This is a genomic window from Shewanella sp. 2_MG-2023 (assembly GCF_030548905.1).
Classification (GTDB): domain Bacteria; phylum Pseudomonadota; class Gammaproteobacteria; order Enterobacterales; family Shewanellaceae; genus Shewanella; species Shewanella electrodiphila.
The window spans coordinates 1-230686 of record NZ_JAUOSO010000004.1; the positions used below are offsets into that span (position 1 = coordinate 1).

The following is a 230686-nucleotide window of genomic DNA, read 5'->3' on the forward strand; positions in this document are numbered from 1 at the left end:
CAGTAGTGAAACGCAATCGCGCCGATGATAGTGTGGGGTCTCCCCATGTGAAAGTAGGTCATTGCCAAGCGCCTAATTTCTCTTAATTGAGAGCAGATAGCCCGTTACTTACGTAGCGGGCTTTTTTGTGTTTAATGTGGCTTAATGAATCTGTACACCGATATGGGGTAAACTCCCCTTAAGATAAATTGGTGTAAAAATGATGACAACTCAACCTACTTACTCAACAGAATTCAAAATTGATGCGGCTAACCTTGTGATTAAACAAGGCTATAGCGTTCGAGAAGCTTGTGAAGCAACAGGCGTAGGCCCAACGGCTATTAGGCGGTGGGTTGCACAACTCAAAGAAGAATTTAGTGGTATTACACCATCAACAAAAGCGCTAACGCCCGAACAAAAGAGAATTCAAGAGCTTGAGGCTCAAATAAAGAAGATTGAATGGGAGAAAGATATCCTAAAAAAGGCTACCGCTCTCTTAATGCAAGACAACATCAAACGATAGCGTTAATTGAGTCATTATCAAGAGAGCAAAGCATTGTTAAGCAACTATGTCAGTTGTTTGAAGTGCCACGAAGTAGCTATCACTATCACCTAAAACATCGCGGCATTGTTAATCCAGATTATCAGCGATTATGCCAGCAAGCTGTTGTGATACACAGTGATAGTCGAGGCTCTGCGGGGGCTAGAACCATTGCAGGTCAATTAAATCAGCAAGGCGAAAATATCGGTCGCTATAAAGCGGCTGGTTTGATGAAGCATGCAGGTCTGGTTAGCACTCAGCTCAGAAAACATCGATACAAAATAGCGAAAGATGAGTCAAAAATTGCCCCTAACCTGCTTAAAAGACAGTTTAATGTAAAAGCGAAAAACCAGGTTTGGTGTGGCGATGTCACCTATATTTGGTCTGGAACAAAATGGTTATATTTAGCGGTAGTCATGGATTTATATGCGAGGAAAGTGGTTGGCTGGGCTTGTGCTGATAGTCCGAATACAGATTTGACCTGCGCGGCTTTAAGAATGGCTTTTGAAAGTCGTGGGCGGCCTAAAGGTCTACTATTTCATTCAGACCAAGGTTGTCACTACAGCAGTCTCCAATATCGACAGATGCTTTGGAAATATCAAATAAATCAGAGCATGAGCCGTCGAGGGAATTGCTGGGATAATGCCGTAATGGAGCGTTTTTTTAGAAGCTATAAAACGGAATGGATGCCAAAGAACGGATATCAACATTTTGATGAAGCAAAGCATGATGTGTTGAACTACATATTGAAACATTACAATACAAAGCGCGGGCATAGTTACAATAATTATATGATCCCAACGGCAGCTGAAATGGCGGCATAAGAAAATCCCCCCTAAGCGTGTACAGATTTACTTGACCACATCAGTTTGGAATTATGATATTTAAACTAAGATTTATGGGGAATTGTTGGTGTGCAAAAGATGAATTAACGAAGTTGTTAGTTGTACTTCAAGTCGAGTGTTGACATAAATCTTGTTGATTAGGCTGAAACAACTCAAATGCCTAACTTAATTAGCTATCAACTCCAAAAATTTATCAATTATTGGTTGGTTAGCTTTTGGGAAATCATAATTTTTAAGTTCCGAAGAAGGAATCCATTTAATTTGTTGTCCTTCGATACCTTCTGCATTGCCTTGGAAGTCCTTTACTAGGTGTATGCCTAGCAATACATGCTTATCAGGATAATCATGTGATATTTCCATAAATGAAGTTGTAGCGTGAACATCTAAATTTACTTCTTCTTTAAGCTCTCTAATTAGAGCCTGGGAGACACTTTCTTTATTTTCCACCTTACCACCTGGAAATTCCCACTTTCCACCTTGGTGAAGGTGCTGGTGTCTTTTAGCAATTAATATCTCTTGCTCTGTATTAACTATAATAGCAACTGCAACATGGATTCTTTTCATTTTTTTTATTCAATGTTTGAAAAAATCGCCTTCATCGAAACCTTCACTATCCAGTGTTTCGTGATCAAATTCTGGCTTCACAGGTATGGCATGTTTTTCACTTGCCCAGTCACCCAGATCTATCATTTTGCAACGCTCACTACAAAAAGGTTTAAATTTTTCGTCAGGCGTCCAGTCAACATTTTCTTGGCAGGTTGGGCATTTTACAGATATAGGCATATAAATTACTCACTGTTAGTTACAGGGAGATAGTAAAGATTTTAGTGGCAAGTTGCTAGTTTGAATTTAACTAAATTATCTGTGTGTTTTTGGTTTTCAAAACCGACAAAGTGGATGGCGTATCTATTTTTATGTCCGCTAATTGTTGGATAACAACTTTGGCTGCAATCTATTTTTACTCTTATCAAAGACAAGGTTTGAACGCTGTTTCCTTGATAAAACCCCTGCAGAGCTTCAGAGGAACGAAACTCAGCAGTACTTCTCGTTAGATCTAACAATAGCTTTATCGGTGTCAATATTGGTACAAAATTTTCAACCCAACTGCGAAGATCTGCTTGTCTTTGTGGCCAATCTTTTGATAACCAAAAATGCAATTGTGGTAAATCAAAATTACAGCAGGCTCCAGGCATGCCAAATCTTTGTTTCAGCGCTGCAATAAATCTATCTTTTTTTAAATGACAACCAATTCGCTCATTGGTTTGAAGGGGGGCTTTTGAGGCATTGAGTTGATCGATGATATGTTGAATTTGTTTTTTATCTACGTGAGGTAAAGCGTGCCACTTACTTAAAACAATGAGTTGCTTATCAATGTCTTTGAGAATATCTGTTCGATAATCACATCTGTCTGTTAATTCGGCAAGAGAAAATAATGGATAAAAACAATGGTGTTGATGATCTGATTCCGTGTGCATCGCTAACTGGTCAGCCAAATACTCTAAACGAAGGTAGCTTCTCGTTTTTTCGTTAAGCGGTTGCTCGTAAATCAGTTCGTTATTCATTATTATTATCTATGCTGTTGATACTTGGTCAAGGTAGCTTGAATGTAATAACTGAACAGTTTTCCGTACTTCTTCTAGGGGAAGTGTGTTGTCAATGACTGCATCAGCCTTTGATAATCTTAATTTCCTAGATATTTGACGGTTTATGATTTTTTCAACTTGTGTTGAATTAACCCCATCTCGCTTAGCTGTTCTTGCTACCTGTTCATGTGGTGGAATATCCACCACTAAAGTCGTATTGACTAAACTATCTAACCCATTCTCAAATAGCAAGGGTACAACCATAATAACATAGGGAGAATTAGCATTTTTGACTGCTGCTAACATTTTTTTTCTAATCAAAGGGTGCAGTAAATTATTTAACCATTGCCTTTCTTGCTCATCGTCGAAAACTTTAGACCTTAATTTAGTTCTATCGAGCTTTCCTGATGAATCTAAAATATCCATGCCATAGCGCGAAATAATCTGACTTAAACCTGTTGTACCTTGCTCAACGACTTCTCGGGCAATAATATCGGCATCAACAAGTTCAATACCGAGTTCTGAGAATTGATTCGCTATTGTGGTTTTGCCTGAGCCAATCCCCCCAGTTAAGCCAACTATGAAGTTTGCCATATTAAATCAGCGTTCCTAAATACCAATTAATGATATCTTGACCCCAAATAAGTGCTATCCAACCAGCAATCGCAATATAAGGACCAAACGGAATTGGATTATCTCTACCGAGGTTTTTAGCCAGCATCATTGATATACCCACAATTGCGCCAACTAAAGATGACAGTAGAATAATTAAAGGAAGAAATTGCCAGCCTAGCCACGCACCAAATACAGCGAGTAATTTGAAGTCACCGTATCCCATGCCTTCTTTTCCGGTCACTATTTTAAATAGCCAAAATACAGACCAAAGGCTTAAGTAACCCGCAGTCGCGCCAATAATCGCATCTGCTGGACTTGCATAAATTCCTTTTAGATTAATAATCAGGCCTAGCCATAAAAGAGGTAAGGTTAATTGATCTGGCAATAACATTTCATCTAAATCAATGCCGGTGAGTGCTACTAATACAAAAGTAAGTATTGAAGCAAACAGGAATTGCCACGTTGGCCCGAAATGCCACGCTAATGTGGCAATAAGCAAACCTGTTATTAATTCAAAAACTGGATATCTGGCATTAATTTTAATTTTGCAGTTAGCACATTTACCGCCCAGCGCTAGCCAACCTAAAATTGGTAAGTTATGCCAAGGCTTAATATCTGCTTTACATTTAGGGCAAGCGGAACCAGGAATAACTAGATTATATTTCTTTGGAAAATCATCGATGGGTTTATTTAACCTTTTCTCACCCACTTCTTTGACTATATCTGGGTGATACTCAGTGAGATAATAATTGCACTCACTTTGCCACTCACGTTTCATCATCACAGGAAAGCGATGAATGACTACATTTAAAAAGCTGCCAATAGTAGCTGCAAAAATAAAGCTGATTGAAATAAAGAGCCAAGGGCTTTGGCTCATCGAATTAAAAAAAGTGTTCGTAAATTCTGTCATTATAATTCTTATTTTTCATTTAACTGTCAGATTAGCTAACAACTTTACCCATTTGGAAAATTGGTAAATACATAGCAACAATTAATCCACCAACAACAGTTCCAATAACAACCATCATAATTGGTTCAATTAGGCTTGAAAGACCATCTACTGCGTCATCAACTTGCATTTCATAGATATTAGCAATTTTATTTAGCATATCATCTAATCCACCGGACTCTTCACCAATCATTACCATTTGAGTTAGCATGTCAGGAAAAAGACCAGTTGTTCGCATGGCTACATTCATTTGCATACCAGCCATTACTTCTTGTCGAACTTTAAGTAATGCTTTTTTATATACAGCATTACCAGAAGCGCCAGCAGCTGATTCCAGTCCGTCAATCAATGGTACACCAGCTGCGAATGTAGTAGCTAAAGTTCGAGCAAATCTGGCCATGGCTCCTTTGTGTAAAATAGGGCCTATAGCTGGTATCTTCAGAATGAAAGCATCTACTTTATCTCTAAAAGTTTTTGAGTTTCTATGTGTTCTTACAAATGCAAATATTAACGTAAAAATAATTGCAGCGATGATATACCAATATGATTGAAGTGCTCTTGATATACCTAGAACAAACTGTGTGAAAGCAGGTAGTTCAGCACCAAAGCCTGCAAAAATTTCTTCAAATTGTGGAACTACGAACAGTAGTAATAATGTGGTAACAGCTATAGCTACAATAACTACAGCTGCTGGATAAAACATCGCTTTTTTAATTTTAGATTTCAGAGCTTCAGACTTTTCTTTATATGTTGCAATTCTATCAAACACTGCATCTAAAGAACCTGAGTGTTCCCCTGCAGCGACAAGGTCAACATATAAGTCATCAAAGTAAAGTCTGTTAGGCCTTAAAGCGTCTGATAAAGGTATTCCTGATTGTATATCTGTCAAAATACTCCCAAGTAATTCTCTCATCTTAGCCTTTTCGTGACCGCGCCCTAATAATTCCACTGTGGTTACTAATGGTACGCCCGCTGAAAGCATGGTCGATATCTGCCGAGTAATCATTGCAATGTCCATAGCAGTGATTTTTTTCTCAGATTTGAATAAAGAAGCTGACTTTTTGCGGACACCTTTAGGGGTTACGCCTTGGGCCTTTAGTATACTTCTAATTTCAGAAATTGTAGCGCCTCGAAGCTCACCTGAGGTTCTTTGACCGTCCCTGTTGACACCTTTCCATTCGAAAGTAAAAACCTTAGGTTGATGTTTTATTTCTTTTTTTGTTCTGGGCTTTCTTTTTGCCGATGCTGTTGCCATAAAGCAAATCCTTTTCTATTTATTATGTGCAATGCTTAATTCAAGTAATCACAATTTAATTGAAACTTGTCACTCGATTTACTTCTGCAATACTAGTAATACCTTTAGTGACCTTCAATAAACCAGATAAGCGTAAGTCACGCATACCACTTACCTTAGCTTGACTCGCTATTTGCAAAGAGTTGCCACCTTCCATAATTGTTCTTGATATTTCGTCTGTCATTTTCATTACTTCATAAATACCCACGCGGCCTTTATAACCGCCAGAGCAATGCTCGCAGCCAATGGGCTTATAAACAGTGAAGCCTGTGTTAATAGAATCTTCTGTAAAACCTAAACGCTGTAGCTCTTCTTTTGGTACATCTTCTGGTGATTTACATTCAGGGCATAAACGCCTTGCTAGGCGCTGTGCAATTATCAGGTTTACTGAACTAGCGATGTTATAACCAGGCACCCCCATATTGATTAAGCGGGTTAATGTTTCTGCTGCCGAGTTAGTATGTAAGGTGGATAGTACTAAATGACCAGTTTGTGCAGCTTTAATGGCGATTTCTGCTGTTTCTAAATCTCGAATTTCACCGACCATGACCACATCTGGATCCTGACGTAAGAATGAACGCAGTGCCGAAGCAAATGTTAAACCTGCCTTGAGGTTTATGTGAACTTGGTTAACACCCTCCAAATTAATCTCTACTGGATCTTCTGCAGTGGAAATATTGCGTTCTTCAGTGTTAAGAATATTAAGTCCGGTATACAAAGAAACAGTCTTACCAGATCCTGTTGGGCCGGTAACTAAAATCATTCCTTGGGGTTTAGCGAGCATTTGTTCATAAAGCTCGCGCTGGTCATCTTCATAGCCAAGCTTTTCAATACCAAGTTGTGCAGACGAAGAATCCAATATACGCATAACAATTTTCTCGCCCCAAATGGTGGGCAAGGTACTGACACGAAAGTCAATCGATTTAGTTCGCGACAGTTTCATTTTTATGCGGCCATCTTGGGGCACGCGGCGCTCAGCAATATCAAGCTTTGACATCACTTTTAATCGAGCAGAGATTCGGTTGGATAGATTGACAGGTGGCTCTGAAACCTCATGTAAGATGCCATCAATACGGAAGCGGATGCGATAGCGTTTTTCATAAGGCTCAAAATGTAAGTCTGAAGCGCCTTTGCGAATAGCGTCGGTTAGGATTTTATTTATGTAAATAACAATTGGTGCATCATCACTACTTTCAGCTTCCTGTTCTTCATGTTTTTTATCAGTATCTGTAACTTCAATGCCAGCAAGTGCTTCTTCGTCGATGCCATCAAGACCAAGACCTGAAATATCTTCTTCTAGTATTTTTTCTAATGCATTTGTTAGTTTATCATCTTCAACAATTATAGCTTCAGCATGTAGCCCTAAGCTAAATTGAAAATCTTCTAATGCAGCGATGTTGGTAGGATCGGAAGTCGCAATAAATAGCCTGTTACCGCGTTTGAATAAAGGAAGGCACTTGTGACTAGCAATGAGTTTCTTATTTAGAATATCTTCGGGAATATCATTAAAATTAAATTCAGCTAGATCTAGTAGAGGTGCACCGTATTCTTCATAGCATAATTCGGCAATTTCACGAGGTGAAAGTAACTTTGTTTGAATAATTGTCGTAACCAGAGGATGTTTAGATTTTCGAGATTGACTAATAGCAATTGCAACTTGTTCTTCAGATAACAAGTTTTTTCGTATAAATAATGTTGAAAGACCTAAATTCAGACCTGATGCCGCCATGCTATTTTACTCTGCTAACATAATGATACTTTTGATTATTGCATAAACTGCTATATCTACCAAAGTCAAAAAAGCAGCATAAAGCTGCTTTTTTTTTGCAAATCTTCTAGCTTAATTTAAGCTAAATAATTGCTCTCTAAGGTAAATTTGCACCTTTTTTACATATTGTTAAATCTGCAGCAACGCCACTTGTCATAACAAATGAAACCCCGCCTTCCGCATCATAAGAAGCTGTAAGTACACATTTAGGCTCAGTCCATGCTAAAGAGAAAGTACCATCTTGAGCAGGATCAGCTGCTACTGTTCCAAATTTACTATTTTTAGCTGCTTCTGCTGCAATACCAGTACAACCAATACCTGTAGTAATACAAGTTTGTACCTTAGTTGAAAAAGATGTAATACCTTTCATTGCTGCACCACCTTGTGCAGATGTTACATAATCTTTATAAGCAGGCAATGCGATTGCTGCAAGAATACCGATGATCGCTACTACGATCATTAATTCAATAAGAGTAAAACCCTTAGCGTTTTTGATTTGGTTAATGCTTTTCATTTTTTATCTCTCTATGTGTTGCTTCGGGGTTGTTCTATTCCGTGAAACTCAACATAACTAAAGGCCCTTAGTCATGCTAACTGGTGTCCTATCACCACAATCCTTCTAGCATTAATAAACTAGTGTATTTTTTATTAACTTTTAAAACTGTTAATGCTTTTAAAAGTGCGACTCACCAAATGTTGCTATACAACGATGAAAGTAATTTGGTGGGTCAACCTATTACTTCATTCTTTAAAGTTTACAGTTACAGGATAGAGTAGAGATTAAATAATCGCCACTTTATCTACTAACGGCAACAAACAATATAACTTTACTGAAATATTGTTAAAGGAGTGTTTCAGTCAAGGTGGCTTCAATCATTTACTATCAAAAACCAACAAATGTTACGCCTGTAACGCTTTGAAAAGTAATTTGTAAAAAAGTTTAGCTTGAAATTATACTCGCCTGTAGTGAACGTTATTATAAAGTTATCAAAAAGGGAATACCTTGCAGGCTTAAAGTGTAAAAAAAGCCAGGAAAATGTAATTTAAGCCCTTGTTGGCACTGGTTTCGCAACAAAATGATGACATTTTTTGAGGTGTCGTGGATTAATTGACTGAAGTTTTTGAAAGTCAAAAATATGGCTTGTTCAGAAAATAAAATTAGTAGAAAAATGTACTATATCTTTAGTGCTTAAATATATGGTATGACCACTTGGGATGAGTTGAAAACTTCAGAAAGTTAAGCGAATGCAATATTGAGAGTTTAGATTTGTATTTTGATGCTCAGCAACAAGAGGTTATCAATATAAGCTATTCTTAAGTATGTAACCTTAGATAAACAAACTAATTCAAGTAAGCTAATACAAGCAAGCTTAGATAAGTAACCCTAAGTTAGTTAATCATCTCACTGGATGGGTATTATTTTACTTGCTAATTAGCTTTGAGATGAAGTATTAAAAAAGCACTCTTGAATAGAGTGCTTTTTGTTGGATAATTTATAGTATTAGGCAGACTCCATACCGTTATTAGTACTATGAAGTATTAGAATGAAAGCCTCGATCGTTTAGCTCTAACGTCTAGCTGCCAAAGGCTAATAACTTAGTGCTAGAAACTAGCCTTTTAACCTTAACGACAAATCCAACGCTTTGACATGCTTTGTTAGCGCGCCTACAGAAATATAATCCACACCTGTTTTCGCAAAGTCAGCAATGGTATCGATGGTGACATTACCCGACACTTCAAGCTTTGCTCCTTTCCCTTGCGCTTTGAAGTCGTGGTTAAGTGCTACTGCTTCTATCATCATAGTGACGTCAAAATTATCCAGCATAATAATGTCAGAGCCTGCTTCGAGTGCTTCATTAAGTTCAGCTATAGATTCTACTTCTACTTCTACTGGTTTTTCATTATCTAGCTTTCGAGCCGCTTTAATCGCTAAATCAATGTTGCCGCAGGCCATAATATGGTTTTCTTTGATTAAGAATGCATCAAATAAACCAATGCGGTGATTCTTGCCCCCACCGCAAGTGACTGCATATTTTTGTGCTGTACGCAGGCCTGGGATGGTTTTTCGAGTGTCTAGTAGTCGGGTGTGGGTACCCGCTAACTTGTCAACATAGTGTTTGGTTAAGCTGGCAACACCCGATAAGGTTTGGATGAAGTTCATTGCCGTGCGCTCGCCAGTTAAAATAGCTCGAGCTGGCCCTGATAATTCACATAGCACTTGGTTGGCTACTAATAAGTCACCGTCATCAACATGCCAATGCAGCGCCACATCACCACCGAGTTGATTAAAGACTTGTTCTGCCCATGCTTTTCCGCAAAAAACGCCCTCTTCTCGAGTGATTAATACAGCTTCTGCGTATTTATCAGCTGGAATAAGTTGTGCGGTTATATCGGCAGCTAAAATATCTTTGGGTGTATGGGAAGGGGTATGACCTAAGTCTTCATCAAGCGCTGTTTTTACGGCTTGTCGGATATCGTTTTCAATCATGTGCTTAGTCCTTGCTATTACAGCGACATCAAGCTGGAGTATGTCAAATTCAGCCAGCTGATAATAAAACAGGTATGCAGGCAACTTTACCACAGTTGTTATTTTAAAATATAGCATTGAGCTGTTACATTGAGCTTGTTTAATTAACGACAAAGTTCTTTTATTATCTTCTCTCTACTCGGCATTAAGTGACTTAACTGTAATATGAAAAACATGATTCAAGCTGGGTGGCATCAAGCTGCCCGTATATGTAAGTCGCCACACTTTAATCAACGACCTTTAAATGAAGTGAGTGGCTTGGTGATTCATAACATCAGTTTACCTGCGGGTTGTTATGGTTTACCTCATATCGACGGTTTATTTCAGGGATGTATAGATACCAATGCTGATCCTAGTTTTAGCGAATTAGTGGGACTTGAAGTCTCTGCTCATTTTTTAATTCGCCGTGATGGGGAAGTTGTGCAATATGTAAGCTGTGATGACAGGGCTTGGCATGCAGGGGTTTCTAGCTTTAATGGCCGTGAAAACTATAATGATTTTACCATTGGTATAGAGCTTGAAGGGACTGATACAGAACCGTATACCAATGAGCAATATCAAGTTTTAGTGCAATTAACCTTGGAGTTGTTTAATGAATATCCTATGCTTAATCAAAGTCAAATAGTAGGACATTGCGACATAGCACCTGGACGTAAAACAGACCCAGGGGAGAGCTTTGATTGGCAACGCTATTTGGGAATGCTATCGGGTTAAGTGTGAGTCTCAATTAATGCACATTCTCGATTGCAGTTGATTCATATACCAACATCAACCAGATTTTTTAAGCTTTCACTTCTAAAGCTGTAAACAGGAGTCACATGGCACTATTTTCTTTATTAATTGCGATCATGGTCGAAAGGCTTAAGCTTTTACCTGCCAATTGGCAGTTTGATTCAATGCTAGCCAAGTATCAGCAATTGTTTTGGAAAGATAACAAGTTTGATTCACCGCTTGCTGTTTCTGCAGTGGTGTTAATTCCTGCCATTATTGTTTTTCTTATATTATTTCTCATAGACGGTGTGTTTTATGACTTGGTTACCCTGTTGTTATGGGTTGCAATTGCTATTTTTTGTTTAAGTCATCAATCTCTTCGTAGTAGTTTTAAAAAGTACATGTTGGCGGCCTGCCGTGGAGATGTACAAGCTTGTTACCATTACGCTGAGCACCTAGATTGTACTGAATGTTTAGATGCCATTGATGAAAAAGATTTAGGCCTGCAAATCGGTAAAACGGTTGCTTGGGTTAATTACCGCTATTACGGCGCAGTGGCATTATTTCTGATTTTCTTTGGCCCTGTTGGCGCAGTACTTTATTGTTCAGTTCGTTTTTATGAGCAATATAATCAACAGAATAAACTCGATATGCCATTTATCAGTCAATTACTCTTTTTGCTTGATTGGATCCCGAGTCGGGTGTTCAGTTTTGGTTTTGTGTTGAGTGGGCATTTTGCATCTGGGATTTCAGAATGGCGCAAGCAAGTATTTAACGCTAACAATTCAGCTAAAAATATTGTCACTTATACCGCGCTCGCCGCTGAAACACTTCCTGAGTCAACTTCAGCTCCTGTTTGTGTACAACCAACACTGGCATTACTGGCACTCAGTAAACGTAACTTTATTTTGCTGCTTACCGTACTATCGGTGCTAACGATTTTTGGATTAGTGAGTTAGGTTGACGCGAGATTGCTAATCTTTATAAATACGAATGATTAATATTAATTAATGTATAACTAATATTAAATTGAAATAGAAAAACAGTTTTTATTTTTTAACCATTCAATTGCTGCATTTACTGCTAATGTTTAACAGAAAATGTGGCTGATGTAATCACTTTGAATAGGTTTACTTGATTCGCAGCCCTTCCGTGGTCGCGTTTAGTAAATGGTCAGACCCCTTTGAAGGTTTTTTTCGTTATGCTCTTATTCTATTACGAAGTCGAGCGTTTAAAACCTTCACCTAACATCCATTCAACACTAGCCTAACTAGACATCAAATGTTTGATTTGATAAAGTGCGCTATCTCATATAAATTGGTAAGACCAATTGACAACGGAGCTGAGGGCCAAATGGCTTATAGCAAAATAACCCAGCCTAAAATTTCAGATGTGATCATGGAGCAATTAGAGCGCATGATCCTTGAAGGTAGTTTACAGCCTGGCCAGAAGTTACCGCCTGAGCGTGAACTGGCTTTGCAGTTTGAAGTGTCTCGTCCTTCATTACGCGAAGCGATCCAGAAGCTAGAAGCCAAAGGGCTTTTAATGCGTCGCCAAGGTGGTGGCACCTATGTAAAAGAACAACTATGGCAAAGCCTCGCCGATCCTATTGTTGAGTTGATGCACAATGATTCAGAAAGTCAGTATGACTTACTGGAATTTCGTCATGCAACAGAAGGAATGATGGCTTATTTTGCCGCACTTCGTGGAAATGACGCTGATATGCAAAGCATTAAGCGTTCTATCAACGAAGTGGAAGCTGCAGCTAATGTTGAAGCACAAGCAGATGCGATTGTACGTTTTTATCGTGCTGTTGCCGAAGCTTCACATAATGTGGCGATGTTACACCTAGTACTTAGTTTAACCCCTGTGTTGCACAAGAACGTAGCACAGAACCTAGAGCTTCTAAGCCGCCGCGAAGAAGCATCTACAATGGCGAATGAGCACAGACGAGCATTACTCGCTGCTATCGTTCGTCGCGACCCTGATGCGGCACGTGAAGCCTCGAACGAACATTTAAGTTACATCGAGGAAGTCATGTTGTCTGTGAGGGAAGAAGACAGTCGGTTGCAGCGTAGCTTGCGCCGTTTAAAGAGCGGTGTTTGATACAAATTATAGTGATAATCATTATAAATTGACCGAAACACATTAATTATCAGTATCTAGAGAAGGACAGCGACATGTCTGAAGATATGCTACAAGACTTAGATCCATTAGAAACTCAAGAATGGGTAGATTCACTGCAAGCCGTATTAGAGCAAGAAGGCCCTGAACGTGCGCATTTTCTACTTGAACAATTAATCGATAAAGCTCGCCGCAATGGTACCCATCTACCATATAAAGCGACGACAGCTTATTTGAATACGATTCCTTCAGGCCAAGAGCCGCATATGCCTGGCGATCAGGAAATGGAACGTCGCATTCGTGCAATCGTTCGTTGGAATGCACTTGCAATGGTATTACGTGGTTCTAAAAAAGATTTAGAACTAGGTGGTCACATTTCAAGTTTTGCCTCTAGTGCGACTATTTATGACGTGTGTTTTAACCACTTCTTCCGTGCTCCAAATGAAAAAGACGGCGGCGATTTAGTTTATTACCAAGGTCATATCGCACCGGGTATTTATTCTCGTTCGTTCCTTGAAGGGCGTATTAGCGAAGATCAAATGAACGGTTTCCGTCAAGAAGTTGATGGCAAAGGTTTATCTTCATACCCGCATCCTAAGTTAATGCCTGACTACTGGCAGTTCCCGACGGTATCGATGGGTCTTGGTCCGATTCAAGCAATCTATCAAGCACGTTTCCTTAAGTATCTTACTGACCGTGGCTTAAAAGATTGCTCTGAACAAACTGTTTACTGTTTCTTGGGTGATGGTGAGTGTGATGAGCCTGAAACATTAGGTGCTATCGGTCTTGCTGCCCGTGAAGAATTAGATAACTTAGTCTTTATCGTTAACTGTAACTTACAACGCCTTGATGGTCCTGTTCGTGGTAATGGCAAGATTATTCAAGAGCTAGAAGGCGAATTCCGTGGTGCAGGCTGGGAAGCTGTTAAAGTGATTTGGGGTCGCTACTGGGATCCATTACTTGCACGTGACACTAGCGGTAAATTATTGCAGTTGATGGAAGAAACCGTTGATGGTGAATACCAGAACTGTAAAGCGAAAGGTGGTGCGTACACTCGTGAGCACTTCTTTGGCAAATATCCTGAAACAGCGGAAATGGTTGCTAACATGTCAGATGATGACATTTGGCGTCTAAACCGTGGTGGTCATGATCCAGTTAAGATTTATGCTGCACTACAACATGCTAAAAATACCAAAGGTCGTCCAACAGTAATCCTTGCTAAAACAGTAAAAGGTTATGGTATGGGTGATGCAGGTGAAGGTAAAAACATCGCGCATAACGTGAAGAAAATGGGTGTAGAATCGCTTAAGTACTTCCGCGATCGTTTCAATATCCCAATTAGCGATGATCAGTTAGAAGATATTCCTTACTATCATCCTGGTGCTGACTCAGAAGAAGTTAAGTACCTTAAAGCGCGCCGTGAAACTTTACATGGTGCTATGCCAAAACGTCTTGAGAAATTCTCACAAGATATCGAAGTACCATCATTGAAGATTTTCGATTCAGTACTTAAAGGTTCTAACGGTCGTCAAATCTCAAGCACAATGTCATTTGTACGTATTTTAACTGCATTGTTAAAAGACAAAAAAATCGGCAAACAAATCGTACCGATTATTCCTGATGAAGCACGTACCTTTGGCATGGAAGGTTTATTCCGCCAAGTGGGTATTTATGCTCATGAAGGGCAAAAGTACGAACCACAAGATTCAGATCAAGTTGCTTACTACCGTGAAGATAAAACCGGCCAAGTATTGCAAGAAGGTATTAACGAGTTAGGTGCAATGTCATCTTGGGTTGCTGCGGCAACAAGTTACTCAGTTAACGATACCCCAATGATCCCATTCTACATCTACTACTCAATGTTTGGTTTCCAACGTATTGGCGACATGGCATGGGCAGCAGGTGATATGCGAGCTCGTGGTTTCATGGTGGGTGGTACATCTGGTCGTACTACATTGAATGGTGAAGGTCTTCAGCATCAAGATGGTCACAGCCATGTACTTGCGAATACGATTCCAAACTGTATTTCTTATGACCCGACTTACGGTTACGAAATCGCAGTGATTGTTCAAGATGGTATTCGTCGCATGTATGGTGAGCAGGAAGATGTTTTCTACTACCTAACAACGATGAACGAAAACTACGAACAACTTGCTATGCCAGAAGGCAGCGAAGAAGGCATTGTTAAAGGTATCTACAAGTTAGAAACCCTTCAAGGTAGTGGTAAAGGTTCTGTCCAATTAATGGGTAGCGGTACTATCTTAGAGCAAGTGCGCAAAGCAGCTGTCGCGTTATCAAAAGATTTTGGTATTACTGCAGATGTATTCAGCGTGACTAGCTTTAACGAGTTAACTCGTGATGGCCAAGCAGCTGAGCGTTATAACATGCTCCATCCGACTGAAGCGCCAAAAGTACCTTATATTTCTGAAGTGCTATCAAAAGATGCGCCAGCAATTGTTGCTACAGATTATATGAAGGTTTACGGCGAGCAATTACGTGCTTACATTCCTACAGATTACAAAGTGCTAGGTACTGACGGTTTCGGTCGCAGTGATAGCCGTGACAACTTACGTCACCACTTTGAAGTAGATGCTAAGTTCATCGTTGTTGCTTCATTAAAAGCCCTTGTTGACCGTAACGAAATACCAGTTGATGTGCTCACTAAAGCCATCAAAGAATATGGTATCGACGTTGATAAGATTAATCCACAGTACGCATAGAGAGAAACAAAATGGCTGAATTAAAAGAAGTTTTGGTTCCTGATATCGGTGGTGATGAAGTTCAGGTTATTGAAGTCTGTGTTGCAGTTGGTGATGACATCGCTGCAGAAGATTCAATTCTTACGGTTGAAAGCGATAAAGCGACAATGGATATTCCAGCACCATTTGCTGGTACCGTTGCAGAGCTAAAAGTAGCTGTAGGGGACACGATTTCAGAAGGTAAACTGATTGCAATGCTTAATGCTGCATCAGAATCGGCACCTGCGGAAGCTGCAGCGCCGGCTCCTGTTGCGACTCCAGCATCTGCGCCAGAAGCGACAGCTCCTGTAGCACCTGTGAGTGCAACGCCCGTAACTGGTGGTACAGAAATCATTGAAGTCTCAGTGCCTGATATTGGTGATGCTGATAACGTCGATATTATCGAAGTACTCGTTAGCGTTGGCGAAACCATTGAAGCTGATACTGGCTTAATTACCCTTGAAACAGACAAAGCGACAATGGAAGTGCCTGCGCCTTCTGCTGGTGTTGTCAAAGAGCTTAAAGTCGTTGTTGGCGACAAAGTCTCTCAAGGTTCATTAGTACTGATGTTAGAAGTAGGCGCGACCGCTGCTGCATCATTAGCAACTCCTGCTACAAGTGCACCAGCTCCTGCGGCTCCTGCAACTAGTACTGTTGAAGTGAAAGAAGTGGCAGTGCCAGATATTGGTGATGCTGCTGATGTCGACGTGATTGAAGTATTGGTTGCCGTTGGTGATGTGCTTGAAGTTGATACGGGATTAATTACCCTTGAGACAGATAAAGCAACCATGGAAGTACCAGCGCCATTCGCAGGTAAGCTTGTTAGTTTAACGGTAAATGTAGGCGATAAAGTGTCTCAAGGTAGCATCATTGCTACCGTTGAAACCATATCGACTGCTGCGCCAGTTGCTAGCGCACCCGCTCCAGCAGCTAGTGCACCAGCACCCGTTGCTGCGGCTCCTGCGCCAGTAAAAGCTGCGCCAGTGCCACATCATCCAAGTGCGGGCAGTCAGCCTAAAACAGGTGCAGTACATGCATCACCAGCTGTTCGCCGCTTAGCGCGTGAATTTGGTGCTGACCTGACTTTAGTTAAAGGTACAGGCCGTAAAGGACGTATTCTTAAAGAAGACGTTCAAGCATTCATTAAGTATGAACTTAGTCGTCCTAAAGCGTCTGCTGCTACAGCTGTTGCTGGTGGCGCAGGTGGATTGAATGTGATTGCTGCACCTAAAGTTGATTTTAGTAAGTTTGGTGAAGTGGAAGAAATTCCATTAAGCCGTATCCAGAAGATTTCTGGGCCTAACTTACATCGTAACTGGGTCACTATTCCACATGTGACCCAATTTGATGAAGCTGATATCACTGAGTTAGAAGCATTCCGTAAAGAGCAGAATACACTTGCTGCGAAAAAGAAAGCAGATTACAAGATAACTCCGCTGGTCTTTATGATGAAAGCAGTAGCAAAAGCATTAGCTGAATTCCCAGTGTTTAACTCAAGTTTAAGTGCAGATGGTGAGTCATTAATCCAGAAGAAATACTTCCACATTGGTGTTGCAGTTGATACACCAAATGGCTTGATGGTTCCTGTTGTGCGTGACGTTGATAAGAAAGGCATTGTTGAGCTTTCACGTGAGCTAATGGACATTTCTGTCCGCGCTCGTGATGGCAAGCTTAAGTCTGCAGATATGCAGGGTAGCTGTTTTACTATCTCAAGTTTAGGTGGCATTGGTGGCACTGCGTTTACCCCAATCGTTAACTATCCTGATGTGGCTATCTTAGGTGTGTCTAAGTCGGAAATGAAGCCTAAATGGAATGGCAGTGACTTTGAGCCTAAGCTCATGTTGCCTCTGTCATTGTCATATGACCATCGTGTAATTGATGGTGCAATGGCTGCGCGTTTCAGCGTGACATTATCTAGCATTCTTAGCGATATCCGTACGTTAATTTTGTAAAGAAAAAGGCTGCTCACTGTGAGCAGCCTTTTTTATCTCGTCACAGGATTGTGATCAGTATCAAACAAAGGGTAAAATGCGGCCACCTTACAAGATTTGCCCACATTTTGCAGTTTGGACGGTTTTTCCGCCAACAAGAGAAAAATAGAGGAAAACATGAGTAACGAAATCAAAACTCAGGTAGTAGTACTTGGTTCAGGCCCTGCAGGCTATTCAGCAGCATTCCGAGCTGCAGATTTAGGTTTAGAAACGGTTATTGTTGAACGTTTTAGCACGTTAGGCGGTGTTTGTTTGAATGTGGGTTGTATCCCTTCAAAAGCACTTTTACACGTAGCTAAAGTGATCGAAGAAGCGAAAGAAGTTGCGCATCACGGTGTTGTATTCGGTGAGCCAACTATTGATTTAGAAAAACTTCGCGGCTTTAAAGAAAAAGTAGTTGGTCAGTTAACTGGCGGATTAGGCGGAATGTCTAAAATGCGTAAAGTTGATGTGGTTAATGGCTACGGTAAATTCACTTCGCCAAACACTATTGAAGTACAAGGTGAAGACGGCGTTAAAGTGATCCACTTTGAACACGCGATTATCGCTGCTGGTTCACGCCCAATTGAGCTACCGTTTATTCCACATGAAGACCCACGTATTTGGGACTCGACTGACGCACTAGAGCTTAAAGAAGTGCCTGGTAAGTTGTTAGTTATGGGTGGCGGTATTATTGGCCTAGAAATGGGCACAGTTTACTCATCAATCGGTAGTGAAATTGACGTGGTTGAAATGTTTGACCAAGTTATTCCAGCTGCAGACAAAGATATCGTTCGTATCTTCACTAAGAAGATCAAGAAGAAATTCAACTTGATGCTTGAAACCAAAGTGACAGCGGTTGAAGCAAAAGAAGACGGTATTTACGTCACAATGGAAGGCAAGAAAGCACCAGCTGAACCTATCCGTTACGACGCTGTTTTAGTGGCTATTGGTCGTACACCAAACGGCAAATCTATCGATGCTGAAAAAGCTGGCGTTAATGTTGATGAGCGTGGCTTTATCAATGTTGATAAGCAGTTACGTACTAACGTACCTAACATCTTCGCTATCGGTGATATCGTTGGTCAACCAATGCTTGCTCACAAAGGTGTGCATGAAGGTCATGTTGCCGCTGAAGTTATTTCAGGTCTTAAGCACTTCTTCGACCCTAAAGTTATCCCATCAATTGCTTATACTGACCCAGAAGTAGCGTGGGTAGGCCTAACTGAAAAAGAAGCAAAAGAGCAGGGCGTTTCATACGAAACCGCTAGTTTCCCTTGGGCTGCAAGTGGCCGCGCAATTGCTTCAGATGCAAGTGACGGTATGACTAAGTTAATTTTCGACAAAGAAACTCATCGTGTTATCGGTGGTGCTGTTGTTGGTGTTAATGGTGGTGAATTATTAGGTGAAATTGGCCTAGCAATTGAAATGGGTTGTGATGCTGAAGATTTAGCACTAACGATTCATGCTCATCCAACATTACATGAGTCTGTTGGACTTGCTGCGGAAGTTTACGAAGGTTCAATTACTGATTTGCCAAATCCAAAGGCAAAGAAGAAAAAGTAAGCGGTAACAACTGTAGCATTTTGTAATAAAGCACCTTTCGGGGTGCTTTTTTTTGGTCTAAGTTTACATGTAAGTGATATATTAAAAGAATGTATCAATAGTGATATTTTATCTGTTCAGTTACCGTCAGGCATGAAGCCTATTTTTTCTTGCAAGGAAACGCCCAAACAAAACGATTCGTCATAAGAGTACTCACATAAAAATGATAAAACGCGTGAACCAGTTTTTTACTATCGTGTTTCTGGCTATTGTTTTTTGCACGCAAGCCGCTGCGGTAAACCTTGTACAGCGACTTTTTGATGCCAAAGATGGACTCGTTGATTACACCATTAATGATATTACGTTTGATGATTACGGTTATGTGTGGCTAGCGACTCAGCAAGGTCTTTATAGAGTCAGCAGTTCAACTGTACGTCGAATAGACCAGCCAGGTAGTGCAGATGCGTTAAATTACGAAAATATCAAATCATTAATCAAAGTGGGCAAGACTCATCTGTTACTCAAAAGTGATTTATCACTCACCCTTTATGATATTTCAACAAATCAATTTTATAATCTGCTAATAGACCCTGTTGATAACTTTGATAACGACCCTATTACCAGTCACACCACACTCGCTAATGATAATGTGATGCTATTAACAGAGTCGGGACGTGTGATGACGCTTGATAGCAGCACATTGCAGTTAGATTACGGCCTTGTATTGGATGATACTTTATCCTGGAATAGCATCAATCATTTACAAGATAATCAAATTATATACTCCAGTACCAATAGGATTGAGCTTAGGAATGCCCTGGGCGAGTTACAATCTAGCATTGATTGGAATGTACCAAATACATCGATTCGTGGTTTATTTATCGACAAAAAACAAAATATTTGGGCATATTCAAACAAAGGCCTTTTTAGCGTTGATTTTACTAACAAAAACATTAGCAAAGTCAGTATTGCCCCATTTAATATCTATCAATTAGTTGAAGATAAGCTCGGTCATTTATGGATGTCGACCACTTCAGGTCTCCTTTCTTGGCAGCCTGATAGTCAAGTGATTAAATCTTATAAAGATGAATTAAAACGTGATTCTGACATTGACTATGTTGATGATATTGCTATCGATGAGCATGGTTTAATTTGGATAGGTGGATCGGGAGAAGGATTAGCTTTATTGGCCCTTAAACCTGATTTTCTATTAGATTATTTCAACAAGGCATCTCCATATAAACTGGTCAATGAAATGATTTGGAGCATCTATGCCGAGGGTGACAAGTTGTGGTTAGGTGGAGATGGAGGACTTAATATTGTTGATAAGCAAGCAGTATCGACGAGCTTATTTTTACCTGATGAGTTTGAAAGCAGTGACTCAGTGTACAGCTCTTCTTCGTTAGATGATAAACACCTTGTATTAGCAACAACCAATGGCCTTTTTGTATATGACAAACAGTCTAATCAAGAAATCGACTTTTCAGAGTTTGCACCTGATAGTAATAACTTAAGGGGAAAGGAACTATTTATTTCATACAATGACCCACAGTTTAATGGTCGTACCTGGTGGGGAACACATAACGAAATTCATTATTGGCAACCTGGTTTTTTGGATATAAGGCAGGAGCCATTATTTACAGATGACGAGAGGCATTCAAAAACCAAGGTTTCAAGTATATACCGTGATCTAAGCAATAAGCTTTGGGTCGGCGGTAACAAGTACCTAGGCTATCTTGATGAGCAGAACAAGCTAGTGTCTTTGTCTGATATCATTGTCAGTCAATATCCCAATGTCGGCATCAATAATATTCTTCAAGTCGATGATAACCATTTATGGTTAGGCACTTATCAAGAAGGTGTATTGTTATTCAATTTGCAAACCCATGAAATCACTTCATTTAACGATGTATGGAATGTGGAATGTGATACGATTTATTTTTTCGAGAAAACCGCACGTTATAATCTTATTGGTTGTGAAAACAGCTTAATTCGTCAAGATATAAAAAGTGAAGCAATAGAAGTATTTTCTGTTCACGATGGTTTTACTGCATCAGAATTTAATGAAGCAGCCGCGTTTTATGATCCCAAGGCAGGCCTGTATATCGGCAGCCCTGACGGGGCTATGCTAGTCGATGTAGAGAAGTTAGAACATCGCAGCCGTAGTCAACAAATCTCTCTAGAATCAATTTCAGTTTATTACGAAGCAGAAACCGAACTATATCTGCTCGCTGATTCATTTCAAACTGTTCGCCCAGATGCCAAGTTGATTAGTTTCCAAATGACCACGTTTGATTATATTGATACGGCACCAATTAGTATTAAATATCGTTTACGATTAGATGGTTCGAACAAGAAATCGAATTACATTCTGTTGGAAGGCCAAACTCAAATTAATATTGCTGATTTAAGAGCTGGGGCTTATACCCTGGAATTACTTCATAAACAGCAAGGGGTTTGGTCAAGTGAGCCGTTCCAATTTCAATTTACAGTGGATGAATATTGGTGGGCATCACAATGGTTTAAAATGCTGGTGTTGTTCACTATATTATTTATCGCATTTACATCGGTATGGTTACGTCAAAAGCAAGTTCGAAGAGTCATTGGTATTAATAGCGCGTTAAGAGAAAGCGAAGATAAGCTACGCCAGTCTTTAAGAGGCAGTGATTCGGATTTATGGGAGTGGGATAATAATTCAAACCGTATTCATTTTGAGAATCAATCAGGTATTTTAGGTGAAAGACGGCAGTTTTCTTATTTAATTTCTGACTTACCCATTATCGAAGAAGATAAAGACACAGTGAACCAACAATGGATTGGTTTACTCAAAGGTGAACACAATTCAGTGGATGTTGAGTTTCGCTACTATCGAGGTGAGGAGAAGATCGGTTGGCTGCGTATTCGTGGGCGAGTGGTGTCACGCGATGCTGAATCTGGGCAATTAACTAAAGTTGCTGGGATATATACCGAAATTTCGGAGCAGCGAGAACTGCAAAACGAAATAGATCTGTTCGCCAAAGCGTTTGAGAACACGTCAGAAGGTATGTTGATTCTTGATCATGACAAAAAAATCAAAGTGCTCAATAGTGCGGCAAATACGTTATTAACTAGTAGTCATAATCAGTTAATTGGGGCATTTTTTGAGTCATTGATACCCTCACAAAACGAATCTGAAATTATTGATAATTTACTGAAAAGTAAGCGTTCATGGAATGGTGAGCTGACTTTTATTGGCGAGTCTAAGCAGTATTTCCCTGTGTGGGCCAATATTTCTGTCATGCTAGATAAGCAAGGTAATACCCAGCATTATGTGGTGGTTTTCTCTGATATCACAGTCCGCAAACAAAATGAGTTAAACCTTCGTCATTTAGCCAACAACGATATGCTGACTGGTTTAGCAAACCGTTCTATGTTCAATAGCCGATTGAGTGCTATCACACAGCAAGCTCAGCGAACAAATGAAAAACTAGCATTATTGTTTTTAGATTTAGATCGCTTTAAGCATGTGAATGACTCATACGGACATAGTATGGGTGATGCTTTGCTGGTGGAAGCCGCGAAACGATTGCAGCGCAGTGTGGGTGACAATCATTTTGTGTGTCGTTTTGGCGGTGATGAATTTGTGATTTTATTGAGAGATGCCGATGATGTTGATCAAATAAACTTGATCGCTGAAAAGATCCTTCAAGAAATTGGCGCCCCCTTTAAATTATTTGGTCGAGAGTTCTTTGTTTCGACCAGTATTGGGATCAGCATGTGGCCTGAAGACACACTCGATCCTGAAACCCTGATTAAAAATGCTGATTTGGCCATGTATCACGCTAAAGATGAGGGACGAGGCAATTTCCAATATTATTCAGCAGAGCGAAACGCCGAAGCGCAATATCATTTAAGAATTGAATCAGAATTACGTAAGGCATTGGAAAATAATGATCTAGCGCTTTTCTACCAACCACAAATAGATATTCTTCAAGGAGATAAATTTATTGGGATGGAAGCGCTCATTCGTTGGCAACACCCTGAAGACGGTTTTATTCGCCCAGATGTCTTTATCAAAGTGGCTGAATCATGTGGATTGATCATTGATATTGATCTTTGGGTGCTAAGACAGGCTTGTACAGACGGTGCACGTTGGTATGCATTGTATGACCAACCTTTTCAATTATCGGTCAATGTATCCGCCGTTCAGTTCAGACAAATTGATTTTATTGACAGTTTGAAAGCGATATTAGAAGACACGGGTATGCCACCTCACTGCTTGGCGATAGAAATCACTGAAGGCGTGCTGATGAAAGAGTTACAGGTGGCTGGCTCACATTTAACCAAGCTAAAACAGCTAGGCATTGAAGTCGCAATTGATGATTTTGGTACAGGTTATTCATCTTTGGCTTATTTACGAAATTTTGAAGTGAACACACTTAAGATTGATCGTTCTTTCTTGATCGATATTGCGACAAACGAAGCTGACCAAGCCATTGTAAGCAGTATTATAGAGCTTGCGAGAAATTTAAAGTTACATGTAGTCGCAGAAGGTATTGAGTCATATGAGCAAATGGAGCAAGTGTTTAGCCGTGGCTGTTATATCATTCAAGGCTATTACTTTGCCAAACCTATGCCGCGAGAACAGCTAGATGCCTTTATTGGTATAACAGAAACAAGCTCAACTGGGATAGACGTAATTGATACTGAATAACATTGAAATTCAAACTCGAGAACGACTTAATGAAAACACTAACTGTTAATTTAGTGTTTAAAAGGTTTTATTAATGTTGGGGTTTCTTTGTTAGAATGGCGCCGATAATAACTTAAAGAAAGGGATCCTTTATATGGGGCGCAAAATCACACTGCTAATGTTACTGAGTATAGTACTGAGTATGGTCATAAGTATGGCTTATGCTCAAGAACGACCTTCAGTCGGATTAGTATTAAGTGGTGGTGGAGCAAAAGGGTCTGCTCATATTGGCGTGCTTAAAGTACTAGAGAAAAACCGCATTCCGGTGGATTATGTCACGGGTACCAGTATTGGCTCCTATGTCGGTGGTATGTATGCACTGGGTTATACCGCCACTGAAATTGAAGACATCATGCTTAACTCTCCATGGGCAGAAGGTTATTCAGATACCATTCCCCGTGAAGACCTTTCATTTCGAGACAAACAACACCGCGATAAATTCAATATCCCCATTAACGTAGGTTATAAAGATGGCGGCCTTGCTGCACCTAGTGGCTTGTTACGAGGCCAGACCATGTCGCAGTTATTGCGTGACTCAACCGATTTGGTTGAACAGTTTGGCGACTTCGACGACTTAGCTATTCCGTTTCGCGCCGTGGCCACAGACTTAACGACCAGCCATGCTGTGATATTAGCAAAAGGCAGTATTGTCAAAGCCATGCAAGCTTCTGCGACCGTTCCTGGCGCACTTCAACCTGCTGAGATAGATGGAAAATTATTGGTTGATGGTGGTATATCCAACAATATGCCTATCGATGTGATTAAAGCGATGGGCGCCGATGTTGTGATAGCGATTGATATTGGCTCACCATTGGCCTCTAAAGAAGAGCTGGATAGCACGATAGCGGTACTTGAACAGCTATCGACTATTCTGACCATGGCCACGACTCAACATCAGAAGACATTACTGGTTGAAGGTGATGTGCTTATTCGCCCTGCTATTGATAATATGAGTACCACTGATTTTGAAATTATGCCTCAGGCATTAGAAGCGGGTCGAATAGCAGGTGAAGCAGCATTGCCAATGCTGGCTCATTTAGGTGTCAGTGAGAAAGAGTATCAGCAATATCAAGCTGATAAAAAACAAATTAAAAACCGACTAGTGAATCAAGTTAACCGTCCTGCTACGCAAATTGTATTCGTCAATGATTCCAAGGTTAGCGAGCGATTGTTACGTGAGGAGTTGAACCTTAAAGAAGGTGAGGTTATCACCAAAGAAGCATTAGAGGCTGGAGTAAAGCGGCTATATTCATTGAATAAGTTCGAGCGTGTTGATGCTGAATTTGAAGACACTGAAGAAGGACGCATACTAACCATCAATACACATGCTAAATCTTGGGGACCGAATTATTTTGATGTTGGTTTTAATTGGGAAGATGACTTTACGTTAGACTCAGCGATAACCTTAAGCTTAGCCTACACCATGGGTGAACTGACTAATAATGGTGGAGAATGGCGCAATGAAGTGCAGTTAGGGTACGAGAAACGTATTAGTACTGAATTTTATCAGCCGTTCAGTAAAGACCAAGATTACTACGGCCGTGTTCATTATGAATATGAAATCAAAGATTGGGATTTCTACGATGGCAATGAACGAGAGTATGAACTAAAAAACGCCTTACATCAGTTTGCGGTTGGCGTAGGTTACAATTATTCCCATGCAGGCTTAATTGAATTAGGTGCCGTGGGAGAAGCCGGTACTTTATCAAACCGTGCCGTGTCGCAAATCGATTTGGATTACAAGTCGAAAGGGGGTTACTTCATGGCAACCTTCGATACGCTAAATAGCATTAGTTTCCCAACCGAAGGACAGCGTCTCACATTTAAAGCATCAGTTCGTGATGAAGAATATAAAGGCGCCATAATCGAAGATTCCGGTGAGCTATCATGGCACTACGAAGCAGATTGGAAAGGTGCGTTAAAGCTAGGTAATCACGCTATTGTGGGCAAGGTAGAGCTTGCAACCGTTGATGTGGACAGAGAGTTTACATTACATGTCTCTGAGCTTGGTGGCTTCTTAAACTTATCGGGGTATCACAAAGGCGCATTAGCTGGGGCACATAAAGCATTTGGTGCGTTAATTTATCAATATGACTTAGGACGTGATGTATTACTGTCAGATGTTCCTTTATACCTTGGTACCAGTTTCGAAGGCGGTAATGTCTGGGTTAATAGAGATAATGTAGATTTAGATGATCTGATTTATGCTGGCAGTTTATATCTTGGTACAGACACTAGCTGGGGGCCTGCAGCCTTGGGCGTGGGCTTTACTGACACGGGTGAACAAGCATTCTATCTATTCATCGGTAAAAACTTCTAACCGTTAAATAGCATCATAAAAAAAGCTGCCATAGGGCAGCTTTTTTTATGATGTAAATACCAGTATCACCCGAGTACCTCAGTTAATAAGCCGAGATGCTCGAGTTGATGGTGACCAATTTGCCAGCGAGATTGCTGGGCAAGTTCAGCTGCTGGTATAGCCACCGTTTGCATTGAAGCGGCTCTTGCGGCGATTAAGCCATTGAATGAGTCTTCTATCGCCAAACAATTCGCCGGAGAAATACCCAGTGCATTCGCGCAGTTAAGATATACCTCAGGATGCGGCTTACCGTATTGCAGGTGTTCAGCAGACTCTATCGCCATGAAGTAATTTTTAATGCCTAATTTTTTCATGACAGCTTCAATTAAATCGGATGACGAAGATGTCGCCAGCCCAATCTTAAGCTGCTTTTGCTGGCATAACTTTAAGGCTTCAACGACACCTCGCATCGGTTCGCCTTCAGTTTCGATAAAGGCGACGACCTTATCAATAATCTGCTGAGCGACGTGCTGATTGTCATAGTTAGGCCAAGGATGTCTTTGATACCAGTAATTAACGACAGCATCGATTCTCAAGCCTGTTGTTACCTCTGCATCCACCAAATTAATTGGTACACCAAATTGATTCATTACTGCGACTTCAGCTTGTTGCCACGCAGGCTCAGTGTCGATAATTATGCCATCCATATCAAAAATAACGGCTTCTATTGGAGTGGAACTCATGACGAACCCTTTTGTTAATTGAATAAACATTCAATAAGCTTGAATAAGTACTCTTTAGAGTCTGATAACTCTATATCTGTACAAAGACTATGCAGAATAGCAAAAAAAATAGCAAAAAATCATCTATGTTATTCAATTGCTTTGTAGGATTAATTTAAATCCTGTGAGACTATTAAGTTGATGAATTAAATCATTTTTTTTGTTGTTTAAAACTATTGTCTAATTTTATTTGTTTAAAGTGGCTGTTAAATTGTGCTGCGAGCTAAAAATTAGCATCGATTTCGTCTCCATTAGAGTGTGATCTAATTCATACTTTTGCAAACCTGTAGTATACTACGGGTCGGATTTCAAGCCCGAACCTGTGGAATGGTCATTTTTTATGTTTTTCATAGACAATGACGTTCAGTTTCGCTGTTAGGCGCCAAACAAAGAGGAATGTTGCCGTGCTAGAAGCATATCGTAAACACGTCGCAGAACGTGCTGCAGAGGGTGTTGTCCCTAAGCCATTAGATGCACAACAAGTGGCTGAATTAGTGAAGTTAGTTGAGACTCCGCCTGCTGGTGAAGAGGCCGTAATTCTTGACTTATTAGAGAATCGTATTCCCCCTGGTGTTGATGAAGCTGCGTATGTTAAAGCGGCATTCTTAGATGCAGTTGCAAAAGGCACTGTATCGTCACCAATTCTATCTACTGAGCGTGCTACTGAACTACTTGGTACTATGCAAGGTGGTTACAACATTGAGCCGCTTATCGCTCAATTAGATAATGATGCACTTGCGCCAATCGCTGTGACTGCATTATCAAATACCCTATTAATGTTTGATGCTTACCACGACGTGGTAGAAAAAATGCAAGCAGGCAACGCATTTGCTAAGCAAATCGTTACTTCTTGGGCTGAAGCTGAATGGTTCTTAAACCGTCCAAAACTTGCAGACAAAGTATCACTTACCGTATTTAAAGTATCAGGCGAGACAAACACAGATGACTTGTCTCCTGCTCCTGATGCTTGGTCACGTCCAGACATCCCGTTACATGCTTTAGCGATGCTAAAGAATGCGCGTGAAGGCATCGTACCTGATGCTGCTGGTACTGTGGGTCCAATCAAGGAAATTGAAGCACTTAAAACCAAAGGCAACCCACTCGTTTACGTGGGTGATGTTGTTGGTACGGGTTCTTCACGTAAATCAGCAACTAACTCAGTATTATGGTTCATGGGTGATGATATCCCTTATGTACCAAATAAACGTGCTGGTGGTTTCTGTTTAGGTGGCAAAATAGCACCCATCTTCTTTAACACTATGGAAGATGCTGGCGCATTACCAATCGAGCTAGACGTAAGCAAAATGGAAATGGGCGATGTTATCGACATTTATCCATATGAAGGCGTTGTTAAGCGTGGTGGCACTGATGAAGTCATCTCTACGTTTGAGCTGAAAACCGACGTACTACTTGATGAAGTTCGTGCTGGTGGCCGTATTCCACTGATCATTGGCCGTGGCTTAACAGACCGTGCTCGTGAAACGTTAGGTCTTGCTGTTTCTGAAGTATTTGTTCGCCCACAAGATGTTGCTGCGTCTAGCAAAGGTTATACCCTTGCACAAAAGATGGTCGGTAAAGCATGTGGCGTAACAGGTGTTCGTCCAGGTCAGTATTGTGAGCCTAAGATGACCTCTGTTGGTTCTCAAGATACCACAGGTCCTATGACGCGTGATGAACTTAAAGATTTAGCATGTTTAGGCTTCAGCGCCGATTTAACTATGCAGTCTTTCTGTCACACCGCTGCATATCCAAAACCAATTGATGTGAACACGCATCAAACATTGCCTGATTTCATCATGAATCGTGGCGGTGTTGCACTTCGTCCAGGTGACGGGGTTATTCACTCTTGGTTAAACCGTATGCTACTGCCTGATACTGTAGGTACTGGTGGTGATTCACATACGCGTTTCCCAATTGGTATTTCTTTCCCTGCGGGTTCTGGCTTAGTGGCTTTCGCTGCTGCAACAGGTGTAATGCCTCTTGATATGCCTGAATCAATTTTGGTTCGCTTTAAAGGTGAGATGCAACCAGGTATCACATTACGTGACCTTGTACATGCTATCCCGCATAAAGCAATTGAAATGGGTTTATTAACGGTTGAGAAAAAAGGCAAAATTAACGCTTTCTCTGGCCGAGTATTAGAAATTGAAGGTCTAGAGCACCTTAAAGTTGAGCAAGCATTCGAATTGTCTGATGCTTCTGCTGAACGTAGTGCTGCTGGTTGTACTATTAAGCTAGACAAAGATCCTATCATTGAATACTTAAACTCTAACATCGTGATGTTGAAGTGGATGATCTCTGAAGGTTACGGCGATCGTCGTACGATTGAACGTCGTATCAAAGGAATGGAAGAGTTCATCGCGAACCCTGAGCTAATGAGCGCTGATAGTGATGCAGAATATGCAGAAGTTATCGAAATTGATTTAGCTGATATCAAAGAGCCTATCCTTTGTGCACCAAACGATCCAGATGATGCAGTATTATTATCATCTGTTGTTGATACCAAAATTGACGAAGTCTTCGTTGGTTCTTGTATGACTAACATCGGTCATTTCCGTGCTACAGGTAAGATGCTTGATAAGTTTGCAACAACGTTACCGACTCGCTTGTGGATTGCTCCACCAACGAAGATGGATAAAGACCAATTAACTGAAGAAGGTTATTACGCCATCTTTGGTCGTGTTGGTGCGCGTATCGAGATCCCAGGTTGTTCATTATGTATGGGTAACCAAGCACGTGTTGCTGAGAACTCAACAGTTGTGTCAACTTCAACACGTAACTTCCCGAACCGTTTAGGTACTGGTGCTAACGTATACTTAGCTTCTGCTGAGTTAGCTGCCGTAGCTGCACTATTGGGTCGTTTACCTTCTCCAGCAGAGTATCAAGAATACGCGAAAGAGTTAGATGCAACAGCAGCTGACACTTACCGTTACTTGAACTTTAATGAGATTGAGTCTTACACCAAGAAAGCTGACAGCGTGATTTTCCAAGCTGCAGTTTAATCTTTAATAAGATGACTTACGTTTAAAAGCGTAAACTGAAAAATGCCAGCGATTAAGCTGGCATTTTTGTGTCTGGGGTTTGGGTTTTGTAGGGTGATAGCTTGCTGCTGGGTAAAATGTCCAAACTGCGTTTGGGAAAAGTCGTGGGTTTTGCTTGAATGCTCATTATGTGTGTATTGAGAGATTTATGGCGCTAACCTCAGCACCATTTACCTCTAGCTCTAAATTAACTTTTTTATTGTGTACAACACTTAAAAAAAGACTAACGATTTTTATGAGCTGAACATAGTAAACTTGTTTTCTGTACTCTTTGTCTGAAGCAAAAAAGAATCCCATGCAACCTTGACCTCCAGGAACAAATGGCGAATATATTTTGCTATGGATAAATTGATTACATAATCTTTCCAATGCTAATTCATTACTATCGCTTTGCCCAAAGTTGTATTTTTTAGACCACTTTTCATCAACAATACTATCGTGTTCAGATCTAATGGGATGTGAAATTAAACTAGTATTAAAACCAGAAAGTTCCGTACTGAGTAATTTACTTTCTTTAAGTTTACGAATTGCGTAACAACCAAGAAATACAGCTTTCTCTGTTTTAAATTCGAGTTCGTTGTCCCAGACCGTTGTACGATATAAGCTCTCTAAGAATTGTGCTGACTCTTTCAATTCATTTAGCCAATATTCTTTTGTATACACTTCAATCAAGGCTAGACTCCTTTACACATAAATTAACGGTACTAGCAGGGTGGCGCCGTTCATGTTATCTGAGCAGTAAAGCTTTCTCAACACGTGATGCTTGTTTTACCAACTTGACACTCAATATAGAAATATTAATAGGAGATCATTGATGCCAGCCATGTCGTCGTAGGGGCAGGTCTTGATTCTTGCCTGATGCATTCATTCAGGTTTGGAAAATGTGACTCAGCAATTTGTGAAATAGTTATGACTCTAGCAAGCTTTGGGGCAAAACGTTCTACGAACACCAACTCTATACTTCATTTATATTGGCTCTGTTTCGGTAGTCCATTACTTCAATCTAATCCATTGCCTGCCGCAGGCTTATGTGCAGATACAACTGCGAGACGCTGCAAGTACATCCCTGTAAGCTCTGCCAAAACATCCATGTTTTGGAAGCTCGCTGCTGCATCTACACTAGGATTATTATCTCTTCGATTTGACTGTATTTGTTACAATTTAAAGAGCTAGAAAGCTCAAAAGTTCAGGAACCTAATCTTCTAAAAGACTCTATTTGAATTGAGGGCGTTGAAGAAAGTAGCGTGAGCCTGACAGGATGTCAGGTTAGCTTGTGCGGTGCATGGATTCACCATCGGAAGCGTTAGCATTTTCACTCTTTATAATAAACAGGGTCTGAAGTTAGCAACAAATGAATTTTAAAGCTTGACTGATCCCCCGTTGGAAATCTTTCGCTTCACAGAAAATTTCGCCGGGGCTGCTGGGGTGATCCAAGAGGGGTGAGCAGTTTCACCCTTCTTGGTCTGGTGTGGGCGAAGCGCCACGACCTTGATCTAATTCAAATGGAACTTGATAAGAGCAATCATAGTTAATTCGCAAATAAAGTGAAACGCCACAAGGTTGTGCTCAAAGAAGCTTGGAAATCACAACTTATGAATACTTAATATTCATATCAATCAAGGGTTCACGAGAACCTTTCTCTGCACGTAAACGGGCTAAATAACGTTCCCAGATCTCTACTTGATGGGTGCCAAATTCATGCAATAATTTCCATGAGAATAAGCCTGTGTCATGGCCGTCATCAAAAATGATTTTTACCGCATAGTTGCCTACTGGTTCAATACCCTTGATGTTTACGGCTTTTTTGTGGGTGACTAAAATCGGATTACCATGGCGCTGCACTTCTGCAGACGGAGAGTTAACTCTTAGCATTTCACAAGTGATGTTAAAGACATCACCGTTATCAAAAGTAACCTCAAGTAACTTTGATTTACGCTTTAACTTTAGATTAGTAACAACTGGGCTTTTGTCTTGCTGGCTCATGAAATAGCTCTCTTTTAAGATGCTGTCAGCAACAGTTAAGTTAGCTTGCTGGCAATGATAGACAATAAAAAAGGTGATAGGCCATTGTGGCACTAATCACCTTTATTTTGCTAATCCTGTCGATGCTAAATTAGTTTTAGATCACAGAACGTTTTAGCTTACTGAAAAAGTAAATTCAAGCAGCGCTTAAAGAATAAAGCGGCTTAAGTCTTCATCTTCAACCAAGGTATCTAGATGATCTGTTACATAAGCTTCGTCAATCACAAAGGTGCTACCAGACTTCTCTGATGCATCGTATGAGATTTCTTCCATCAGCTTTTCCATTACAGTATGAAGACGACGTGCACCGATGTTTTCAGTGGTTTCGTTAACCTGCCAAGCGGCATGGGCAATTTTTTCAATACCTGATTCAGCAAACTCAACTTTAACGCCTTCAGTACCCATCAGTGCAACGTATTGCTCGGTTAACGAAGCGTGTGGCTCAGTTAAGATACGTTTAAAGTCATCAGCTGTTAATGCGCTAAGCTCAACACGAATAGGTAAACGACCTTGAAGCTCTGGGATCAAGTCAGATGGTTTTGACATCTGGAAAGCACCAGAAGCAATAAACAAGATATGATCAGTTTTCACCATGCCGTGTTTAGTGGTAACGGTACAGCCTTCAATTAATGGCAGTAAGTCACGTTGCACACCTTCACGTGATACATCAGGACCTGAACTTTCGCCGCGCTTACAAATTTTGTCGATTTCATCTAAGAATACAATACCGTTTTGTTCAACCAAATCGATAGCTTGTTCTTTCATGTCTTCTTGGTTGACTAGTTTGGCAGCTTCTTCTTCGATAAGTAGCTTAAAGGCTTCTTTAATTTTCACCTTCTTGCGCTTTTCTTTAGTCTGGCCCATATTTTGGAACATACTTTGAAGCTGGTTAGTCATTTCTTCCATGCCAGGAGGAGACATAATTTCAACACCAACTTGCGGTGCTGCTAAATCAATATCAATCTCTTTATCGTCTAGCTGGCCTTCACGTAATTTTTTACGGAAAATTTGACGAGTATTTGAGTCATCTTTTTGCTCAGTATTCCAGTCATCTTTTGGCTTTGGTAGCAAGACATCTAGGATACGTTCTTCAGCAAGTTCTTCTGCGCGGTGACGGCCTTTTTTCATTTGCTGTTCGCGTGTCATCTTGATGGCTGAATCCGTTAAGTCACGGATGATTTGTTCAACTTCTTTACCGACATAACCCACTTCAGTAAATTTAGTGGCTTCAACTTTAATGAAAGGCGCGTTAGCAAGTTTTGCTAAACGACGTGCAATTTCAGTTTTACCGACACCAGTTGGGCCAATCATTAAGATGTTTTTTGGCGTCACTTCTTGACGAAATGATGCTTCAAGTTGCATGCGTCTCCAGCGGTTACGCAAAGCAACAGCAACTGAACGTTTTGCATTTTGTTGACCAATGATGTGCGAGTCTAATTCGTGGACAATCTCGCGAGGGGTCATTTCAGACATAAATAATTCCTTACGTTCAATTTAGTAGTCGATTTGCTCAACCGTTTTGTGTTGGTTGGTATATACGCAAATATCACCAGCAATGGTGAGTGACTTTTCAGCAATTTCTCGCGCTGACAAGTCAGTGTTTTGTAGTAATGCTAAAGCAGATGCATGGGCGAAATTACCGCCTGAACCAATAGCAATTAAGTCATGCTCAGGTTGCACTACATCACCGTTACCAGTAATGATTAATGATTCTTTAGTATCTGCAACAATTAGCATGGCTTCTAGGTTGCGAAGCATTTTGTCGGTACGCCAATCTTTAGCCAGTTCGACTGCTGATTTTAATAAGTGGCCTTGATGCATTTCGAGCTTGGTTTCAAAGCGCTCAAAAAGAGTAAATGCATCAGCTGTCCCGCCAGCAAAGCCAGCGATTACTTTATTTTGGTATAAGCGACGCACTTTACGCGCATTGCCTTTCATGACGGTATTGCCGAGGGAAACTTGGCCATCACCAGCGATGACAACTTGATTATTGCGGCGAACAGAAACGATAGTAGTCACGGTAAATCCTCTTAACGACGGCAGCAGTAAAATTGAGTCTGCTGCTGGTTGATAAAACAGATATGGGGATGGTTAGAATAAATTCAAGGCGATTAAAGGGATTGATTCAGTTATATTGTCTTTTGATTACATAATTATAATCTGCAAAATAGCTTGATGGTTTTCAGGTAACTAATTTGCCAAGCATATGAAATTGTTTGGCGAAATATAGAGTAAAAGACTAAGGAAAGTTGTATCTATGTCAAAAAAAGGAATATTGGCACTATCTGTAGTGATAGGCCTAGCTGGTATATTTTTTTATTTCAATCATCAGACTCAAGCCCCCCCTGTAAAAAGTACCGAGTTAACGGCCCCTGTATTATCAGTATTACCGCATGATATTGTCATGGACCCACAACGATTACTTGATGACCCTACTTTAAGTACTGTTGAAGTATTGGCTTCACTAAATGAGATTAAAGCTCAGTGTCGTAAAATGAATGGCGATTTTAGCGCTCAAATTGGGCAAATACATCAAATTATAATCACGGCTTTAGAGCAATCTCTTAAGGATGGTAAAACAGTTAGGGAGTTACTGGCTTATGAAGGGCAATATACAACTCATTATAATGGCTTTGACGATTTACTGCTGAAAGCTCAAGTTAATTTAGCCAGAGAAAAACAAACGATAACGAGTGATGTGGCAGTTCTTGCTAATTGGCAAGGTTTAGACGTTATCAATGGCTTTAATCAGGATGTTATAACATCAATTGTAACTTCAATGGGCGGAATGAGTTCCGAACGTCCAGCAATGACAATGAAGTTTGAGGTTAAGCCTGACATCACTGCTGATGATTTAGCTTTGCTATTAAGCAATCAAGATAACTTTAATACCTATTTAGACTCCTTTATTCAGATTGAAAATACTGCCGCGATTTCGCCATCAATGCTTTTTGTTGCTATAGCAACACAGATGTCTATTGAAGATTTTACGCTTGAAGCAAACGCCAAAACGTTTACCGTTAATGATGTGGCTTTGGCGATAAGAAACCAACTACCTAGTGAGTACATTGAAGTATTACTCAATAATACGACGGCATATGATGAGTTCCCTGCTTTCATTCAAGACCGAGATGGAGCAGGTATTGACGATAGGGGCGGTACTTATTACAACTTGGCTGATGTTGCTGTGAGTGAGTTTGATTTAGCCACACTAAAGTTGTTAGCTAATAAAGGTGTTAAGCCTACCAATGAGCCTGGTATCTTTACCGCAATGGATATTGCGTTATTAAACCTTCCAGAGAACCAAGAGGAGCTTAATGGAGGTACCTCTTTAAATCAGTATATTGACACCCTTACTTACCTCAAAAAGCAGGGGTATAAAGCGCATGGCGTGGCAATGGAACGTGCTAATCAAGAGAATGAAGTTCACTTTAGACCTCCTTATTTAGTCGGCTTCAGATTTACTACACCCATTAAAGGTCTAGGATTAGAGGAAGTCATCAATGACATTGAATTAATCGATGATAGTACCTCTATTGTACCTGCCGCAGTTGATGACTCATTAGTCTCACAAGCGATTATCGCGGCTGATGAAAGGAAGCAACTGCTAGCTGCCCAACGTGCACCTTGCGGTCGTATTGAGCAAGATTTACATGATGCACAGCAGTTTGCTACACCACAAAGTATGGTTGAAATAGTTAAGTCATTAATGAAGCAAGAAGTTGATGTTGGTGCTGAATTACATCGTATTGATCCCGCATTAATTACAGTGTGGCACCAAGAGCTGTTGTATCAAAACCAGCGTAATGAGGCTGCAAGGGTTGAAAATGAGTTTAAGCATTTAATAAAGCAGAACAGAGTGGATGAGGCTGTTATATATGCGTCCACTTATACGCTAACTCAATCAGAAATTGATTTCTTATTACACCATGTGGTTAAAGATGAAAGTTTGACAATCGTTTGGCTGTCTCGAATGCTGCCGAAGAAACCAAGTGGTTTATCGATGTTTGGTGGATTGCCATTGAATAAATGGCAGTCTTTACAAGATGAAAAGTTTGATTTTGCGCTCGAAGACACGTGGGGAAATGATCTGTTTACTGTGGCGGCTCAAAAATCAGTAGAGCATGTTGATTGGTTATTAAAATATGGCCTCAAGCCGAATATGGACATGTTAGGATTAGATCCGTTTGACCTTGCCCTTGAAGATAGTTATAAGCAGCGGAAGTTAACTCAAGCCACTATTAGACTTAGCCAGTTTGTCGATAAAATAGAGCCGAGCCATTTAGCTCGAATTGCCCGTTTGAAAGTGTTTTTCCCTGAGGAATATCAGGCATTAACTGATATTAATAAGCAGTTTATGGTTACTGATGAGATTGAAATGAATCAATATCGGCAGGTGAAAATGTACTTCTAGAAAAAAAAGCGACTGAATACAGTCGCTTTTTTTATGGGGTGAATATTTGAAATTAATATTCCCACAACCAGATCTGGCAGCCATTTATGCCTGCACGTTGCAGTTTATGCCTTGCACGTTCAGCGGCGCGTTTTGACTCAAATGGGCCAAGAATGACTTTATGCCAAACGCCTGTAGTACCTTGAGTCGCTCTTACTTGGGCTTCAAGACCTTGGAAAGCAATCATGGCTTTCATTTCTTCAGCGGGTTCGAGCTTTCTGAATGAAGCGCACTGCATTTGATATGGGCCTTTAGACTTGAGTGCGTCTTCAGGTACGTCGATATCAATGCTTTTGTTTGCTAATTCTTCTAAGTAAGTCCACTCTTCTGTTGGTTTTGGTGGAAGGGCATTAGGATCTTTCTTAGCAGGTTTAGATACCGGCTTTTCAACTGTTTTAGTCGCTGGAGTCACCTGTTCAGTGGCATTGTCTGAACTACCATTGATAGACCATAAAAAGTAACCAAAGCCAACAACCAGTGCAATAACAATAAAGGTCGGCAAATATGGAATAGAACGCTGTTGCTGCGCTTTTTTTCCTCTAGATGCCGGACGCTTTTTAGGACTAGGCTTTTTATTAGCGTAATCTCTGCTCATGTTACATACGCTCTAGCGTTTCGATACCTAACAGAGATAACCCTGTTTTTAGTGTCTTAGCGGTAAGTTGCGATAATAGTAAACGGCTTTGCTTTTGCTCTTCAGTTTCAGCAGCAAGAACTGGGCAAGCTTCATAGAAACTTGAGAACTCACTGGCTAGCTCATAGACATAAGCACACATCACGTGAGGTAAGCCCTTTTCGGTCATGCGGGTTAACACTTCACCAAACTGAGCAAGCTTAGTGCCAAGCTCTTTTTCTTTATCGTGTTCAAGTACGATTTTAGCTTGGCTCAAGTCTATGTTTTCAGCACGTTTGAAGATACCAGCCACACGAGTGTAGGCATAAAGTAAGTAAGGCGCGGTATTGCCTTCAAAGCTGAGCATTTGTTCAAAGCTAAAGATGTAGTCACTGCTGCGGTTCTTAGAAAGGTCAGCGTATTTCACTGAGCTAATACCAACTACGCGGGCGATTTCTAATAGTGTGGCTTCATCCATATCTGGATTCTTGCTACGGACTAGTTCGATTGCACGGGTATTGGCTTCATCAAGTAGGTCAACAAGCTTAACAACACCACCACTACGAGTTTTAAATGGACGGCCATCAGGGCCATTCATAGTACCAAAACCTGTATGCTCTAATGATAAACCTTCACGAACAAATCCAGCGGTTTTAGCAAGCTTGAACACTTGTTGGAAATGCAGTGCTTGGCGTAAATCGACAAAATATAAAGCGCGATCGGCTTTTAATACATTTGAGCGGTAACGCATAGCGGCTAAGTCAGAGGTGGCGTATAAGTAACCGCCATCTGCTTTTTGAATAATAACAGGTAACGGCTCACCTTCTTTAGTGCGGAACTCTTCTTGGAATACCACTTTGGCGCCATTACTTTCGCTGAGTAAACCTTTAGCATCGAGGTCGATAACCACTTGCTCGAGGTCTGCGTTGTATGCACTTTCACCGTGTACGTCTGCACGAGTTAAGCTCACCCCTAAACGCTCATATACCTCATGACAATGATGCAGTGAGATATCGTTAAATTCTTGCCATAACTTATTGCAGTACTCATCACCTGATTGTAATGAAACAACGAGGTTACGCGCACGAGTGGCGAACTCTTCTGACTCATCAAAGCGGACTTTAGCAGCACGGTAAAAAGTTTCTAGGTCTGAAAGTTCAAGTTCAGCTTGCTCACCGTTGGCTGCACGTAATTCTTCCATATAGGCTAATAACATGCCGAATTGGGTGCCCCAATCGCCAACATGGTTTTGACGTATCACGTCATGACCTAAAAATTCCAGTGCACGAACGACACTGTCACCAATGATCGTTGAGCGTAAGTGGCCTACGTGCATTTCTTTGGCAAGATTTGGTGAAGAGTAATCTACAACGATGGTTTGTTTAGTCGGCAATGTCACGCCTAAAGTATCATCGTTAAGTGCATCTTGTAGTTGATTGGCCAGTGCGTTTTCATCAATAAAGAAGTTAATAAACCCTGGGCCTGCGATTTCAACTTTAGCGACATGGCTAGAAGCAGGTAAATTGTCGATGATTAATTGGGCAATATCGCGGGGATTCTTTTTAGCGACTTTTGTCAGCATCATCGCCAAGTTAGTGGCTAAATCTCCATGAGTTTTATCTTTAGTTCGCTCCACCTGAATACGAGCCTGAAAATCAGCTGGGACAAGGCCTTGTTGCTTGAAAGATTCGATGGTTTGTTCTAGTAAAGATGCAATATGTGATTTCATGGGCGTTTATTAGCACTGACTTAAAGTGAAAGACTGGGGTAACCGACTATTTTAGCCGCTATTGCTATGCAATTGCTATCTCGAAGAGTCAATTATTCGAGATTTTTTTGATTTGAAATAAATAGCAGCATAATCGACTGATTTTGCATTACGAGCTATGTTGCAAAAAGGCCGATGTTGGCAAAACGAGCGAAGCTGCCATAAGAGGTATGCTGCAACAATATTACATCAAATCTTGTGGATCTCTGTCGATGCTCCAGCGGCAACGTTTGCTTTCTGTGAGCGCTTCGATTTGCGGTAAAATTTGCTCAAACTCCTGCTGCAAACGTTGACGGTTTTTAGCTTGAAACAATAATTGACGGCGATATTTGCCCGCTTTGCGATCAAGCGGTGCTGGCATGGGCCCAATGACTTCAAAATCTTTATCTTGGGGTAATAAATTCGCCACTTGTTGCAAAAAGTTGTCGGCATCTTCAGCTAAGTGGGCATCAGCGCGAAGCAGTACCATGTGCCAAGCTGGTGGAAGTAACGCTTGTTGGCGCTCTTCTAGCTGAGCTCGGGCAAATTTCCCATAACCGTTTTTGAGTAAGTCATGCAAAATAGGGTTTTCGCTTTGGTGGGTTTGCAGTAATACTTTTCCGGGTTTGTCTGCACGACCTGCACGGCCTGATACTTGAGTATAGAGCTGAGCAAAACGCTCCGGCGCTCTAAAATCTGCACTAAACAATGCCCCATCAACATCCATTAATCCGACCAATGTGACATCAGGAAAGTGATGTCCTTTCGCTAGCATTTGGGTGCCGACTAATATTTTATACTCACCTTTTAAAATGCTATTAAGCTGCTTTTCTAATGAGCCTTTTTTACGGGTGGTATCACGATCTATTCGCACCACTGGGTATTGCGGAAACTCTTGCTCAAGAGCTTGTGCCAGTTGCTCCGTGCCTGTTCCGTGCCCCATTAACATTGTACTGCCACACTCATGACACTGGTGTGGGATAGCATATTGATTACCGCAATGGTGACAGCAAATCTCATTTAAACCCTGATGCACAGTAAAGAAAGCGTCACAACGATCGCACTCGTGTAAATGGCCACATTCATGACATAAAAGTGCAGGGGAAAATCCGCGGCGATTTAGAAATAGTAAGACTTGATTGCCTGCATCAAGGTGCATACGCATCTCGTTAATCATCGAGGCTGACATGCCTGACTTTAGCGGTTGGGAGCGGATATCAATGATACCTTGCTTAACCTTTTGAGCTGCGCCTGCTCGTTCTGCGAGTTCAAGGTGGGTGTATCGCCCTGAAATGGCATTTTGTAAGGTTTCTAGCGATGGGGTCGCCGAGCCAAGTATCACTTGTACTTTTTCTAAGTGACCACGCATAACCGCGAGGTCACGGGCATGATAACGCACACCTTCTTGTTGTTTGAAGCTGCTGTCATGTTCTTCATCGAGAATAATCAGCCCAGGATACGCCATTGGCGTAAATAACGCTGAGCGAGTACCAATGATAATTGCCGCTTCACCACTGCGAGCCTGTCGCCAAGCTTCGAGGCGTTGGTTATCAGTTAGCGCCGAGTGAATAACGGCAATAGTGACATCAAAACGACGCTTAAAACGGTTAATCGTTTGCGGGGTTAAGCCGATTTCAGGCACTAAAATAAGTGCCTGTTTACCTTGTTTTAAAATGGTTTCTAAAATCGACAAATAGACTTCTGTTTTACCTGAACCAGTGATACCTTCAAGTAAGCTGCAATGAAACCCTTTTTGTTGATTTAACACTGAAACAGCAACGGCTTGTTGCTTGTTGAGCTTTAAGGGCGTTTCAGTCATATTAAGTTGTTCACGCCAACTTAAATCGGTTTCATTAACGACGAGCTGACGCTCAACCCAGCCTTTATCTTCAAGGGCTTTTAGAGCCACTTTACTGAGTTCTTGGGTGGTGAAGTCATCTTGGCTAATGGATGATTGCTGGAGTAATTCAAACAGCTTTTTTTGTGCTGGTGCACGTTTTAACACGCTAATGTCGACAGCCTTACCTGCATCATTAAGACTAAAAAAAGTGACGGTTTGTGGTTGAGCACTTAAGCCTTTACGTAATGCAACGGGCAGTGCCTGACTGAGCATTTGCCCTTGACTGGCAAAGTAATATCGTGCAGCCCACAAGGTCAACTTATAAAGCGATTCAGGCAGTAAGGGGGTTGTGTCCAGTAGCTCAGAAAAAGGTTTAATCTTATTGGCTGGTACGTCGCACTCTTGTTTAATCGCAGTGATTAAGCCTACAAGTTGTTGTCTACCAAAAGGAACTTTTACCCGCAGTCCAAGCTGTATTTGTGATACGTTGGATTCAGGAACTTGGTAACTAAAGGTTTGCCGCATTGGAACGGGCAGAGCAACCTCAACAAACACAGGCATAATTCATCATCATTAAGAATTGAGAAGGTCTAGTTTACTAGAGCCTGAACATAAAGAAATAGGATAAGAGAAAATTGATGTCAAAAGGAATATTCAATAAAGCTGTATTGGCTCTATCACTTTTTTTATTTTCAGTTGTGGCTCAAGCTGCAATGAGCCACATCAGTATCAACAGTCGTCAATTTGAAGTCGGCCAGCATCCAAAAATCAAACTGAATATTGTCGCGGGTAGAAATGACTTCTCTCGAATTAGCTTTCACCTTCGCCAAACTAATGGTTCAAAAGAGGTGATGGAAGAACTGATGGTTCAGCCTATCAGTGGCTATATGTTATTTGCGATTGGTGTGGATGAAGTGACCGACCCCAATGCTAAGCTTATTGTCAGTGAGTATAAGGGCAATAGCTGGCGCCAATATGCTGTATTGCCGGTATTTGATTCGCCTTTTATTAAAATTACCGACAAGACTGAAGTTAGAATTGATACGCGTAATCAACCTAAAAAAGTCGCTCCAATGCCTTATTCGGGTGATAAGATTGCACAGTCTACAGCCGTTAATAAACCACAAGCTGAATCCCACAACATAGTGAAAAAATCTATACCCGTTGATGCAGTGAGTAGATCGGGTTCAACTCCTACTGTTAGTGCGGACTGTATGATTGAGCGTACGCCTTCTGATACCTTGTGGCGCATTGCATCTCGTTATCAAAAGCAATGGAATACCAATGTATATGGTGCGATGTTGGCAATTTATGATGCCAACCCCAATGGTTTTTCAAAGCAGAAGATTCATTTGATTAGACAAGATGTGACACTGAATTGCCCGTCACAAACTGAATTAAATCAATATGTAAACAAGTCAGAAGATAAGGCTGCCTTTGAGGCCTTACAGCAACAACATAGAGCAAATTAATTTTCACTTGTTTGACTTGGACAGATACTGTACTATTGCGCGCCTTAACGCTATTGTTATGAACGCATGTGGTGCTCAACTTCGGGTTGGGAGAGCGACATGGCCTGCTATTGAAGGTAATCCAAATGAAATCAGGTATCCACCCAGACTACGCTGAAGTAACTGCAACTTGTACTTGTGGTAACGTAATTAAAGTAAACTCTACTGTAGGTAAAAACTTACATTTAGACGTATGTGGTGCATGTCACCCGTTCTACACTGGTACTCAGAAAGTTGTTGACACCGGTGGTCGTATCGACAAATTCAACAAGCGCTTTGGTGCACTTGGTAAGAAGTAATTGCGACTGCAATTATTTTAAGAAAAAGACGCCTTCGGCGTCTTTTTTTGTTTTAAGATCAAATTCCTTTCAAAAAAATTAATTTTTTAGTTATAAATTATGTTGTGCCGCTTAGGTTAATAATATTGTTATTTAGGCAAACTATTTGTAACTTTATGAAGCTATTTCCGCTTTTTTATGTCAAATCTTGTTATTTTTCTACAATTTTAAGTCTTTGATTCTTATTGTGATGATTAATTTAAGCTTGAAAAATTATGACTTGATTAAATTCTGCTGATTAAAGATAACTTTTGTTAAATTTTCATTTATACTGCCTGCCAAAGCGCTTAATAGCTCCTTGTGATACTTTCTTAGTATTTTGCTTATTGGGTGTTTTGACTGAATTTAACTTTATTTCGCAGTATAAATTGCCTCATTCAGGAACATAAAATGTCTGACTTTCGCCAGCAAGCTCTCGATTATCATGAATTTCCAATTGCAGGTAAAACTGCAGTTAGTCTTACTAAACCCGCTCAAACGAGTCATGACCTGTCGCTGGCCTATAGTCCAGGTGTTGCTGAGCCAGTAAGAGAGATAGCGGCGAACCCTGATGATGCTTACCGATATACCAATAAAGGTAATACTGTTGCAGTTATCTCTAACGGTACCGCTATTTTGGGGCTGGGTAACTTAGGTCCGCTAGCATCAAAGCCTGTTATGGAAGGTAAAGCATTATTGTTCAAACGTTTTGCCAATATCGACTCGACAGATATTGAAGTGAAGCACAGAACCACTGCTGATTTCATTAACACGGTTGAATCGATTGCTGATACGTTTGGCGGGATTAACCTTGAAGATATCAAGGCCCCTGAATGTTTTGAAATTGAGCGTGAACTTATTGCCCGTTGTAATGTGCCTGTTTTTCATGACGATCAGCATGGTACTGCGATTGTGACAACCGCAGGTATGATCAATGCGTTAGAAATTCAAGGTAAGAAAATCGAAGATGCCGTCTTTGTTTGTCTTGGTGCTGGCGCTGCAGCGATTGCGTGTATGACCATGATGGTAAAATGTGGTGCGCAACGCGAAAATGTTTATATGCTTGATAGACAAGGTGTGATTCATACCCGTCGTGAAGACATTAATGAATATAAAGCATTGTTTGCTAATAATACGGATAAACGCACTCTACAAGATGTGATTAAAGATGCTGACGCATTTTTAGGTTTGTCGGGTGCAGACTTATTAACCGCTGATGATATTGCTTTGATGGCGCCTAATCCGGTTATTTTTGCATGTTCAAACCCTGACCCTGAAATTAAGCCTGAATTAGCACACGCGACTCGCAGTGACTTGATCATGGGCACTGGGCGTAGTGATTACCCTAACCAAGTGAACAATGTGTTGTGTTTTCCTTTCATCTTTAGAGGTGCATTAGATGTACGCGCATCTGAAATAAACGATGAAATGAAAATTGCTGCGGTTAAGGCGTTAGCAGCGATTGCTAAAGAGCCTGTTCCTGCTGAAGTGTTAGCAGCTTACCCTGATGTTAATTCAATGAGTTTTGGCCCTGAATATGTGCTACCAAAACCAATGGACCCACGTTTATTGAAAAATATTGCCAGTGCAGTGTCTCAAGCTGCAATCGATTCAGGTGTCGCAGTGCTCAATACTGTTCCTACTGAATATAAGCTATAAGTAATAGCACGGCACAGTGAGAGAAAAGGGCGTTAGCCCTTTTTTTGTATCTACAATTAATCTAAAACAGATAGAGTTTGCGTTTTACTAGCTGCTACTGAATAATCAATCTCAGTTAAGTGGATGTTATCGCTAACCAATCGTTAAATATGATAGATCGAATTGCGCTTATAGCAGGACGCCGATAAATGAAGTTAACCAAAATTTTGACTACAAAGTTAACCAGTTTTTGGTTGTTATCATTGACTGCGGTTGGTGCTATTTTCTTTATTGGTGCATTAGTTAGCTTTGTTCAACTGACATACAAATTTCAACAGCAAAAAGTGACCCAGTTAGAGACGATGCTGGTACAACATTACCAACCCGATAGTCATTGGGATTTACACGCTTGGCTACCTCCGATTTTAATTGCTTACAACGCAAACAGTTTCAAGCTAACTCAAGGCGATGACATCGTATTTGAGTATTACTCGCCAACACCGCAAAACAATCCCACCATATACAAGCACATTATTGATCCCAAAGCGGATACAGCAATGGAACTTAAGTTGCCGCAACCGTATTTATTGCATCAATTAGGTTGGTATGAACTCTTAATTATACTTGTATCACTTGTGGCTATTGGGCTTTTTGTTCGTTATGGATTGAGATGGTTTACACATGAATTGGATGGAATTGAGCAGATAGCGCAGCGCAGTAAACTGGTTCTAGATGGTAAACATGCCGAGGCGTTAAGTGCGGCGGGTAATGGCCGACCGAGATTAATTAATCGTGCAATGACCAAATTGTTAGAGCAATTACAAGATGCGCAAAAAGAGCGTGGACGCTTTGATCAGTTTATTCGCTCAAAAACCTTTTTAGACCCTAGCACCCGCATTGGCAATCGCATTTTTTTTGAAAATAGGCTTGAAGCCTTAACCCATCACAACTGTATGATTGCCCATGGTGCTGTGATGCTAATTAACTTTGATGACTTAGACCTATTGCAACAGCAAGAGGGGGATGAAGTTATCAATGAACAATTGAATGATTTAGTTCAAGCCATCAGTACATTACTGCAACCTTATGAGGATGTTGTTTTCGCTCGTTATGACTTTAATCAGTTCGCAATAGTCGTGCCTCAAGCCTCGTTAGCTGAAGCTGATACCTTAGCGAACAAACTGCTAAAATTAGGTATTAGCCAACTAAAAAACCAATCTGATACACAAGATAATTATGTTCATTTAGGTGCTGCATTTTATAAAGCTGGCGACATGCAGGAACAGGTGCTTGAAGAAGTCGATATGGCGCTTAAAGCTGCGCAACTACAACGGACCAATAATTGGTTTATGTACGATAAAGGCGCAGTGGATAAAGAGATTGCCAAGGGCTCTGTTCGCTGGAGAAGTTTTTTAGAAAACACTTTAGTTAACCGTCGCTTTGTAGCGATAACTGAGAATGTTATCGACAGTGATGGCCATGCTTGCCATAAAGAAGTATTTAGCCGAGCGATTGATAATCAAGGTAACGAAATTAGGGCGACATTGTTTATCCCTATGGCCAATAAGTGTGGCTTAATGCCGCAAATTGAAAGGCAGTTGATTGAAACCGTGCTATTTGAGCTTATGGCACACAACAAAGACAGCTTTAGTATCAATTTGAGTTATGACTCGTTAACCAGTCGAGCTTTCATTCGTTGGTTAAGAACCACGTTAATGGAACAGCGACATCTTGCCTCGCGGCTGATATTTGAGGTATCAGAAGATATTGTGGTTAAGCATCAACAAGATTTGATGGAAAATTTGAATTTGCTTCGCAAAATAGGAGCGAGGCTATGTGTTGATCATGTTGGGCTGCAAGTGGTTGGCACGCATTACATTCAAGAGTGTCACTTTGACTTAGTCAAATTGCACCGCTCTATTATTCATCAAATCCATCTGAAATCCGAAAACCAACTATTTATTAGAAGCCTCATTGGGGGGTTATATCGCGCTGAAGTGCAGGTTTTTGCTGAAGGTGTGAGTCGTTTTGAAGACTGGCAAACCTTGAAGATTTTAGGCGTAAGTGCAGCTCAAGGCGATTACTTTAACCAATAAACTTCCTATCCTGCTTACCTTTAAATGCAAATCTAATACTGGATTGGTACAAGATTTGTATTAATCATCTACCGCGTCAATTTATACAACTTAATAACTTAATAACTTAATAGTGTGTCAGGTTGTGACCTTGTTGTGGCTTTGGATCTTGAGAATTAACAAATAACATTCTATCTTAAGTGTATACACTTTCATTGCTGTTATTTTTCTATAAAATTAAGTGATTAGCGGTTAATATGTCATACGATATTTTTTTGACATGCTTTTTAATGCTAACTGTTCTTTCTGTTACACACTTGTTGGTGTATCTGGTTTAAGTGAAAGCGTCATCGTTACATTTTTATAGCGGATATTTTTTATTTTTATATCGTATCTTCGCTGATTATCAAGGCACAGGTTTTTGAATGAAAAATGGTTTTTTAAGTAAGTTGACATTCTGGCGCCAAACTCAAGCATCTACTGAACTTGGGTTGTATATCAGTGCGGACTCGATCTGTGTATATCAAGGCGAAATTAACACTGAGGATGAGCAAGATTCTGATCTTGAAACTCAAAATCAAACAAAGTCGTATATATCAGGGATTACTAAAAAAATTGCCTTTAATGGTGAGAATTGGACAGAAGCATTTGCCGAGATAAAAGATATTTTCGGTCATGCAAAGCTGAAAATTGTATTGGGTGAATCGTTTTATCAATTGATTGTGGCAGATAAACCCAATGTAGAAGCCAATGAGTTAAGCCAGGCATTATTATGGTCGGTAAAAGACTTAGCGACAGAGCCTGTGACCAATATTCAATTGGATTACTTTGAATCATCGCTGACAACCACTGGCAAAATTAATGTCGTTGTCGCAAATAAAATGCAATTGTCTACATTGGCTCAAGCTTGCGAACAACATGGTTTTACCATTGAAGGTATTAGCATTGAAGAACTAGCAATGCCGTTGCTGTTTGATGATGCTTCAACCCATATGGTGGTAAGTCACGTACCTGAACATGATTTATTGCTAACAGTGGTTAGAGAAGGTGAATTATTCATGCAGCGTCGAGTGAGAGGTTTTGCTCAAATCGATAAAGCCACTGCCGCCGACTTACAATATGGTTTAGCTGATAATTTAAGTCTCGAAATTCAACGTTCAATGGACTATTTCGAAAGCCAATTAAGGCAAGCGCCTGTCGGTTCTATTGATTTATTAATCGGCGGTGAATCTCAAGCATTGGTGCCATTAGTGGCGCAGAATTTTAATCAAAAAGTCAGTACCACTGACCATGAGTCGGTGACTGAGCATCTAGCCATGATGGCTTTCAAAGCGTTAACGCGAGGTGCTGCGTGATAAAAACCACAATTAACTTATATAGCGCTGACTTACTGCCTGCAAAATTAAGGCTGTCATTTCAACGAATGATGATGATGGTGGCGGGATTACTTGTTGTCAGCTTTGTGAGTTGGATGCTTGGCTATTGGTTGGTTTCGAATGTGGAAGCTGACAGGGCTAAGGTATCAACAGAAAAACAGCAGTTAGATACGCAAAAGCAGCAACTAGAATTACAAGTTTCTGCGCGTGTTCCAGAGCCAGACCTGGTTGCAAGAGTCGAATTAGAGCAGCAGCGTTTAGAATTGAAAAAACTATTATCTACTGAAATAAACCAAAGAGATAATGTCATCAGTCGCGGCTATTCAAGTTTGTTGACTGATTTGGCGAGTGTTTCAGATGGCTCTGTATGGCTTAGTCACATCGCAGTAAACGAACAGCGATTTGAGTTTGAAGGCTTTGGTTCTAAACCCCAAAGTATCCCTAAGTGGGTTGAGGCTTTAAAGCATACAGAAACGCTCAAAGGCTATGCTTTTTCGACCATGACGATGAACCGTGGTGAATCGCAACCGTTAGCCTTTAAATTATCTAGCACTCCTGAAGTGGAGGCTAAACAATGAAACAATTTTGGCAACAATTAGAATCCAAGTTCGATGTGCTAAGCCAGCGAGAGCGTGTACTCATTACTGTTGCAGTGCTAGTACTTATTGGCATGGTCGTTTATCTACCCGTTGAGAGCGTATTTAAAGAAAGACAAAAACTTTCAAGACAGCTTGTCCAAATTGAAGCGGAAAATAACGTTTCAAAACAACAAATTGATTTATATCAGCAACGTTTAGCGATGGATCCTAATACTGATTTTCGTAATCGTTTAAGCCATATTGAACAACAAACTCAATTAATTGATGCTGATTTAGATGCGCAAATGGTTTCAATGGTTCCAGCGAGTTATATGCCGACAGTACTCACAAATCTATTAGGGCATGTTCAAGGGGTAAAATTACAATCGTTTGCTTCTATCGCACCGACACCTCTACTACAGGTGGGTGAAGAACACAAAATGAACCTCTACAGTCACGGTATTAAATTGACCTTAGAAGGCAGCTATTTTTCAATTCTAAAATTTGTTGAAGCAATTGAAGATATGCCAGATAAGTTATATTGGAAACGCCTTAACTACAACGTTGACGAACATCCAAATGCGACGGTTGAAATTGAACTTTATACCTTGAGTATTAATAAGGAGTTTATCAGTGTTGCAGAATAAACCGATGTTTATACTCCTTGTATTAGGTCTAACTGCGGTGAGTCAGGTTGCTGATGCCAAAGTGTTAAGGGATCCGACCTTACCTGGGCAAGGGTATGTCACTGTTTCCAGTAATAGCGAACGAGCAGATTCATTAGTACTTAATAGCATTGTAAATAGCGCCAAGCCACATGCCGTCATTAATAATAAGATTGTATTTGTTGGTGACCGCATTGATGGGATAAGAATTGAATATATCGGAAAGAGTTATGTCAATTTATCTGACGGAAGAAAACTTAAACTATTTCAATCGATAACAGAGCGATAGGACAAAAATAATAATGAATTTAATCAAATATGTGACCCCTCTGCTATCTCTTTGTTTACTTGGTTGTCAAACTACAGATAGACCAGATCCTACGACGGCTAAATCTGAATTAAGTCAATCATTGGCTGAAGCAGAAACAGCGAAAAATATCATTCCTCCACCTGCGCAAATGCCTGAAGATGTTCAGCGTGAGCTCAATGGTTCAAGCTTGTTAGGCAGCACAAGTCCAACATTGCCAAAAGAGCGCCGTTTTGACGTTTCAGCGAACGATGTTGAGGCAAAAGTATTTTTCCCAAGTTTAGTTCAGGGCACGCCGTTAAGTGTTGCCGTCCATCCTGATGTGAGTGGCACCATTTCAATTTCTCTTAATGGTGTAACACTCTCTGAAGTGATTAAAGTTGTTGAAGATATTTATGGATATGAGGTAAGCCGAGAAGGGCGTATTTTGCGTATTTTCCCATCAGGGATGCGCACAGAAACTTACCCTCTAAATTACTTGTATATGGAGCGTGAAGGGCTATCGTTGACTTCGGTCAGCTCAGGGCGTATTTCTGACGGTAATGACAACTCAAATTCGAACTCGAATAACAATTCCTCAAATAGCAGCAGCTCAAATAGCAGTAATAACTCCAATAGCAGTAGCAATAATGACAATACTGATAACACCAATGGCACTTTCATTCGCTCAACAACCAAAACTAACTTTTGGGGTGAGCTAGAAAAAACCTTAGTGTCTATTATCGGTAATACAGGTGGTGGACGCCAAGTGGTAGTTACCCCGCAAGCGGGCTTAGTCACTGTTAGGGCTTATCCTGATGAGTTACGTCAAGTAAGTACCTTTTTAACCAAGGCTGAAACGCATCTTCAGCGCCAAGTTATTTTAGAAGCTAAAATCTTAGAGGTGACTCTATCTGATGGCTATCAGCAAGGTATTCAATGGGATAACGTTTTAGGCCATGCTGGCAGCACAGATATTAACTTTGGTACTTCTCCCGGTTCGGGTTTAAGCGATTCAATTACGAATGTAATTGGTGGTGTGACGTCAATTAGTTTAACTGGCACCGATTTCAGCACCATGATTAGCTTGCTAGATACCCAAGGTGATGTTGACGTGCTTTCGAGCCCTCGTGTTACCGCATCTAATAACCAAAAAGCGGTTATTAAAGTGGGCAACGATGAGTATTTTGTCACTGACGTATCGTCAACTACTGTAGCTGGCACAACTCCAGTCACCACTCCTCAAGTGGAGTTAACCCCTTTCTTTTCAGGTATTGCATTAGATGTGACGCCGCAAATTGATGCTGACGGCAATGTATTACTTCATGTGCACCCATCAGTGATTGATGTATCAGAACAAATTAAAGAAATTAAAGTCAGTGGCTCTAGCCTTGAATTACCGTTGGCACAAAGTGAAATTCGTGAGTCTGACACTGTGATTAAAGCGTCTTCAGGTGATGTTGTGGTGATCGGTGGCTTAATGAAGAGCGAAAATATTGAAGTGGTATCAAAAGTACCATTGTTAGGTGACATTCCATTTATGGGAGAAGCCTTTACCAATCGCAGTAAATCGACGGTTAAAACAGAACTTATCATCATGCTAAAGCCGACAGTGGTAGGTGCTGATACCTGGAGTAATGAATTACAACGCTCTAAAGATTTACTAGACCGTTGGTACCCCGAGCAGGAGTAACGGTTAGTACCGTTAAGGATTGCCATGTACCAACAGCATTTTGGTCTAAATCAATTACCGTTTACATTAACCCCAAATACGCAGTTCTTTTTTGGGTTAACGCCTCATGTTGAGGCATTACAGGTATTGCAAACAGCAATCGAAAATGGCGAAGGCTTTATAAAAGTAACCGGTGAAGTAGGGACAGGAAAAACCCTTATCTGCCGTAAGCTACTGAATGAGTTACCCGATAATTATCAATGTGCTTATGTTCCTAATCCATATCTAAATCCTGATGAATTACGTTGGGCATTAGCGACAGAATTAGGGATTTCGTTACAAGATAATATTAACCAGCAGCAATTAACTGGATTAATTCAAAACCGTTTACTAGAGCTTAATCGCCAAGGGTTAAAAGTGATTTTAGTGTTGGATGAGGCCCAAGCTCTACCCAATAAGAGTTTAGAAACATTAAGACTGTTTACTAACCTAGAAACTGAAAGCGCTAAATTGATTCAAGTGGTGTTGTTTGGTCAACCTGAATTAGATAATAGGTTGCAAGACAGTCAATTACGTCAATTAAAACAGCGGATTACTTTTAGCTATAGCTTACGCCCTTTGTTGTGGGATGAGATCCAAGCGTATGTTGATTATCGCCTGTCTATTGCAGGCTATCGTGGCAAAGCACTGTTTAGCGATAAAGATATCAAGTTGATTTCAAGTGCCGCGCGAGGCATCCCACGCTTGGTGAATGTGATCGTTAATAAAGCCTTATTACTTTGTTTTGCTGAAGGCGGTAATAAAGTACTCACTAAGCATTGTAAAGCAGCCATTGTCGATACAGAGGATGCAGAGCCACTGCCGACATCAGTGCAAAATAGAGGATGGTTATACATTTTATTAATCATAGGCGCTTCACTGGTCATGTTATGGGTTACTAATACTGACTGGTTATCGACGTTAAGAGAGTCAATATGAGCGTTATTAATAAAGTTTTAAAAGACCTTGATAAACAAAAGCAACACTCGGCATCAACGACGGGAGAAACGTCCGATTCTGGCTTTGTGAAACCGGAGCTGCAGTTTACTAGCCAAGTAGAAGCTAATCCATCCGATGAGCAGTCATCCCGAAAAGGGATGTATATGTCGATTGTCATGTTCATTGCTGTATTCCTGATTGGGTTTATGTTTTATCGTCAAGGCGTGCAGCTAAAAAACTTACAACCGCTGACTGAAGCAACACAAGAAGAAGCTGAACAGCCGCTCATTGCAGGTTTAGTCGATGAAGTTACGCTCACTAGTGACGATCTACCTGACTCAATAACAGACCCAATAACAGACAATGAAAGCCATAGCGAAAGCCATAGCGTTGAAATTAATAAAACAGCTAATAGCTTAGCTAAATCTGACAATGACTTTAACGAAGAGTCTGAGGTGAGCGCAGATGTCGCTGAAACTGATTTAGCAAGAGCTCAGAATTTGCAAACTGTAGCGGTAGAAGCTGAACCACAGGCGAATAAATCCGTGGTAAAAGTTGATTCAAAAAATACTTCGGTCACTGTAAAAGACACATTAGCACCCTCGTTGGATGATAAAGATAACGGTTCGGTGAAAGTCAGGTTTGCGCAGAATACACGTACCTCAACAATCGTTGAAGATGTGAAGGCCGATGTGGGGAGTAACAGCCGCGCTGCTAAGTCCTCTAAAGCAGAACAAGCTATTGTCTCTAACACGAATGCTGCAACAACAAGCAGTAATAAAGGTGTCATGGCGGTAAAGGAAGTGATACTGACAGATGCTGAGTTAGCGCAAAAGAAATTTGAAATTGCTGAGGTCGCTGAGCAGCAACAGAAAATAGATAAAGCAGTAAAGTATTACTATGAAGCACTAATACTTGAGCCTTCAATGCATCAGGCCAGAAAGCAATTAGCGTCTTTGTATTATGCGTTGAATAACTTAGGCCGCGCAGAACAAATTTTAGCTCAAGGGGTGCAACAATTTCCTGAGGAAATTGAATTGGCCATTTTAAAAGCGAAGGTTGAAAATGCTTCATTTAGCCCTATGAAAGCACTAGATACACTAGAAGCTATCAGTGATAACAGCGACTGGGCTAGAGATAAATGGATTTTACAAAGTGATATTGCCCAAAAGAATAGCCGTTATGAACTGGCTGAGTCAGCATATCGCTCGCTGATAACCATTGAGCCGTCTCAAGCACGCTGGTGGATGGGATTGGCCTACGCGCTAGATTCGCAGCAGCAATATTCGCAAGCTGCAGATGCATATACAAAAGCTTTGTCTTATCGAGGACTGTCAACTGGCGCTATGACTTATATAGAACAACGATTAATTCAACTTGGAGGTAGCCAATGAAACCAAAATTGAAAATGCGTTTAGGCGATCTTCTCGTTCAAGAACACATTATTACTGACGATCAGTTAACCCAAGCCCTTTCTGAACAGCGTAATTCAGGTAAAAAGCTTGGTCGTACCTTGATTGATTTGAATTGTATTACTGAAGATCAGTTACTGAAGTTCTTATCTCAGCAGTTAAACTTACCTTATTTAGACATTAGTCGACTGTCGATACCGACTGAAGTCGTTAACCTTATTCCTGAAGTACAAGCTCGCCGTTATCGTGCTTTAGTGGTTGAAGCCACCGCTGATACGGTTACATTGGCGATGAGTGACCCTGCTGACTTACAAGCCATCGATAACTTAGAAGTCTTTGTCGCGCCTAAAAAAATTACCATTGCGGTTACCCCTGAACAGCAACTATTAGATGCGTTCGATAATTTGTATCGCCGTACGGGTGAAATTGCCAAAATTGCGGGTGAATTAGAAGAAGAGTACGCCGCTGATGACATGTTTGATTTGGCGAGTATTACTGACAGTGATAGCGACAATGAAACGACAGTCGTTAAGCTACTGCAATCTATTTTTGAAGATGCAGTGCAAATGCGGGCTTCGGATATTCATATTGAACCGGGTGAAAAAGTACTGCGGATCCGTCAACGTATTGATGGTCAGCTGCATGAGAACACCCTTGATGAAGTCAATATTGCCTCGGCGTTAGTATTAAGATTAAAGCTGATGGCTGGATTGGATATTTCAGAAAAACGTATGCCGCAAGATGGTCGTTTTCATATTGAAATTAAAGGTCATAAAATCGATATTCGTATGTCGACGATGCCGATATATCATGGTGAATCGGTGGTAATGCGTTTACTCGATCAATCCGCGGGTTTATTGACATTGAATGAAACAGGTATGCCAGATCATATCCTGCAGCGAATTCGTAAACAAATTAAGCGCCCTCACGGTATGTTGCTAGTGACAGGACCTACAGGTAGCGGTAAAACCACGACTTTGTACGGTATTTTGAGCGAGCTCAATAAGCCAGACACCAAGATTATTACGGTTGAAGATCCGGTCGAGTATCAACTGCCACGTATTAACCAAGTGCAAGTTAACCATAAAATTGGTTTAAATTTCTCGAATGTACTGCGAACCACCTTACGTCAAGATCCCGACATCATCATGGTAGGTGAGATGCGTGACCAAGAAACAGTTGAAATTGGTCTTCGAGGCGCATTAACGGGTCACTTTGTATTATCGACTCTGCATACCAATGACGCCATTACCAGTGCATTGCGTTTACTTGATATGGGCGCAGCGAGTTATCTTGTCGCAAGCGCGCTACGGGTGATTATTGCCCAGCGATTAGTTCGACGGGTATGTCCGAACTGCATGACAAGTCACCAACCCAATTCAGCTGAATTGGCTTGGATTAATTCTGTCGCCAAAAAAGACTTCACTGCTGCAACCTACAAAATAGGCACTGGTTGTCAAAGTTGTAATGGCTCTGGTTATCGTGGCCGTATTGGTATTTTTGAAATTTTAGAGCTTGATGAAGCCATGGTTGATGCCATGCGTACGGGTAATCCACAAGATTTTGCTCATGCGGCGAAACAAAGCCCGACGTTTGTGCCATTAGCTGATTCAGCATTTGAGTATTTATACAATGGTATGACTACCATTGAAGAAGTGGCTAAATTAGTTGAAGACGTCAGCGAAATACCTGGTGCAGAAGCGATGTCCAGTAATAGTGGAACTGGGGTGTAATCATGCCGACTTACCAGTATCGAGGACGAAATAATCAAGGCGCATCAGTTGAAGCGTTTATTGATTCAGCTAATGAAAGTAGTGCGGCTGATGCGTTAATGTCTCGCGGCATCATTCCTCTCGAACTGCGTGAAGTGAAACAATCTCAACCTTTTAAGCTTGGCAGTATTTTCGCGAGTAAAGTGTCGTTAGAAGAGTTACAAATTTTCACTCGACAAATGTACTCATTGACTCGCTCAGGTATTCCCATTTTGCGTGCTATCGCAGGTCTTGCAGAAACAACGCATTCACAACGAATGAAAGATGCGTTGAATGATATATCTGAACAATTGACATCGGGTCGCCCTCTGTCGGCTGCAATGAACCAGCATCAAGATGTGTTTGATTCATTGTTTATTTCAATGGTTCATGTGGGTGAGAATACCGGTAAGTTGGAAGATGCTTTTATCCAGCTTTCTGGTTATATCGAGCGTGAACAAGAAACACGCAGACGCATTAAGTCTGCCATGCGCTATCCAATTTTCGTACTCATCGCCATTACGATTGCGATGGTGATATTGAATATCATGGTGATCCCTAAGTTTGCCGATATGTTTTCTCGCTTCGGTGCTGATTTACCATGGGCAACTAAATTGTTAATGACGACATCGAGCTTATTTGTCAATTATTGGCATGTCATGCTAGTCGCACTCGTAGGAGCAATTGTTGGCATACGATATTGGCATCATACCGAAAAGGGTGAACGTCAATGGGATAAGTGGAAGCTACATATCCCAGCAGTGGGGTCGATTATAGAACGCTCGACACTCTCACGTTATTGCCGCAGTTTTTCGATGATGTTGGGTGCAGGTGTACCCATGACTCAAGCGTTAAGTCTAGTTGCAGATGCCGTGGATAATAGTTATATGCATGATCGGATTGTTGCGATGAGGCGAGGAATAGAGTCGGGTGAGTCAATGCTTAGGGTGTCAAACCAAAGCGGTCTGTTTACTCCATTAGTGCTGCAAATGGTGGCAGTGGGTGAAGAGACAGGCCAGATCGATCAACTACTTAATGATGCAGCAGATTTCTATGAAGGCGAAGTGGATTACGACCTTAAAAATTTAACCGCCAAACTAGAGCCTATTTTAATCGGATTTGTGGCTTGTATTGTGCTCATTCTAGCCTTGGGGATTTACTTGCCAATGTGGGATATGCTCAATGTGGTTAAAGGGTAACGAGCATGCTGAACTTTGAAAGTAAGCAGTTGTCTACATTGCAGTTAGCAATTAACAAATCTGAGTTGATTGCATAATGCGAAAACAACAGAAGTCAGAAAACGATCTACTGAAGACGTATGCACGTATTATTACGCTGACATTAGTCTTGGTGGTAATGGCTGTGATTAGCACTAAGCATTTTTCTAGTGTGGACAGTATTGGCACTAAAAGTTTAGAGCTAGAGCATAGCCGTATGTTGTACGTGCTAGCGATGGTAAAGAGCCAATGGCTCAATCAGGGGAGACCTGATTCGCTCAAGCTGAACTGGGAGAATATTACTGTTGGTTTAGGCAATAAACAGCTTGAAACAGATAGCCTTGGCACCAGTTCAAATATTATAAAGATGTCAAAGCAAGGCTGGCCGCAACTTAATGAGCCATCTTCGAAAGGCTGCAAAGAGTTATGGCAACAGTTAATGGCAAGTGATTTGCATGATTTAAAAGCTGCGGTTTCATATCAAAATGAGACAAAAATTTGTCGTTTTTCGACAGAGCAAAGTGGCAGTATTAGCTATCAAGGTATATCAGGAAGAGTGATTTTTATTGATAGCAAGAGCTAATATTTAACTAATACAAATGTTTAAATGTATAAATGGTGCTAAAATTTATTTACAGGATAGCTTTAGCTAGGTAACAATGGTCTTACGACTGTAATTACGGTCTGACAAATGTAAGGCGTAAAATAGGTAACTTATTATGAAATTAAAACAGCAAGGCTTTTCGTTAATCGAATTAGTGATTGTTATCGTGATCCTTGGTTTATTAGCTGCGACTGCAATTCCACGCTTTTTGAATGTCACTGAAGATGCGCAAAATGCCAGTGTTGATGGCGTTGCTGGTGGACTTGCTACGGCTGTTGGGTTCGTTAGAGCACAATGGGAAGTGGATGGTCGTCGTAATACGTCGGTAATTTTAGATGGTACTGTTGTTTCGTTAGATACGCGTTTTGGCTTTCCAACAGGTACATCAAATACAGATGCGACTTCGATGAGTGATGACACTTGTCAGGAAGTTTTCGATAACGTGCTGCAAAGTGCTCCACGTAATGTAATTTATACTGATGACGCCCGCGATCAACGTTATACCGTTCGAGCTCAAGATGGTATCGGTGGTTCACCTACATCTATTGACGGTACGACAGTGACTGGGATTGATTTGTGTGTCTATCACCAAGTAGCTTCACTTACGTTAGATCAGACTACCGGTGTACCATCTCCAGCCCCAGATTTAACGACAAGTGGTGCTAAAGGAGTGACATACAACCCAGGCACAGGACAAGTACTTAGTTTCAGTAACGACTAATTACGAGTAATAAGTGAAAGCTGCATTAATTGCAGAGGCTTAAGCTTTAAAAAATTACCACAAAATATGGAATATTGAGTGGAATTGTAATAAACAATTAAATAAACAGATGTACAAAATTCACATATTTTGTTTTCAATAAAGGGTCGACATTATGCAAATCAAACAGAAGCAACAAGGTTTTACATTAATTGAGCTAGTGGTAGTTATTATCATTCTTGGTATTTTAGCTGTTACTGCTGCGCCTAAATTTATTAACCTTCAAGGGGATGCACGAGTTTCAGCCCTACAAGGCTTAAAAGGTGCTATTCAAGGGGCAAATACATTAGTTTACTCTAAAGCTGCTTTAGCAGGACAAGAACAAGGAACAGGAGAAACAGTTACTATTTCTGGTGATGCAGATGCTCTTCCTCCTACAAATGTAGACGTTACAACGGATTATGGTTATATGACCCCTCTAGTTGCTAACTTTCAAAATGCTCTCGAAATTAGTGTAGCTGATAATGATGATCCATCAGATAGTGCACTTACTACAGAATGGATTTTTGATGAAAGTAATGGAACTTTTGCCTTTTGGCAAGTGGGTGCACCTTCTACATGTTCTTTTACTTATACAGCGGCAACAGCATCTTCAGTTCCAGTGTATTCAGCAATGCCAGATGCTTCTGATTGCTAAAGGTTACTGAAATCAAAAAAAGCCCGCTTAGTGCGGGTTTTTTTGTGGCTAAATATCAGTTTTAAAAGCCTTTATGTGCTTTGGGTAACACGCAGCTAATATTGAATGGTGATAAAATTGTTGTGATAAAGGAATAAGCTCGTGAACAATATATATTGTTTCATACGGGCTGTAGTTGTTCTATTTTAATGAAGGTTTTCAAATGCAAAAACAGCAAGGTTTTACGTTAATTGAGTTAGTTGTGGTTATCATCATTTTAGGTATTTTAGCGGTAACAGCTGCACCTAAATTTATTAACCTTCAAGGTGATGCTCGCGTATCTACGCTTCAAGGTGCTAAAGCGGCAATTCAAAGTGCGAATAGCTTAGTGTATTCAAAAGCAGCGCTTGCTGGAGAAGAAAAGAAAGGGGCTACTACTGACAGGGGCTCGGTTGATATTGGCGCAGCAACTCCAGTAGTAACTCGCTTTGGTTATGTTGAAGGTGATGCTGATGAACTAATCAAAGCTGTAGATATGTCTACTGATGATTGGGATATTACAGATACTGACGGCACAGTGAAAATTCAGCAAGTAGGTGCGCCAGACACTTGCTATATTGAATATACTGAGGCTCAAACAGAAGGCAGTACTCCAACATTCCAGAGTGGGGTATCTGATGGTAATAGTGGTTTCTTGCCTATGCCAACGGCATCTGATTGTTAAAATAGTCTTGTATAAAAAGGTCTGCTTGCAGGCCTTTTTTATTGCCTTTTTTAAATAGATTTTTAATCAAATTGATTCTAACTAAATTACTAGAACGTAAATGATATTTTTTATAAATGATATCAAGACGTTTATAGTAATTTTTGCCATACTATCTATGGATAAATGTGAAAGGTAGGTGTGTCCAGCTTAATGGTTTTTATTAACAAGATAACTCATCAAAAAGGCTTTAGCTTAATTGAACTTGTTACTACTATTTTAATAGTAGGGATTATCGCTGTGTTTGTTTTGCCTAAATTATTACCTGAATCAAGCTATAGTGCCCATGCTCTTCGAAATGAATTTATCAGTGAGCTTAGACACGTTCAAATAAAAGCATTAAATAACAGTGACCGTTGTTATCGTATTAGTGTTTTTTCAGATGGTTACCAACTCAGCACTTATCAACATAATATTAATAACGTCTTTGCAGGTTGTATTGATGCACAGCTTATTCGAACTGAAGTGAAACAAGATTTTAGTAGTGGTGCAATCATCGAGCTAGCAAGTAATGGTAATACTGATTTTACTATGGATTTTGACAATCTAGGTCGAGCTAACCTTGGCTGCAATGGGGCGTGCTTTGTCGTAAAAGCAGATGAAACGCTCAATATTGCGATGGAGTCTGAGGGGTATGTGCATGCTTTATAATTTATCTTCCTCAAGAAACCTATTAGTAAAATCTCTTCATAACAGCGTGATTAAAAACTCACAGGGTGGTTTTACCTTAATCGAACTTGTTATTGGCATGCTGGTATTAAGCATTGCAATAGTGATGCTTACGTCAATGTTATTACCTCAAGCTGATAGAGCTGTTGAGACATTATCTCGAGTTCGCTCTGCTGAATTAGCGCATTCGGTTATGAATGAAATTTGGGGCAAACGTTATGATGAAAATACTAATGCTAATGGTGGTATCCCTGCTTGTAACTCTACTTCACCATTAAATCCCGGGGCGAATTGTACAGATGAAGGTGATTTTGGAGTTGATGGCGAAGGCCGAAATGATTTTAATGATGTAGATGATTATCACCAATTAAATATTACAGATCTGATGCTTGATTCCACTCAAACCTACGCTGATGTTTATATTAACTATGGCATGGAAGTCACAATTGCTTACCTAAATGGCCAAGCGCAAAAGCTTATCACCATAGATGTAACTACACCTTCAGGGGAAGTTATTACTTACCAAGCGGTAAGGAGTAACTATTAATGAAAAGTAAAAGAGGTTTGCAACAAGCTGGCTTTACGTTAGTTGAAATGGTCACTGTGATTATCATTCTTGGCATTCTGATAGTGGGTGTAAGCAGTTTTGTTATATTTGGTACGCGTATTTTTGTTGAATCTAGTTCTGTTGATCAAGTTCTAGGCCAAAGCCGCTTTGCTGTAGAGCGAATGACCCGTGACATTCGACATTCTGTGCCAAATAGTGTCCGACTCCGAACAGCTAGTTTAGGCATCTTTCAATGCATTGAGATGCTTCCAATAGAAGCCAGTAGTAGTTATCTTGAACTACCTATTTATCCTGATTCTGCTTCGAGTACTGGCACCATTGTTGATAATAATATTACTGTTAACAATGGCATGTTTGCGATTGTATATCCTCTTGCTAATGAAAGTATTGGCGGTGTTAATGATATTTATCAAGCATCAAGAAATAAGCGCTTTGAGGTGCAAAGTGCCACTTCAGCAGCGGATAGAATGACCCTGACATTTACTAATTCAGTTCAGTTTGCTGAACAGTCCCCAATTAAGCGGATTTACTTTGCTAATCAACCGATTAGTTATTGTTTTGAAAGCCCAGTAGGCTCATCTGAAGTGAGTTTGTATCGTTATTCAAATTATGGCTACATAATAAGCCAGCCAGTGCCATCGAATATGGGTACTGGTGTGTTAATGGCTGAAAATATTACTAATAGTTTACTTACAGAACCTGCAATTAAAGTGACAGAACAAAACTTAATGACCAACTCAATTGTGCACCTTGAGCCTCGCTTTAGTGTTAATGGTGAAACCTTCAAGTATCAGCATCAAGTGCAGGTGACCAATGTACCTTAATCACTCATCACTAAAAGATTGTCACATGAATACTAGGCTGCGTAAGCAACAAGGTAGTGCGCTGGTGATTGCCGTATTTGTGCTGATTGTGATGTTTTTACTCGCGGGTACCTTAATTCGAATGCTGGAAGATGGTGATGAGTCAGTCAATGTTGAAGTGTGGGGAGCTCGAGCGCTTTTTAGTGCCAATAGCGCTGCAGATGCTGAGTTAGCTAAATTATTTCCGCTGTCAGGTGCTGTGGGTGTTTGTAGTGCGACTTCCACTTGGACTCCACCTAGTTCAGTAGGTTTTCATGGTTGCACTGTCGCCGTGACCTGTAACCCTATTAGTGTAGATGGAGTTACGCAGTATCAAATAACCAGTAATGCAGTGTGTGAAACTGGAGATTGTGCTGGAAATGCAGCTACGAGCAATTGTTTAAGAGTCAATCGCCAAGTGGAGGTAGAAGCACGTGGGGATTAATCGATACCTGACAACTATAAAACTAATAACGCTGTTAATGGCTACAGCTATGTCATTTAGTGCGGCTTCATTTGATGAGATTGATGAATCCGTTATTTTTGCAGCGGTGGCTCAAGGACATCACAATGACAATAACAGTGCCTGTAACTCTATTAATAATCCGCAGCTGACAATATATCCTGGTTCAAGAATTAGTGGCACAAATGGCGATGATTTATCTTATTGCTCCATAAATACTAACAATGGCTTACCTACTGATAGCTGCGATACTGCTACAGGAGGTGATAGGCTGTGTACTATTACTGGCGCTTCTATTCGCGGTCTAAAAATGAATGGTAATCAGGCCTTTGAAAGTAGTGATGGCTCAGCTGGTAGTATTGGTTTTTGTAATTCTGGCGATCAAATATCGCTGGGAGATAACGGTGATACTCAGTTTAATTCTTTAAGCCTTTTTTCTGATTGTACGGTGACATTTTCTTCTGATAATGATGAATATCGATTTAATGCAATACGAGCGGGTAGTGGGTCAATACTGAAGTTTCCCGAAGGGGATTATTGGATTAACTCCCTTCAACTTGATGCGCCTAGTAAAATAGAAACGACTGGACGAGTAAGAATATTTATTGGCACGAGCTCACAAATTAACGGCGGTACAATTAATTCTCTTGCAGAAGCTGGAGTGCAAGTTATTGCCTATAACAATTTAACCTTAAACAATCAAAATGTGAATGGTACATCCATTCCAGCAACGATAAATGCCAATGTGTATAGTGACGAGAGGATTACCATAAACTCTGGTGCTATTAATGGCAGAGTGACATCTAAATACCTTGTCATGAATAGCGACGGCCAAATTAATGAGCCTGTTGAACCTGTCATACCTTTCCACATCCAATATGGCAAAGCAACGTCGACTTCTGTGGCTTTTGATGATGCCTTTCCTGCGGGCGTAACACCGCTTGTGTTTATCATGCCGACGATTTCTGAAACCAATCCACTCTCCACTGATGGCCCCCAAAGTGCTTTTTTGTCAAATATCAGCGAAACAGGCTTTACATGGGCAAGGCAAGAACCACCAGGGAATATAGTTTCTAGCGCAGATATGCCAGAAGTGCATTGGGTTGCTGTGACTCCTGGAACACATGACCTATCAAATGGAACGCAACTTATCGCAGGTTCGGTCGAATATGATTTAGCGCTTATTGGGGCGAATAATAATTATACCAGCGTGACAATGGACGCATCGCAAGACGTTTTACTGAACCAAATGCAAACAAGTAATAATGATTGCTGGTTAACCAGCACTTCCCAATTTAATAATACTGGCATTCAGTTAGCAATGGATACTTCGGAAGTGAGGAATAACAGTGCGGAGTGCCAGCCTGCAGGTCTAAGTAATGGTAATTTACAGAATGAGACCATCGCTTATTTGACCGTTGCTTCTGGTTCAGGCGCCTTGATATTAAACGGTGAGGACCTCAATTATCACTTTGGAAATTCACAAACTTTTTTCAATAGCAATAGCATTAGAGATGTGGAATATCAATGTAGCGTCACCACCCCCTTAACGGGTTTTACTGACGTTCCAATTTTAGTGGCTGGTAAAACTAATCGCCGTGGTGGTGATGGTGGTTGGTTAAGGCGTTGTCAGTTGACGAACGATCTAGTCAGTATGGTTGTGGATGAAGATACCTATCAAGATAACGATCGTAGACATATCTGGGAAAACTACAGTTTCTTTGCGCTAGAAAGAACAGAACCGGTTTCGCAATGTTTTACTGATGACTTTAATCGCACTTCTTTAGGTACCGATTGGGTGGCTGCGAGCTCGAGCGGCAGTTTTACTCCTTCAATAGTGAGTAATAAACTTCGTCTAACTCAAGCTGCTGGCAACCAAGCAACTTCAACGACTTACCAACGTTTATTCCCAGCTGCTGATAATTTAATTGAAATTGAGTTCGACCATTCTGCTTATGATGGCAATGGTGCTGACGGTATTGCAATGGTGTTTTCTGATGCATCAATAACCCCACAGCCAGGTGCTGCAGGGGGCCCCTTAGGTTATGGCTATAAACCAGGCGTTGATGGGTTTGCTGGTGGCTGGTTAGGCATTGGTATTGACGAATATGGTAATTTTTCGGCAGAAGGGGGCGATAATAATATTGGTCGCCGCCAGCAAAGCGTTTCGATACGTGGCTCGGGCAGTGGCACGTCAGGTTACCCATATCTGCGCGGAACGTGTAATAACGGCACCACTAATACTACTGGCGACTGCTTAACTCCACCTGTTGATAACAATGAGAATGACAATCATCGTTATAGAATCGTCATTGACTCTCGTGTGTCAGGGCAGTCGTTAGTGTCAGTCTCTCGTGATACTGGCAGCGGCTTTGTCGAAATCGTTCCCCAGTTTGATATTTTATCTTTCGCATCACAAGCTGCGGTGCCTGATGACTTTATCTTATCGATAACAGGTTCAACTGGTGGCTCAACCAACGTGCATGAAATAGATGACATAGAATTTTGTGCACTTGACTCAAGCCCAGTGGGGGTTGTCATTGATCATTTTGAATTTACTCATACCGGTTCTGCGTTAACTTGTAATGCTGAGCCAATGACTCTAACTGCTTGTGCTAACGCAGATTGTACTCAAACCGTGCCTGACTTTGTTACTGCGACCTTGAGCCCTGCAACCATCGCTACAGGTGGTGGTTGGGTTGGTGGCAACGTAGTCAGTTTTAGTGGCGGTAGCACTAATTTATCACTCAGAAATAATACCGCTGGCTCAGTAACGGTTGATGTCACAGGCTCAACACCAGGCGCTAAGCCTTTTAGTACCACATTATGTAGTGTTGCTGGTTCAACACCAACGGCTGAGCAATGTACTTTTAATTTTGCTGATAGCGGTTTTATTTTTACTGTACCAGACAAGTTAGCGAATAAACCCAGTGGTGTTATTAGTATTTCAGCCATTAAAAAAGATACCGAGACGTTGGAGTGTACGCCGCAGTTTGAAAATGTGACTAAAAGTGTTGGTTTTTGGAGTGATTACGTCAATCCGAGTTCGGTTATTTCTGCTTCAAGTGTGTCGGTAACTGGAACAGGCGCTGCAACAGATATCGGCACGAGTATTGGCGCTCGAACTCCTATAGCACTTCAATTTGATGCCAGTGGTATTGCTGAGTTTGAAGTGAATTACCCGGATGCTGGTGCAATACAGTTAAATGCCCAATACGATGGCACAGGCGAGGAAGATGGCTTAGTGATGGTTGGCGCGGATCCATTTGTCAGTTTTCCAGCTGGTTTATGTGTAAAACCTGTTGATGCCAATGCTAGCTGTGCAAGCGGAAACAGTAGTTGCGATGTGTATAAAAAAGCGGGTGAGGATTTTGAGCTAACGGTACAAGCAATGGCCTGGGAGTCTGATAGCGACACTGATTATTGTGACAATTTAACCACGCCCAATTATGTTCATGCAGGTATTGTATTAGGCAGTAATCTTGTGGCTCCAAATCCTGGAGAAGCAGGCACTCTCGGTCTAGGGAACTACGACCATGTGGCTGTTATTAATAGCCAAAACACCATCACTCAGTCAATTAGTGAGGTGGGTGTATTTGAATTTACCGCGAAAGCACCCAGTGAATATTTAGGTTCTACCTTTTATGATATTCCGCAAGCAAGTTCTGGCAATATAGGCCGCTTTATCCCTGACCGATTTGTTGTTAGCAGTGTGAGTGTCCTTCCTGCATGTGGGATTTTCAATTATATGGATCAGCCATTTTCGATGGCGATGAATATAACTGCATTTAATATTGGCAGTGAGGTAACTAAGAATTACCAAGATGCTTTTGCATACGCGACCGGTATTTTAGTGGGGGAAAATTCAGATGATGGTGACGACAAACGTAACCGAATGAGCGCTTTACCCGTCTCTGCAAGTTCATGGGTTGCGGGTGTTGTAACTGTAGAGAGTAGCTATATGGCTAGCTTAAGTCGAACCACTGCTCCTAGCCAAGATGGGCCTTTTGAAGACTTTGATATTGGGCTGATTGTTGTTGATAACGATGGTGATAACAGCTTTGTTTCAGATCCTGATATGAATGCTACGACCTCTGGCACTTGTGGCAGTAATTGCGATGCAAAATTACTATCAAATCAACGTTTTCGTCATGGCCGTGTGGTGATGGACAACACGTATGGCGCTGAAAACGACATGCTACAAATGCCAACCAGAGCAGAATACTGGAATGGACTGGCTTGGGTGACCAATACTGATGATAGTTGTTCAGTCGTAACCCCTGCGTTAGCCAGTCAAGTCGATGATCTGTCGTTGGGATACAAATTTGAACCCAGTTTAACAACGGGTCAATTAATCGATCGAACTGGGCAAACTGGCAGTTTTTCTAACGGCGAATTTACCTTACTGTGGAATGCGATTATTACAGGTTCAGCTGCTGATTATCGCGGTCAAGTAACCGCACCTTTGATTGTGCCCGAGTGGCTACAGTGGTATTGGAATTGGGAAAACGCTTCGTCGACAACTTTGTATGATCCAAGGGCGAGTGCTTACTTTGGGCGTTATCGTGGCCATGACCGAATTATTTATTGGCGTGAAAAACGATAAACAAGTTACATAATGGTGGACCAAAAGGATTATTTGCAGCCTATTGGGTTTTGTATCGTCAAAATATATGCTTGAACGATTTTTTGACGGAGACACAGTATTAAATACTGTTGTTTTTTTACTCGTTATTTTGTTGTTTTTATGCACTTATGATTTAATTTGCTAATAAAGCAAAAAAAACACCGAGATTAGCGATTGTTAACCTGTTCGGTCTTGTGGAAACTGAGCTGCATTGATAAAGTTACCTGATTTTTCTTTCTTCTGACGTTACAGAATACAGGCTAGACACATGTTCAAAAAGCTGCGTGGAGTTTTTTCAAACGACCTATCGATCGATTTAGGTACGGCAAATACATTAATTTACGTTCGTGACGAAGGTATCGTGCTTAACGAACCATCTGTCGTAGCCATTCGTGGCGAGCGTGGCAGCAGCGGACAAAAATCAGTGGCTGCTGTAGGGACAGACGCAAAGCAAATGCTTGGTCGTACTCCTGGAAACATTCAAGCTATCCGCCCAATGAAAGATGGTGTGATTGCTGACTTCTATGTGACTGAAAAAATGCTGCAGCACTTCATTAAGCAAGTGCACAACAATAGCTTTTTCCGTCCAAGCCCACGGGTTTTAGTTTGTGTTCCAGTAGGTGCAACACAAGTAGAACGTCGTGCAATTCGTGAATCTGCCATGGGCGCAGGTGCACGCGAAGTATACTTAATTGAAGAGCCAATGGCGGCAGCGATTGGTGCAGGTTTACCTGTGTCAGAAGCAACGGGTTCTATGGTTGTTGATATCGGTGGTGGTACCACTGAAGTTGCTATTATCTCGTTAAATGGTGTGGTGTATTCTTCATCGGTGCGGATTGGTGGTGATAAATTTGATGATGCCATCATTAACTATGTACGCCGTAACTACGGAAGCCTGATTGGTGAAGCAACTGCAGAACGTATTAAACATACGATCGGTACTGCTTATCCTGGTGACGAAGTGCTTGAAATTGAAGTTCGCGGCCGTAACCTTGCTGAAGGTGTACCAAGAAGTTTCACTCTTAACAGCAACGAAATACTTGAAGCGCTGCAAGAGCCATTATCAGGCATTGTTAGTGCAGTGATGGTTGCACTTGAGCAGTCTCCTCCAGAACTTGCTTCAGATATTTCTGAGCGCGGCATGGTGTTAACTGGCGGTGGTGCATTACTTCGTGATTTAGACCGTTTATTAATGCAAGAAACAGGCATTCCAGTGATGGTTGCCGATGATCCATTGACATGTGTTGCTCGAGGCGGTGGTAAAGCACTTGAGATGATCGACATGCATGGTGGCGACTTATTCTCTGAAGAGAACTAAAGAGCGAAACAATGGCGGTGTAGACTCTGATGATATTATTAAGAGTGTCACCGCCTACAAATTATGAAACCCATTTTTGTTCGTGGCATATCGCAACAATTCAGATTAACACTGGCAATTTTTTTGTCGGTGGTATTACTTATCGCTAATGATCGCCTCGATCCTATTCGTCAGTCCATTTCCTCAGTATTAAGCCCCTTACAGTATTTAGCCAACGTGCCAGGTTTATTATTGGATTGGTCAGCAGACTCCATTGCAACGCGCAATATGTTGGCTCAACAAAATAAAGAACTATTACGGCAACAACTAATGATGTCAGAACGATTACAACGTTTTGAACATTTACGACAAGAAAATGTACGTTTAAGAGCTTTACTGGGTTCTCCTGTCCACATGGATGCTCGTAAAGTAGTTGCCGAAGTCATGGAAGTAGCCAGTGATCCGTTTCGTCATTATGTGGTACTGAACCATGGTGCACGTACCGGTGTTTTTGTCGGGCAATCAGTCGTAGATGCCCAAGGTGTTGTTGGCCAAGTGGTTGAAGTGAGTGAGTTAACGAGCCGGGTATTATTGGTAACCGATCCGACGCATGGCATACCTGTTCGAATCACTCGAAATGATGTCCGCGCGATGGCTCAAGGCACTGGTGATATTGATGAAATTGAACTGCGTCATGTGGCCAAAAGTACAGATATCGTAGTCGGTGATTTATTGGTGACTTCTGGTTTAGGTCAACGCTTCCCTGAAGGTTACCCTGTCGCGCGAGTGATGAAAATCTCCCGTGATGCTGGGCAAAGTTATTCTGTGATTTCAGCTCAGCCGTTAGCTGCATTAGATCGAATTCGCTACGTGTTGCTGATTTGGCCTGACGACAATTTAGATGATCTGCCTAGTTCAATCCATTCAGAAATATCAACGATTGATAATCCAAGCGTGGAACCAGAAACACAAGACGAGGGCAGTCAATGAGTGCACATATTGCCAATGGCCGCTTTGTCGTATTAGTGACAATTTTTATTGGGATGATGTTTCAAATCATGCCACTGCCTAAAATCGTCGAAGCTTGGCGACCAGATTGGTTGCTAATGGTAATGATTTACTGGGCGATGGCCTTACCGCATCGTTATAGCATCTTAACCGCTTGGATCTTAGGCGTATTATTGGATGTCTTGCTAGGGGCGACCTTAGGTATACGTTCCTTGGCATTTTCGATTGTAATTTATGTGATTGTGATGCAATCACAGCGACTGCGAAACTTTACCCGTTGGCAGCAGTCTATTTTAGTGGCCATTTTTATATGTCTTTATCACTTTATTATTTACTGGGTTGAATTTGTTGTTAATGGTGTTGCCTTCGATTGGGCGATGTTTTTACCTGCTATCTCGAGTATTTTTATGTGGTGGTGGGTGTTCTGGGTGCTTAGAAATATTCGCCGTAGTTATAAGGTCCGTTAGATATGGGTTGGGTGCTCGCTTCCACTTCTCCAAGACGTAAAGAGCTATTTGCTCAAGTTGGATTCACTGAAAAGCATTTTTCATTTGATCAGGTTGCACCAGATATTGATGAGTCGCATATTTCAGGCGAACCTGCTGCGGACTTCGTTGTTAGATTAGCTAAAGAAAAAGCCCAAACAGGCTTAGCTTTGTGTCCTAATGGCGAAAGCCATAAGGTGCTTGGCTCAGATACTATTGTGGTATTAGGTGAGCAGATATTAGGTAAACCAGTAGATAAGCAAGATGCGCAGCGCATACTTTCTGATTTATCAGGGAAAACACATCAGGTGATGACGGCTGTAGCGGTGACCAATGGTAAGACTACGCTCACTAGACTGTGCCAGACGGAAGTGACATTTTGTCATCTGACACTAGATACAATTAATGACTATATCGACACACAAGAGCCAATGGACAAAGCGGGAGCTTACGGTATCCAAGGTTTAGGTGGTTGCTTTGTAAAGTCGATAAAGGGTAGTTATTCAGCGGTAGTCGGTTTACCTCTTGTTGAGACGCGCGAATTACTACATGAAATGAATCAAATTGAATTAACTTAACTTTTCGTTCGCAAACATGTGAATTTTACTGCGCTGACTATCAAAAAATATACGCGTGAGTAATGCATCATCCTTGCAGCAGGGCGTTAAACAGGTGGCTTATGCAAACAAAAGCACAGCGTAAAAAAGGCTCTGAATTACTGATTAACGTCACGCCAACTGAGGCAAGGGTCGCACTTGTTGAGCACGGCGTGTTACAAGAAGTGCATATCGAGCGCCGCATGAAACGTGGCCTTGTGGGCAATATCTATAAAGGAAAAATCAGCCGTGTGCTACCTGGCATGCAAGCTGCCTTTGTGGATATCGGCCTAGAAAAAGCCGCATTCTTACACGCCTCTGACATTGTGCCGCATACCGAGTGTGTGGCTGACGTTGAAAAAGGCAACTTTGTTGTTCGTGATATCGCAGAATTGGTTCGCCAAGGTCAAGATATCATGGTGCAAGTGGTTAAAGATCCGCTTGGAACGAAAGGTGCTCGCCTCACAACTGATATTACCTTACCTTCGCGTTATTTAGTCTTTATGCCCGGCTCAAGCCATGTTGGTGTGTCGCAACGCATTGAAGAAGAGTCAGAGCGCAGCCGTTTAAAGAAGATCACTGAGCCTTATGTCGATGAAGATGGCGGTTTTATTATCAGAACTGCTGCCGAAGGCGTAGGTGATGATGAACTGGCACAGGATGCCGCTTTTTTACGCCGAGTTTGGGCTAAGGTCAGTGAACGTCGTAAGCGCAAAGGTGCGACCTTGTTGTACCAAGATTTAGCGCTTCAAGTGCGAATTATTCGTGATTTTGTTGGCACTGAACTGGACAATATCCAAGTGGACTCACGCCGAACCTTCGCTGAAATTGAAGGTTTTGCGCAAGAGTTTATGCCAGAAATAGCGGCCAAAATTGAGCACTATGCTGGGCCATCACCGATTTTTGAACTCTATGATGTCGAGAATGAAATTCAACGTGCATTAGGGCGAAAGGTTGAACTTAAGTCGGGTGGTTATTTAATTATTGATCAGACAGAAGCTATGACCACAGTTGATATTAATACTGGTGCATTTGTTGGTCATCGAAATCTAGCAGAAACAATATTCAATACTAATTTAGAGGCCACCCAAGCAATATCAAGACAATTAAGACTGCGAAATTTGGGCGGTATAATCATTATCGACTTTATCGATATGATGAATGAAGAACACAAGAAACGCGTATTGGACAGCTTAACAGCGGCCTTAGCAATGGACAGAGTTAAAACCAGTGTGAGTGGCTTTTCTGGGTTAGGTTTAGTTGAAATGACCCGAAAGCGCACACGTGAAAGTCTTGAGCATGTGGTGTGCGGTGAGTGCCCAGCTTGTAAAGGTACGGGTTCGATGAAAACGGTAGAAACCGTTTCATATGAAATTTTTAGAGAAATTATTCGTCTAAACCGAGCATATGCAGCTGATGAGTTTTTATTATATTGCTCCCCTGCAGTTTACAAGAGTTTAAGTAATGAGGAAGGCCACTTATTGGCTGAGCTAGAAGTTTATATTGGTAAGCAAATCCGCCTTCAAAACGAAACTTTATATACTCAAAATAAGTATGATGTGGTGATGGTGTAGTGCCCAAAAGTAAAACCGTAACAGTGTGTCGTTTTTTGTTCCAAATTGTAGCCGTAGTACTTGTACTATTTGCGCTAGCGGTCAGTCTCATCCGTGGTTTATTACCCCAACTACCCGAAGCTCGTTATGAAGTGATCAATTATTTGCGCGACCAATATCAAGTGGAAGTGCAAGTCGGCAAACTGTCAGCTGAATGGCAAGCGTTTGGGCCAGCATTAACGGTAAATAATTTAGTTGTTCCTCCCCAGCAAGCTTTGCCGGTAACGATCATCGCTAATAAAGTCCACTTTAAACTCGATTTCTGGCAAACCTTGCTGACTTTGTCACCTAAAATTGAAACCGTAAAGTTTGACGGCATACATGTGGCGCTTAATGTTGATGAGTTGTCTACAGAAAGCGAAAAGCCAGTGAGCAATACCAATATAGATTGGTTATATGCACTGTTATTAGAACAGCTCGAGTATTTCTCCATCAGCGACGGCACCCTTCAGCTATTAAGCCATAATCATGATTTTAGACCGATTTATATCAGCAATTTTATCTGGCATAACGGAACAGACTTACATCAAGGTAAAGGCTTTATGCACCTTGACTCAGAAGCATCAGCAAGTGAGCGACTGGCATTAAGAGTGGATTTAAATGGTGATGGTTATAACCCTGATGAACTGATTGGACAGATTTACTTATCAGCAGAATCGTTAGATTTAGGTGAGTGGGCGTCTAGGCAACATGAGCCGTTGCTTAAACTGGACAATATTGAATTTGAAGGGGTAGTGAATCTTGAAGCTTGGTTAGGTATTGAATATCGAACGATTAATACAGGTTTATTGATGTTTGAACCCAGCTGGTTACAGTGGAATACTGCTGGCGAGCAACAAAGGTTTGCCATTAATGGTGGAGCGTTAAAATGGCAGCCGAATGAAACGGGCTGGCAAGTGAGCAGTCATGACTTAGATTTTTCAACTAATGGTGAGTCGTGGCCAGAGCTTAAATTATCCCTAAAAACGAATTACAGTGACCTCTCTGTTAGCATTAACGAAATTGCGCCTGAAGTATTAACCCCGCTGTTACCTCTTATCCCTAAGATGGGCGAGAAAGGAGTCGCAAAATGGCGCGCACTCTCACCTAAAGGGCTTATTGGGCCTTTGCAGCTATTAAAAGAGCCAGGCAAACCTCTGTTATTAAAAACAGAGGTTAAACAACTACAGTGGCTAGCTTCAAATAATATCCCTGGAAGCAGCGCGATTGACTTTAATCTGTCTTGGGCCAATGGTTTGTTAAATGCTGAGTTTCCTCAGCAAGATTATCGATTAGACTTTCAAGATGGTTTTGAAGCGCCACTTGCGTTAACAGGCGAGGCCTTTCAAGTTCAGTACAGTGTCGATAATTCTCGGTTAACTTTGCCTAATGTGCATTTTCATAACCCAGATATAGACATTGCTGCCTCGATGCAATTAGATATGCATAATGCTGCGCACTTGGCATTAAGTGCTAATGTGGCAATTGCTGACGTAGATAATGCTGGTCTATATTTCCCGCTGCACACAATGAGTGACAATCTAGTTGATTACTTAAATGCCTCTTTATTAAAAGGGGAGATCCCTGATGCGAAAATTGTGTGGCATGGTCAACTGAACCAATTTCCTTATCAAGATAACTCGGGCATTTTTCAAGCGGGCTTTAATCTCAATGATGGTGCTTTTTCGTTTCAGCCGACTTGGCCAGCTGTCGACGATTTGAGCTTATATGCTTTATTTGAAAATGCAGCGATGGATCTTGTGGTCAATAAAGGCAACTTACTCGATGTCTCGGCTGATGGCGCCCATATCTATATCCCACACATGGGTAAAGAAACGACATTGAGAGTAGAAGCTAACGTTGGCGCTGATGCCGATGCAGCCAAAGCTGTAATTGATAATTCACCGTTAAAAACCTCAATTAGCCCTACATTAAATGTGGTGCAAATATCGGGTGATATTGTCAGTGAATTAAATTTAACCATTCCGCTTTACGAAGGTGGAAAAGCTGATAATAAAGGCATCATTAAGTTTAATGGCAATAGCGTATACGTTACGACACCAGGGCTACAACTTGAAAAAGTCACAGGTAATGTTGAATTCAATAATGCTGAAGTGAATGGCTTAGCGATAAATGCCAATTTATTTGAGCAGCCGCTGACATTTGATTTTGCCACAGAGCCAACCAACACTGGGGATCTGGCATTAACTATAGACTTGGCTGGGCAATGGGATCTTGATACGTTACCGAGCTATATTGATAACCCGTTAAGCGAATACTACTCAGGCAATATGGCTTGGGATGGTGCTGTTACGATGATATTTGATCCAACGGGTTACCGCCTTCAGGTTCAAGTCAATTCAGATCTCGTTGGTACGTCATTGTCACTTCCTGCGCCATTTTATAAGGATGCAGATCAAGCCAAAGTCCTCCGTGCAGAGCTAGTCGGTGATAATAAACAATCATCTTTAGGGATAAAACTGGGTAAAGATGCTGAGTTTTGGGGAGGCTTTAATGAAGGTAATGGCGGTGCTCTCGCTCACTATGATTTACTGCTAGGGCGGCATTTTAAATTAGGTGACAAACTCGCTAAAGACCATGGCCATATTCAAATTGATTTGCCTGAAGCTGAGTTGACCCAGTGGCTTCCTATCATCAGCAAGTTTACTGATAAAGCGAATTCAACTATCGATGCCTTACCTGAAAGCTCGCTTGCTGCGAATGCGTTGGCAACAGCGACGGCTGATACGATCGTTCACACAGAATCAATCACTCCGACGCAAGTATTAATGGCAACAGCTGACGCCCCCGCTAATCAAGCAATTGAAGGTACTGACTTACACGTTGAGCCTGACTTGAAAACAGAGTTAACAACTGCAGCTTTGGCGAATACCAATGAGGTGACTCTTGCTGACACATCGATTCCAGCTCTACAGTCTTCTAAGCCTCAGTTAAATGAAGTCACAGCAGCACCGAAGTCGAGCTTTTTTCCACCTTTGATTTTAATCGATGCCAAAATAGGCTCATTAAATATCTTAAGTCAGAATTTTAATCAATTGAGCTTTTCTGCCAAGCCGTTAAAACATGTTTGGCGTTTTGATATTCAGTCTGAACAGCTTGATGGTCATGTTGATTTTTATCCAAGCTGGCGCGAACAAGGACTTAAAATTGTCGCGAGTAAGCTGCATTTATCTCCAAAGGTTAAGTCTGCAGAAGAAGCGGAATTTACCCCCGGTAATTTGTTGGAAAACTTGCCTCCCTTGGCTGTCGATGTTGATGACTTTAAGTTATATCAAGCGCAACTGGGGCACCTCGTTTTACAAGGTATCCCTTATGAAGATGGTTATCGTTTTCAAACCTTAACCTTAACCCGTCCCATAGTCAGTATGCAGGCTTCTGGGGATTGGACATTTGCTGACGGTAAAAGCCTAACTACATTTGATGTGAATGTTGAAGCGAGTAAATTTGATGCTCTATCTGATGCACTGGGTATCAACCCAGGTTTGAAAGATGCGCCTGTGAATATGGTTGGAGAGTTTTCATGGCAAGGGGCACCTTATGCATTTTCTTTAGAAACGTTGAACGGTAAATTAAGATTTGATATGGGTAAGGGTTACCTTTCTGAAATCAGTGATAAAGGCGCCCGTATTTTCTCTTTGTTTAGTTTAGATTCCTTGGTGAGAAAGCTATCGTTAGATTTCTCTGATGTATTCGGTAAAGGGCTTTATTTTGATTCGTTTGGTGGTTCACTGAATATTGATAATGGCGTGGTTAAAACTACTGATACAGAAATGGACGCGATAGCAGGCAACATGAAAGTGCGTGGCTATACTGACTTAACCAGTCAAAGTTTGAATTATGATATTCGCTTTATTCCGCAGCTTGCATCCAGTGTGCCGACAGTGGTACTGCTGAGTACCAGTGCATGGACATTAGGTTTGGGTGCGTTTGCCTTAACTAAAGTGTTGGAGCCTGTGATTGAGGTTATTTCAGAAATTCGTTTCCGTTTAGGCGGCACGATGAATGACCCACAATTGGAAGAGCTAGAACGAAAAAGTAAAGAAATTGAAATTCCTGAGTCAATCTTGCCGAAAAAAGACGTCCCTGTAGGTGAAGCGCCGCTTGATTCCAACGGTGGCATAAACGTTAGTAAAAGCGATAATGCGATCAAAAGTTTGAACAATGGTGTGAGTAGCGATGAAATTCCTACTACAGAAGAAGGCGTTAAACCTGAACTCGAACCTGAACTCGAGCCTGAACCAGAAGCTGTATCTGACGGCAAGCCAACGCTTGATGAATCAACTTCTGATTTGGCGTTTAATGAGACGATTGAAGATGCGAATGTTATCTCTTTTGCAAGTTACCAAGATAGTATCAGAAAGCTCAATATTAGCCAGAGAGGCTCAGATGCAAATCAGCTTATTACAATGCCAAAGCAGTCGAGACGTCACAGCCAATCTGGCATATATAGACTCGCAGCTTAAATGCCTTCCTCGGCATCAAGGTGAAACGCAATTAGTCGTGTTACCTGAGTGTAGTTTGTTGTTTGGCGGCCACGAGAAACAGCAACTCGATGTCGCAGGAGATGATGAGACCAGTCCTCTTAAAAACGCACTAGCGGATTTGGCTAAGCTGCATCAAGTTTATATGGTGGCAGGTACTATCCCGATTTTAGCGGGAGATGGCAGAGTCTTTAGCCGTAGTTATCTATTTGATGATGCGGGTGATACCTTAGGTAGTTATGATAAGTTGCACTTGTTCGATGTTGAAGTGGCTGATAACACCCAATCCTATAGAGAAAGTGATACGTTTTGCCCTGGTGAACGTATAACGGTGGTAAAGACACCATTTGGCAATGTCGGATTAGCCATTTGTTATGATATTCGCTTTCCTGAGCTGTTTCGCGCGTTACGGCTTGCTGGCGCTGATTTTATTGCACTTCCTTCGGCTTTCACTAAAGTGACGGGTGAAGCGCATTGGCAAACGTTAGTAAAGGCTAGAGCCATTGAAAGCCAATGTTTTTTCTTGGCAGCAGATCAATGGGGGCAGCATAATCAAGGTAGCCGAGAAACCTGGGGACAAAGCATGATTGTTGATCCTTGGGGGGAAGTACTCGCCGAACGTAAAACAGGCCTTGGCTGGGTTCAGCATCAGGTATCGCTGGAGTCGATTGAAAAAATCAGGCAGCAAATTCCAGTGATGCAGCATAACCGCTTTAAAGTGCCATCGCTCATAAGTTAATTGTAATTACTCATCCCATGAGTATGTTAACTGGGTTTATACCTACTGAGCTTGTATGAAGTAAAAGCATAATAAGCACCGTTTGAATATAAAGCAGCGCCGTCAAAGTAATGATAAATTGCTTTAATAAGAAACAACAAATTATCGAGAATCGCAGCTGATATTGCGATTGATTAGCATCATTTTAGAAGCCGCTAGGCTTAAAGAGAGAATTAATGCCATTTCTAGCTCAAGTAGAACAAAGTTTATTACAAGATGGATTAACGTTAGATGGTCTTCAGGATTACCTAAACATTATTCACCAACATAATATTGATTTTTCAGACTTGTACTTTCAAGGTAGCCGCCATGAAACATGGGCCCTTGAAGATGGCATTATAAAAGAAGGCAGCTTTCATATTGAACGCGGTGTGGGCGTTAGGGCGATTACGGGTGAGAAGACCGGTTTTGCTTATGCCGATGAAATTACCCCAGCTGCATTGCAGTCTGCTGCAGAAGCTGCCAGAGGCATCGCACTCGCGGGTCAAGAGCACAAAGTACATGCCTTTAAGCGTCATACCACTCATAGTTTATATGACAGCGTAGACCCAATTGCTGCGATGGAAGAAGCGCCAAAAATTAAGTTGTTAAAAGAAACTGATGCTTATATTCGCAGCCTTGATAGCCGCATTATTCAAGTTGTAGTGAGTTTATCAGGCGTTCATGAAGAGATTTTAGTGGCGGCGAGTGACGGTACATTAGCTGCAGATATTCGTCCGTTAGTGCGCTTTAATTGTAGTGTCATTTTAGAAGATAATAGCAAACGTGAGCGCGGCAGTGCTGGTGGCGGTGGTCGTCATGATTACAGTGTATTTATGGTAAATGATGACGCAGGATTACCTGTTTGTTTTCAGTTTGCACGTGAAGCAGTGCGCCAAGCACAAGTGAACGTGAATGCCATTGATGCGCCAGCTGGCGAAATGCCTGTTGTATTAGGGAATGGCTGGCCAGGCGTATTATTGCATGAAGCGGTAGGTCATGGTTTAGAAGGTGACTTTAACCGTAAGGGCAGCAGTGCCTTTAGCGGTAAAGTGGGCCAAAAAGTGGCGTCAGAACTGGTGACAGTGGTTGATGATGGCACCATTGCAGATCGCCGTGGTTCGCTTAGCATTGATGATGAAGGTGTACCGACACAAAAAACCACTTTGATTGAGAATGGAATTTTGAAAGGTTACATGCAAGATAAGCTTAATGCGCGCTTGATGGGCGAAGCGACAACTGGCAATGGTCGTCGTGAATCTTATGCTCATTTACCTATGCCACGTATGACCAATACTTATATGGAAGCTGGCGATTCTACGCCAGAAGAGATGATTAAATCTGTTAAAAAAGGCATTTATGCACCAAACTTTGGTGGCGGCCAAGTTGATATCACTTCTGGTAAGTTTGTATTCTCAGCTTCTGAAGCCTACTTAATTGAAAACGGCGAAGTGACCGACGCGATTAAAGGCGCGACCTTAATTGGCAATGGTCCAGAAGCAATGAGTCAAATCTCGATGGTGGGTAATGACTTAGCACTTGATCAAGGTGTTGGTGTGTGCGGTAAAGATGGCCAAAGTGTTCCTGTTGGGGTCGGTCAGCCAACCTTAAAACTAGACAGCTTAACCGTAGGCGGTACAGCTTAAGTGAATTGCTAAGGTGTCTAGGTGACACCTTTTTTATTTATGTGACATAGGTAAAGCATTGCTGTAGTAGTGAAAAGTAAAACTAGTTATAATTCTCCATCAATAGAGTAATTACTCTACTTAAAGGATGAAGTTAATGAGGCATTTAGCTGTTTTCTGTTCGAGTATGTTTGATTCAAGTAAAAGACGAACTGCATTGCCGTCATTGCTTGCGTTATGTGCGCTTTCCCATCCTGTTGTAGCAGAACCTATTGCCTTCAATAGCGCGTGGCAGCAATTATTAACTGTCAGCGACCAACTCAAAGCCCAATCCCAAGAAGTCAGTCGTGCTGAAGCTGAAGAGCGTGCTGGCGAAGATATGAATCTGCCTTCACTGAATCTTGCAGGTAGTTATACCCGTTTAGAAAAGCCAATCGAGCTTGATTTGCGTGATCTTAACCCTCTAGCTGCGATTGATCCTTCGGGTTTACCACCGGCATTAGGTGAAGCATTAGCGGCGATCCCTGGTTCAATGTTCGTCACGCCGTTTACTGAACAAGATATTTTTCGCGCTAGCTTACAAGCGATGTGGCCGATTTATACTGGTGGAAAAATTACAGCTGCTCAAGGTATTCATGCCGCCCATGTCGAAGAGAAAAAGCATCAATACTCATTAACAACGCGAGATCTTTTCACTCAGTTAGTGGATCGCTATTTTGCCGTAGCGGTGACGCAAACCTTAGTAAATACCAATCAGCAATTAGTTGATTCACTCGCTGAACATGAATCTCATGCACAAAAACTAGAGCGTGAAGGTCAGATTGCCAAAGTTGAGCGATTGAATGCTCAGGTGGCACTAGAAAATGCCAAAGTAAATTTAGGTAGCTCAAAACGCCAACATGAAATGGCGCAAATTGCATTATCGCGAATGCTGCAGCTCACCGATGCTAATCCCACTTCTGGATTGTTCAGTTTGCCTCAATCTCCCTCGTTGCCGCGTTTAAGTCAGCTAACGTTAACTCAACATCCTGCGCTGAAACTACTTGAAGCCAAAGAAGCACAAGCGAGTGGCCTCATTCAGCTAGAGAAGGGGCGTTATCACCCGACTGTGTTTTTATACGGTAACTATACCTTGTATGAAGATGACAGCTTGTTTTCACAGATTGAACCAGACTGGATGGTAGGCGTTGGCGTCAATGTACCACTGTTTAGTCGTGATGGCCGCAGTGGCAAAGTGGAAGCAGCACAAAGCGCATTGTTACAAGCCAAGTATACAAAAGCTCAAACACAACAGGATTTAAGCTTATTGGTTGATCAAAGTTATCGCCAATTACAACAAGCCGATGAAGAAGTGAAAGCGTTAAATACATCTTTGGCGTTGGCAACAGAAAACCTGCGTTTGCGAGAGTTAGCCTTTAATCAAGGCCTATCCACCTCAATTGATCGAGTCGATGCAGAGCTTAAACTCAGCGCGGTGAAAACTCAGCAATTAGGGGCGCAATATCGTTATGTACAGGCTTACGCAAGATTAATGGCTATCAGTGGCCAATTAGATGAGTTCATTGGTCGAACCCAATTACAGGAGCAGCAACATGCGGGCTAATCGAGTTATTGCCGTTATCGCAATTATTTTTCTGCTAGGCACATTAGCTTACGGACTAAAACTAGCATTTGAGCCAAAAGAAACGGTATTACAAGGGCAAATTGAAGCGCGAGAATACAACATTTCATCTAAGGTGCCGGGACGAGTTGAGCAAGTCATGGTTCGACGTGGCGATAAAGTGGCAGTTGGGGATTTATTGTTTGCGATTAACAGCCCTGAGTTAGATGCAAAACTGATGCAAGCAGAGGGCGGACGAGATGCTGCTAAAGCCATGCAACAAGAAGCAGATAATGGCGCGCGTCAGCAACAAGTTACAGCATCTAAAGAGCAATGGTTAAAAGCGAAAGCGGCAACAGACTTAATGGCCACAACCTATCAAAGAGTGGAAAACTTGTTTGATGAAGGCGTGGTCGCCAGACAAAAGCGAGATGAAGCATTCACCCAATGGAAAGCGGCGCAATATACTGAGCAAGCTGCATTAGCTATGTATCAAATGGCCGACGAAGGTGCTCGAGTTGAAACGAAAGCTGCAGCTGCGGGTAATGCACGTATGGCAGAGGGCGCTGTTAAAGAAGTCAGTGCTATTTTAGCTGATAGCCAAATGCGCTCACCTAAGGTGGCTGAGGTCAGTGAAGTGTTATTGCAAGCGGGTGAGTTAGCACCAAGCGGCTTTCCTGTTGTTAGCCTGATTGATATTTTTGATGCGTGGGCGGTAATGCAACTGCGTGAAGACCAATTAGCTGATTTTAAGCAAGGTCAAACAGTGGCATTAACGATCCCTGCGTTAAATGTGACAGAAGAATTTACCATTTCACATATTAGCGTTATGGGCAGTTTTGCCACTTGGCGCTCCACTGAAAGTGGCCACGATTTTGATATGCGCACCTTTGAGGTGGAGCTGCGTCCGAATCGTCCAATTGCTGATTTAAGAGTCGGTATGTCAGTGCTATTGAGTGTTGATTAGCATTTTTAATTAGAGATTAAGGTGTCGTTAGAGGTTAAGGTGCAAAAATGCGGGCTTTACTAAAACAGGAACTTAATCGTTTATGGCACTCGCCTTGGCAACTTGCCTTGGTGACTTACATTCCGCTTATCAGTATTTTGTGTTTATGGTGGCTGTTTAGTGCAGGTTTGCCAAGGCAACTTCCTGTGGCTGTGGTCGATCAGGACAATAGCCAATTAACCCGTATGTTAACTCGCAATTTAACAGCCAACTCGGTTGTTAAACCTATTGCTTATGCGCAATTAGCGGATGCAGAAGCTGCAATGAAGCAAGCTGAAGTTTATGCGCTGGTTTTGTTTCCTCATCAGTTTAAAAAGTCATTGCTAACCAGTGGTAGTCCTACCGTTGATATTCGGTATAACAGCCAATTTTTATTGGTGGGTAAGCTGTTATCTAGCCAGCTTCAAATGAGTCTAGGGGCTGGATTAATGGAAGTTGCAGGCATGAATCAACTCCTTAGCGGAGTTAATCGAGCTTCTGTGGCCGTCAACTTAAGCCCTGTCACCAGTCAAACAACAGCGTTATTTAACCGTAACAACAATTATGTGGGCTTTTTAGTGCCACCGGTGTTGATTGCACTATTACAACTGATTGCGATGATGACGTTTGTAAATGCGTTAAATAGTACGCTAATCAACAAAGGTGATAGTTATTTATTGCCTAGTGATTTCTGGCGACAAGTCGTTTGTAAGGTCCTTTTCTACACGCCGATTATGCTGCTTCATGGTTGTTTCATTCTTGCATGGTTATATGGTTATCTGAACTTACCTGTTGCGGGCTCCTTAAGCCTTTTAGTGATGGCTTTAGTAATGATGCTTCTCGCGCTTTGGACGTTAGTCATTTTGGTGTTCTTATTAATGCGTGAGCCTGCCCGCAGTGTTAGCTTTTGTACTGCATTGTTTGCGCCAGCATTTGCCTTTATGGGAGTGACATTCCCTGTTAATGATATGCCGCAATTAGCTCAGTGGTGGCGGTTGATTATGCCTTCTAGCCACTATATTGATTCTCATATAAGCGTGATTAGCTATGGGGCACAGACACCGCAAGTATTGCAGCAATTCTTATCCTATGGGTACTTTTTGATTGTGTTGGTTCTGGCCTGGGCGCTTGAGCGAATGATCAGTAGCAAGCAATTATCGAATCAACAAAGCCAAATTCAGTCACCTGATGAATCAGTTGTTGTAGGTAATAACAAAGGGGCTAGCTTATGAGTTGGCTACAATTATTACTTGCCGAGTTTAAGGCCATATTAGCTGATAAAGCGATAGTCGTTACCATGTTTGGTGGGGTGTTATTTTATTCTGTTTTATATCCCTTACCTTATCTAAATCAGGTGCCAACAGAGCAGATGGTTGTGGTGGTTGATCATGACAATTCATCGTTAAGCAGGCAATTACTCAGGCACGCCGATGCAAGCCCTAAAATTAACATTGTGGCGCAACTTGGCAGTATTCATGAAGCAGAGCAATGGATTTCAGAATCTAAAGCTCACGGTTTATTGGTGATCCCTGAAGGTTTCAGACGCAACCTATTACTCGGTAAAGGTGCCACCTTAAGTTACGGCGGTGATGCGAGCTACTTTTTGATTTACTCAGCTATTGCAGAAGGTCTCATTAGCGCCGGCATGGATGCGGGTAAGCAAATTCAAATGGTGGGTTTATTGGCTCGAGGCCAAAACCCTATCCAAGCTGAGCAAAGCTTAAATTCAGTCAATATTAATAGTGTTCCAGCATTTAATCCCAGTTTAGGCTACACACCCTATGTAGTGCCTGGGTTATTTTTACTTATTCTGCATCAAACCTTATTGATCGGTACGGGGATTTTAGGGGCAGGGCAATGGCGTAAAAAAGGCTACTGGAATAAGGTTTCCCCCTCAGCCTTAATTGGTGCTCGATTAACGGTATTTAGTCTTATCTATGTGCTGTTTTCAAGCTTTTATCTAGGCTATTGTTTCTATTGGTATGATGTCAGTGTGCAGGCGACATTAGCCCAAGTCAGTTTGTTCATGTTGCCATTTTTATTGTCGACTGCAGCTTGTGGTATCGCCTTAAGCAGTTTGTTTGTTAAGCGTGAGCTACCGACCCAAGTGCTGCTGTTAGTTTCAATGCCAATATTGTTTGTGTCAGGTTTTGTTTGGCCATTAGCATTAATCCCAGATGTGTTAGTGCAATTATCACAAGTTATCCCGGCAGTACCCGCCATTTTAGGAATGTTAGAATTAAATCAAATGGGGGCGGACTGGGTGACTGTGTTGCCGCAATGGCTGCAAATGTGGGTATTATTTGCTTTGTTTTTATTGCTGGCTTACATAGGTGTAAAGCGCAGACTACCGAGTGATTTGGCGTAGAGCACATCCTTTCAAATTCATAAAAAAATAGACATTGGCTTAAGCGCAATGTCTATTGGTTTCTCAGTATTATTAATTAGCTTTATTAAGCTTTGCTGTCGCTGTTGATCGTCTTCCAAATTATAAAGTTCCCGTTTCAGCGTTGTTAAGTTCAGCTTCTAGGCGAAGTAAGTTTTGCTTGTAGATTGGCTCATGAGTGGCTTTAGCTGCCTTTTTAAAGTCTTCTAAGGCACCTGTATTGTCATTGGCTAATACTTTCATCACACCACGGTTATTGTAGGCGTATGCGCGCATTTGCATCGATGGTAGCTTGTCTGCATTAACAGCCATTTTTACTGCTTCAGTACAGGCTTCTTCGGCAATTTCATACTTAGACATTTTGGTGTAACCAACGCATAAATTGAGGTTACGTGTATAAGTATCGATTGCAGAGCGTTTAGCTGATTTGGTTAATGCGATGCCTTCAACAAGATCACCCGCTTGAATGGCGTCCACACCTGGCATGTTTTCAATTAACACCATTTTGTAACTTGTGGTTTCTACTGCTGCAGCAAAAACACTTCCTGAACAAGCAATTAATAGACTAGCAGCGATCATTGAGGTCAGTTTAGAATGTTTCATTTTAATACTCCTTTATAGGTAGTAGCGGTTGCTACATCGCTAATTTAGGCAAAACTGTGATAGCTGACAAACGAGAATAATTGGATCGATAAGTGAGTTTTTTTCACTTATCGATATTTAGGGCGTATTGAACTATCACAGTTGTTTTTGCAGCGAGTTGTTGTTCATTTAGATAAGGCTGAGGCTTTGTGGTATAGCCATGCTACATAAAAGCCGATAACGCAGTAAAAATGAACAACACGACTTAGGGTTCTATAGCGGCTTATTTTGAAAATTAAATCGCGCGACAATCCAGTCAATTAACTGTTGAACGTCTACATTAGGCTGGCTGTTGCCGTGATGAATGAGGTGATAGTTATCTCGGCTGTTGAGTGTTTGGGGAAATAAAGCAACTAAGCTTTTATTATCAAACCACTTTTGACTGATAGGTAGGGGAATAAGGGCAATGCCTAAGCCTTGTTCTGTGGCTCGTGCAACGCTGAACATACTGTCTAACTGGATTATTTGTTTGGCTTTAAAGTTATGTATTCCAGCAGCTTCAGCCCATTGCTCCCAAGAGTGGGGTCTTGCTTGGTGAACGATTAATGGTGTTTCTGATAAAGCGTCCAGTCCCTTATCTTTAATGTGGGCATATAAAATGGGGTTACAAGCAGGAACATAGTTAAGTGGAAAGAGTTGGTATGAATGTTCACTGTTATGTCGAGTGCCGGATAACACAATGGATAGATCTGTTTGGGCGGTTTGTGCAGAGCGAGTTTTTACGGTTTCTAGCTTTAAGTTGATATGTGGATACTCTGTTGACCAACCGACGAGTTGTGGCACAAACAGCTCACTGGCAAAAAATTCAGGCATCGAAATGCTCACTTCTTGCATACTTTTTTGTTGATTGAATTGGTTGACCGTTTCTGATAATTGCACCATTAATGGCGCGACTTGTTGATAGAAACGACTGCCATCATCTGTGAGGGTTATTGAGCGAGTTTGACGCTTAAATAATGAAAGTTGTAAATTTTCTTCTAATTGTTTGATTTGGTGACTCACCGCTGAAGGGGTGAGAAAAAGTCGATGGGCAGTTTCTTTAAAGCTTAGGCACTCTGCGGCTACACAAAAACAGCGCAAACCTCGAAGTGAGGTATGTAAAGGTAACATGGTGTTCTCAATTAACTAAAAAAATATATAAGCAAATGCTAAGCCAATACTGATGCGATAAAATTCAATGGTTTAGTATATTGGTGAGTAACCATTCGCTTTATGGTTGAGCGTCTGCACTTTTCTGGTGCACATGTGGGGGCGCTGAATTCAGTCAATAAAAAAGCCTGCATGAGCAGGCTTTTGTACAATATTTCAACTTTTAATTTGAACGATTTAACGACTAACTTAGCCTTTTATGAATAAACTTATTCAACTGTCACACTGAAAAATACTTCAGTTTTTAATCCCGCAGGTGTGGTTGTGGTTAAGGTTATCGTGTCTTGGCCAACTTCATCAGATGCGGTATAGGTAAATCGAGTCGCCACTTCATTACATTCAAGGCTTGCATCGGTAAAGCTGTAGCAGGTTTTATTTGGTACGGTATAACCATTGAAGTCGATTGCGCCATTGGTTGCTGTAACGGTTAGTGTCGTTCCTGCTGGCAAGACTTGCTTGGCACTATCATATAATTCAACAAAAATAGTGCTCATGGCTTCTGGTGCTAAAGTTAAATCGCTGATCGGATTACTATCAACATCAGTGGTGATGATTGTAGCGCCCGAGCCTGACATGGTTAATACCGTTGCGGCGCGAATGTAAGTTTTGTTTGCTTGGTCCTCGCCACATAAACTACCTTCACATTGTGGGCCATTGAACATGCCATCACCACTAAATGGGTTCACACAGTCAATGACATCGCAATGGGCGTTGTAAGTATCACCTGTAGTATTGAAATAAGGTTCACCATCACGGCGAAACCCGGATTCATCATCATCTCTGAAGGCATCACCTAAGTCACTGAAACCACCTTGATGGTAGGTTTCTCGGTCCATACCATTACCTGTACAGGCAATGGCATTTCCTACTCCATCTAAACAAGCATCTGTGATTACGCCGCCATCAGCATCATCAAAAATGTTATTACCATTGGTATCAAAGAAGGTTTCATGACCCAGCGCATAGGCTAATACAGTTACACGGTGATCGGTTGGGCGCGGGTCAGTTGATGTCCATATGACAGAGCAACTACCATTAACTGTTGAACAAGAAGGCTGTATTTGTCCACCTTCAGCAGTAAAGTTCACAGTGGTGTCGTCAGGAGCTGGGTTGCCGAAACTGTCAGAAGCAAACACGGTCATTGTGACTTCTTCACCATTGTTGTTGCCCGCTTCTGGGTTAAATAACGAAGGAGAGATACTAAATCCAAGCTGTTGAGGCAGACCTGTGTTAACAGTGAGTTGTTCAGACTGAGTGGTAATGGTATCGCCTGAATCTGTATCTGTGGCTGATGCTAAAACACGCACAGGCGTCGGAATAGTACCCGATTGAACCGTTACAGAGACTAAACCATCAGAATTACTGGTTGCTTGGCTAGTGGTATTGCCATTTGAGAAGCTTAAGCCGCCAACAATAGTATCTAAACTAAAGTCTACATCTTGCAGTGCTATAGGTTGGCCATTAGCACTGCTAATTAAAAACGTCACTAATGAAGTCTCGGTAGAGCCAGTCCCGCCAGCACCTTTAATGCGGATTTGAGTCGGGTCTGCAGAAACAAAACTAAGACTTCCGAGTGTTTGACGCTCTAATGAAAAATCAAAATTTGCACTGAAGGATTCACTGCCAATCAGTGCTGTTGCAACAATTTGCTCACTTCGGACACTATTACCACTACAGCTTAAGTCTTGATAAGTTGAGCTTGCTGTACCTGTAGATGTAACCACTGGAGAGTCGATAGCTGCATCAGTATTGGTTACACAATCAGAGGTGAATGATACGCTTACTGGGCTCTGTAATGGCTCGAATGTCCCGTCAGCTGCTTCGACAATAACATCAGCATAAACCCCAAAACTCGCACCTGCACCAATAATAAAATTACCGTCAGCATCGGCAGTTAAGGTTGAGCCTAATTTACCTTCAATAAACACATCTGCGTCAGGGTCTGAGTTATCAATAAAACCAAACTTTAAAGTGCCCTCAGGGATCACTTCATCACCCGCTAATACTTCATAATCACTGGTACCAGATATTGTTTCATCGTTAAACTCAGTGCTGGTGACTAAGGTATAGGCGCCTAATTCACTACTTGAAGCGGTATAACTAATACTCGCAATGCCTTCAGCTGTAGTGAGTGCGCTATCAGGTGATAAACTGGCATTACCTGCTTGGAAGCTAACCAGTTGATTTGCGATAGGTTGGTTAGCACCATCCATTACACTGGCTGTCAGCAGTACAGCTTGATCAATTTTAAAGCGGGTGACTGTTTGACCTGCTTGAGTGATACTCGCTGTAACCGAAATGGTATCCGGTGTAGGCACGGTATTGGTATCTTCAAACTGATAATTTTTACTTGCGCTGACACTATCGGCATCATCAGGATTGAACGATACCATCAAAGTGCCCGCACCAACGGCATTGCTCGTAGAGCTAATAAATACACTCGCGAGGCCATCACTGTCAGTTAACTTACTCTCAGCACTGGCTTCACCAAAGTCAGGGGTAAAATTGACAATGGCACCACTGACGTTGCTATTGGACAGTTTAAGCTGAGCTACCGCACAAAAGCTTTCGTTGATATCAAATGTCAGTGAGTCGGTATCGGCATCACATTGTCCATTAACAACTGTTTGGTAGCTAACACTAATGCTATAACTTCCATCTTCTCCACCACCATTGTCGTTGTCATCAGACGGGCCATTACAGCCAGCAAGTAACCCGAGTAATCCAAGTGAAGCAATTGATAAAGGCAGTGCATGTATTATTTTTTTTAGTAGCATCAGCAACATCCTTGTAAGTAAATTTTATTCAGCTAAACCGGCGCGTAAGTATTTGAATAATTCTTTATGAGACTTTGATTCAGGGCCTTTGGCTAACTCTTTAATTGATTGGCGAATAAGTTGGCGCAGCTTTTGACGATCAAATGCTTCATGTTGAGCAAGTAATGTTTCAACTTCTTCGTTTGGATTTTCAAGTAAACGGGCACGAAGTTTTTCAATAATCTGCACTTGAGCAGTTTCATTATTGTTTTTATTCAACACATTATCTAGTGCTGTAATGATGGGTTCGTGCTCAAAACCGCGCATTAATTTACCGATGTACTGAAGATGACGTCGGTATGCCTCAGTTTTCTGTTTAATGCTTTTAGTTTTTAAGACAGCATCATACAAAAATTCATCTAAACCAATTTTGTCTAGTTGCGATTTGCTTAAAGCAATAAGGCGCATGCCTAGCTCTTGTGCATCTTCGCTTTCTTTCTTGAATTCTGTTCTGCTGACGTAATCATCGTCATTGTCATATGGCTGGTGGAAGTGATCTGAATCGCCGACAATTTTCATAGTAAATAACCTCTAATAAATATCATCGAATAATAACACTTCAGAGGCTATCGCGGCCACTGAATATACGTTAAGAAGACGATTTACTTTAAAACACATTTGCACTCATTAAGTGATAATTCAACACGATAACTAAAGGTTAGTTTATTTAACCCTATTTGTGGGGCTAAATCCTTGTTTTGTTGGTTATCAATACAGTTTTGAATTTGATATGCTAGGCGCAACAATGGAAACTGAAGAGTAAGTTTGTGTCTACCAATAATATTGATACTGAATTATCGGCGTTAAAAGATGCCGTTGCTGTAGCATTAGAATATGCAAAAAAATTAGGCACGAGTGCTGCTGAAGTTGCCATTAGCAAACAACAAGGACTGTCGGTTTCAACGCGAGAGAAAGAAGTTGAAACCGTTGAGTTTAATAAAGACGGTGCTTTAGGTATTACAGTCTACCGAGATGGTTGTAAAGGCAGCTCATCAACATCAGATTTAAGTCCAGATGCGATTGCTATAGCGGTAAAAGCAGCGAATGACATCGCAAAATATACCTCATCAGATCCATTTAGCGGCTTAGCGGATAAAGATCTAATGGCGCAAACCATTCGCGATCTAGATTTATATCATCCACAAGATATCAGTCCTGACGAGCTGGCTCAGCTAGCCATTCGCGCTGAGGAAGCCAGTTTGTCGGTTGATGAGCGAGTGCAACATTCAGACGGAGCAACGGCTAATGCACATACCGCTGCTAAAGTGTACGGTAATAGCCATGGCTTCTTAAATGGCTATTGCAGCTCGCGTTATAGTTTAAGTTGTGTGGTGATTGGTGAAGAAGCTGATGGCAATATGCAACGCGATTATGATTACACTATTGCCCGTAAATATAACGAATTAATGACGCCAGAGTCAGTGGGATTATTAGCCGCAAATAAGACGGTAAACCGTCTTAACGCACGTAAAATCCCAACATCGAACTTACCTGTTTTGTTTTCACCTGAAATCGCGACAGGCCTGATTGGTCACTTGATTGGTGCGATTAGCGGCAGTAGCTTGTACCGTAAATCAAGCTTCTTACAAGATTCTATCAATACTCAACTGTTTCCTGATTGGTTTAGTATTGAAGAAAACCCGCATATGGTTGGCGCACTTGCAAGTGCAAACTATGACAGTGAAGGCGTGGCAACTCAGCAACGTCAAATCATTGATCGTGGCCAATTAGAAACATATCTATTGACCAGTTATTCTGCACGTAAGTTATCTCTACCTAATACTGGCCATGCTGGTGGTATTTACAACTGGACTTTAAGTCACTCTGGGCAAACCTTTGATGAACTTATTAAACAGATGGGTACAGGGTTAATTGTCACTGAGGTGATGGGTCAAGGCGTGAACATGGTGACCGGGGATTACTCTCGAGGTGCAGCAGGCTTTTATGTCGAGAACGGTGAAATCCAATACCCAGTGGAAGAGATTACTATCGCTGGTAATTTAAAAGACATGTTTATGGGCGTGCAAGCGGTTGCTAAGGATCAAGATTTACGTTCTTCAATCCGTACCGGCGGTATCTTACTGAGTGAGATGAAAATCGCAGGTAGCTAATCTGCTTAAGCAAAAACATAAACCTTATTAAGCACTGCTCCAGCAGTGCTTTTTTGTATCTCACTTTCAGATATTTAACCCCTTTACGCTGGCTTTCTTATCTTTACACTTCTTTACGGTCAATTACATCCACGCTTTGTCCTATCTCTTGAGAATGTAATTAAACAGTTAACGGAGTAGATATGTTTAACAGAAATGTGTGCAGTTTGATGATGGTTTGCTTGGGAAGTGTGTCATTGATGGGGTGCGACTCTATTGATGGTGATAGTGATGATGACTCAGATGCCGTTGCGTATGTGCAATATTATAATGCCTCAGCGAACAGTACTGCCACGTCGCTAGTGTTAGATGATTATGAATACAGTTATATTGAATTTGGAGATTCCATGCCGCGATATGGCTACGATACAGGTAGCGTGGCAATGGAAATATATGGTCAAGATGAAAATGAAGACACGGTCACGATTTATAGTGAGGATATGAGCTTCAGTAATGAAGATAATCATTTATTTGTTTTATATGGAGACTATCAATCGCCAGAATTATTAGACATTAGCTACGAACGTAGCGATATGGATGATATGAATGATGATGACGATGAAGATTACAGTAAAATGCAGGTCTTGGTAGCCAATGTTACGTCTGAAGATATGGCCTATGACGCTTATATTTCGCTAGACAGCGATGAATATCAAGATGCGACAATGTTAGGCAGTATCGGATACCGTGGTTACACTACTGAGCTGATGTTAGATACCGATGAATATATTATCTATTTAACTGATCAGGGGACTGATAACGTGGTTTACACCACAGAAAGTATGAGCTTAACCACTGAGACTGTTTATAAATTTGTGCTGCGTAACAGTTTTGGCTCGGGTGATTTAAAGGTCACGCTAGACAGTGTGGACTCAACATCGACGCCAGTTACTTATACTAATATTGATTCTACCGCTGACTTCAGGGTATTTAATGGCCTTGAAGACATCACGCTAAATGTCGATGTGGTGAGTAAGCTAGAGTCGCATTATCTGCATGATATTACGCCATTCACTGTTAGCGACTTCCAGCAAACGGGTTTTAATGACTATGGCGTAACAGTGACTAATACCGATACCAGTGAAGTTATCTTGGATAACGTGTTAGTGACCTTTAACCAAGATGATATCCGCACCTTACTGTTGTACCAAGAAGATGACAGTATCAAAGGTATGGTGATCGAACATGACATGCGCCCAAGAGCTTATGAATACAATGTTGATGTGGCGAACTTATCAGAAGATTATGATGACTTAACTGTGTATTTTGTTAATAGCACGGAAACCATTGAATCAGCTGAATACACGATTGAGGATATTGATTTTACTGAACAAGAAAGCCTTGTCATGCCTCAAGATGACTATGAAATCAATGTGGTTTATGAATCTGATAATGGCACCCAAACCTTACTATATCAGTCAGACCTTATCACGTTTGATGGTGATACTAACTACAGCTTTGTATTAACCAAAGACAGCGAAAGTCAGTTTGGTTACACCTTACATCAGCTATAAAACTCTTATGTTTATTCAGTAAAATGTAAAACATAAGACCCCAGAAATACAAATGCCGATATGTTGAATATCGGCATTTTGATTTCTAGTGATCTGTAAAGAGGGCTTATTTACATAAAGCGCCCTTTTAAGCTGTTTGGTAGTTACTTAAAATTCTGCCCAAATTAGCTGATGCGGCAGATAGTTCAACGACACCATTTGAAGACTGGCTTGCAAGATCGCGGATGGTGTTTGATTTAACACGAATTTCCGTTAACTCTTTAGCAATATCATTAGCCACTGCGCTTTGCTCTTCAGACGATGTTGAAATATGGAAGCTCATGTCCATAATTGAACGCGATGACTCAGCAATGGCGTTCACATCAGTCCCAATATTAGTGATTAAGTCGCTACTGCTTTGCGCTTGCTTAACGGTATCTTGAGTAATGCTATCAATATTTTGCGTTTCAGATTGCAGCTGCTCAATCATAGATTGGATTTCAACAGTTGCTGATTGTGTGCGACTTGCAAGAGTACGCACCTCATCGGCAACGACAGCAAAACCTCGACCCATTTCGCCGGCGCGAGCGGCTTCAATTGCCGCATTTAATGCCAGTAAATTCGTTTGCTCAGAAATGGCATTAATTGTGGTGATCACCTCATTAATTTTAGTGGCATTCTCTTTCAGGCTACCAACAGAATCTGAGGTTTTTTCAATGTAAGTCGATAACTGCTGAATCTCTTCAATCGCACGTTTCACCCGAGTATAACTCTGCTTAGTGTATTCAGAATCTTGCTCAACTTGCTGAGTGGTATTTTTAGCAATATTTGATACTTCAAGTGATGACGCGGTCATTTCTTCCATTGCAGTTGCAACTGAATCTAATGAAATGTATTGCTGATCGATTTGGTCTGCACTTTGCTGGGTTTCATCTGCAAAGGAGCTTGATGTTGTATGTAGAGTGTCAGCACTTTGCTTAACCGTAACAACCAATTCAGTTAATGTATCCATTGCTTGGTCTAGTGCGCAGCCAATAGTACCAAATTCATCGCGACCAGGATGGAAACCTAAGCGCGAAGTTAAATCGCCTTTGCCAATTTTAGCTGTGGTATCCCATAGTACCCACAACGCACCCCCAATGAAGGTCGCATTCCAATAAATCACCAATGCAAATGGCAACACCCACAAGAATGACAGTAACAAGCTATAAAATGCATCTTGTTTGGCATCGTTTTCAAGTTGATAAACTGATTGGTTTAATGAGTAATACTGGCCATTAGCTTGCACAACAGCAGTGATATTATTGTCGTTACGCTGGCTTTGTTGATTATAATCAGACACAGATAAACCTGCACTACTTGCTTGGTCTAACTGGTTTGTGGCTTCAAGCGCATTAACGGTCGCGGTGACTTTTTCTGTCAGCACAGTCATAGAGTGTTGTTCTATTTGGTTAATGCTATTGAAATAACTGTTAACCGACACACTGCCGATAATCAGTAAAAAGAGTGCAAAAATAGCCCAGAACTTATCGTTAATAGACATTTTGATAAAAAGCTTATCAATATTACGAAATTCAACTTGCTTCATAGTGCCGACACTTAAATGATGGAAATTAACCAAATTCTAGAGCAGCTTGATCGGTTTGGATACGATTTTTTGACAAAATATATTCTTTTTTATTCGATTTGTTACATGTGGTTGCTGTAAACAACATAACTAAAAGTTATTTCATTGTACCTCTTTGTAAACAAGGTCTTTTTTATGTTTTTAATCATTATTAATTCATCATCTTAAACAAAAACCGTCTAAAAGCATTTTCAAATGCATGGATTAAATCAGGGGTTTGTTGCTTTGACAAAATATGCAGCATTTCAGCATACGAAACAGCTTGATGTGCATAGCAAATACTTTCAGCAAGCTGCCATGCTCGTTTTAATTCATCTTTGGAGCCATATTTTGACCATTGATTTAAGTAAGCATCAATAATTTGTTGCTTCCCCTCACTGTCATCCATTCTAAATAAGTAAGTGCCATCGATAAAAGGGTGACTAATGCAGCCGTCGCTCCAATCAAAGAAGGTAAAGTGTTCTTTTACGCCATTACGTGGAGCAATATTTTCGATGTGTAAATCACTATGAACCAAGCTAGAAGGCAACTGATAAGCGGCTAATGCTGTGACAGATTGTTTGAGCTTAGTGAGTACTTGGCTTAGGCGTTCAGTAGATAGGTCAATATCTTGGGGTAAGCGAGAAATAATGGCCTTATCATTAAAAATGCGCTGCAGCTGTGTTGGTAATTGGGTAATGTCACGACGAATACAGCCAGCCGCTTCTAACTCTTCAATGTGGTCAACAGAAGCCAATTGTAGATTGGCGAACTCAGTAAAAGGTTTAACCCAGTCACAAAGCGGAACAGTATCGACAAATGCCTCACCAAAACTTTCGGTTAACATCCATTGCTGATGGGCGTCGAATGCGATGACTTTAGCGCTATATTGTGGAAACAGTTCAAATAACTTTGCGCATAGACTGGCCTCATTTGAAAACAAAGGTAAGAAAGCCGTGGCCTTAAAGAAAGTATCACCTGAGCCAGTTGATTGCTTGAGTACATGACCCAAAGCCCACGTTTTAACAACTTGTAATTCATCGATTAAACGAATGTTTTGTTTGCTTAACTCAGCTTCAGTCCAGCGCTGAGCGGTTTGCGGCCAATTGGCTTGTTGCCAGGATTGTAGTGTCTTGCTCATAAAGGGTTTCCTAGGCAGTCATTAATTCAGCTGATACTGTAAAATAAAATGTGAATGTACGTTTGCTTACGATTATTGTTAATTTTATTAAGTCTTTAAAATTAGTTGGTTATAGGTAATTGTTGTGTTGAAGTTGCCCATAGGATAACACTTTGATTGCACTGTGAGACATTTGGACATTTAATAGACGCACACAAATACCCTAGATTAATAAAAAAGAGAACCGGTATGAAGGCTATTACCCTCGCAGCGACGCTGCTTTGTTTTTCCCCCCTATTGGCGACAACCTCAGTTTTAGCGGAAGACGACACTAACAACACTCGCTCATCATCTATGGCTGAACATAGTCGTAAAATCGCTGTTGATGAAACCGTGGTGACAGAACATAAAACGAAAGTGAATGGTAATAGTTTTTCCTATACCGCCACGGTAGGTACCCAACCAGTATGGAATGAAAATGGCGATGCGGTGGCAACCCTTAACTACACCTATTACCAGCGTGAAAATGTGCGTAACACAGCGAAACGCCCTTTATTGATTTCATTTAATGGTGGGCCAGGTTCTGCATCGGTATGGATGGATATTGGTTACACAGGCCCGCGTGCGATTAATGTTGATGAAGAAGGTTATCCGTTGCAACCATACGGGGTAAAAGCGAACCCTCATTCAATTCTTGATATTGCTGACATCGTTTACGTAAACCCTGTTAACACTGGTTACTCAAGAGTACTGCCCAATAAAGATGGCGAGATGCCAAGCAAAGATGAACAACAAAAAATGTTTTTTGGTGTGAATGCTGACATTAAGTATTTGGCAGAATGGCTAAATACGTTTGTGAGTCGCAATGAACGTTGGCGCTCACCTAAATACCTTATTGGCGAAAGCTACGGTACAACTCGTGTCTCTGGTTTGGCATTAGAGTTACAAGACCGTCAATGGATGTATCTTAACGGTGTCGTTTTAGTGTCACCGACAGACATAGGTATTGAGCGTAAAGGGCCTGTTAAATCGGCTAATCGCCTACCGTATTTTGCGGCGGCGGCTTGGTATCACAAGGCCTTGTCTGCAGAATTACAAAATGCTGATTTAACCGAGTTTTTACCAGAAGTTGAAGCGTTTACGATTAATGAATATATTCCTGCATTAGCCATGGGTGGCTTTATCGCGCCTGATCACAAGCAGAAAATAGCTGAAAAAGTGGCTTATTTTTCAGGCTTGAGTGTGGATGAAGTACTTAAATCTAACCTTGATGTATCGACACGCTTTTTTTGGAAGGCGTTACTTCGAGAGCGTGGCCAAACGGTAGGTCGTCTAGATTCGCGTTACCTAGGTATTGATAAGCAAGATGTGGGTGACAGCCCTGATTACAATGCGGAGTTAACCTCATGGTTGCACTCGTTTACCCCAGCGATTAATGCTTACATGCGTGAAGAGTTAAATTATAAAACGGATATTAAGTATTACATGTTAGGTAATGTACACCCTTGGGATCGTACCAATAATAAAACAGGTGAAAACTTACGTCAGGCAATGGCGCAAAATCCATACTTAAATGTGATGGTGCAAGCTGGTTATTATGATGGTGCGACCAATTATTTTGATGCCAAATACAGCATGTGGCAACTCGACCCAAGCAGTAAAATGAAAGACCGTTTAAGCTTTAAAGGCTACCGTAGCGGTCATATGATGTACTTGCGTTCAGAAGACTTAAAGCAATCTAATCAAGATTTACGTGAGTTTATTGAAGCGACTATGCCAAAAGAAAATGAGGCTGCAAAATATTAACTGCTTATGTTTGCTAACAGATTGTCGAACTTATTGAGCAATGAGGAATGAGCAATTAAGTGATAACGATAAAGGAGCTTCGGCTCCTTTTTTATCTATCAAATCAACCTATTTAGTAATATTATTCAATGTATTAGCGACCTAGTTCTTCACCTAGTGCTTGATCTAGTCCTTGTTGAATATATTGCATCAATAAGCAAAAAAAATAATAAATTGGAATGTAAAATGAGAGTGAGCATATTATCTGCGGTGTCGTTGCCTATCATTCTGGCTATGCCAATGTTGGCGCAAGCTAAATCGGTTATCACTAAAACGGCTATAACTAAAACGCCAATGGCGAGTGAGGTTTTGTGTGACGCTGAAAACATCACCCCGATTTATCAGATCCAAGGCACAGGCTCTACTAGCCCATTTGTTACTGCACAAAGCAATGAATCCGTTAAGGAAGTCACCACCACAGGTGTAGTCACAGCTAGAGCGGAAAGATTATATAAAGGCTTCTTTATTCAAGATCCACTAGGTGATGGTTCACCTTTGACATCTGACGGTATTTTTGTCCATTGGGGCGCTTCTGCGCCAGCTGAAATCGTCCCAGGAATGGAAATCTGCGTAACAGGTAAAGTACAAGAATACTCAGGTTTTACCCAAATCAATCTTGAGCTCCAGCCAAAATATAAACTCGGTAATCAAGTTGGTGAGATAGCGGCTACTCCATTGCAGGTAAAAGAGGGTCAAAGCTTAGCTCAAGCCCTTGAACGATTTGAAGGCATGAAGGTGATGTTAACCGCTAAAAGTGACATGACAGTCACACGTTCATTCAGTCTTGATTATGACTCGTATCGCAACAATATGGTGCTATCCCATCAAGCGCCATTAATGAAAGCCACTCAGGTTTATGCGCCTTTATCTGCTGAGGCGATAGCATTAAATAAAGCCAATATCAGTAATCAGCTGGTGGTTGAATCAGACTATAAAGCTGACCATGGCAAGGTACCGTACTTTCCAAGTTTTAATGCCGAGAATGGTTATATTCGCATCGGCGATACATTGATCAATATTGAAGGGGTCATCGGCTATAGCTACGACAAATATCGCTTTATGCCAATCAACGAAATCAGTGGCAGTGACTTTGTGCGCAATCAGGATCGCAGCGCTGCGCCAGCGATAGCGAATCAAGGTGATTTACGTGTAGCCAGTTTTAACGTGCTGAACTTCTTTAACAGCCCATTTGGCGGTGATGCTAATCCATTAGGTCACAATCGCGGCGCCAAGATAGAGTCAGAAATGCTGCTGCAACGAACAAAAATGGTTAATGCGATGGCGGCAATGAATGCTGACATTATTGGCTTAATGGAAGTTGAAAATAATGGTTTTGGTGAGTTAAGTGCAATTCAAAACTTAGTCACTGCGCTAAATGACAAGCAGCCTACTGAGCTTGCTTATCAATTTGTCGAAGTGACTGACAACAATGGTTTGGTTGGCAGTGATGCCATCGCTGTCGGCATATTATATCGACCTGCTGTGGTCACTTTAGATGGCCTAGCAAAGGTTATCGCTACGCCAGAGCAACACGTGAAAGAGGGCGTTGTTTCACGTATTAAAGATGGCGTAAAAGAGTTGAATCCAGCTTACAAAAAATATCAGCGCCACAGTTTGATGCAAGGTTTTAGGGTTAATGATCAAAAACTGACTATTGTGGTTAACCATTTTAAATCTAAAGGCTCAGGCTGTTTAGAAGATTGGTTAAGCTTTAATGAAGATTCAGAACCTGAGGATTTACAGGGAAAGTGTAATGCGTTTCGTGTTTCCGCCGCCAAGGTGATTGGTGAGTCGATAATAGACTTAGACGGAGATGTGCTGGTTATCGGTGATTTGAATGCCTATGGCAAAGAAGATCCATTAGCCGTGTTAACTGACTATGATGCCAATCGTAGTGAACGTGTTATCAGTACTGCATCACACACTCGCTTAAATGGCCTAGATCATGAAGCCCAAGGGTTGGTGATTGATAAAGGGTTCGGATTAATTAATTTAAATACCCAAGCACATGGTGCTGAGACTTACTCGTACAGTTATCGTGGTGAATTGGGCAACTTAGACCACGCCTTAGGTAATTTAAGCTTAGCAGCGCGGTTAGTGGCGATTGAAGATTGGCATATTAATGCCGTTGAATCGAGCTTGTTTGAATACAGCAGTAAATATACTGGAGAGTTGGCTAAGTCTGACAATGTTTACTCTTCATCAGATCACGATCCAGTGCTCATCGCGCTGTCATACCCTGAGGCGCAAGCATCTAATGTGGCAGTGATTAAAGATAAGGCTGCTGGCGCGAGTTTAAGCTTTTTAGGTTTATTATTGTTATCCGCATTAGGGTTTGGCCGTAAGAGCAGGCGGCTCACTGTTTAATGAGCATGATAGCTTAACAACAGGCGTGACTTGTATTTGATTTTATTGAATAGATAGATTGGTTTTATTGGATAGATTGATTTTATTGAATAAATAGATTGGTTTTATTGAATAGATTGATTCATCAATACCAACAAAAAAGGAGCCTAGTGGCTCCTTTTTTTAGCTGCAAATCTTAAGTTGCTGATTGAGCTTCTGTGGCAATTCTTGAGCGCTTAGCCGCTGTTTTTTGTTTGCGGCGACTCCAGAATAAATATAAGCCAGTAAAACCAAGAAAAACTGGCATTAAACCGACAATACACCAGATAATTCTAGTGAGTAATCCACCAAAGTAGCCAAAGTGAAGCTTACGAAAGCTGTCTAAAAACACCATCAGAAAACCCGCTTCGCGTATATCTTGTTTACTCAACAATTCGCCAGTGGTTTTGTCAAATTTAACCACACTCGAGTATTCACTGTTTAATGGGTTACTTGTCTCGACGGCACCATAAAATGAAATATCTCTATCGGGTTCATGGGGCATGGCTAAATAGCCCGCCTGATAAGTTGGGATCTCTTGGCTGCTTTGCTGCCTGAGCGACTCAAACGAAATATCAGGGCTATGAAGTGGCGCAGTAATATAAACATGGCCGCCGTCACCATGGTCATTGATTTCATGCAATATGCCGGCAATATTCCAGTAGCCGCCAGTGAATGCCATGATAAGTAAAATAGGTGAGCTTAAAATGCCAATGAATTTATGGATATCACTGAATAAAATTCGTCTTACTGCATTAAAGCGCATAGTGAATATTTTAGCCCAGAAACGACGGTATAAAATAATGCCGCTTATGCCTAAAAATAACATCAGTAGCGCAGCAAAAAATCCCACCCATGCGCCTTTTACGTGCAATAGAAACGAGTAATGTAACTCTAATAACCAGTCAGTAATATAGTGATCCATGGCTTGTGGCTGAGATAACAGTTCACCAGAATACTGGTTAATATAGACTTTCCCCCAATCTTCAGTGCCGCGTTTTATCACATAGGCGGCGTCAGAACGTTGCTTATCATCGAACAGTTCCCATCCTCCTAATTCGTATTCAGGGTTAGCCGTTAAGGTGGTTTGCATCAAGGTATCTAAGCTGACACGCTCGCTTGTACTCTCAGCGTCAACCACCATATGGGCAGGTCGCAGCAAGCTATCTATTTCGACTTTAAAAACCAAAATGCTGCCAGTTATTGAAATGATCAATAACGGCAGCATGGCGATAAGCGCTCCGTAGGAGTGCCATTTGAATAATGTTTTTCTCATAATTTACTCTAAGAGGTTAATAACACTTTTAGTCCATCCTAAATAAGCAAAGCCTCCTTGCTAAATGAGCAAGGAGGCTTTGAATAGGGTTATAACTTCCAGGTTAGCGTGGCACTGTAATTAGCTGGTGCACCATAAAAGCCTTGAGCCCAGTACAAACTAGTAATGTACTTTTCGTCAGTCACATTGTTGGCATTTACTGTCAATTGAATATCATCAGTAAATTGATACTTAGCCATTAAATCAACGATGGCATAGGCTTCTTGCTCGGTAACAATTTCTTGCCCTGCATTGTCAAAACCATCAGCAACGATGCCTTGCTTACGAGAAGTATCATCTTGCCAGCGCATGTTCATACCGATAAAGAAGCCTTCGATATTTTGGAACTCATAGGTCGCTGCCAGCTTTAACAGTTTTTCTGGTGTGTAATCAGCAACAACGTCATCGCCTTTAATGTCAAAGTCGGTGTAACCAATACTGGCTTGAAGCCCTGTATACAATTCACCTGCAAATTCAATTTCGAAACCTTTACTGTTAATGCCGTCAGCACCGATATAGCGGTGTTGATCAGGTGGCAGTGATATTGTTGATTGATCTAATGTGGCTAAGTTGGTTTGCTCAACATCAAAATAGGCCAAACTGGCAATCAGGTTGCCGTCAAATAGCTCACTTTTAATGCCGATTTCTTTGCTTTCACCGGTGACAGGGTCGAGCATCTGATCGTTTATATCTAGCTCTTTTTGTGCAAGGAAGGTTTCGGTGTAACTTGCGTAAGCAATGATTTCAGGTCTAAAGCGATACACCATGCCTAAGTAAGGAATAAACTCGCTTGCATCCGTTTCTTGGTCAACGCTGTAGGCTTCGCCGTTCGCTTCCCAAGTGTTATAACGTCCACCTGCAATAACATGCATGTCTTCGAATAGGTTAAAGCGTCCAGTAAAGTATGCCGCCTGTTGTTTGGTGCGTACGTCACTGCCCGTTAGGCCGTCATTGAAGGTTGGTTTAGGTGTATTGCCATCCCAGTCATTTAAGTCGGGCATAGCAGGGAAACCATTACCTGTGGTGTAGTCGTATAACGAGCTATCGTTGTATGTTAGTTCAGCATGGTTAATACCAACCACTAACTGATGGTTACGGCCAAATAGATCAAAATTACCATCTACGTATAGGTCTGCTAAATCAGTAGTTTCATCCAAGTCATATTCACTGCCATAACCCGTTAAACCTAACCCGGTATTTTTGTCAGGGGTGCCATAAACATAGAATAATTCGGTATCTTCATCGGTCACTTTATGTGAGTAAGTTCCGCGTAAACGCCAATCATCATTAAAGTAATGGCTTATCTCAAAAACAGTATTATTCTTTTCTACTTGCCAGTTAGACCAATCAGCAGAGGTGTTGGTCGAACGGTCATAATTGGTTGGGCTACCATCAGTATAATAAAGCGGTAAAGCTCCCCAGTTATTGCCTGTAGCGTCATTGTCTATATAGCTGTGACTTAACGAGATAGTCGTGCTATCGGTAAGCTCAGCCTCGATGAAGGCATACAAGACATTTTTGTCTTGTTCGTAACGATCGAGGTAAGAATCTTGTTTATGTTTAACTGCGACTGCACGGGCTGAAACCTTATCAGTAATCGCCACAGAACCGTCAAGTTCGAGACGGGCATTGTTATCACTGCCATAGGTGCCAGAGATAAGGAGTTGGTCTTCAACAGTTGGGCGCTTGCGAATAAAGTTAACTGTAGCTGAAGGATTACCTACCCCAGTCATTAAGCCATTTGCACCACGGATAACTTCAATTCGGTCATAAATAGCGGTATCTTCGTCGGCGTGATTGTTACCTGAGGTTAATGGTAGACCGATGCCGTCAATTTGAAAGTTTGTCACATCAAAACCGCGAGCAGTATAATATGTGCGGTCTGTTTCGATACGCTCTACGTTAATGCCCGTGGCGGTATCTAGTACTGAGTTGATGTCAGTTAACTGAAAGTCTTTCATTTGAGCTTCAGTAATAACAGATACTGATTGAGGAATATCGGTAATGGCTAGATCCAATCTAGATGCACCGCTTGCAGAGTGAGCGTTGTAACCTTGAATGTAACGTCCTGTCACTTCAATTACTTCTAAGTCATCATTAACAGCGGTGTCTTCTTTTGGTTCTTGATCCGCTGCAGAGGCGTATTGTATGACACTAAAAGCGCATAATAGAGATAAGTAAATCGGGCTAAGTTTCATATTTTTATCATCTTAACTGCTGTGTAAGCACAATGCTTACTGATTGAAAGTGTTGTTTTGGGATGTATTTTTTTCGAGACAGATGATATAGAAAAGTTAACATAAGTTAAATGAAAATCATTATCATTTACAATTGGTTGGTTTTGTAAAGATTTTGAAAATATTTCATTACTATATTGACGTATTATTTTCACTATGGCACTTGAGGAAGATCTGTTGTAGTTGGTGATTGCTATAGTGCAACTGTAGCTAATTTATTCTGATGTCAGAATGGTATTTAGAAAGTCAGTAAGAGAGTTTTATTAATGAAAACAGTAAGTGCACAGATGTTGAAAAAGCGTATTGATAGCATCGATATAATGCGTGGCATCGTCATGTTGATTATGTTGCTTGATCATGTGAGAGAGCGTTTTTTCTTCCATGAGCAAGTCACCGATCCCATGACACTTGATAGCACCAGTACAGGATTGTTTATCAGTCGTTTTGCCGCCCACTTTTGTGCGCCAACGTTTGTGTTTTTAACCGGGGTCTCCGCCTGGTTATATAGTCATCCGCAATTTGGCCCAGAGCGTTCTGCGAGATCTTTTTTAATCAAGCGTGGCCTGTTTATCATCGCATTAGAGTGTACTGTGATTACGTTTCAGTGGATGGGAAATTACGACATGATTTGGCTACAAGTCATGTGGGCAATTGGTATCAGTATGCTTGCGCTGGCGTTACTTATAGGCTTACCAAGATTTTGGCTTGGGGTTATTGGTTTGGTGATTGTGTTTGGACACAATGCTCTGACACCAATTAGCTTTGCACCAGGTGAGTGGGGTTATACCATTTGGGCAATATTGCATGATCGCGGTAATATTTTTACCAGTGATTTTGTCGGTATTCGAGCCAGTTATCCAGTGCTGCCTTGGATTGGGGTTATCTTGTTAGGCTATGTTATTGCGCCAATTTACGCTGCGAGTTTTGATGATGTTAAACGCCATAATATTTTAATTGGTTTAGGTCTGGTTAGTTTTGCGTTATTTGCGATTTTACGTGGTTTTAATATCTATGGAGAGACTTTAGATTGGCAGCAAGGTGATAGTGTAATTATGACCTTAAAGTCGATATTTAATCTGACTAAGTATCCTCCATCTCTTGGTTTTTTATTGGTCACAATTGGCGGCACACTTTTGTGCTTAAGCATGCTTGAAAAGGTCAAACCTCAATACGGTAAGGTGTTATCCACATTTGGATCTGCACCGATGTTTTTCTATATTGTGCACCTGTATTTGTTACTGTTTATGTACCGATTTGCCGTCAATGTTATTGGCCCTAATTATGGCGAATTATATGGCTTTACCCACATCGGTTGGGTGTGGGTTGTAACAATCGTTTTAGCCGTGTTGCTTTACTATCCAACTAAACGTTTTAGTCAGTATAAGCATCAGAGTAAACAGGCTTGGATTAAGTATTTATAATCTGTGTTTAACGGATACAAAAAAGGCGCCTTGTGGCGCCTTTTTCAAATTTATCATGCTTGTTTACACTTAATTATCTTGCTGTACTACACGATTAAATCGTAGTTTTCACGCAGGACTTTAATGATATCTTCTTTCGGGTTTTCAGGAAGGTTAATGCTGCTGCCTGTGACCTTTTCTGCAACGCCCGTATAAGTGCGCGACACATTCATCATCGCTTCAAGGGGTAAGTCATTATCACGGGCTAGTGCTTCACGTTCAGGCATTCTGTCTTTGTTTAACAAAATATCAGCATCGTCAAAATGATTGAGTAAGAATTGGCGGAAACCTTCTTTGGAGTTTTCAACAATTTTGCCATCACGGTAGGCTGCGCCATCCCAAATACGTGAAGAGTCAGGAGTACCGACTTCATCCATGTATATCAGCTTTGAGTTACCATCTTTGTCATCGACATAGCCAAATTCAAATTTGGTATCGACAAACATTTGGTCGTGGCCACTTAATGCGTCGGAAATAACCTTAAAACCTTCTTTAAGCAGCTTTTCATATAAGTCGATGTCCGAGGCTTTCTCGAAACCAAATGCTTCAACATTGGCTTCTATATCACTGCGGCTGATATTAACGTCATCTTGCTCTGGAACACCAGGAATGCCGGTTAAGATCCCTTTAGTTGAAGGAGTTATGAGTAATTCAGGTAATTTTTGATCTTTCTCAAGGCCTTCTGGCAAAGTGATGCCGCAAAACTCACGCTCACCTTTTGCGTAAGCTCGCCACATTGAACCAGTAATGTATTGACGACAAATTGCTTCGACTTTAATTGGACGTGCTTTTTGAACAATCCAAACAAATGGATGCGGAATATCTAAGATATGGCTATCAGCTAAACCATTTTCTGCAAACAGTTTAAACCAATGATTGGAGATTGCATTTAGCGCCGCGCCTTTTCCTGGAATACCCTGCAAATTGCCTTCACCATGGAAAATGCAATCGAAAGCGGAAATGCGGTCACTGATCACCATGATAGCTAACGGCGTATCAGCTGGGACATTGTAGCCTTTATCGCGGATCAGGCGGCTACTATCAGCCTCTGTGAGCCAATAAACACTGCGGACTTTACCGCTATGTACCGGTTTATCGGTACGGATAGGCAAATCATTATTAATGGCAAGAACTGAATCAGCAAGACTCATGACCAGTGTTCCTTAGAAGTTAGGTGTAGGGGCTACCCTTGGTGACAAAGGATATAGCAATTTTATGGCGGCTATTTTACCTGTATTAAGTGAGATTTCCATGCTTATCAGGTGGCTAAACTCTTAATCCTGTATAGCGAATACTGAGCCTAATATTTAAACGTTTAATGGGTTTATTAGTCTGCAACAATCAGGCAATATGTTGCCAAATTAAAGCCATTTAAATCGAGATTTTCAATCTAGTGAGCCATACTCGTATAGGATTCATCTTTGTTTCTGTTGCCGTGATTTTTTGGGGGATATTACCCATAGCCTTAAAGCTATCGGGTGGTTTTATCGATCCTGTTACACTAACTTGGTTTCGATTCTTAGTGGCGTTTGTGGTGACGCTGTTATTGCAGTGGCGGTTTGGGGCATTAAGACAATTTATAGGATTAACTCAAGGCGATTGGCTACGATTGTCGGCTGCGGGTATTTTATTAATGTGTAATTACACATCTTTTGTGTATTCACTGGATTATCTGTCACCAGGAACCGCTCAGCTTAACTTTCAAACGGCACCATTTTATCTGGCATTTGGTGGCGCCTTATTCTTTAAAGAACGCTTAACTGCTGTGCAGCTTAGTTGCTTCGCGACCTTAGCTCTTGGAGTGTTATTATTTTTCCACCCAAGCTTAGATACGTCGGCGAGCAACGCCAGTCAGATAGGTTTTGGCGTGCTAATAGTGCAATTTTCAGTCTTATCTTGGACAAGTTATGCGCTGCTACAAAAGTCATTAATTACTAAGCTATCACCCAATAATGTGCTGTTATTCATTTATGGTTTAGGCATTGCGCTCATGGCTCCTTTTAGTCAATTTGAGCATTTCGAGCTGATGAATACTAACGACTGGATTATCGTGTGCTTTTGCGCGGCAAATACCTTAATTGCTTATGGCTGTTTTGGGCAGGCGATGAAGTATTGGCCAACGGCTCAGGTCAGTGCGATGCTCGCATTAACCCCTGTGTTGAGCTTTGTTGCCAATGCGATTGTGGTGAAAGTAGGCTGGTGGCCACAAGTGTTTAGCGCAGATATTCTTGATGGCTGGTCATTATTGGGTATCGGATTGATAATTGGTTCAGTGTTTGCGGTACAAATTTGGCCTGTATATCAAAACAAACGTGCGTATAAGCATCAAGAATAAAAGTCGTCAAAGTATGATGAGGTCGTGTTGATCTTTACTGGTTGAGTTTTTGTTCGAGATAAAACAGATTAAGCGCGGCGAATGAATTGCCGCCTAGCATCTAAGCAAAATTCGCTGCCCACATAACCTTGAAACAGCAACATGCCCTAGAAACGATAGCTAATGCTGACAGCTGCAAAGTTGGCGGTACTGGGTTGATTGTTATATTGCTCAGTGCCTCGAATGGTTGAAAAAACTAGCCCCCAGTCTTTCCAGTTGAGCATAAATCCCATATTGAGCATGGCTTGTTCATGGGTCAGCTCTACAGAATGGCTATCTTTAAACGTGTTGCCATCAATGGTGATGTCATTTAATACATAGCGGCCATAAAAGGTCACAAAGAATTGCCAACTCAATCGGTCAGCACTTTTGATGATATAACCATTATTACTTCTTGAGGCTGCAGGCGCGATATAGGCATAGCTCTGATTAAGAATATTACCAATACGGAAAGTTAAACCTGCACCCGCATGGCTCATCAAATTACCTATAGAAGCATCACCATGTAGGACACTATCAAATTCCACATTCTCTGAAATTGGTGTATATGCCCACTGATAGAGTCGCTGTGCTTGAATACGAAAAACGGCTTCATTACTGAGTTGGTTATCCCAACCTAAGGGCTCTTTAGCATCGATAATTTTATGCACTTGTTTCTGAGTTTGTTCTGCTAAAGAGGCTGGACCCACGACACCTAAAGTGATGCTTAAATTGTCGCCAATGCCATCAGCATAACTACGTAAGTTCGATTGCCAAAGCAGGGTGCCAGCGTAGGGCCTGTCAGCTTCGATTAAGGTATCGACTTGTAAATCATCAGGCGTATACATCCGCTGAGAGACGCTGTAGCTAACCTGATACTGCCTATTGCTACCCTGATTTAAATAGCTCCAACCATAAAGCGTTTCTAGCCACCCTAGTAAGTCTATATCGTCATAATCATTTACGACCGCTTTTCCCCAGCTCCAATCAAGACCATTACTGTAACCGTTGTCACTGGTATCAATTAAACCAAAGGCATCATTCTCAAACGTAAATTGGACCCAATCGTTATTAGATTCATTAGCTAAAGTTGACTGGCTAATTAGCGATAAAAAGCAGAGGAAGTAAAACGTGAGTTTGCTTGCGGTTGTTAGCATAGAAGAGTGAACTGTATCAATAAGTATCAACGAGTGCAGAATATAGCAATAGGCATTAAAAAATGGAGCCTAGGCTCCATTTTTATACGCTTTCAGTTCAACAGATTGTTGATACTGTGATCAATTACTCGCTATCACGTGGCTTACGTGGACGGTCATTACGAGGGCGATCACCGCGAGGACGGTCACCACGAGGACGATCACCACGAGGGCGGTCATTACGTGGACGACGTGGACGGTCGCTTTGCTCAGGGAAAGGCGTATCACCCGCTTCGCGGATGTTAAGTGGCTTGCCACATACACGTACTTTACGTAAGTGAGTCAGCACATCTTTTGGCATACCGTCTGGTAAGTCAATTGAAGTCACTTGATCAAATAATTGAATTTGACCAATGAATTGGCTGTCGATGTTAGCTTCGTTAGCGATAGCGCCAACAATGTTACCTACACCAACACCATTGTCGCGACCTACTTCGATTACGTAACGACACATCTTAACGTCAGGCTTATCTTTTAAGCCTTCTGCGCTACCAAAGCTTGTAGGCAATGGACGGCCACCGCGTGAATCACGACGAGGACGTTCACGACCATTGTCACGATCTCTGCCACTGTCACGAGAATCACGTTGACGCTCTTGAATAGCTGGAAGCTGTAAAGGACGCTCAGATTGAACTTGTTGTAATAATGCAGCAGCAAGCAAATCAGTGTCGATTTCTAGTTGTTGACATAATTCTGCAACAGCGTTCTTCATGAAATCTAAGTCGCCATTAATGGTTTCTTGGATTTGCTCGCCTAAACGAGATAAACGACGCTCAGCAACAGTTTCAGGGCTAGGTACTTTCATTGGCGAAATACGGCTTGAAGTCGCACGCTCAATGGTACGTAACATGCGCATTTCGCGATTTGTTACGAAAAGAATTGCCATACCTGTACGACCAGCACGACCTGTACGGCCAATACGGTGAACATAAGCTTCTGAATCATATGGGATATCGTAGTTTACTACGTGGCCAATACGCTCAACGTCAAGACCACGAGCCGCAACGTCAGTAGCAATAAGGATATCTAACTTGCCACGTTTAAGCTGTTCAACAGCACGTTCACGGGCTTGTTGGTTCATGTCACCGTGTAATGGTGATGAAGCATAGCCACGAGCTTCTAGTTTCTCAGCTAATTCAACACAGCTGTTACGAGTACGAACGAAGATGATAATACCTTCAGTATTTTCAACTTCTAATACACGTACTAACGCTTCAAGTTTGTTATGTTGAGATACTTGAACAAAACGTTGATCAATAGACTCAACGGTAGAGTTAGTCGTAGAGATACTGATGTGAACAGGATCTGATAAATGCTTGTTAGCAACGCGCTTGATTTGCTCTGGCATAGTCGCAGAGAAAAGAGCAAGTTGGCTGTCAGCAGGCTTATGTTCTAATACCCATTCGATATCGTCAATAAAGCCCATTTTTAACATTTCATCAGCTTCATCAAGCACTAATGCTTTTAATGAATCTAATTTTAATGTGCCACGACGCATGTGGTCCATTACACGACCAGGCGTACCAACAACAACTTGTGGGCCACGACGTAGCGCACTTAATTGTTGATGCATGCTTTGACCACCGTAGATAGGTAGTACATGGAAGCCTTTCATGTGTTTAGCGTAGCTACCAAATGCTTCTGCAACCTGAACTGCAAGTTCACGAGTTGGCGCAAGCACTAGGATTTGAGGAGCATTCAGCTTTTGGTCAACACTGTTAAGTAAAGGCAGTGCGAAAGCACCTGTTTTACCAGTACCAGTTTGAGCTTGACCTAAAATATCTTTACCTGCCATTAGCGGGTCGATACTTGCTGACTGAATTGGAGTTGGTTTTTCGTAACCTAGATCGTCAAGGGCACGAAGCAAATTCTCGGATAAACCAAGTTCGCGGAAAGTTCTTTCATCGGATGACATTGAGTTGTAGCCTTGTGGGTATGCACGAAATTTGTATCATTCGCGCTAAAGTTTCACAGACAGAAAATCAACCCCGTGTCGATTTCCCGCGTCAAAGGGGCGATATTATAGCAAGCTTTCACCCATTTGACTATATATTTTCAATAAGTTTTTAAAATTGGCCTGATTATTGAAAAGCAATTTGCTGCTTATTCACTGAGACTAATTCAAATGCCGTTTCAGTGACCGCTGCTAAAAAACCAATATTAATCGTATCAATGGTATCGTTAATCGTATGGTATTGTTTATGAGTCGGTACCCCTAAATACAGCCAAGGTATGCCCATTTTGTGAAACGGATAATGATCCGAAGCACGCAGCCAATCAATCTTCACCATGCTGCCGTTTTTCATTCTTGAACGGCTCTGCCGTATACATAATTGATTATAGTCTTGGAGTTGAGTTTTAAGCTGACTAAATTCAGATAAATTTTTCTCACCTTCTATATAAATTGCATGAGGCCTAGAAGGATTGCCGATCATATCGAGATTTAACGACATTTCCAGTTGCATATCAGGTGTTGAAGTTAATTGCTCAACTAGTGCATAAGAACCATATAAACCGGGTTCTTCAGCATCGGTGGCGACAATCATTAGATTGATATTGTCATTCTCTTGCTGTTGCCATTGCTCTGCGATTGCTAGCATCGCGGCGACACCTGAGGCGTTGTCATCAGCGCCAGCAAACACCTTATTTCCTTTTTTACCTAAGTGATCATAATGCGCGGTAATCACTCGCCAGCGTTGGGAGTTGTTGCTGGCTTTTATGGTCGCAATTAAGTTGATGCCTTGTTTATCTGAAAAATTAGACCGGTAGTTAAAAGGCACCTCAAATTCATCTTGCCATGGTGTGAGGTTTAGCTCAGTAAAGCGCTGTTTAATGTACTCGCGACTGAGCTCGGCGCCATATGTCCCGGTTCTTCTTCCTTCAAATTTAGGGCTACTTAATACGCGAATATCTTCAAGCAGCTGGCTTTGGTTGCTCCAGTGATTAACGGGTGAATTGCCACAGTTTTGCGACGCACAGCCAGATAAGAATAAACATAACAACAGAACCGATAAAGCGTGAGCATTAAGTGAAGAGATTACAGACGAGAACGTTTGATTAACTAACTGAGAGTGTAGAGCTTGTCCATGGCGAACAAGCTCATTATTTTTGCCAACGCTTGGGCTTAAAGGCTTTAAGCAAAGTGCGTTTAAAGTTAATGTCTTTAAATTTAATGCCTTTAAATTTAGTGCCTTTAAGCTTAGCCTCTTTAAAATTAGTGCCTTTAAAATTAGTGCCTTTAAAATTAGTGCCTTTAACTGAAATTCCATTTCATATCCATTGGTTAGTCTTCCATAAGGTTTAACCGTAACTACACTATCTTTTAATCGGATTTTTTATTACTAGGTTTGGCAACAGGTTTTTTAGTGACCTTTTTAGCCGCTGCCTTGTTAGTAATTGCCTTTTTAGCAGGTGCCTTGTTAGCTTTAGCAGATGTTAACGCAGGCATCTTCTCTAACAATGGCTTCAAGAAGTGCGCCGTGTGCGACTCAGTATTTTGAGCAACATCTTCAGGCGTACCACTCACTAGGATCATGCCGCCGCCAGAACCACCTTCAGGGCCTAAATCGACAATCCAGTCTGCGGTTTTAATCACATCTAAGTTGTGTTCAATCACCACAATAGTATTACCTTTTGCCTTTAATCTATGTAATACATCAAGCAATAATTGGATATCGGCAAAGTGTAAACCTGTAGTGGGTTCATCGAGAATATATAAGGTTTTGCCTGTATCTCGCTTAGACAATTCTTTAGATAATTTCACTCGCTGAGCTTCACCACCCGATAATGTCGTCGCGCTTTGGCCTAAGCAAATATAAGATAAACCAACATCAACAAGCGTTTGCAGCTTACGAGCGATTGCAGGGATTGGATCGAAGAAGACGCGGGCTTCTTCAATGGTCATTTGCAACACTTCATGAATGTTTTTCCCTTTGTATTTGACATCTAAGGTTTCGCGGTTATAGCGTTTGCCTTTACATGAATCACAGGGAACATACACATCTGGTAAAAAGTGCATTTCGACTTTAATTAAGCCATCACCCTGACAAGCTTCACAGCGACCGCCTTTAACGTTAAACGAGAAACGACCTGGCAAGTAACCACGGCTTCGAGATTCTTGGGTGGCAGCAAATAGCTCACGGATTGGCGTAAATATACCTGTATAAGTGGCAGGATTTGAACGTGGAGTTCGGCCAATTGGGCTTTGGTCAATGTCGACAACCTTGTCGCATTGCTCCATACCTTTAATGCTTTTATGGGCTGCGGGTTCATCGACTGTCGCGCCATTTAGCATACGGTGAGCGATTTTATAAAAAGTATCATTAATCAGTGTAGATTTACCTGAACCAGAAACACCAGTGACGCAGGTGAATAAACCAATCGGAATGGTTAAGTCGACATTTTTCAGGTTGTTACCTGTAGCGCCAAATAACTCAATAACCTTTTTCGGATCCATTGGTGTGCGCTGTTCACCGACGTGGATTTGTTTTTTACCGGAAATGTATTGACCAGTAATCGACTCTTCACACTCAATAATATCTTTCAAGCCACCAGAGCAAATAATTTCTCCGCCGTGTACGCCAGCACCTGGGCCAATATCAATCACATGATCAGCCATGCGAATCGCATCTTCATCGTGCTCGACCACGATAACCGTGTTACCTAAATCACGTAGGTGGATAAGGGTTTGGAGTAAACGCTCGTTATCGCGCTGATGTAGGCCAATTGATGGCTCATCAAGGACGTACATTACACCCACAAGGCCGGCACCAATTTGACTGGCTAAACGAATACGCTGTGCTTCACCACCAGATAAGGTATCTGCCGAGCGATTTAAACTAAGATAATTAAGCCCGACATTGACTAAGAATCCGAGTCTATCACCCACTTCTTTAAGAATTTTTTCTGCAATTTGCGCTTTTTGACCAGTGAAATGGATGTCTTTGAAGTAACCCAATGCTTCGCCAATGGACCATTCGGTTAATTGCGGCAAGGTTAAATCGCCAATGAACACGTTACGGGCTTCTTCACGCAGGCGTGAACCGCCACAGCTTTTACACGATTGAGTATTAATGAATTTAGATAGCTCATCGCGTACTGAATTGCTTTCAGTTTCACGATAGCGGCGATCCATATTATTCAATATGCCTTCGAAGGGATGATTACGAATAACCACATCACCACGGTCGTTAATGTATTTAAAGGCAATGCTCTGTTTGCCTGAGCCATGCAGAACAATTTTTTGGACTTTGTCTGTAAGCTGCTGAAACGGCGTTTCGACATCAAACTTATAATGTTCAGCCAATGAGCTGAGCATTTGGAAATAATAGAAATTACGCTTGTCCCAGCCACGAATAGCGCCGCCAGCTAGCGATAACTCGCCATTAGTGATCACGCGGTCAGCATCAAAGTACTGTTGTACACCTAATCCATCACAAGTTTGACAGGCACCGGCAGGGTTGTTGAACGAGAAAATACGTGGCTCAAGTTCAGCCATAGAGTAGCCACAATGGGGACAAGCAAAATTAGCAGAGAATACAATCTCTTCAGCTTCGCCTGCCATGTCAGCAACAACAGCAATACCGCCAGACATTTCTAGTGTGGTTTCGAATGACTCAGCTAAACGTTGTTTAAGATCATCACGCACTTTGAATCTGTCGACGACTACTTCGATGGTGTGTTTGACATGTAAATCTAGGGTTGGCGGATCGGATAAGTCACATACATCACCATCAATACGTGCACGGACATAGCCTTGTGCGGCTAGGCTTTCTAGTAACTTTACGTGTTCACCTTTACGGGCTTTAACCACTGGGGCTAATAACATCTGCCGACTACCTTCTGGTAGCTCGAGCACCTTATCCACCATCTGGCTGACGGTTTGTGCCGCTAATGGTTGGCCGTGAGTCGGGCATCGAGGTTCACCAACGCGGGCAAACAGTAAACGCAGGTAATCATAAATTTCAGTGATGGTGCCCACGGTTGAACGTGGGTTATGTGAAGTGGATTTTTGCTCAATTGAAATCGCAGGGCTTAAGCCTTCAATATGGTCGACATCTGGCTTTTCCATCAAACTTAAAAATTGACGTGCATAAGCAGATAGTGATTCAACATATCGACGTTGTCCTTCAGCATATAAAGTGTCGAAGGCTAATGATGATTTGCCTGAACCTGACAATCCCGTAATGACAATCAGTTTGTCCCGTGGAATTTTAAGGTCAAAGTTTTTTAAGTTGTGGGTTCGTGCACCACGAATTTCAATGGTATCCATTCTTCACTCTGATGTTGTACTCGCTCGCCGATAAAGCTGAATATCTTGACAAACAAGTTAAGGCATTTGATTTGTGATTAGATTTTACTCTGTATTTATACAGTATTTCATACAGTATTGTACAGTGCTAAATTGTTAGTTCATTTGGTTGTTTTGTTAGCTAAAGTCGAATATTAATGAACTGCGATGTAAGACACATTATAACCTGTTTGTTTAACTTCATTAGCAAATACGATAAACAGTTGTACCTTGGTTCATTATTCCTTTTGAGCTAAATTAGGACGCTGTGATAATATGCGCAACTCAAAATTTTTTACAGATACAAAATTAAGGGCAACTGAATGGCCAAAAATGGACTCTCCGGCATTGAGAAAAAGGTCGCATTTTCGTTAGCTAGTGTATTCGGCTTACGCATGATGGGCTTGTTTATGATCATGCCCGTGTTTGCGCTTTACGGCCAACACTTGGAAGGATTCTCGCCATTATGGGTCGGTATAGCCATTGGTGCTTACGGATTAACACAAGCCTGTTTACAGATCCCAATGGGTATGTTGTCTGATAAATATGGCCGTAAACCGATTATTCTGGGCGGCTTAGTCATTTTTGCTATCGGCAGTATTGTCGCCGCCATGTCTGATCATATTTACGGTGTGGTGTTTGGGCGTGCATTACAAGGAATGGGCGCCATTGCCGCTGCTGTTTTAGCTTTGGCTGCTGACTTAACTCGTGATGAGCAGCGCACTAAAGTGATGGCGATTATCGGAATGTGTATTGGTTTTTCATTTGCGCTGTCGTTATTAGCCGGGCCAATTGTCGCGCAATATGCAGGTCTTGAAGGCTTGTTCTTTTTAACCGCGATTTTAGCTGTATTGGGCATGGTTATTGTACAAGTGTTGGTGCCGAACCCTGTATCACAAGCGCCTAAGGGCGATACTGTCGCGACGCCAACCAAACTAAAACGCATGTTGATGGATCCACAATTGTTCCGTCTTGATGCGGGTATCTTTATTCTGCATTTAGTCTTAACTGCGGTGTTTGTAGCTTTACCACTAGACTTGGTTGACGCTGGTTTAGTGAAAGAAAAACATTGGATGTTGTATTTTCCTGCATTCATCGGCGCTTTCTTCTTAATGGTGCCGTTAATTATCATCGGCGTTAAGCGTAATAACACCAAAACCATGTTCCAAATATCATTGATGATTATGATGGTATCACTGGCAGCAATGGGCATTTATGCCGATAACTTGTGGGTATTAAGTGGCGCAGTCGTGCTGTTTTTCACCGGCTTTAATTATTTGGAAGCCTCGTTACCTAGCCTTATTGCAAAGTTCTGCCCTATGGGGGATAAAGGCTCTGCCATGGGCGTTTATTCTACCAGTCAGTTTCTCGGTGCATTTTGCGGTGGTATGTTAGGCGGTGGTGCTTATCAACTTGTTGGCGCTTCAGGGGTGTTTTTTGTCGCATTAGCGCTGATGTTTGTATGGTTGCTATTAACCATAGGCATGGAAAAACCTGTGCTTCTTAAAAGCTATACACTTGAAGCTGAAGCGAAAGATAGAAATCATGCGCAAGATATGGCAACTCAACTATCACAGCTTGCTGGGGTTGCAGAAGCCATTGTGGTGATTGAAGAGAAAGCAGCTTATTTAAAAGTAGATGATCAATTCGATTTAAGAGAAGCGCGAGCTGTGTTAGGCTCTGTCAGCTAAGAATTAAATTCGTGTTTTTGTGACTCAACTGATGCTTCAGTGAGCATAAAAATGACATAATTGATTCAACAAAATTTGAACGTAATTAAATTTAGAACATGGTAAATCGCAGGAGATTTCAATGGCCAGTCGTGGTGTGAATAAAGTAATTTTGGTCGGTAACCTAGGAAAGGACCCAGAGGTTCGTTACATGCCAAATGGTAACGCCGTCGCTAACTTTACTGTGGCAACGAGTGAGTCTTGGAAAGACCAACAAGGTCAACAGCAAGAACGTACAGAATGGCATAACATTGTTATGTACCGTCGTTTAGCTGAAGTAGCTGGTGAATACCTGAAAAAAGGTTCTAAAGTTTATTTAGAAGGTAAACTGCAAACTAGCAAGTGGCAGGATCAGACTACTGGTCAAGATCGCTACAAGACAGAAATTAACGCGATGGAAATGCAAATGCTGGATAGCCGTGGTCAAGGCGGTCAGCAAGGTGGCATGAACCAAGGTCAAGGTGGCTACGGTAATGCTCCTCAGCAAAGTGCACCTCAATCGCAAGGTGGTTACGGCCAGCAACAAGCGCAAGGTGGCTTCCAACAGCCAGCTCAGCAACAGCCAGCTCAGCAACAAGCTGCTCAAAAGCCTGCTTATACGCCTAAGCCACAAGCGCCAGCGCAACAACAAAGTGGTTTCCAGCAGCAGTCTGCTCCAGCACAGCGCCCAGCGCCAGCACAACAGCAGCAAGGTGGATTCCAACAACCTGCGCAACAGCAAGGTGGCTTCCAGCAGCAATCTGCGCCAGCCCAGCGCCCAGCGCCAACGCCACAACCACAAAATACTACGCCTGATTTAGGTGGAGATTGGGATGACGATATCCCGTTTTAATTCACGCTAAATCTAGCAATCAGTTATTTTGCTCAGCTAATTAATCCCTGTATTGCAGGGATTTTTTATTTATACTGCTTTTGTTTGGTACTACTCAGGTTTAGATAGCTATGAAAAGAGTGCTTTTTCTTCGTTACGATAAAATTGGTGACTTTACGTTAAGTTGGCCCGCATTAAGCTTGCTGAAAAAAGCCATGCCAGAGGCCAGCATTGAAGTCCTTGTCTCACCAGTAACCAAAGCTTTTGCATTAGCTTGTCCCTACGTAGATCATGTGATTATCGATGATGGTGATGATCAAGGGATCAGCGAGCGCATTAAAGAACGAGAATACGATGGTGCGATAGTGTCGTTGTCTGAATTTCGTGGTTATAAATTTTTAAAGCCAGCGAACATTCCATTTGTGTTAGCACCAAAACATAATTGGTATCAGTACCTTTATAAGCATCGCGCGGATCACCAATACAAAAAAGGTGAAGGTTGCTGGCGTGGTGCATGTATGTTGGTGGAGTCTTTTTTAGCGCAAAACGGTTACGATATTCCCGAAGTGACTAGACCTTTATGGAATGTGCAGCAACAAAAACCGAAATGGCAGCAATATTATCATCAGCAAAGTGATGAGAAGTTAATTTTTGCTCACCCAGGCACAGGCGGCTCCTCAGGTGGTGTACCTGTAGACAGCTTTGCTCGCATGCTGATTGATATTGATAAACAGACTAAACTGAATTGTCGTTTTGTTTTAACCTATAGCGGTGAAGAGGAACGTCTTGCACAGCAGATGCATGATTTACTCGTAGCGAGTAATATTAAAGTCGTAATGGCCAAGCCATTATCCAGTTTGGCTGAATTTGCCGAGTCTTTGGTTGCAGCGGATATGTTTATTGCAGGCTCTACTGGACCATTGCACCTTGCAGGGCTGCATAATGTCCCTACAGTTGGGTTTTATGCTGGTAGACGCTCTGCCCCAGAAGTACGTTGGCAGTCACTCTCGGCTGATGCACGTCGCTTAGCATTCACACCGCCAATCGGTAAGAAAACCGGCCGAAATATGGCGTTAGTTAATTTTGATATAGCGGCGGCAGAGACTGCGCAGTTTTTAAATACATTTTATGCAGACGATATTAGCGAGTAAGCTCTCCTAAATTGGCTGCAAATGAGTTAAACACAATAACGGAATTATTCTTATGATAGTTGTAACAGGTGCTGCAGGTTTTATTGGTAGTAATTTAGTTAAGTCATTAAACGAATTAGGTCGTACAGATATTATCGCAGTAGATGATTTATCTGACGGCACACAGATGTTTAACTTAGCAGATTGCGAAATTGCTGACTATTTAGATAAAGATGCCTTTTTAGCCAGCATTAAAGCCGGCGAATTTGACGGTAAATTAGAAGTTATTTTCCATCAAGGAGCTTGTTCATCGACCACTGAGTGGGATGGCAAGTTTATGATGCAAAACAACTATGAATACTCAAAGGTATTACTGCATTATAGCCAAGCAAATGATGTGCAATTTATTTATGCATCATCAGCGTCTGTTTACGGCGGCAGTGACACCTTTGTTGAAAAGCGTGAAGTTGAAAAACCGCTAAACGTTTATGCTTACTCTAAGTTCTTGTTTGATCAATATGTCAGACAGCAAGACACCAATGCTCAAGTTGCAGGTCTACGTTACTTTAACGTTTATGGTCCTAGAGAGCAGCATAAAGGCGGCATGGCGAGTGTTGCCTTCCACTTTAATAACCAAATCAAAGCGAATGGTGTCTGTCGCTTATTTGCCGGTGTTGATGGCTATGCAGATGGTCAGCAGTTACGTGATTTTGTGTTTGTTGAAGACGTGGTTAAAGTGAACTTATGGTTATGGCAAAACAAGTCAGTATCAGGGATCTTTAATTGTGGAACAGGCCAAGCTCAAAGCTTTAATGACGTTGCTAATGCTGTGGTTGACTATCATGGCAAAGGTGAAATTGAATACATTCCTTTCCCCGATAAATTGAAGGGCGCATACCAAAGTTATACCCAAGCTGATTTAACTCAGCTGCGCTCAGTAGGGTGCGATCATGTATTTAAAACGGTTGAGCAAGCGGTGCCTGAATATTTAGATTGGTTGAAAGACCAACACTTCATTGGTCAGTAATATTTGACTGAATATTAAGGCTGGTTCTTAATAAAAAATAAAGCCTTGAAGCAATGACTTCAAGGCTTTTTTATGGCCAGTGTGAATGTAATAGTTAGCGCTAATCACTCATCATTAAGCACTAAGCGCTTGTGACCATGCCTTTTAATACGATGTCATCGTAAGTGACAAAACCAATGATATTGGCATGTTCCACTACGGGGGCTTTATTGATTTGAAATTGATCAAATAGCCTTGCGGTATAGCGGATGTCCATATCAGCATCTACTGACATTACTGGCTTTATCATAATTTCATAAACGTTAACTCGCTCAGGAGACTTATTAGTTGCGAGCACTTTTCTGGCAATATCACTTAAAAGTAACATGCCATATTCATCATGCTCATGACGTTTATTCACCACTAAAATCGATACCTTTTTCTCCACGGCGATAGCAATGGCTTCACTGATTGTCAGCATGCCGTCAATCATGGCATATTGATTCATTAATACATCACGGTTTTTAATCGGGGTCGACGGCTTCATATCTGATCCTTAATATCATTAGTGAGTTTCTCGACTTGGTGCGCCACACCGACGGCGTCTTCAACATCAATTTGAATCGCAATACCTTGGCCTGGGTTGGTATTAAAACCGCCGACTTCACAGATTGTTTCTAAAATATGGCGACTCATATGCTCTTCAACTAACCACAAAATGACATCGCGCTGAACATCTAATCCCAAGCCCATGAAGGTTTTCTTTTTCTTAAGCCCTTCACCTCTAGCGTGGTTAATAACGGTAGCGCCAGTCGCGCCAGCTTCTCTTGCGGCATCAAGTATATTGTCAGTTGTGATGTCGTCGACAAACGCGATAATGAGCTTAAATCGCATGAATTACTCCTTAACGGATCGATTAGTTTCTATATCTGCTATAGAAGCTTGATTGGTTGTTGTTTGTTCTTCTACTGTGACGGTTTCAGTGGCATCGTCAGCCAATTTATCTCTGCGCTTATCGAGCCAAGCGACGATTTGTGCGTAGCTCATGACAGCAATAATGGGAAATAAACTGGCAAAAGCGATGAGGCCAAAGCCATCAATTAATGGATTTCTGCCTTCTACATTGGAGGCTAAGCCTAAGCCTAACGCGGCCACTAACGGGACAGTGACCGTTGATGTGGTCACTCCGCCAGAATCATAGGCAAGAGGAATAATGGACTTAGGTGCAAAGAAAGTTTGGATCACCACCACCACATAACCCGCCATAATGTAGTAATGAATAGGATCGCCAACCACAATGCGAAAACAGCCGAGCGAAATACCAAATGCAACCCCAATAGCGACCGAAATGCGCAAACCTTGGGTGCTTATAGTGCCGCCGGAGACTTCATTGGCCTTAATCGCGACGGCAATTAAAGAGGGTTCAGCGATTGTGGTACTAAAACCTATAGCCGCAGCAAATACATAAACCCAAAAGTAGTCCTGCCACAAGTAAGGCCCAGCTGAACCGTCAGGGTGCAAGATACTTGGCGATGTGAGCTGATTAGCGAGGTTCTCGCCAATAGGAAACAGCGCTAACTCTAGGCCGACCAGGAAAAAACTCAAACCTAGGATGACATACACAAATCCCAGAACCACGGTTTTCCAATTGGCTATCGGTCGTTTAAGTACGCCCAATTGAAAACCAAATAAAATGGTCGCAATAGGGACAACATCACGCATGGTGAGCAATAAAGTGTCGAATAACTGACTAAGCCAGATCATTGTTCCCCCCCATTGAGATACTTGTAGAATGAGTGAAAAAACCCTTATGATTCATATGTTTTTCAGCCATATTCATAGCACCATGCCGTACAGCAATACGAAAATTACCGGTGTAAGGCTGGCAAAGGCTATTAACCCAAAACCATCTAACATCGGATTACGACCTTTAATCACTGTGGCTAACCCAACACCTAAAGCTGTGACTAATGGCACTGTAATGGTCGAGGTGGTTACTCCGCCAGAGTCATAAGCAATACCGATGATACTTTCTGGGGCGAAACTGGTGAGGATCATCACGATGACATAACCGCCAATGATCAAATAATGAATCGGCCAGCCTTTTACGATACGGATAACCCCGAGCAATATGGCCAGACCAACCGAGACAGCAACAGTTAGGCGCAGTCCCATGGCATAACTGTCCATAGCTTGTTCTGTGAAGGCTATGGCACCGCCTTCTGCAGCTACTTCAGCGGCTTCTGCGGCCACCGCCGTTAACGCGGGTTCAGCTAATGTGGTACCAAACCCCAAAGCAAATGAAAAAATAACCAACCAGAATGTACTGCCTTTGCGGGCAAGGGCATGGGCTAATGACTCACCAATAGGGAATAAGCCCATTTCTAAGCCGAAAACAAAAAAGGTTAAACCTAAGACGATAAAGACAACGCCGACGAGGATGGAAAAGAGGTTAGCAGGTGCTTGTTGAAGGATAAAAATCTCAAAAAAACTCACCACCAAAATGATGGGGACTAAATCTCGAAAACTGCCGAGCATAGATTGTAATAACTTTACTAATCCGCCCATTCCACCTCCTGTGAATATTAATACTTATATGACAATTGCTTAGCTTAAGTTTTTCTGTCGAAGTAAAACGGTCATCGCAGCAATTATTTACTTATTACACTATCCAGTGTGCCAACCTGATACAGTAAAACAACAAAAGATTAACAAAAGTTACGGTGTTTTTGAGCTAGATCAAATTGTGAAAATAAATGTGCGCTAGGCAAGAGTGAAGAAGGGAGAGGAGATAAATAAATCAAAAAAAAGACCCGAAGGTCTTTTTTAAAATACATAATGTTAAGTCAAAAATAAGTCCCACTCTGAAGCAATGACTTACATGATTACTTATCGAGTGACAGGTGCTGCCAAGCATCACCAGCACTTAACCTTAATGACTTCACTTGCTTTTCTCGTTCAACATTAATGTAGTTAAGCTGACTTGGCCAAAGCTCCTGTAAGCTTTCCATCTTGATGTAAAAACTACTCATCGTTTGATGGTTTATCTGAGTTTCTTGGTACACCCATAAATACTTCCCTTCGACTTCAGTACCAACCAAATTTAGCTTGATAGTTTGCTGCTTATCATCGGCAATATGAAACTTGTCCTGCACATAATAAGCAAAAGCATCACGACTAACAGGCTCTTTGATTAAATCAGTATTACTATCAAATAGGCGCTTTGCCGCGTGCTCAGCATCGTGTAAATAAAACCGATGCTGCACTTCTAAATTACCTGTGCGTTCATTAAACAGCACATTGCTATAACTTTCTTTTTGCTGATGCGCCCAAGTGTTAGTGCTGAAGCTAAAAGCGGCAACGAATAACAAGCTGATTGCGATAATTGCTCGTGACATTATTTTTTATACTCCTTGGCTTCAGGTTCTTTTATCTCGGTATTAATCTCATGCATGATGTCGCGTCGATGCTTACCTTTACGTTTCTCGCTTTTATAAGCTTCAATTCGCGACGGGATAATGCGACGTGGATAATGATTATTTTCAATATCTACATCAGCGGTTTCCCAGCTTGGATCGATTTCAACTGACACCAATTGCTGTGATTTTTCAGTGACAATCAGCTTGCTCACTGCATGAGGAGAGCGTCGCCAAATCTCTGCAGGCAATGTCAGCTTTTCAGTACTGCCATCATCATAGGTCATCTCAAGTAATATTGGCATCACCAGGCCGCCAAGATTTGAGAAGTTCATGACGTAATAGTTTTTATCTTCTTCTAGTGCTCTAGCGAGTGCTTTACGTTCCCAGGGCTTTAACTTCGCAAGTGTTGACTGGTACTTGTTTCGCTCTTTATTGGTCACCGTAAAACGATCGTTTTTATCATGAAAATCGGCTAAGTCGCCATTTAAATCAACCCAAGGTTTCATCCCTGCTTGTTGATTATTTTCAACAAATAAAGATGTTGGTTTATCGGCATTTTCTTGGCGTAAACGGTCAAAATCAATATCAGGATCTTGGGTATCTAAACGCAATTGGTAAACTTTATCTATGCTGATATCAACATGATCTGTGGTGTAAAACCAGCCACGGAAAAACCAATCTAAATCAACACCTGATGCTTCTTCCATCGTACGGAAAAAGTCATAAGGGGTTGGACGTTTATTTTCCCAGCGGCGAGAGTATTCTTGGAAGGCGAAGTCAAAAAGCTCACGACCTAACACCACTTCACGTAAAATATTAAGCGCTGCAGCAGGCTTAGTATAGGCATTCGGACCGTACTTTAAGATGCTATCAGATTGGGTCATGATAGGCACTTGCACATTAGACTTCATGTATTCGATGATGTCGCTTGGCTCACGTCCCCAGGCTAAATCAGGATCCCACTCTTTACTGGCTACGCCATCTAAAAAGCTGTTTAAACCTTCATCCATCCAAGCCCATTGACGTTCATCTGAGTTCACAATCATTGGGAAGTAGTTATGACCCACTTCATGGATCACAACGCCAATGAGGAATTGTTTTTCAGATAAGGTATAGCTTCGAGTGCCGTCTTCATGCCAAATGGTGCGGGGACCATTAAAGCTAATCATCGGGTATTCCATGCCGCCAACTGGGCCATTGACGCTAATGGCCGTTGGGTAAGGATAATCAAACGTAAAACGCGAGTAGACTTCCATGGTATGGATGACAGACTCAGTTGAGTATTTTTCCCATAACTCACCGCCTTCTTTAGGGTAAAACGACATCGCCATGACTTCAGGCATAGTGTCGCCACCTTGTTGATAGCCTTTGGCATCCCAAATGAACTTACGCGAAGATGCCCAGGCAAAGTCACGCACGTTTTCAGCTTTAAAATGCCAGGTTTTTTGGCCTGATTGGGTGCTTGATTCGTTCTTTAAGGCTTCATCGGCAGAGACAATAAATACTGGTCTCTTAGCATCTTTGGCATCTTCTAAACGGTTTCGCTGAGTTTTAGTCAGCACCTTTTTAGGATTTTGTAATACGCCAGTCGCAGTGACGATATGGTCAGTTGGCACTGTCATCTTGACGTCGTAATTACCAAATTCTAGGGTAAATTCACCACGGCCTAAAAATTCTTTATTATGCCAAGCTTCGTAATCTGAATAAGACGATACTCGCGGGAACCATTGAGCCAGCAAGAAAATATCATTACCGCCTTCACGTTTATCATCAGGGAAGTGTTCATAACCTGAACGTGCGCCTACGGCGTCTTCTTCTAAGATATTAAAGGCAAAATCAATGTTCACTTTAGTGGTTTGATTTGGTTTCAGTGGCTTAGTTAAATCGACTCGCATTTGCGCGCCATTAATCACATATTTTAGCGCTTTGCCTTTAGCATCTGTGATGTTAGATAACTGGTAACCCAGCTCTACATCGTCCATAAACTGCTGACGGCGTAAAGTTGATAAATTAATTTTAGCTGGCGCTTTGTCTTGCGCTTTAGCTGAAGCACTGGCGTTATTACCTAGGCCTGAAAAACTACTACTGCGTTCGGCAACTGAGTCAGAACTGAAGCGGTTTTGCTCGAGCTGGATCCATAAATACTTGAGGGTATAAGGTGAGTTGTTGTGATAAGTAATGGTTTCGCTGCCCACAATACGGCGTTGAGTTTCATCCAGTTTCACATTGATTTTGTAATCAACCTGCTGTTGCCAGTAATCTTTACCTGGCTCGCCAGCGGCGTTACGGTAGTCATTTGGGGTAGGGTGACTTTCTTCTAATTGGCGAAACTTATCTTCAAAGTCGCCTTTGGTTTGTTCTATCGGCGAGGCATTTACCCAAGGTAAATACAATAGGCCTAATACTAGCGCGATAGCCTTAGGGTAAGATTTCATGCTGGCTCCGAAGTGGTCACTTGATACATATCATCAGTGCCACATGCTTATAATTTTAATAACGCGACAGGAAAAATAGCAGTGTACGATGGGTTTATCGTGACATTTATCTTCAATGAAAGACTATTAATACATGGGTAATGTTGGGGCTTTGTAAAGCCAATGCGTGATTGTACACTCAGCCATAACAAATGTGTTAAAAGTACACATTTTGTAACTTATTTGGATGAGTCCTGCTAAATAGGTTGTTAATATCAGTGAAAGCTAAATAAAAAATGATAGTGATAAGATATCTATTTTTTACTAATGCTATATAAACATGAGCTTAGATAGCTTGTTTTATTATGGGGTGATTAGGAGACTGATATGGCGCGAGTGGCTTTATTTGTCATAAAACCAAATGGTAAGTTAAAAGGTTGAATCGTCACTCATTTCAATGTTGTACTTGTCTAGAATCTGCTGGAACTCGCCTGTTTGCTTCAATTTTTTCAGCCCGTCAGCAAACATTTTAGCTGCTTTTGTATTACCTTGATTAAAGCCAACATAAAGCGGAATAGGTTCACCAAAGCTTCCTGCATAACGAATTTGATCATCAAGGTTTATTTTTTTTGCGGTTTGTTCAATCACAATCTTATTACCAATCATGACATGGAAGCGACCTTTGATGAGTCGTTTGAGGTTCATGGTTAACGGCTGGTTACCTGAGGCAATATAAAAACGATTCGAATTTGCGATTTTGGCATTAAGTCGTTCGCCATAATCATAGCCGCGTATTATGCCTACCTGCACAGTATCTAAATCTTCAATTTGATTAAACTGCCACGCAAAGCTATTCGTCGTGTAAAAATCTTTACCGGCATAGCCAATAATCAGGTCATCAGTCAGTAAATCATATTGAGCGACATGATCAGGTGTCACAGCTAGAATTGCATCAACATTAGCTTGCTGGACTTCTTTTAAGGCGCGATTAAATGGCACTGCGATAAAGTGTACTGGTTGATCCATTTCAGCAAAGGCGCGTTGAGTCAGTTCAGTAACATAGCCTGTTTGAGCTTCGCAGACGTAAGGGCACCAGATATCAGAGGCGATTAACAGAGGTTTGGCAGATAGCGAAGTTGAAAAAGAGCAACTGGCAAATAGCATGAGGCCTATGCAGTATTTGAGTATCTTGGCTAAATCTGTTTTTAGAGTCATTTTCACAATGATATCAATTCCGGTTGGTTTGACCGTTAGTTGCTAATAAATTGAATATCTTGAGTGTTTATTTCATATTTAGAGTATGACTCTAACCATGACATTAAGCGCTCAAGCCTGATTGATTCAATAGGTTAGCTATTTTGTTTTAACGCTAAACGCGTTAAATATAAGCTTAGATATAGTATCTTAAAACGACAGGGTTCCTGATGTTATTTATTCATTATTGCCTGTAAATGCGAGCTAACTGTCTTTAAATACGGCTAAGTGCCTTCAAATACCAGCTGATTAGACAAGTCATCATACTTAATGCTCGAAGGTGCCAGCTATTGTTAAGTATAGGTGGCTATTCACGAGTGTCATTGTCGAAAAGGATTAGATATGAAACATGTGAGCTTTAATAAACCAGGTAGTGCAGAGGTGATGTATTTTACCGAAAGCCAACTGCCAGTATTAACCCAAGGGCAAGTGCTAATCAAAGTCCATGCCGCAGGCGTTAATGGGCCTGATATCAAGCAACGTGAAGGTGCTTACCCTGCACCTAAAGGCGCGAGTGCTATCCTAGGTTTAGAAGTGGCAGGAGAAATTATTGAACTAGCTGACGACGTGACGCAATGGAAAATAGGCGACAAAGTCTGTGCGCTGGTGCCAGGTGGTGGTTACGCTGAGCAGGTGATCACAGATGCCAGTCATTGTTTGCCGATCCCCAACAATTACACTTATGAACAAGCGGCAGCTTTACCAGAAACCTGTTTTACCGTTTGGGGCAATATGGTGGTTAGGGCAGAATTAACGACAGGTGAAAGTGTATTGATCCATGGTGGCTCTGGTGGTATCGGTACTACCGCGATTCAAATGGCGTCAGCATTAGGCGCAACGGTGTTTGCTACCTCAGGCTCAGATGATAAGTGCCAATATTGTCTTGAACAAGGTGCAACAGTTGCGGTCAATTACCATCAGCAGGACTTTGTCGAACCTATTTTAGAAGCGACAAATGGAACAGGTGTGAATGTCGTATTTGATATTGCTGGTGGCGATTTTGTTAACCGCAACCTTAAAGTAGTCGCAATGGATGGACGCATGGTGTCGGTTGCAATGCAAAGGGGCATGAAAGCCGAAGTGGATATCTTTAGGCTCATGGCGAAACGTATTCGCTGGACAGGCTCTACGTTAAGGCCACAAAGCATTGAAGCCAAAGCCGAGATTGCACAAGGTCTAAAACAGCATGTTTGGCCAATGCTTGAAAGTGGAAAAATGCATATAAATCTAGATAAAGTTTTTGCTTTTGACGATGTTATTGTCGCACATCAATATATGGAGTCTGGCCAGCATCAAGGGAAAATTATTTTGAAACTGATTTAGCAACAGTAAGAACAACCTCTAAACATGGCAGTAAAAGCCATATTCTAATATAGTAGCTCATATCTGATCTGACTCTTTTCAATGTTGGATTAACCCTGAACGTACAGTTGATTTGATCAGCAAAGATATGAAACAGTCGGATAGGCGGCACCTGTTACCAAGTGCCGCCCTCCTAAGAACCGTACGTGCAACTTTCACTGCATACGGCTCAAGCCTCCACTAAGGCGTGTTCTGTTACCCAGCAACCTACATAGCAGCCAAGACAGGCTCAAACCATGAATTTCTACCTTCCTTTGCCCGTTTTCGCTTACCTAAGTAAGCTTCATGTTCGGGGTCGTAAGGTGTCGCTGCACTCCTGATTTTTACATGTCTTTTTATGAGCGTTTGAGCTATCTGTACAAGGTTAAATCGACAATCCATGTTCGCTATTTTCTGCCAACCGTGAAATTGCCATTGTCCCTTACCATCCAAATAATATTTACGCCTCACCCAGTCTTTACTTTTCGTTGGATGACGCCTAACGGCCCAACGCCATAACAACCAGAAAAGTTGATGGCCTACATAACTGAAAACTTGTTTTGCAACACTGTGGCGATAATAGTTCGCCCATCCTCTCAGTTTCGGATTTAATATTTTGATTAAATCGTTAACGGGGATTGTTGGATGTTTTCTGATGTATTCACGTAGATTGCTCAAAAATGACAGAACGTTGCTTTTGCTCGGTTTAATGAGCAGTTTGCCGTTGTACTTTCTAAGATTGAATCCCAGAAAGTCAAAACCATCATCGATATGAGTTATGTGCGTTTTCTCATCAGAGAGTGTTAAGCCTCTTTCCTGTAGAAAGCCAATGAGCTGCGGCTTGATGTCATTAACGAGGACTTCCTGCGAAGAACCTGTGATAACAAAATCATCTGCGTATCCGATAAAGTTGACCCTATTACCTGTTTTAAAAGCAATAGACTTAACCAATTGTTCTAATCCAGCAAGCGTGAGCAACATCAGCGTGGGCGATATTATCCCCCTTTGCGGTGTTCCTTCTGCTGTTTTGTAGAACAATCCTTTGTCAACATAACCACACCCAAGCCATTGTTTCAGCATTCGTTTATCTAATTGAATGTTGTCGATGAGCCATTGATGACCTATCTTATCGAAACAGGCTTTGATGTCTCCCTCAAGAACCCATTGGCTAGAGCGCTTCATACACAAGCATTTGAAGCACTGTGCAATGGCATCTGCTGCGCTTCGGTTGGGTCGAAAGCCATAGCTATTGAGGTCGGCTACCGTTTCCGAAATAGGCTCCAAGGCGAGCAGATGAAGCGCTTGCTGCGCTCTGTCTATCATGCAGGGAATGCCTAAAGGTCTGAGCTTGCCGTTTTTCTTGGGGATGTAGATACGCCTGAGCGGTTTGGCATGATAGCCTTTGCGGCTCAGTTGATTGACCGCAATCATACAACGAGCATCACTGTTCCAAATGATGCCGTCGACTCCTGGTGTTTTGCTGCCTTTATTTTGAGAAACTCTTTTAACAGCAAGTAATTTTGCTGATTTAGAGTGGGTCAGTATCCACTGCAACGCTTTCGCCTTACCGTGTTTACCTTCTCGGGTTGCTTTTGCAATGCGCATTTGAAGCTTTAATACATGTTGTTTAACCGCTTTCCAGTTAATGGATTGCCATTGAACATTGTCAGGGGATGCACTAACTTCAATTGAAGTCATCATTTGCGTTTCTCCTTGAATAAAGTTCTTCAAATCATCTTGCAACGGGAGAACAGCTAGAAGTTAGCTCGCTTTCGCGCCAGATAAAATCAGTATCCGCATCATTACAATGCGGCATTCGCTTTTTCTAGCCTCCTTTACCTGCATGACTATCAGCAGCCTTCGCAGACCACTTTCCCAAAGGGAGCAATACAGGCTTACCCTGTTCCGTATGTCGCGCAACGTCAGGTTAGATGCCCACTATAGTGCGAAGAGTTAATTGATCACGAAAGAGCACTGTCCAATCTCTTTCCAACTCTCGTGCCTTTTGGCCACAGCGTATTAACCACTTCCGCTGTTTCGCGTATAACGCACCTTATATGGATTCACTTACGTTCATCATACTGACACCCTAGCACTTACCCGATTGTGGTTATCAGGAAGAACGTCCTCTCACGATTTTGTTCCCATTCGGCATAAGCCAAATATCGTTACATTGTCAGACTCGCTGCTTTATTCAGAGTCTTAGGGTCATCTGGTGATACAGATGGTTCACTCTTATCGCGGTGAACAGCGCTTCATACGACCTCAGGTCGCACGGACATAAATGAATTAGAACAAAAACTCTAATCCACTTAATTTACATTAGAAAAATTATCTTGAAACCTTAAAGTTGAGAAGTTTATACGGTGACGTTGAACAATGAGTCTTAGATCTCTAATCAGTCACGCTAGTATGGGTGAAGCCAAAAAGTAATAGACTTAGAAAGCGTATTAATAACAAACAAAAGTCTGGTAAGTATGCTATCTTGGTTTTTCTCCCTACCGCTTAGTAGGGACTTCTTTTCCTTTCCGAACTCACATCTCGGCACTCCTTAGTCGCCCTCCTAAGCCTCACAGCAGGCTTTAGCTATGTCCATTTCGACCCCAAATTTAAATAAAATATTCAAACTCACTAGAATTGAAAATGTAGAAACCAACAACAATGAACCCCATTTCGCGCCTTGGTTGCCACTTACTCAGAAAGTACAGTCTGCTTCGCCTTCAGCGATTATATATTGCGAGGGTAATTTCGGAAAAATTGATGGTAAAACCGCAAATGGGCTAGTGAGGCATTCGTTACACTATCGTATCTTATCGGTTATTGATAGTGAGTCAGCTGGCTTAGATGCTGGAGAAATATTGGATAAAAAAGCCAATGGAATACCTATCCTGGCCAATACTGAAGAAGCTATCATTCACGCAGAAAGTATCCCCGATAACTTTATTTTTGGTATTGCACCATCAAGTGGTTTTTTATCTGACTTGGATAAAAACATCATTTTAAATGCCATGTCACTAGGGATGAACATTGTAAATGGCTTGCATGAATTTCTAACTGATGACCCTCTATTTCTAGAGGCTAGTTTAAAGAACAACGTTCGAATATTCGATACCCGTAAACCTAAAAATAAAGGCGACCTAAAAACGTTTAGCGGAAAAATACACAGCGTTAAATGCCCGAGAATAGCTGTATTGGGAACGGATTGTGCATTAGGAAAACGAACAACAGCAACAATATTAGCGAATGAACTGACTAAAAAAGGCCTTAACGTTGTTATGATTGCCACTGGTCAAACAGGTATTATACAGGGTGCACAATACTGCGTTGCACTCGATGCTGTCCCTTCACAATTTTGTGCAGGTGAGTTGGAGTCTGTTATTGTACAGGCCTATGAAAAAGAAAATCCGGACCTGATTATTATTGAAGGGCAAGGAGCCTTAAGTCACCCTGCGTTTTCAACCAGCGCTTTTATCTTACGTGGCAGTTGTCCAACGGGTGTGATATTGCAGCATGCCCCTAAACGTTCATATCGTAGTGATTTTCCTGATTGCCCAATGCCTTCGATTGCCTCAGAAATCAACCTTATCGAAACGTTTTCTAATACCGATGTTATTGGACTAACACTGAATCATGAAGGGATGTCTTTAGATGAAACACGTTGTGTGATAGACCGCTATACTACCGAATTTGGTCTACCGGTTACTGATGCACTATCACAGCCTGTCGAAGATCTACTGCACATTGTAACGTCAGCCTTCCCTATGATAGCAAGTAAACTGGCCGAAAAAGGGTGAACTACCCTAGGTTAGACATCGATTGCGGAAAAATTCACCATAACGCTCAGTTCCTGATTACTCAGCTCTTACTGAAAAATATATCCGTTACGCCTGTAACAAAAGTCTTCCTCGGCCATCCCATCATCGCACAAGTTCTTATTGATGCTGGTGCAACAATGTTAGCCGATTCAAGAATCGAGAATTTTCAAAAGATGACAGAATCTGGTATTTCTATCCCTAAAATGCTGATACGTACACCCATGCTAAGCCAAGTGGCAAGCGTAATAAAATATAGTGATATGAGTTTAAATTCTGAAGTTGAAGTGATTCGGAGGCTTTCACATGTAGCGGGACAACAAAATTGTCGACACGATATTATTATTATGGTTGAGCTTGGCGATCTCAGAGAAGGCGTAATGCCGAATCGCGTGATTGACTTTATCCATGAGATTATTTCCTTACCGAACATCACGATAAAAGGGGTCGGTACGAATTTAGCCTGTCGGTATGGTGTCGCTCCAGACGATCAAAAAATGAACATTCTTTCAGATCTTGCCGATGGAATTGAAGCTACATTTGGGATCAGCCTAGAAATTATTTCAGGGGGTAATTCTGCTTCAGTTAACTGGGCTCTTCAGAGAACAAGCCTAACTCGAGTTAATAACCTTCGTATAGGAGAAGCAATTTTTTTAGGCTGTGAACCTTTAGAACACGAAAATATTTTAGGCTTACATGCAGACACTGTTTCTTTGACTGCTGAAGTGATTGAATCCAAGATTAAACCTACTTTGCCTTGGGGAAATAGAGGATTTAATGCTTTTGGTGAAAAAGAAAGCCTTCAAGATAGAGGGGAGGTCTCACAAGCTATTCTAGCATTAGGCCGCCAAGATGTTTGTGTCAGCGGCCTTAAGGCTCCGAATGGGATTAAGATCATGTCTTCAACCAGCGATCATCTTGTCCTTGAATCCTCACAGAAACCACTATTTGTAGGGGAAAAAGTCACATTCAGTTTAGATTACACTGCTCTCTTATCTTCTATGTCTTCAGATTATATCCATAAATATTTTAAGCCACGCAAAGGGAGGAGAAAGGAATATTATACGGATAAAAGTGATTATCTTCGACAGTGTCATGCTTAACGGTTGTCAGATAAGCCCAATGGACTCTAATGACTTACTGATTAAAGAATTAGGCTAACTCACTCTAGTTAGTACTAAGTTAGAAGCCAATATTGTCACTCTTGTTTTTGTAAAAAGAAAAACTTTCAATATAGATAGCTTAGCAGAAAAAGTCGCCGTTGGTTTAGGTCACAACACTCTAGCAATGCTTGGTAGCTAACAAAGTCGTGGCGCTTCGCCCACACCCGACGAAAGGGAAACAACAGCATTTCCCTTTTCGCTGATTCATATATAAAGTGCCTTGCCGCTCCGGCGAAGTGTTTTTCCTCATGCTACAGAGCTAATTTACTACCGCCTCAGATTCGCCATCCTTGGCTCAATCTGAGGCTATGTCGGTGTCCTGCCTCCATCACGCAAATTAGCTCAACGCATTCGGACACTTCCAGCGGAGACTATTGAGCCCGCAGGTTCATTTATTGTGTCTGTGCGATAAATTGAATACATAGGTTTTTAGGTGTTTTTGATCTTCTTTGAATGTTCAATTTGAATTGAGGTAAGCAAGAAAATTACGTGAGTCCAGACATGGCCTTTCTAGCACATCCATGTGCTTCAAGGCATTTAGTGCATCCTGCACTTAAGATTCCAGCTAGCTTTCGAGGGGGAAGGGTCACTCCTTGGCATCCATGCCATCGTGACATTCGTAAATCCATTTACTTCAGACGCACCATCGGAAGCGTTAGTGATTTTTGTAGCTTGCCGAAGCGGACTCAAAATTAAGTTTAAAGCTGGATCATTCTCCGTTGGAAATTTTGCTTTTTAAATTTCGCCGGAGCTGCGGGGATTTTTTGTAAGCCAAGAGCAAGAGGGAGTCGCAGTTCACTCCCTTTTAGTCTGCTCTTTACAAAAGAATGGGCGAAGCGCCACGACCTTGATTTTGATTTAGATTCGATTCAAATCTAGAAATCATTAGCTAACTAAATCTGCTAACAAGCTTTGGGGAAGTTATGAGTTAAGATCATTGGAACACTCTGATGAATCCAACTCTAATCGTCTTTTACTGTCTCGTTACCCCACAGATTTGAATTTTTATCACTGTCTATGAACGGAATGTTTTTCACTTAAGCCTGCCAATAATTTGATTTTACATGGTTATCTTTTCACTTGCCCATATTGATGGTTTTTAAAACTGTATTTTTTAAATTAGCGACTTGAAGGCTGTCATTTTTCAACTAAATTTGAAATTGAAAGCCTTGATTGAATTTTGAGCGATAGTGTTTTAAGTCGTGGGATTGATACGGTTAAGTTATAAATCACAATACCGACTTCAAAATATCAAAAAGTTCATAAAACATTTATTGATTTTTGGATCTGTTTTTGATTAATTAGCCTCAATAATCATGCGCTATCAGTGTGGTTTGTTTATTAAACGGTGTGCTTTTAAATAGTGCATTATCAAAGGTATGTGTTGATTTAAGGGTGTTGGCATATATGTATAACACAGCAAAAAAACAAGTTTGGTTTGGTGAGCTTCGCACATCGAGAGGCACTTCTATTGTTGTCCATGACAATCAGTTGCCAGATGCACCTCCGGGGCGGATCTATTTATTCAATGTCAACCGAAACACCATCGGTGAATACGTTGAAGATATCGTTAAAGTTAACTTGCATGAGCTTGAAACTGAACAGTTACAAACGGTCAAAGCCGAGCATAATGCAGCTTGGATAGCTGCACGTTCTGAGTTTATGGTTAAGCACGAAGCGCACATTGAATTGTCTTCGGTTCCAGACTCTGCGCCTACGACTAAATCCAAAGCGATACCAGCATTAGAAGAGCCTATGGATGAGGTATTAGATGACGATGATATGGAATTTGAAGATACTGGCTTTGAAGCGAGTATGAGTGACGATAGTGACGACTAATATCATCTAGTCCATTACTTTTACAATAAAGTACTTTTATCAAAAAGTACTTTGCTCGAATATTACTTTACTCAAACAGTGCTTTACTCAAATAGCACTTTACCCAAGCAAGCATGGCGTTGTTTTGCAGACATAATCAGATTAGATAAAAATGGCGCGAACTTTTACGTTCGCGCCATTTTTATTGCTGTGAGTTTCTGAACACTAAAAGGTCAAAGTTTAGATGACCTCGCCTTACAGAATACCAAATTCATAGCGGCTAGAGTGACGATAGGTGCCGCCAGCAGGTACCCAAGGGTCACCGGGTAAATCAGGCTGGTTAGGCGAATCTGGCAGCATTTGGGGTTCTATGCACACTGCTTGGTGTGATTGATAAACTTCGCCATTAAAACCGATAGCGCCTTCAAGGAAGTTTGCACCATAGACTTGAACTCCAGGCTGATTGGTATAAATCGTCATTGTGCGGCCGCTTTCAGGGCTTGAAAGGCAACCAAATCGAACTAAATCATCTGCAGTCTTTTGCAGTACATAGCAATGATCAAAACCATTAGTTGCCGCAAGTGCTGGACGCTGGGTTTGCTCGGAAAATACTGTGGCTTGGGATAAATCTAAATCACTGTTAGTCACTGAGCTCATTGCAATAGGCACGCCTACATCATTCATTGGTAAGTAATGCTGAGCATCCACTTGAATCTGATGTCGGGTATTGGTTTTGCTGCTCGCGCCTTCTAAATTAAAATAACTATGTTGGGTTAAACTGATAGGGCAGGCTTTATCGACCTTTGCTTGCATGTCGATAAGCAGGTTGTTGTTATCTAAACGATAATCTAGTTGCACCTGGCAATTTCCAGGAAAACCCATATCGCCATCAGGACTTGTGAGGGTTAATCTGACACCGTCTTCTAGCGGTTGCATCTGCCATTGTTTTAAATGAAAGCCATCGGCGCCGCCATGCAAACAGTTAGTTGCTTGGTTAACATCAAGTTGATATTCGTGGCCTCGATAGCTCATTTTACCGTTGGCAATACGGTTAGAGTAACGCCCTGCAATCGCGCCTAAATAGGCTTGCTGCGCTAAATAGTCAGCGACACTGTCACAGCCTAAAACGATATTTGTCATCTCGCCTTGTTTATCGGCGGTCCATAATTGGTGAATGATGCCACCAAGACTTAATATTTCAACAGCCACTTTGCCGTTATCTAATCGAATCCGTTCAATTTGACCACCGCGCGGATCTTGCCATGGTTCAAGGGCTGTTATTTGAATCATTAAAGTCTCTTCCTGATGAGATGAGTTAACTTGAAGATTGCGACGACGTAAACTTGGTCATCGCTTAATCAATTCTTCCTGCGCCATTACTGGCTGAACATAGGTAAATAATGGCTTCTATTGCTGTTTCTTTAAGGTACTTGTCTTCAATCGCATTGACGACGAGATCAGTTAACTCGTGGTCAATTAACGCGACCACACAACCGTCACTCATACGCACGCCGCCACGGTTACCGATGACTTGTTTGATGATGCTGACTAAAGTGTCAATTTCTGGTGTGGTAATGTCAAAATCAGTCTTCATCGACTCATGGGATTGCGCCATTAATTGACTAAACCTTGGCATGTCATTTTGGCCTAGTGCGCGCGCGGCACTAATGGTGCGCTGATTTTCACTTAACACGTGTCTTGCTCTGGCAAATAACTCTTCACCTAATGCGTCTTTTTCACGATTAAGCTGAACTAGACTGACTTCTCGTAAAGACTCAACAGCCAATAAGTCATTTATTTCAGCACACTGTTGTTTTCGTTTATCAAAACGCTCAATCAGGCTTTGGCGATCAATGTTAGGATCAACGATCAATAAACTGAGGTTTTCTGGGATCGCGACAGGCTCACTATCGAGCTCCAAACAATCAATCAATAACGCATGATCGGCTTCAGCCAAGGCGCTAATGGTTTGATCCATGATCCCAGATTCAGTCTTGATAAAACGATGCTCGCCACGTTGGGCTATTTGAGCAATCGCTAAGGGAGACAAGTGAAGTTGACTGGCGTAGCTAATGGCGGTGCCGAATGCGACTTCTAAGGCCGCAGAAGATGACATGCCTGCGCCTAATGGCACATTGCCGACAATAGCAAGATCAAGCCCTTTTGCTTTCAGGCCTGATTGAAACATTGACGCGGTAAATCCTTTTAAATAATTGCCCCAGCTGCTTTGGTCTTGAGTTGACCCTTCTTCACCAAACTTCCACTGTTCTATTTGACCTGGAAAAGCATCAGTAACAGCTCTGAAGGTATTATCACTACGTTCCTTAACCGCGATAACAGTGTGAAAATTGATTGCAGCGGGTAAAACGAATCCTTCGTTATAATCCGTGTGTTCGCCAATGATATTGACGCGACCTGGTGCTTGATACAGGTCATCAGCCGTAGTTCCAAATGTTTGTACAAACAACTTCATGGCTTTTTGAGCAGGATTAGACATACAGTTACAGTTCCAAAGAATGCCGAGTTACGTAATAGGCTACGCACTATGTTACTGACTAAGTTACGTACTAAGTGACTAATATCGTATTGACTTACTTAACCTTAAATTTAGTCGAAAGTGAGTTAATTGCGCTATAGATATGTGATTTATATCACGATTGGTCGGAGGTGTAACTAGGATTAACAATTTTGATTCTATTTGGGCATGAATGTGAGTTTTTTTTGAGTTAACTCATGTTGTTTCAGCCAAATCCAAACTCAAAAGGGGTATTGTGATTGATAGATTATTCTGCTTACCGAACAATATTCGCGATTACTAATACCCGCTGACATATCCTCAATAAAAATATGCCAGTGGGCGTCATTGCAATATCGCCCTGTTTCTAAGGCAGACCTAACAGCACTCATCCTTTTTAGTAATGCGACGGCTTAGAGCTGATTGACTGATCCCTAACATTTGCGCCGCAGCGGTTTGATTATTGGCAGTGCGGCTCATGGCTTCATCGATTAAGGCTTGGCTCATATCTGCTAATGTGGGTAATACTTGTGGGAAAATGATGCTATTTCCAACATGCTCAGCAGTCGACTTATGCTCATTAATCGCTTCCATAAAGGGCGAAATGTTTAATTGTATGCCATCGCTGCGACTGACAGCATCAAACACCATGCCTTTAAGTTCATGTAAATTTCCAGGAAAGTCATAGCATTTTAGTTGGTTGGCTAAGTCATTTGGTTGCTGTGGCGGTGCTAAATTCATTTCTGCAGCGGCCAATGAAATGAAGTGATTGATTAACATGGCGATATCTAATTTACGCTGCCTTAATGGCGGTAAATGAATTTTATGTGCCCGTAAGCGATAAAGCAGGTCACGTCTGAATAAGCCTTCTTGATTACGTGCGAGTAAATCATGTTGAGTTGAGGCAATGATACGGCAACTCACAGGATAAGGGCGATCGCTACCAATCGGATAGTATTGTTTTTGCTGCAAAACATCTAATAACTTTGCTTGGGATGCCAAAGGTAAGTCGCCAATTTCGTTTAAATACAATAAGCCTTTACCCACTTGATGTAACGCGCCCGCTTGCGACTTTCCTGGCTCTTGGCTCAATTGACCAAACAATTGCAGTTCAAATGCGCTTTCACTGATCCCTGCTAGATTCACATTCACAAAAGGGGCTTCTGGACTATAAAGCTGGTGGCAACTTTTGGCGAATTCATCTTTGCCTGTGCCACTTTCCCCGTAAATCAATATCGGTTCAGGGCTGAATGCCACCGCCTCCAAGTATCTAAACTGATCCAGTAAATTAGGCTCACATGTCAGAATATTATTAAAGGCACTAGGTTGGGCCAAAGTCTTACTTAAAAAGCTTTCTTTAATGCGGTGATAATTACGTTCCAGCCCAACCACTTCCAGTGCACGGCGTACGGTTAAGGCTAAATCAGCGACATCATCGGTTTTAATAAAGTAGTTATAAGCCCCATTTTTAATGCAGCGCACGGCGGTATCAACTTCATTTACCCCAGTGACAATAATCACTCGGGTGTTGGGGTGTTCAAGGCGGATTTGAGCCAGCAAGTCTTCACCAGAATGAAATGGCATGGTTAAATCTAATAATACCAGCGCGTAATCTGTGCCTTCTAAGCGATTCATCACTTGACGACTATCAACACAAGTATCAATAACCGCCTCTGGTACTAAACGATTTAAGGTGACTGCCAGAGTACGTAACCAAGGCGCTTCATCATCGACTAATAAAATATTACGGGCGAGTTTCACGGGTTTAGCTCCTTGCTATCGTTATTAGTGTGCTCTTGTCTGTTGGAGTCAGTCATGGGGCTAGCGTCTAAACCTTCCTGAACCAGTAGGCTGAAGGTTAAGCTGAAGCAGCTACCTTCGTTAACGGTTGAAGTGACTTTCATGTGTCCATGATGTTCTTTTAATATGCGGCTACAAACGGAGAGGCCTAAGCCACTGCCACCATGTGAACGTCTGGTGGTGAAAAAAGGCTCTGTTATGCGCTTTAATGTCGCTTTATCCATGCCGCTACCGTTATCTTGCACACTGATGCCTGCAGCGGTGTCAGTTGAGAACGTTTTAATCAAAATCACCCCATCACCTGGTGGAGTCGCATGACAAGCATTTTGAATTAGGTTAATCATGACTTGATGAAGTTGCTGTGCGTCCCCGTTAATCTTGGGGCTAGGTTCTGCTAGCTCAATTCTGACCTGATAGCGCTTTAATTGATTCGCAGTTAATCGCTGCGCAACTTGTACCACTTCATTCAAACCAATGGCTTGATGATTTGAGGCAAGGTTGGGTAATGCGTAGCGTTTTAAGTCATTTACAATCCGCGAAATACGTTTGGCACTTTCTTCAACCACTTCGGTACTGTGACTTATTTCGGCAAATGCAGCTTGCGGATCAAGTCCTGCTACTAACCAAAAGGGGTTCTGTTGTTGATAATAATCCGCAGCAGGTTGTAGGTCTTTCATCGCTTCAGAAAACAAGGCGATTGAGTGAATGATGATACCGGTAGGGTTATTAATTTCGTGAGCGATACCTGCTGACAGTTCCCCGAGCGAGGCTAAGCGACTGGCTTCATCGTTGGCTTGGCGAAGGTGTTGCTGTTCGGTGTTTTCTTCAAGCAGTACTACAGCTTGTTCATCTGTGATGGGGTGAATTTGCATTTGCCAGTACTGGGCTAAATAGCCCATATCCGCGATGAAGGATTTTTTTGAAGTTATGACTGATTTGACACTGGTGGCTAAATCAAATGGAGTGCCGTCAACACAATGAAGTTTACTATGGCTGAGTAATTGATTGTTATCGTTACTCCACAGGCACTGCATTTGTTTATCAAAAATGGTCATGCCGTGAGGAATACCATTCAGCACAGCCTGAAACTGATGGGATAAGGATCTGATTTTTTGTTCAGCCATTTCCCGTTGTTGTAACTCAAGAGCTAAGGCTTCTGAGCGAAACTTTAAACTGCGGCTGACTGAAATGGTATACAGCATCCCTATAGCTGAGATGATGGATATCACGATAGAAAGAATAAGCATCTTTTTATGGGTTGAAGTGATATCGAACTTTTCACGCCCCATACCAAACCATTTATTAACTAACCTATCATACTCGCCAGAAATTTTGAGTTGTCGTAATGCATCATTGATCTCATGCAGTAATGCAGCGTCTTTGGGGTGACTAACAAAGGTGAATGCGCCGAAGATAAGTGCATCACTGGCACTTCGAACAGAAGGGTATTTGGGCTGCAGGCGACGTGCGACAAAGTTTTCAGCGAGTACCACATCCACTTCTTTAGTGATCAGTTTTTGAAAGCCCGTTTCGTATAAATCAACTGTTACTTGAGTAAAATCTTGCGGTTGATCCCTTAGAAAAACATCGACAAATGCACCTGTTTTTACCGCCACTCGTTTACCGGCTAAGTCAGACCAATTATCAATGTAATCTTCGCCTTGTAGCGTAAAAGCTTTGGCATGAGTGGCATAAATCGGATCTGATTGGCTTAACTCACGTCTTTTATTGATCGGGCTGACGACAGCCACCACATCAATCGGACTGTGAATATCATGCATATCAGTCATCAATTGTTGGAATGTCTTACGGCGCACCATAATGGGTCGATTTAGCAAATGGCCAATACTGTTCATTAATTCAACATGAAAACCTTGGTCAACACCGTTATCTCGCCACTCTAAAGGAGCTGTAGTGGAGTGCACCCCAAACACAATAGTTTCCTTTGCTAACGAAGGAAAGCTGATGACTAGCAATAAACAGAGTAGGTATTTCATTAAACGTTTTTCAATGAGTTGTATTGATTTCTTAATTGCACTTTAGCAAATCATAATCTTCATAACTGTGGCATTGGGCGTAAATTTGATAGAAAAAGTGGCGCTAAATATTACCAATAATGAGCAATTTGAAATATGGCTTTAATCAAAGGGAAGTGTGGGTTTGATCACTATCAACTATGCAAAAATGCATAGTGCTGAATTGGCTTATGCGCTTTTGCATAGTGAGAAAAGCCAGATGTGATCAGTTGTTCAGTTTGGAAACGAGTCTGCCAAGTTTGATTGAGCAAGCGTTAAAACAGGATGAAAATGGTAATAAATCAGGTTCAGTAGCCAATGTGATGCTTAATACAGCATGGCATGAAAGTGACGAATTAGCGTCATGGCTATTTTTAAGGAGTTACCATGAAATTAACACGATGCGCAGCTTTGTTAGCTGTTTTACTCGGTTCAGCAGGCCTTGCTGGCGGCGTGATGGCTGCAGACAATCTTGCTGACATGCATTCAGAAAATCAAGACTGTGAAAGCTGCCATTTACCCAGTGGCGAGCTATCTAATGACAGCCTGACTTATGAAAATGAGCAATGTGTGTCGTGTCATGGCACATTAGAAGAAGTCGCTGAAAATAATACTCGTGAAAACTACAATGCCCACGAATCTCATTTCCCTGGCGATGTAGCCTGTACTTCTTGTCACAGTGGCCATGAAAAATCAGTCGTCTACTGTGATTCTTGTCATAGCTTCGATTTCGATATGCCATTTGGCAGTAAGTGGGAACGTTATGAGCCTACCATTGCTGAACTAGCAAAAGACTCTGCTGACCGTAAAGCGGCATTGGCTAGTGCGCCTAGTGATACTGTTGATGTTATCGTTGTTGGTTCAGGTGGTGCTGGTTTCTCAGCCGCTGTTGCAGCGACAGACAAAGGTGCAAAAGTCATTTTAGTTGAAAAAGAGCCTGTGATTGGTGGTAACGCAAAACTTGCAGCCGGCGGCATGAATGCAGCTTGGACTGATCAACAAAAAGCCAAAGACATTAAAGATAGCGTTGAGTCTATGTACAAAGACACCATGAAAGGTGGCCGCGACTTAAACGATCCTAAATTAGTTGATGTATTAACATCGCACTCAAAAGGTTCAGTTGATTGGATGACTGAAATGGGCGCTGATTTAAATGATGTTGGCCGTATGGGCGGCGCATCAGCTAACCGTTCACATCGCCCAACAGGTGGTGCAGGTGTCGGGGCTCACGTGATTCAAGTGCTTTACGATAATGCGCTAGAGCGTAACGTAGATATGCGCATGAACACCCGTGGTGTTGAAATCTTAAAAGATGATTCTGGTAAAGTTGAAGGTTTACTGGTTAAAGGTAAATACACAGGCTACTACTGGGTGAAAGCGGATGCCGTTGTCATGGCAACAGGTGGTTTTGGCCGCAACAATGAACGTGTATCTCAGTACGACCCTAAATTGAAAGGCTTTATTTCAACTAACCAACCTGGCGCAACAGGCGACGGACTTGACGTTGCGGGTAACGCTGGTGCAGGCATGACCGACGTTAAATACATTCAAGCACATCCAACTTTATCGGTTAAAGGTGGTGTGATGGTGACTGAAGCGGTACGTGGTAATGGTGCGATTTTGGTGAACAAAGAAGGTAAACGCTTCGTCAATGAAATCACCACTCGTGATAAAGCAGCGGCAGCGATTCTTAACCAAACAGGTAAAGTGGCATATTTAATCTTTGATGACTCAGTGCGTAAATCACTGAAGAAAATTGATAAATACATCCAACTTGGCGTGGTTCCTTCAGCTGACTCTCCTGAAAATCTAGGTAAGTTAGAAGGCATCGACGGTAAAGCACTTACTGCATCAATTGCGCAGTACAACAAACTAGTTGCAGCAGGTAAAGATACTGATTTTGAGCGTCCTAACTTACCGCGCGCACTGAATGAAGGTAACTACTACGCAATCGAAGTGACTCCTGGCGTTCATCATACAATGGGTGGTGTATCGATTGATGATAAAGCTGAAATCCTCTCTGAAGATAAGAAAGTGATTCCTGGTTTATACGGTGCTGGTGAAGTCACAGGTGGTGTTCATGGTGCTAACCGCTTAGGTGGCAACGCAATCTCTGACATCATTACCTTTGGCCGCTTAGCGGGTGAGCAAGCGGCGGCATACTCTAAAAAGTAAGTTTTAAAATGTAAGTCTTCATCAATAAGTTTAGCGATAACATTATTCCCCTTAATGTTATCAATGCAAAGTGAGCCAATTGGCTCACTTTTTTTTATGCTTTTTATAGGTGAGTGTTAAAGCGCATTTTTCCACTGTGGGTAAGTAACTTTCTCACGGTTAAGCTGACTGAGGTGGCCACTGAAATGGTTAAGGTGGCAAAAATAGCGACTAAAATTACGATTTGATACTTCACAGCAATAATTGGATCGACACCACCTAAGATTTGTCCCGTCATCATGCCAGGTAAGCTGACTAAACCTGTGGTTGCCATGGACGCTAGAATAGGCGCAAAAGATTGCTGTAGTGCAGTTTGCACAAAGGGTGCGGCAGCTTGTTTAGGGCTAGCACCTAACGCCAGAGCGCCGTGATATTGAGGCTGTTTTTCTTCAAATGCAGCAAACAAACGTTGCAGCGCAATAATATTGCCGCTCAGGCTATTGCCTAACAACATACCGGCAGTGGGTATCAGGTATTGGGCGCTATAAATCGGTGTCGGCTGAAATAGCCACAACATCATCACCATTAAAATAGGCATGAGTCCAAGTAGCAGCCCAGTGCAGATAGGCACCATTAACGGCCGTTTAGGTAATTTAGCTTTACTGATAATCGCACTAGCACCAACCAGTAGCATCACCAATAGCCAAGCGAGATTTACCCAGACATTATCGAGGTGAAAAAGATATTGCAGATACAAGCCAATTAAAGCCATTTGCAGCGTCATTCTCACCACGGCGATGGAGATCTCTTTACCGAGATGCAGTTGGTATGAGCGATTAATGGCAAAGGGGACGATTAATACCAACATAAACAGCCCAAGGGCAAGCCAACTAATATCCATAATCTATCCTTGGGTGTAAATGGCTGTAAGGTTAGTTAAACAAGTCGGCATATGTTATTCAAGCTAGGTTATTCAAGCTAGGTTATTCAAGCTAGTGATTCAAACATAAAAAAGCGCCTTATAACAACATAAGACGCAGTTTTGATTTGGCTACATTGCCGCTAAAACAATCAGTCGGCAGCCATTACTCAATCAAGCTAAGGTTTGCTCAGATTAGGCGTTATTTCATTTTTAGCACTGGCTTTATCTGCACTCGTTTCTGCGCCATTGGCTGTTTGTTCACCTTCAGTTTTAGGCTCAAGTAATTCGTGGATGACGTTATCGACAAAACCTGCACCTGCTGCCTCATACAAGTTATAAACGCTGTTTACGCCTTGCTCTTTCAGTGATTCAGCATCTTCAGAGTACTGGACAATGGCACTAATTTTTCCTTGGTATTCGAGCTTTTTCAGTTGCTCAACGGCAAACATATTACCCACGTGATGCGGCATAGCCAGTAGGACTAATTCAAGCTTAGGGGCACGTTCAAGTTTTTCCCAAAAATCGGTATCGCTGGCATCGCCTTGTACAACATTACGGCCTTCGTTGCGATGAAAATCCACTAACTCTTGTTTGTGTTCAATCCCTAAAATTTCGCCACTGTACTTACTGCGCAATTCATCATAAGCACCTGAACCAATTCGCCCCATACCTAAGATCAAAAAGCGAGGATTACCCACAGGGATCTGTCTGTCTTCTGGATGAAGAGGATGTTTTTCCAGTGTGGTGAAGGTATCGTGAAATTTTTGGTATAAGCGATTCACAGTAGCATTTAATGGTGCAGCAATTAAGAAACTGATACTTAATGCCACCGCTAAAATAATTAACCATTCGGCTGGTAGCCAGCCTTTTTGTGCCGCAACGGCCGCAACAATTAAACCGAATTCACTGTAGTTGCCTAAGTTAAACGAGGCAAACAACGAGGTACGAGCACGCAACTTAAAGCGGGTAAGGATGAAGAAAAACAGCAATACTTTAAACGGAATAAGTAACACTAATAACCCTGCAAGTCCCACATCTTCGATCGTGGGTAGACCATTTAAGCCAATGGTTAAAAAGAAGGCGACTAAGAATAGTTCTTTAAAGTAGTAAATTGACTTAGCAAGCTCAGATGATTTTGCGTGACCGGCAAGTAAAATCCCCATGATCAGAGCGCCTAAATCAGGTTTTAAACCAACGGCTTCAAATACCCATGCACCCATGATAAGTGCCATGGATAAACCAAATAAGATCAGCATTTCACCGTGGCCCACTCGGTCAAACACTTTATAAATCACCGGTTTCAATAACGGTAGTAGCAGTAAACCTAAGGCATATACTGATGGAAATTCGCCTTTAGAAATCGTTAAGAACAATACCGCGAAGATATCTTGCATAATCAAGATACCAATGGCGATACGGCCATATAGTGCCTGGCCATCTCCGTTTTCATCGAGCACTTTAACGGCAAACACGGTACTTGAGAAACTTAAGGCAAAACTTAGCAGCAATAGTTGGTCTATCTCTAGATCAACCAGTCTATCTAGACCGACTAAACCCAAGAGTTTTAATATGGGCAAAAAGAACAAAATCGAACCGATTAAGTGCAGACTGGAACTGGCCCAAATCTCAGATTTAAGCAAGCTTTTTACATCGAGTTTTAAGCCAATAGCGAATAGCAGCAGCATAACGCCTAAGTCAGCTAGTTCTTGCAGTAATGGCACACTTTCATCTTGGACACCAAAAATAAACAGTATGAAGCCTGCTGCTAAATAACCAATAAGCGGAGGTAATCCGACTCGGCTAACGAGCATGCCGCAAAGCAGGGTAATGATGAAAATTGCTGGTTCCATAATGCCTTATTTCTAGTTGTTGAAAATGGGTTGTAGTTAAGTAGATTGTATAACAATAAAATTAACTTGATATTAAAATTTAAACCTATATCAACAAAAAGGCCAATTTAAAAATAAATTGGCCTTTTTTCATAACGTTAAAAATTTATAAATTATTTTACAAGTAATAAATCCAAGTGTTCAGCAAAAGGTTTAGGGTTCATAAAACCCGTTACTCGTAAATCTTCACGTTGATTGCCATTTTCATCGAACATTAAGAGTGTTGGTAGTCCTAACACACTGAAGTGCTCGAGCAATTCAACATCAACTGCATCACTTTTGGTCACATCTGCTTGCAGTAAAACCATTTGATCTAAACGCTCCATCACTTCAGGGGCGACGAAGGTAATGTTCTCAAACTCTTTACAGGCCACACACCAGTCAGCATATAAATCCAGCATGACGGTTTTACCGCTAATACTGGCTTTATCCAGTTCAACTTCTAAGTCATCTACCGATTTAATCAGTTTAAATTCGGCATGTTTAACAGGCGCACTTTGATTGATTTCATTACTGATCGACGGCGCTTGTAACCCCATGGCAGACATAACCGCTTGGAAACCGTATGAGAAACTTGCCAATAATGTCAGCGTAAGCAAAATGCCACGAGTGGTTTGCTTCCAGTTAAACTCAGACAGCTTGTTTTGGTGGATAAGGTAGCCAGTTAAGCCCACGCCCCATAGCGACCAAAGTACATCAGAGACAACCCCAGGCCAGATGCGACCTACCATTACGATAGACACAGAAATCAGTAAGAAGCCAAAGATGGTTTTAATGATATCCATCCAAGCGCCTGCACGTGGTAATAATTTACCGCCAGAGGTGCCAATAATAAGTAACGGCACACCCATACCCATGCTTAATACGTAGAGTGCTAAGAACCCTTGCAGTAAGTCACCGCTTTGCGCCACATAAATCAATGCACCAGACAACGGAGCGGTAGTACAAGGTGAAGCGACTAAGCCTGAAATCACGCCCATAAAGAACACGCCAATCAGGTTGCCACCTTTTTGGTTATTCGACAGGTTGTTCATTTTATCTTGCCATTTGCCCGGCAGGCGTAACTCGTACATGCCAAACATAGACAAACTGAGCAGCACAAACATCACTGCTAAGAAAATCAAAATAGCAGGGTGCTGCAGCGCAGCCTGGAACTTCATCCCAGCAGAAGCGACCACTAAGCCTAATAGCGAATAGGTAATCGCCATACCTTGAACATAAGCCATCGATAAGGTGAAGGCTTTTGCGGTAGATAATTGCTTACCTTGACCGACAATAATCCCTGATAAAATCGGGTACATTGGGAATACACAAGGGGTTAGGGCTAAACCAATGCCTAAACCAAAGAAAATCACTAAGGTCCACATCAGACTGTCGTTAGCCAACATTTGGCTTAAGCTATCTTGCTGCGTGATTGGTGCTTGTGATTCTGGGTTGGCTGGGGCATTTTGCGCTGCTTGTTTTGCGGCGTAGTCATCGCCAATGATGGCTTTTTTCTTGGCAAGTTTGCCATCGTTGGCCGCAACGGCTTCTAGATTTACATCACGTTTGGTAGGTGGGTAACACAGCTTACCCTCGGCGCAGCCCATAAAGGTGACTTGCACCTTTGAGCCAGCAGCAGCCTCTTTAAGTGCCAATGGCAGCTCGACATAAGAGTAGTAAACGGCTTGTTCGCCAAAATATTCGTCATCGTGCATTTTACCTTTTGGCAATTCGATATCGCCAATGACTGCGCCATCAGCGCTAAAGGTCAACTTGTCACGATACATGTAATAGCCTTCGGCTATGACAAAGTTAACTGCGACTCGATTACCGTCTTGCTTGTAATCAAATACGAAAGCCTCTTCAACGGGCATTAATTCAGGTTCGTCTTGTAAAAAGCTGAATTTGTTGCTGTTACTAAAAATGTCTTCACTGTGTGCTAATGGTGATAGCAGCAGTAAGCTGGTCAATATAAGCGCAAATATTTTATTCATGATTGAGAGGTTTCTTTTATCCAATGTAAATAATTTGGCAAGCCATGGGTAATAGGCGTAGCGATTAACTCTGGTACTTCATAGGGATGCAAATCGATCACTATTTTTTGTATCGCATCATAATTATCTGCCATGCATTTTATGTGCATAGCCACTTCACTACTATGACAAACCTCACTTTCCCAGACATAGACCGATTCGACCTGAGGATACAATTGCACACAAGCAGCGACCTTAGCGTTGACTAACGCTGTTGCGAGCTTTTTTGCACTGGCGATATCTGGACAAGTTGTTATAACTAATAAATAGTTTGCTGACATAGGGAGCTTATCATCTTTGGTTTATCTTAAAGTTAGCTTAAGCTTAATAACCTAAAATAGGTGCTTGCTAGAGCTTATGAATTTGTTTTTATTCATAACAATAGCGCACTACTTTACGTTTTTTTGTCATTGAGTTCACTAGAGGCCGATAATCTTTCGAGATGAATTATGTAAGCGTTAGTTGCTAATTTAATACTGATAGCATTGATGACATCGTCATAAGTAAACAGTATTAACCATTATCTCGAAAAATCTTGACCGCAAAAGGTCTAAATACCTTTGTGAATAACAATAATTTTGATGCGTCTTGAATTAAGACCTGATTACCCCCATATATTGTTCATACCCAATGAAATAATTGAGGCCAGCATGCTGTTAGTTTTGTTTTTAGTTTTTATTCTTGTTCCTGCTATTGAGTTATCAGTGTTGATCTCAGTAGGAGATGTGTTTGGCCCATTGAATACTGTGGCACTCGTGTTTTTAACCGCAATAGTCGGTGTGTCATTGGTGCGTAGCCAAGGCTTAAGCACCTTAATGTCAGTGCAATCTAAACTGGAACGCGGTGAAGCGCCAGGTAAGGAAATTGTCGAAGGCATGATGTTAGCTGCAGCAGGTTTATTGTTGTTGTTCCCAGGTTTTGTCACTGACTTGATTGGTTTATTGCTATTAACCCCATTTACTCGTTCACCCATTGCGAGCTACATCTTTAAACGTATGCAAATGCGCGTGGTTGCTGGTGGCGGTTTTCAGGGGCAAGCGGGTCAGAACCCATTTGGTCAGCAAGGTTTTGGCCAAAACCCATTTGATCAAGGACGCAATGACAGAAATACCTTCGATGGCGACTTTGAGCGTAAGTTTGATCCGAATGACATGAGGCCTGAAACCCATCAGGTTGAAATGAAAGATATTACCCCAGTAAAAGATGATGTATCTGAAGCCAGCGATACTCAATCTGCAACTGACAGTGCCAGCGATAAAACTGACAAGCGCTAAACAGCTTAGCGCCTTACGAATCTTATTTTCTAATAATAAAAAGCCGCTTGAGTACAATACTCAAGCGGCTTTTTTAGTTTTTTTGAGGTGGTTAATACAGAGTAAACACGTAAAAATGAGACGGTTTATAAGGAGCTATTCGGCTTTAATGGCTATTTATTTTAAGGGCTATTTCTTAAAGTCTATTCACTTTTAGGCTTATTGATTTGAAGGCTTATTAGCTTCATCGATTTTTTTGCCCATGATATAGGCACTAATACTGCCCCCAATCCAACAGATTAATAGCACCAATACCGCGATATCCAGTGAAGCAGGTAAGTTAGTGGTAACACTTTGGTGCACAGCGTCATAAATGCTATAAAAATCGAGGGGAATATTGCCGGCAACAATATCATCGGCAATGGTTTGAGCGCGCTGCATGACCACGGTCATGATGGCACATAGGCTCACAAAACATGCTGCAATAATGCTCCAGCCAATGGCTTTTTTACCTAAATATAAGTGCCCAACTCCAGGGCAAACAAACGCATTTAACAGGGTGGCATTGACAGACTTACTCATGAGGCTTTCCTTGGCATTTAGTTTATTTATTACTGCTAGTCGCATTTTACTCAATACAACATTAAATCCTTAACGCTGCAAGAGCTGATGAATTAAGCTTAATTCATCAGCCTTAGTAAACCATGCTTCTTATACAAGCTATAAGGTTGAATCAGCAGAACTATTCAATTCGTCATTGTTGTAGTGAAGATGAGCAGAATCGGGTTCAGTGAGTTTACTCGCCATAATGTAACAGGCAATCCCCATGATGGTATTAGTTACAGGCAATGCAATTAGCAAGCCTTTTACTCCACCGAGATATAAACCAACCGCGGCTAAAGGCAGCATTAATGCAAATAAGCGGACGAGGTTAATCACTAATGATTTCATTGGGCGATGGTAGGCATTTAAGCAAGTGGCAAAAATAATCACTATAGCTAATGGCCCATAGGCTGCGGGTAATACATGAATATAAAAGCTTAAAGAATCGATAACGGCAGGGTCACTGCTGAACCACTGGGCAATGGTGTTACCGCTGAAGTAAATCGGGATATACAACAAGGTTTGAAACACTAAAGCAAAGCGCAGTGCTAGCATCATGCCGTCTTTGGCGCGCTTATGTTGGCCAGCCCCTAAGTTTTGCCCCACAAACGGCATTAACGATGACGTCATGGCCATTATCACCACTAAAAATAACGTTTCTAAACGAATTCCTGCGCCAAAAGCGGCAACTGCTGCTTGGTCTGCTCTAGCAAGCATGGCTAATATGACCCCATTAGCGATTGGGTTCATCATATTCATTAATGCGGCAGGGCGAGCAATATGACCGAGCTTTTTCCAATTTGCAGTAATACGAACTCGGCAAAGTGTCATTAGCTCAAGAATGCGTTTTTTATAAATGAGGATGTAGCCCGAAACGGTAAAAGCGACCAGCCACGACACTAAAGTCGCAATCGCAGCCCCTTGGATCTCAAGGCGGGGAAATGGCCCTATACCAAAAATTAATAATGGATCGAGGATTAAGTTAATAATTGCGGCCACCGCCATAATAATCGCTGGCGAGCGAGTATCACCCGTGGCGCGGATCCCTTGATTGCCCACCATTAACAACACTAACAGCGGCGCACTGCAAAACCATATCAACATATAGTCGTGGATCAGCGGCAAGCTTTTTTCATTTGCCCCCATCAAGGTAAACAGTGGGTCAATAGCCATAATGCCAACAGAGACCAATATACTGATCAAGATGAAGGTCAGCAGCATAGCGTCAAATAAGAAACTTTTAGCTTTGGTTGTATTGCCCGCTCCAATCAATCGAGAAAGATTAGTCGATGTGGCAGCGCCAATACCAATGGCGATACTGGCAAACACAATCGCCACAGGGAAAGTGAAACTGACAGCAGCAAGCGCATCAGTACCTAACTGACTAATGAAGAATGTATCTATAAGGCTGCCACCATAAATGGTGAGGATACCGATAAGGTTGGGGAGGCTCATATTGAAAAGCACACGACCTATTGGTGCGCTGAGCAACCCATGTTTATCATTCATCAATTTGGACTTAAACACGAAAACGGGAGACAAATTCTATCAGTATTCATTATCGTTTAATAAATACTAGCGACAAATTTTACAAAAAAATCGCAGTTTTTTTATAAATACCCTTGGAACTGTGATCATCAACCCCCATATATCAAACATCAAAGGGTAAATGCCCTTATCATTTGTTTAAAACCGCCTCGTTTGTGGGCAGCAATCATTAGGAGAGTCCGTAGATGAATATTCGTCCATTACATGACCGCGTAATCGTAAAACGTTTAGAGGTTGAGTCAACTTCAGCTGGTGGCATCGTATTAACTGGTAGTGCTGCAGAAGTATCAACACGTGGTGAAATCCTAGCTGTAGGCAATGGTCGCATCTTAGAAAACGGCGAAGTGAAAGCGCTTGACGTTAAAGTAGGCGACGTAGTGATTTTCAACGAAGGCTACGGCGTGAAGAAAGAAAAGATTGATGGTGAAGAAGTACTTATCTTATCTGAATCAGACTTAATGGCAGTTGTAGGTTAATCCGCGCCATTAAATCGCTTTCAATCAACAAATTTTAAGGAACATGAAAATGTCAGCAAAAGAAGTATTATTTGGCAGTGACGGCCGCGTTAAAATGCTAAACGGCGTCAACATTCTTGCTAACGCAGTAAAAGTAACTTTAGGCCCTAAAGGTCGTAACGTTGTTTTAGACAAAAGCTTTGGCTCACCGCTAATCACTAAAGATGGTGTTTCGGTAGCGAAAGAAATCGAACTAGAAGACAAGTTCGAAAACATGGGCGCACAAATGGTGAAAGAAGTTGCTTCTAAAGCCAATGATGCTGCTGGTGACGGTACAACTACTGCAACAGTATTAGCACAATCAATCGTGGTTGAAGGTCTAAAAGCAGTTGCTGCTGGTATGAACCCAATGGATCTTAAGCGCGGCATCGACAAAGCAGTCATTGCTGCTGTTGCTGAACTTAAAGCACTTTCTCAAGAGTGTTCAGACTCTAAAGCCATTGCACAGGTTGGTACTATTTCTGCTAACTCTGACGAATCAATCGGCGAAATCATTGCAACTGCAATGGAAAAAGTTGGCAAAGAAGGCGTTATTACCGTTGAAGAAGGCCAAGCGCTTGAAAACGAATTAGACGTTGTTGAAGGTATGCAGTTTGACCGTGGTTACCTATCACCATACTTCATCAACAAGCCAGAAACTGGCAGCGTTGAGTTAGATGCACCATTTATCTTATTAGTTGATAAGAAAATCTCTAACATCCGTGAATTATTACCAATCCTAGAAGCGTTAGCTAAAACAGGTAAGCCATTGCTTATTGTTGCAGAAGACGTTGAAGGCGAAGCATTAGCAACATTAGTTGTCAACAACATGCGCGGTATCGTTAAAGTGGCTGCTGTTAAAGCACCTGGCTTTGGTGACCGTCGTAAAGCAATGCTTCAAGACATCGCGATTCTTACTGGCGGTACTGTTATCGCTGAAGAAATCGGTCTAGAGATTGAAAAAGCAGCCCTAGAAGATTTAGGTACCGCAAAGCGTGTAGTTATCACTAAAGATAGCACCACCATCATCGATGGTAACGGCGAGCAAGAGCAAATCTCTGGCCGCGTTTCGCAAATCAAGATTCAAGTTGAAGAATCAACTTCTGACTACGACAAAGAAAAACTTCAAGAGCGTATGGCTAAGTTAGCTGGCGGTGTTGCAGTAATCAAAGTTGGCGCAGCAACTGAAGTTGAAATGAAAGAGAAAAAAGCTCGCGTAGAAGATGCATTACATGCAACTCGCGCAGCTGTAGAAGAAGGTGTTGTTCCTGGAGGTGGGGTTGCACTAGTACGTGTTGCTTCTAAAATCTCTGAAGTTGAAGTGATCAACGAAGACCAAAAACACGGTGTGATTATCGCACTGCGTTCAATGGAAGCGCCTCTACGTCAAATCGCAACTAACGCAGGTGAAGAAGCGTCAGTTGTGGCTAACACTGTTAAAAATGGCACAGGTAACTTTGGTTACAACGCCGGTAACGACACTTACGGTGACATGCTAGAGATGGGTATTCTTGACCCAACTAAAGTAACTCGTAGTGCACTACAGTTTGCAGCATCAATTGCAGGTCTAATGATTACGACTGAAGCAATGGTAGCTGAAATTCCACAAGAAGCTGCAGCGCCTGATATGGGCGGTATGGGCGGTGGTATGGGTGGAATGGGCGGCATGATGTAATTATTGCTTCTTTGCTGGTCTAAATCGGTGATAACTGCGTTGCTTCACCACTCGTTTAGTGAACTAAACGTCGTGGTAAAGCGCCTTGTTCTAACCCGATTTATCCTGCGCCAAGAATGCAAAATTCATTGCTGTTCTAAAGCCTAAAAGCTTAGAACCAAACTTCTTGTAAAAGAAATTGAAAGCCCCGATACCTAACGGTATCGGGGCTTTTTTAGTGAAGTGATGAAGAAAGCTATAATTAAAGTTTACTCTGACTCCATTAATTATATTTTCAGATGTTTAAAGTGAGCCTTAACCCAACATATTTTTCAACTACTTAATGTTGATAATCTCAAACTACTTTATAATGGCATCTTTTTGTGAATCTAATTATTAGTATGTTAAAAGGTTTTTTATGAATAATTTGGGCATGATAGGTAAAGGTGGCTTTGGTATTGTGAGTAAAATGCAATGCCCTACAACGGGTAAGTTTTTTGCTTTGAAACAATATTCTGACCATGGAATACAAAACTTATCTCAGACCCTAAAAGATAACATAAAGAAGCGTTTTATTAGGGAAGCAAAAGTCCAGAAAGCAATCTCACATCCAAACGTAGTGCCAGTACTTCAACATTGGTTGAATGAAGAGCCTCCTAGGTATTTGATGCCATTTGCTCAATCTTCATTGAATAAGGATATTCAATCTAAGTTTGCGAGTAATAGTAACTTTCTAAAGGTTATTCTTGATGTCATTGCTGGTTTAGAAGAGCTTCATAGTTTGGGGTATAAGCACCGTGATTTAAAACCAGATAACATTTTACGCTTAGATTCAGGTGATTATGCAATAGCAGACTTTGGTTTAGCCTCTGTTCATGAAACGCAACTTACAGTTCTGACCACGACAGGGATGGGCAAAGGTCGTGATATGTATACTGCACCGGAAATAATCCAATCTTTAAAAGGCGCATCTTCACAATCAGATATATATTCGCTGGCATGTATTATTCATGATTTTGTTGGAGTACAACAGCGTTATTCATCTTTGCCAATTAATGAGAACTCCCCTTATGGTGCTTTATTATTAAAGGCAACGAGAAAGGAGCCTCAGCGGCGTTTTCGAACGGTAAGCGAACTGCGTGATGCGCTATTAGCCATTAATACCAGTTCTCAAGGGTCTCAAGATACTCAAGCTTTTTTGATAAAACTCACCGAAAATGATGAGATTAATAACAACAAGCTCGACGATCCGTTTTGGCATGAGTTTACAATTGCTATAGATAAGGCTGATAGTCAAAATAAGTATGAATTACTATCGGCTTTGACTTCTAATCATTTATCAAACTTGATTAAAAATCATACTCTATATGCTCGTGATATTGCGAATATTTATGCTGCTTGGCTTCGAAATGCTGTATTAAGCTTTAATACATGTGATGGTCATGCAGCGCGTTTAGAAATGATTATACTGAACATACAAGATATCGATGTACAAGCTGAATGTTTAATGTCGATGCTCTTGTTAGGTGCGAATCATAATCGTTGGTATATTATGCGTAAATTAGTAGCTAACCTTTCAAGTAATATGGGAGAACAGCTAGCTAAACGAATATCTATAGAATTTCAAGCCGATGATGATGATGTAAGTGTTGCACTTAAGCAGTATCAACAAGCAATTTCATTTGATACTCTTCAACTCCACCCTTTACTCGCCAATGTTGCGACCCAATTGTTAGGTAAATAAATTGCAATACGACTCATTATCAATTGTAGGCCCGAGAGTCGATAATCAAGATTCTCTTCAAATACAGAAGTCAGAAGATATCACTTTTGCTTGCATTGCTGATGGTGTGGGTGGAAATGCAGGCGGAAGTGTAGCTTCTCAACTGTCAGTAAAAAAATTAATGGAAGCATTTGAAAGTAATATTGGACTTTCATTAGAGCTTTTTGCAAATATCGATTCATGCCTCAAACAGGCTGCTCTGCAAGATGATACTTTACATGGTATGGCTTCCACATTGTCTGCTTGTGCTGTTACAAATGGAAGGTTGATTATTGGGCATTGTGGCGATTCAAGAATTATGCTCTTACGTAAGAATGGAATAAAGCAGTTGACCCCAGATCATTCGGAAGTTGAAAAGCTAATTAGAGAAGGAATATTGAGTAGAAAAGAAGCTGTTACTTATCCTAGAAAAAATGTCTTAGAAAGTGCCTTAGGTGCCAGTAAAGAGCTTCTTTTTTTTGGTGGCGAAGTAAATCTCGAGGTGGGTGATCGCATCTTACTCACTACTGATGGCGTACATGGGGTTTTTTCGAAGCGTGAGTTACGGGACCTTTCTTTACAAGCAAGTACACCTGCAGAATTTATATCTCTAATCGTTAATGCTGGTTTGGAAGCTAGAGCTACAGATAATGCGTCACTAATTGTCATTGATATTTAATATTGATAGAAGAAAAAGAAGGTCAAAGTAAACTTTTCAACCTCCTGTCATTCCCCACAACATTCAAATCAACTGCTTTTCAAATAAGTGAATAAGCGGGGTCAGATTAAACTTTTCCAATAAGTGGGGTCAGAGTAAACTTTAGAAATAAGTGGGGTCAGAGTAAAATAAGGAAATAAGTGGGGTCAGAGTAAACTTTAACCCTGACCTCTTAATACCTGCTACACCACTGGCTTTCACATGGTATGCCATCATCATCACCGTCCATTTTAGTGCCTGGGCAGTTGTTGTTATAAAAAGTCGCTTCGGCACATGAACTCATGTGACTGCAATGAGTTTTACCTACTTCACATCTAAATGTTGGTTGGTTTGTTATTGGGTTGCTGTTTTGTACAGTGGGCTGCCATTCCATTTGTTCAATGTCTTTGTTTGTCAGTACTGGCGTTGCGGTCATTTCTTTATACTTCTGAAATCCAAATATACCGAGGACTAATATGACTAAGAGAGGAATAAGCATGCCGCTTGATGACTTTCTATTGTCTTGTCGGTGATGAACACGATTGGACTTGCGGCTAGAGATGACTGCGACACCTTCAATATTGGCTTTTATCGCTTTGACTTTGCCATCGCTTTGAGTCTCTGAAAAGTAGTTGATTTGGTCGCCAACGACAGGTTTTCTTGCCATGTGTTTGAGTATCGATATATGAATGAATATATCTTTATTAGCTGTTGAATCAGGTTTGATAAAACCAAAGCCTTTGTCGGCGTTCCAACGAACAAGTTTGCCTTTTTCCATGTTGTTCAATTTCTATTCCTTAGACAATCTGCTGACTATAACTACAATCTTGGCAATTCAAGGAGTAAGTCTCTTTGCGCTTTTGTACTTTGGTATTTTTGCTGTGGCACATGGGGCAGGCTTGCTTCATGGGCGTATTTTTAGTGCATTGATTACATTTAATGTAATAACCAAACTTACCGTACATTGGGATGTAGTTTGTTGATTCACCACAATGTTTACAGCTTAGTTTTACTTGAGGAATGGGTTGAGCTTCTTGATAGACATTTGGAGCTTGAGGCTGTGCTATTGGGGTGACTACTTCAGCTGTCGGGCTTGATGTTGCTTGTTTACTGCTATTAATCTGGTTACTGCTATCAATATGCTGACTGAGTATGAAGTTACCTATGGAGTCGAGTTCTTGCTGGTTAAAGTAAGGTCGGGTGTCATAGACATTAACTTTGCGCAAAAGCTTATTTCCTAGCTTCATCATTTTAAGAAGCTTATCGACTAAGAACTCAGTTTTGACTAATTGTTCTGATACGGCTTTGGGCATGGTTTTACGATCAATGACAGCATTACTGGAGATTACGCAAAGATGATCCCAACAACGACCACCGAATCCTTGTTTAATACCAAGAAATTTTTCTAATATATCCAGACGATGATGGTCGAGTAGCTCTTGAAATAAATCTTGTTGCAGTTCGACTTGTTTAATCGGCGATGGGATACCTGACCATTGGTTGTTATAGCTGCGAGTCCATTCTTGTTGTTGGTTAACCTTTACATGGCCTTTAATGCTTTTTGATTCAATCAGCACAAAGCCATAGGGGTAAACGATCAAGTGATCGATCTGGGCTGTTTCATCATTAAAACTGAATTTGAAATCATTGATGACCAGAATTTCGGGGTTGTCTTTAAAGGCTCGGCGTAAAAAGAAGGCCACGTTTTGCTCTTGCTTTTGACCAGCAATAGCCTGTGGTGAAACCATATTTTGCAGGGTTTTAGTTTTCAGAATCATTTATCAACAGCATCCATTCATAACTTGATAAAAATCACTACCATAATAAACAGTTATAGATTGATAAAGCTATTATTATTGATTGAATTTGTAGAAAATAGCAGTCAATTTAAACCGTTAATAAAATCATCATCAACTACACACATTCATGGTTAAAGGTTTCGCCTAACGGCTAATGGCTTTGAGTAAAAGCCGTGAGAGTTATATCAAGGTTTATGGCATACTGGTTTGCATGTTATGGATTATTCTAATTATTGTCATTGCGGGCTGTGTTTTCTTGCCAGGTTTGTGGGTTAAGCACATCATGAGCAAGTTTCAACAGCCTGCTGATCGCTACCGTCAGCAAGGTAGCGGTGGAGAATTTGCTCGCCATATTCTAGATCGTTTTGGCCTAAATGACGTTAAGGTTGAAGAGACGCCTGACGGCGATCATTATGATCCCGCCGCTAAGACTGTTCGCCTTACGCCGGATAACTATTCCGGTCATTCCCTGACTGCTGTGATTGTCGCTGCCCACGAGGTTGGGCATGCGCTGCAGGATTCTCGCGGCGAGTCTTTGTTTTTGATGCGACAGAAGCTCGCTAAAGCCGCTATGGTCGGTGAGCGTCTTGCCGGCATAATGATGTTCGCGGCGCCAGTGGTCTTTATGCTCACCCGTATACCGCAGGCTGGCGCCTTGACCATATTAATCGGCGTGCTGTCGATGGGGTTGAGCACTGTTGTGCATCTGGTGACCTTGCCGGTGGAGTTTGACGCCAGTTATGGCAAGGCGCTGCCCATACTAAAAGAGGGTAACTACCTGCACGACGGTGACCTAAAGCATGCGGAGAAGATTCTCAAGGCGGCCGCACTGACCTACGTGGCTGGCTCGTTGGCCAGCTTACTCAATCTTGGCCGCTGGATAGCGGTGCTGCGTCGCTAATAGCTTTTATCAAAGAGCAGTGTGGTCGGCTATCTGAAATAAGTCGAGTAAACCAGGTCAGAGTTAACACTTCAACTATTCACGAAATTCAATTACACCACAGTCTTTCACAAGGGATGCCATCATCATCACCGTCCACCTCTGTGACGGGGCAGTTTTTGATGGAAAAACTATTCTTATTGATAATATACAACTGCGATCAACTCAGTAAAATAAGAGGCATTGCATCAATGGAATGATTACACATAAAAGGATTGTATTATGTCAGCTTATGCTCGTCGGGCAATTGCCGAGAGACAACGTCAACATCAAATCAAGAGCCTATTATCAGGCAATAATCACACCCTGATTCAGATGAGCTCAGCTGAGTTTGTTGATTATGTCATATCGATAAAAATGAAGCAGGGAATGACTCGAGTGGAAGCAGTAGAATCACTTGATGCACTGTTAGCAAAGCATAACTCGCGCCCAGCTATTTGGGCTAAGCATAAAGATAAGTTAAAGACTGCAGGAGGTCTATATCCTGTTCTTGATGATGTGGCGGCACTTACTGTTTTGGCCACAGAGATGAAACGTCAAGGTAATGTGTTTGGCAAATTTAAAATCAAAGTCTATGGTAATGCCCCCGCTGTATTCATTAATAGTTACCCTGGCCTTCAGGGGCACTTAAGCGGTACCCGCTACCTTGCCAGCAATCCAAAGCTATTTACCATCGGAGTCGGTAAACTTAGTGCTAATAAAGCGATTAAGGGTGGCTTTGTCGTAAGTATCGTGTTTTCTGTTGCATTTCATTTTGTAGAGCAGGTACTTAATGATAATGCTACTTGGCATCACTTTGTCGCAGGGGTTTCAGTGGATATAACGGTGGCTGCATGCGCTGTAGCATTGAGCGCTGGCTTGATAACTCTCGGTGGAACAATCATTGCTGGTACAGTAGTAGCTCCTCTTATTATAGTCGTAGGTGTGAGTTTATTGTTTGTTGCTTTCCTTCCTGATACTAAACCTCTTACTGATTTTGTGGCGGCAAATTTAGCTAAAGCAGAGAAGAACTTATTGAGTAGCTCATTTGATTTCCAGCGTGACATGAAGACTGCTAGGGAAGAGTATTCAAAAGCCCCTCAAGTATTCTTTAAAAAATTATTAGGTTTACTAAGTATAGAAACTACGAAACCGATAGGGTATTAATTTATATGAAGCTTATGGTATGGGACGAACTAGAACCAAAATATCAAATTAAAAGAAAGCAAGAGTTAGTTTCTCAAATCCTGCTGTTGGCAATAATTGCAGTAATTATTTTCGGCTCCTTTTATGCATTCCATTTGGGATTAGAAACCTTTTATTCTCAGGTTAGTCAGTATACATATATCAAAAAGAATACTATTTTTTTTCTTCCGATCGTACTCGTGCCTTTTTGGGGGTATTTGCTCTTAGCTGTGCTGCAATATGTTTTAAAATTTAGCTTTAAGCACTCGATTTTTTTAGCAAACAAATGTGGCATATCTGGCTTGATTTTTGGGGCTATTAGTATTTTACCTGTTGATATGGCTTACGAAAAAAATTTGGAGTCAGAAGGCTACAGCTATTGTTATTGGTACACAGGCCCTTCATTTCGAGCCCCTGATGTATGGTTGAAAAACGAGACGTTATGCTTGCAGTCTGGTTCATTAATACGCAGTGATATTGAAGAGTTCTTTGAAGATTACAATATAGAAGGTACTGAACCAACACTAGCAGAACTTGAAATGTTTATTGCAGAAGCTAAGCAAGCGCGTGAAGATTATATTGGTGGCCTTTGAAGGTCAGTTGGAATTTTTAATCAGCTTGTCTAAATCGGTGATAATGGCGTTGCTGCACCACCCGTATAGTCAGCTAAACGTCGTGGTAAATCTCTTTGTTCTAATCTGACTAATCCTGCGTTAGATGCTTATGTTGGTCTTTAGTCTGAACGTTAAAGCAAAGCTTATTGAATAGAAACGATAAAGCCCCGATAGCTATAGGTATCGGAGCTTCTTGTTCTTTACTGGGGTATTTAAAAATGAGCTTTCTGTCTTAAAGAACTTCTTTAGTTAGTGCTCACATATATGTTTAATCTTATAAAGGTTGCCGCTTTTTAAGATCTGACAATCCATGCTTTAGGCGATAGAACGGGTTATTTTCTAACATGGTAAGGATTGCAGCATTCAGTTCTTCTTCAGTCGGTTCTTGCTTTTTTTGATCCCAATGGTCGAAATATTCATAGAGTTCAATTCTAATTTTCCAAGCGCGTTCTTGGCAGTATTGTTCCGATTTAACCCATATTGATGGCGTCCCACGTGTTGCTGAACCATAAGCAGTGCAATGTGAGTAACCATTTGCCCTTAATTCAGAACCAACCCAAAAGCTATATGTGATGCTTGAAATTATCATTACTGGTATTGAAATGAACGCTATTTTGATAAATAGCTTCATCACATTATCCTTAAATTTATCCAGAAGGACGAGGATAAACATGTAATCTAGTACTGCGAGAACAGGGATAAAAAAAATTGCACCAAAAGCGAGATCTCTATTACCAATATAAATATGACCATCTCTTATTTTTTCTATATTGCTAAGCTCTTCAAAAAAGACACTGCCGCAAACATAAAACATAAATGAAAAAATTGAGACTAACAGTGCGGAAAGAACTTTTAGTTGTTTTTTACTTATTGGCTTTTCAATATAACTTTTATTGCTCATCGTAGAATTGGGCCTCGTTATGGAATACCAAATAATCTATGTATAAATAATATTGGGTCATCGTGATATTGCCTATTAGCTTCTTGTAGTTGGTTATTAATATGTGAAGTGTTAGTGAGCATATTTTTTTCCATATCGATCAATGCTTCAGCTATTCGCTTAGACCAATATTTGGTATCTATAAACATGGAACTAAAAAAGCCAATAACTGTGCCAACAATAACAATTACTGCTAACCCGCCAACAACTGCAGTCGTTAAAGCTGCCGCTGCTGTAACTAATATTAAAGATACTGCAGCACTTCCTGCAGCAATCAATATATCAACGGCCATACCACCAACAAAATCATGCCAAGTTTTTTCATCGCTCATCAATTGATCGAATGCATGGAATGCTGCTGAAATGAGAATTGTAACTACACCACCAGCCTTAATCGTGCTCAATGCTCCAGCTTTCCCTATCCCCATTGAGATGACTTTGGGGTTGTTAGCTAAATACCGAGTGCCAGTAAGATCTCTTCTAAGGCCTGCATAGCCTTGGAATATGATAAAAGATTTTCCAGAATAAGTTGCGAGCTTATATTTATTGAAAACATTGCCACTTCGCTGCATGTCAATCGCAAGAGCAGCAAGTGCTATACCATCATCAAATACAGGTATATATCCGCTTAATGTTTTAATTTTATCACGGTATTTGTCCCAATATTGCTCACCTGCGGGAGATGCATTTGAAAGTATTGCGCCTACTTCATTTACAGCTTGCTCTTTACTCATGCCCTGTTTTTGTTTGTGACTAATAGTAAGTTCAATAAATTCGGCAGAATTCATTTGTACCAAGGTGTGCTCGTTACCTGACAATATTTTGGTGAGTTGTTTTTTTCTTTAGTAATCGTGGGTGGCTCTACTGGCATATGCTGACATGGAATATCCTTATATTTCGTGTCTAAATCCTTTTTATATTGCTAATTGTACCTCAGCATTTGGCTTATGTATTTTAGCCTAAATAGCTATCTAAAAACCTAAATGCATTCTTAATGATGTAATCTAGAAATGAATACCAATATGAAAAGTAAACTTTCACAATATCTGTATCGCTTCTTTTTATCTTATTATTTTATTCAAAAATTAAAGCCCCTATATCAAGTCCTGCTGGTCTTTTAATGACAGAATTAATTTCTAATACCTACTACGCAACCTTAGCGAACACCTCTACTCAATCCCATATTGAATTCCACTCATGATGTGTTGAAATTTAATCAATTCATCAACTAAGTCTATTTATTTACAATTAGTTAAATTGTCACAATAAACAAATTGAAGTCGACGAGCATGAATATTATTGAATTTATAACAGCAAACCTGTCTACCATTATTGCTTTGGCTGCCACTGGTGTCGTAGCGGGCATTTTAGCGGGCTTGTTGGGGGTAGGAGGCGGCATCGTTATTGTGCCAGTACTGTATTTTTTGTTTCAAGGTTTTGGGGTGTCAGCTGAATCAGCTATGTTGGTTGCGACTGCTACCTCGCTGGCAACCATAGTGCCAACCTCGGTGAGTTCGATTCGATCTCATAATCAAAAAGGCAATGTCGATTTTGAACTGCTTAAGCGTTGGGGAGGATTTATTCTGCTCGGCGTTTTACTGGGGAGTTGGCTTGTGACGCGTGTTGATGGCGCTATCTTGACGGCGATGTTTGCCATCATTGCAACTTTATCAGCATTAAACATGTTATTGAGAACGGGGAAGTCTGCGCTTTTTCAACAATTACCCGGCAAAGCGGGCCAAACGATGATGGGCACTTCAATTGGCTTTTTTAGCTCGATGGTGGGTATTGGCGGCGGTACTATTTCTATGCCATTACTGACGTTATTTAATTATCCTGCGCATAAGGCTGTTGGCACGGCTGCGGCGATTGGGCTCATTATTTCATTGCCTGCTGCACTGACTATGCTGATATTGGGGAGCACTCCAAGCGATGCGCCAGCTGGGACATTGGGTCTAGTTAACCTATTTGGCTTTATGTGTATTGTCCCTTTGACGGTGTTATTTGCGCCGGTTGGTGCATCGCTCGGGGCAAAACTGGATGCTGCTAAATTGAAGAAGATCTTTGCTTTGGTATTACTCTTTACGGGGTTGCGTATGTTGATACAACCTTTTCTATAACTTGTTTATTTAGCTGTCTGTTTAGCTTCTCACTTTAGTGTTTCACTTTAGGAGGATTGTGTAAGTGCTCAGGTTAAGCACTTACCATTAGCCTTTCTAACTCGGGGTTTACGCTTTTATCGTTCGCTCATTGATAGTTCCTTTCGAACAATATCAGCCCCTGCTGTTAATGCTTGTAACTTTCCTCTTGCGACATCACGAGATAACGGCGCCATGCCGCAGTTAGTGCATGGGTACAGCTTATCAGCATCGACGTATTTAAGCGCTTCACGTAAGGTGTTGGCGACTTCTTCTGGTGTTTCAATGCTGTTGCTAGCGACATCAATAGCGCCGACCATGACTTTTTTACCGCGAATAAGCTCAAGCAGTTCGATGGGCACATGGGAGTTGTGACATTCCAGCGATATAATATCGATATTAGATTGTTGCAGCTTAGGAAAAGCCTGCTCATATTGGCGCCACTCTGAGCCCAAGGTCTTTTTCCAATCTGTGTTGGCTTTTATGCCGTAGCCATAGCAAATATGCACCGCTGTTTCACACTTAAGCCCTTCAATGGCTCGCTCTAAACAAGCAATACCCCATTCATTCACTTCGTCAAAAAATACATTAAATGCAGGCTCATCAAATTGAATAATATCAACGCCTGCGGCCTCTAACTCTTTGGCTTCTTGGTTAAGAATTTTGGCAAACTCCCAAGCCAGTTTTTCACGGCTTTGATAATGGGCATCATAAAGAGTGTCAATCATGGTCATAGGGCCAGGTAGCGCCCATTTGATCGGTTGATTGGTTTGTTTACGCAGTATTTTTGCGTCTTCAACAAACACTGACTTTGGCCGAGAAACCGCACCGACTACTGTTGGAACGCTGGCGTCATAACGGTCACGAATTTTAATGGTTTTTCGCTGTTCAAAATCCACGCCCGTTAGGTGCTCAATAAAGGTGGTGACAAAGTGTTGGCGGGTTTGTTCACCATCGCTGACGATATCAATGCCAGCTTGTTGTTGCTCATGTAGTGATAAACGCAGCGCATCGTGCTTACCGTCAATCAACTCTTGACCCTGTAATTTCCAAGGTGACCATAGCGCTTCTGGTTCTGCCAGCCATGAAGGTTTAGGTAAACTGCCAGCCGTTGAAGTTGGCAGTAATGGTTTCACTGTATTCGTCGTCATAAGTGCTGTAGTCCGTTTGGCTAAAAGTGTTTTGATTGCGCTTGTTTATTCATGCACTTGTTATTAGCGCGGGTTATTCATGTACTTGATTATTCTGTACTTGTTAATAGTGCTGGTGATTACAGCGAGTAGTTAGGGCCTGTTGATCTTTCGAGGTTGTTTTTGCAGCGAATTGTTGGTCATTTGTACAAGGCAGAGACTTTGTGGTGTAGTTATTCTACATAAAAAGTCGATAACGCAGTAAAAATGACCAACAAACGCTGCCCGAAGGGTTCGACTAAAAGCGTTTTACTCTTTGTTGAATGAACTTTGCTTAGATGACTAGGCATCAATTCATCCGCCTCGATTAAAACGCTTTTATTTCGAACAAAACTTAACCAGCAAAGATCAACAGGCCCTAGCAGACCATTGCTCTAGAATGGTTTGATACGGTTTGATGAAGTACTCCTCGGCAAACTTACCCTGTTTAATGGCTAATTTACTGCGCTCATCTCGGTCATAAACAATCTGAGTGATAGAGTGATCCTGATTGCTCAAGTTAGGTTGGTAACAGTTACCAGCCACGGCATTCGCGTTATAAATTTCAGGGCGGTAAATCTTTTGAAACGTCTCCATAGTGCTGATGGTGCTAATTAACTCAAGGTTGCTGTAATCATTGAGTAAATCTCCAAAGAAGTAGAATGCTAGAGGCGCCACACTTTTAGGCGGCATAAAATAGCGCACTTGTAGGCCCATCTTTTTGAAATATTGCTCAGTTAACGACGACTCATTTGGTTGGTACTCATAGCCCAATAATGGATGTTGATTGCCTGTGCGCTGATAGGTTTTGTTATCTGACACACTCAGGCATATTACGGGTGTTTTTTTAAAGTGCTGTTTATAGGTATCTGAATTAACAAAATACTTGAACAGCTTGCCGTGTAAGTCGCCGAAGGTATCAGGAATGCTAAATTGGCTTTGGCCTTTATTATGCTCAGACAGTAATACGCTAAAGTCGTAATCTCGCACATAAGATGAGAAGTTATTGCCGACTATGCCTTCAATCCGCTCGTTGGTTTGATGATCAATAATATGGGTTTTTAATACTTCAATGGAGGGGAACGTCTGGCCACTGTTTTCAATTTCCATATCAACAGAGACAATTTCAAGCTCAACTGAATAACGGTCAGCTTTTGGGTTGTCCCAGTAAGCTAACGCATTAAAACTATTATCAATCATTTTTAACGCATTACGTAAGTTCTGTTGGCGGCTCTCACCTCTGGCCAAATTAGCAAAGTTAGTGGTAATACGGGTACTGTCTGATGGCTGGTAGTTCTCATCGAGACAGATGTTTTTAATCGTAAAAGTAAATTCGTTATTCATGATGTTCTGGTATCCCATCTTGTGTAATCAAAGCTGAATATTGGTTAATATTTTTAGTATTTTGCTGCTTTGTGATAACTGCCTGTCAGCAGTTTCAAGTTTTTCTAAGCTGTGTTTGATTTATACGTGTTTCATTACTTGATGAAAATTGATTAAATTTCCGCTGCAACATGAGCGTTGTTCATGTTGAGGTTTTGGGTGAAAAAAATGACTCAGATAGCGCGGTATTAAAACGCTAATAATGGCAGCTGTCAGGGTAGGCGTAACTTGTTTGAATTAGTGGCCACGTTATTGGTTAACCATGCCTGAAATGATGCTTGCTGATTTGTCATTAGAAGGGATAAAGCGACAAGATTTGAGCGCCTCGACAGCATAAGATGTCGGGGCTTTTTAATATCGATAGGGTGGAAGAGTATTTTGCACCGTGTTTCAGATTCTGTGCTTATTTAGCGATTAGATACAAAAAATGGCTGAAATATGGCTTAATAATCAATAACGCAACTGCTGGTTGACAGATTAACAAGCTGGCTTGCTAGTGAGCAACTGCCTGATTTCTTATGCTTGCTGCTCAATTATTGATTAAAAGGACTCGCTAATGATACTTGCAGATAAGATTATTAGATTAAGGAAGAAACTGGGCTGGTCGCAGGAAGAGTTGGCTGAGAAAATGAATGTTTCTCGTCAGTCTGTTTCTAAATGGGAAGGGGCAAATAGCATTCCTGATTTAAATAAAATCATTATGCTTTCACAGATTTTTGATGTGTCTACAGACTTCTTACTAAAGGATGAGAACGAGGAATTTGAAGTTGCTACGGAAGCCAAAGAACCAGGCATTAACCATATTACCCTAGAGCAAGCGACTGAGTATGTTGAGCATAAAATCGCAATGACGAATCTTGTTTCTAAAGGCGTGGTTTTGTGTGTGTGTTCTGCAATGCCGTTATTTTTCTTTATGGCGATGGCGGAAACGAATCGATTAAACATGACGGGTGATATCGCAGCGGCATTGGGTATTGTGAGTGTGTTGATTTTGGTGTCAGTTGGAGTGAGCTTTTTTATCAAGACAAACCAATATCAAGATGAAATAGCGGCGATAGAAGATGAACCATTTGAACTCGCTTATGGTGTTCACAGCGTGTTTCATGAAAAGCGTAAACAGTTTAGACCGGCTTATAATTTGCGTTTATCTGTAGGTATCTTCTGTTTTATTGTTAGCTTTGTTCCGCTGCTGTGCGTGAGTATTTTTTCTTTTGAGCAAGATATCGTTTTATTAATGATAGATGTACTGCTTTTTATCATTGCAGTTGGCCTATTCATTATTTTACCGGTTTCAGCAAAATATGATGCCTATAGCAATGTATTGAAAGAAGCCGTTAAAGAGACAGAGACAACTAGACGTACTAAACGAGCGGAGAAGTTGGCTGGATTTTATTGGCCCTTGCTGATTGCTATCTATCTTGGCTGGAGCTTTTGGACAATGGCTTGGGGTATCACTTGGATTATTTGGCCTGTTGGCGCCGTACTGTTTGCCGCTCTCGTTGGCTTGATGGAATTACTTCACAAAGACACGCCTTAATTAATACGTGGGAATTAATATGTGGGAAACAAGACGTGGGAAATAAGGCGTGGAAATCAGGGCACAAAGTCAGTGCGTCGAAAGAAACCCAGAGTAAATCGCCAAGGGTAAACCTCTTCTGCGCACAATACATTTTATTCTGCATTAACAGCCGATAACGTAGTAAAAATGGACAACAAACGCTGCCCGTAGGGGGCGGCTAAATCGGATTCTGCATTGTTGAGCGAATTTTTTGCAAACAAAGAGTGCTTAAATTGCTAGGCGGCAATTCACTCGCCGCGCTTAATCGGTTTTATCTCGAACAAAACTCAACCCGTAATGAACAACACGCCCTAGTTAACACTTATTGATAATTGTTCTGCTAATTAAGGTTTTATTGATTTAATCATCTATAAGATCTATTAGCTTTGCAGTAGAGTGCGCGCAATTATGGCTTGGGAGGATTTATGGTAACAATTGAGTTAGTGGTGGTATTAGCAGCCATCTTTATCGGCGCACGGATTGGCGGCATTGGTATTGGCTTTGCTGGTGGTTTAGGTGTGTTGGTGTTAACTCTTGGGTTAGGTATGACCCCAGGCACCATTCCTATTGATGTGATTTTGATTATCATGTCGGTCATCGCAGCGATTGCAGCGATGCAAGTTGCGGGTGGATTGCAATATTTGGTCAATATTGCAGAACGGATCTTACGCCGAAACCCTAAGCAGGTAACTTTTTTAGCCCCAGTTGTGACTTACACAATGACATTGTTTGCAGGTACGGGGCACACGGCATTTTCCACTTTGCCCGTTATTGCTGAAGTCGCTAAAGAGCAGGGCATTCGTCCCTCAAGGCCATTAAGTATTGCCGTTGTTGCCTCTCAAATTGCGATTACAGCGTCACCGATTTCAGCTGCAGTTGTGCTTATGAGTGGCATGCTTGAAAGTAAAGGCGTGGGCTATATCAGTTTATTGATGATTTGTATTCCATCTACTTTTCTTGCTTGTATGGTCGGCGCTTTTGTTGCCCAATTTATGGGTAAAGAGTTAAAAGATGACCCGGTTTATCAAGAACGTGTTGCGCAAGGTTTAGTGAGCAAACGCGAAACAAATAGCATTGAGTTACCTGCGAGCGCTAAGCGTTCAGTGATGGTTTTTCTGGTAGCTATTGTGGCGGTGGTGTTTTATGCCACGGCGATTAGCGATGCTGTTGCACTTATTGAGAATCCGACATTACCGCGAAATGAAGCCATTATGGTATTTATGTTAACCGCCGCCACTGCTATTACCCTGTTGTGTAAAGTGGATACAGCAGAGGTGCTTAATGCTGCGACGTTTAAGTCGGGTATGAGCGCGTGTATTTGTGTATTAGGTGTAGCGTGGCTTGGTGATACTTTTGTTTCTGGGCATTTAGAAGAGATTAAAGCGCTATCGGGTGGCTTGCTAGAAGAGCACTCGTGGATGCTGGCTATTATTTTGTTTTTAGCGAGCATGTTGCTGTACTCGCAAGCAGCAACAACTGCGGCATTAATGCCATCAGCATTTATGCTAGGGGTTAGTCCAGAGGCGGCCATTGCTTCGTTTGCAGCAGTGAGTGCGTTATTTGTGTTGCCAACGTATCCAACCTTGTTGGCTGCTGTGGAAATGGATGACACTGGCTCTACCCGAATTGGTCAATGGGTATTTAATCATCCTTTTGTGATACCGGGTGTGGTGTCTATTGTGAGTTCAGTAATTATAGGCTTTGTACTTGCTGAGATGATTTTATAGGCATAAATATGATTAGTTTTATTATCTAGTCATACAAGCTGTAGCTGAAATTTTCGGGGTAGCTTATTGCTACCCCAATTATTTTCAGGGCTATTTATCTAGCTATTTGCTTAGTTATTTCTCTAATGAGTTAGCACAAATAGTGATTATTTGGTGCGGCTTATTTTGTCGAGATAGCCCATGACAAAGGCTGATAACACAAAAGTGATATGGATAAGTAAGTACCACATGATTTTGTCGTTTTCGATATTTTCGGCATTCATAAACACCTTCAATAAATGAATCGATGAGATGGCGACAATTGAGGCCGCGACTTTGTTTTTAAGCGAGCCAGAATCCATCTTGCCAAGCCAGTTGAGCTTTTCATCTTTATCAGCGACATCAAGTTGTGAGACAAAGTTTTCATAGCCTGAAAACATCACCATCACGATAAGCCCGCCAACCAAAGTGATATCAATCAGTGATAAGGCAATTAGCACTAAATCAACTTCTTTCATTTGAAAGATAATCGGTAAGATATGAAAGATCTCCTGAAAGAACTTCAGACCCAGTGCAATCAAAATCAGGCTTAATCCTAGATAAATTGGCGCCATGATCCAGCGTGATGCATACATCAATTTCTCAAACATTTGTTCCATTGGTAATCCAACCTTTAAAATAAAAATCGCTACTCATCAGCGATTTTCGAACAATACCACAATGATGCTAATCCACACTCATCATTTTAACTTTCATCAAGATAATAAGTTTAGGTGATTTATCGGCACTGATGAGTTTACTTAAATTCAAGGCGCTAACTTAATTGTAGGTAGAACAAATATTGATATTGATGCACTTCAAAGCTGTAGATATTTTTTCTTGCTTGGCAAATCCATTGCCATTTTACTGATGCCAATAGCGCACGACTTTAGCTTTGAGGTGTCTTGCGCTAATGGCTATTAGTTATTGCTAGTTATGTCCAATCTTGGCTTGATTGTTAAGACCCACATGCTTCAATGCCGCTTGTAGCGCTTCATAGCGGAATAAGAAGGTATTTTGCTCAGGCAATGAATCAATCACACGGAACTTATTTAATTGCTCACGGGTTTGCGGATTTGGGCACAATAAAAACACTTCACAATGAGCATCTTGGGCATCTTTAATCGCATTTTCTAGTGCTAAACCGACTGTCACATCAATCATGGGGACGTCGGTTAAATCTAAAATCATCGCTTCATATTCGCTAATACTGTTGTGCTGACGTGATATTGCTTTCGATACGCTGAAAATCATCGGCCCAGACAAATAAAAGAACAACACTTTGCCGTTGGCTTGATCCAATAAATCACTTTCGCTTTGCGTGAGTGGTACCGTGTTTTGGTCTGCATCACTTATGGCTTTGACTTGGCGAGCTTGTTCACGGCTAAGGCGTTCAATAATGATGATGTTTGAGATAAACACCCCTAATCCGACCGCAACAATCAAATCAACAAACACAGTAAGCAGCATAACGCCGTACATGATGGCCATGCCTGCAACACTGACTTTATGAGCGCGCTGAATAAAGCTCCAATCTAAAATATTAAAGCCCACATAGACAGCAATACCAGCCAGTACCGCCATCGGAATAGGTTCGGTTAATCCACCTGCCACTAACACAACTAATGCCAGTATTAACGCACGTGTCATGCCTGAAACCGGTGAACGCGCACCTACTTGAATGTTGGTGACTGTGCCCATCGTTGCGCCTGCGCCGGGTAATGCGCCAAATAAACCTGCCAACATATTAGCCAAACCTTGGCCGCGTAATTCTTTATCTGAATCATGTTCTTTACGGGTTAACGAGTCGCCAATCACGGCTGTCAGTAAGGTATCAATACAGCCTAAAGTACCGAGCACTAAGGCATCAATAATCATGGTGGTGAAAATTTCACTATTGATATGCGGGATGACGATTGAAGGAAGGCCTGCTGGGATCTCGCCAATTCGGCGTATGCTGTCATCATCAAAAAATATGATCGACAGTAATGTGACTGCGATTAACGCGACTAGTTGTGCGGGGACATATTTACGGTATTTTTGTGGGAATAAAAATAAGGTGACTAGGGTTAATATGCCTAAAAATAGTTCTTTGAAATCTATGTTTAGTAAGGTTTCAGGCAGCGCATTAAGTGTCCCAATAACACCGCCAGCAGGAGCTGCATGGCCTAAAAGTGGCGACAACTGTAAGATGATCAAGATAATACCAATGCCAGACATGAAACCAGACACTACGCTGTAGGGCATTAGGGTGACATATTTACCTAATTTGAGCATACCCAGCAAAAACTGAAATGCACCAGCCATCATCACAATGGTAAATGAAATTGCTACGCCTGATTCTGGATATTTGGCCACCATGGTGGTCAAAATAGCCGTCATGATCACTGTCATTGGGCCCGTAGGCTCAGAAATTAGTGTCGAAGAACCGCCAAATAATGCGGCAAAAAAACCAACGAGAATGGCGCCCCATAACCCCGCTTCTGCGCCAGCACCTGACGCTACACCAAAGGCGAGAGCAAGTGGTAATGAAATAATGGCAGTAGTAACACCACCAAATATATCTCCCTTTAGACTGACATCTTGAAAGCGTTGTTTAAACAAAGCGAATACCACCTAAAACGTTAGCAACACAAAATTTTTGCAGCATTGTATAGTGAATATATTAATGGGATCAATGTCGCAAATGTAATTGAATTTGCGAGCTTGCTCTGTAGGTGGGATTTATTGCATGAGATTACATTCTTAGGCAGAATTTCGCTAAATAAGGTCATGTTTTCTAGAGTTCTTAGCTTCTTAAATATAGCTTCTTAAGCTGTGGCTTCTTTAAGCTTGGGTTAATTTAAGCTTGGCCGCCGTAGTGCTTCTTTATCTGAATGTTGGACAGTGTGAACCGATTTTTAAAGCAGACAAATTATAAATTACTGCTAAGTTCAAGCTCATTATATTGATTTAATCTTGGCCTCAGGTAGGGTTGTTACAGTCTGTTACGACGTCAATTAATTCAACACTTAAAGAGAGCATTGCTATTATGGGGACTTCTAATTCAAACACTACTCGCCGCAAGCCTTTAGTGGGCTTGGGTATTGTCGCTGCTATTATCGTATTGGTTGCGGTAGTTTTTTCGGTTTTGCCTAAAGGTTTTAAAACTTCCCATGAGGATATTGGTTCGGGTATCTCTGCAGTCGTATTTGTCTATGATCCCAACCTTGCTGTAAGTAATAGCCAGACAGAGCAAATGAATGAGGCTCGTGGTGCATTAGGTGATGATGTTGCTTTTCTTATTGCAAGGATCGGTACCCCAGAGGGTGACCAGTTTATTGGCAAGTATCAAGCCAGACCTGCTGAGGTACTCCTTTTTGAGCCAGCAGGTAAGTTGGTGAAAAGGCAGTATGCATTAATGAATGCCAATGAGCTTATGCGCTGGGTTAAGTAGCGAATTATCGGGGTGCATAATTAGGAGGTGTTGAGCTTTCAAGGTTATTTTTCGCGATTTTTGCCTAGATTGCTAGGCGGTAATCCACTTGCGGCGCTTAATCCGTTTTTATCTCGAAAAACTCAACCAGCAAAGTCCAACCCCTAGCACAACTAAAAAAAGGCCAGAATAGCGTTATTCTGGCCTTTTTGTTGACGAATTAGTGGCTGGTTTTCTCAAGCCAATTTTCATCCGCTTCTTTAATGAATTGGTGTTTGTTTTCAAGCCAATTTTCTCGTACGCTCAAGCTGTAGTTTAAGTAGAGTTTGTCTTCAAAAACGGTGAATGCATTTGGGTCACTACTGACCACAAAGCCACTGCTCATGGCATAGGCGCAGTATCCTCCGTATTGCGGTATATATCGCTCAGGGGATTGTTCAAATAACTGTTGATGCTGCAGGCTGGCAAACAACCACTGTGTGCTTTGGTATTCAATCTGAAATTGGCGGTCACCTTTTACGGCTTTATTGTCAGTAAAATAAGCGACAACATCATATCCAGAAACAGCGTAACCTTCGTTATTATGGATGGGGTGTTTATTTAAGCTGGTGCAGCCTGCCATGATGAATAATATCAGTGGCAGTAATAGTGTCGTCAGTAATTTCATCTCATATCCTTTGGAAGACTTCGCCTTATTCAGTTGTAAAGTACAACTGGTCTCGCTGGTTATCTTGATAAAGAATGAGACCTAATAAAGCAGTAAATCATTTCAGAAAGAGTGAAATAGCCAAGAATATTTAAATACAAATTGTGATTACAATGCGCATTCACCTTGGCTGAGTTCGTTGGTTAATCTGCGTAACATGGTTTCAGAGGTAAAACCACGGCGTTTAGCCAATACATGTCCTTGGGTATCAAGTACTAAAGTGGTTGGAAAGCCTTTCACGCCACCGCTTTTACGTACAAACATTTTATTGCTTTGCTTAGAGGGTGTATCGGCTGAAAAATGACGTAATTCGCGTTTGAGTTGGCTTTTAGAGCCTTTATCCCCGACTAAAGTAAAGTGCACGCTATTGCCACATTCGCCTAATAGCTCTGTGATTATTTTGCCCTGCTTTTTACACCAACTGCAATCGGGTTGAAAGTACATCAACACGGTAGGTTTTTCTGCATGGTAACTCACCGAGGATTGACTGGTGCGCAAATCCTTTAATTGGATTTGCGCCACAGAAAGTGCGGTATTCGCATGATCTGCACTGGCAGTGCTACCGACAGCTAAAGCTGTCAGTAGCACTAGGCAGTTAAAGCTTGCCTTCAACGCCAACATAGAATTCTCGACCATGAAGTGGACCATAGATGTAAGCTACGTCATAGCCGCCATCAGCATCATAAAACAGTGGTGATTCACCTTCTTCTATTTGGGTGTAGTTGAAGATATTAGATAAACCGCCATAGACCTTGATGTTATTGTTGCTGGACTATGTCGTGCCTACTTCAGTGTAGATATTGCAATTTCAGTGCTGCATTTATTCTTACACTATTCATATCGAAGATTTTTGGGTTAAATGCTACTATAAATAAAATAACAATAATTTCACATCGTCATTTATGCCCAAGCTTAGCGACTTAAAAAACGATAATAATATAGCGCTCAGTAACGAAAGTTTACATTCTCTCCTTTGGGGGCTGTTACTCACTTTTGTTGTGTGTGCTTGTGTGCTGAGTACTTCTGTTAAAGCTGATACCATCGTTATTCCTGAGTTCCAGCAAGGCAGCCTGGGTAAGCAAACTCAGTACTTTAGAGAGCAAAATAACAAGCTTTCATTGAGCCAAGCCCTTGAGCATTTTGAAGCGGGCTCGCTCACTCGTGGCAGCAGTAACTCTATTTCTTTAGGCATTGATGTGACTCCAGTCTGGATGATATTTACGGTCAATAACACATCACATTCGCCAACTCCTTACCGACTTTCAGTTGAAACACCGTGGATTGATTACATCGATACTTGGCTAATACAAGATGGAAAAGTGGCGCAACATATTGCTGGTGGCGATGGCTTGCCCTTTGAATCAAGACCCATGCAATATCGTTTTTACGCATTTGAACACGCCTTTGTTTCGGGTGAAACCCAAGTCATTATGCGCGTAGAAACAAAAGGCCCGATGGCACTGCCGATACAATTTAGCTCATTAGAACAAGCCATTCATCGTGATATTAATAGCGGTTATCAATATGGCGCTTTATACGGCATTATGCTGGCGCTTGCGCTATATAATTTGGTGCTTTTTGTATTTATTCGACAGAGAGAATATTGTCTTTACGGCTTATATCTTCTAGGTTTTGTGCTTAACAGTCTGTCTTATACGGGCCAATTACACACCATTATTACCTATGATTTTGGTGTTTACTTTCAAGATTGGCTCGATATATTCCTCATGATTACCTACAGCGTAGCTGGATTGCATTTTGCTCGTTCATTACTGCAAACAAAGGAGTATGCTCCTGGATTAGATCGATTTGTGTTACGCACTACCTTATACATTCCGTTCGGAATGCTGATTGGTTTTATTTTCAATCAGTTGTTTTTCTCCATGGTGCTAGCGTTTTTACTTAACACCTGTTTTGTGGTGCTGTTTATCGCCATGGGCGTTAAAGCGCTGAATGCTAAAAAACCATTTGCAGTGATTTTTATTCTTTCCTCTGTCACTGCCGCCATATGTATCACTATCTCAACGTTGGCAGTTGCAGGGGTGTTAGTGCCGTATAATGACTACACCTTTAAGGCTATTGAAGTCGGTATGGCGTTCGAAGCCATTTTGTTAGCTTCTATTCTAGCGCGCCAATTTAGAGTTGCTCAAATTGATAAATTGATTGCTGAAAAATACGCCCGCACCGATCCGCTGACTGAGTTAAATAATCGTAGAGGGTTTCAAGAATTAACTGAGCCCCTTTGGCAGCAGATTGTTTATCAGAAGGGTGACGCATCGTTATTATTAATCGATGTCGACTCTTTTAAAGATGTTAACGACACTCATGGTCATAGTGTTGGTGATGAGGTGTTGAAAGCCATTGCGAAAGTGATTTCTGAATCCTGCCGCCAAGGTGATATTTCAGCGCGCTGGGGCGGTGAAGAGTTCATTGTATTTTTACCTCATACCTCTCGCGATAGTGCCATTACTCAAGCTGAAGTGATAAGAGAAGCGATAGAAAAAGTTGAATTTTTAGCGCTAGAGCTTTCGTTAACCTTAACCGCTAGTTTTGGTGTGGCAGGTTCAGTAGCCAATCAGTTTGAGGATACCCCGTTAACTTTAGCAAGGTTTGAGCCTATGATTAAAAATGCAGACAGAGCATTATATATCGCCAAATATAGCGGTAAAAACCAAGTCAGAATAGTGAGTTAACGTTCAAGTTCTCGCTTGTTGAACACTGATTTACAGCTAGAAATATCATTAGCTAAACAAAAATTAATGGTCGAATACTCTTGTAATGGTAGAATGCGCGCAATCAAGCCACAAGGCTTTCATCCCGCTTTGCTTCATATCAGATTAGAGTCATTATGAAACGGATTTTATTACCTACCTTATTAGCATTTTCAAGTGCTGCAGTTGCTGTTGAACCACTATTTGAAACACCAAAAGATATGGAGCCGACTTGGGTCGATGACATTTTATCTGTGTTTGGTGCTGATGGTGAATTTGATGACAGCAAACCGATTGATATGAGTTACTTACCAACTGCTTATTACACGCCTGAGAAAAAATTTGGCGTGGGATTGTTGATGGTAGGCTTATATAAAACCGAAGGTTCTACATCGGAAGAGCAGCCTTCATCATTGGTGCTGAACTCTTTTGTGTCGATGAATAACTCCTATGGTATTGAAGTTGAAAACATGACGTTTTTCAATGGTGGTAAACAAAGGCTGTTACTGGATTTAGAGCTATACAATGAAGCTGCAGTCTACTATGGCCAAGGCATTGAAGATGGCAATATCGATGCCAACCACCATGAGTATGAAGAGCAAGCTTATAGCTTTAAACCTCGTTGGATGACAGAAATTGCTGACAATTACTTTTTAGGTGTTGGAGCGGATTTTACTTATTCTAGTGCTGAAAAGCTGGAGTTAGTTGAAACTGGTGAGCCGGTTGACGAAAACAGCCTATTGCCGAGTAACTTTAGTTCTGGTGTTGTCGTCACCAGTATTTACGACTCCCGTGACTATCGTTTGAATGCCACTAAAGGTTGGCTATTTCAAATTGATGCAGGGTTATATCAAAACAGCGAATATTCTACTTTTTCGACCTATAATATCGAGTTAGCCAACTATATTGATTTAAGCTCAACGTCTATTTTAGCTAATGCTCCTGGTTTAATTGCTTGGCAAGTCCAAGGTAATTTTACCAGTGGTGATGTGCCTTGGAATATGCTGCCTGACTTGGGTGGTTCTAGTGCCATGCGTGGTTTCATTAAAGGCCGATACCGTGACGAGCAAATGATGATGGGACAAGTTGAGTATCGTTTACCGATTTTCCAACGCTATGGCATGGTATTTTGGGGCGCGGTTGGCAGTGTTGCACCTAATGTTAGTGACTTAACTGAAGAGCTATTAGCCTCATACGGCACAGGTTTCCGCTTTAAAATCAAAGACAATATTAACTTACGTTTTGATGTTGGTGTGGGCGAAAACGAAACTAACTTTTACTTAAATGTGAACGAAGTATTTTGATGATCTTGCCGATTAATTTTTTTCCGCTTAAGCGTTTGCTCGCCATAGTCTTAATGTTGTCTTTCAGTCAGCAGGTTATTGCTGCGCTTGAAGAAAATCAGTCAGTAGAAAATCAATCAGTAAAAAGTCAGTTAGTAGAAAATCAGTTAGTAGAAAATCAGTCAATAGAAAATCAGTTAGTAGAAAGTCAGCCTACAAAAAAGCAGTGCACCCGTCATGCCAATTACGACATTTATCTCAGTGGTATTCATACTGGCACAATGAAAAGAGCGGAAAATTGGCAGGGTAAGTCAGCGGTGGTTACCTCGACAAGTAAAGCGAGCATTTTAGGGATCGGCACTCAATATGATCAACGAGCAGAACTGTCATGGTCTGATACGACCGAAGAATGGATCACTGAGCGATTTCATCAGTTAGTCACAGGGTTTCGTGCAAGGGATATGAAAGTCTCTTTAAGTAAGGACGGGCTTGAATCAGAGGTGGATATTGATGGCGATATCGACCGCTATAAATCGGCTCACATACCGCTAAGAGATGTCGATACTTTAGCGATTCAAATGCGTCAATTGTTAATGCAAGGTCGCAGTCAGTTTGCGTTAGTTAGACAAGCTTCAGATGATATCGAGCCGTATCAGTTGTATGTTAAACCCACGATTAAGGCAACAATTGAACCATGGGGGGAAATGAAATTGATCCCTGTTGAGCAGTCAGGAGCTGAGGAAGTGACCTATTACTTTGCTCCGGATATGGACTATCAGTTAGTCAGAGCTCGCTATCATGGTTTCATTTTACAAGGGGTTATTGAGCTTAACGAGTACAACTCAACATGTGAGCGACTGACACAATAACTGCTTGCTACTAAAGCTTGCTGTGATAAAAATAAGCTGATGCAATATCAGCTTATTTTTGAACGAACTATGTAATCGAACTAGAAAGTAAATCCAGTCTGTATAGCAAAGCCCATATTGTTCTCATCGCTGTAACTTGCTGATAAGTCGAAGTGGAATAAGCTGAAGGTCGATAAGCCGATACCTGCTGTAATACTATCATCAGTGTTATTGCTTAAGTCCGTTTGATAACCCGTTCGTAATTTTACCCAACTATCTGGGAAAAATTCGATACCAATTGCAGCAATTTGTTGATTATCTTGGGTGGCATCAAACAAGGTCGACGTTCCACTGATCTCGCTGTAACCTTCAGACTCATTAAGCTGAACATCAATAGCTGCTACTAAGTAACTATTTTGATAATTTGCACTGACTGTGTAAGTCGGACTGAGTTCGTACTGTCCTTTTACCCCTTCAATTATTTCAGTGTCATAGCTATTTTTGATTAGGTTTTTACCGACAAAACCGAATCCATAACCATCCTTGTGTTGAAAGGCGATACCCACATCTAAGTTGAAGTTACTATCATCATTCTGGTAGCGATCATCATCCCAATCATCAAACTCGAAGTTTTCAATGTCGGTAATATAATTGATGGTATTCACAGTTTGGTACTTAGGTGAAGCACCATAAAAAAGGCTACCAGACTCAAACTGATGCGAGTTTGCTAAGCTAACGCCTATTTCAGATATGATGACGCCCATTGTTAGCGCTTGTGAATTGATATCCTGATTGATGATGTTACTTGGATCGAGATCTTCATCGGCAATATCAGCAAATACTAAGGCGTCAGCATAGGCTTGAGCAAATAAATTAACCGCAACAAGGTTGCTTGGAATAGCAATGGCTAACTGGGTGCCCGCTTGCACTTGAGCATAGTTGCCTTGCACCTTTTTAAGCTGATCAATCACTACTTGGGCGTCGGCTTCAGTGGGATTCTCCAAGAACTTGAAATCATCATACACATCAGAAAAATCTTCAACATTCTCAATAAGATCGCTTGGGTCGTTAACATGTGCGCCCAGTGAAGGGATCAATAAACCGACATTGTCATTTTCTTTAAAGTTCGCCGCTAGCGCTGGGTTGTGAAAAGGGGCTGTGAGGTAATCTGCAGTGCTTACGCCTACACCACCCATGGCAAGAGCGCGGGCGTCAAAACTGTGGTTGTTTGCGTGAGCTGAAGTAGCAAAGGCGGCAACGATACAAATAGGTAAATACTTAAGCATATTATTTTTAGTTATTTTAAACATGTTCATCCTGTAACACTATGATATAAATTGTTATTTTTAATTTTTTTCGCAACAGATAATAACAGTAAATGGTTTTTGTTTTTTCATAAAACGTGCAAGTATCAACCATTAACACACTGTTTTTGTTAAACTTTGTATCATGTGTAGATAAGTTATTTCATTTTAGGTTTTTAGGTCTCTTTTCAATGGCGAACATAACCTGATTTATGTCACTTTTTGTAAAATTTCCATTAGAAATATTCTTTAGGTCTGATTTATTACTGTGAGTAAGCTTTTGCTGTATTTAAGCTTAAGTAAACTACCGCTTTATGAATGAGTTAGTCAGATTTGATGATGGTGGCACTATGCAAGATAGAGGCGTAATTGAGTATTTTCGATGGTTATTTTATAAGGACCGCGAGTTAAGTTCATGGGCATTTAATATTGTCTTAGGCTTAGTGTTATTGTGGGGAATTAGCTGTATTTATGCTGTGATTACTTATATGCCGCAACATGACTTATTAAAAGCGGGGGTGCTTTGGGTCATGGGGGGGTATTTAAGCATTATTGTATTAGGCGTGCTATTGGGCGTAAAGTCTCAAAAACCCCTATATAGCTTTATTGGCTATACATTGATGACAACAGGGCCGACCTTGTTACTCAGTTATATTCTCCCCCAAGAAATTCTTCTACCTTTATGCGACGGTTTGATATTTATTGCATTCATGCTGGGTATTATTTTACTGTTATCAGCCAAATTACCTGCTTTGTTTCAATCCTTAATTGCCATACTCTTTGGTATTTTAGTCAGTTTAATTGTGACCGAAATAACATGGGTGATGATATTTGATTCCTCTCATGGCCTTTGGCATTGGTTTGGTGCTTATCTGTTTTGTGCTTTTATTTGTTATCACTGGTCACAATACACTGAGAAGGAGAAAACACTCGATAATGCAATTGATTCAGGTAGTGCCCTTTACCTTGATAGTGTCATATTCATTGGACAAACCTTAATAAATCTGGGCTTAAAGCGCGATTAGTCAGTGTCTTTTATTACAAGTTATTATCGACACTAAAAATCCATAAACTATTAAAAGTTTCACTTGAGTGTTGATATGGTCTCAGTTGCTCATAATGAATGGTTTACATAGGGGATATGGTGTCTTTTATCATCTGCCCATTTTTATTCTTGGCGTTTTAGATGGATGATGCTGCTCTGTTTGCTTGCAGTTTATGAGTGCTTGCTGAGCAATAATATGATCTAAACAGCAATATTTGATATTTATTTGCACAATTTAGCATCAGGATAAAATTTATCTTTACTTATTTTCGCTTCAGGAATACATTCGCCGAAAATAGTCTATAGGGCTTTCTCACCTTTAGCCGACAAGAACGCTTTACCCTTCCAAAATCTTACATTAAGTAGTACGAAATTGACGATAATCAAGCATGGCAATGTTGAAAACAACATTGTTACCCCTGTAGTTGGTTTAACATTTTTCGCTGTCGCATCGGGCTTTTTAATGAGCCTTATTCCATTGTCATTAGCTCATTTTGGTATCAATCAATCTTTAACGCCTTGGCTTGCCAGTGTGTTTTATTTTGGTTTGCTGTTAGGGGCAACTTGTATTCAAGGGGTCATTAAAAAGCTAGGGCACCGACGCGCCTTTATTATTTTTTTATCTCTTGTGGGTTTGACTGTGGCGTTAATGCTACTCATTCCTCATCAGGTGACTTGGCTCGCTGCAAGGTTTATTGCAGGTATGGCTGTAGCAGGGGTATTTGTGGTGGTTGAATCGTGGTTACTCATGGCTAATTGTCCTAAGCAGCGAGCAAAGCGCTTAGGTTTATATATGGCGGCGCTTTATGGCGGTAGTGCTGTAGGACAACTGGCTATTTCTGTCTTAGGCACCGAAGGCATACAACCTTATCTGTATGTATTAGGACTACTGTTTTTAGCGACTCTGGCGCCTGTACTGATCCGTTCAGGTCAGCCGATTAGCCACGACCAACAATCGATTAACCGCAAAGAAATTCGCCATATTAGTCGTCCTGCGATTATTGGTTGTATTGTGTCGGGATTATTATTGGGGCCTATTTATGGATTGATGCCGTCTTATCTTAGCCATTCAAGTGCTTATGCTGAGCATACGGGGTTATTAATGGCGAGTATTATACTGGGCGGCATGCTAGTTCAACCTGCGGCGAGTGCCATGTCGACTCGCATGAGCAAGAGCTTACTGATGGCTATTTTTTGTCTATTGGGTTGCTTGGCTGTCATGGGCGTATTGGAGTCAACGAGTGTTGTCATGATGGCGTTAAGCTTATTAATGCTAGGGGCGAGCAGTTTTGCCCTTTACCCAATAGCCATTACGTTAGCTTGCGATAGCTTACCCGTTGAAAAAATGGTGTCTGCTACCGAGATGATGCTGTTGTGCTATAGCGTAGGTTCAGTATTAGGCCCGTTATTGGCGACCACATTTACTCAGGCAAGTAACGGTTTAATTATCTACTTAGGTGTGTGTTTAATTACCACTTGTATTTATATGCTGCTTAAGAGCGCAGAAACCATTTCATCAGGTCAAAAGCCGATTGCTGGGTAGATAGGGTTGAAAAGAAGAACTCCTAATAGGCATTAGGAGTTCGAGTATCAGTTACGCTAGCCAACTAACAAGGCTTATTGATTCAGTTCTAACTGGTAAAAAGTCGCTTGTGTATAGTCGCCACTTTCCATGCCACGCCATTGACAATCTGAGCTGTTTTTCTTGGTATTACATTGGTTGTAAGCCCCTGCTTTGTAATACATCCAGTCAGTGCCGTAGCCTTCATCCACTTCGTGGCCTTGGTATTGACCTTTAGCCAAATCAACCGCGAAGGTTTTTGTTACTTCGTTGTCGGTGCCAGGGTTTTTAGTAAATAACAGGTGCATGGTGTCGCCCGTTACATTGACCTCATAAGAGAATATTTCACCGAGTTTAATGCCATCTTGTGGATCGGCAGCATTCTCACGGAGGTTGTATTCGCCAAATACATTATGACGGATATCTTGACGCAGCTTTTTACCATTTTCATCTTTGGCATCTTGCAGCTCTGGAATCGGATTTAACTCATAGTTCCATGCGATTGAGCCGTATTCATGGTTCGGTAGTTTGCGATAAGAAATCTTTAATGGTTCATTATCAGAGCCGTGAATTTGGCCAATTACGACCGAGTACGCCCCGTTCTTTTTAGGGTTACCGCTGACACTGACATGATCAACCGACAGTGTCGCTTTTAATTGGCCGCCAATAGCGCCATATTCATTGGCGTCAGGGTGAGAGGCAACCACAAAATTGTTTTTAGGCTCGCCATAATGCTCGGCTAACATGGCACGCAATTCACTGCGGGTATTTTTACTATTTGGCGTCGTCGGTGCTTCATTTGGTGCAACGAATACCAAGGCGCCAGTATCTTTATTCGTGTAGAACCATTCAGGGTGGGCATAAGGCGTTTCGGTATTGCCCAGTTGAGTTTTATCAATTTCTAGTGCTTTGCCTTTGCGTTTACCTGTTTTGGTTAATTCCGGTAAGGTAATTTTCCAATTGGTTAAATCAAAATTTTGCGCAGGTGCTTTAGCTGGATCAAGGTTAAATTTTTTGGCGGTATCAGTTTCAACTGATGCCACTGCAGAGCCAGCAACGATAGTTGCAATCAAAACACTAAGTTGGAGTTTTCTCATTGAGCCTTTCCTCTGGAACATGCCATTAAAGTCTACCTAAGATACTACAATAATATTGTATTACAATATTGTGATCGAGTTGGATGATTTGATCAATTGAGCAAAATATTATTGAAATACAGCCCGACTTGAATCAAATGCACTAATTTAACGACTCATTTAACCAGTCATTTAACCAGTCATTTAACCAGTCATTTAACCACTTACCCATTTACTCAGTTACTTATAGCGTGTTGAATCTATTTAAAGCCATGGCAGTCGCATGGGTAGCTTGCATAGTACGGACACTGGTTTTAGTGATGGAGATAAAACCATGCATACAGTCGTCAAAATGCTGATGATGAGTGTTAATACCAGTTTGTTTGAGACGATTTGCGTATGCAATGCCATCATCCCTTAAAGGATCGTAACCTAAGGTTAATATATAGGTATTTGGTGAGTCACTAATGTCATCTGTTAACAAAGGGCTGGCTAAAGGTAATGCGATTTCATTCAATGAGTTGAGGTAATGCCCTCTAAAATAATCCACTAAGGTTCGAGTTAGGAGCAGTTGTTTATTGAAGCCACGGTAGGACTCAGTTAAGCCTTGTAAATCAAGTATCGGATAGATTAAAAACTGGAATGCAGGTTTTGCTATAGCAATAGACGGTAACGCTGATTGCAGCTGCTTTAAGCCGATAATACAAGCAAGGTATGCACCTGCGCTATCACCACCGACTCCAATATGTTCAGCTTGAATATGCAACTCTTGATGGTGGTCGTTAATATAGTTCCATGCGTCAATGGCATCACAAATTGGGGTAGGGAATTTATACTCAGGGGCTAAGCGATAATCGACAGCAATAACATTCATGTTGCCATGTTTAGCCAAGTACCGACAAAAACGATCATGGGTATTTAAACTACCAATCACACAGCCTCCACCATGAAAGTACACCAGTGTTTTTTGCGCAGTTTTAACTAAGTCAGCATTAATCTTTTGCTCGAAAACAGGATAATATGCACGGAGTTTGATTGAGCTCTCTTTGTCAGTATGTGTGGTCACAGGGATACTTGAGTCGATAACCTTCGCCATTTCAATCTTACTTAAACCCAATAATCTGTCCATTGTGCTATAAACATGTCTAAATACTTTTGGCGGCAATTTATGTAATGGCGCTAAGGTCAGCAGTTTGGCTGCCATTCGTTGTTTAGCTTCTAACTTTGGCGCTTGTAATCTTATCGATGTGGCGCTTTGACTCATTTATTCATTCCTTTTTATAAATTACAGTTTGGACCAATTAACGACTTAACACCTTCATAAACAAGCGGTTGATAACAGGAGGTGAAACACTACTTAAGCAATGTAACATACTATAAAGCGACCCGACTGTTCTATGGGTTCTAGGTTGATTAACTTGCTTTTCAATCACAGTAATCACTTCTTCAGCGGTTAAATGCCGACCTAGTTTTGTCATCACTTTAGCGGTTTTTTGTTGTGTATTAAGCATTTTAGTAGCGATAAATGGCGGCAGCACCTCGCACAGCCGAACTCCATATTGAGCAAGTTCTAACTCAAGTGCTTCAGTGAGCCCTTTTACTGCAAATTTACTGGCGGAGTAGCTTGCTAACTCAGGCACACCATAATCACTGCTTGCAGATGACATATTGATAATGGTGCTAGTGTGGTTTTGTTTTAAATAAGGCAGCACAGGCAAGTATTGAAATCCATACCGCTTGAAGAGATAGCCTTGCAGTTAGGCTTTAACGATGGCGCTAATTTCAGTCATAGCTTTAAACGATGTAAAAATATCACCCCGAGCCAATATCGAAAGCAGGTAAAAAAACAATACTAAAACGGCCAATCATAGATTGGCCGTTTTAAAGGTCTTGCACACTACTTACTCAGAAGATCGAGAAGTTTATTAAGGCTGCATTTGCGCTTTAGCCGCTTCAACTTTTGAAAAATCTAAGCCTAACTCGAGTACAGCTTCTTTAATCAACGCTGGGTTTTGCATTACCATCGCCATTAGCTGTTGTAGCTTTTCAGCAGGAATGCCAAGTTGACCGATGATATTCATCGCCATCATTGGGTTTTGAGTTAATGCTTGAAACACTTCACTGATTTTTTCATCACTGACACTGTGTTCTTTTAACAGGGCAATAATTGGATTCATTGCTAGACCTTGTGGTTAATTGAGACGGATAATCGTTCTATTTTACCATTTATATCTTAGTTTTGCAGAGTGAAAAATTCGGCTGTGATCCCAGAGTCGATTTAAGGGGTAAGTTGAAAATTTTAAATCATGTAGTCTGTAGCTAAAACAATAATAAGGCTATGTATTTGTAGCTATGTGGCGAAGGTGTAGCTATGTGGCAAAGGTGAAAAATCTAAACGGTGTTATTTACTTCAACAATCCACACTCACCAACCCATACTCACTAATTAATATTCAGCAATCCATAATCAAAAAGCCAGTAGCGTGGGCTACTGGCTTTTTATAGTGGCGTCTTTTGCTATCAGTAATAAGCTAACTAGAGTGCTCGGGCTTATTTATTAATGTAATCGGTAGCAATTTCACCATTTGGCGTGTGTGCATCGCCCATATAAAGAATATCAGGACGAGACTTTTCACCATCTGTTAGGGCTAGGCCATCTTGAATGATATTCGCATTACAATAATCCACCCCATAAAAACCTTCATAGGCAGATTGGTCGCCAATTTCTGTGGCTGACAGTTGCGATAACGCTAAGATAGGTGCTGCAGGGAAAGTTAAATACCAACGTGAACCTGATAAATTACGCTCGATGTCAGCACGAGAAATTTCAGTAATGGTTTTACCTGTTTGCTCGGCTAAATATTCGCGGTTTGACTCACTCATAAAGTAAGTGGCAACGTTACCGACCTCTGCAACGGGCTCATCATAAACCGTTTGACGTAAAATAATATCGCCACTCACTGATAGATTATTGATACGACCACGGGTTAAATCACGACAACTGCTTTTACATGCAAACGATCCTTTACCCACTAAAAGGGCAGAGCCACTATCAATAGCTTCAATGTTCTCTACAGTTATGTCCTTCATGATTTTACTGTGTGGCTTTAACCAAACGCCAGTAAAGCCGTTAGTCACTTTCACATTAGAGATTTTGATTTTATTCGCTGAGCTAAAGTAAGGGCCTGAACGGTTAAAGTTGTCTTTATTGGTTCCATTACCTGCTTCCACTCGCACACCAATACCATTGAATGCTTCAATGTTATCAATTTCAATCCAATCTCCACCGTAAACTTGCACTACGCCATAGCCCGTATGGGCATTAATTGATTTAATGTTTTTCACTGAGCCTTTAATCGGTGTGCGGGCATAAGTTGGGTTGCGTTGAATCGCGAACATGTCCGGCACTATATTGCCTTCATCATCAATAAAATCACCATTCTCATTGGTTGGAACAGGTACATTGACTGGGTTCATCGGTCTATTTAAGCTTGGCGATCCTTCTGGGTTTTTCACATATCTGTCTTGTAGGTAAAGCGGCGCTGAACCAAAGCGATAAGTGTATGATCCATCTTTATAATCGGCATCAGCAAACATTTGTACCGATACTGATTCAGTATGGTTATCTTCAATGGTGACATTCGATACCGAGAAGTTTTCAACATAAAAAAGCCCAAATGGAATAGCGCGGGTGAGGTTAACTAAGCCGCCACCATTGCCACCCTGCATTTCGCCATAGTTGTATGGCATGTTGGTTCTAGCATCAACGGTGAAATTTCTACTCGGATCGGTTGAAGTGATCTGCACATTCACTGTGCGTTCAGCGGATAACTTACTTGGGCCAATGCTGCGACCAAACGAAAATAAGAACTGTCGATTGGGTCTATTACTTGGATTACCCGTTGGATAGGTGTCTTCTTTAATTCCGCGCATTTCGAGGACAACATCAGGTTCGACCTCAATACGGACATTTGATGGCACTACAATATGCGCCAAACTATAGCGATTATTGCTGCCATTTTCAGATGCACGTAAAACTACCACACCGCCATTTTCTTCTTTAGCGGCAAAACGAAGCGCTTTCTTTAAGCGAGTCGTGTCATTGACGGTTTCATCAAAACTATCAGAGGCAAATAGAACTTCAGGTTCATCATCAAAGACTTTGTTTTCAAAAAAGCCAATTTCTTCCCCCTCATAACCGCTTAAGTCTGTGTCTGTTGGTAAGTCTTCTTCGGCGACAACAGGTATACCTTGGCAAAAGTGTCGCTCAAATTTGCAATGACGATGACCATGATGTTTGCGGTGTTTATTGCATTTTTTACCCGCTGATTTATGGCTGCGCCATTTATTACTGTAATCTGCACGGCGGCTTTCGCTTTCCCCTCGTTGTTGGCGTTCATCAAATTGCCACCCATGGCTGTGATGTTTTGACTGCCCGTGTTGCTGTCCTTGTGAATCGGCATATACGCTTAGTGGCGTGATGGCCAATAAGCAGGCAATCGCCAGTTTTTTATGACGCATATTTACGATGTAGTTATTTATATTTCTCATTTTTATCCCCATAGTTTCAATCAAAAAAACGGAAGTTCTCCCCTTTGTTCCGCTCAAAGAACAATCAACTTGTTTGTTTGAGTGTACATAAAGTTAACAGAAAAACAACAAACATATGATGAATGCATTTTTAAAATGTTTAAACTTGTTAATTTGATTAAAAGAAAAAGGGTAAAAAATTGCCAATGAATCTGATGAATTGCTTGGAAGTTAGAAAATCATGGGCTGAAACATAATGAATCAACCTAGAGAGTAAAACTCTGAAGTTGACGATGATCTAGTAAGCTTAGTATTTTGTTTTTTAACACCTTATCCTCATTAGTTATTTTACTAGCATCTCGAATGAGCTTTGGTATATTACAACGCAGACAGATGTAAGCGAATGGATTCAACATGACATCAAATAGACAGCAACTGATTGGGTTGCTTGAACAAAATGCGATTGATGAGAGCAAAATAAACGATGCCCTTATCATCAGTAAGGTGCAACCAAGTAAACACCATTGGGTTCACTTTTTTAATCAACTATTAGCCTGGCTAGGTGGTCTTGCGATCACTTTTTCTGTGCTGTTTTTTATCGCGTTTAACTGGCATGAGATGGGTAAGTTTGCCAAGTTTGCGCTGGTGGAAATACTGATTGTATTCGCCGTTGTTGCTTATTATCAGTTAAACAAGCTCGCTCAGAAAACATCGAAATCACTAGATGATTCAAATCCTCATCCCCTAAAGTCCATCATTCCAAAAGTATCTGAGTCGGTTGTTAAAGTGCCGTTATTTATGGCCGCCGTTTTCTTTGGGGTGTTATTAGCCTTATTTGGACAAACCTATCAAACAGGCGCCGACCCTTGGCAGCTTTTTTTTAACTGGGCTTTATTAATCCTTCCTTGGGTTGTCATTGGCCGACTTGGCGCACTTTGGATGTTGTGGGTTGTCTTAATTAATGTCTCTATCTTGCTGTATTACATAAATTTTGGCGGCAGGCTAGGCTGGTTTATCAACCAAGAACTGAATGCTTTATGGGTGATATTGTTATTCAATATCGTGGCGTTAGCTTGCTGGGAAGGTTTCAGTCGTCATTACCATTGGCTAAAGGCGCGTTGGGCACCAAGGCTGCTGGCTGTCGTCAGTGGCGCTTGCATTACATGGCTAATGGTAGGCAGTATTTGGAGCTTTACTCATGATTCATATCTTCATTCTGCTTTTAAAGAACTAGGATTTTTACCCATCACCATTTGGCCGCTTTGGTTGCTGGCAATGTATGTTTGTTATCGCCATTATCAAAAAGACTTATTTATGCTGGCTGGAACATTATTGTCAGCCAACATTGTCATTATCAATTATGTTTCGGCATATTGGCTTGAAACATTGGAAGAAATTGGCCTGTTATTGATATCAAATATGATGATCGCCATGGCAGCAGGCTCCGCTATTTGGCTGCGTAAAATCAATAAGGAGTGGCAGTCATGAATGAGTCATTAACCCCAGAGGAATTCGGCTCAGAGTCACTGACCCAAGAAAAAGCTCATAACCAAACCTCGTTATGGCAAAGCTTATTGCACCATGGAGTGGTATCAGGTGAGCAACCCGCTAAAGCAGAAATCCAATCGCCGTGGTTTGTAAAACTGTTATTGGCAATTTCTGGTTGGTTTGCCGCGCTGTTCTTTCTTGGTTTTTTAGCTCTAGCGATGGAGTTTATTTTTGACAATGACCAAGGTGCTTTTATTGTCGGGGCAATTCTGACCCTAGGTGCTTATGCATTATTTACACTCAATAAAAATGAATTTATCGAACATCTGTCATTAGCGGTTAGTTTTAGTGGGCAGATATTAATTGTCTATGGCTTTATTCAGCACTTTGATGATGACACCTGCTGGTTGCTGGCGACAATATTGCAATTTAGTCTGATGGCTATTATGCCCAATGACATTCATCGCTTTTGTTCAGCCTTCTTTGCTGCCTGTTGTTTTATCGTCACCTTAGCCATTTTTCAGCTGCCGTTTATTGCCACTAGCATCATATTACTGCTTGCCTGCTGGCTTTTCCTGCATGAGTTTGAGCGTAAAGGGAAAACTAACAACCCGCTGATAAATAGTCTTTTTTCAGTGGTTTTATTGCATAAGCGGCCAATCGCTTATGGTTTGCTATTAGCGCCTTTAGTGCAAACATGCTTTATGTCATTTCAATATGCTTGGTATGGCTTAATTGAAAGTGAGTTGTTATCAACTGAGTCACTTACTGCGCCCTGGATGGGTGATGTTTTATTGGCTTTAGTGTCGCTATATGTGGTGTGGCAAATAGTAAATCGATACCCAGAATTATCGGTTAAAGTGCGTTATAGCGTACTCGTAATCAGCCTGTTGGTTTCAGTGTTGTCGTTTGAAGCTCATGGAATTAATATTGGATTTTTAATTATGGTGTTGGGCTTTTCAGCCAGCAACAGATTACTGTTAGGCTTAGGGGTTATAGCCTTGGTTACCTTCATATCAGCATATTACTACTTCTTAGATTTCAGCCTATTAGATAAATCTTACACGTTGATGTTAATGGGTATTTTTTTACTGGCTGTGCGCTGGGCCATGCTCAAATTTGTGACCAAACAAAGGGAGCAATCCGATGCCTAAATTCTCTAAAACCGCAATCATGACAAACCTCAATACCATCATCTTAGTCGGCACCTTGGTGTTGATATTAGCTTTAGTTAATTGGCAGATATTTGAAAAAGAGCAGCATATACGCCATGGGGAGTTAATTTATCTTGAACTGGCACCGGTAGATCCTCGCTCGTTAATGCAGGGCGATTATATGGCGCTGCGATTTCAAATGAGTAACGATATTCGTAGTGCGCTCAAGTTGCGTCAAGAAGAGCTGCGTAAAGAGGAGCTTGCTCAAGAAGAACGGGTTCAAGAAGAACAGATTCAAACAGAGCAGAACCTTGCTGAAGCGGAATCAACTGCTAATTCAAATGATAATTCAAGTGCTAACCGAAGCACTAGCTCTGCAACCAATGAACAAGCTGAAACTGACCGACAATGGCGAAAATTGGCTAATAGTGACGCCTACGTGGTGGTGAGTTTCGATTTACGCAATATCGCGACTTATAAAGCATTATATGATGGGCAGGAGCTAGCAGCAGATGAAATGCGCTTACAGTATCGAGTCAGAGACGGCAGGATCAAATTTGCCACCAATGCGTTTTTCTTTCAAGAAGGTCACGCCAGTGTCTATGAAGCTGCAAAATATGGTGAGTTCAGAGTCAATCAACAGGGTGAAGTGCTATTAACCAGTATGTTTGATGCTGAACTGAATAAGCTTGAACCTCAAATAGCAGCAGAAGAGTAGCGCTGTTGCTATTAGCCATTTACAACAAGTCTCACTTGATTATGGCCTTAACAGGCTAAAACCTTAACCAACATAGTCATGATAAGATTAATGACGGGGCATTATATTGATTATTAATGAGAAACTAACTGGAAAGGAAGAAATCAAGCGTGCATCTGTGTAAATACCTAAGTAGTATGTCCACGGGTTAGCGCTAATGCTAGCTAAGTTACTGATAAAGCATAGATGAGTTTGTAAGGCTTGGTTAATATAAGCACTTTTGGACTTTTTGTTTGTAGCTTAACTCACCTATAAAAATAAAACTTAATTCATTAATAAGGGAAATATAAATGAATCTTGTTCGTAAAGTGTCGGCTGTTGCCGTTGCTGCAATACTTTCTGCTTGTTCTTCTACTCCTGTAGATAATTCACCAAAAAATCTTACCACCGTTGTTACTGCAAAAACGACGTTAAATGGATTATATATGCCTGATAATAAGGGTACACAAACCGTTTATACTCGTGAGAACATGCGTGCGATTGATCAAACTGCTGAATTTGATAGCTTTTACATGCGATGGGCAAATTTCGATTACACCACAGTTTTTAGAATTGAAGACAATTTATTGTGGCAAATCGATAACGATAAAGAAAAATATCGTGAATGTCCGTTAAGCGGATGTACAACCGGCTTTGATGAGTTTATGGCAAAAGCACAAGAGTCTTCTGATGATGAAGAAGAGTATGAAACTTATGCAGATAAAAGCTGTAATGTCGAATTAGTTAAAAATGATTTTACGATTGCTGCTACGAATCAACAGCGTCGTATCAGTGGCTTACTTTCTGAAGAATTTAAAGCAACTTGGACCACTGAGTTCAAAGATGAAAATGGTAAAGTGGACCTTAATTTAATTCAATTTGTATTTTGGACTACGACTCCAAATGAAGAAATGACTGCTGCTTGGAAAGTGCATAAGAAATCGACTGAAAACTATTTAAGTAAGGTCGGTGATAAAAATGCTTTAGTACGCTTGTTAGGTGAAGACGGTTTTAAAGCTATTCAAGGCTTTAGTGGCGATGTTGAGAGCAGTGATAGTCAGCAGAAAAATATGATTAGCCAAAAATTATCAGTTATTAAAGGTTATCCATTATCGATAAAAATGGAATGGTTTCAAAAAAATGAAGCTTGCCCTTCAGCTAAGAAAAAGCGTTCAGATAACAACCTTGATTTCTCTGAAGGGCTAGGTAATGCAGCGACTAGTTTCTTTGGTAATATTATCAAAGATGAAGCTGATAAGGCCGTTGATAAGGTGGTTGCAGAATGGCAAAAAGATGCCCGAGTTCGTTACTTATATGAAATTACTTCAGTATCTGAAGAATTAGTACATGATAGCCAGTTCCAAATACCGCATGGTTTTACAATTGAAGATAGACAGTAAACAGCCATTTGTGAGCCTACAGTCTAAGGCCTGAATTTGGTAAATACAGGAAATGGATAAATAGGAATAAAGCACTCTTTAGCTGAAAGATATGCCTTACTATCACACTGTTTAAGTGAGATAAGTAAGGCATTTTTGTTTGTGATAAAAATACCTGCAAAATTCCAATCTATATTCCTCTGGGCTACGTATGGTTAATTATTGATTTAGCGAATGAAATAATTAAAGGATTGTAAAATGCGAGCCATATTAATGTCAGTGGTGGTATTTCTGCTAAGTGCATGCAGTACCACTTACCCAAATCAGCAGGTGACGGGGCAGGTGTTTCCGTCGGTGTCAGGTGAGAGTTTAGCGCAAACTGCGATGAACTTTCCTGAGGATGTGAGTGGCCAAGTGACTCTATTGTTAATTGGCTACAAGCAAGACTCACAGTTTGATATTGACCGTTGGCTGATTGGTTTGGACATGACTCAAACCCAAGTTGCGGTGTATGAGTTGCCGACGATTCAAGGCATGTTTCCAAGAATGTTCAGTACCTTAATCGATAATGGTATGCGCGCGGGTATTCCAAAACCATTGTGGAAAGGCGTGGTAACCATTTATGAAGATGGCGAACAAGTGCAAGCCTTTACCGGTAATGAAAACCCGAATAATACTCGGGTGGTATTGTTAAATGCAGAAGGAAAAATTATCTACTTTTATGACCAAGGTTTTTCAGTTGCTGCATTAAATGAATTGAGGGCAAAACTGTGATTACTTCAAGGCTTGTCTTTATTGCTATTTAATTATCCCTTTACTGCCTTTAGCTAGCATTCATTAAGCTTTATTTAATTGTTAACCATGACAATGGATTTATGTTGATGTAACAAGGGTGATGGTTGTCCCGTTCTCTCGGTGTTAATTCGATTAACATTCATCGCTAGCTTAACTTACTGCCGCAATTTACTAATGATGGCAGCGGAATAAAAATAACAATAACTAGATCAAGGAGACCTCTCGTGAAGAAAGTCGGGATAGTGCTTATGTGCTTGTTGATGCCAGCAGCGTCAATGGCTGCAGAGCAAGTCAAATCAACACAATCAGTTCAAAAAGCAGCGCAAAACACCACATTATCAGTGGATGTGTTGTGGAAGCTAAGCCGAATCGGCAATCCAATTATTTCACCAAACGGTGAGTTTATCATTGCGCCTGTAACCCAATACGATGTGCCTGAAGATAAAGGTGCCACTCAACTATGGTTGTTTGATAAAGACGGTAAAGGCCAACGCCCTATAACAGCTAAAGGGCTGAGAGCGAGCGAACCGACTTTTTCACCTGACGGTAAGACATTAGCCTTTGTTAGCAAGCGTGATAAAGACGAAGCTGGCCAAGTATATTTATTACCAATGGATAAAGCAGGTGAGGCGCAGCGCTTAACTGAAGTGCCTGGTGGTGTAAAAGGCATTAAGTGGGTTGGCGACAATATTTACTTTATTAGTAATGTGTTCCCAAATAAAAACTGGGACGAAATGTCGGTTCAATTAAAGGCCAACAAAGATACTAAAGTCTCTGCACACCAATGGAATGCATTACCATTCTCAAGCTTTGATCATTGGATTGACGAAGACCGTGAAGCACACGTATTTAGTATTCCTGCTAAAGGCGGTGACATTGCGGCTATTACTCAGCCATTAAACAAGCAGTTACCACGTTCATCGCAAAGTAGTGGTAACTACGATATTTCGCCAGACGGTAAGTTAATTGCCTTTAATAGTAATGGCTGGGATAACCAAGTTGACCCTAAAATTGATATTTTTATGGCAACAATTGGCAGTGGAAAAGTGGAAAACTTAACGGCTAAAAATGAAGCGCCAGATACCAATCCAACCTTTAGCCCTGATGGTAAAACTTTAGCGTTTACTCGTCAGCTTATTCATGGTTTTTACGCTGACACCGCGAACCTAGTACTGCTAGATGTGAAAAAACGTTCTGAAAAAGTGATCACAACTGACTGGGATCGCTCAGTGGCTCGCTTTAGCTGGACTGCAAATAACAAAGGTTTTTACGCCGCTATTGATGATGCTGCAACCCGCCGTATTTTCCATATCAGTGCTAAAAATGGCAAAGTAAAACCAATCACTAAGCAAACCAACTTTGGCGCACCAGCGATTGCAAATAACGGTACTATCGTTGCGGCAAATGATAGCTTTTTGTACCCAGCACGTTTAGTGAAAGTTAATCCTAAGAATGGCAAAACCACTCGTTTAGACAGCTTTAACGATGATGTTTTAGCTGATGTCGATATGGGCACTTATGAGTCAGTAACTTATAAAGGTTACAACGATGAAGATGTGCAAATGTGGGTACATTACCCGCCAGGATTTGATAAAAGCAAAAAATATCCGTTAATGATGCTTATTCACGGTGGCCCACACAGCGCGATTTCTGACGGTTTCCATTACCGCTGGAATGCACAAACATTTGCCTCTTGGGGCTATGTAACGGCTTGGCCTAACTTCCATGGTTCAAACAGTTTTGGTCAAGATTATACTGACAGCATTAACCCAGATTGGAAAAACAAATCATTAGAGGATGTGTTTAAAGCAACCGATTGGTTTAAAGCTAAAGATTGGATTGATAACGAGCGTTTAGTGGCTGGCGGTGCAAGCTACGGTGGCTATTTATCATCGATTATTCTCGGTCAAAAAGATCAGCCGTTTAATGCGCTGTTTATCCATGCTGCTGTGTATAACATGTACTCGCAAATGGCCGCTGATTTCTCGGTCCACAGCACTCGCTTTGGCGATTACTGGGATAACCCTGAGATTTACAAATCGATCTCTCCACATTACGGCGCTGAAAACTTTGACACTCCAACGCTAGTGGTACACGGTCAATTAGATTACCGCGTGCCAGTGGGTCAAGGGTTTGAGTTGTTCCGTACACTACAAACTAAAGGGATCGAATCGCGGATGATTTACTTCCCTGATGAAAACCATTGGATCATGAAGCCAAACAATTCAATTTATTGGTACAACGAAGTTGAAAAGTGGATGAATCAATTTGCTGAGCCAGGTGCGAAGTAAACCCGTTTAGCTATTAGTGAAAATGCTAATTAACTTGATGGTGAGAAGAAATGCCGAACAATCTGATTGTTCGGCATTTTTATGCGTGAGGTTAGATAAGCAATTTTTCTTAGCGATTAAAGGTATTTATCTACCATTTTCTGGACATTATTCGGCAAAATTGGTTTGGTCAAGTAATCGTCAGCACCGAGCTTTAACGCGAAATCTTGATCCGACTCCTCAATCAAAGAACTGACCACAACAATCGGCACTTGTTGGTTCAGGCTATGTTTCTTGATGTATTTTATCACTTGGTAACCGTTTACATCCGGCATGGTGATATCAAGGAAGATTAAATCAGGTTCTACAGAAGACAATAGTTCAATTGCACCGTCGCCAGAATTAGCGGTCATAACCAAGTAGTCATCACCAAGAATAGCGAGCAGCATACTGGTGCAAACTGGGTCATCATCAATCACTAATATTTTGGACTTGTCCATTGTTACCTCACTTAAGGTGTGGATATTACTACTATTATACTAACGATAACCTTAATGGCTTATAGCGTATTAATCAAGTTGAGTCCTTGGGAGGCGACTCGGTTGTCGTCGTGCTAATTATTAATAACTACAAACAATTTTGACTATTGTGTTGTGGTTTAGTTCACCACTTCTAGATTTTATATTGACGATACTTTTCAATCACTTCGTTTCTATCCAAGCCGGTTTAACGTTTTTACATAGCTTGCCATTGTGGTTCGTGTGTTAAAGCGCGAGAAGAATGAAATGATACGCTTATATTCTAGCTCAGCTTTACGTGAAGGGCGTCGCGATAAGTGATAAAGTGCTGCGATAATAGTGTGAGATAACAACAAAAATAATCCTCTTTTAAAGGACATTCGCATCATGACATTTCGTTTTCAGACTTTCGCCGCCGGAGCGTTTTTATCACTGGCTATGGGGTTATCACTTCCAAGCCTAGCCGATGGTTTTTATGCGAATGAAACTTTGCAGCGACAGGCACCTGATGCATTTGCATTGCAGCCTGAAGCTCACGACTTCTTAGTGTCAGCTTATGCATTAACAATAAAAGATGGCGATCGTTTATTAGGCTTAATCGCAGAAGATAAAGCGCTGACTAACGCAATTCAGCAATGGCCTGAGATGACTATTGAGCAACAAATTCCATGGCTTAAAAAAGTGTTTGCGTTAGAAGTGCGAAGCTTTGGTACTAAGGCGCCGCAACTGATTATTGATAATCATAGCTATGCCAACAAAATGGTGTATTTTGACTTTGATATTGAAGCGGGTGGTAATGGAATTGTGTACTTAAATCCTGATAAATTAGCCGAAGAAGAGGCTTATGCTTCGCTGGCTTTTTTGATTCATGAGACTCGGCACTCTTACCAATTCCAGCAAGCATTAAATGCTAATGCTAATGACATAGACAATGACAGTGACAGTGAAATTGTAGCGATATCCGCTGGGTATTTAGCCGCTTTTAAGGCGCAAAAACAACTCAAGGGGTTTGGATTTAGTGACTTCCTTACGTTGTTGAATGAGTTTGAGGCTTTCCAATATGGTAATTATGTTATTGGGCAACTCACTGATTGGCAGATTGATATGATTAATATGGGCACGTTTGCGAGTCAGTTTGATAATCAAGGGCAATTAAAAATCGACTTAAATACCTTGTTAGCTAACGTTGATGAATTAAGTTTATTAGCCCAATACAATGAGTTGGCGAAAGAACAATTTGAGTTAAGGCAGCGCCAGCAGTAAACCTATTATTAGCAGCCTGTTATTAAAAGCCTGTTATAAAAGTCTACTAATACTGAAGGATAGCTGGGTGAGTTATCACAATGGATAATCTATGAATCTAAAGCAATTAGAGATTTTTTGCACCGTAGCGGATACGGGTTCTGTTACTGCAGCCGCTAAGCAACTTAACAGTAATCGTACCCAGCTAAGCATGGCGATTAAGGCGCTTGAGTCGAATTTGCAGGCGACATTATTTGTCCGTTCTGGTAATAGCCTAGTGTTATCTGAAGTCGGTAAGTCTATTTATAAAGATTGTGAAAGCGTGGTGTCTACCTGCGAGCGAATTAAGCAAACCTGCGAACAAACGTCAGAGAAATTTCGTTCAGAGATTTGGCTCGCTCGTGACGACTCCTTTCCTGATGAGGTTTGGCAAGATTTCATTCATCAACTGAATAATCATTTTAAGGCAACTACAGTGAACACCGTGCTGGCATCCAGTGGCGATTTAGCTAACTTGGTGAATACCAAGCAAGTTGATTTTGCTTTTGGGTTCGACTTTGAGCGAGTGGATGATGCCAATACTGACTATTTGCCACTCGGGCGCATAAGAATGATGTCGGTGTGTGAACATACCCATCCGTTAGCCAGTCTTCGTCGTGTGTCAGATATTCAACTGCGTGAATCTATGCAAGCGGTGATGGTGTATCTCAATGATAAAGATAATCCTGAGTTGCAGCCTTTTTCATTAACCCATATTGGCTTTACGAGCTTTGAATATATGCTCAACACAATATTGTCTGAAAAAGCCTGGGGTGTATTACCTGAACCATTGATTAGGCAGCATTTACGCCAACAGCAATTGGCTGTTATTAAGCATACTTATGGATTAACCCATCAAGATTATTGTTTATTTTCAGCTCCCGGTAATGCAATACCAGCACCGATTTCTTGGTTATCAGATCAAGTGAGCGACTATTTGTTTAAGTTTTAAAGATGCTGACTTTGATAATTTAATTGGCACTTGTTATTTGCTAAGCCTAACTCGTAGGCTTCATATTAGAGATCTTCATATTAAAGCCTTTCATTTTAAAGTTCTTCATATTAAAGCCTTTCATTTTAAAGTTCTTCATATTAAAGCCTTTCATGTTAGCGCTCGTTATATTTGAACTCTGCAAATATGGGCTTGTATATCATAATCACTGAGCGTCAAAGTAGTTGACGCTATAGGCGGTTGGTAACTCATTGAAATAATAATGTAATCGTACACTTTTCATCTAAGTTCACTTTACGTACACCTTAACGACATTGAGGTTTTTCGCGGTTAACGCCATACTTTTCTTAGGTTTTAACAGGTGATAATGAATGTGTGCAAAGAGCAACAAACAAGATAAACAATTACTTAAGCTGTCAGCAGTCGCTGCTTTTAGCTTTGCAATCCTCGGGGTCATCGTTGGCCTGTTAAGTGGATCTATTGTCATTCTTTTTGACGGTGTTTACTCACTCATTAGCTTATTACTGACAATGTTATCTCTTGCTGCTTCTGGCTATATGCATGGTTCTTCACGTTCTCACTTCGCTTTTGGTAAAGCCATGATGGAACCGTTAGTTGTTGCGATTAAAGGCTTAGTGATTTTGATGTTACTGGGTTACAGCTTATTCAGTGCTTTTCATGTGTTTATCAATGGTGGTCAAGCAATTGATACTTCGTTTGCAGCTATTTTTGGTTTTATCAATTTAGTTGGTTGTTGGGGAGTGTGGCGTTGGCTGCAACATAAAAACCAGTCTAAAAAGCAACAAAGTGGCTTATTGGCCGCTGAAGAAAAGCAATGGCAAATGGATACGGTACTGAGCGCAGCGGTATGTGGCGGCTTGATTATTGCCGTGATTCTTGAGATGACGCCCTTGTTTCATTACGCAGTGTATGCTGATTCTCTAATGATGTTGTGTATTGGTTTGTATTTCCTAAAAGTGCCTTTTGTTATGTTAACCAATGCATTACGCGAGCTGTTAATGATGAAACCTGATCAAGAAATATGTTCACTTGTGCGTGAAAGTGTTTCTGAAGCTAACGGTATATCACCGCAAAACCTTAAGTTAACCGGCATTGCCAAAGTAGGACCTGAATTGATGGTTAACATTAATGTCGATCCTAAAAAATCACATCAATTATTGGCTGATGTTCAACATATTCGTGAATTATTGAACCGTAAACTTGCGCGTTTATCGCTGAATGTGAAGTTGAATCTCGATATCGCTACTGACGTTAAATAACAATGTGTTAATCCTAAATCGAGTGCCTCATTGATTTGAGACTCGATATGCTTATCTAAAACTAATGACCTGCTTATCTTTTCAGTACATCCTTAATCCAAAAAGCTATTTGAGCGCACATGACCAAGGTAAATGGAATGGCGCCAACAATCGCAATTTGCTTGTTTAAATCCACGTCGTTAATGGTCACTAGTGCAATTGTTATCGCAATTAAAATAAGACTCCAGAGCATTTTAGCAATGTGACTTTCACTGCCTGTGAGCATGCTGGTTATGTAAATGGAGGAATCTGCACTGGTGATAAGAAAAGTGATTAACAGTAGTATTGCGGCAACCGATAAAATGCTGCCCAAGGGGAAACCATTTGGGGTTAACTGATTAAAAAAGCTAAACAAGCCTAGGGTGTATTCTTGATTGACCGCAGCCATAACCTCAGCAGCAAAGGGTTGAGTTAACACACTACCAGCAAAGCCAGAAAACCAGATAATTGAAGTGAGTGTTGGCAGTAAAATGGTACATGCTAAAAATTGCCTGATGCTACGGCCTTTACTAATTCGAGCGATAAACGGCCCAACGAAAGGCGCCCAAGCAATCCACCAAATCAAATAAATGACGCTCCAGCCTTGGCTCCAATTAGCGGGGTCTCCGACACTAAAAGAGACTTTTGGCAGTAACTGCAAATAACTCACGCTTGACTCAAACATGAGCTGTAGACTGTTGAAGGGATCAACTAAAGCAATAACAGTGACCAAAATAGCCACCATAAAAAAGGTATTAAACTGGCTTAATCGTTTAATTCCCTGATTTAATCCAGCAATGGATGACAAGGTGAATAGCACTGCAATAAACAAAATTAGCCCAATTCTAAAGCCGACACTGGCCACATCAAGTCCAATCGCTTGCTCAATCCCTGTTTGAATTAAGGCGACAGTATTGGCAAAGGTGCCAGCCATGCCAAAAATAATCGCAATGACCGCAAGTAAATCTAATACGCTAAGCCATTTAGGTTTTTCTGCGCTAAAACTAGCACTGATCCTCAGGCTGCGATTACGATTATATGCAAACCATGCCATGACTAAGCCAGCCATGGCGTATATCGCCCAAGCATGCAAACCCCAGTGGAAGTAGGTAATCGCTAACGCGCCAGATACCGATGAGAAGTCATCTTGTAAAAATGCAGGTGGGTTAACATAGTGATATACAGGTTCTGCCACACCCCAAAAAATGAGCCCCGATCCCATGCCTGCAGTAAATAGCATGGCTATCCAACTGGTAAAGCTGAACTCGGTTTGCACTTTTTCTCCGCCAATACGTATTTTGCCAATAGGACTGAAGCATATTGCTGTAGCAAAAATAAGTAATAAACTCGAAAGCTGAATGAATTGAGAGTCAAAATGTTCAAGAAAAAACTGAGTAAATAAGCTGAATGTTGCCAACGTCTTGTGAGGGAAGGTCAACAACAAGCCCGCAATGATTATGACGGGTATATAAAAGCTGAGTTTAGGCGTCAGCAATGGCGGTGTTTCAGACTTTGCACGCGGGCTTGTATTACGTGATTCCAATCTAGTCGCTATCCAGTATTCGAAGCTATATTCAGTTTTTTCACTATGACTGAATTAGTTATCAGTTTAAAGTCTTAAACAGGACTTTAGCATTAGCTTAAGCTGTTTTTTGATGCGTCATAGCTGGATCTGAGGGGGAATTTAAAGGACTAAACCTGAGTGACGAATCAATTTGTCGCTATATAAGGAAGATGTTTTTAGCATCATAAACGAATAAAAGCTTAACTATGTTAACAAATTGTTCTAGTGTAAATTATTGATAAAAGAATAAATGATTTGTTTTTATTTGTTGTTGTACTGTATGGGGGATAATTATTTGAACAAAATCAGACTTATTGCCGTGACGGCTTTTGTATTGTTTTATTCTTCAATAAGTATAGCGACTACTCTCAAATATAATGTGAATGGTTCAAGCAGTTGGGTGCCGTATTATATTCCTAATAAAGTTGAAAACTCGGGGATTTTGGGTGAACTGGTCCCTAAAATTTTATCCATAGCCGAAGTTGAAGTCGAAAAACATAACTTTCCGCCTAAGCGAACTAATCAAGCGCTAGAAAAAGGCCTGCTGGATTTTGATTTTGTTAGTCCTAGTTGGTTTCCTAAAGGTGATATGGGAGATCAGTTTATTCAATCTTCCGCGATCTTATCGATTCAAGAAAACATCATCACGCTTGAAAAAAACCAATCTCAGTGGTCTGACATAGACAAGATAACAGGCAAGTCTATTGGAACGGTGCGCGGCTACCTTTACCATGATGATGACATATTTACTCGGGTCGATTTCGCATCTGAAAAACAGCTCATCAAAGCGTTACATAAAGATCGCGTTAGCGCGGCGATATCAGGTGATTTACCTGCATTGTATTGGGCAAAGCAATTGCAATTACCTATAGCGCTTGCTGCGGTGCATTCAAGTGGGGTGTTAGTGATGCGCTTGCGTAAAGAACACAGTAGCGTGATGCCGAGAATTAATATGGCTATTGCCCAGTTGAAAAATGATGGCACCATTCAAGCTATTGTGGATAAATACACTAAAAATGAGCAATATCAGCAATAAACTGATATTGCACATCGGTAATGAAAACGAATAAATCTATTGTGTGCGTTTAGTTGCTATTAGCTGTTTGAGGTTGAGAAACCTGACGCTTTTTGTTTTCAAAGTAGTGATTCGTTTCCGTTAAAATCACATGTCTTAAGCCAATAAGCGCAATTAAGTTAGGGATGGCCATCAGGCCATTGACGGTATCAGCCAGCATCCAAATTAAATCTAATTGAATGAAAGCGCCTACCGCAATTAACCCTAAAAATGTTAGTTGGTAAATCTTAATTCCTTTGTCACCTAAGCGCTGATTAGTCAGATAATTCCAGCAACGTTCGCCATAATAGTGCCAACCTAAAATGGTGGTAAAGGCAAAACACACTAGCGCAATAGTCACAATATATTGACCGACAATCACTGAGCCGCCCGAGGCAAATGCGGCACTGGTCATGGCTGCACCGGCTGTATCGCCATTCCATACGCCAGTAATGATCAACACTAAGCCTGTCATGGTACAAATCAAAATAGTATCGAAAAAGGTGCCTGTCATGCTCACAAGTCCTTGCTCTACTGGCTCGTTGGTTTTAGCTGCCGCGGCCGCAATTGGCGCGCTGCCTAAACCCGATTCATTTGAAAACACCCCGCGGGCAATACCAATTTGAATTGCTTGGGCAACGGTTGCGCCTAAAAATCCGCCTGCAGCAGAAATAGGAGTAAAGGCTGAGTGAATGACTAATTCGAGAGCGGGAATGATTTGCTCTGAAAAGCTAAATAGAATCCAAATACACGCAAGCACATAACCTAGGGCCATAGTAGGTACTAACTTTTGAGCAACGTTAGCAATACGTTTTACCCCGCCTAATGTTACAGCAGCAACCATGGTAGTTAGTATTAACGCTGTGACCCAGGTTGGCACATTAAAGGCGATGGTCATGGCATCGCTAATGGCATTAACTTGTGCAAAAGTACCAATACCAAAAAAGGCCACACCAACACCAAATACAGCAAAGATCTTGGCTAACCACTTGAGGCCTAAACCACGCTCAATGTAATACATAGGTCCGCCCGCAATATTACCTTTAGCATCTGTGGTGCGGTATTTAACTGCGAGCATACATTCAGCATATTTAGTGGCCATGCCAAAAAAGGCGGCTAACCACATCCAAAACAATGCGCCTGGGCCACCAATTTTAATGGCGGTTGCAACTCCAACAATATTACCTGTACCGATAGTGGCGGATAGGGCTGTACATAGGGCTGCAAAAGACGATAAATCGCCTTTACCAGTAGCGGGTTTGAATAACAAACTAAGGGCAAAAGGCAGCTGGAAAACTTGCAAAAGTTTAAGGCGAATAGTGAGATAAAGACCTGTACCAACAAGTAAGCAAAGGGTAATAGGGCCCCAAACAATGCCATTGATATCGGCTAAAAGCGCGTGAAAATTCATGATATTCCTCGAATATTAAACAACAAAATTAATATGGAGGAGGAAAAGAAATGGCTGATCAGTGGTACTGAAGAAAGAGACGGGCGAAGTATCACCTTGTGCTAATAGCTCAAGGTTAATATCAGGCGCAGCAGCAAACGACAGCGACCATAAATGAATACAGTCATCCTCTCCTCTGTCCTTTTGCCTGAGCGTTTCGCGTGACTGACAAGTCAGCCTCACTTTCGCCTTCGGCGCTGTAATAACAATCGCTAACGAACCACGTTTGCTTACAGTCTCTCCAGAGGCTCGTCCAGTAACAGTCCTCACCACTATGTGGCACCTGAAAGAGTGCTTTATTCATTTGCTTGAAATGACTTAATGTTTACACAAAACGTCATTACATGAATAAACTTGCCTCGTCGGTGTGGGGTTACTCCCCACTCTCCTGCTACCTTCATCCGAACGGATCTTATTGAATAATCTTGCTTGGTATTAGCTAAGTGATTAATCAAAAAGGGCGATTAGCATGCGGGATCTATTTCGTTGACTCAAGAGGCGTAGATCACAGTTTAATCGAGCGGTGACTGACTGCGCTATTATTCAACAGTAATGATAATTCCCAATGTAATCTGAGTAGCCATAATGAGATTTTATAAAGCGGCAGTGAATGGTTTGTGACCAATCACTGCCATTGAGGATAAGTTAACACTCATACTCAAAGCCCTTCGGGTTTGGGCCGTACTGATTAGTTTCTTGCTCGCTATCGGATACGAGGAAATACAGTAGAACCAAAGCACCAATAAGCGGGATTAATCCAATTAATATCCACCAACCGGTTCTGCCAGAGTCATGTAATCGACGTACTGTAACGCCAAGCCCTGGTAAGAAAACTAATAAAGAATAGATACCGCTGAGCAAGCCGTATCCAGTCTCAGGGCTTAGTGTGCCAGTCATATTGTCAATTAAGCCCAATACAATGCCCGCAATTAAATTGAATAAAACAAAAAACCAATATTCTTTACGACGGGCTCTGTCTTTAAAGTTAATGTAATTTTTAAGAACTTTTATATACCAATCCATGAATTATTCCTTGTTATCGGGGGCATTGACTCAATTGAAACCATAAATAGACAGCATAGGTTTACCGCTTAAGTCATTAGTTATATCAGCATTACGCAGTGATGAACATGAATTGAACACATTAATGATACTGGTCTTTATTCCATTATCTTTGAAGATTAATGAACCAATATTTCACTATTTGCGTAGTGCACTTTATAATCAATTAAACAGGTGCCAAATGATGGATAATATGAATCAATCGGGAAGTATTGCAACGATAATTGGTGTTGCAGATGCCACGCATTATTTGGTGGGCCTTACTGATGCGAATAATAACTTCGCTGGATTAAATGGCGAAGTGGCTGGCGAGTGTGTTCATTCAATCGTTGAAGCCAAAGCCTTACTGAAAAGTCATGATTACGCTATCGCTCACCTTGAATATCAAACGGCTTATGATGAGATGTGTGGCTTAGATAATAGCGGTAAATACCAGCAGGTGATTAACCTGTGATTGAAGTTAACCAATAAAGCTAGCTTGATTCAAAACCAAGCCAGCTTTTTGTTAACTCGCAATTGCAGACTAACAGCACGCATTTATACGGTTTCTACCATCTGCTTTCGCACGATATAGTGCTGTATCGGCGGCGCAAAGTAGGGCGTTGGCCGTTCTGAACTGGCCGTTGACCTCACTGGCATGCCCCTGACTCACACTGACAGAAACCGAAATATCTAGGCCTATATCCATATAAGTCAAAGCATTAATATTTTGCTGAATAAGTTGAGCCGTGGCTTGTACTTCTGAGGTATCGCAATTTGGCATCACTAAGGCAAATTCTTCTCCGCCATATCTGGCGGCAGTGCAATTTTCATTGGGTAAAGACACTTGAATCGCAGCGGCAATTTTTTGCAAGCAGCGATCACCCATCACATGCCCATGGTTATCATTAAAACTTTTAAAATGGTCGATATCAATAATCAATACGCTGATTGGGTCGCCCTGTTCAATACAGGTTTTCCAGTGGTGTTTTAAGTCGGCATCAAACACACGGCGATTAGATAAATTAGTTAAGCAATCCGTTGATGCCCACTTATAAAGCTGTTGATACTCTGCGCGATACTTACTTAAATCTCTTATGATGATGCCAAATAAAGGTTCTGACATAGGAAAATGGGTTACAGACATTTCAACATCAATGGTTTGGCCATTGGACATGTTAAGCGTGGTTTCATTAGGTAGATGGTTTAGTGGTCTTGGCTCAAATGTTGATTCGAGAATCATCTGTTGATAATGAGACTTTTGAGGTTCGGTCAAATAAGATTGCCAGCGTTGACCTATTAAAGAGTTTGTAGAACTTTTATTGCAATCGAGCAATAACGCCACTGCGTGACGGTTAGCCATTTGGATATTGCCAAACTCATCAACCACAATCATCGCTTCCATCATGTAATCAACTAAAGTCGATAATGAGCTGAGCGCATTACCACCAAGCATGGTTGTGCTATGAGGAGGATTGAACCTAGTTTCCAACGTTTTATCAAAATGATTATATTCATTTGAATCAGTGCGTGTTTTATTTGCGGCTAGATCTGCAGCATTAGCCGTCGTATGTTGAGCTAAATTATTAGATAGGAACTGGGGTTCAATTTTTAATGGGTTAGCACTCGGAGGCTGTTCATTAGCGCCAAACTTGTAATGATAATTACCACTAAGCGTGTCACCAATGAACATATCCATTTTCACTTGAGAAATCTGGCTTAGCTGTTTCTCTGCAGTGGAAGTGAGTTCTAACATAACGAGTATCCTTACTAGTGTGTTAATTTCATCGCATTAGCTGCGTTTTCTAGTTAATACTCTATCGAACTCTGTTGGCGATAACCTTTCGCCAACCTTCCTTTTTAAGTGATTGTTATTTATTGTGTTTGAGTGGTAGTTAGCAAGCTGTACTTGAACCTTCTCCTCTATTAATCACTTGAGGATCTTCACTGAGTAATAAGAGTGAGTTATCGGTGTTTGTTAATACAAATTGAAATTTAGTGGTGCCAATAACTTTATCGAGGTCCATTAACTGGATAATTTTACCATCGCTGCTGGTGGTTACAGCATCAATAACACCGTCAAAAGGGGTTTCAAAAGCGGCGCCTACAAATTTTAATCCTTTGTCTGTTAAGTCATCTAGTAAGTAAGTAATGGTACTTTCACCAGAAACTTCGACAGAACCTGTGTCATTACTGTATGAAAAAGTGGGGACTTCATTTTTATCGATGGTAACGGTAACAGTGATAAAAGTGGCTTTGCCAGTGATATTTAGCATGATAATTCCTTTTAATTAATCATTATATTGTGGGTAGGTAAAACAAGTTGTGTGATAGTGCTGAGTTGATTTTCTGGTAGAGGTTCGCCTAAGCATTGCAGTGCTTTAAAGTACGGACTTGTGATTAATGGGTGTTTATTCTTTTGAAAGAGTAGTGCTAATCTTGTTTTGACTTCATTGCAGGTTGAGGTGTCATTGAGTTCAGGCTCAACTAGATTGTGCGTTTGGTGGATTAAAAGCTGACTTGAAGAGAGTAAAGCTTTGTAACTGATATTATCAGGGTGCCGACTGGAAATATCAGAAAATAAATCCACGGCAATAGCGGCGTATTCAGCGCTTTGTTGATATTGATTATGATTGAAAAAATAACGTGCAGATGCCAAATGATAATTAGCCCAAATTAACTGATTTTTTGAAGAGTTAATCAGCTGCTTATTTTCGCTCAATAAATTTGCTAGGGCCTCAACGTCATACTCCATACGATGCAGGTTTGTTTTGTTAACGACTTCTAGTAATCGTAACAATGCATCGAACCTGTCTTTTTGCCATTGTTCATTTTTCGGATCTTGAATTAAGGTTTTGTCGATAGTGTTTAGTCCTGACATAGCCACTTCAAAAGCTTTGTTGTATTTTCTTTGATAGCGGAGCAAATTAGAGTGAATATGGTAACTACCAAATAGTCGGCTAAGGGAGTAAGGGCTTAGGTTTATATTCGAATTAACTAAGTCCTGTTGCAGTTGTTCATGAAGCTTGATTCCAGTATTGATGTCACCTTGAGACACTGCCGCAGTTGCAAGCCATGAGCGAGTGTCGGCTATATCAGCGATAAGTTGGCTATTAGCCGAGTCATTAATTAAAGCTATTCCCTTCAGTTTTAATGATTCAGTGAAGTCATTGGTGGCTTCATGAAAGCGTTGTTGTTTTATCGAAATAGAGCCTAAGGAGTTATATGCGTATGACAGTTCCATCAGCGCTTCTGTATTTTCTGGCGCTAGGTCATACATTTTTTTACTGTAATTTAGGTATTGTTCAAACCAGACTTTTGAGGCTGTCCAGTCACTTTGGTCATAATCCAATTGCCCTAACCAAAACGCATTAGCCCCTAGGGTTTTAAGCAACTCAAAATGTTCAGGTTGCTCAATTAACAATGCGCTGAGCTTTTCTTTAGCGGCTAACAATGCTTCTTTGGCTTCGGTTATTTTACCCCGTGAATAAGCCACTTCTCCCATCGCCTCTAGTGTTTGCCCTTGTTGAAAGCGAGACTCAAAGCTTAAGCTGGTGTCTTTAAGGGTTGATGCTTCGCTATAGTATTCCAGCGCTTTTTTATTAATACCATCGAGTAAATCCATTCTGCCAATGCCACGCATTTTGTCGGCAAAATCTCCCACCATAAAGCCAAGTAGGTTTTCAGCTGCTTGTCTTTTTTGTAGTGCCATCTTCTCAGCTTCGAAACTTTTAATACTGGCTAAAATCGAGGTGATAGTGAGCAAAAACAGCAATGAGACGGTGAAGGTTTTTTGCCAGCGCTTGATCCGTTCATGTTTACTAGAGGCATTAATCAGTTCGATTTCTTGTGGCTCTAAATCAAATAACGGATTAGCTTTAAGTGCTTGCGCTTCTTTCAGTGGTTTACCGTCGGCAAGTAAGTATGCATGATGTTTATTTTCTTGCAGCCAACGGCTAGAAAGGTGCTGTAATCGGCTTTTAATACGAATACTTTGATTATGTTCGGCAATCCATGATGTGGCTCTTGGCCAGCGCCTTAATAAGGCTTCGTGCGCAATGCTAAAGCAGGGTTCGCCATTTTGTAGGCTGGAAACAAATAAACGACTATTGATCATCGCCTGGGTCAGAGCCCGTTCTTCTTTGGTGTGCAGTTGTGCCCAGCGAGCGGTGCGGCTGGTGATTGATGATTCATCTTCACGTAATGTGACCAATAGCGACAATACATGAGGCAAGCTGGCTTTTTGCTGCACAGTTAGCTCGGCAATGGCATCTTCGGCATTTTTACCTATTGCACCTTCTATCCCGCCAAGTTCTTGATAGACACTAAACAGTAACTGATCATCTTTGCTGCGTTTTAAATACAGTGCTTGGAGCATGTACTGCAGCATGGGGAGTGCATCAGGGTTACTGGCGGCTTCAGCGCATAATATTTCATCTAGGGGGGTCGCTGTATCAGGATCGCTGGTCCAGGTTAAATTGGCGGCAACAGCTGGCAGTCGGATCATTTGCAGTAATTCACTGCGAGTAGGCGGCGATAAATCAAAATGAGCCCCACGCCCTTTTCCTGTCATTAAACTGGGGTAGGCCACTAATAATGGGTAAAACTCATTACGGCAGGCACTCAGTACTAAAATGCAACCCGAGTTAGCTAATTGTTCGAGGATGCTGATGAATGCTATGCGCTGCTCTTGAGAAAATATCGGTGAAGATAGTAAGACTTCGAGGCGGTCGATAAATAAAGCAAAGTGAGTGTGGCGTTTATGGTTAGATTTTATCGCTTGTTTACATTGACTCACAATAGCTTGGGGCTCAGTAATGAGTCGATGAGACAGTGAGTCGGCACTGTCACCGTCAAATACTGGCAAATCATTGATTTCCCAATCGAGCATGACGCCAGCAAGTTCAATGAAGAGTTGCGATTTAGATACATCTGCAAAATCGAGACTGCCATAGGAGGCAAGATGCACGCCGTTGTAACCTGCGCCGACAGTGAGATTGGGAATAATTCCCGCATTAATTAATGATGATTTACCACTGCCGCTGGGGCCTAATAAGAGGCAAAACCCACGGCCAAATTTGACTTGCTGGCTGATGCGTTCGAGTAAGACGCTTATTTGCTTACTGCGTCCGAAAAAGACTTCATAAAAGTGTTCTGAGTAGGCTTGCAGGCCTGGAAAGGGTGAGCCAGATTTCCACAGCTGGTTATCGGCAACGGTTTCGTGTCCAATGGGAAAGTTAACATCGGCAATAGTACGATAGCCACGTTTGCGAATGGTTTCGATATAACAGGGCGAAGTGGCTTTATCGTCAAGGGCGCGGCGTAATTGATTGATGATTTTATGCAGTGGATTGTCGCCAATATCGCTATCTGGCCAGCAGTGATTAACAATATCATCGCTACTTAAGACTTCACCGCTGCGCTCGCATAGCAAGATCAGCACGTCCATTGCTTTGGGTTCAAGCTGTTTGGTTTTTTTGCCTAGGTTTACGCTATTGCTATTGGGGTCGACCTGCCACTCACCAAAGAAAAAAATCTCTTTTTTCATTATTACATTCCGTTGAAATCCCAGCTATTTGCATCATGCTTTGACTGCTAAATAATCGCAATTGCGTTTCATTAGCATTTACTTATACCAACTTATGGTTAGATATGTAACCACTTAAAGTGTGAAAATGTATAAAATATAGGCTTTATTTCGATTGGATTGTTAAGGCGTGCAGCTAGATGCACTGTTGAGCGGTATAAACGGAATGGTCGTTATTTAAGCTGATTGAGTGCTTTGAGCGTTAACGCTTCAGTGTAGGGATTAATTTTAACATGATTAGGACTCCAGCCTTTTACAAAACGTTGAAAATCAGCCCAAGCGATGGAGTAGAGAGGTCGCCAAGTCTGGACCAATGTGGTGGTACATATTTGGGGCTGATGCACTAAAGCACTGCTGACCAATGCGTTAAAATAATCATCCAGTAACCCAGAGATCTTTGCCTCACTTTCTGAAAATGTCAGTATACTACTGAGTAGCAGCGCCACATCCTTCATGCCACAACCCTTGCCTACATATTGAAAGTCCACTGCAGCCACTTGCTGGTGGTTTGGGCTAAAACAGAAGTTAGCCAGCTTAGCATCGCCATGAACTAAGGTTTGAAAGGGGCTTTGTTTTAGTAGGGTATCGATTTGCCGCGCTGCGGCTTTTAAGTTCGAGTCGGCTAATGCTGCTAACTCATCTGGTCGAGTATCTAAATGCCAATAGGTCCCTTGCTGCCAGAGCTTTTCATGTAAGTGGTTAGTTACTTTTTTATCTTGTTCAGTTGAATCTAGGTGCTGAACATCAGGATTTTGAAATAGAAATTGGCCATGAAAACTCCCGAGCCATTTAAGGCAAGCTTTGATGGCGGTATCATCAGCTCGAGTGAGGACGTTGTTAAAACCAACAGTGGCTAAGTCCTCAAGAATCAATAAGCAGTCATCGCCATCTTGTTCTAGATATAAACATTTAGGCACCCGATTATCTTGGCTACATCGGTTGGCGTAATCTTGATACCAATGAAACTCTACCTGGTATGACTTTATCTTGCGCTGGTGAGAAAGGGCTGTATTCCATCCTTTAGGGTGCGATTGTGCTGTGGTGCTATCTTGTGGGTCCATCATAGGTAGCTTGATGTGTTTAACAATCACGCTGCCATATTCCGAACTACACAAGTGAGCTCTGAACAATTCGCCGTAACCACTCCAAAGCGATTGAATCAGTTCTATTTGAGTAATTGCTGTCGCACCAGTTTGTTGTTTTATGGTGTTGAGCACACTTGAGTTAATGCTTGAATTAATGTCAGTTTCGATATTCATTCGACGAAAATAATCTCTCTATGGTCGGTATTGATGTGGCATTGATACGACATTGAAACGGTATTGGCGTAGAAATGAGCTAAACACTACTCAATAAACAATTCAATAAATACTATTCAATAAATATTGAGCAAATTGTATGTTTAACCGCTGAATAAGTGAAATACTTCTCAAGACTTAGGGGTTATGCATTGAACTTTGAATTAAATAGCGTAATTTTAAGGTATTGAAACCGACTGGAGTTTGGATATGAAGCCAGGCAAAAATGATAGCAAGTTACTGAAACTCGCCATGGAAATTGGTGAGGGGTATGCGAAAAAAAGAGGTTTTAAAGATTTTGGTGTAGGTATTTCGCCAAAAGATAAAGTGGAATGTATTTATCGTTTACTAGTACAAGATGGCTTGATACAAGCACTTGCCGAAGACAAAGATGATGGCCCTAATAGAAAGCATAAATTGGTGTTATGGATTTCAAAACAGCTTCCTCCAGAGCATCCATTAATGAACTAAATGGTGGGCTGTCGTACTAAAAAGCCAAGCGTCTGCTTGGCTTTTTGAGTTTTATTTGGGGTTATCTTTCCATCAAGGCTGCTTCACCATCAAGATTTAGCGACCATCTCGTTATCTACTTCTAATTCTTCAGGAGATTTCAGCACATCTTTAGGCTTAGTCACGCTACCGACTGGCGGATAAGCCACACTATCTTTAAATCCTTCGCGGGTGTCTTCACTGTAATTTGGAAAGGGGAGCTCTTCTTCTTCGATAAGCTGGCGAATGGTTTGCTCTGCCTTTTGCTGCGCGTCGAGATCAGCAGGCACCGCATTATTGAGCACCACATTTTGCCCTACTGGCGCAATATGGATATCCAGTGTTTTCATAATGTTCAATAAGTGAAAATTCAAATCTTCGGCAATACCAAAATATTCATTGATGTCACCAGTATCAATGTAAGCATTGACGTTGACCACAAAAGCGTCACGTTCAATCGCTAAAAAACGTGCTCGCTGGGCGATTTCTAATACTCTTGGATGCGATAAGAGTAATTTACGCAACTCCATCAGCAGCATTTGTAACTGCTCTTTGGAAGTATCGAGGCTAATTCGCAAATCATGCTTATAACGGCGGCGATCGATCACTGAAAAGTTTTCTAACTCTTGGGATGAAAATACTGAGTTAGGGATATGCACTACGGTGCGGTCAAGCTTACGAATGCGGGTTGAGCGTAAGCCGATTTCTTCAACTACGCCTAAGGTTGTGCCAAAGCGGCAAAAATCACCGGGTTTAATCGGCCTTGCTGCATAGAGGGTTAATGCGCCAAAGACGTTCTCTAATGGTTTTTGTGCGGCTAATGCAATGGCTAAACTGCCAACACCTAAACCAGTTAGGATTGTCGCCATATTGTAGCCTGAACTTTCAAACCACATCAGCGCGATAATCACTACTATGACCATTTTAAGAATGGCTACCATAGGTCTTAATAAAGCCACACTGTAACTTTTATCTTGATCATGAAGTTGCTTAGACTTGTAAGCAGAATAAAGCTCAACTAAACCCAAAATCAAAATGGTATTGGCAAGGTAGAGTAAGGTGCTGTTATCAAACCAAACTCTTGCTCGCACAGATAATCCAAGTGCTAAAGCGACATATTGCAGTAATGATAAGTATAAGAACCAACGCAGACTGCGGCCACAAAATCGGCTTAACCCTGCAATACGAGGCTCGAAGTGTTTGGCTAGACTTTTGGCCGCGATACTAATTAGCCCAGTGCCTATCCAACCAAAAAATATGCTTAAACTGAATATGAGTAATTGCCAGTTTTCCATGTGAAAGGCTTTAAATTCAGGTAAGAAGTTTGCGAGGGTTTCTATTTGAGGACTGTAACCGTATTCGTCCCAGAGTTCAGGGATTTTGGCGACGGTAGCGTTAGATATTTTCCAAACTTTACCGCCTTTTCCATCTGGGACATGCTGCATATAAACAGGAATTGGGCCGGTATTGGTTTCAAGTACGCCCAGTAAATCTCGGTAACTTGGGAGCTTATCGTTTAAGTGTCCTGTTGCTTGATCGCTGATTTGCGACAAGTCGATGATATTTTGCTTGTTCCATAAAATGGATAGCTTTCGCAGTAATTCAGGGCCGTCTTCTGGATTAATGCCGTTAGGTAAATAACGTAAGTCGACAAATTCAGCCGCTGTTTCCCAATCATCTTGCTCAACCGCTTGGCTTATGGCGATTAATGTTGATAGTGGCGTTTCACCATCTCGGGCAAGTATCAACCCGCCTTGTGCTTCGGCAATGGCTTCACTGCGTTTTTCTGCCTCTGCGACTTTTTTGAGATTAATGTCATCAGCGGCAACAGCGTTAAAGGGGGCACAGTGGAGTGAAATGAGTAAAACAACAGAGAGAACCCAGCGCCAATTGTGCATCATAATTTATCCCTAAAATAAGACCTGAAACACTTTCAAATATATGTGTTTTATCATCAGACTGCTAGCTCGAATTATCATAATTTTCACAAAGTTAGTTAAAGGTGGTTACATTTTTGCGGTTGATACTTTGCCACTTAAGGTAAAGCCACGCCTCCAGATAACAATTAATGCCTACAAGAAGCTGAGCATAGTGGTGTTTGTCGCAGGTTAAGTGGGTTATCTATTTCAGGCAGTTGTTCCTGATACCGTTCTTGCTGAAGAATAGCGACTTATTGAAAATAATAGACTTTTAATAATAGCTAAGTTGAATTTGATTAATGTTGAATCTTGCCTAGACTGAATCTACATAGCCTGAAACCACATAGCCTGAAACCACTAACACCCTGTAAAAACAAGAGCATCATTGTTTTAGCCAATACCAAACGCGACAAATTAAGTACGTTATCAGTTGAATGGAATCAAACTTAGACTCACAGAACAACATGGAGTTAATGAAGCATGAAAGCACAACAAATATTTTTACTTCTGGCGGCTGTAGGGCTCCTTCCTATCGCATTATCTTATGGTTTTTCTCCAGCTAATTCACTTTCATTTTTATTCGATATCAACGCAGAACCCATTAATGTGACTCATATTTTTCGCGCTGTAATGGGGCTTTATTTAGCCTTGGTGCTCTTTTGGGTGGCAGGTGCTTTAAAGGCATCCATCAGGCTTGCAGCTTTATACAGTTTGGTCGTGTTTATGCTTGGTTTAGCTGCAGGTCGCAGTTTGAGCTTATTCATTGATGGTATGCCACATTGGTTGTTGGTTGTGTATCTGCTGTTGGAAATTGGCTTTGGTGTAGTGGGCATTCAAATGATCAGAAAAACAGTATTAGAAGACGTTTAAGTTCTATCGCAAGTCTAGTGAGCTATTTGCTTATAAATCATAGCTTTTAATGTGTTAATTAATAATCAAATTGATGTTTAAACTAAAAGGTGACTGTATGAAAAGTATTGTTTCATGGGGAGTATTAACGCTATTCACTTTGGTCAGTAGCAGTGTATTTGCGGCAACGGATAAGCCAAATATATTTGTTATTTTTACTGATGATATTGGTATCTCAAACTTAAGTGCCTATCACAATGGCGTGATGAGTAGTGATACACCTAATATCGACAGTATTGCTGAAAAAGGCATTTTGATGACTGACTATTATGCTCAGCCTTCATGTACAGCAGGGCGATCTGCTTTTATGACAGGGCAACTTCCGGTGAGAACGGGAATGCATACAGTGGGCTTACCAGGCGGACCAGTAGGGCTGAATAAAAATACTCCTACTCTGCCAGAGATATTAAAATCAATGGGCTACATGACAGGCCAGTTTGGTAAAAACCATTTAGGTGATCGCGATGAGTTTTTACCTACAATGCATGGCTTTGATGAGTATTGGGGCTGGTTGTATCACTTGAATGCAATGGAATACACCGAAGACCCTGATTGGCCTACCGATCCAGCATTTCAATCATTTGCTCCTCGTAATGTAATCCATGCTAAATCAACAGGTAAAGGTAAGCAGTCTATTAAAGATGATGGACCGTTATCGATTGAACGTATGCGAACACTTGATGATGAAGTAAACAAACACACCATCGATTTTATTGAAAGAGCAGTCAAAGCCGATAAGCCTTTTTTTACTTGGTATTGCCCATCTCGAGGTCATGTTTGGACTCATTTATCGCCTAAGTACGAAAAAATGCTTGGCCAAAATGGCTGGGGGTTACAAGAAGTTGTCATGAAAGATTTAGATGACCATGTGGGTGAAATGCTAGCCAAAATGGAAGAACTGGGCATTGCTGATAACACCATCATTGTATTCACGGCTGATAATGGCCCTGAAATAATGACTTGGCCAGATGGCGGTATGACACCATTTCATGGTGAGAAGGGCACCACTTGGGAAGGCGGAGTAAGAGCGCCAATGTTAATTAGTTGGCCTGACAAAATTAAAGCGGGCCAAGTTAAAAATGGCATGTTTGATGGTATGGACTTTTTACCTACCTTGGTTGCAGCAGCTGGTGGTCCTAATGATCTGAAGCAGAAAATGTTGACGGGTTATAAAGGCTTTAAAGCCCATTTAGATGGTTACAACCAGCTGGGTATGCTGACTAAAGATGAGCCTTCGCAGCGTAAAGAGATTTTTTATTACGAACGTGATCGCTTACAGGCTGTAAGAGTTGGTGATTGGAAGGCGCATTTTGTGGTACAGAATAATGGATGGTCAGGAGCCAAAGAAGAGTTGAATGCGCCGCTATTATTTAACCTTCGACGTGATCCTTATGAACGTGCCGCTGAAGAATCTGGCATGTATCTCAAATGGATGGGACAAAAAATGTGGGCATTTGGCCCAGCGCAAGCTGCTGTACAAAAGCATTTAGAGACGTTTAAAAAGTGGCCGCCAATGACAGCTGATATTGGTTCAGTTAATAGTGGTGGCGTTGGGAATTAAAGGCTTTTACTCTCTTTCAATGTCTGCTTTAAAGGGCCTATATAGCCATTTCGGTTGGGTTATATAGGTCTACATGTTAACAAGGAAGGTTTTATGAAGCTTAGAAAGTGGCTAATTGTTTGCAGTACTTTGTTGTCTACAGCGATAGGGTTTACGTCAATAAGCGTGTTTGCTGATGACGGTTTCTCGACAACAGAAGCATCATGGAAGCACAGCGTAGAGATTTACGGGTTAGCGCTGAATATACGTGGCGACACCACTGTCAACGATCAGAATCTTGAGGTCGATGTTGATCCGCAATTTATTATGGATACCCTTGAAATGACTGCTATGGTGCATTTTGAAGGAATTCATCAGAATCAGTGGGGCTATTACATTGATTATAGTTTCATGAAGCTCAATGGTGAAACCAATAACATAATAGATAACACTAACAATTTGGTGCTAAAAGGCGATATTGATATTCGCCAAGGCGTATTAGAAGCTAAGGGCTTTAAACGCTATGAATATGGCGATAGCACACTGGATTATACATTTGGACTGCGTTGGTGGGATAACGACATTGATATGCAGTTATACCGCAAAGACAATAATGCCATTTTCAGTGAGATTAACTTAGAAGATGACTGGGTTGATTATGTAATTGGTATTCGATGGATGAATCCAATTAATGAGGATTGGCTTTTTTATGTTAGCGCAGATGCAGGTTTAGGTACTGATACTGACTTCACTTCGTCGATTATGACGGGCGTCAGATACCAGATAAACACTTGGTCTGATTTAAATATGGGCTATAAATCCACCTGGGTTGATTACGATAATGAAGATAATTTTGCTTACGATACCGCTTCACAAGGTTTTCTCATTGGTTGGGCTGCGTACTTTTAGCGAGACTAAATAGCAGTCATGCTTAATCACGTATCCATAAGAGCTCGACTTAACCATGTCTGAGCTCTTTTTGTTTTTAACATTACTCAGTTGGTAATGGATTACCTTTTAGAGAAAGCGCATAGCGTAAAAGAGTAAAATCATCCTCTTGGTATTCTCGGATAAAGCTCATGCCCAATTTTTCAATGATATTCACTGAGCCAAGATTAAGGTTAACAACTTCGCCGTAAATAATATCTAAATCCATATGCTTCTTAGCATACTCAATACAGGCAAGGTTAGCTTCTGTGGCATAGCCCTTACCCCAAAAATCTGGGTGTAAGCGATAGCCGATATCGACAGCATTTATCCTGGAGTCATTTTTGAAACCGCAAAAACCAATCACTTGGTTAGTGGCTTTTAGCTCCACAGCCCAACGAGCAAAACCATATTTCTGATATTCTGCTAACCAGATGTCCTGAATAATGTTTTTCGCATCTTCGATGTTATTACACATGCCTGCATCGCCAGTGTAGCGGTTGACTTCTTCTGAATTAAACTCAAGTACAGCCTTTGTATCGCCAAGATTAAATTCACGAATGATTAGGCGTTCAGTTTCGATGATTATTGTCACTTTATTTCCTTGGTTCTTGGATTGATGCACCTGCTCCAGATGCATTAGTGATGTCATAGTAAGCTTGATAAGCAAAGCGGCCGATGGCAATAACAATCAAAATAATAATGATCCGACTCATGGTACCTGAAGCCGTGGTGGCTTTTTGCATTTTAATTGGACCTTTTTTCTTGATTGATTTTTGGCCCTGATGTGATTGATTCGTCTGTTGCTTGTCTTTGTTAGATTGAGTGCGAACAGCAACGCCTTCAATTTGTGCCTGAACAGCTTTTATTTTTCCATCAGCAAGTTGCTCTATTACATATTCAATTCTGTCGCCAACATGTGGCTTTCTTGCCATATGCTTTAGGGTTGAAATATGAATAAAAACGTCTCTGTCACCTTCGTCTGGTTCAATAAATCCAAACCCTTTATTACTATTCCAGCGAACCAACCGACCAGTTTCCATTTTCACCAATGTTTTCCTTTTTGAGTGAGTGCATGTTTTAGCACACATTATAAAATTGCCAGCCACAATTGCCAGCCACTATGCTAGGTTAATAACACACCTTAATAAATATAATTACTCAAGTGCTTACTCTTTGACGGCATATTGTTTTTTAAGCAATACCTTGACCACAAAAAGAACAACACGCCCTAGTAAACAAGGAAGATATCATGAAATTATCAGCAGGTTTTGCTGTAATACCGAAAGCGTTATCCATTTCACTTGCCGTGGCGACTATGATTGGTTCGAGCTCGATTGTTAGTGTCTCAGCTCAAGCTGAAAACTTTGATGCATCGGTAATGAAATCTATGCCGAAACTTGAGCAGCTTTATACTCATTTGCACCAATATCCCGAGCTGTCTTATCAAGAAAAAAATACCAGCGCTCGAATGGCAAAAGAGTTAAGCCAACTTGGCTTTGATGTGACTGATAACTTTGGTGGTTACGGTGTCGTTGGCATTTATAAAAATGGCACGGGCCCAGTGCTGATGATAAGAGCTGATATAGATGGTTTACCGATTATTGAGCAAACGGGTAAATCCTATGCTTCAAAAGTGACAACACTAGATGAGCACAACAATACCGTTGGCATAATGCATGGCTGTGGTCATGATATTCATATGACCAGTTTTATTGGTACCGCTGAGCAGTTGATGAAGCATAAAGCAGATTGGAAAGGCACCTTGATGATGGTGGCACAACCTGCAGAAGAAGTCGGCGGTGGTGCGAAAGCCATGTTAAAGCAAGGTTTGTTCAGTCAATTTCCAACCCCTGACAATGTCATTGGCTTACATGTCAGTGCAGGTATTCCAGCGGGTAAAGTGGGTGTGGTGAGTGGCTACGCTTTAGCGAATGTTGATTCGGTGGATATTACTATTAAGGGCAAGAGTGGCCATGGTGCTTACCCGCATTTAACCATCGACCCCGTGGTGTTAGCAGCAAGAACCGTTTTAGCACTACAAACAATTCCTAGCCGTGAGGTTTCTCCGCTTGAGCCTAATGTTGTTACCGTGGGCTCCATTCATGGCGGCTCAAAGCACAATATTATTTCCAATCAAGTAAAGCTGCAGTTAACGTTACGTTCTTATAATCCTGAAGTGCGTGAACAACAAATTGCAGCCATTAAACGTATTACTAAAGGCATTGCGATAAGCGCAGGTTTACCTGACGAGTTAATGCCAGAGGTTTATGTGCATGACGATGAAACCATTCCCTCAACTTATAATGAGCCGCAGCTTGCTGCCAAAGTGCAAGCCAGTATCGAAACTGAGTTAGGTAAAAGAAATGTGGTGATTGCACCACCAGTGATGGCGGGTGAAGACTTTGGCCTATATGGCCGTACAGATCAAAATGTGCCAATTACGTTATTTTGGCTAGGAGCTGTTGAGCCTGCAGCATATCAAGCAAGCCTTGATTCAGGTGAGGGCTTGCCATCATTACACTCGAGCTTATTTGCCCCAGATTATCCATTAACGATTAAAACGGGTGTGAGAGCGATGACTCGCACAGCAATGGATTTGTTTAACCAAAAACAATAGTTGTTGCTGAGCCAAGCATGCCTTAGCTAGACAAATAACGTTATAATATTGGCTATAAGCAGGATTAACCTTTTCTGCGATTACTTTGGATATAGATAAAAAATATGATTACCTTTAGCACTAATGTTGGCGATATTTGCATTGAGCTCGATATGGAGAAAGCGCCTGTGAGTTCAAAGAACTTTTTGCAGTATTGCGAAGAGGGTTTTTATGAGCACACGATTTTTCATCGTGTGATTAAGGGGTTTATGATCCAAGGTGGTGGCTTTACTGCCAAAATGAAAGAAAAGCCGACACGGGATCCGATTGTTAATGAAGCCAACCGTGGCTTAAGTAATGTATTAGGTACCATTGCGATGGCGAGAACTGATGCGCCGCATTCGGCCACTGGGCAGTTTTTTATTAACGTCGGTGATAATACCTTTTTAGATCATACCGCGACCACCAACAATGGTTGGGGTTATGCAGTATTTGGTAAAGTGGTTGCTGGCATTGAAGTCGTTAAAGAAATTGAAAAAGTTAAGACGGCAACGATAGCGGGTCATGATGATGTGCCGAAAGAGGCTATCGTGATTGAAAAAGTTACCATTAGCTAAGAGGCTGCACTTGAGTTTGAAGGGAGTTAATTTGAGTCTATCTGAAGCTGATATATTGCAACTGACCCAAGCTAAGCAATTGCTTGAAAACCCAGGGCTTGCTGCAAAAATCACAGACTTTATTGGTACGCCAATTGAGAAAGGTTTTTCACTATTGCCTAAAAGTGTCAGTGGTGGAATTGGCAAAGTGACTCAAATGGCGCTGACTAAAGCATCTGATGCCGCGCTATTTACTATGAAAGAAGCGCCAGGTGAGCAGTCTTCTGATCGCTGGCATAAACTGGGTGTTGCTGTCAGTGGCGGAGTGGGCGGATTTTTTGGCTTATCTGCTTTAGCCATTGAGCTACCTATTTCTACTACTATCATGTTGCGGTCTATCGCAGATGTTGCTCGTAGCGAAGGCGAGCAACTTAATGATATTGAGACTAAGATGGCGTGTTTAGAAGTGTTTGCTTTAGGCGGGGAGTCAACTGATGACGATCAAGCTGAGAAAGGATACTTTGCCGTGCGCACAGTACTAGCAAACTCGATTGCTGAAACCGCTGAATATATTGCGGCTAAAGGCTTCAGTAAAGAAGCTGGCCCCATGATGGTTAAATTTGTCACCGTTATCGCTGAGCGTTTTGGCGTACAAGTCACTCAAAAGATGGCAGCTCAAGCTGTGCCCGCGATTGGCGCTGCGGGTGGCGCGATCATTAACACCTTATTTATCGATCATTTTCAAGACATGGCAAGAGGGCATTTCATTGTCAGGCGGTTGGAGCGAAAGTATGGTGGAGAGTCAGTGAGATTAGCCTACGATAGCTTGCTAATGACTGAGTAAATCAACAATGCTAGTCAATGAGATACGCTTGTATTGTGATGCTAATCTACCCCTCGATATCCTTCATACTTAAATCGTAACAATTATATCGTGTGAACTTTCATCAATCTTCGCTATCTTAATAATTAAGCAAACAATAATATTAATCGCTAATTGTTAAGGATAGGCTTTCAGGATGAATGTTTTTAATCGAGTGAGTTTGAATCAATTACTGCAATGCTGCACGGGTTTACTGTTAGTTGTGAGTGGCAGTGTCGTTAGTAACACCGCATTTTCTGATGAAATACCCTTTAAACCGCAATTTACGACTTTTCATATTGATGCCGATTTTGAACTGACTCAAGCTGTTGTCAGCGCCAATATATTGGAAAATCCAGGTAATGAATTAATTGCCTTAGGGGTTGATGATAACCACGACCGCTGGTTGGCTATTTATGGTTTTCAGCAAAATGAATTGGTGATGCTTGATAAAGTGTTATTGACCAAAGACATTTATAGTTTTGACGTCAATGAGCTTGAACAGAATACGTCTAAGTTATTATCAACTGAAACTTCAGATCAAGATGCTGAAAAAATGCAACAATTGTACTTTGTTACCGCAGACTCTTTGCTGCGCTTTGAAGAGTATCCAGCAACAGCAAACAATACTCTGCAACAAGACGAATTGAACTTGACTGATATAGACGATCCTTTATCTACCTCTGCTTCAAAAGTCCCCTCTAGTGCACTGATTAAAGTGGCTGATATAAACTCTATTGCGGTGACAAGCCGTGCTGATTTTATTTCCCGTGGGGAGTTTGTTAAAGATATCAATAACGACGATATCGCCGATATCATGATGAGTGACTTTAGAGATACTCAAGTGCTATTAGGCGCTGCTGATGGGACATTTATTCAGCAATCATTACCTTTATTACCTGTGGTTGAACTGAAAAATAATGGTGCTGAGTATAGCCATTCCAAGCTATATCACAGTGATATGAACTTTGATGGTCGTGACGATATTATTAAGGTAGGTGAAGGGTCGTTAGAAGTTTACTATCAACAAAATGATGGCCAGTTTTCAGCTATCGCTGAGTTCATATCCGTTAGTCAGCCAATCAGTGGTGTTGATTGGTGGAATAAGCGTGATGCTTATGGTAAGAATTTAGATCAAAGTGATTTGCTATACCGAAAAGTAGAGCGCATTGGCGATGTTAACGGTGATGGTGTAACGGACTTAGTTGTACGCTATACCAAAAGTTCAGGGGTATTTGATCGCAGCAATGACTATGAAATTTACCTTGGCGTAAAAGGCGATGACAGTATTTCTTTCCCTCGTGAGGCAGATACGATTATTAAGGCTGAAGGTACCCTGACTGGATTACGCTTTGATGATATTGATAACGACAATATTGATGAAGTGATTGTGGCTGGGTTTGATATCAGCATTTCTCAAATTATCAGTGCGCTACTTTCAGGCAGTATTGATCAAGACGTGCATGTTTTTAAAATGAACGAGTCGAGTCGTTTCGGCGCCAAAGCCAATGTGATTAAAGAAGTAGAGTTAAATTTCAGTTTAACTTCAGGTCAAAGTGGTGAACCCGTAGTGGCGTTAGCTGACATTAATGGTGACGGTTTTAAAGAGTTACTGCTTTCTGATGATAACGATGCACTGGATATTTATTATGGTCAGGCTGGCAATAATCCGTTTATTAAAAGGGCTGAAGAGTGGCAAATGACTATACCGGTCGAAGGCTCAATGTTATCTGCGGTCGATATTAACCTTGATGGCAAAGAAGATTTATTATTAAGGTTTGGTAAGCAAGATCCTGAGAACTTACAGCGTAGATTTAGTGTGTTGTTAGCAAACTAATCGTAGTGCTAAAGATCAACACGCCTTAGTAAGCACTCTTTAATTCACTTAACTAGTCATAGTAGCCAGTTTCCTTAACCATTAAGGATACTGGCTTTTTTGTTGCTGAATCATAGTTGTTCACTATAGTTTTTCACTATAGTTTTTCACTTTAGTTGTTCACTATAGTTTTTAACATGGTTTCCATCATATATTGGCTTAATAACTTAACGAATTAGCTTTCAACTCATGATAAGAGTTAGCTTTATATTAGCGAGTGCTGAAACTGATCTAGATCATAAAACCACTTAAATTATGTAAAAAGTAGTTTAGCTTTTTGGCGATGAGCGTAAACTGACCTTAAACATGTAAATAATATGCATGATTAAGTTTATCATCAGGAGAAAGGCAATGTTTTGTATTCAGTGTGAGCAAACAGTAAGAACACCAGCAGGAAACGGTTGTAGTTATTCACAAGGCATGTGTGGCAAGCTAGCGTCGACTTCAGACCTACAAGATCTACTTATCTATATGCTGCAAGGCGTCTCTGCATATGCAGTTAAAGCGCGTGAGTTCAACATTATTAATGCTGAAATTGACACCTTTGTTCCTAAGGCATTCTTTGCCACACTGACTAACGTTAACTTCGATGACGAACGTTTAATGGATTATGCCTATCAGGCGCAAGATTACCGTAACGAATTAAAAGCGGCTTACGAGCAAGCGTGTGCTGAAAAAGGCGTAGAGCCTGAAGTTGTTATTGCACAAGGTTCATTAAATCTTGCTGCTTCAAAACCTGAGATGCTAGAGCAAGCACCATTAGCCTTACCTAATCGTGGTGATGTGCATGAAGATATTCTAGGCCTACGTTTACTTTGTTTATACGGCCTTAAAGGCGCTGCTGCATACATGGAGCATGCACGCGTTTTAGAGCAAACCGATGCTGATGTTGCCGGTGAGTTCCACCAAATCATGTCTTTCCTTGGTGAAGATTCAGTTGATGGTGACAAGCTATTTGGCACAGCAATGGAGATTGGCCAATTAAACTATCGCGTGATGGCGATGTTAGATGAAGGTGAAACCAGTGCATTTGGTCACCCAGAGCCGACTGAAGTCAATACTAAGTCAGTTAAAGGTAAAGCGATTTTAGTGTCAGGTCATGACATGAAAGATCTTGAGCTTATCTTGCAACAAACTGAAGGTAAGGGCATTAACGTGTTTACTCACGGCGAAATGCTACCAGCTTTAGCTTATCCAGAATTTAAAAAATATCCGCACCTTGTGGGTAACTACGGTAGTGCGTGGCAGAACCAGCAACGTGAATTTGGTACTTTCCCTGGTGCAGTTGTGATGACGTCTAACTGTATTATTGATCCAAATGTGGGTGAATACTCAGACCGTATCTTCACTCGCAGCATTGTTGGCTGGCCTGGTGTGACTCACGTAGAAGGCGAAGATTTCAGTGAAGTGATTGATAAAGCCCTTGAACTTGAAGGTTTCACTTACGATGAAATCCCGCACAAAATCACCATTGGTTTTGCACGTAATGCGTTAATGGAAGCTGCGCCTACTGTGGTTGAGAATGTGAAGAATGGTTCTATTAAACACTTCTTCTTAATTGGTGGTTGTGATGGCGATAAGTCTGAACGTAGCTACTTTACTGACTTAGCTAAATCAGTACCAGATGACACCATTATCTTGACCTTAGGTTGTGGTAAATACAAATTCAACAAACTTGAATTTGGTGACATTAATGGCATTCCACGTTTGTTAGATGTTGGTCAGTGTAATGATGCATATTCTGCGATTCAATTAGCATTAGCACTGAAAGATATCTTTGAGTGTGACATCAATGAGCTACCGTTAAGCCTTGTTTTATCTTGGTTTGAGCAAAAAGCGATTGTGGTGCTATTAACCTTATTGTCGCTTGGTGTTAAAAACATCCGCACAGGTCCTACTCCGCCAGCTTTCTTAACTGAAAACTTGGCAAAAGTGTTAGAAGACCAATTCGGTTTACGTAACACCACTGATGTTGAATCTGATCTTAAAGCGATGATCAAAGCGGCTTAATACGCTGTTAATGGTGATATAAGTACTCGGCTTATATCACCATTTTTATGACTGTTATTTTTCCATTTCTCCTTCCATCATTTACCCAGTAACAGGTGCCTTATGAGCTCATCAGGATTTTCATTTTCAGCTGCGTTGTCAGCAGTGCAGTCAACTAAAGATTACGACAAAGCAGAGAAGAAGCCAGCCGCTGGTTTTTCAATGTCGAGTGCGTTAGCAAACACAGCTAAGAAGACTGTAGAGATTAAATCTGAAGTTGAGTCCGAAGTTAACGCTGCTCAAGTTAACGCTACTCAAGTTAACGCTACTCAAGCTAAAACAGCGACAGTAAATGATGATGCTTCACTACTAAGTGCAGATGATTGGCAGCGTGGCGATATTAAGCTTCGCTGTGTTGAGAAGTGGAACGAAACTCATGATGTAGTTAGTTTTCGGTTTCAAGGCTTAACACCGGTTAAGTTTAACTATAAGCCTGGTCAGTTTATTACCTTTAAGCTCGAGATTGATGGTGAAATAGTTTATCGCAGTTACACCATGTCATCTTCACCTTCTCGTCCTTACTCAATCGTAGTGACGGTCAAGCGAATTGCGGGTGGCAAGGTGTCAAACTTTGTTGCTGATAACGTCAACGAGGGAGATGTGGTCACAATAATGGGGCCAGATGGGGCGTTTAATTTAGTGGATATTCCTGCTACAAAGTACTTATTTTTAAGTGCTGGCAGTGGTATCACACCAATGTACTCTATGTCTCGCTGGTTGTTAGATGCCAGAGTGGGCAGTGATATTGCCTTTGTGCACAGTGCACGCAGTAATGACGATATTATTTTTGCTGATGGTTTGAGTTCGATGGCGCACCGTAGTGCCAAATTCAGTTTACATTACTTACTTGAAGCAGCTCCTGAACTTGTTGACGGCGTTAATCATACGGCGAATGATAGTCGTATGTTAGGGCGTTTAGATATCGATAAACTCGTTAAATTTGTTCCTGATTTTATGGAGCGTACAGTGTTTGTTTGCGGCCCTGAACCTTATATGGTAGCGGTTAAGTCATTGGTTGAAGCTAGTGGATTTGAAATGGAAAACTTCCATCAAGAGAGCTTCACCGGGGCGATAAAGTCAGACAAGCTTGTTAGTGATTCAAGCAGTGACGACAGTCGTCAATTCATGCTGAAAATAGCAGATAAATCGATTTCGCTTTCTACTGAGCAAACATTACTTGATGGTATTGAGTCTGAAGGGCTACCAATTATTGCAGCCTGTCGCAGCGGCGTATGTGGTGCATGTAAGTGCCAGGTGACTTCAGGGACGACAGAGTCGAGTAGTACGATGACATTAACGCCTGAAGAAATTGCCGCGGGTTATGTATTGGCTTGCTCTACGAAAATCACTTCAGATGTGACGTTAAAAATGTAACTTAGCAATAGATTGATATTTTTAAAGCAAGCATTCAGACGGTGTCTTTTTATGAGCCAATATCGAGAGCTATTAATCAATTTTATGCTGACTCAAGCTGAGATTGATGGCTGGCATTAACGGCTAAAGTGCGTTTTATTAAGTGTTCAATGAAGGTATTCACCGCTTGATTTTGTATCTTACCTGCCAATGTAATGATACTAAATTTAGCGGTAAGTTTAGGCATTAACTGTGGAGATAATGCTATTAATCTACCTTGTTGTATTTCTTTTCTAACTGCAATTTCGGGAGTTAGGGCGACCAGATCTGCATTCATTATTGAGTCTTTAATGGAGTGGAATTGATCGAAGCGAATCTGGCCACAAAAGTTATCTCGCTGCTTAAATAAGCCCTCGAACTGGTTAAGAATGCTGGTTGGTAAGTGTCTTGGTATTGCTAAAGAGTAATCTCTAAATGAATCTAAACTCAGTAGAGATAGTTTGGCGAGTGGGTGGTCTGGGCGGCAGCAAAAGACGACAGGGAATGGCGGTAGTTCTATCACGCTTAACTCATATTGATTATCTAAACCGTTAAAATCTGATTCAGCTACAAATAAATCTAATTCCCCTTCAAGTAACTGTTGAGTTAGTTCTTTCCAACCATCAACACTTAGCTCTAAGGTCATATTTGGCCTTGAGTTAATGTATTCTCCTAAGATTGGCCCGACTAGACTGTTTGATGGAATGGGGCTGGCGCCAATATTGATGGTTAATTCATTCTCCCCGTGAAACAAAGCGAGTGCCTGTAGCATGTCATCATGCTCTTTTAAAATAGCTTTTCCATGCTTTAACATCAATTTGCCTAGTGGCGTCATAGACATATTTTTAGAGTCTCGTAAGAATAACTTTCCTCCAACGAGCAGCTCTAGTTTTTGTAAACTTTTGGATAGTGTTGGCTGGGTAATATTTAATTCTTTTGCTGCTCTACTGAAATGTTTATATTCAGATAATGCTACAAAGTGTTTTATATTTCTTAATTCCATGCCCTACCTAATTTTGTTAGTTAAATTATTTATAATTTTTAGTTGCTTTATTTGAGGTGAGGTTTATGAAGTAATATAAATATATAAGTCACTATCAAATACCCTTGGTTCTTATTTATTGTCTTTTTAGTAGAAATGTAAATTAGTTATCATATTTATTTTGTTCACTTCTTATCTTTTTTATATCAAAAACATTTCATTTTTGTTTCAAGTGTATGTTTATTAAGCCCTATTTATGCTTTTTAAAATTTGTCATTTAATGCCATTCCAGGTGGCTATTGGTTTATTCTTAAAATCAATTAGCGTAAGATTTAAATAAAAGTTAACAATGTTCTATCTAACCCACTAAGAGGTTGGGCAATCTACAAGGATGGAATAATAATAATGAAATTTAATAAATTGCACATAATGACCCTTGCGGCCATATATGCTGGTGGTGTTGGTGCCTCAGCGGATAGTGTAAGTCACTCCACTTCAGGTTCTAATGCAAAACCTATTGTGATAACCGATGCCATTATAAAATTTAATGAAGATCGCAATAAAGACCGAATTAATCCTGAGCAATCACAACAGCGAAATAGTAACGGGCGAAATGTGCATCGTGCGGTGCATTCGCAAACTCGAAAAGTCGATTTTGTTTATGAGGCTGATATCAGTGGTGAGCAGACTTATATTATTCAATTAGTTGATTCACCCGTTTCTCTTTATCAAGGTGGTGTAGCAGGACTACAGGCAACAACTCCTAGAATCAATAAAATCCCAGCGGCACTAAGTCCACAATTACATGACAAGCTTGATGTAAAAAGCAGTGATGTAAAATCATATGTTAGCTACCTAAAACAACAACAAGAAAACGTGGCGACCGCTATTTTAAGTACTGTCGGACAAGTGAAACAAGTTGCTGATTACCAACTTGCTTTTAATGGATTAGCGATAAAAATGACTCAAGAGCAGGCAGAGCATGTGCTTGAGTTACCTAATGTTGTCAGTGTTACGCGTGAAATCATGTACGAACTACACACCGATGTCGGCCCACAGCATATTGGTGCCGATAAATTTTGGACTGGTGAAGTAACTGGTGAAGAGTTTACTGGTCAAGGTATTGTTGTAGGGGTTTTAGACACTGGAATTAACAGTGATCATGAGTCGTTTGCCGCAAAAGGTGACGATGGTTATATGCATCAACTTCCAGCTCGATATGACAGTTATTTAGGTGACTGTGAGCAGGCTGAATTTGAGTCAATGTGTAATGATAAGTTAATTGGTGTGCGCTCTTACGATGTCATTACCGACACTTATAGTGACGAAAGTTTCCAGCCAGATAAAAATTGGTGGGAAATAGACGGCCCACTTCGACCTGCAAATGGTGAAGATTATAACGGTCACGGATCGCATACTGCCTCAACCGCTGCCGGTAATGTACTATTCAATAAAGCTTACACTCTGCCTGAAATTGGCGTGGAAAGCGATGGTCAGCCTACCGACTTAATTTTACCTCGCATATCAGGCGTAGCTCCACATGCCAACGTTATTATGTATCAAGTGTGCTTACCTGGTGATGGCACCTTAAACGGCATCACCGGTTGTCCAGGTTCTGCGTTACTGGCTGGCCTAGAGGATGCCATTGCTGATGGCGTGGATGTCATTAACTATTCAATTGGTACAGCATATGGTGCTTTTCCATGGGAAGACCCAATGGAAATGGCATTCTTATCAGCACGTGAAGCAGGTATTTCAGTATCTGCATCAGCAGGTAACTCGTTTGACCCAACTGAAGCCAACGCCCGCAGAGGTGCAATTGATCATCTATCACCTTGGTTAACATCTGTTGCGGCAACCACCCACCCACGTGAATTTGGTGTAGAAGGCAAAATGCTAACAGACTTTGTTGGTGGTGAGCAGTCGCCTCTGGACATTGAAGGTAGCGGGATTACCGATGAGTACACTGGCCCAGTCGTGTTAGCTGCAGACTATGGTTGGGAGTATGAAAAATGTAATGATCCTTTTCCTGCAGACTTTTTCTTAAACTCACCTGATGGTGAGCCTTATGCTGTTGCGCCGATTGTTGTATGTAAACGTGGTGATATAGCGCGAGTCGATAAAGCTGTGAATGTTGCAACTGGTGGCGCAGGTGGTTTCATATTACGTAATGCATCTGCTAATGAATCGTTAGCCAACGATCCTTATGCCATTCCTGGTATTCAAATAAGCTATGGCGAATTTTATGGCGATAGCAGTAATGATTATTATGGTTTGTCTGATTGGTTAAATGAAGGTAGTGACCATCATTTAACGATCACAGCTTCAACTGTCGTTACTAAAGAACGTACAGCTGATATGGTGGCTGACTTCTCTTCAAGAGGCCATAATTTCGATAATCCAGAAGTTATGTCGCCAAACTTAGCCGCTCCAGGCGTCGATGTTTATGCTGCTTGGGCTGATGATATGCCGTTTTCCGCCAATGGTATCCCAAGTGATTACCACGCGATAAGTGGGACCTCGATGGCTGCGCCACATGTTGCTGGCGCTATGGCACTTTTAAAGCAAGCACAACCTAGTTGGTCACCTGCTGAAATTCAATCAGCGCTAATGACCACTGCAAGTCTTGAAGGTATGACGCGCTCTGTTGAAGTGTATCCATTTGAAGGCATTGAGGCTGCAGGTTTTAGCGATGCGGGTAGTGGTGTGATTAATGTCGCGCGCGCCTATAAAGCAGGCTTAGTGTTGGATGAAACAGGTGATAATTACCGTGCTGCAAATCCACGTAACGGTGGCACCGTTAATACTTTGAACGTTCCATACTTTTATAACGAAGCGTGTAGTGGTTCTTGCACCATGATGCGAACCTTCACCGCGACTCAAGATGGTAGTTTCACCGTTGATGCACAGACTATGGAAATGGAAGGTGCCGATATGTTGGAGTTAGAGGTATCACCTAAAAGCTTCAGCTTAATGAAAGGTGAAACTCAAGCTATTTTACTGACAGCTAAAGTGTTGGAAGTGCAAGCACCAGGTGCTGACTCATCATCTTTACGTTTATTAGGTGATGTGACGATTACTCCAGAAAGCACAGAAATGCCTATACAGCATTTGCCTGTGAGTATTCGTTATAGTGGTAAAAATATGCCTGAAAATATCTCTGGCCAAATTCATCGCCAGCAAGGCCATATTCTATCTCCTGAGATCATGACTGATGAGATTCAAAGCTTTAACAGTGCTGTAAATGGCTTAGTTAAGGCTGAATTATTTGATGTAAATATGCAACGTACTGATGTACGAGCCCTTGATAGTACTGCTCAAGCCCGTATGGATGATGGTCAAGTGGTGACCTTCTTTGACGTACCAGAAGGCACTAAACGCATCGTTTGGGAAGTCGTTAAAGCTGATTACAATGCCTATGCTTCATTGGATATTGGTCTTGACGTGAATAATGATGGTGAAATTCAGTGGTACGATGAAGCCATTTGTTACTCAAGAGTTGATAACAACGATTACTGTGCAATCAATAATCCGACCCCAGGTACATACTGGGCTTATGGTTCAAACTATAAGTTTGACCATGAGGATTTTGATAACTTAGCGGATAATATTATTTTTGCATTAGCCATCATTGGTGATGAAGATAATGGTAATTTAACTGCTCAAGGACCTGAAACTACCAATGGCATGGAGCCTTTCAATGTGCAATTGAACTATGACCTTGCTGATGCAGCCGAAGGTGATTTTTACTACGGCTATGTTGGTTTAGGTTCTGATAGCTATAATGCCGACAACCTAGGTTATCTACCTGTCAAGTTGATGCATATTGGTACCGATACTATGGTTGAAGCCAGTCAGTCACAAGCCAAAGCAGGAGATATTGTAGACTTTACCGTCTCTGTAGAGCCTAATTTATTAGGTGGCGAACGAGCACTTAACTTGAATGCAGAGCTTGCACCTGGGTTGCAGTTGCTTAGCGATACGATTACCGTTTCTGGTCTTGAGCATTATGCAGATGACATGACTGTTGAAGGTAATAGCATTGTTATTGATACACTGCAGCCATCATCATTGGATACTAAGCGTCATTATGTATTCACCACCAATGAAACTGATAACACTTGTCGAGTGCCAGCTTCAATGCAGGGTGATGACGAACTCTATGTAGATATTCCAACTCAGTATGGTTTCACAGACTTAGGACTTAGTGGGTACTCTAACCAGTATTTAACTATTCCGATGTCGCAAAGTGGTTTACCGCATGTACCTTTGTACGGTGCACAGCAAGAAATGTTGCATGACTTGCTGCAAATTTCACCATTTGGTTATGTGAAGTTTGATGAGTTACCTGACTTCTATAACTTCCATCGTGAATTTAACGATAGCTTCCAGAGCTTCCCTGACACAATAGTTGCGCCTTTGTGGCGTGGTGATGTCTATATGCCTGAAGCAAGCTTCCGTGAAGATGTTGGTGCTACTGCTAACCTTGTTTATGGTGCGGTGATTGATGATTACTTTGTATTCCAGTGGCAAGGTGGT

At 41.3% G+C, this 230686-nt stretch carries 177 protein-coding genes and 1 riboswitch (1 of these 178 cut by a window edge); of the genes, 100 read left to right on the forward strand and 77 right to left on the reverse strand.

The genetic code is table 11. From position 1 onward, the window contains the following. Positions 1-199: 199 nt before the first annotated feature. Positions 200-1344 (forward strand): IS3 family transposase gene (locus tag Q4600_RS05450; protein WP_303513538.1). Its coding sequence is split into 2 segments (ribosomal slippage): positions 200-455 and positions 455-1344, totalling 1146 coding nucleotides; the frame shifts between segments, so codons are not numbered across the junction. A gap of 186 nt (positions 1345-1530) precedes the next feature. Here Q4600_RS05450 and mutT read toward each other — a convergent pair. From mutT to nadC, 9 genes are all read right to left on the reverse strand, one after another. After that, positions 1531-1929 carry an 8-oxo-dGTP diphosphatase MutT gene (gene mutT / locus Q4600_RS05455; protein WP_303513541.1) on the reverse strand — a complete coding sequence of 133 codons (399 nt, stop codon included), beginning with the start codon at positions 1927-1929 and terminating at the stop codon, positions 1531-1533. 9 nt (positions 1930-1938) lie between these two features. Continuing rightward, positions 1939-2148, reverse strand: coding sequence for a DNA gyrase inhibitor YacG (yacG, locus tag Q4600_RS05460; protein WP_102527406.1), 210 nt, complete (start codon positions 2146-2148; stop codon positions 1939-1941). A 41-nt stretch (positions 2149-2189) separates the two neighbouring features. Then, positions 2190-2927, reverse strand: a complete 738-nt coding sequence (gene zapD, locus Q4600_RS05465; protein ID WP_303513545.1) for a cell division protein ZapD — start codon at positions 2925-2927, stop codon at positions 2190-2192. Positions 2928-2936: 9 nt separating this feature from the next. Continuing rightward, positions 2937-3542 carry a dephospho-CoA kinase gene (gene coaE, locus Q4600_RS05470; RefSeq protein WP_303513548.1) on the reverse strand — a complete coding sequence of 202 codons (606 nt, stop codon included), beginning with the start codon at positions 3540-3542 and terminating at the stop codon, positions 2937-2939. Between the two features lies 1 nt (position 3543). Next, positions 3544-4473: an A24 family peptidase gene (locus Q4600_RS05475; protein WP_303513552.1), complete on the reverse strand. Its 930-nt coding sequence runs from the start codon at positions 4471-4473 to the stop codon at positions 3544-3546. Between the two features lie 31 nt (positions 4474-4504). After that, positions 4505-5767 carry a type II secretion system F family protein gene (locus tag Q4600_RS05480; RefSeq protein WP_303513554.1) on the reverse strand — a complete coding sequence of 421 codons (1263 nt, stop codon included), beginning with the start codon at positions 5765-5767 and terminating at the stop codon, positions 4505-4507. A 55-nt stretch (positions 5768-5822) separates the two neighbouring features. Further along, on the reverse strand, positions 5823-7535 hold the full coding sequence (gene pilB, locus Q4600_RS05485) for a type IV-A pilus assembly ATPase PilB (RefSeq protein WP_303513556.1): 1713 nt from the start codon (positions 7533-7535) through the stop codon (positions 5823-5825). A 136-nt stretch (positions 7536-7671) separates the two neighbouring features. Continuing rightward, on the reverse strand, positions 7672-8088 hold the full coding sequence (locus Q4600_RS05490) for a prepilin-type N-terminal cleavage/methylation domain-containing protein (RefSeq protein ID WP_303513558.1): 417 nt from the start codon (positions 8086-8088) through the stop codon (positions 7672-7674). A 1095-nt stretch (positions 8089-9183) separates the two neighbouring features. Next, a complete protein-coding gene (gene nadC / locus Q4600_RS05495) occupies positions 9184-10062 on the reverse strand; it encodes a carboxylating nicotinate-nucleotide diphosphorylase (RefSeq protein ID WP_303513564.1) in 879 nt (292 codons plus the stop codon). 204 nt (positions 10063-10266) lie between these two features. Here nadC and ampD point away from each other — a divergent pair, with 204 nt between their 5' ends. From ampD to Q4600_RS05535, 8 genes are all read left to right on the forward strand, one after another. After that, positions 10267-10815, forward strand: a complete 549-nt coding sequence (ampD, locus tag Q4600_RS05500) for a 1,6-anhydro-N-acetylmuramyl-L-alanine amidase AmpD (protein ID WP_303513567.1) — start codon at positions 10267-10269, stop codon at positions 10813-10815. Positions 10816-10919: 104 nt separating this feature from the next. After that, complete coding sequence (gene ampE, locus Q4600_RS05505) at positions 10920-11771, forward strand: beta-lactamase regulator AmpE (protein WP_303513570.1); 852 nt, start codon at positions 10920-10922, stop codon at positions 11769-11771. 394 nt (positions 11772-12165) lie between these two features. Further along, entirely contained in the window at positions 12166-12918 is a 753-nt protein-coding gene (gene pdhR / locus Q4600_RS05510; RefSeq protein ID WP_102527414.1) for a pyruvate dehydrogenase complex transcriptional repressor PdhR, read from the forward strand. A 74-nt stretch (positions 12919-12992) separates the two neighbouring features. Further along, positions 12993-15656, forward strand: a complete 2664-nt coding sequence (aceE, locus tag Q4600_RS05515) for a pyruvate dehydrogenase (acetyl-transferring), homodimeric type (protein ID WP_229369670.1) — start codon at positions 12993-12995, stop codon at positions 15654-15656. 11 nt (positions 15657-15667) lie between these two features. After that, entirely contained in the window at positions 15668-17626 is a 1959-nt protein-coding gene (gene aceF / locus Q4600_RS05520) for a dihydrolipoyllysine-residue acetyltransferase (protein ID WP_303513578.1), read from the forward strand. Positions 17627-17782: 156 nt separating this feature from the next. Continuing rightward, entirely contained in the window at positions 17783-19210 is a 1428-nt protein-coding gene (gene lpdA, locus Q4600_RS05525; protein ID WP_102527417.1) for a dihydrolipoyl dehydrogenase, read from the forward strand. A 214-nt stretch (positions 19211-19424) separates the two neighbouring features. Beyond that, positions 19425-23882, forward strand: coding sequence for an EAL domain-containing protein (locus Q4600_RS05530; RefSeq protein ID WP_303513582.1), 4458 nt, complete (start codon positions 19425-19427; stop codon positions 23880-23882). 133 nt (positions 23883-24015) lie between these two features. Continuing rightward, on the forward strand, positions 24016-26241 hold the full coding sequence (locus tag Q4600_RS05535; protein ID WP_303513585.1) for a patatin-like phospholipase family protein: 2226 nt from the start codon (positions 24016-24018) through the stop codon (positions 26239-26241). 65 nt (positions 26242-26306) lie between these two features. Here Q4600_RS05535 and hxpB read toward each other — a convergent pair whose 3' ends face one another. Next, entirely contained in the window at positions 26307-26963 is a 657-nt protein-coding gene (gene hxpB, locus Q4600_RS05540; RefSeq protein WP_303513588.1) for a hexitol phosphatase HxpB, read from the reverse strand. 443 nt (positions 26964-27406) lie between these two features. Between hxpB and acnB the strand changes: the two genes are divergently transcribed. Beyond that, on the forward strand, positions 27407-30004 hold the full coding sequence (gene acnB, locus Q4600_RS05545) for a bifunctional aconitate hydratase 2/2-methylisocitrate dehydratase (protein WP_229369690.1): 2598 nt from the start codon (positions 27407-27409) through the stop codon (positions 30002-30004). Positions 30005-30169: 165 nt separating this feature from the next. Here the strand turns inward: acnB and Q4600_RS05550 are convergent, their stop codons facing one another. The 4 genes from Q4600_RS05550 to hslV all read right to left on the reverse strand — a co-directional run bounded on the left by Q4600_RS05550 (position 30170) and on the right by hslV (position 34084). After that, complete coding sequence (locus Q4600_RS05550; protein ID WP_303513591.1) at positions 30170-30715, reverse strand: hypothetical protein; 546 nt, start codon at positions 30713-30715, stop codon at positions 30170-30172. 918 nt (positions 30716-31633) lie between these two features. Continuing rightward, entirely contained in the window at positions 31634-32026 is a 393-nt protein-coding gene (locus Q4600_RS05555) for a gamma-butyrobetaine hydroxylase-like domain-containing protein (protein WP_102527495.1), read from the reverse strand. Between the two features lie 186 nt (positions 32027-32212). Further along, positions 32213-33538: an ATP-dependent protease ATPase subunit HslU gene (hslU, locus tag Q4600_RS05560; protein ID WP_303513593.1), complete on the reverse strand. Its 1326-nt coding sequence runs from the start codon at positions 33536-33538 to the stop codon at positions 32213-32215. 21 nt (positions 33539-33559) lie between these two features. After that, the gene (gene hslV / locus Q4600_RS05565; RefSeq protein WP_102527422.1) at positions 33560-34084 is read right to left on the reverse strand and encodes an ATP-dependent protease subunit HslV; all 525 of its coding nucleotides are present in this window, start codon (positions 34082-34084) and stop codon (positions 33560-33562) included. Between the two features lie 238 nt (positions 34085-34322). Between hslV and Q4600_RS05570 the strand changes: the two genes are divergently transcribed. After that, complete coding sequence (locus Q4600_RS05570; protein WP_303513596.1) at positions 34323-36479, forward strand: hypothetical protein; 2157 nt, start codon at positions 34323-34325, stop codon at positions 36477-36479. A gap of 52 nt (positions 36480-36531) precedes the next feature. On the opposite strand, the gene Q4600_RS05575 is transcribed toward Q4600_RS05570, so the two are convergent. The 3 genes from Q4600_RS05575 to priA form a co-directional block, all read right to left on the reverse strand. Further along, entirely contained in the window at positions 36532-37113 is a 582-nt protein-coding gene (locus Q4600_RS05575) for an SPOR domain-containing protein (protein ID WP_102527423.1), read from the reverse strand. 1 nt (position 37114) lies between these two features. After that, positions 37115-38860 (reverse strand): arginine--tRNA ligase, encoded by a 1746-nt coding sequence (gene argS, locus Q4600_RS05580; RefSeq protein WP_303513600.1) that lies wholly within the window; start codon positions 38858-38860, stop codon positions 37115-37117. A gap of 223 nt (positions 38861-39083) precedes the next feature. After that, positions 39084-41279 carry a primosomal protein N' gene (gene priA / locus Q4600_RS05585; RefSeq protein WP_248956048.1) on the reverse strand — a complete coding sequence of 732 codons (2196 nt, stop codon included), beginning with the start codon at positions 41277-41279 and terminating at the stop codon, positions 39084-39086. Positions 41280-41356: 77 nt separating this feature from the next. Between priA and Q4600_RS05590 the strand changes: the two genes are divergently transcribed. The 34 genes from Q4600_RS05590 (at position 41357) to Q4600_RS05755 (ending at position 82921) form a co-directional block, all read left to right on the forward strand. Further along, on the forward strand, positions 41357-42190 hold the full coding sequence (locus Q4600_RS05590; RefSeq protein ID WP_303513605.1) for a FimV/HubP family polar landmark protein: 834 nt from the start codon (positions 41357-41359) through the stop codon (positions 42188-42190). A 125-nt stretch (positions 42191-42315) separates the two neighbouring features. Next, on the forward strand, positions 42316-42528 hold the full coding sequence (gene rpmE / locus Q4600_RS05595) for a 50S ribosomal protein L31 (protein ID WP_102527427.1): 213 nt from the start codon (positions 42316-42318) through the stop codon (positions 42526-42528). Between the two features lie 429 nt (positions 42529-42957). Further along, positions 42958-44205, forward strand: a complete 1248-nt coding sequence (locus Q4600_RS05600) for a malic enzyme-like NAD(P)-binding protein (RefSeq protein WP_102527428.1) — start codon at positions 42958-42960, stop codon at positions 44203-44205. Positions 44206-44393: 188 nt separating this feature from the next. Next, on the forward strand, positions 44394-46280 hold the full coding sequence (gene csrD / locus Q4600_RS05605; RefSeq protein WP_303513609.1) for an RNase E specificity factor CsrD: 1887 nt from the start codon (positions 44394-44396) through the stop codon (positions 46278-46280). Between the two features lie 404 nt (positions 46281-46684). Beyond that, on the forward strand, positions 46685-47614 hold the full coding sequence (locus Q4600_RS05610) for an MSHA biogenesis protein MshI (protein ID WP_303513611.1): 930 nt from the start codon (positions 46685-46687) through the stop codon (positions 47612-47614). Next, positions 47611-48213, forward strand: coding sequence for a PilN domain-containing protein (locus Q4600_RS05615; RefSeq protein ID WP_303513613.1), 603 nt, complete (start codon positions 47611-47613; stop codon positions 48211-48213). The genes Q4600_RS05610 and Q4600_RS05615 overlap by 4 nt, the downstream gene beginning before the upstream one ends. After that, complete coding sequence (locus tag Q4600_RS05620; RefSeq protein WP_303513615.1) at positions 48210-48860, forward strand: MSHA biogenesis protein MshJ; 651 nt, start codon at positions 48210-48212, stop codon at positions 48858-48860. Before Q4600_RS05615 ends, Q4600_RS05620 begins: the two co-directional genes overlap by 4 nt. Continuing rightward, a complete protein-coding gene (locus tag Q4600_RS05625; RefSeq protein ID WP_241906381.1) occupies positions 48847-49167 on the forward strand; it encodes an MSHA biogenesis protein MshK in 321 nt (106 codons plus the stop codon). The genes Q4600_RS05620 and Q4600_RS05625 overlap by 14 nt, the downstream gene beginning before the upstream one ends. A 13-nt stretch (positions 49168-49180) precedes the next feature. Next, positions 49181-50857: a pilus (MSHA type) biogenesis protein MshL gene (gene mshL, locus Q4600_RS05630; RefSeq protein ID WP_303513622.1), complete on the forward strand. Its 1677-nt coding sequence runs from the start codon at positions 49181-49183 to the stop codon at positions 50855-50857. Positions 50858-50881: 24 nt separating this feature from the next. Further along, positions 50882-51814, forward strand: a complete 933-nt coding sequence (locus Q4600_RS05635; RefSeq protein ID WP_303513625.1) for an ExeA family protein — start codon at positions 50882-50884, stop codon at positions 51812-51814. Continuing rightward, on the forward strand, positions 51811-53208 hold the full coding sequence (locus Q4600_RS05640; protein WP_303513627.1) for a lipopolysaccharide assembly protein LapB: 1398 nt from the start codon (positions 51811-51813) through the stop codon (positions 53206-53208). The genes Q4600_RS05635 and Q4600_RS05640 overlap by 4 nt, the downstream gene beginning before the upstream one ends. Further along, positions 53205-54959, forward strand: coding sequence for a GspE/PulE family protein (locus tag Q4600_RS05645; RefSeq protein WP_303513630.1), 1755 nt, complete (start codon positions 53205-53207; stop codon positions 54957-54959). The genes Q4600_RS05640 and Q4600_RS05645 overlap by 4 nt, the downstream gene beginning before the upstream one ends. 2 nt (positions 54960-54961) lie before the next feature. Next, positions 54962-56176 (forward strand): type II secretion system F family protein, encoded by a 1215-nt coding sequence (locus Q4600_RS05650; protein WP_229369743.1) that lies wholly within the window; start codon positions 54962-54964, stop codon positions 56174-56176. 76 nt (positions 56177-56252) lie between these two features. Beyond that, on the forward strand, positions 56253-56777 hold the full coding sequence (locus Q4600_RS05655) for an MSHA biogenesis protein MshF (protein ID WP_133146625.1): 525 nt from the start codon (positions 56253-56255) through the stop codon (positions 56775-56777). A 136-nt stretch (positions 56778-56913) separates the two neighbouring features. Further along, positions 56914-57519 carry a prepilin-type N-terminal cleavage/methylation domain-containing protein gene (locus Q4600_RS05660; RefSeq protein WP_102527439.1) on the forward strand — a complete coding sequence of 202 codons (606 nt, stop codon included), beginning with the start codon at positions 56914-56916 and terminating at the stop codon, positions 57517-57519. 154 nt (positions 57520-57673) lie between these two features. Continuing rightward, the gene (locus Q4600_RS05665) at positions 57674-58195 is read left to right on the forward strand and encodes a type II secretion system protein (RefSeq protein WP_303513635.1); all 522 of its coding nucleotides are present in this window, start codon (positions 57674-57676) and stop codon (positions 58193-58195) included. 202 nt (positions 58196-58397) lie between these two features. Beyond that, the gene (locus Q4600_RS05670) at positions 58398-58898 is read left to right on the forward strand and encodes a type II secretion system protein (protein ID WP_303513636.1); all 501 of its coding nucleotides are present in this window, start codon (positions 58398-58400) and stop codon (positions 58896-58898) included. 192 nt (positions 58899-59090) lie between these two features. Beyond that, positions 59091-59588: a type II secretion system protein gene (locus Q4600_RS05675; protein ID WP_303513638.1), complete on the forward strand. Its 498-nt coding sequence runs from the start codon at positions 59091-59093 to the stop codon at positions 59586-59588. Beyond that, the gene (locus Q4600_RS05680) at positions 59578-60153 is read left to right on the forward strand and encodes a type II secretion system protein (RefSeq protein WP_303513641.1); all 576 of its coding nucleotides are present in this window, start codon (positions 59578-59580) and stop codon (positions 60151-60153) included. Before Q4600_RS05675 ends, Q4600_RS05680 begins: the two co-directional genes overlap by 11 nt. Further along, complete coding sequence (locus tag Q4600_RS05685) at positions 60153-60998, forward strand: prepilin-type N-terminal cleavage/methylation domain-containing protein (protein WP_303513644.1); 846 nt, start codon at positions 60153-60155, stop codon at positions 60996-60998. Before Q4600_RS05680 ends, Q4600_RS05685 begins: the two co-directional genes overlap by 1 nt. A gap of 25 nt (positions 60999-61023) precedes the next feature. After that, positions 61024-61461 carry an MSHA biogenesis protein MshP gene (locus Q4600_RS05690; RefSeq protein WP_198589546.1) on the forward strand — a complete coding sequence of 146 codons (438 nt, stop codon included), beginning with the start codon at positions 61024-61026 and terminating at the stop codon, positions 61459-61461. A gap of 49 nt (positions 61462-61510) precedes the next feature. Then, positions 61511-66085 (forward strand): DUF6701 domain-containing protein, encoded by a 4575-nt coding sequence (locus tag Q4600_RS05695; RefSeq protein ID WP_303513647.1) that lies wholly within the window; start codon positions 61511-61513, stop codon positions 66083-66085. Between the two features lie 289 nt (positions 66086-66374). Continuing rightward, on the forward strand, positions 66375-67424 hold the full coding sequence (locus Q4600_RS05700) for a rod shape-determining protein (protein WP_055022908.1): 1050 nt from the start codon (positions 66375-66377) through the stop codon (positions 67422-67424). Between the two features lie 63 nt (positions 67425-67487). Next, positions 67488-68393 (forward strand): rod shape-determining protein MreC, encoded by a 906-nt coding sequence (gene mreC, locus Q4600_RS05705; RefSeq protein WP_102527447.1) that lies wholly within the window; start codon positions 67488-67490, stop codon positions 68391-68393. Beyond that, positions 68390-68878: a rod shape-determining protein MreD gene (mreD, locus tag Q4600_RS05710; protein ID WP_102527448.1), complete on the forward strand. Its 489-nt coding sequence runs from the start codon at positions 68390-68392 to the stop codon at positions 68876-68878. Before mreC ends, mreD begins: the two co-directional genes overlap by 4 nt. Positions 68879-68880: 2 nt before the next feature. Then, a complete protein-coding gene (locus Q4600_RS05715) occupies positions 68881-69474 on the forward strand; it encodes a nucleoside triphosphate pyrophosphatase (RefSeq protein ID WP_303513657.1) in 594 nt (197 codons plus the stop codon). A gap of 101 nt (positions 69475-69575) precedes the next feature. Further along, entirely contained in the window at positions 69576-71066 is a 1491-nt protein-coding gene (rng, locus tag Q4600_RS05720) for a ribonuclease G (RefSeq protein WP_303513660.1), read from the forward strand. Further along, on the forward strand, positions 71066-75568 hold the full coding sequence (locus Q4600_RS05725; protein ID WP_303513663.1) for a YhdP family protein: 4503 nt from the start codon (positions 71066-71068) through the stop codon (positions 75566-75568). The genes rng and Q4600_RS05725 overlap by 1 nt, the downstream gene beginning before the upstream one ends. Continuing rightward, positions 75492-76325, forward strand: coding sequence for a carbon-nitrogen hydrolase family protein (locus tag Q4600_RS05730; protein ID WP_303513665.1), 834 nt, complete (start codon positions 75492-75494; stop codon positions 76323-76325). The genes Q4600_RS05725 and Q4600_RS05730 overlap by 77 nt, the downstream gene beginning before the upstream one ends. Positions 76326-76540: 215 nt before the next feature. Continuing rightward, positions 76541-77989: a metalloprotease TldD gene (tldD, locus tag Q4600_RS05735; RefSeq protein WP_303513668.1), complete on the forward strand. Its 1449-nt coding sequence runs from the start codon at positions 76541-76543 to the stop codon at positions 77987-77989. Between the two features lie 127 nt (positions 77990-78116). Then, positions 78117-79571: a TolC family protein gene (locus tag Q4600_RS05740; protein WP_303513670.1), complete on the forward strand. Its 1455-nt coding sequence runs from the start codon at positions 78117-78119 to the stop codon at positions 79569-79571. After that, positions 79561-80535: an HlyD family secretion protein gene (locus Q4600_RS05745; protein ID WP_303513672.1), complete on the forward strand. Its 975-nt coding sequence runs from the start codon at positions 79561-79563 to the stop codon at positions 80533-80535. Before Q4600_RS05740 ends, Q4600_RS05745 begins: the two co-directional genes overlap by 11 nt. A 47-nt stretch (positions 80536-80582) precedes the next feature. After that, complete coding sequence (locus Q4600_RS05750) at positions 80583-81785, forward strand: ABC transporter permease (RefSeq protein ID WP_303513674.1); 1203 nt, start codon at positions 80583-80585, stop codon at positions 81783-81785. Continuing rightward, on the forward strand, positions 81782-82921 hold the full coding sequence (locus Q4600_RS05755) for an ABC transporter permease (protein ID WP_229369790.1): 1140 nt from the start codon (positions 81782-81784) through the stop codon (positions 82919-82921). Before Q4600_RS05750 ends, Q4600_RS05755 begins: the two co-directional genes overlap by 4 nt. A gap of 120 nt (positions 82922-83041) precedes the next feature. Here the strand turns inward: Q4600_RS05755 and Q4600_RS05760 are convergent, their stop codons facing one another. From Q4600_RS05760 to yjgA, 4 genes are all read right to left on the reverse strand, one after another. Then, positions 83042-83542 carry a hypothetical protein gene (locus Q4600_RS05760; protein WP_102527458.1) on the reverse strand — a complete coding sequence of 167 codons (501 nt, stop codon included), beginning with the start codon at positions 83540-83542 and terminating at the stop codon, positions 83042-83044. Between the two features lie 252 nt (positions 83543-83794). Beyond that, positions 83795-84691, reverse strand: coding sequence for a LysR substrate-binding domain-containing protein (locus Q4600_RS05765; protein ID WP_303513681.1), 897 nt, complete (start codon positions 84689-84691; stop codon positions 83795-83797). Between the two features lie 248 nt (positions 84692-84939). Further along, positions 84940-87507 carry an Ig-like domain-containing protein gene (locus Q4600_RS05770; RefSeq protein ID WP_303513684.1) on the reverse strand — a complete coding sequence of 856 codons (2568 nt, stop codon included), beginning with the start codon at positions 87505-87507 and terminating at the stop codon, positions 84940-84942. Positions 87508-87531: 24 nt separating this feature from the next. Next, the gene (yjgA, locus tag Q4600_RS05775) at positions 87532-88065 is read right to left on the reverse strand and encodes a ribosome biogenesis factor YjgA (protein ID WP_303513688.1); all 534 of its coding nucleotides are present in this window, start codon (positions 88063-88065) and stop codon (positions 87532-87534) included. 248 nt (positions 88066-88313) lie between these two features. Here yjgA and pmbA point away from each other — a divergent pair, with 248 nt between their 5' ends. Together pmbA and Q4600_RS05785 are read left to right on the forward strand one after the other, a co-directional pair. Beyond that, positions 88314-89657 (forward strand): metalloprotease PmbA, encoded by a 1344-nt coding sequence (gene pmbA, locus Q4600_RS05780; protein WP_303513691.1) that lies wholly within the window; start codon positions 88314-88316, stop codon positions 89655-89657. 182 nt (positions 89658-89839) lie between these two features. Beyond that, positions 89840-91210, forward strand: coding sequence for a hypothetical protein (locus Q4600_RS05785; RefSeq protein ID WP_102527463.1), 1371 nt, complete (start codon positions 89840-89842; stop codon positions 91208-91210). 127 nt (positions 91211-91337) lie between these two features. Here the strand turns inward: Q4600_RS05785 and Q4600_RS05790 are convergent, their stop codons facing one another. Continuing rightward, positions 91338-92777, reverse strand: a complete 1440-nt coding sequence (locus tag Q4600_RS05790) for a methyl-accepting chemotaxis protein (RefSeq protein ID WP_248956081.1) — start codon at positions 92775-92777, stop codon at positions 91338-91340. Positions 92778-92967: 190 nt separating this feature from the next. Beyond that, on the reverse strand, positions 92968-93936 hold the full coding sequence (locus Q4600_RS05795; RefSeq protein ID WP_303513696.1) for a phosphotransferase: 969 nt from the start codon (positions 93934-93936) through the stop codon (positions 92968-92970). A 333-nt stretch (positions 93937-94269) separates the two neighbouring features. Between Q4600_RS05795 and Q4600_RS05800 the strand changes: the two genes are divergently transcribed. Further along, positions 94270-95721: a S10 family peptidase gene (locus Q4600_RS05800; protein ID WP_229369844.1), complete on the forward strand. Its 1452-nt coding sequence runs from the start codon at positions 94270-94272 to the stop codon at positions 95719-95721. A 225-nt stretch (positions 95722-95946) separates the two neighbouring features. Beyond that, the gene (locus tag Q4600_RS05805) at positions 95947-98127 is read left to right on the forward strand and encodes an ExeM/NucH family extracellular endonuclease (protein WP_303513698.1); all 2181 of its coding nucleotides are present in this window, start codon (positions 95947-95949) and stop codon (positions 98125-98127) included. A gap of 175 nt (positions 98128-98302) precedes the next feature. Here Q4600_RS05805 and Q4600_RS05810 read toward each other — a convergent pair whose 3' ends face one another. Together Q4600_RS05810 and Q4600_RS05815 are read right to left on the reverse strand one after the other, a co-directional pair. Continuing rightward, a complete protein-coding gene (locus Q4600_RS05810; RefSeq protein WP_303513701.1) occupies positions 98303-99421 on the reverse strand; it encodes a PepSY domain-containing protein in 1119 nt (372 codons plus the stop codon). An 89-nt stretch (positions 99422-99510) separates the two neighbouring features. Then, positions 99511-101658, reverse strand: coding sequence for a TonB-dependent siderophore receptor (locus tag Q4600_RS05815; protein WP_303513704.1), 2148 nt, complete (start codon positions 101656-101658; stop codon positions 99511-99513). 305 nt (positions 101659-101963) lie between these two features. Here Q4600_RS05815 and Q4600_RS05820 point away from each other — a divergent pair, with 305 nt between their 5' ends. After that, complete coding sequence (locus tag Q4600_RS05820) at positions 101964-103118, forward strand: DUF1624 domain-containing protein (RefSeq protein ID WP_303513707.1); 1155 nt, start codon at positions 101964-101966, stop codon at positions 103116-103118. An 86-nt stretch (positions 103119-103204) separates the two neighbouring features. Here the strand turns inward: Q4600_RS05820 and Q4600_RS05825 are convergent, their stop codons facing one another. Then, complete coding sequence (locus tag Q4600_RS05825) at positions 103205-104308, reverse strand: phosphoribosylaminoimidazolesuccinocarboxamide synthase (protein ID WP_229369812.1); 1104 nt, start codon at positions 104306-104308, stop codon at positions 103205-103207. A 242-nt stretch (positions 104309-104550) separates the two neighbouring features. On the opposite strand from Q4600_RS05825, the gene Q4600_RS05830 reads away from it, so the two are divergent. Then, the gene (locus tag Q4600_RS05830) at positions 104551-105492 is read left to right on the forward strand and encodes a DMT family transporter (RefSeq protein ID WP_303513712.1); all 942 of its coding nucleotides are present in this window, start codon (positions 104551-104553) and stop codon (positions 105490-105492) included. A 146-nt stretch (positions 105493-105638) separates the two neighbouring features. Here Q4600_RS05830 and Q4600_RS05835 read toward each other — a convergent pair whose 3' ends face one another. The 5 genes from Q4600_RS05835 to uvrA all read right to left on the reverse strand — a co-directional run bounded on the left by Q4600_RS05835 (position 105639) and on the right by uvrA (position 112977). Then, positions 105639-106667: a lipid A deacylase LpxR family protein gene (locus Q4600_RS05835; RefSeq protein ID WP_303513713.1), complete on the reverse strand. Its 1029-nt coding sequence runs from the start codon at positions 106665-106667 to the stop codon at positions 105639-105641. A 124-nt stretch (positions 106668-106791) separates the two neighbouring features. After that, a complete protein-coding gene (locus Q4600_RS05840; protein WP_229369818.1) occupies positions 106792-108621 on the reverse strand; it encodes a DEAD/DEAH box helicase in 1830 nt (609 codons plus the stop codon). A gap of 166 nt (positions 108622-108787) precedes the next feature. Continuing rightward, positions 108788-109708 carry a M20/M25/M40 family metallo-hydrolase gene (locus Q4600_RS05845; protein WP_303524363.1) on the reverse strand — a complete coding sequence of 307 codons (921 nt, stop codon included), beginning with the start codon at positions 109706-109708 and terminating at the stop codon, positions 108788-108790. 100 nt (positions 109709-109808) lie between these two features. Then, positions 109809-109970, reverse strand: a complete 162-nt coding sequence (locus Q4600_RS21165) for a pentapeptide repeat-containing protein (RefSeq protein ID WP_368501599.1) — start codon at positions 109968-109970, stop codon at positions 109809-109811. Positions 109971-110028: 58 nt separating this feature from the next. Beyond that, positions 110029-112977 carry an excinuclease ABC subunit UvrA gene (uvrA, locus tag Q4600_RS05850; RefSeq protein WP_303513718.1) on the reverse strand — a complete coding sequence of 983 codons (2949 nt, stop codon included), beginning with the start codon at positions 112975-112977 and terminating at the stop codon, positions 110029-110031. A 341-nt stretch (positions 112978-113318) separates the two neighbouring features. Here uvrA and Q4600_RS05855 point away from each other — a divergent pair, with 341 nt between their 5' ends. The 4 genes from Q4600_RS05855 (at position 113319) to rfaD (ending at position 117693) form a co-directional block, all read left to right on the forward strand. Further along, positions 113319-114686, forward strand: coding sequence for an MFS transporter (locus Q4600_RS05855; RefSeq protein ID WP_303513721.1), 1368 nt, complete (start codon positions 113319-113321; stop codon positions 114684-114686). Between the two features lie 121 nt (positions 114687-114807). After that, positions 114808-115557 (forward strand): single-stranded DNA-binding protein, encoded by a 750-nt coding sequence (locus Q4600_RS05860; protein ID WP_102527479.1) that lies wholly within the window; start codon positions 114808-114810, stop codon positions 115555-115557. Positions 115558-115667: 110 nt separating this feature from the next. Next, entirely contained in the window at positions 115668-116687 is a 1020-nt protein-coding gene (locus tag Q4600_RS05865) for a glycosyltransferase family 9 protein (RefSeq protein WP_102527480.1), read from the forward strand. Between the two features lie 52 nt (positions 116688-116739). Further along, on the forward strand, positions 116740-117693 hold the full coding sequence (gene rfaD, locus Q4600_RS05870; RefSeq protein ID WP_303513728.1) for an ADP-glyceromanno-heptose 6-epimerase: 954 nt from the start codon (positions 116740-116742) through the stop codon (positions 117691-117693). Positions 117694-117814: 121 nt separating this feature from the next. Here rfaD and Q4600_RS05875 read toward each other — a convergent pair whose 3' ends face one another. From Q4600_RS05875 to Q4600_RS05905, 7 genes are all read right to left on the reverse strand, one after another. Further along, the gene (locus tag Q4600_RS05875; RefSeq protein ID WP_303513730.1) at positions 117815-118219 is read right to left on the reverse strand and encodes a CBS domain-containing protein; all 405 of its coding nucleotides are present in this window, start codon (positions 118217-118219) and stop codon (positions 117815-117817) included. Continuing rightward, positions 118216-118566, reverse strand: a complete 351-nt coding sequence (locus Q4600_RS05880; RefSeq protein WP_102527483.1) for a P-II family nitrogen regulator — start codon at positions 118564-118566, stop codon at positions 118216-118218. The genes Q4600_RS05875 and Q4600_RS05880 overlap by 4 nt, the downstream gene beginning before the upstream one ends. Before the next feature lie 3 nt (positions 118567-118569). Beyond that, positions 118570-119436 (reverse strand): DUF1538 domain-containing protein, encoded by an 867-nt coding sequence (locus Q4600_RS05885; RefSeq protein WP_102527484.1) that lies wholly within the window; start codon positions 119434-119436, stop codon positions 118570-118572. A 72-nt stretch (positions 119437-119508) separates the two neighbouring features. Next, a complete protein-coding gene (locus Q4600_RS05890; protein WP_198589547.1) occupies positions 119509-120240 on the reverse strand; it encodes a DUF1538 domain-containing protein in 732 nt (243 codons plus the stop codon). A gap of 317 nt (positions 120241-120557) precedes the next feature. After that, positions 120558-121070: a DUF6702 family protein gene (locus Q4600_RS05895; protein WP_303513734.1), complete on the reverse strand. Its 513-nt coding sequence runs from the start codon at positions 121068-121070 to the stop codon at positions 120558-120560. Beyond that, positions 121070-123526, reverse strand: a complete 2457-nt coding sequence (locus Q4600_RS05900) for a M1 family metallopeptidase (RefSeq protein WP_229369835.1) — start codon at positions 123524-123526, stop codon at positions 121070-121072. Before Q4600_RS05900 ends, Q4600_RS05895 begins: the two co-directional genes overlap by 1 nt. A 408-nt stretch (positions 123527-123934) precedes the next feature. Continuing rightward, positions 123935-124720: an ABC transporter substrate-binding protein gene (locus Q4600_RS05905; protein ID WP_303513959.1), complete on the reverse strand. Its 786-nt coding sequence runs from the start codon at positions 124718-124720 to the stop codon at positions 123935-123937. 381 nt (positions 124721-125101) lie between these two features. Between Q4600_RS05905 and Q4600_RS05910 the strand changes: the two genes are divergently transcribed. Further along, complete coding sequence (locus Q4600_RS05910) at positions 125102-126082, forward strand: NAD(P)H-quinone oxidoreductase (RefSeq protein ID WP_303513739.1); 981 nt, start codon at positions 125102-125104, stop codon at positions 126080-126082. Between the two features lie 246 nt (positions 126083-126328). On the opposite strand, the gene ltrA is transcribed toward Q4600_RS05910, so the two are convergent. Next, positions 126329-127801, reverse strand: coding sequence for a group II intron reverse transcriptase/maturase (gene ltrA, locus Q4600_RS05915; RefSeq protein WP_303513741.1), 1473 nt, complete (start codon positions 127799-127801; stop codon positions 126329-126331). Between the two features lie 887 nt (positions 127802-128688). Here ltrA and Q4600_RS05920 point away from each other — a divergent pair. The 3 genes from Q4600_RS05920 to Q4600_RS05930 all read left to right on the forward strand — a co-directional run bounded on the left by Q4600_RS05920 (position 128689) and on the right by Q4600_RS05930 (position 132914). Next, positions 128689-129894, forward strand: coding sequence for a DUF1611 domain-containing protein (locus Q4600_RS05920; RefSeq protein WP_102527490.1), 1206 nt, complete (start codon positions 128689-128691; stop codon positions 129892-129894). Then, positions 129891-131015, forward strand: coding sequence for an alanine/ornithine racemase family PLP-dependent enzyme (locus Q4600_RS05925; protein WP_102527491.1), 1125 nt, complete (start codon positions 129891-129893; stop codon positions 131013-131015). Before Q4600_RS05920 ends, Q4600_RS05925 begins: the two co-directional genes overlap by 4 nt. 1467 nt (positions 131016-132482) lie before the next feature. Continuing rightward, the gene (locus Q4600_RS05930) at positions 132483-132914 is read left to right on the forward strand and encodes a hypothetical protein (RefSeq protein ID WP_303513746.1); all 432 of its coding nucleotides are present in this window, start codon (positions 132483-132485) and stop codon (positions 132912-132914) included. 234 nt (positions 132915-133148) lie between these two features. On the opposite strand, the gene Q4600_RS05935 is transcribed toward Q4600_RS05930, so the two are convergent. From Q4600_RS05935 to Q4600_RS05950, 4 genes are all read right to left on the reverse strand, one after another. Then, the gene (locus Q4600_RS05935; RefSeq protein WP_303513747.1) at positions 133149-134183 is read right to left on the reverse strand and encodes an aldose epimerase family protein; all 1035 of its coding nucleotides are present in this window, start codon (positions 134181-134183) and stop codon (positions 133149-133151) included. 64 nt (positions 134184-134247) lie between these two features. After that, positions 134248-135390: a galactokinase gene (gene galK, locus Q4600_RS05940; RefSeq protein WP_102529469.1), complete on the reverse strand. Its 1143-nt coding sequence runs from the start codon at positions 135388-135390 to the stop codon at positions 134248-134250. 396 nt (positions 135391-135786) lie between these two features. Continuing rightward, positions 135787-137169, reverse strand: a complete 1383-nt coding sequence (locus Q4600_RS05945; protein ID WP_303513751.1) for a sigma-54 dependent transcriptional regulator — start codon at positions 137167-137169, stop codon at positions 135787-135789. Continuing rightward, a complete protein-coding gene (locus tag Q4600_RS05950; protein ID WP_368501598.1) occupies positions 137166-139142 on the reverse strand; it encodes a transporter substrate-binding domain-containing protein in 1977 nt (658 codons plus the stop codon). The genes Q4600_RS05945 and Q4600_RS05950 overlap by 4 nt, the downstream gene beginning before the upstream one ends. Positions 139143-139610: 468 nt before the next feature. On the opposite strand from Q4600_RS05950, the gene Q4600_RS05955 reads away from it, so the two are divergent. Then, on the forward strand, positions 139611-141398 hold the full coding sequence (locus tag Q4600_RS05955; RefSeq protein ID WP_229372499.1) for a flavocytochrome c: 1788 nt from the start codon (positions 139611-139613) through the stop codon (positions 141396-141398). Positions 141399-141501: 103 nt separating this feature from the next. Here the strand turns inward: Q4600_RS05955 and Q4600_RS05960 are convergent, their stop codons facing one another. From Q4600_RS05960 to cutA, 4 genes are all read right to left on the reverse strand, one after another. Next, positions 141502-142278 carry an ABC transporter permease gene (locus tag Q4600_RS05960; protein WP_303513758.1) on the reverse strand — a complete coding sequence of 259 codons (777 nt, stop codon included), beginning with the start codon at positions 142276-142278 and terminating at the stop codon, positions 141502-141504. Positions 142279-142475: 197 nt separating this feature from the next. Continuing rightward, positions 142476-144149, reverse strand: a complete 1674-nt coding sequence (locus Q4600_RS05965) for a cation:proton antiporter family protein (protein ID WP_303513760.1) — start codon at positions 144147-144149, stop codon at positions 142476-142478. Between the two features lie 152 nt (positions 144150-144301). Beyond that, positions 144302-146164, reverse strand: a complete 1863-nt coding sequence (locus Q4600_RS05970; RefSeq protein WP_102527719.1) for a protein-disulfide reductase DsbD — start codon at positions 146162-146164, stop codon at positions 144302-144304. Then, positions 146161-146484, reverse strand: a complete 324-nt coding sequence (gene cutA / locus Q4600_RS05975) for a divalent-cation tolerance protein CutA (RefSeq protein WP_102527720.1) — start codon at positions 146482-146484, stop codon at positions 146161-146163. The genes Q4600_RS05970 and cutA overlap by 4 nt, the downstream gene beginning before the upstream one ends. A 369-nt stretch (positions 146485-146853) precedes the next feature. Between cutA and Q4600_RS05980 the strand changes: the two genes are divergently transcribed. Continuing rightward, a complete protein-coding gene (locus Q4600_RS05980) occupies positions 146854-147477 on the forward strand; it encodes an FxsA family protein (RefSeq protein ID WP_102527721.1) in 624 nt (207 codons plus the stop codon). Positions 147478-147675: 198 nt separating this feature from the next. Here the strand turns inward: Q4600_RS05980 and Q4600_RS05985 are convergent, their stop codons facing one another. Both Q4600_RS05985 and Q4600_RS05990 read right to left on the reverse strand, forming a co-directional pair. After that, positions 147676-148038 (reverse strand): hypothetical protein, encoded by a 363-nt coding sequence (locus tag Q4600_RS05985; protein WP_102527722.1) that lies wholly within the window; start codon positions 148036-148038, stop codon positions 147676-147678. A gap of 138 nt (positions 148039-148176) precedes the next feature. Further along, a complete protein-coding gene (locus Q4600_RS05990) occupies positions 148177-149568 on the reverse strand; it encodes an MATE family efflux transporter (protein WP_248956109.1) in 1392 nt (463 codons plus the stop codon). Between the two features lie 224 nt (positions 149569-149792). On the opposite strand from Q4600_RS05990, the gene Q4600_RS05995 reads away from it, so the two are divergent. From Q4600_RS05995 to Q4600_RS06010, 4 genes are all read left to right on the forward strand, one after another. Continuing rightward, positions 149793-150083, forward strand: a complete 291-nt coding sequence (locus tag Q4600_RS05995; protein ID WP_055022857.1) for a co-chaperone GroES — start codon at positions 149793-149795, stop codon at positions 150081-150083. A gap of 49 nt (positions 150084-150132) precedes the next feature. Then, positions 150133-151776, forward strand: a complete 1644-nt coding sequence (groL, locus tag Q4600_RS06000) for a chaperonin GroEL (RefSeq protein WP_303513769.1) — start codon at positions 150133-150135, stop codon at positions 151774-151776. 397 nt (positions 151777-152173) lie between these two features. Then, entirely contained in the window at positions 152174-153499 is a 1326-nt protein-coding gene (locus Q4600_RS06005; protein ID WP_303513771.1) for a serine/threonine-protein kinase, read from the forward strand. Between the two features lies 1 nt (position 153500). Next, positions 153501-154196 carry a PP2C family serine/threonine-protein phosphatase gene (locus tag Q4600_RS06010; RefSeq protein ID WP_303513774.1) on the forward strand — a complete coding sequence of 232 codons (696 nt, stop codon included), beginning with the start codon at positions 153501-153503 and terminating at the stop codon, positions 154194-154196. Positions 154197-154407: 211 nt separating this feature from the next. Here Q4600_RS06010 and Q4600_RS06015 read toward each other — a convergent pair whose 3' ends face one another. Next, positions 154408-154992 (reverse strand): excalibur calcium-binding domain-containing protein, encoded by a 585-nt coding sequence (locus tag Q4600_RS06015; protein ID WP_303513961.1) that lies wholly within the window; start codon positions 154990-154992, stop codon positions 154408-154410. A gap of 19 nt (positions 154993-155011) precedes the next feature. Continuing rightward, entirely contained in the window at positions 155012-155992 is a 981-nt protein-coding gene (locus Q4600_RS06020; protein ID WP_303513776.1) for a nuclease-related domain-containing protein, read from the reverse strand. Between the two features lie 181 nt (positions 155993-156173). Here Q4600_RS06020 and Q4600_RS06025 point away from each other — a divergent pair, with 181 nt between their 5' ends. The 3 genes from Q4600_RS06025 to Q4600_RS06035 all read left to right on the forward strand — a co-directional run bounded on the left by Q4600_RS06025 (position 156174) and on the right by Q4600_RS06035 (position 158710). Beyond that, positions 156174-156914, forward strand: coding sequence for a zinc metallopeptidase (locus Q4600_RS06025; protein WP_303513777.1), 741 nt, complete (start codon positions 156174-156176; stop codon positions 156912-156914). Between the two features lie 261 nt (positions 156915-157175). Continuing rightward, positions 157176-158099: a hypothetical protein gene (locus Q4600_RS06030; RefSeq protein WP_303513779.1), complete on the forward strand. Its 924-nt coding sequence runs from the start codon at positions 157176-157178 to the stop codon at positions 158097-158099. A gap of 5 nt (positions 158100-158104) precedes the next feature. Then, positions 158105-158710, forward strand: coding sequence for a hypothetical protein (locus tag Q4600_RS06035; protein ID WP_303513781.1), 606 nt, complete (start codon positions 158105-158107; stop codon positions 158708-158710). A gap of 295 nt (positions 158711-159005) precedes the next feature. On the opposite strand, the gene Q4600_RS06040 is transcribed toward Q4600_RS06035, so the two are convergent. Together Q4600_RS06040 and Q4600_RS06045 are read right to left on the reverse strand one after the other, a co-directional pair. Continuing rightward, positions 159006-159632 (reverse strand): hypothetical protein, encoded by a 627-nt coding sequence (locus Q4600_RS06040; protein WP_303513784.1) that lies wholly within the window; start codon positions 159630-159632, stop codon positions 159006-159008. A gap of 17 nt (positions 159633-159649) precedes the next feature. Next, positions 159650-160459 (reverse strand): hypothetical protein, encoded by an 810-nt coding sequence (locus Q4600_RS06045; RefSeq protein ID WP_303513787.1) that lies wholly within the window; start codon positions 160457-160459, stop codon positions 159650-159652. A 501-nt stretch (positions 160460-160960) separates the two neighbouring features. Here Q4600_RS06045 and Q4600_RS06050 point away from each other — a divergent pair. Further along, a complete protein-coding gene (locus tag Q4600_RS06050; protein WP_303513790.1) occupies positions 160961-161791 on the forward strand; it encodes a sulfite exporter TauE/SafE family protein in 831 nt (276 codons plus the stop codon). 116 nt (positions 161792-161907) lie between these two features. On the opposite strand, the gene Q4600_RS06055 is transcribed toward Q4600_RS06050, so the two are convergent. Both Q4600_RS06055 and Q4600_RS06060 read right to left on the reverse strand, forming a co-directional pair. Continuing rightward, complete coding sequence (locus Q4600_RS06055; RefSeq protein ID WP_303513964.1) at positions 161908-162945, reverse strand: methionine synthase; 1038 nt, start codon at positions 162943-162945, stop codon at positions 161908-161910. Between the two features lie 402 nt (positions 162946-163347). Next, entirely contained in the window at positions 163348-164322 is a 975-nt protein-coding gene (locus Q4600_RS06060) for a DUF1852 domain-containing protein (RefSeq protein ID WP_303513793.1), read from the reverse strand. Positions 164323-164917: 595 nt separating this feature from the next. On the opposite strand from Q4600_RS06060, the gene Q4600_RS06065 reads away from it, so the two are divergent. Next, complete coding sequence (locus Q4600_RS06065; RefSeq protein ID WP_102527732.1) at positions 164918-165898, forward strand: helix-turn-helix domain-containing protein; 981 nt, start codon at positions 164918-164920, stop codon at positions 165896-165898. A 446-nt stretch (positions 165899-166344) separates the two neighbouring features. Then, on the forward strand, positions 166345-167646 hold the full coding sequence (locus Q4600_RS06070; RefSeq protein WP_229370705.1) for an anaerobic C4-dicarboxylate transporter: 1302 nt from the start codon (positions 166345-166347) through the stop codon (positions 167644-167646). A gap of 146 nt (positions 167647-167792) precedes the next feature. On the opposite strand, the gene Q4600_RS06075 is transcribed toward Q4600_RS06070, so the two are convergent. Further along, positions 167793-168284, reverse strand: a complete 492-nt coding sequence (locus Q4600_RS06075) for a TIGR00645 family protein (RefSeq protein ID WP_102527734.1) — start codon at positions 168282-168284, stop codon at positions 167793-167795. Positions 168285-168594: 310 nt separating this feature from the next. After that, entirely contained in the window at positions 168595-170268 is a 1674-nt protein-coding gene (locus tag Q4600_RS06080) for a SulP family inorganic anion transporter (protein ID WP_303513805.1), read from the reverse strand. 427 nt (positions 170269-170695) lie between these two features. Between Q4600_RS06080 and Q4600_RS06085 the strand changes: the two genes are divergently transcribed. Further along, a complete protein-coding gene (locus Q4600_RS06085) occupies positions 170696-171100 on the forward strand; it encodes a hypothetical protein (protein ID WP_102527736.1) in 405 nt (134 codons plus the stop codon). 199 nt (positions 171101-171299) lie between these two features. Here the strand turns inward: Q4600_RS06085 and Q4600_RS06090 are convergent, their stop codons facing one another. Both Q4600_RS06090 and Q4600_RS06095 read right to left on the reverse strand, forming a co-directional pair. Continuing rightward, on the reverse strand, positions 171300-171746 hold the full coding sequence (locus Q4600_RS06090; RefSeq protein WP_303513807.1) for a YHS domain-containing (seleno)protein: 447 nt from the start codon (positions 171744-171746) through the stop codon (positions 171300-171302). A gap of 147 nt (positions 171747-171893) precedes the next feature. Further along, positions 171894-172421 (reverse strand): thioredoxin fold domain-containing protein, encoded by a 528-nt coding sequence (locus Q4600_RS06095; RefSeq protein ID WP_303513811.1) that lies wholly within the window; start codon positions 172419-172421, stop codon positions 171894-171896. Between the two features lie 374 nt (positions 172422-172795). Between Q4600_RS06095 and Q4600_RS06100 the strand changes: the two genes are divergently transcribed. The 3 genes from Q4600_RS06100 to Q4600_RS06110 all read left to right on the forward strand — a co-directional run bounded on the left by Q4600_RS06100 (position 172796) and on the right by Q4600_RS06110 (position 176648). Beyond that, positions 172796-174478: a diguanylate cyclase gene (locus Q4600_RS06100; protein WP_303513814.1), complete on the forward strand. Its 1683-nt coding sequence runs from the start codon at positions 172796-172798 to the stop codon at positions 174476-174478. 155 nt (positions 174479-174633) lie between these two features. Then, positions 174634-175800, forward strand: a complete 1167-nt coding sequence (locus tag Q4600_RS06105) for a BamA/TamA family outer membrane protein (RefSeq protein WP_303513815.1) — start codon at positions 174634-174636, stop codon at positions 175798-175800. After that, positions 175797-176648 carry a hypothetical protein gene (locus tag Q4600_RS06110; protein ID WP_368502418.1) on the forward strand — a complete coding sequence of 284 codons (852 nt, stop codon included), beginning with the start codon at positions 175797-175799 and terminating at the stop codon, positions 176646-176648. Before Q4600_RS06105 ends, Q4600_RS06110 begins: the two co-directional genes overlap by 4 nt. Positions 176649-176728: 80 nt before the next feature. On the opposite strand, the gene traF is transcribed toward Q4600_RS06110, so the two are convergent. Then, positions 176729-177937 carry a conjugal transfer protein TraF gene (gene traF / locus Q4600_RS06115; protein ID WP_248956123.1) on the reverse strand — a complete coding sequence of 403 codons (1209 nt, stop codon included), beginning with the start codon at positions 177935-177937 and terminating at the stop codon, positions 176729-176731. A gap of 308 nt (positions 177938-178245) precedes the next feature. On the opposite strand from traF, the gene Q4600_RS06120 reads away from it, so the two are divergent. Then, positions 178246-178956 carry a hypothetical protein gene (locus Q4600_RS06120; RefSeq protein WP_303513822.1) on the forward strand — a complete coding sequence of 237 codons (711 nt, stop codon included), beginning with the start codon at positions 178246-178248 and terminating at the stop codon, positions 178954-178956. 402 nt (positions 178957-179358) lie between these two features. Beyond that, a complete protein-coding gene (locus Q4600_RS06125; RefSeq protein WP_102527782.1) occupies positions 179359-180519 on the forward strand; it encodes an MFS transporter in 1161 nt (386 codons plus the stop codon). Positions 180520-180593: 74 nt separating this feature from the next. On the opposite strand, the gene Q4600_RS06130 is transcribed toward Q4600_RS06125, so the two are convergent. The 3 genes from Q4600_RS06130 to Q4600_RS06140 form a co-directional block, all read right to left on the reverse strand. Next, entirely contained in the window at positions 180594-181634 is a 1041-nt protein-coding gene (locus Q4600_RS06130; RefSeq protein WP_102527743.1) for a polysaccharide lyase family 7 protein, read from the reverse strand. Between the two features lie 223 nt (positions 181635-181857). Next, positions 181858-182877, reverse strand: coding sequence for an alpha/beta hydrolase (locus Q4600_RS06135; RefSeq protein WP_303513826.1), 1020 nt, complete (start codon positions 182875-182877; stop codon positions 181858-181860). A 37-nt stretch (positions 182878-182914) separates the two neighbouring features. Further along, entirely contained in the window at positions 182915-183325 is a 411-nt protein-coding gene (locus Q4600_RS06140) for an SDR family NAD(P)-dependent oxidoreductase (protein ID WP_303513967.1), read from the reverse strand. Positions 183326-183334: 9 nt separating this feature from the next. Here Q4600_RS06140 and Q4600_RS06145 point away from each other — a divergent pair, with 9 nt between their 5' ends. Next, the gene (locus Q4600_RS06145; RefSeq protein ID WP_303513827.1) at positions 183335-183469 is read left to right on the forward strand and encodes an AraC family transcriptional regulator; all 135 of its coding nucleotides are present in this window, start codon (positions 183335-183337) and stop codon (positions 183467-183469) included. Between the two features lie 69 nt (positions 183470-183538). Here the strand turns inward: Q4600_RS06145 and Q4600_RS06150 are convergent, their stop codons facing one another. Both Q4600_RS06150 and Q4600_RS06155 read right to left on the reverse strand, forming a co-directional pair. After that, positions 183539-183790: a DUF2999 family protein gene (locus tag Q4600_RS06150; RefSeq protein ID WP_102527746.1), complete on the reverse strand. Its 252-nt coding sequence runs from the start codon at positions 183788-183790 to the stop codon at positions 183539-183541. A 372-nt stretch (positions 183791-184162) separates the two neighbouring features. Then, the gene (locus Q4600_RS06155; protein ID WP_303513829.1) at positions 184163-186163 is read right to left on the reverse strand and encodes a hypothetical protein; all 2001 of its coding nucleotides are present in this window, start codon (positions 186161-186163) and stop codon (positions 184163-184165) included. Positions 186164-186556: 393 nt separating this feature from the next. On the opposite strand from Q4600_RS06155, the gene Q4600_RS06160 reads away from it, so the two are divergent. The 6 genes from Q4600_RS06160 to Q4600_RS06185 all read left to right on the forward strand — a co-directional run bounded on the left by Q4600_RS06160 (position 186557) and on the right by Q4600_RS06185 (position 193985). Continuing rightward, positions 186557-187630, forward strand: coding sequence for a DUF2157 domain-containing protein (locus tag Q4600_RS06160; RefSeq protein WP_303513831.1), 1074 nt, complete (start codon positions 186557-186559; stop codon positions 187628-187630). Further along, positions 187627-188784, forward strand: a complete 1158-nt coding sequence (locus Q4600_RS06165; protein ID WP_303513832.1) for a DUF4401 domain-containing protein — start codon at positions 187627-187629, stop codon at positions 188782-188784. Before Q4600_RS06160 ends, Q4600_RS06165 begins: the two co-directional genes overlap by 4 nt. Continuing rightward, entirely contained in the window at positions 188777-189502 is a 726-nt protein-coding gene (locus tag Q4600_RS06170; protein WP_303513834.1) for a GDYXXLXY domain-containing protein, read from the forward strand. Before Q4600_RS06165 ends, Q4600_RS06170 begins: the two co-directional genes overlap by 8 nt. A 329-nt stretch (positions 189503-189831) precedes the next feature. Next, positions 189832-190920: a hypothetical protein gene (locus Q4600_RS06175; protein ID WP_303513837.1), complete on the forward strand. Its 1089-nt coding sequence runs from the start codon at positions 189832-189834 to the stop codon at positions 190918-190920. A gap of 237 nt (positions 190921-191157) precedes the next feature. Beyond that, a complete protein-coding gene (locus Q4600_RS06180; RefSeq protein ID WP_248956133.1) occupies positions 191158-191673 on the forward strand; it encodes a hypothetical protein in 516 nt (171 codons plus the stop codon). 245 nt (positions 191674-191918) lie between these two features. Then, positions 191919-193985, forward strand: a complete 2067-nt coding sequence (locus Q4600_RS06185; protein WP_303513840.1) for a S9 family peptidase — start codon at positions 191919-191921, stop codon at positions 193983-193985. Between the two features lie 116 nt (positions 193986-194101). Here Q4600_RS06185 and Q4600_RS06190 read toward each other — a convergent pair whose 3' ends face one another. Further along, on the reverse strand, positions 194102-194464 hold the full coding sequence (locus Q4600_RS06190; protein WP_303513843.1) for a PleD family two-component system response regulator: 363 nt from the start codon (positions 194462-194464) through the stop codon (positions 194102-194104). A gap of 405 nt (positions 194465-194869) precedes the next feature. On the opposite strand from Q4600_RS06190, the gene Q4600_RS06195 reads away from it, so the two are divergent. From Q4600_RS06195 to Q4600_RS06205, 3 genes are all read left to right on the forward strand, one after another. Then, positions 194870-195745 (forward strand): hypothetical protein, encoded by an 876-nt coding sequence (locus Q4600_RS06195; protein ID WP_303513846.1) that lies wholly within the window; start codon positions 194870-194872, stop codon positions 195743-195745. Positions 195746-195836: 91 nt separating this feature from the next. Then, entirely contained in the window at positions 195837-196715 is an 879-nt protein-coding gene (locus Q4600_RS06200; protein ID WP_303513849.1) for a LysR family transcriptional regulator, read from the forward strand. Between the two features lie 371 nt (positions 196716-197086). Further along, the gene (locus Q4600_RS06205) at positions 197087-197995 is read left to right on the forward strand and encodes a cation transporter (RefSeq protein WP_102527757.1); all 909 of its coding nucleotides are present in this window, start codon (positions 197087-197089) and stop codon (positions 197993-197995) included. Positions 197996-198068: 73 nt separating this feature from the next. Here the strand turns inward: Q4600_RS06205 and Q4600_RS06210 are convergent, their stop codons facing one another. After that, entirely contained in the window at positions 198069-199556 is a 1488-nt protein-coding gene (locus Q4600_RS06210; RefSeq protein ID WP_157936211.1) for a BCCT family transporter, read from the reverse strand. Positions 199557-199872: 316 nt separating this feature from the next. On the opposite strand from Q4600_RS06210, the gene Q4600_RS06215 reads away from it, so the two are divergent. Then, a complete protein-coding gene (locus Q4600_RS06215; RefSeq protein ID WP_303513851.1) occupies positions 199873-200613 on the forward strand; it encodes an ABC transporter substrate-binding protein in 741 nt (246 codons plus the stop codon). Positions 200614-200662: 49 nt separating this feature from the next. Here Q4600_RS06215 and Q4600_RS06220 read toward each other — a convergent pair whose 3' ends face one another. Both Q4600_RS06220 and Q4600_RS06225 read right to left on the reverse strand, forming a co-directional pair. Next, positions 200663-202042: a sodium:alanine symporter family protein gene (locus Q4600_RS06220; protein ID WP_229370737.1), complete on the reverse strand. Its 1380-nt coding sequence runs from the start codon at positions 202040-202042 to the stop codon at positions 200663-200665. 165 nt (positions 202043-202207) lie between these two features. Further along, positions 202208-202336, reverse strand: a riboswitch (glycine riboswitch). A gap of 390 nt (positions 202337-202726) precedes the next feature. Then, entirely contained in the window at positions 202727-203104 is a 378-nt protein-coding gene (locus tag Q4600_RS06225) for a DUF805 domain-containing protein (RefSeq protein WP_303513854.1), read from the reverse strand. 223 nt (positions 203105-203327) lie between these two features. On the opposite strand from Q4600_RS06225, the gene Q4600_RS06230 reads away from it, so the two are divergent. Beyond that, entirely contained in the window at positions 203328-203597 is a 270-nt protein-coding gene (locus tag Q4600_RS06230) for a DUF6482 family protein (RefSeq protein WP_102527761.1), read from the forward strand. 69 nt (positions 203598-203666) lie between these two features. On the opposite strand, the gene Q4600_RS06235 is transcribed toward Q4600_RS06230, so the two are convergent. From Q4600_RS06235 to Q4600_RS06250, 4 genes are all read right to left on the reverse strand, one after another. Next, a complete protein-coding gene (locus Q4600_RS06235) occupies positions 203667-204878 on the reverse strand; it encodes a diguanylate cyclase (protein ID WP_303513856.1) in 1212 nt (403 codons plus the stop codon). A 139-nt stretch (positions 204879-205017) separates the two neighbouring features. Beyond that, positions 205018-205398 carry a DP-EP family protein gene (locus Q4600_RS06240; RefSeq protein WP_303513859.1) on the reverse strand — a complete coding sequence of 127 codons (381 nt, stop codon included), beginning with the start codon at positions 205396-205398 and terminating at the stop codon, positions 205018-205020. A gap of 11 nt (positions 205399-205409) precedes the next feature. After that, the gene (locus tag Q4600_RS06245; RefSeq protein WP_303524364.1) at positions 205410-208670 is read right to left on the reverse strand and encodes a winged helix-turn-helix domain-containing protein; all 3261 of its coding nucleotides are present in this window, start codon (positions 208668-208670) and stop codon (positions 205410-205412) included. A gap of 212 nt (positions 208671-208882) precedes the next feature. Continuing rightward, positions 208883-209968 (reverse strand): phosphotransferase, encoded by a 1086-nt coding sequence (locus Q4600_RS06250; RefSeq protein ID WP_303513865.1) that lies wholly within the window; start codon positions 209966-209968, stop codon positions 208883-208885. A 249-nt stretch (positions 209969-210217) separates the two neighbouring features. Between Q4600_RS06250 and Q4600_RS06255 the strand changes: the two genes are divergently transcribed. Next, a complete protein-coding gene (locus Q4600_RS06255; protein WP_102527766.1) occupies positions 210218-210478 on the forward strand; it encodes a DUF5062 family protein in 261 nt (86 codons plus the stop codon). A gap of 89 nt (positions 210479-210567) precedes the next feature. On the opposite strand, the gene Q4600_RS06260 is transcribed toward Q4600_RS06255, so the two are convergent. Beyond that, complete coding sequence (locus tag Q4600_RS06260; RefSeq protein ID WP_303513868.1) at positions 210568-212397, reverse strand: mechanosensitive ion channel family protein; 1830 nt, start codon at positions 212395-212397, stop codon at positions 210568-210570. Between the two features lie 498 nt (positions 212398-212895). Here Q4600_RS06260 and Q4600_RS06265 point away from each other — a divergent pair, with 498 nt between their 5' ends. The 3 genes from Q4600_RS06265 to Q4600_RS06275 all read left to right on the forward strand — a co-directional run bounded on the left by Q4600_RS06265 (position 212896) and on the right by Q4600_RS06275 (position 215773). Next, positions 212896-213285: a DUF4345 domain-containing protein gene (locus tag Q4600_RS06265; RefSeq protein WP_102527768.1), complete on the forward strand. Its 390-nt coding sequence runs from the start codon at positions 212896-212898 to the stop codon at positions 213283-213285. Positions 213286-213382: 97 nt separating this feature from the next. Then, entirely contained in the window at positions 213383-214885 is a 1503-nt protein-coding gene (locus tag Q4600_RS06270) for an arylsulfatase (RefSeq protein ID WP_102527769.1), read from the forward strand. A 93-nt stretch (positions 214886-214978) separates the two neighbouring features. Then, positions 214979-215773: a hypothetical protein gene (locus Q4600_RS06275; RefSeq protein WP_102527770.1), complete on the forward strand. Its 795-nt coding sequence runs from the start codon at positions 214979-214981 to the stop codon at positions 215771-215773. An 82-nt stretch (positions 215774-215855) separates the two neighbouring features. Here the strand turns inward: Q4600_RS06275 and Q4600_RS06280 are convergent, their stop codons facing one another. Beyond that, complete coding sequence (locus Q4600_RS06280; RefSeq protein ID WP_241906400.1) at positions 215856-216386, reverse strand: GNAT family N-acetyltransferase; 531 nt, start codon at positions 216384-216386, stop codon at positions 215856-215858. A 1-nt stretch (position 216387) separates the two neighbouring features. Further along, on the reverse strand, positions 216388-216834 hold the full coding sequence (locus tag Q4600_RS06285; RefSeq protein ID WP_303513969.1) for a cold shock domain-containing protein: 447 nt from the start codon (positions 216832-216834) through the stop codon (positions 216388-216390). A 275-nt stretch (positions 216835-217109) separates the two neighbouring features. Between Q4600_RS06285 and Q4600_RS06290 the strand changes: the two genes are divergently transcribed. From Q4600_RS06290 to Q4600_RS06315, 6 genes are all read left to right on the forward strand, one after another. Continuing rightward, positions 217110-218411, forward strand: coding sequence for a M20 family metallopeptidase (locus tag Q4600_RS06290; RefSeq protein ID WP_303513972.1), 1302 nt, complete (start codon positions 217110-217112; stop codon positions 218409-218411). Positions 218412-218515: 104 nt separating this feature from the next. After that, the gene (locus Q4600_RS06295; protein ID WP_153912574.1) at positions 218516-219007 is read left to right on the forward strand and encodes a peptidylprolyl isomerase; all 492 of its coding nucleotides are present in this window, start codon (positions 218516-218518) and stop codon (positions 219005-219007) included. A gap of 31 nt (positions 219008-219038) precedes the next feature. Next, on the forward strand, positions 219039-219830 hold the full coding sequence (locus tag Q4600_RS06300) for an EcsC family protein (RefSeq protein WP_102527774.1): 792 nt from the start codon (positions 219039-219041) through the stop codon (positions 219828-219830). Positions 219831-220005: 175 nt separating this feature from the next. Continuing rightward, positions 220006-221685 carry a VCBS repeat-containing protein gene (locus tag Q4600_RS06305; RefSeq protein ID WP_229370748.1) on the forward strand — a complete coding sequence of 560 codons (1680 nt, stop codon included), beginning with the start codon at positions 220006-220008 and terminating at the stop codon, positions 221683-221685. A 390-nt stretch (positions 221686-222075) separates the two neighbouring features. Then, positions 222076-223734, forward strand: coding sequence for a hydroxylamine reductase (gene hcp, locus Q4600_RS06310; protein WP_248956148.1), 1659 nt, complete (start codon positions 222076-222078; stop codon positions 223732-223734). Between the two features lie 102 nt (positions 223735-223836). Further along, complete coding sequence (locus Q4600_RS06315; protein ID WP_303513881.1) at positions 223837-225147, forward strand: hybrid-cluster NAD(P)-dependent oxidoreductase; 1311 nt, start codon at positions 223837-223839, stop codon at positions 225145-225147. Positions 225148-225229: 82 nt separating this feature from the next. On the opposite strand, the gene Q4600_RS06320 is transcribed toward Q4600_RS06315, so the two are convergent. Further along, on the reverse strand, positions 225230-226168 hold the full coding sequence (locus Q4600_RS06320) for a LysR family transcriptional regulator (RefSeq protein ID WP_303513884.1): 939 nt from the start codon (positions 226166-226168) through the stop codon (positions 225230-225232). 384 nt (positions 226169-226552) lie between these two features. On the opposite strand from Q4600_RS06320, the gene Q4600_RS06325 reads away from it, so the two are divergent. Further along, on the forward strand, positions 226553-230686 hold the 5' portion of the coding sequence (locus tag Q4600_RS06325) for a S8 family serine peptidase (protein WP_303513888.1). 897 nt of this gene lie beyond the right edge of the window; only the first 4134 of its 5031 coding nucleotides appear in the window; it begins with the start codon at positions 226553-226555; its stop codon lies beyond the right edge, outside the window.

Excerpts from the sequence above, each read along its gene's own strand:
- Q4600_RS06175 (WP_303513837.1), top strand. The coding sequence starts at position 189,832 with ATGAATCTTGTTCGTAAAGTGTCGGCTGTTGCCGTTGCTGCAATACTT.
- Q4600_RS06160 (WP_303513831.1), top strand. The coding sequence starts at position 186,557 with ATGACATCAAATAGACAGCAACTGATTGGGTTGCTTGAACAAAATGCG.
- yacG (WP_102527406.1), bottom strand. The coding sequence starts at position 2,148 with ATGCCTATATCTGTAAAATGCCCAACCTGCCAAGAAAATGTTGACTGG.
- Q4600_RS05620 (WP_303513615.1), top strand. The coding sequence starts at position 48,210 with ATGAAACAATTTTGGCAACAATTAGAATCCAAGTTCGATGTGCTAAGC.
- Q4600_RS05770 (WP_303513684.1), bottom strand. The coding sequence starts at position 87,507 with ATGCTACTAAAAAAAATAATACATGCACTGCCTTTATCAATTGCTTCA.
- ltrA (WP_303513741.1), bottom strand. The coding sequence starts at position 127,801 with ATGATGACTTCAATTGAAGTTAGTGCATCCCCTGACAATGTTCAATGG.
- Q4600_RS06005 (WP_303513771.1), top strand. The coding sequence starts at position 152,174 with ATGAATAATTTGGGCATGATAGGTAAAGGTGGCTTTGGTATTGTGAGT.
- pilB (WP_303513556.1), bottom strand. The coding sequence starts at position 7,535 with ATGGCGGCATCAGGTCTGAATTTAGGTCTTTCAACATTATTTATACGA.
- zapD (WP_303513545.1), bottom strand. The coding sequence starts at position 2,927 with ATGAATAACGAACTGATTTACGAGCAACCGCTTAACGAAAAAACGAGA.
- cutA (WP_102527720.1), bottom strand. The coding sequence starts at position 146,484 with ATGTCAGCAAACTATTTATTAGTTATAACAACTTGTCCAGATATCGCC.
- Q4600_RS06035 (WP_303513781.1), top strand. The coding sequence starts at position 158,105 with ATGAAGCTTATGGTATGGGACGAACTAGAACCAAAATATCAAATTAAA.
- Q4600_RS06065 (WP_102527732.1), top strand. The coding sequence starts at position 164,918 with ATGATACTTGCAGATAAGATTATTAGATTAAGGAAGAAACTGGGCTGG.
- Q4600_RS06195 (WP_303513846.1), top strand. The coding sequence starts at position 194,870 with ATGACATTTCGTTTTCAGACTTTCGCCGCCGGAGCGTTTTTATCACTG.
- Q4600_RS06020 (WP_303513776.1), bottom strand. The coding sequence starts at position 155,992 with ATGATTCTGAAAACTAAAACCCTGCAAAATATGGTTTCACCACAGGCT.
- Q4600_RS06230 (WP_102527761.1), top strand. The coding sequence starts at position 203,328 with ATGGATAATATGAATCAATCGGGAAGTATTGCAACGATAATTGGTGTT.
- pdhR (WP_102527414.1), top strand. The coding sequence starts at position 12,166 with ATGGCTTATAGCAAAATAACCCAGCCTAAAATTTCAGATGTGATCATG.
- Q4600_RS06085 (WP_102527736.1), top strand. The coding sequence starts at position 170,696 with ATGGGGACTTCTAATTCAAACACTACTCGCCGCAAGCCTTTAGTGGGC.
- hxpB (WP_303513588.1), bottom strand. The coding sequence starts at position 26,963 with ATGAGTTCCACTCCAATAGAAGCCGTTATTTTTGATATGGATGGCATA.
- Q4600_RS05675 (WP_303513638.1), top strand. The coding sequence starts at position 59,091 with ATGGTTTTTATTAACAAGATAACTCATCAAAAAGGCTTTAGCTTAATT.
- Q4600_RS06105 (WP_303513815.1), top strand. The coding sequence starts at position 174,634 with ATGAAACGGATTTTATTACCTACCTTATTAGCATTTTCAAGTGCTGCA.
- lpdA (WP_102527417.1), top strand. The coding sequence starts at position 17,783 with ATGAGTAACGAAATCAAAACTCAGGTAGTAGTACTTGGTTCAGGCCCT.
- Q4600_RS06170 (WP_303513834.1), top strand. The coding sequence starts at position 188,777 with ATGCCTAAATTCTCTAAAACCGCAATCATGACAAACCTCAATACCATC.
- Q4600_RS05815 (WP_303513704.1), bottom strand. The coding sequence starts at position 101,658 with ATGAAACTTAGCCCGATTTACTTATCTCTATTATGCGCTTTTAGTGTC.
- Q4600_RS05860 (WP_102527479.1), top strand. The coding sequence starts at position 114,808 with ATGGCCAGTCGTGGTGTGAATAAAGTAATTTTGGTCGGTAACCTAGGA.
- Q4600_RS05575 (WP_102527423.1), bottom strand. The coding sequence starts at position 37,113 with ATGAGCAGAGATTACGCTAATAAAAAGCCTAGTCCTAAAAAGCGTCCG.
- Q4600_RS05880 (WP_102527483.1), bottom strand. The coding sequence starts at position 118,566 with ATGCGATTTAAGCTCATTATCGCGTTTGTCGACGACATCACAACTGAC.
- Q4600_RS05490 (WP_303513558.1), bottom strand. The coding sequence starts at position 8,088 with ATGAAAAGCATTAACCAAATCAAAAACGCTAAGGGTTTTACTCTTATT.
- Q4600_RS05635 (WP_303513625.1), top strand. The coding sequence starts at position 50,882 with ATGTACCAACAGCATTTTGGTCTAAATCAATTACCGTTTACATTAACC.
- Q4600_RS05820 (WP_303513707.1), top strand. The coding sequence starts at position 101,964 with ATGAAAACAGTAAGTGCACAGATGTTGAAAAAGCGTATTGATAGCATC.
- Q4600_RS06235 (WP_303513856.1), bottom strand. The coding sequence starts at position 204,878 with ATGTTAGAACTCACTTCCACTGCAGAGAAACAGCTAAGCCAGATTTCT.
- Q4600_RS06040 (WP_303513784.1), bottom strand. The coding sequence starts at position 159,632 with ATGAGCAATAAAAGTTATATTGAAAAGCCAATAAGTAAAAAACAACTA.
- Q4600_RS06135 (WP_303513826.1), bottom strand. The coding sequence starts at position 182,877 with ATGAGTCAAAGCGCCACATCGATAAGATTACAAGCGCCAAAGTTAGAA.
- Q4600_RS05980 (WP_102527721.1), top strand. The coding sequence starts at position 146,854 with ATGCTGTTAGTTTTGTTTTTAGTTTTTATTCTTGTTCCTGCTATTGAG.
- Q4600_RS05800 (WP_229369844.1), top strand. The coding sequence starts at position 94,270 with ATGGCTGAACATAGTCGTAAAATCGCTGTTGATGAAACCGTGGTGACA.
- Q4600_RS06275 (WP_102527770.1), top strand. The coding sequence starts at position 214,979 with ATGAAGCTTAGAAAGTGGCTAATTGTTTGCAGTACTTTGTTGTCTACA.
- Q4600_RS05475 (WP_303513552.1), bottom strand. The coding sequence starts at position 4,473 with ATGACAGAATTTACGAACACTTTTTTTAATTCGATGAGCCAAAGCCCT.
- Q4600_RS06095 (WP_303513811.1), bottom strand. The coding sequence starts at position 172,421 with ATGGTCGAGAATTCTATGTTGGCGTTGAAGGCAAGCTTTAACTGCCTA.
- Q4600_RS05935 (WP_303513747.1), bottom strand. The coding sequence starts at position 134,183 with ATGATTCAAATAACAGCCCTTGAACCATGGCAAGATCCGCGCGGTGGT.
- Q4600_RS05660 (WP_102527439.1), top strand. The coding sequence starts at position 56,914 with ATGAAATTAAAACAGCAAGGCTTTTCGTTAATCGAATTAGTGATTGTT.
- Q4600_RS05995 (WP_055022857.1), top strand. The coding sequence starts at position 149,793 with ATGAATATTCGTCCATTACATGACCGCGTAATCGTAAAACGTTTAGAG.
- aceE (WP_229369670.1), top strand. The coding sequence starts at position 12,993 with ATGTCTGAAGATATGCTACAAGACTTAGATCCATTAGAAACTCAAGAA.
- Q4600_RS05810 (WP_303513701.1), bottom strand. The coding sequence starts at position 99,421 with ATGAGAAAAACATTATTCAAATGGCACTCCTACGGAGCGCTTATCGCC.
- Q4600_RS06120 (WP_303513822.1), top strand. The coding sequence starts at position 178,246 with ATGAATGAGTTAGTCAGATTTGATGATGGTGGCACTATGCAAGATAGA.
- Q4600_RS06180 (WP_248956133.1), top strand. The coding sequence starts at position 191,158 with ATGCGAGCCATATTAATGTCAGTGGTGGTATTTCTGCTAAGTGCATGC.
- Q4600_RS05715 (WP_303513657.1), top strand. The coding sequence starts at position 68,881 with ATGGGTTGGGTGCTCGCTTCCACTTCTCCAAGACGTAAAGAGCTATTT.
- Q4600_RS05555 (WP_102527495.1), bottom strand. The coding sequence starts at position 32,026 with ATGAGCCAGCAAGACAAAAGCCCAGTTGTTACTAATCTAAAGTTAAAG.
- argS (WP_303513600.1), bottom strand. The coding sequence starts at position 38,860 with ATGAAATCACATATTGCATCTTTACTAGAACAAACCATCGAATCTTTC.
- priA (WP_248956048.1), bottom strand. The coding sequence starts at position 41,279 with ATGCCTGTGTTTGTTGAGGTTGCTCTGCCCGTTCCAATGCGGCAAACC.
- Q4600_RS05785 (WP_102527463.1), top strand. The coding sequence starts at position 89,840 with ATGTTTAACAGAAATGTGTGCAGTTTGATGATGGTTTGCTTGGGAAGT.
- Q4600_RS05835 (WP_303513713.1), bottom strand. The coding sequence starts at position 106,667 with ATGCTAACAACCGCAAGCAAACTCACGTTTTACTTCCTCTGCTTTTTA.
- Q4600_RS06200 (WP_303513849.1), top strand. The coding sequence starts at position 195,837 with ATGAATCTAAAGCAATTAGAGATTTTTTGCACCGTAGCGGATACGGGT.
- rpmE (WP_102527427.1), top strand. The coding sequence starts at position 42,316 with ATGAAATCAGGTATCCACCCAGACTACGCTGAAGTAACTGCAACTTGT.
- Q4600_RS05650 (WP_229369743.1), top strand. The coding sequence starts at position 54,962 with ATGCCGACTTACCAGTATCGAGGACGAAATAATCAAGGCGCATCAGTT.
- Q4600_RS05690 (WP_198589546.1), top strand. The coding sequence starts at position 61,024 with ATGAATACTAGGCTGCGTAAGCAACAAGGTAGTGCGCTGGTGATTGCC.
- rng (WP_303513660.1), top strand. The coding sequence starts at position 69,576 with ATGCAAACAAAAGCACAGCGTAAAAAAGGCTCTGAATTACTGATTAAC.
- Q4600_RS06265 (WP_102527768.1), top strand. The coding sequence starts at position 212,896 with ATGAAAGCACAACAAATATTTTTACTTCTGGCGGCTGTAGGGCTCCTT.
- Q4600_RS06155 (WP_303513829.1), bottom strand. The coding sequence starts at position 186,163 with ATGAGAAATATAAATAACTACATCGTAAATATGCGTCATAAAAAACTG.
- csrD (WP_303513609.1), top strand. The coding sequence starts at position 44,394 with ATGAAGTTAACCAAAATTTTGACTACAAAGTTAACCAGTTTTTGGTTG.
- Q4600_RS05670 (WP_303513636.1), top strand. The coding sequence starts at position 58,398 with ATGCAAAAACAGCAAGGTTTTACGTTAATTGAGTTAGTTGTGGTTATC.
- Q4600_RS06090 (WP_303513807.1), bottom strand. The coding sequence starts at position 171,746 with ATGAAATTACTGACGACACTATTACTGCCACTGATATTATTCATCATG.
- Q4600_RS05680 (WP_303513641.1), top strand. The coding sequence starts at position 59,578 with ATGCTTTATAATTTATCTTCCTCAAGAAACCTATTAGTAAAATCTCTT.
- Q4600_RS05990 (WP_248956109.1), bottom strand. The coding sequence starts at position 149,568 with ATGAATGATAAACATGGGTTGCTCAGCGCACCAATAGGTCGTGTGCTT.
- Q4600_RS06320 (WP_303513884.1), bottom strand. The coding sequence starts at position 226,168 with ATGGAATTAAGAAATATAAAACACTTTGTAGCATTATCTGAATATAAA.
- Q4600_RS05910 (WP_303513739.1), top strand. The coding sequence starts at position 125,102 with ATGAAACATGTGAGCTTTAATAAACCAGGTAGTGCAGAGGTGATGTAT.
- Q4600_RS05805 (WP_303513698.1), top strand. The coding sequence starts at position 95,947 with ATGAGAGTGAGCATATTATCTGCGGTGTCGTTGCCTATCATTCTGGCT.
- Q4600_RS06150 (WP_102527746.1), bottom strand. The coding sequence starts at position 183,790 with ATGAATCCAATTATTGCCCTGTTAAAAGAACACAGTGTCAGTGATGAA.
- Q4600_RS06190 (WP_303513843.1), bottom strand. The coding sequence starts at position 194,464 with ATGGACAAGTCCAAAATATTAGTGATTGATGATGACCCAGTTTGCACC.
- Q4600_RS05965 (WP_303513760.1), bottom strand. The coding sequence starts at position 144,149 with ATGGAACCAGCAATTTTCATCATTACCCTGCTTTGCGGCATGCTCGTT.
- Q4600_RS05790 (WP_248956081.1), bottom strand. The coding sequence starts at position 92,777 with ATGAAGCAAGTTGAATTTCGTAATATTGATAAGCTTTTTATCAAAATG.
- Q4600_RS05985 (WP_102527722.1), bottom strand. The coding sequence starts at position 148,038 with ATGAGTAAGTCTGTCAATGCCACCCTGTTAAATGCGTTTGTTTGCCCT.
- Q4600_RS05755 (WP_229369790.1), top strand. The coding sequence starts at position 81,782 with ATGAGTTGGCTACAATTATTACTTGCCGAGTTTAAGGCCATATTAGCT.
- mreC (WP_102527447.1), top strand. The coding sequence starts at position 67,488 with ATGAAACCCATTTTTGTTCGTGGCATATCGCAACAATTCAGATTAACA.
- Q4600_RS05900 (WP_229369835.1), bottom strand. The coding sequence starts at position 123,526 with ATGAAATCTTACCCTAAGGCTATCGCGCTAGTATTAGGCCTATTGTAT.
- Q4600_RS05825 (WP_229369812.1), bottom strand. The coding sequence starts at position 104,308 with ATGAGTCTTGCTGATTCAGTTCTTGCCATTAATAATGATTTGCCTATC.
- aceF (WP_303513578.1), top strand. The coding sequence starts at position 15,668 with ATGGCTGAATTAAAAGAAGTTTTGGTTCCTGATATCGGTGGTGATGAA.
- Q4600_RS06060 (WP_303513793.1), bottom strand. The coding sequence starts at position 164,322 with ATGAATAACGAATTTACTTTTACGATTAAAAACATCTGTCTCGATGAG.
- Q4600_RS05905 (WP_303513959.1), bottom strand. The coding sequence starts at position 124,720 with ATGACTCTAAAAACAGATTTAGCCAAGATACTCAAATACTGCATAGGC.
- Q4600_RS05765 (WP_303513681.1), bottom strand. The coding sequence starts at position 84,691 with ATGTTACCTTTACATACCTCACTTCGAGGTTTGCGCTGTTTTTGTGTA.
- nadC (WP_303513564.1), bottom strand. The coding sequence starts at position 10,062 with ATGATTGAAAACGATATCCGACAAGCCGTAAAAACAGCGCTTGATGAA.
- Q4600_RS05865 (WP_102527480.1), top strand. The coding sequence starts at position 115,668 with ATGAAAAGAGTGCTTTTTCTTCGTTACGATAAAATTGGTGACTTTACG.
- Q4600_RS06075 (WP_102527734.1), bottom strand. The coding sequence starts at position 168,284 with ATGGAACAAATGTTTGAGAAATTGATGTATGCATCACGCTGGATCATG.
- Q4600_RS05930 (WP_303513746.1), top strand. The coding sequence starts at position 132,483 with ATGTATAACACAGCAAAAAAACAAGTTTGGTTTGGTGAGCTTCGCACA.
- Q4600_RS06315 (WP_303513881.1), top strand. The coding sequence starts at position 223,837 with ATGAGCTCATCAGGATTTTCATTTTCAGCTGCGTTGTCAGCAGTGCAG.
- Q4600_RS05875 (WP_303513730.1), bottom strand. The coding sequence starts at position 118,219 with ATGAAGCCGTCGACCCCGATTAAAAACCGTGATGTATTAATGAATCAA.
- Q4600_RS05610 (WP_303513611.1), top strand. The coding sequence starts at position 46,685 with ATGAAAAATGGTTTTTTAAGTAAGTTGACATTCTGGCGCCAAACTCAA.
- Q4600_RS06295 (WP_153912574.1), top strand. The coding sequence starts at position 218,516 with ATGATTACCTTTAGCACTAATGTTGGCGATATTTGCATTGAGCTCGAT.
- Q4600_RS05535 (WP_303513585.1), top strand. The coding sequence starts at position 24,016 with ATGGGGCGCAAAATCACACTGCTAATGTTACTGAGTATAGTACTGAGT.
- ampD (WP_303513567.1), top strand. The coding sequence starts at position 10,267 with ATGAAAAACATGATTCAAGCTGGGTGGCATCAAGCTGCCCGTATATGT.
- groL (WP_303513769.1), top strand. The coding sequence starts at position 150,133 with ATGTCAGCAAAAGAAGTATTATTTGGCAGTGACGGCCGCGTTAAAATG.
- mreD (WP_102527448.1), top strand. The coding sequence starts at position 68,390 with ATGAGTGCACATATTGCCAATGGCCGCTTTGTCGTATTAGTGACAATT.
- Q4600_RS06220 (WP_229370737.1), bottom strand. The coding sequence starts at position 202,042 with ATGAATTTTCACGCGCTTTTAGCCGATATCAATGGCATTGTTTGGGGC.
- Q4600_RS05960 (WP_303513758.1), bottom strand. The coding sequence starts at position 142,278 with ATGGATATTAGTTGGCTTGCCCTTGGGCTGTTTATGTTGGTATTAATC.
- Q4600_RS05600 (WP_102527428.1), top strand. The coding sequence starts at position 42,958 with ATGTCTGACTTTCGCCAGCAAGCTCTCGATTATCATGAATTTCCAATT.
- Q4600_RS05730 (WP_303513665.1), top strand. The coding sequence starts at position 75,492 with ATGCAAATCAGCTTATTACAATGCCAAAGCAGTCGAGACGTCACAGCC.
- Q4600_RS05640 (WP_303513627.1), top strand. The coding sequence starts at position 51,811 with ATGAGCGTTATTAATAAAGTTTTAAAAGACCTTGATAAACAAAAGCAA.
- hslU (WP_303513593.1), bottom strand. The coding sequence starts at position 33,538 with ATGTCTGAAATGACCCCTCGCGAGATTGTCCACGAATTAGACTCGCAC.
- Q4600_RS05645 (WP_303513630.1), top strand. The coding sequence starts at position 53,205 with ATGAAACCAAAATTGAAAATGCGTTTAGGCGATCTTCTCGTTCAAGAA.
- Q4600_RS05745 (WP_303513672.1), top strand. The coding sequence starts at position 79,561 with ATGCGGGCTAATCGAGTTATTGCCGTTATCGCAATTATTTTTCTGCTA.
- Q4600_RS06260 (WP_303513868.1), bottom strand. The coding sequence starts at position 212,397 with ATGATGCACAATTGGCGCTGGGTTCTCTCTGTTGTTTTACTCATTTCA.
- uvrA (WP_303513718.1), bottom strand. The coding sequence starts at position 112,977 with ATGGATACCATTGAAATTCGTGGTGCACGAACCCACAACTTAAAAAAC.
- tldD (WP_303513668.1), top strand. The coding sequence starts at position 76,541 with ATGCCATTTCTAGCTCAAGTAGAACAAAGTTTATTACAAGATGGATTA.
- Q4600_RS05700 (WP_055022908.1), top strand. The coding sequence starts at position 66,375 with ATGTTCAAAAAGCTGCGTGGAGTTTTTTCAAACGACCTATCGATCGAT.
- Q4600_RS06205 (WP_102527757.1), top strand. The coding sequence starts at position 197,087 with ATGTGTGCAAAGAGCAACAAACAAGATAAACAATTACTTAAGCTGTCA.
- hcp (WP_248956148.1), top strand. The coding sequence starts at position 222,076 with ATGTTTTGTATTCAGTGTGAGCAAACAGTAAGAACACCAGCAGGAAAC.
- Q4600_RS05920 (WP_102527490.1), top strand. The coding sequence starts at position 128,689 with ATGTCCATTTCGACCCCAAATTTAAATAAAATATTCAAACTCACTAGA.
- Q4600_RS05655 (WP_133146625.1), top strand. The coding sequence starts at position 56,253 with ATGCGAAAACAACAGAAGTCAGAAAACGATCTACTGAAGACGTATGCA.
- Q4600_RS05685 (WP_303513644.1), top strand. The coding sequence starts at position 60,153 with ATGAAAAGTAAAAGAGGTTTGCAACAAGCTGGCTTTACGTTAGTTGAA.
- Q4600_RS05885 (WP_102527484.1), bottom strand. The coding sequence starts at position 119,436 with ATGATCTGGCTTAGTCAGTTATTCGACACTTTATTGCTCACCATGCGT.
- Q4600_RS05665 (WP_303513635.1), top strand. The coding sequence starts at position 57,674 with ATGCAAATCAAACAGAAGCAACAAGGTTTTACATTAATTGAGCTAGTG.
- Q4600_RS06070 (WP_229370705.1), top strand. The coding sequence starts at position 166,345 with ATGGTAACAATTGAGTTAGTGGTGGTATTAGCAGCCATCTTTATCGGC.
- Q4600_RS06245 (WP_303524364.1), bottom strand. The coding sequence starts at position 208,670 with ATGAAAAAAGAGATTTTTTTCTTTGGTGAGTGGCAGGTCGACCCCAAT.
- Q4600_RS05760 (WP_102527458.1), bottom strand. The coding sequence starts at position 83,542 with ATGAAACATTCTAAACTGACCTCAATGATCGCTGCTAGTCTATTAATT.
- Q4600_RS06030 (WP_303513779.1), top strand. The coding sequence starts at position 157,176 with ATGTCAGCTTATGCTCGTCGGGCAATTGCCGAGAGACAACGTCAACAT.
- Q4600_RS05795 (WP_303513696.1), bottom strand. The coding sequence starts at position 93,936 with ATGAGCAAGACACTACAATCCTGGCAACAAGCCAATTGGCCGCAAACC.
- Q4600_RS06130 (WP_102527743.1), bottom strand. The coding sequence starts at position 181,634 with ATGAGAAAACTCCAACTTAGTGTTTTGATTGCAACTATCGTTGCTGGC.
- Q4600_RS06290 (WP_303513972.1), top strand. The coding sequence starts at position 217,110 with ATGATTGGTTCGAGCTCGATTGTTAGTGTCTCAGCTCAAGCTGAAAAC.
- Q4600_RS06255 (WP_102527766.1), top strand. The coding sequence starts at position 210,218 with ATGAAGCCAGGCAAAAATGATAGCAAGTTACTGAAACTCGCCATGGAA.
- Q4600_RS06240 (WP_303513859.1), bottom strand. The coding sequence starts at position 205,398 with ATGCTAAATATCACTGGCAAAGCCACTTTTATCACTGTTACCGTTACC.
- Q4600_RS06305 (WP_229370748.1), top strand. The coding sequence starts at position 220,006 with ATGAATGTTTTTAATCGAGTGAGTTTGAATCAATTACTGCAATGCTGC.
- traF (WP_248956123.1), bottom strand. The coding sequence starts at position 177,937 with ATGTTTAAAATAACTAAAAATAATATGCTTAAGTATTTACCTATTTGT.
- Q4600_RS05890 (WP_198589547.1), bottom strand. The coding sequence starts at position 120,240 with ATGGGCGGATTAGTAAAGTTATTACAATCTATGCTCGGCAGTTTTCGA.
- Q4600_RS05970 (WP_102527719.1), bottom strand. The coding sequence starts at position 146,164 with ATGAATAAAATATTTGCGCTTATATTGACCAGCTTACTGCTGCTATCA.
- Q4600_RS05840 (WP_229369818.1), bottom strand. The coding sequence starts at position 108,621 with ATGTCATCCGATGAAAGAACTTTCCGCGAACTTGGTTTATCCGAGAAT.
- galK (WP_102529469.1), bottom strand. The coding sequence starts at position 135,390 with ATGTCTAATCCTGCTCAAAAAGCCATGAAGTTGTTTGTACAAACATTT.
- Q4600_RS05895 (WP_303513734.1), bottom strand. The coding sequence starts at position 121,070 with ATGTCACGAGCAATTATCGCAATCAGCTTGTTATTCGTTGCCGCTTTT.
- Q4600_RS06225 (WP_303513854.1), bottom strand. The coding sequence starts at position 203,104 with ATGGATTGGTATATAAAAGTTCTTAAAAATTACATTAACTTTAAAGAC.
- Q4600_RS06285 (WP_303513969.1), bottom strand. The coding sequence starts at position 216,834 with ATGGAAACTGGTCGGTTGGTTCGCTGGAATAGTAATAAAGGGTTTGGA.
- mshL (WP_303513622.1), top strand. The coding sequence starts at position 49,181 with ATGAATTTAATCAAATATGTGACCCCTCTGCTATCTCTTTGTTTACTT.
- Q4600_RS05570 (WP_303513596.1), top strand. The coding sequence starts at position 34,323 with ATGTCAAAAAAAGGAATATTGGCACTATCTGTAGTGATAGGCCTAGCT.
- Q4600_RS05855 (WP_303513721.1), top strand. The coding sequence starts at position 113,319 with ATGGCCAAAAATGGACTCTCCGGCATTGAGAAAAAGGTCGCATTTTCG.
- Q4600_RS05480 (WP_303513554.1), bottom strand. The coding sequence starts at position 5,767 with ATGGCAACAGCATCGGCAAAAAGAAAGCCCAGAACAAAAAAAGAAATA.
- Q4600_RS06045 (WP_303513787.1), bottom strand. The coding sequence starts at position 160,459 with ATGAATTCTGCCGAATTTATTGAACTTACTATTAGTCACAAACAAAAA.
- ampE (WP_303513570.1), top strand. The coding sequence starts at position 10,920 with ATGGCACTATTTTCTTTATTAATTGCGATCATGGTCGAAAGGCTTAAG.
- Q4600_RS06165 (WP_303513832.1), top strand. The coding sequence starts at position 187,627 with ATGAATGAGTCATTAACCCCAGAGGAATTCGGCTCAGAGTCACTGACC.
- Q4600_RS05590 (WP_303513605.1), top strand. The coding sequence starts at position 41,357 with ATGTCAAAAGGAATATTCAATAAAGCTGTATTGGCTCTATCACTTTTT.
- mutT (WP_303513541.1), bottom strand. The coding sequence starts at position 1,929 with ATGAAAAGAATCCATGTTGCAGTTGCTATTATAGTTAATACAGAGCAA.
- Q4600_RS05955 (WP_229372499.1), top strand. The coding sequence starts at position 139,611 with ATGAAATTAACACGATGCGCAGCTTTGTTAGCTGTTTTACTCGGTTCA.
- Q4600_RS06250 (WP_303513865.1), bottom strand. The coding sequence starts at position 209,968 with ATGAATATCGAAACTGACATTAATTCAAGCATTAACTCAAGTGTGCTC.
- rfaD (WP_303513728.1), top strand. The coding sequence starts at position 116,740 with ATGATAGTTGTAACAGGTGCTGCAGGTTTTATTGGTAGTAATTTAGTT.
- Q4600_RS05740 (WP_303513670.1), top strand. The coding sequence starts at position 78,117 with ATGAAGTTAATGAGGCATTTAGCTGTTTTCTGTTCGAGTATGTTTGAT.
- Q4600_RS05695 (WP_303513647.1), top strand. The coding sequence starts at position 61,511 with ATGTCATTTAGTGCGGCTTCATTTGATGAGATTGATGAATCCGTTATT.
- Q4600_RS06270 (WP_102527769.1), top strand. The coding sequence starts at position 213,383 with ATGAAAAGTATTGTTTCATGGGGAGTATTAACGCTATTCACTTTGGTC.
- coaE (WP_303513548.1), bottom strand. The coding sequence starts at position 3,542 with ATGGCAAACTTCATAGTTGGCTTAACTGGGGGGATTGGCTCAGGCAAA.
- yjgA (WP_303513688.1), bottom strand. The coding sequence starts at position 88,065 with ATGAAAATTGTCGGCGATTCAGATCACTTCCACCAGCCATATGACAAT.
- Q4600_RS06050 (WP_303513790.1), top strand. The coding sequence starts at position 160,961 with ATGAATATTATTGAATTTATAACAGCAAACCTGTCTACCATTATTGCT.
- Q4600_RS05750 (WP_303513674.1), top strand. The coding sequence starts at position 80,583 with ATGCGGGCTTTACTAAAACAGGAACTTAATCGTTTATGGCACTCGCCT.
- Q4600_RS06015 (WP_303513961.1), bottom strand. The coding sequence starts at position 154,992 with ATGGAAAAAGGCAAACTTGTTCGTTGGAACGCCGACAAAGGCTTTGGT.